The following is a 230055-nucleotide window of genomic DNA, read 5'->3' as shown; positions in this document are numbered from 1 at the left end:
CCACGCGTTGGCCGGATTAGTTAAAGAAGAAACAGTATTTTGGGAGGTGCAGGAAGGACTTTGGAAAGATGTCGGAACTCCAGACGATGTTATAACCGCCAATAAAATATTCCTTGATAAATTACCTAATAAACAATTTGGGCAAGTGTCCGATAAATCAGATAATATACCGGGGTGCCAGATTGGTAAAGGTACTTCGATCGCTGATACCGCTACTATCGAGGGTCCAGTACTGATTGGAGAAAATTCATCGATTAAAGGGGATGCAAAAATTGGGCCATTTACTAGTATCGGGAATAACTGCACTATACATGACGCCCAAATTGAATCGAGCGTAATTATGAACAACGTAACTATTGAATCGAATTCGATATTAGAAAATAGTATATTGGCGGATGGGGTTAAGATATGTAATTACGAATCGGGATCTCCCAATAGATTCCTTCTTGGCGAAGATTCAGTAATCGACCACCGTACTCCACAGTAAATAATATCTAACAGTCTAAAAAGATATAATTATTATATTATGAATAAATCTGAATATTTCGCCAAACCAAGTGTAGGTATAATTATACTCAATTGGAACGACTACGATGATACTTCAAGCTGCTTGGAGTCGGTTCAGAAAACCAATTATCCAAATTTTACGGTATATGTTGTGGATAATGGCTCTACCGATGACTCGCTCTCTAGGCTTAAGAATGAATTTGGATGGTGCAAATTTATAGAAAACGAAACAAACCTTGGTTTTGCTGGTGGATGTAACTCCGGTATAACTGCTGCTCTATCCGATAATTGTCAATATGTACTTTTGCTAAATAATGACACAATTGTCGATGAGGACTTTTTACAGCCACTCGTTAAATCAGCTGTATCGAGGGAGAGGGTTGCGGCTGTTAGCGGTATAATATACCACCCCGGAAAATCAGATGTCTGGTTCGCTGGAGGAGAATTATACCCTAGCCTGGCAAAAGTAAATCGTATTACTAAGATCCAAAGTGATTCAGAATACTCAACAGGCTGGATAATTTCTGCACTAATGTTAATAGATTCAGAATTTATTTCTGAATATGGATTATTAAATGACGATTATTTCTTTGGATCAGAGGACCAAGAGTTAGCGCATTATGCTAATGAGAATAATTGGAGTCTAATAGTCAATCCGAATTCAGAGATTGTTCATAAAACTCACTCCACATCTGGGGACTTAAATGGATTCCAATTTTACCACAACACATATAATACCATTTATTTTGGCAACAACCACCTAGTGGGCTTAGATAGGTTTATATTTTATATATATTTTATTTCTCATAGGTTCTTATTTTTAATGTACTCGGTTAGTATCTGGCGATGGGATTTAATAAGAGCGATGTTTCGTGCGCTAATGGATTACTATACAGGTACGCAACGATCTGCGACAGAGCTTCTTTAGGTGTGAGTGCTGAATAGTATTCATAAAATGTATACATTGTTGTAACTCTCATAATGAGATTTTCCACGTCGACAGCGAGACGCTCAAACTTTGACCGAATAGTTTTTATCTATCTGTGCTTCACCGGCAGAATGAATGAATGATGAGCATGAAGATCTTGGTGTCGGAATTGTCACATCACCTACTACCTATGATGCTCAATTAGAACCCATCAAAAGGTTCATTCATATCCTTCAACCTATCTCTAACCCACTAGTTTTGTTTGGTGGTGGATATACAGATGAATCCGTCTCATCAAAGATTTCAAAATTTGAACAGACTGGCTCATATATCTCTGGCGTTGGCATTATTGACAATATATATTTACAGCTATTTGCTTGCATTAAGATATTTTTACACAGGAAAGAAATAAATGTCATATATTTTCAAAAAGGGGCAATGTCTTACTTTATTCCGGTCGTCATGTGTAGGCTTTTGCCACTAAAAACGAGTGTTATCAAAGTGGGGGCATTCTCAAATGAACGTCCAGGGGCCAAATACCTGAGCAACTTTGTCTACTATTTAGAATACTTAGCTTTTAGATTCTCTGATCACGCAATAGTATTTTCGGATTCTGAGAGACGAACAGTACCTAACAATAATACATATGTCGCATTCTCTAATTATCGTGATTTTGACCAATTCGACATCCACAACGGTATTGAGGACCGTCAAGTGGATATTGGATTTGTGGGTGGATTCACGAAGGTAAAGAGTGTAGTTGAATTTTCAATAGCTGCTAAAGAGCTAGCAAAAACTAACCCAAATATCCGAATTAAAATGGTAGGAAATGGCCCACTATACAATGAAGTATGTAAAATAGTAGGGGACATTCCTCAAATCGAGTTGACTGGTTGGATAAACCATAATGATATATCAGATGTGTTTAATGATGTGAAGTTTATATTTATGCCTTCACATGCAGAGGGGTTACCGACTACAGCCATTGAAGCTATGGGCTGTGGAGCAATCGTCGTTGGAACGAATGTTGGTAGTTTAAGCGACTTACTGGATGATGGTATTATTGGATTTGAATTACCCGATAATCAACCCAATTCGATCTATAACACCTACAATAGAGTCTCCACGCACGAAGGATTACAATCAATAGTCCAGAACCAAAGGGAACTCGTTACACGTCGTTACACTTTGGAAGAGGCCCGAGCGGAATTTAAGAAATTATCTTACAAATTAGCTCAAGCCGATTCCCATTAATTCCGCAAGTAAATAACCTGCTTGTTACTGCCAGTGGAGGTGAGAAGCAGTTAGAGTCTGTAGAGGACCGTGGTGGTTCCGGTGGGGACGACGGGGATGCCGAATATAAAGACGAGGACGACCTCAGGCCACATCTCGCCCTAGAGATTGTAGTGAAGTGTCACTACATAACTGTTGACAGCGGTGACGAACAGACTGAAAATTAGTTGTCGTCGAGTAGCGGGAGCACGTTTCTGCCTGCGAAGTGTGTCACCCTGATTCAATTCGAATGGTTATCCTTGCCGAATACAACACCGTTAATTAGTAGCGTGGGTTGATTGTTCTCTGTGGATTCCCGGGTTCGTACCTTATCTCGGTTCAGAAGGGCTGTCGTAATAATTCCATATATTATTTTATCTGTGGCTGTCCTGGTTCTCCAGTTTCAGCAAATTGCAGATGGTCCATGGGTTAATATCTACTCCCATTATGCGATATTCTGGACGCTGGTTGTTGCTGCCATCTTGGCTTTTATTATTGCCATCTGGGCAGGAGTTGCTTCTTGGGCAACGACCTGTCTCTTCGCACTCCTTGCGGCCTTTACAATTATCCTCCCATCGACCCAATGGGGTGTCCCATACGGCTACCATGATCCTTGGAATCATCTTTGGTATCTCCGAACTCAGCGGCTTGATCCAAGCCACAACCCATATCCACTATTCCACACGCTAATTCTCACCATCTCCGAACTCACCGGACTAAGCAAGTATCACGTTCTTTCTGCTATTCCCTTTGTCTCAGTCTCGGTGAGTCTCCCTTTAATGGTGATTGTGTCTAAGTGCTTGCCCGCTCCACGCAGAGCTCGCTATAGCATCGTGATTATTGCTGTTCCTGCTCTTTTGATGAACATTGCTCCACGGCCATTTTCATTCGGGTGGCCCCTTATTCTCGTGTTTTGGTGGTTCGGTGTCAAAATCCGATTTCAACGTTCACACTGGAGCAGCAGATTTGGATTCATCTTACTTTTGCTATTCATTGGGATAATGATGCATCATTTGCTAGCAGCGCTGTTCGGAATTACTCTACTGGCAATGTTTTGGGTAGTCAATCAGGGTGCGTACTATACACGACTCGGCGAGTGGGCGGACTTTCGGTTGGGCTGGATACCCATTGGAATAATTTTGTCGACTGGCTCAATCTTTTTAATATATCTGTTTTCCATAACTGGAAATGGTATTACAATCCTCACCAGCACGTTAGCATCGATATTGAGCGACGGTAGTTCCAGTCAGGGTGTGAGTCCGTCATCCGTTCGAACGAAGCAAACGATACTGCCGCTGATAGTCCAGGCTCTGTCAGAGGTACTCCGCCGGACAAGCTACCTACTCATGCTCAGTGCTACGGTCGGTTTGGGAGTGGTGGCGCAACTTCGAAACCGCCGCCTCGGAACACCACTAATCGCCTCCGGTTTAATGACTGGAATTATCTCCATGCTATTTGTGTTAGTTGATCTCGTACTTCAGTCAGGTGGTCTGAATACCAGAAGGGTGGTCGTTATCCTTCCGTTGATTCTCATCCCTTCAGTAATCAACGCCCTCAGGCCCCTCGATCAACCAGACTCCCGATACCGGGTAGCAATGGCGATATTGCTGGTTATAGGTCTCGTCCTGCCGGGTGTGTTAATAGCGTATCCATCCCCACTCCAGGGTTCCATCGCCTCCAGCACCACCGGAGAGCAAGTAGACGGCTACCAGTGGCTTCATCAGCACCGGTCAGCGGAACAACGAGTAACAGGTACCTCAACGACGTTTTGGTTGGCACGAGGGTTGTTTGGCTACCGAACCGATAGGGAATGGGCCGGAGATAGCCCATATACTGGCCAAATTGCTTGGCGATTGCGCGAGGAATCCTACTCATGGCAAGTAGATAATCGACCTCCTAACACAATATACGTAATCGATGATCTCGAAATTAAGCGATCACAGTTTCAGAAGGCCCCCAGTAAAGCGTCGTCAAACCGCCAGCAACTCAATGATTTTCGCCAAAGTTCATCGCAAATATATCAAAATGGAGACATTAGCTTCTGGATCCGCTATCCTGCTACTGTCTCAAAAATTCGATAGCCGATTATTGGAGCGACGCCAATAGTCTAAATCACGGTGGTCTCGATCTCTGTTTAGCATATATCATCGTCCCTTGAACATTGATATCGCATGCTCGTAAAAGCTATAAATAATGTTCATCTCTGTGGCATCATAGTAATCCCTAGTCCACAATAATAAGATATTAATTAGAATGCATATGGTCCCTAATATAATTAAATTGGTGATTGAAAAGTTCAAATATTGTTTACTGGCCCAAATTATTCCTCCAAGAGGTAGGATATGTAAAGGAGTGTACTTTAATTGAACATGGAATGGATGAATCTGGTACATATAATATCCCTCAATCACTGAAATAGTATTGATAAAGGCCATTGAGGCGGTAGTCGCAAAGGCAGCGCCAATAGCTCCAAATTTTGGTATTAAAAGAAGATTGAGTACTAGATTTACTGCTAGACCGATTACAGAGTTCATCGAAGTAAGAACATTGTGTTGCATCGCGAGGAGAATATCTCCATTCCGTCCGAAAATTATGTTAATAAAATACCCAATCGCAAGTATTTGCAAAGCCATTGCAGCGGTTGTATAATCTTGACCATACAATGACCCAATAACTGCATCTGGCACCAAAACAAGTATTAAGATAACTGGAAGTGAGAAATATAATATATTTTTAGTCGCTAACTGGTAGATATATTTCAGTTCATCAATCTGTTCTTTGTCAGCCATTTTGCTTATAACTGGCATAAAAAGAAAGCCAACTGAATTCATCAATAACATAGCAAGCCCGGAGAGAACGAACGCCGCATTATATATTCCAACTTCTGCTGTCGACGTAAAATAACCTAACAGAAGATTATCAACCGTACTCATAAGTGTCGTAGATAATCCTAATACCACCAATGGGAACGAAAATCGATATAGGTCCGTCCGCAACTCGGGAAGTGTCCATGACTTTACTGTACTAGAAAGAAGGATTACCCCTAGCACAGCGGCAAGGACGAATGGAAGAACATACGCGGCCGAGTACCAAACTGCACCAACAGCAAATAGGGAGATAGTAAGGACAAATATTAATCGGCTTACTGGGATTAGAAGATTCATTGTATATACTTTCCATCTTGGTTGAGAGAATCCTCTGGTACTTCCCACAAACACTTTGAAAAGACCAAAGAATGGTAGCACAAGGAGGAAAGGAGCAATTTCTTCAAAGCGAAGCGAAAGCCCGGCCCATTCGATAAAGGACGGACCGACAACATACCCCAGTCCCACAAGAACGAGAGATGTGCTGAGTACGTAGAGTAAGGAAGAAAAGAGAAGATTAGTTTGTCCAGTTTCATCTTCGCTCGGCAAAAGCCTGGCAACGCCTGTATCCATTCCTGAGATACTAATGATTCCCAGGATTGTGAGGACAGAGAATCCAAGCCAAACCACTCCATATGTTTTAACACTGCTGAAGCGTGCAATGGCGATCTCGCTAATGAATTTAAGCGCCATCCCGGCAATCTGTCCTAAGATGATAGTAATACCTCCAATCGATATCTCTTTGAGTGCCGAAGTGATATCATGAGATTCGCCAGACGACATAATAGTTATATTTCTATCGTTGAATTATGGAGGAGGGAGAAATGCTTGTCGGAACGTCCTGCTACTACGAATGAATATATTTTGCCATTCCACATTTTCGACTGCGGCTGGGGTAAAAATTAAAATGACACTTCTTAGGACGGAATTTAATACAAGAAGAAGGACATATTCATAGTACTGAATGGATATGTGTATATGGTGGCCCAATATTAATTATAAATAAGGGCACCCATTGAATAATACCGCGATTAAATAATGATTGCCAGAATCAATTTATATTTCAATTACTTATGCTCTGAAAGTTATTGAATGTATCCCAGATCCCTCAACCTCTCTCGGGTGTCGCCTTCTGTACCTTTAGACACATACTCCGGAATAATTGGATCACGCATGGCGGGTTCGTCGGAATTTGAGAGGGACAGGGTTCTGCCATCAATATCTTTAGGAATTTCACAACCAAAAAAGTCCAAAATGGTGGGAAATATATCCGTTATTGAAATTGAGCCTGAGAGTGATTCCTTCCTCACGTCTGGACCAGAAGCCAAGAATAATCCTCGGAGGTCATTTTCTGCCTTCCAATGTGATGTACTTGAGAACACTTGATTATTTCCCACCGCACCGCTGGTGTGAAGGCCCTCACCTTGCTCAAATATGATATCGGGTGCAGCGTCTAAGTATGGACCCTCATACACCTCCTCTTTTCGGCATACTACATTAGCTACTGGTTTCCCATTAGTATCCCGTGACAGTGAACTGAGTTTAGTAATTATTTCGTCTCGGTAGGATTCATCTAGGACGTAGACGAGACCTTGTCCACTCGCGATAGCTTTCGATTTATCCCAATTTATTTTATTTATTTTTTTCTTTCTTTTAATGCCTTCATCATCTTGTGGTATCACCGAACGAAATGGTTCTTTGATAACAGATGGGATATACTGATGCATTCCAAGCTTCTGTAATGTTGAAACAATTCGTTGCTGATTCACTCCGACACGATGCAGTAGATTATCTACAGAATCATCTGTAATCAGATATCCTTGGTTTTCGAGCCAAGTATTGATGTGGAAAACCGTGTCAATTTTGTTGCATCCATGATCGGACATCAATATCAAATTTGTGTCTGGAAAAGATTCTCTAAGAGTTCCAATATGATTGTCAACCACCTCCCATGCATCTTTTACTGGTTCCCCACGCCAGAAGTAGTGTTGAAGATTATTGATATAGAATACTGTGCAATGAGCCATCTCAACGGGTCGTTTTTTCAAAATATCCTCAAAACGAGATAATCTACCATCAATTAGATTTACAATTGAACTCGCAGATTGGTAGTCTTCACAGGAAGTAAGACTCCGCTCGGGGTGTAACCTGTAACCCGATCTATCCAACTCTGCGTTTAATGCTTTTGGAAGAGCATACTCTGTATCGGAGCTTCCTGGACCACCTGCTATCATAAATCCATCAACATCAAACGGTGGGTAAGTCATGGGAAGGTTCATTATACCCGTTGAGATTCCCTCATCGTTCAGGTAGTCCCAGAAGTCACTGCTTTTAAATGATTTTGAGTCAGGAATTGATACGCTCCTCTCTTCCTTATTAATCATTTCCCACCAGTAAACACCTAATTTTCCTGGATTTTTCCCGGTAGAATAACTCCGCCAATTCGGACATGTTACAGGTGGCATGCAACTAATTGAATCCGTGGAAACTCCATTCTCGCGGAGGGCAGCAATATTGGGCAAATATCCCTGTTCAATCCACGGATCGATTAAATCCCAATTAGCCCCATCAAGTCCAAGAACAATCAGCTCTGGCATCTTTGTAAGGTGAATGTTTTCGTTGCTTATAAACTCCCCTGAATCGTTTAGAGCATTCTATACGAATTGGTTAGGTAAATTTATTGCGAATACCAGTGATAAACTATTAATATATATTATCATTCATTTGTTCAGTGAGTTGCGACATAGTCATTGATTTAATTAGGCCTTCTTTTTGCAATTCCGATATGCGGCTGATTAACCAATCAAATTGTTCGATAGCATTATCATTACCGATGAAATTATGTGGATGGGCCCATACATGAAATACCTCGTTGTTCGAGATCGCGCGTTTTATCCCGGACTCAAACCACCGTCGCTTAATCTGAGGTAACTTTTGCTGTAGTCGATGAATTGGATTATAGAAAAAATACGTACTAACAGGATGTCTCCACACCCCATTCGACTCACGGGTCGGAACTGCCGTTTTAGGCCCGCCTATACCGGTATAAAATTTCGCCACCCTACTTATAGCCGGCGTCTTGCTTGGAGCTCTGTAACTACTATATCCCGTATCGGCGAGTAGGGATACGGGGACGTCACCATGCCGTGGCGAAATGAACGTCCGCATTTCTCCATCTTGGGCAAGTTTCTGGCATTGTTCAAGTTCGCAAGTCAATACTTCGTCGTCCACCCTCGTAGTAACATGGGAAAAGGTATGCGAACCAATTTCTTGGTTTGATTTACATGACCTAAGTCGATTAATCAAGTCCGAAGCGTACCAGAGGGGGTCCTCTCGGACGTTCGTACAGGGGTCGCTATTGTACCAATCTTTTCTCGGGACCAAAAGGTTTGAATGAGGGTAATCTCCGTTTTGCCTACACTCTTCTAATAGTAAGTGTCCGACCGTCCCCCATGTACTTGAAACGTCATTTCGTTCAAGAATATCTACAATCTCACCGATGTATGACCGTGAATCGAAGGCATGGAAACGGGCTGGCAAAGAATCTAAGTCATGGAATCCCCATGCGAGCTCAAAGTCCCAAGAAAAGACAAAAACGCCAGTTTCAAGCTTTCTATCACTCATGTTTTGGATATATTGAATAATCCAGCATGAAATATACTGGTGAATAAGTGATTTAAATCTGTGGGTCTCTCACGATCTGGATACATTTGGTGGATTGAACTACCGCTTTCCCGTTGCTTGCTAGTCTTTCCGCTCAGTATCCATCTTTTGGAATGGCTTGTATTCCTAGTAGTTTTCTTTAGACTCACGTTCCGCAGATAGAAATTAATCATTTTACCGCTGAGCATACGAAAGCGCTCCGAATATGTACCATCCCGGCCGACATTTAATCGAGATATGCATTCCTATAAATTGTTATCTAAACTCAAACTGGGCATTAGGACAATTATCAACGGTATGCGAAAATACCGATCACAGCCACGCTGACAACTTCCTATGAATGTTGCAATTCATAGATATCCGAGATTACTAAGCCGATCCTCCAGCTGTTCATTTGTGGAATCCGTGAGTGATGCACATTCAGGTTGAATAGACTTGACCCACTTATCAAGCATCTCCTCAAGCTCGGTGGATTTTAACGGAGAGGTCTCAATAATATTCTTACTTTCATGAGGATTTTCTGAGAGGTCATATAGTGCTTGGTAGCCGTCAGTCCCCCTTACGAGCTTATATTCGTCGTCGTATACCGCCCGTAATTGACGGTCATACTGAGAAACATCGAAATCTCCGTTCTCGGATTTCTCTCTAAGTCGTGATATCGGAGGCATCGGATTTAGATATTCGGAGACGATTGTTCGCTCTGTAAGACTCTCATAGTGGAGAGGTGTACCCTTTTGCTGCGCTTGGAAAGAATCGTCATTAATTCCATAGTCAGATAATATCTCCACAAGAGTCGCCGGCACGTCTAGCGACGATACACGACTCTCAATAATATCTCCCCCATCGAAGACGCCTGGATAGTGGATAATCAACGGGATATGTGTAAGCGTCTCGTGAATACTATAATGATGAGCCATGAGTCCATGGTCTCCGATATTCTCTCCGTGATCTCCTAGCACGATGATGATTGTGTTGTCCCGTTGTCCTGTTTGATCCAGATAGTCGAGAATTCGGCAAATTTGGCGGTCTACGTGGAAAATCTCCGCATCATATAGCCGTTCAAGAAAATCGAAGTCCGACTGTTCCATCTCGACGTTCCGAATGTTATATGCCGTCGCATCTTGGTTCAATAATTCTAGCCTGTTTTCAGTCACGTGGTCTGGAATGAACTTCCGTCGGCAGTCCTCGGGCGGCTCAAACGGAAGGTGTGGTTCTAAAAAGTTGATGAACATGAAGTATGGATTAGATTGCCCGATAACTTCATGCGCTTTATTGACTGCCTTCCGAGCTCCATCGTCGTCGCGATCTACGAACTGTCGGTAGGCTGCAGTCATTCCGTTACGAGCTATCTCAAGGGGAGACTGCGACGAAAGGATTGAGGAGACACGTTCGGGAAGAGAATTTCCAGAGTCCGTTACTTTCATGACAAATTCTCTGTATGATTCTGTAGAAAATGGGCCGAATAGATGGTGGAAATGATCGAACCCGTCAATAATTCCAAATTGTGACGAGAACCAAGGATTAGCCGACATCCCAATTGTGTTATATCCATGAGCACTGAGCATAGATGCGAGTGTTGTCAGTGAGCTCGGGAGCTGGCTCTCGAGAGAGTTTGTCTGATGAACTGTAGGTGGAACGCCTGTAAACAAGCTAGCATGGCTCGGGAGAGTCCAAGGGGAGATAGATGTCGCCCGCGAGAATTTTACTCCTCTAGATGCGAGAGCGTCAAGGGTTGGAGTTGTCTCCCGTTCATTACCGTAACAGGAGAAGTTTCTAGCCCGTGCAGTGTCAAGCACAAGCATGACTATATTAGGTGGAGAACACCCATTTTCACCTTCGAACCCCATTGGGACTGAATATCGGAACTGGCACTATGTACCTTTTGGATGCAATTGGAGGTCCATATCACAACATTTAATTTACCCCATTTGACAATACAAATACAATGGGACTTGGGGCAATTGAGAATGTAGTGTTGTTTGTAGGGGATGCCGTCCGCTTCGACAAATCTGTCAATCAACTTTCGAAGCTTGGCCCAACATGTCGAACAATTTCAGCTTCACTACATACCCCGGCTTCGTTTGGGAGTCTTCTTACTGGTCTGAACGTACCCGCTCACGGGATTACTGGATTCCAGAATGTTCTACCAAAGGAAATACCTTCTTTGCTTGAACTCAATGGTATAAACACTGCATTTTCCGATAAGACCGGCACGATGCATGAGGATATGCATCGCATCTTCCGTACCGATGCTCGCGCCTCGCTTGATGAAATTCAATCGCCGTTCATTTGGATCGCAAGGGACCCGGGGGGACACGCACCGTACGATGGCTATGACGGGGAGACATACGACCAAATGGATGAGAATGCTTCTGAATACTTTAGCAGGGTTGCTGGAGATATAGAACTGATAGAAAGGGACTACCAACGTGGGGTAAGGGATTCTGTTTCCCGGTTTAAGCAATGTGTTGAAACTATTCGAAAACGGGGGTTAGCAGATGAGACCTTGCTCATTTACACTAGTGACCATGGGGAACTCCTTGGGGAATACGGACTTCTCGGGCACAATCACGTCGCCTGTCCCGAACTGGTATATGTACCGACAACTTTTGTCCATCCGAAACTCGAACCAGGCCAAGTGAACCAATTATTCCGGAATATCGATATTGTTCCAACTGTCCTTGATTTGATTGAACGCAAATCGGAACTACCGCTTGATGGTGTCTCGTATTTTGAGGAGGGGAGTAGAATAGGTTACAACCATTTTGAAATGACGTTTTATAATAATGGACTTTTGAGTGATTTCTCCAACAAAGTTCGTAGCTGTTGGGATGAGGGGGGAGGACACGTTTTTGTCGAAAGCGGACACCGTGATTCTATAGCAATATACCTTGGATTACTTGCAAATGGACACAAGGGTAAACATATTCTTAAGACAAAAAATATTTTATCATCAGGGCGGAAGTTTCTCCCAGGGTATGAAGTATATGGTTCACCCAATATTAGTAAACATATGGCAAAATCGTATATCGAGGATACTGTAGACCGGACTATTAATCCTACAGTGTCCAACCTTAACGAAGATACCCAGGACCGTCTAGAGGATCTGGGCTACCTTTGATTGGCACGTACGGTATCTTGGATGATATTGAATAGAAGGCATGAGGCGGATTAACAATGGAAAACGAAGCTAGATTAAATAATCAGGATATCTCAATACTGAACGTAATAATCGGGACACCAGAGTCACGAATGGGAGCGGTAAGAGCTGGCTTACTTTTCGGAGAACATCTATCCGATATTCTCGCCGTTGATTCCGTCAAGATGAGCGGAAAATACGACGAACAAACTCTTCGTGAACTCAGTATCGATTCCCCTATCTACAAGATTCCTTCAAAAACCATGCTTCGGGACTTGTTTAAGTACATTATTGGTTCGGAACATAACTATTCAAATGCGTTGATTTGGACTAAGCTCGATCCTCCGAAACCACTGGAATCGTACGATTTCGTCCACATCCACAATGCAATACCGCTCGCTGGAATGGTGAGTGTCGCCTTGTCTTGCCGGGCCGCAGGTGTCCCATATTGCGTGACGATGCACGGGATCAGTAAAATCCCAGAACTACCTGAGAGTATGGGCATGTCTCGTCCCGTCAAATTGGCTTTTCAGTTCGGCTTTCTTCGGCCTTACTGGTGGGTGCTTAAAAATGCGACCCACCTTTTTGCCCTCTCCGAGGGCGACGTTAAAACGGTACGGCAGCGGTTTCCAAACCAATCTATAAGTATTCTGCCAAATGGGGTCGAACCAAATCCTCCTCAGCCTGACGCGCCAATAATCGTCGCCGATGAGTTCGGTATCAAGTCTTCAACCCCCATCTTGCTGTTTGTCGGAAAGCTCATACCTAGTAAGGGTATTGACGATCTCCTAGCGGCTTTCGAACGGCTTAACGAAGATACACGCCTATTGATAGTTGGCCCGACTGAGAATCAAAGTTACGTCGATCGGATCAAAAGGATGCCCCATGCCGACTATCTCGGATACGTCGACCAGCCGCTTCTCGATACCCTCTATCAGCGAGCGGACCTGTTCGTTTTCCCAACTCGCTCCGATGTGTTCCCCTTAGTGACGCTGGAGGCAATGGCCGCACAAACCCCTGTCGTAACCACCGAAGTCGGAGGGCTCCCCGAGCAGATTACAGACAAAACAGGTATACTGGTCCCACCAGAGTCCCCCACAAAACTCACTGCTGCCCTCGAGGAACTACTAGCGGACGAAAAACTGAGAAGCGAAATGGGAACGAACGCAATTGCCCGGGTCCGTGAACAGTTTTCATGGAGAAGCGTCGTTGAACGAGCAGCAACCGAATACAAGCGGATGTATTCCGACTGTGACAATTCACCCGAAATCACATCGACACGAGGTAAATAATTCCCAACCGATGACACAGAACATCCTCTTAGTCACAATCGATTCTCTTCGTACGGACCACCTCTCCCTCTTCGGGCATAGTACAGCCCAAGACGGGACCCTAACACAATTGGGAGAGGCTAACATATCTTTAGAACACGCTTACGCGACTGGACCAGGCACAACCCCGTCCTTCCCTGCACTTCTGACTGGCACCCTCCCACTATCATACGGGGGGATAGGACCCCTATCCGATGAGCGACCTCGAGTTAGCGAATCCCTCCACGAGGCAGGGTTGAAGACAGGAGGCTTTCAGTGCAATCCATTCCTCTCCACTCATTTCAACTATGATCGCGGCTTCGATCGATTTGAGGACTACCAGAACCCCCTGATGGGAATAGCTACCAAGGTATTCCCTCGTGGGATAGAGATTAACAATCCAAAACTGAGCCGAGTAGATAATATCTTCCATATCACGGACGCAATTAAAAAATCGTATCAGCTAGTCATGGGTAAACCGCGACCCTATGTGAGTGCCGAGGTAATCACCGATGATACACTGGAGTGGCTTGATGAAACTAATGACCCCTTCTTTTGCTGGACGCATTATATGGATGTCCACCATCCGTGCTTTCCACCGAAACCGTATCGACAACAATACGGCGTTGACCACGTCACTCAATCAGAAGTCTCGACGCTGTATGCCAGAATGCTAGACGACTCTGAGACACTCTCAGAAGATGTGCTTACGGATCTGAGACTGCTCTACGACGCGGCTATCGACTACGTAGATGACCAGATCGGACGGATTATCAGACATCTGAAATTGTCTGGACGATTCGAGGACACCCTCGTAATCGTGACGTCCGATCACGGGGAGCTCTTCGGTGAACACGACCAGTTCGGGAAGCCAGAACGGATGTACGACGAACTCCTCCACGTCCCAGTTATCGTAGCAAACGGTCCCAACTGGGTAGAGGACGCGATCGGCGAACTCGTAAGCTTGCTTGATATACCTCCACTAATTCATGAAGTCCTCGAAATTGACGTGCCTGATGTCTACGAAGGACAGTGTCCAGCTATTTCCAAGCCTCGAGACTACATACTTGCAGAGCATGAAGTTCATGGGGACGTGATTGTTGGTGCTCGCTCTGAAGACTGGCTCTACGAAGCCGACGAAATACGGGACGAGCACCGACTGTTTGACCTTCGGAATGATGGATTTCAGCAGGTTTCAATATCAGAGCATCCCGACGTACCTGTCCGGACCGTCGTGGCCGACCGTCTCCAGAGTTTAGATATTGACACTCGGCGGTTAGAAGATGAAGTCGAAGGCGATGTGCAATCACGGCTTGAAGACCTCGGCTATTTGTAGTGATTCCACCATTTCATTGTTTAAAAAGAAAAAACTATTGTAACTCGACTTCACGCCTACTAGCAGATGCCCATCGAATGGAGTAATTCATCGGTTCTCGTAACGGGGGGTGCAGGGTTCATTGGTTCTTTCCTCACGGAGGAACTAGTCAAACGCGGCGCTGACGTTCGAGTTGCTGATAATCTAACTCGGGGGGACTCTGGCAAAATCGACCATCTCGAAGACAAGATCGAGTTCATCCCTGCGGACCTCACTACCCACAGAGGATGCATTGAATCTACAGAGGACATCGACTACGTGTTCCACCTCGCTGCCAGTGTTGGGGGCATCCACTATATCCAGCGTGAGAACGTTGGTGGGCTCACGCCGAGCGTGCTGATGAACCAGAACATGCTCGAAGCAGCTCGAATCAACGATGTCGATCGGTTTCTGTTCGCGTCCAGTGCCTGTATCTACCGACAGGAACATGACGATCTCAACCTCTTCAGCGAAGATCAAGCTATTCCAGCAAACCCGCATAGCACGTATGGGTGGGCGAAAGTCCTCGGTGAGGTCGCCTGTGAAGCCTACCAGCAGGACACCGACCTGAAGACCAGCAGCGTGCGTATCTTCAACGCCTTCGGCCCGCGTGAGAGTCTTGACCCCGAAAGCAGCCACGTCATCCCATCGCTGTGCCGAAAGGCAATCGAAGAACCCGATGGCGGATCCATCGAACTGTTCGGCGACGGCACACAGGAACGGGGCTTCATCTACGTCACCGACCTCGTCGAGGGAATGATACAGACCATTGAGAAGAAGACTGACGGCGAACCGATTAACCTCGGCAACTCGAAGGAGGTCGTTTCGATGAACGAGCTCGCGGAGAAAATCATTGCCATCAGCGGCAAGGACCTCTCTATTGAACATGACCTCACGAAGCCTACTGGCACCGACAAGTACGCGTGCGACATGACAAAGATGAAAAAAGAACTCGACTGGGAACCGCAGACGCCATTTGACGAAAGCCTCCGAAATGTCTACGAATGGGCTGAAGCTGAGCTGAATGGGAACAAACAAGTCGCCGCACCGGATGGAGGCGAATAATGGGGACTTGGACCAACGAGCACGTTCTCGTCACAGGTGGCGCATCGTTCATCGGGTCGCATCTCGTCGAAGACCTTGTCGCTGAGGGAGCTGACGTCCGTGTCGCGGACGACTTCTCGAGCGGTGAGATGGTGAACCTCGAAGCTGTCGAGGGCGACATCGAAATCGTCGACGGGAACCTGAAACACTATGAGTTCGCCGACGCGGCAACTGAGGGCATCGACACCGTGTTCCACCTCGCTGCCGACCACGGGGGCCGTGGTTACATCTCGAACTACCCCGCGAACTGCGCCACGAACATGGCGCTGGACAATATCGTCTACGAGACAGCTGCCAAGAACGGTGTCGACCGCATCTGTTTCGCCTCAAGCGCCTGCACGTACCCGACAGACATCCAGCAGGAACGCAACCGCCTCTCGGAGGACATGGTGAGCTTCGAGGAGCGTGGGGGTGCCTACGCGGACGAAGTGTACGGCTGGGCGAAGCTCATGGGCGAACGGTCCCTCCAAGCGTATCACGAACAGTACGATATCGACGCCAGCATGGTCCGAATCTTCACAGCTTATGGGCCTCGTGAAAACGAGACGCACGCCATCGTCGCGCTGATGGCCAAGGCGTACGCCGAACAGGACCCGTACCAAATCTGGGGGGACGGGGAGCAGACGCGGAACTTCACGTACGTGAAAGACATCACCCGTGCTCTCCGCCTTGCCGCCGAGAATATCACGGACGCGACGCCGGTCAACGCCGGCATCCGCGACTACATCACGATCAACGAGGTTGCCGAGGCTATCTTCGACCGACTCGACTGGGAACCGGACGAGATTAATCACATGACGGATAAACCGGTCGGCGTTCGTCATCGTGCAGCGGACACGACCCGTGCCGAGGAACTCCTCGGCTGGGAGCCCGAGTACACGCTTCAGGACGGCATCGATAAGACCCTCGACTGGTACGTCAACGAGCGGGACAAAGAGTACGTGCAGGAGAACCTCGAGACACTCCTCCACGAGCGGTAATCGGCTTCCGTCGAGCTTTCACGATGACCGAGTCAGACAGCGAGTACGTTCTGGTCACGGAGTATTTCCACCCGGATACGGCCTCAACCGGGCAGTTAATGACTGATCTTGCAGTGGGCCTCCAGGAGCGGGGCCTCGATATGGCCGTCTACACGGGGCAGCCGAATTATCACAGCGGGGACAACGAAAAGCAGCCGGTTCGATCCACCCACGAAGGGGTCGATGTCCGGCGTATCCGAGCACCGCAAGTTCGACAGTCTTCGTTCCTGCGCCGGGGTTTCAACTGGGTCATCTTCACTATCTGGATGTTTTTGCGACTGTTGATTTCGCGCCCCGACCGCGAGCGCGAAGTGATCTTCGTGTCCAACCCTCCGTTCCTGCCGGTCGCGATGTGGCTGGTCTGTAAACTCCGGGGCTGGGAGTACACCTACATCGTCTACGATCTGTATCCGGATTTTACGATCGAAACCGGGTACTTCGAAGCAGGTGGGCTCGTCGATCGAATCTGGGGTAAATTGAACGAAAACGTATTTGGCGATGCAAAACACGTCGTCGCACTCGGCCCGGTGATGCGTGACCGAATCACGTCGAATGCCGGGCCTGACTTCGACCCAGACAAAATCGCTATTATCCACAACTGGGAAGACGAGGAATTCATTGTTCCGCGAGCCAAGGCGGATAACTGGTTCGCGGAAGAACATGGGATCGAGGACACGTTCACGCTGCTTTATTCGGGGAATATCGGCGAAAACCACGACCTCGAAACCGTTGTTGAGGCGGCTGCCCAACTCGACGACGAGGATGATGTGACGATCCTCATTATCGGTGAGGGTGACAAGAAGGAGGCGATCATCGAACTGGCAGAGGACTACGACCTTCGTGGCTCGCACATCAAATTCCTCCCGTATCAACCGCTCGATGACCTCCCGTATTCGCTCACAGCCGGCGATGTATCGATTGTCACGGTGCAAGAGGGGATGGAAGGCATCTGTGTCTCGAGCAAACTCTACACCGCGATGGCCGCAGGCATGCCGATCCTCGTAATCGCGCAACCAGATGATGATGAGACTCAAATCGTTGAGGCGTTCGACGCGGGTATTAATGCGCCGCAAGGGGATGCTAACTCCGTCGTCGATGCCATCCGAACCTGGACAAATAACCCAGATTTCGTCGCAGAACAAGGAGCGAACGCCCGGCAAGCGTTCGAAGCCAGGTTTACGAAGGACGAATCGATCGATCGGTATTACGACCTTCTCGCGGACGACCGATCGGTTAATCCGGATCCGGTTTCGCAGGACTCAGCCACCCGCTCGACGGCCGCTCGAAACACATCCTGATAGCCTGGCTCAATCCGCTCGTTACTGTCCGCAAGGAGTCCGTCAACCTCCCAGAACTCCGCCGCCGCAGCATCCGATCCAGCAACGGGAGTCCCGGTCGTTGCAGTGCGAGGGATGACGAAGACGATTACAAGCACGGACCGGCCGTCTGGATGTTCGACAAGGACCGTGTCGTGCAGGGTGAGTTCTTCGGCGCTTGCCTTGACGCTCGTCTCCTCGGCCAATTCTCGAACGGCACCGTATGCGGGTGGTTCATCGACTTCGAGATATCCCGCTGGTAAACTCCACGCACCGACGGCAGGTGGAGCTGTTCGCTTTATCAGCAGCAATTGCTCACCGTCAACGACGCATACGCCAGCACAGGGCTTAGGATTGCGATAGTGAATGCGATTACAGGCGGAGCAGTATCGTCTGGCTCGGCCTTCTTGATGAACGGTCGTTAGTTTGCCCCCACAGCCACTACAGTACATATCCTCCATAATCGCTAGTGAGGAGTAACAGCTACCGCGTGTTTGCAGTCGTGCCGAATTAGCTCGATCTGGCCATAATCGGTAAGTTCAGTGTACCCACAACTACCGAATCCGAGAGGACAAATTACCAACACCGAACGATCGGAGTACCACAGTCAGCACAGATGATTGCACAGGTACCCTTGTACATATCTTGCTCGAAGGTTGGACACTCACACCATGTACACATGTCCTGACTGAGTGCGTTCTCAAGCCGATCGATTTGCTCGCTTGCCGAGACTTGCTGTGCCATACCTACCCCCAGAAGAGATTCAATGTCAATCTACCGGAACAAGCGGACCTTGTCGGTTCCTTCACCACGAACCGGAACCGTCCTCTTCACGGTATCTGAAATCCTGAAACGGTGGTGGAAGGTAGTTCTTCGTTCTGTCTAGACGCCCGTTCTTCTCAATCAAAGCTCCTCGTGGGGTACTGACCACCCACCGCAGTCGAGAGCGTATAGAAGGCTCAAAAACACCTACAAAACAACTGCCCAGAGAAACGCGCCGCCAGCGGCTCAGTTGCCTCACTTTTCCCCGTTTTCGGAAGCGCTAGGGACCTGGACGCGTTCACGGCTCTCGACCAGGAATTCGACGCGATGGCCAAACCCGTCGTAATCAACGGCCGCCGAATCATCGACACTCGAGAGGACATCACCTACGAAGGACTGACCTGATAGGCGGGCGATTCTACACCGAATTTTATCCGCACAACTGATATGGAAAACAACCAACCTCTCCTGTATATGGGCCACGATTCTAGCGACCCATCAAGCAAGACGCACTCGGACACACGGTTCGGTCACCCAACGGACGCCTCGGACGACCCACTCACACTCACCCCCACAGCCCTGCGCGACGGCACCTACATCAAAGGCACCGTCCGCAAGCGACAGACGGCCCTCTGTGTGAACCTCATGGCCCAGTAGGCTCGCGTCCGGTACGGGTTCTGCTACGTCCACCCCAGACGCCTTCACGACGCTCGCCGTGCTGTTCGCGCTCCCTGATGACTCCCTCCGCGACGTGGTGTGAATCAGCCCTACTACAAATAAGAACATATCTGTAGCCAATAGATATAAATCAATACAGTATATTGTGAAATTTGTTGGCCAGTCGTCGATAGCGTTCGCTGGCCTCCGCCGTTGCCCGTCCATCACACATGGAACGCACCCGTGATGCCGGACTCCGCCGGTACGCTCGTATCGCGTCCCCAACCACGCTCTCGCACGCCCTCACCCACGCTGGCGCGACCGCGCTGTTCGTCACACTGCTCGCGAGCGCCCCCGCTGCCGCACAATCAACGGCCCAGAGCTTCTGCAACACGCAGATGGCCCAGACCATCCGGAACATGTTCACGGTCATCCAGCTGGGTGGGCCGCTGCTGGGCGGCGTGCTCGCGCTCGGGTCGGTTGTCGCGATTCCGTTCGTCCCGGGGAGCGACCAGAAACTGCGACTGAAACGCGTCCGGAATCAGGCGCTCATCTGGGGTGTCCTGGTCGCCCCCCTTGGCACGGCGATCATCACGTTCCTGCTGAACAACGTGGTCGCCGGAGGCACGAGTTGCGGGTTCTGACCGCCCTCGCCATCACCCTGCTCGTGACGACTCTCCCACTTGCGCCGGTCGCGACCGAAGCCGCGGCGACGCATGCCAGTGCCAGTTCCAGCCCCGTCGACCCCACGGTGCCGCCGAACAGCACCGACCACGGCGTGAACGCACCCGTGTTCCCGACGCTGTGGTCACGAGATGCCGACAACGCCACCCGGACGCCGAACGCGAGCGCCCGCCAGCAACTCGCCGCGAGTACGGACGTCCCGTTCGACCGCCCCCCGGAAGCCGTCAGACACTGGAACGATGGCGACCACGACGAGTTCCCCACGACGAACGAGTCGGTGTCCATCGCCCCACGGGACGCCGACCTGGAGAACGGGACCGTCATCGCGGACGCGTACGTCGAGCTGTTCGCGGTCACGCCGTCGACGCGCGCCCGTATTTCGCCCGATACCCAGCCACACTACATCGCGCCGAACGGCACCGTCCGCGGGGCCGTCGACTACCGCATCGACGCGCGCTCGTTCGCGAACGCGACGGTTACATGGAATGGCGAGATCGAGGAAGTGCGGCTGCTCGTCGACGGCGAGGTCCTCGCCCGCACGAACGGCTCGCACACGCCCACACTCGAGTACGATGACCTGCCTGTGGAGGCCGGCAGCCACCGACTCACCGTCGAAGCGGTCATCACCGCGACCCCAACGGTGGAGGCCGGCGACTGCGAGACCAACGAAACTTGCCCACCCGACGTGGGGCCGGACGTCTCGGCCGACCGCGTCGTCGTCCGCGATTCCACCAACGTCACGGAGTACGATCTCGGCGTCTCGGGGTTCCGCACCCGGTATCCGAACGGCGACACCGGACTCGTCCTCTACAAGAGCAAACCGTGGCTCGGCTACCGCTTCCCCGGTGGCGACGTGCGGGGCGTCTGGCGCTTCTACACGGCTCGCGATCCCGGGTGGGACCGGCTCGTCTACCGGACGGACGACGGCACACACACCCGCGTCTCACCGACCGTCCCGCTCCGGGTGTACGCGTACCCCTTCGAGCCGACGGCGACGCCCAGCCCGCGGGGCACCGTCACCATCATCGAGACGTTCGGGTCGCGCACCGAGCCGCCCACGCTCCCCCAGTCGGTCCGCCTCGACGTGCTCACGGAGCCGTACACGAAGAGCTACGGGCTGGCCATCCGCGTCGACGCAGCGGCGAGCGACACGCCAATCACCGCGGACGGAGTTCGCGCCCTCGGACTGGTGCGCGGGGTTTCGACCACGCCTACGAGAACGGCCGTCTACGAGCAGACACTCCACCGCGCGAACTTGACGCTCACCGTCCGGAACCGGTCGAACGACACGGTGACCATCCGCGCCCGGCTCAGCTCGCGAGCGACGGGTGACCCCATAGCGACGGCGAGTCGGCGTGGCTACCTCGTCGTTGCCGGCGAGCGTGCGAACACGACCGCTAACGGGACGGCCACGGTGACAGTCCCGCGGCAGGGCGGCACGCTGGCCGCTCGGTACGAGCCGGCGCGATGGTGGCGGGAGGATGTCGGCTACACGAGCGCGTCGGATGCCGTCTACGTCGGGGGGACGGTCATCCAGTTCCTCGCGGTGCTGTATCGCTTCGCGGTGCCAGTGTCGCTGTTCCTCGGCGCCGTGTTCATCATCGACCGCTTCACTGGGTGGGGGGTGTGGCCACCCTGGCGACGCCTCTGAACATGCAACGCAACGATTCATCCACGACCGACGGTATCGCTCACACGCCCTCGCGACGGGCGGTGCTTTCACTCGGCGCTGCTGGCGTCGGGTCGGCGCTGGCCGGCTGTTCCGCGATTACGGGCGGGTCGCCCTCGAGTCCGAATCAGTCGAAGGATAGTGTGTTCACAGGGCACTCGTTCGAGGGGAAGGAGTTGGTAGTCGAGTTGCGGGACGGCCACGACGTAGAACGGCTGAACCTAATCGGTCCAGAAGGCCGTGAATATGCCAGTGCCTCAGTCTCAACCGGGGCCACCCAGGCAAGCCTGCAAGTGCTCGAAATTACTCCACGGGACTCATTCCACTATCCGATAGGCAAATCCCGGGTTGTCGCAGTTACGAGCGAAGGTTCGGAGGACCTCCAAATCGAACTCAGACCAAATATTGAGATTACTGGGGTTTCTCAATATTCCGGGAAGGAGCCCCGTGACTTCGGGAATGTGAACGTGTCAATCGAAAACCGAGGGACGGCACCAACGTGGATTTACGATATTTTCTACACCGGAATCCCATATTCAGAGGCACGAAAGGAAGGAGACGGTAGAGGTTCACCGGCATTGTACCTCAAAGAGCCAGAAAAACCCGAACAAGCGATCATACCCCCGGAGACAGAGCGTGAGTTCGTTGACAGCCATCCCCCATACCTCTTCGAGGAGGAATCAGATTGCAATGGAAATCAATTGAAATCGACGGTCCATCTCAAGCTAGGGTATCAAAAAACCCACTCTGAGGAAATTGAGGCGAAATTCTCAGGACAGCCAGTCCAGGCCGAGGGAGTGAGCTTTGACCCAATCTACGCCTGCAAAGAGGGGAGTATCAGACTCATTTCTCGGGAAGAAGATAATGAATAGGCGAAGACTTAGGGCTGTGATCGCCGGTGGGGCGCTGGTTATTATCGCAACGAAACCAGTGCTTGCACAGGGTAGCTCAGGTGGTGCAGGTGCCCTAGGTGACGTGATAGTCAATTCGATTAAGGAGTTTCTTCGAATTTTCTTCGGGCCAATCGAGAAGTTGATACAGAACCAAGGCGGTGCCCTGGTGGCCACGATAACGGATACACCTCACCCCAATTCAGTCTTCAGCAAACCCACGAACGGCGCGTGGCCACGTCTCTACGAGTACTACTGGAACGCTATCGTCCCGCTCTCCTTCAGCCTCTATGGCCTGGCCCTCGGACTCGTCATCCTCCTCGAGTCCACGAGCCACCTGTTCAGCAGCTACCACCAGGCGAAACTCAAACGCCGGGCGTTCACGGGCCTCCTCGGGCTTCTCTCGTGGTGGTGGATCGCCGCGTTCTCGCTGCGGTTCATGAACGCACTTACGGGCATCCTCGTGCCCTCGCTGTCGACCATCACGCTGTTCGAGACCGCCTCGTTCTCGGGGATGGCCGTCCTCGGGCTCGCCCTCTCTCTTACCGTCGACCTCGCGCTCTTCATCCTGCTGGCCGTCATCTATCTCGCCCGCCAGCTCATCCTCTATCTGTTCGTCCTGCTGATGCCCGTGCTCATCGTCATGTGGGTGCCGGGCGTCGGCCCGTTCGCGTTCGTCTCCCGGTTCGTGAAGAAGATCGCGGGCTTCTACACGCCGTTCCTGTTCATGACCGTCCCCGTGGCCATCCTGTTCCGGCTGGGCGAAATCCTCGGCCATAGTTTCGGCACGTCGATGGGCGGCATCGGCGCGTGGCTCACCGCGATCATCATCCCGTTTCTCGCGGTGCTCGCGCCGATCGTCCTCATCTGGCAGGCGGGCGGCATCTTCTTCCTCGGCGACCGGATGGCCCGCCGCGTCAACGTCCAGCGGGCTCAGGGCCGCATCGCGAACGCCCGCGCCCGGTCGCGAGAGGCGGCCCGCGGCGGCCGCAACTTCGTCCGCGGCGCCCAGGGAAAGCCAGCCATCCGCAACGACGGCCAGGCAGTCCCCGACTCCGGGAACTCGCGGGCCCACGCCGCGGGCAGCCGCCTCGACTCGCTCCGCACGGACGGCGGCGAGCCCGCCCAAAGCGACCACCCGCCCAGCAACTCACCGACTGACCCATCGAACACGACCGACCGGACCCGCTCGTTCGACAACCTCCGTGACCCCTAACACCTGCAACTGATGACCGACGACGCTCCCACCGACGTGACGAAGCGCGTGCCGAAATCGCTCGACACCGACACGGCCCTGGTCGGCCGCTACTCGCTGACCGACCTCGTCGTCGCCGTCGCACCGGGCGCGGCCGTCATCCTCCTCACCCGGACGCTGCTCCCGCCCATCCGGGTTCTGGACACCAGCCTGGAGGCGCTGACGCTGCCACTCGCCGTGATCGCCATCGCGGCCGGCGCGCTGTTCGTCGCCGTGACGCCCCGCTACGTGGACAGCCTGACGTGGCTCACGGCGCTCGGCTCCTACCTCCAGTCGGCGCCCGACGTGGGCCACGACGACGCGGCCGCCCACACCCGCCTGGAGCGCGTCCACCCGGACCATGACGCCATCGAGCGGACGGACGGCGCGCTCGTGGGCGCCATCCGCGTCGAGCCCGCGTCGATGGCGCTCGCCACCGACGAGGAGTGGACGCGGACGACACAGGCGTTCACGGACGTGCTGAACACGACCGTCGAGTTCCCCATCCAGCTGTACGCGACGACCCGCTCGTTCCCGGTCGACGAGTACCTCGCCACCTACGAGGACCGCCTCGACGACCCGGACGTGCAGGACAACCCGACGCTCGAGCGACTCATCGAATCGTACACGGACTGGTATCGCCGCGACCTCGCCACCCGGGAGACGACGATCCGCGACCACTACGTCATCGTTCCCGTCCGGCCCACGTCCGTGCGCCACACCGACCACGGCGTGACGGCACAACTCGTCGACGTGCCCGTACTCGGCGCGTTCGTCGACGCGTTCACCGCCTCCCGCGCCGCCGAGGAGCGGGCCGCGATGGCCGAGGCGCTCGACGAGCGGTGTCGCGGCCTCGAACGCGCCATCCGCGAGATCGACGGCTGTACCGCCCGCCGCGTGTCCGCAGCCGATCTCACGGACCTGCTGGCCGACTACTGGACGACCGCGGACACGGACGCCCGCGACACCGCAACCGCACTCCGGACGACGCCGCTCGTCGGTGGGGGTGACTGATGCTCCGGGAGTATCTGCCGTTCGGCGGGGGCGACGACGACCCCGAGAGCGATGCAAGTGACGAGCCCGCTGGAGACGACGCAGACGCGCCCATCGCGGCCGAGCCACCGGACGACATCGTGGTCGAGCGCATGCCCGCTGGGGCCGAGGACGACACCCTCGATGCGGTGAGCGACATCCACGGCTCGCTCGTCGCGCCCGACCGCCTCACCGAGGAGGCGACCTATGTCCAGCACGGCGACGCCCGCACGCGTACCCACTGGGTCGGCGAGTTCCCGGACATCCCGCGCGACGGGCTGTTCGAGGGGCTGTACGCGGGCGCCGAGGCCAGCCACACGGACATCGCCATCCATCTCGAGCCACGGGACACACAGGGGACGCTGTCGACCCTGGAGAACCGCATCGAGGACCTGCAGGCCGACTACGATTACCTCACCGAGAAGCAGCGGGCGGGCGCCCGTGGCGTGAAGAAGGATCTCGACGACCATCAGGATCTGTACGACGCGCTCCGGAACACGCCCGCGACGGCGTTCGACGTCGCGATGTTCCTGTCGACAACGGCCAGCAACGCCGGCGACCTCGACTCGCGTGCCGAGGCCGCAGCCACGGCCGCCCGGGGGTCACCCTCGAATCTGACGCCGGTCGTCCCCCGCTGGAGTCAACTGGATGCCGCCGTCGCCGCGAGTCCCATGGCGAAGAACACACTCCACGAGTCGCTCGACACGACGACGCCGATGCTGGCGGGTGCCATCGGGTCGATGTTCCCGTTCGTCGCCGGCGCGTTCGCCGAGCCGGGCATCGAGTACGGGTCGTATGCGGTCAACGACAGCCCGCTCATCCTCGACCGCTTCAACCGCGAGACCGGCTATTGTATGCTGACCATCGGGAAGCTGGGCGCCGGCAAGTCGTTCGCGACCCAACTCCAGCTCCTGCGGCGGGCGATGTACGACGCGGACACGACCATCGTCATGCTCGACCCGCTGCAGGAGTTCGCCACCATCGCCGACGCGCTCGATGCCGAGCAGATCACGGTCGGCGGCACGCGCGGGCTCAACCCGCTGGAGATCCGGGCGCCGACGCGGGACGCACTCGACGGTGCCACGGATCTCGACCCGCTCGCGGCCCAGCAGACACAGGCCATGGGCTTTTTTGAGACGTTCTTCACCGACATCGCGAACAGCCCGCTCGGCGACCGGAGTCAGACGCTCCGGCGCGCGCTCCAGGAGGCGTACGACGAGCAGGGCATCACTCGCGATCCGGCGACCCACGACCGCGCGTCGCCGACCATCCGCGACGTGATGCGGCTCCTCGAGGCGATGCTCGACGCGCCCGCGGAGTACGGCTACACGACGGACGGCGAACAGGAGCGCGTCCGCGCGCAGGCCGAGTCGTTGCTGACGGATCTGCGCCCCTCGTTCCGCGAGGACGGCGACCTCGCGAACCTCGCCCGGGAGACGGCGTTCGATATCGAGTCGGACGTCGTGTATCTCGACTTACACCAGCAGGAGGGCGTCCGGGGCGGCACGGAGACGAGCCTGATGATGCAAGTGCTGTTCAACGCGGTGTACGAGCGGGCCAAGCAAATCGATCGAACGGTGTTCGCAATCGACGAGGCCCACTATCTGATGCGCGACAACGCATCGCTCGAGTTCCTCGAAACCGCGGTTCGCCACAGCCGCCACTACGACCTCTCGATCCAGTTCATCACGCAGACGGGCGGCGAGTTCACGCTCACGCCCGAGACGAAGACCATCGCCGACCTCTGTTCGCTGAAGCTCCTCCACCGCGTGGACGAGGAGGCTGACCAGCTCGCCGAGTGGTTCGGCCTCTCCGACCGCGAGGCCAACTGGGTCCGCACCGCAAAGGCTGGCGAGGACGATCAGGGCTACTCCGAGGCGCTGCTCGGCATCGACGAGGAAGGCTGGTTCCCGCTCCGGATCCGCGCGAGTCCGGTCGAACAACAGGTCATCGAGGACGGGGAAGCGGGGGGCGCGGAGGACCAATGACAGTTAAGCAAGCGCAAGCTTCCGCCTTCTGGCGGAGTGAGGATGTCAAACGGGAGCGGTGGAATCCACTGCGTCCGTATACCCGAATATATACTCACTAAACTTAGAGTTCGTGCCAGCGTTCGTACGTATACAATTCGCGCGGACGGTTCCACAAGAGAGCGTCCACGAGACTTACGTATACTGGGTATAAAAACAACTATACCAACAGGGGTAGATAGCGGTAGCACCGAGATGCCCACCAACGAGCTTCCCGACAGTGCGCCGGGAAAATACGTCCCCTATCATCCGAACCCCTACTATTCACCGGAGCCGCTCCCAGTAGAGCCGAAGCTCGAATTCTCCGAACAGACACGTGATCTGGTAGCCGATGCAGCGTATCAAATCGGCCGTGTCGACGGTATCAGCTCGACAGTTGACTTCGCCGCAGTTCTCTACACCTCTCTCATTCGCATTGAGGCCGTCGAGTCAGCACGTATCGAGGGGGCAGACGTCGCGTATCAAGATGTCGAGGCGTACCACACAACGCATCCCTCTGGCGGGGCTGCCACGATCGGGAAAGACCTGAAAGAAGCTCTCAACTACGAGAATGCACTCACATTCGGACTCGAGGAAGTCGAGAGCGGAGCGTCGATAACGCTCTCGCTCATCAAAGAACTCCATTCAATGCTGCTCGAGGATGTCCGGAACGAGGGCGACATCGTCGGGGACTTCCGCGACCATATGGTTCATCTCACGAGCCCACAGCCAGGACAGCGTCCGTTCGTCCCACCGACTCCGGAGGGACTCACTGGGCTCATGCACTCACTTGAGTCATACATTCAAATGGGTGGGCAGTACCATCCGCTCGTCGACGCCGCTATCATCCACTATTTCTTCGAGACAGTGCACCCCTTCTCGGATGGGAACGGCCGACTCGGTCGATTACTCATTATTCTGTATTTGGCGAGCGAAGGGTACCTCGAAAGTCCGTACATCTACCCGAGTGCGTACTTCAATCGTCACAAGGTCGAGTACGTCGAGCGGATGCGGGCGGTGAGTGAGGACGGTGCGTGGGACCAGTGGCTCACGTTCTTCCTCGAAGGGCTCCGAAGTCAAGCGAAGACATCGTACGACCGGACCCATCGTCTCCGTGATCTCCAAGCGCGCTACGAGCAAGAGTATCCTGGCAGCACGAAAACGGACAAGTTCGCACGGCAGCTACTCCAGTATCCATATTTTACTGCGCCAGATCTTGTAGAGTATCTCGATGTCTCACGTCGGACCGCCTACAAGGTCGTCCACGACCTCGAATCGGATGGCCTCATCGAGGAAGTGACCGGTAAAGAACGCGGGAAGGAGTATAAAGCAGTCGAGGTGTTCGATATCCTCGAGTGACCGTTGACGACGCGGTAGTCGGGAGTAGATGTCTGTGCGACTGCTGTCGACCACTCCACTCGCGCCTCGCTCTCGCTGCGCGCGCAGCCACGACCTCGCTCCAGAAGCGATTTCAGCGGACTCCCGTGTCGACGTGTCGTCTGCCCCTTTGCGAGGGAGCCCTACCCCGTTCCTTGCTGTCGCTGCGGTTACGGAGAGTCAAGGAGAAAGCCCCGCCCTTCAGGGCGGGGATGAATCCGACATACCTCTCCACGAACCACGTCCGATGGCTGGCAGGATATTCCACGCTACGTAATCCACACTTCCAAGTAACTATCCTTACACAGGTTACGTATGGCGAAACAGGTCGTCACTCGCACCTACACTGCTTCCATCCGGAACCAGCCACAGGTGTCCGACGACCTCGATTCGCTCGGGTTCGCCGCTTCAAAACTCTGGAACGTCGGACGGTGGGTCTGCGACCGCGTATGGTCTGAGATAGGCCACATCCCCGGTCACAACGAACTCACCACGTACCTCAAGACCCACGAACGCTACGATGACCTGCATTCGCAGTCAAGTCAGCGAGTCCTTCAAGAACTCGCTGAAGCGTTCGCCGGCTGGTACGGCAAACGACACAACGGAGACACACGAGCGAACCCGCCCGGCTACCGCAAACACGGCGACGACCACCCACGAAGCACGGTCACGTTCAAAGCCGCTGGCTTCAAACTCGACACCGAGTACGAGCGAGTCCGACTCAGCAAAGGCTCCAGTCTCAAGGATTACTGGTCGGACTTCACTCTCTGCGAGTATCAGACCCGTCCCGACGTTGACCTCTCCACCGTGGAGAGCGTCCAACAAGTTCGGGCGGTTTGGACGGGTGACGAATGGGAACTTCACTTCGTCTGCAAGGTCGAAGTCGACGTGGCCGAATCACCCGGTGAGAAAACCGTTGGTGTTGATCTCGGTATCAACAACTTCGCCGCGCTCGCCTACGAGGACGGTCACAGCGAACTGTACCCGCTCAACTGCCTGAAGCAGGACGACTACTACTTCAGTAAGCGAATCGCTCGCTGTGATGACTCCGATTCCGAGCTGGCCACGCGTTTGAACCAGAAGAAGTCGGCTCGACGCACCCACTACTTCCACACGCTCTCCAAGCACATCGTTGAGCGATGCGTTGAGGAGGGTGTTGGAACCATCGTGGTGGGCGATCTCTCCGGCATCCGCGAGGATGAGGAGAACGGCGAGTCGAAGAACTGGGGTAAGCACGGCAACCTTGACCTGCACTCGTGGGCGTTCGACCGCTTCACTGACCTGCTCGAATACAAGGCCGAGATGGAAGGCATCACTGTTGAGCAGGTGTCAGAGCGTGATACGTCGACGTCGTGTTCGTGCTGTGGTCGCAAACGAAAAGCGAACCGCGTTGAGCGGGGGTTGTACGTGTGCGATGAGTGTGATACGGTGGCGAACGCGGACGTGAATGGTGCTGAGAACATTCGGCAGAAAGTAGCTCCGAGTTCATCGAGTCTTTCGGTGAATAGGAGTAACGGCTGGTTGGCACAGCCATCGACGTACCTGTTCGATTCAGAGAGCGGATGCTTCGCACCGCGAGAACAGGCCACGTCGTAAACCACAATATCCCAACGGCGGTCAGGAATCCTCGCCCTTCAGGGCGGGGAGGATGTCAAGGCTCGCTCGTACTGTCGTACATCGCCGCGAACTCCTGTTCGCCCCGAATCAACTCGTCAACGCCGTCGGAGAGCGTCACTTCGCCGAACACGGTCGCCCGATAGTACGTGTACAGGCCATCCTGTCCCCGCTCGGTCCGTTGCCGCTTTTCGATAAGCCCGACGTCGACGAGTTTGTTGAGGTGATAATGGAGGGTACTGTCATCGATGTCGAGTGCGGCCTCCAGTTCTGTCGGACTCATCTCGCCGGTGTGGACGAGTCGGTAGAGGACCTCATAGCGCGTGCGGTGGCCGACTGCTGCATGCATCGCGAGATACTCGTCGAGCGTGAGTACGCTGTCCGGTGGAAGCAGGTCTTCCGGGTCTTCTGGAAACCCGTCGACCCCCTGGATGTCGTTCGTCGCCATCGTATCTGGTCGTACGTGGGAGCGACTCTTAGGTTTTCTCAAGCCAAAGATTCCCAAAAACACTACTCTTTAAATATATCCCCGAGCGCCGTCGCGTATGAGCGAGATCACGCGCGACCTGATCGTCGGCCGGTTGGGCGACGTGACGTACGATCGGTTTCTGTTTTACCTGATGGGGCCGTACAAGTCGTTCAATCTCAACTACGTGCTCACCGAGGAGGAGCGACGCGAGATCGCCGTGGCAGACCTTCCGGGACCACTGCGCCGACTCTTCGAGAGCAAGGAGGACATCGATGCGGCACAGGCACTCTTGCGCCGGGTCCAAGGAGCCCTCAGGGTCTCGCCGGGCGTCAACGCGTTTCTGGCACTCGACGTTGATGTGGATACGGCGGATGTCGATGCGGCCACCCAGAGCATCGAGTTCACGAGATGCAGTAACGCCACTGCGTTCGTGCTCCCGTTTCTCGGGCACAACTTCGGCGTCGGTGAGGAGGCGGGAAGCATCCTCGAATCGCTTTCGGAGACGCACGGGAATCGGCTGATCTTCGTCCACGAGGCCAACGTAACCAGTGCGATGATCCGCTCCGCACAGGTACGGTGGGACCTGCGGGTCGATACGTACGAGACGGAAGCGGAACTCGTCGCGAAGTTGCGCCGCTTCGCCGGCGGTATCATGCAGCAGGAGCGCCTCGGAAAACTTAGTCGATTGGAGTGAACCGCCTCGACGCTGTGACCGTTGCTTGACTAATTTCTCCTTGCGAAAACCTCCACCGCGAAGGCCGGCGAGGACGACCAGGGGTACTCCGAGGCACTGCTGGGTATCGATGAGGAAGGCTGGTTCCCGCTCCGGATTCGGGCGAGTCCGGTCGAACAACAGGTTATCAAGGGTGATCAGGACGGTGAATCGGACTGACTGATACGTCTACCCCATGTTGCATTACGTTGTTGCGAAAGCTACATGGATATCGGCGTCTGAATTGTGTCTATGAGTCCAACGCACGGCGACGATGGTGAGTTCGTCGAGGAGACCACCCATAACGACGTTCTTGGCGTCTTCGGCACTGTCGACGGGCCGGTGCTCACATCCGCAGACGTGGCTGACACCCTCGGTTGCTCTCGACAGACCGCCAGACGGAAACTCAACCAACTGCACGAAATGGGACGGTTAGGCAAGCGTGAGACGGCAGGGCGAGTCGTTTACTGGAAACTCGCCGCTGCCGACCCCAATCCGGTGAACCCTAACGACCCGATCTTCACAGATCGGCCCTCCTTCAACTCGGGCGAGAAGAACCTCTCCGGTCGCGTTGACGAGATCCTCTACGGGAAGGAAAACGACGAATGAGCCAGGCGCGACCGCTTTTCATCGATACCAACGCCTTCGTTGCCCTCTACGATGCGGACGACGACCACCATGAAGCCGCGAACGCGGTGATGGACGGTATCGAGAGTGGCGACCTCCCATACGGACACGTGTTCACCAGTCGCTTCGTTCTCTCGGAGACCGCCACCACACTCCGCTACGGAGCCGGGCACCGCGAGGCAGTGCAAGCCCTTACCAACATTCGGGACTCCTCGACAGTCAACGTCCTCGAAGTCCCCGAGCCGCTGTTCGACCGGACCGCCGAACAGTTCGCCACCTACGACGACCAGGATATCTCCTTCATCGACCACATGAACGCCGTCCTCAGTGCCGACCTCGGGATCGACCACATCTTCGCGTTCGAGGACGACTTCGCCACCCTCGGAATGACGCGAGTACCCGTCGACACTGGCGAAGCGCCGTGACTGACGGTGAGGTCTCGCTGTCGCCCGAGACGCGGACCATCGCGAATCTCTGTTCGCTAACGTTGCGCCACCGCGTCGACGAGGCTGCCGACCAGCTCGCCGCGTAGTTCGGTCTCTCGGACCGCGAGGCCAACTGGGTTGCGCTCCGCGCAGGCCGTCGACGAGAACCACGGGTATTCGGAGGCACTGCTCGGAATCGACGAGGAAGGGTGGTTCCCGCTCCGCATCCGCGCGAGTCCGGTCGAACAACGGATCATCGAGGGCGACACAACCGGCGAGCACGAGTGAACAGCCGCGTGACTGCGATCGGACAGCCGCAACACCGTGTCTGCCGCGTGGCGGACGTTCCTCTCGTTGCTCGACTACAAGTGCGAGCGCGAGGGGACGCACTTCGTGGCGGTCAACCCGAAAGCGACGCCCAAAGAGTGGGGGTGGGGGTCCTGCGACGGTTGACGGATAAATCCGGCTATTCTCAGGAATATTCTACTCGAGAACGACTAAGCACGTGGCGAAGCAAGATTCGACCGAGGCAACCCAATGGCCGAAACCGATCGCCATCCGACAGACGATGTTCGTCAGCCGGAGCCGCCGCTTCCCGAGGAAAGCGGGCTGACGCTTGAGGAGTACCTCGCAATGCAACAGGCGATCGGCCACCCGACGCGGTTTCGCATCCTACGGACGCTCGTCGTCAACGACGAACTGAGCGCCGCGAACCTCAAGGCAGCAGTCGACATCGAGCCCCATAATTTCCACTACCACCTCGACGAACTCGTCGACGTTGGACTCGTCGACAAGCGCCAGCGACGGACCGCCGACAGCCAGGGGTTCTACACGTACTACCGGCCGACTGCAATGGGTCGAGGCATCCTCGAGCACGGGGTTGAAGAACTCATGCGCCGGGAACGCGAGTTCAACGACGCCTACTCTTGACATCCTCCCACCCCTGAAGGGGTGGGATTCCTCCGCGTGGGTGAGTCATCCACTGAATCCTCATCGACAACGAGCCGTTCCGGACCGCCACGAACGGTCTTGAAATGTACAACGCCGACGACGTTCGGATCGGAACGGCAGCCAGCTGGTTCCTCGGGGAGCTGAACGCACAGGACGACGGCTGAGTCCGCCGGGACCAACTCCTGTTCCAAGCACTCTGATGTGCAAGTTCTGTGCATCCGGCGAAACGGTTTTCACTCTATGTGCAGAACTCGCACATAGAATGGGCGCACGCGACGATCCGCGACGGGTCCATTTTCAGTCGCCGGAGTATCTCGTCGATCGACTGGACGCGATCGCGGAGGTCTTCGACAAGGACCGGACGGATCTGCTCGTCGAGGCGATTCGCGAGTACATCGAGGATACAGCCGACAGCGAGACGTTTCAGGAGTTGGTCGCGACGAAGTACTACGACGACCAGCTTGAGTTCGAGACGGTCAAGCAGTTGGTTGGCGCCGAAACCGCCCAGCGCCTCCGCCTCCTCAAAGCGGATCTCGAAGACGAGCCACTCGATCTCGTTGCCCCCGACGACATCGACATCTACGACGGCGACGCGACGGCGGTCGAGCCCACAGCCAACGACGAGCGATGAGCGACCGACGACTGCGAACAGTCGTCGCCGACACCAGCGCTCTCGTCAGTCTCGCCGTGCCCCGAGCCGACGCAGGCATCGACACCGACACGCCGGACCCGTTTCAGTATCTCCTGACCTCCTGTGAGGTGTTCGTGCCGCCGGAAGTGGTCACGGAGCTCCGTGACCTCACGCAGTACCAGGACATCCACGCCGCGGCTGCGAACAACGTCCTCGCGGCCCGTGGCCACTACACGGTCGATGACCCCTACGACCGCGACGATACACCTGACTCGCGGCCAACCTTCGGTCTCGATGATGTCGAAACCGACGGGATCATTCTTGCGAACGCACGTGACGTCGACGGCTTGCTCACTGACGAGTTCGGCGGGACGAACTTCCCGCTGATTCACGCCGTGCTGCAGGGCCCACGGATCGTGCCGACGCCACGGCTCATCGTGGAGTACGCCCGGAACAGGTATCTGACCCACGAGGAGGCTCGTACGCTGATCACGACGATCGGTCCGCACCGCAGCTGGGAGAACAGTCCCTACGTTACGCGATTGCTCCAGCGCCTCGACGATTGACATCCACTGGTGTGGTCGTGGCTGCGCGCGCAGTGAGCGGAGCGAACGAGCACGGAGCGGAGGGTGGGGCGGTGGGCGTGGAGCGGCGGCCGCGAAAAATCGAGGCAGGTGGCCGCCTCCGTCGGGAGCGACCACCCCGGCGATCGCAGCATCCGGCTTCAGTTCCTGCCCCGCGGCGTCCTGTAGCCGCTGGCAGTCCGTCGTCGCGTACCTCGAAATCCCTCCGGGCGACCGTTCGATACCGTCTTTGCGACTCCCCGGACGTACTGCGCACTCGGCCACGACAGAAATGGGTGACACTCAGTCCGCGGCCAGTCCTGGCACCTGCTTGTCGCCCAGCTCGTTCCGATACCGCCGCACCGTCGGGATGCTCACATCCGCGAGCGCCGCGAGCTCGGCTTGGGTGAACCGCTGAAGTTCCCCTTCATCTCCTGCCGCGACGAGCAGCGCGCCCGCGGCCACGCCCGCGGGATTCGCCCCGTGCGTCTCAGGGGTCCGCGTACCCGAGAGCACTGCCCGCGCCCGTTGCTCGACCGCCTGCGACAGATCGAGCGCGGAGACGAACTGCGGGAGGAACCGCGCCGGGGGAACCGGTTTCGCCGGCAGTTCTAGCTCGCGATTCACCGCGTCGTAGCTCGCCCGGATGGCCGATCCATCGACCTGCGCGACCGCGACCACGTCCGCGAGCGTCTGTGGCCGGCCGTTACACCGACACGCCGCATACAGACTCGCAGCTGCCATCGCCTCGATCGACCGGCCGCGCAGGAGGTCCCGCTGCTGGGCCGTCGAGAACAGCCGACACGCCTGGTCACGGAGGCTCGTCCCGATACCGAGCGCGCCACACAGCCGCCGAATCTCGGTGAGACCGACCATCTCGTTGCGCTCGCGCTTGCTGCGGCGCTGCGTCCGCCGCTGCTCGCGCCGCAACCGGCCGAGCCGACGCCGCTTCTCCACCGAGAGCGCGTTCCCGTTCGCGTCTTCGCCCCGGCCGATTTCGGTCGACAGGCCGCGGTCGTGGCGTGCGGCCGTCCGCGGTGCGCCCGTCCGGTCGCGGTTCGGGCCGTCTTCGAAGCTCCGCCACTCCGGCCCGAGATCCACCTGGTCGTCGGCAAGGACCAGCCCGCAGTCGTCACACACGGTCTCCGCTCGGTTCATCGTCACCCGACCGCCGCACTCCGGGCAGGTGTTCGCGTCCGTCTGTTCGGTCGATTCGTCGTACCGCCGTTCGTACACGTTCGCTCGTCGCATTCGAGGTCACGAGGCACGCTGTGTAGCGCCCCTCGCCCCTCCCAGGGGCCAACAACCCCCCTTGCGACCGCACGACTCTCGAGATGGTGCACAGCCGACAATCTCACCCTCCCATCGATGGTGTCGCGCGATTCGACGGATACAGCCGAAGCACCGGCCAAACACTCAAGAACGTTCTATACCCACGTTTGACCATGGCAACCATCGAGATTGACGACGACGTCTACGAGGCGTTGCAGGTGCCCGAAGCAGAGCGATCGCAGGCTCTGAAGCGAGAACTGGCAGTCTCTCTGTACGCACGTGGCATCCTCTCGTTCGGCAAGGCCCGCGAGTTAGCCGAGCTGTCCAGGCGAGAGTTCCACGAACTGCTCGGCGAGCGCAAAATCCAACGACACTACACCGAAACCGAACTCACAGAAGATATCGAGTATGCCCGCGACTGATCTGGTCGTTTCGGATACGTCGCCACTCCTGAATCTCGCGCTCATCGATCGGCTAGATCTTCTTCGGTCCCAATTTCAACGGATCTCGGTTCCGACGCAGGTCTGGGAGGAACTTATGGACGGTGAGGCTGGCGTTGAATTGCTCCATGGACTCCGGGACGAAGGATTCCTTTCCCTCGTGGAGGTTGAACGGTCCGATCTGTTCGTGGAAGTCAACCATCGACTGGACGAGGGTGAGACTGCCGCGATTTGTTTTGCGGTAGAACACGACGCGGGTCTCCTTCTGATTGATGAACAGGAGGGCCGACAGGTCGCTCGTCGACACGATCTCAACGTGACCGGGGTTGTCGGTGTTCTACTCCGAGGGGCCATCGAAGGTGGGGTTGAGATAGAAGCGGAACTCGACGCCCTTCGGGAAGCTGGCTTCTGGATTTCTGACGCTCTGTACGAAAAAGCCATCTCTGAAGCCAGCAAGTAGTTCACTGGCCCTTCTTGGACTGTTCTCAAATACGTGGGTTTGATCTCTCCCCCACGCGTCGAGGGATGAGTAGCTACTCGCTACGTATTACTCGTCGAACGTCGCGCGCCCGTCCCGGAAGCACGGCCAGCACGGCACGCCTTCCGGAAGGTTCGTACAGTCGCAGTCCTCGGATGGTTCCGTCACTGACGCCACATCCTCGTCGTCCGGTTCTCGCTCGGCCGCAGGTGGGTCGGCGACCTCGCCGCCGTCGGCTGCCACCTGCATCCGCACCGCGGCCTCACGGACGGCATCGCGGATTGCCACCGCGACGCGGTGCTTGCAGGCTGGCGCGTAGTGCTCCTCCGCGGGACAGGTGCAGTCGACCGGGACGCCCTCCTCGATGGTGATGCGGTACTCGTGTTCCGACGGCTCCTTGTAGGTTAGGTTCCGGACGATCACGTCGCCGGCCTCCAACCGGAACGCGAACTGCTCGGTTTGGGCACGATGCAACGACCGATCCGTCGTCTCCAGACGGTCGAGCGGATGCGCCGAGTTCATATTCGTGCGAGGACGCGAGCGCGCCCTCGCTCCTCACGGGCGCCAGAGCCCGCCCCCGAAGCCCATTCTTACCGTACAATTCATGGTCCATATCGAACTCGGATTAATACCCGTACGCCCACGAGAGGATCTTGGACGCTCCCAGCGGCACCAACTACCGGATCGAGAAGGCCGTTACACGCCGCCCGTAGGGAGACCGAAGCCGTTAGCTCTCAGAGCCACTCCTCGCCGACGTACTCGAGACCGTGTAACTCGGCCTGTGGATACGCAGTCGAGACGGCATGGATCATGTCAGCGACCTGTTCAACAGGGAGTGTGGCATTCCCGATGAACAGAACGGCTCGGTAGTCGTCCTCGGCGACCTCAAGCACGAAGTCGTCGTCGTACGTCACGATCACGCGATCGGTGTCGAGCGAGTACTGCGCAATTGAGCGATCTCCCGTCCCCTTGCCCAGTTCAGGAACGAAATCGACGTGCTCGACATCGTGCCCGTAGTTGTCGAGACGGTGGAGTACCTCGTGTTCGACGTTCTCGTCGAGAACGAGTCGATACGCCATCGATCAGCGGTCGGGAGGGGTCAGCGACGACCGATTCTTGGCGTCGGCGACGGCACGTTCGTGTCGCGTTTCGACACGGCGCATCTCCTCGGGATTGCTGTGGTAGTAGGCAAGCGCCTCGTATACGTCTGCAATATCTAGGTCGTAGCGCTCGGCAACCCGCTCGGGACTGAGTCCCCGCTGCTCAACGCGAGTCTGCACGTCACGAACCGTCACACGACTCCCGTCGATGTGTGGCTCGTTGTGAATCTCCGAGTCATCTGCGGAGATAATTCGATACTGCTGGGTCGCCATTACATAGTGGTAGTTGGGCAGCCGACTTGAAACCATCTCCCGATCGGACGCGCCCGAAACACGGGCTGGTGGCACGAGTGCGTCTGGTTGGACATAAGGGCGGCACTCTCGTCCAATTGGAACGCGAACTGCTCGGTTTGGGCACGATGCAACGACCGGTCCGTCGTCTCCAGACGGTCGAGCGGATGCTCGGAGTTCATTGCAACACGAGGACGCGAACGCGCCCTCGCCCCTCACGGGCGCCAGAGCCCGCCCGCTCCGTCGCTCAGTCCGCTCGGGTGATGCGGACCTCCGCGTGCGGGCACGTCGCCGCTCGCACCGTTGCTGCGAGATACTCCAGGGCGCCGTCGCGATCGAACACGCCGCGGTCGACCATGTCGCCGACGACGCGCTTCGTCCCGGCGAATGCGCCACGCGTGTGGCCGTCGCCGACCGGCTCGCCCTCGTACCAGCGCACCGTCCGCAGCGCGCCGTGCCCGACGCAGGGGCTCGACTCGACGATCTCCGAATCGTACTGCAGGCCGAACCACAGCGTCCGATACGCCGTGACGTCGAACGACCGGTCGACGATGTAGAACGCCTCATGTTGCAGGTAGTCAAGGTGCTCCGCGAGAATCTCCTCGAGCGCTACGTCCATGGCCCGCGGCTCAAGATCGACGTCCGCCGTTCCGCGGCGCCCGTACTCGTCAAGACCCGTCTCGACGTCCTCGCCCTCGATCAGTGCGTCGAACGCCTCGTGAGCGACCTCGGTCGGACACTCGCCGCCGAACGGCGTCGCCTCGGTAATGGTGTGTTTCAGTCTGAGATCGCAGGCGCCCCAGTGCGAGTAATGGAGGTTGTAGTTCTCGTCACGACGCTCGTACGCGATGAGTGCGCGATGGCCCATCTCGAATCAACTCCGAGGGACGCCCACGCGTTCGTGAGCGCCCCTCGCCCCTTCAGGGGCCGAAAACCCGCCCCTCCCACAGATGCAAGTCGGAATGCGTCTGTCCGTTACAGAAAGTCAGGGGCAAAGCCCACGACGTCACTCGTGGGTCGATGACTCCACTGAATGGAACACATGCATCATCGTGGGGTAACTATGTCATAGTCAGCGCTCGCACCTGAACGCAGATCTGTATCGTCTCGTTCTCGCGAGAAGTTCGGCGCGAACGGATCGGCGACCTAGACGATGATATCGCTCGGCGTGAACAACGAGAGGTCGTCTCGTTCGGCAGCAGTACTGCGGAGCCCGTCGGAGAACCCGGAGCGACAGAAACAGCAGTAGTGATACGTCAGCTCTTCACCCCCATCCGGCGACCACTGGACCTCCTGGGCGGTTCGTTCGAGATCGGCGAGATCGCCTTCGGTCATTTGCCGTGTCGTGTATTTGCACTCGCCGGCGACGAGCGTCCCGTCACTCCCGAGGCCGACGACGTCGAGTTCGTGTTCGCGATGCCACCAGTAGCCGATTCCCTGGTACGTCTTCGGGAGTAGCGACGGGAGAGCGTTCTGACAGATGATCTCGAACATCGGCCCCATGTAGTCCGTGAACGTCGGCTCGACGAGTTCCTCGTAGGCCGCGTCACCGAGCTGGACGAGCTTCCCGGTCTGTCCATAGACGTACCGGAACCAGAATCGGAAGAGCGGTTCTTTCAATCGATACCGACTCTTGCGCGTCGCGTTCGGATTCGCCGTGACTGGGATGTCCCGCTCGACGAGCCGTAGCCGACGGAGCTTCGAGAGATACGACCCGAGACTGTTCGAGTCGACGCCGGCGAAGTTGGCGATCTCGCTAGCTTCGCGGTTCCCGGTGGCGATCGCTCGGAGGATCGTGTAGTAGGTCTGTGGCTCACGGATGCCGAACTCAGTCCGTAACAGGAACTCCGGCTCGTTGTGCAGGACGCCATGTTCCGAGAGGATGCGCGCCTGGATGTTGTCCGCGAGCGTCGTGGACGAATCGATCGCACGGAGGTAGTAGGGGGTCCCCCCGAAGACGCCCCACGACTGAATCGTCGTGTCCGGATCGTCCCCGGGATAGAACTGTCTTGCATCGTCGATCGACAGCGGTGGGAGATCGATCGCACCCGTCCGTCGTCCGTACAGCGGGCTGCCGCCACCGAGGACCTTCTCCTCCATGACGCTGATCGACGATCCGACGAGGACGAGCGTCATGTTCGTGTCTTCAAGCTGCGTGTCCCAGACCCGCTGAATCTTCGAGGGCAGTGCCCCGTCGGACTGGACGAGATACGGGAACTCATCGAGGACGACGATCGCATCCTGTCGACCCAGCGCCCGCAAGAGCGCTTCCCAGTCGCGCTGGATGTCTTCAAGGAGAGGGAACGTCTCGCTGGCGGTCGTGACGAAATCGGCGAGCTGTACCTCGGGAGTTTCCTCAGTTGCCTGCCAGTAGACAGCGTCGTCGATGTCGGTCGTCGCCTCACGGACGAGGGCGCTCTTCCCGAGCCGGCGCCGCCCGTAGATGACGAGCAGTTCGGCTTGCTCGCTCTGGAATGCCGTCCGAAGCGTCTCGAGTTCGTCATCTCGGTCGACGAACCGTCGCTGTGTCATACCTTCGCTTCTGGATGTGAGAGGATAGTACTGGCGATTATCTAAATCATGATTTTGTTAATCTCGATTTTGTTACCCGTCCGGCCCGGACTCAACCGGTGACCGATCGCCGCTTTCGCGACATCGTCCACTGCTCGAGTCGGAGAGATTCCATCGGTCGTGGCTGCGCGCGCAGTGACCGGCGGGAACGAGCACGGAGCGGAGGGTGGGGCGGTGGGCGTGGTGGGGAGGCTCGAACCGACTGAGGGGTGGCCCCTCAGTCGTCGACCGGGAGTACCCGTGTGTCGCCGGTGAGCGCGATCGAGGGGCGACCCTGGTACCAGTTCAGCGCCGCCGCCCGGATTCGCACCCGCTCACCCTCGGCGACCGGACGACAGTGCGACCGGTGCCAACTGGTGAACTTCGTCTGGCCGCTCTCGTCGGCGATGAGCCCGACCTGTGCGATCTTGGGGTGACTGCTCGGCCACAGCTCTTCGATGGTGCCGGCGACCGACACCTCCTGGCGCGACACCTCTTCGAGCATCCCGATGGGCACAACCGACCCGGGCCGCGTTCGCTCCGCGTCCATCACCGCCACTGATGCGCTCAGGATACTGCTACCATCTGCGACCCGTTCGGCCAATCGTCTGCTCACAGCCGCCCGGCTACTGGCGTCTCGCACCTCCTGGGCGATGCGCGATGCCTGTTGATTCACTGCCGCTACCTGCTCTTGCTCGAGCTCCCGATGTGGGTCGCCCCGGTCGGGGGCAGCCCACGGATCCACGCTCGCCGCTCGCCGCTGGAAGGTACGGCGGCGCTCGCGGCTGCCCTGGGTAGCTGCCAGTCGCGTCCGCGCCTCCCGGTCCGACGACTCGCGCCGATCGAACCGCCGTCGCGTTCGCGCCTTCTCGGCCTCCCGAGCCCGGAACCGCTCCTCGGCTTCCAGCGTCATCGACGCGGTGTCGACGTCAGGATGGTTCGTATCCACCTTGGCCTGCGTCTCCAGTTGCACCGTCGCCCGGAGCTCCGGGGTCTCGTCGACTGGCTGTTCGTCCGTCGATGCGTCCGAATCCTTTTCCGCGATAGTGTTGTAACTCGACATGGGTTCTACGACCCGGAGGCGCTCACCACAGCGCCCGACGCCCCCTGTCCAAGCAGGGGGTTTTCCGACGTCACGACCGACCAGTCACGACTGTGCGCTCTCGCTCGCGCCTTCGCGAGCGCCCAACGGGCGCGAGCGAGAGCGCGCCCGAGGCGGACGACCATCCAGCACCGCGCGCCGTCCTGCCGAGCGGAGCGAGGCAGGACTCGTCGCACGAGCATCGCGAGTGCGACGGTGAGCCGCCCGGAGCGAGCGACCAGCGGAGAAAGCGTGGGGGGTGAGCAGCCACGCCGCGCAACCCTCCGCGCTTTCCCGCTGGCGTCGAGGGCACATGCACTTTAGCCCGGCAGTCCGCCCGCTACTGCAGGCAGACCGCCCGGAATGGTCGGTCGCGAGCGACGCGGAGGGCGGAACGCGGCGCGCGGGGCGAGCCGGGACGGACACACCAGCCAATCGATGGAGCGCGCTGACGCTACCACAGAACTGGGGCGGGACTGAAAGGGGCCGACCGCTCGACGTGCCCCGCCGACGCAAGCACCGCAGGGACGAGGCGCGCAGCGAGTCGCGGCCGGCGAGCGGTCGGGGGCTTTCGAGGTGACCGCACCTGTCGCTAGAAGCTGTTTGTCCTTCTCGAGGACGTTTGACGAGAACTCCGGGACGTCACTGCGACTACTCGAAACGTATGACGAGTCCAGCACGATCAAGCAGCATATCCGTACTACACTCCATTCCGGTGGCTATCTCTCAGACGGCGGGGCTATTCCTCGAAGTCCTCAGGAAGAGCCGCAGTCACACTATCGACCGGTGTGTAGTAATTCCGCTCCTCGATCCACGTCGTAAGCCACTCATCCGCCGTCTCGACGGTCAGTTCCTCGAGAACAACACCCCGAACGAGCAAGCCGATAGACCCGGTGAGCGCAATGTCGTACTCGGCCGCGAGCGCTCGGGCGGGCCCGTCATCCGTCACGAGTGTCCCATCAGCCGTGTGCGCAGCCACCAGGGCTTCGGCTTCGCCGGGATCGAGACGGGTCTGTACCGTCGGATAGTCCTGCTGGAGCTGCTCCGGTGCGGTCTCTATAATCTCGATCCGTCCCGACTCAATACCATCGAGGGCGTGCTCTAGATACGCGTAGCCGACCTCACGGCCCTGCTCAAGTTCGGTTCGGACCGCGGGAACTGTCTGGAGGGCATCAAGCGTCGTCGTCAGCCAGGAAACGGAGTCAGTGCTCGCGTAGTTGCTGAGCACTGTCGCGTCGAGGACAACAGGCCGCGAGAACGACTCGCTCATTCAAGGTCGAGCGCCACATCGACCTCATCTTTGAGTTCGTCCATGGACTGCGGGCCGAGCTGCAGCTCAACACCGGCTTCCTGGAGGATTTCCTCCATCTCCCACCGAGTCACGCCGGTCCGCTCAGCGGCCTTGCCGAGCGAGATTTCGCCGAGGACGTAGAGCCCGATCGTGGTCGCGAGCTCCTGTTTGTCCTCGACGGCGTTTCGGCGGCGATCAGTAGCCATGGGGTCTACCTGAACGAAGGGGCGGTGGGCTCATTAATGTGTCTCCAAGGGCGATCGGTCGTGAGCGACGCGGCGAGTGGTGCGAGCCGATGAGTATCACACCAGCCAGCCGAGGAACCTACTGCCGGCTGAATACGCCGCCGCTGAGCCGTTCGGCCAGCTGCGATTGACATCCTCCTCCGCCTGAAGACGGAGGAATTCCGAGCGGTGGGAGTTTCAGGTTCGCAACCATGACTCCGCCACTTAACGGGACCCCGTTTAACCCAGCCATCGTGGTCGGGGGCTGACTGGCGGTGCCAACCCGCCGTTACTCCTATCCTCAGCGTCGTTGACTCCCATCTGTTGTTTTTTGCCAGCAGGGAGTCGCTGACGCTTCGACGGACTTGGAGGTATCGTGGGCGTGCTCAACCAACAGGCACGAGACGAACGCTTCTGGCATTCGCGTTCACCGTGTTGGCGTTTCGGATACTGTCTCATTGGGTGGCGGGGAGACCGCCTCCGAAGGTCGTTCGGAATCGCTCCGTTCCGACCAGACCTTACAATCTCTGGCTCTGTTGAAATCCTCAATAGCTGATAGTTTGTTGGAGCCATGCTGAATATAGAGGGTCTATTCAGCAAAGGATGTCGTCCGTCTCACTCGTTCTGTTGTGGAGCGACGTAGGCATACGAATTTATCACTGTGGTCTGGAAGATGTGGGAGTATACTGATTACGGAGTTCAGAAACTAATCCAACAAGCCCTGCGAGTATGAACAGCCCCGCGAGAAGGAACCAGTCACTGTCAAGATACTGAAGGACGCCGATTGCAATGAAACTGCCATACACGAGCGGTTGGTAGAGAGGATGACTTCGAACACCGTACACTGTCGTGGAGAACAACAGTGGAACGACAATTATCCAGAGAACAACCGAATACAGACTTGGTGGCCCCAAATATACGAACTCAACGAAGGTCGCTCCCCCAACAAGCAGTATCATTAACAACAACGCTCTCGGACGGATTCGATCTCGAAGGGAGGGACTGGAGCTCATGAACTGTCTTGTCTCTGTATTGGCATCATACTTCTGCTTATAATTCGATGGCCAGAAGACGGCCTATACCGAACATCAAGACCGGCAGGGTTGAGTGACCGACTTGCGCGCTGTATTCAGCACGCTAAACTTGTCACGCTCTGAGGATTTCAACAGAGCCCAATCTCTTAGTATATGGCACCATTTGAAGCTACGGTTGGAAACGCAGGAATGCCATCGAACGTGATTCGTGTAGGGTATTGTCGGATTCATCCTGCGGCTAACGCCGCAGGTATTCTCCTTGAGTCTCTATAAAGGCGGCTACACAACGCCCAAGAAGAGCAGTACTGAAAGCGCACCCAGCTTTAAAAGCGAGCGACCAGCGGATCGGCATCCACTCCGCGTACACGGAGTGTCCGCTCGCTGGTGTCACGGCGACACCACGGCGGCACCTTGCGGGTCTGTGCGCTATTCGTTGGGGTCCACCGCGTCCCCCTCGATGGGGTACCACCGGTGGTCGTCCCACTGGAACCGCACGGGCCGTGCCGTCGGCCTGACCGCAGTGTTCGTTGCCCGTTCGAGCAGCGTCCGCGACGCGACAAGGTCGGCGTGCCCCTCGAAGCCACACGGGCAGGCCAACATCTCACGATGCCGGCGCGTCTGCTCGCGTTCGCCACACTCCGGACAGGTCTGAGAGGTCCACGCTTCGGAGAGTGAGGCCACCTCGATCCCGTAGTCCTCGCAAACGTTCGCGAACTGATCGAGACACTGCCCCAGCGGTGCGGTGCCGTGGGAAGCCTCGCCGTTTACCGCGAGGAGGAGGTCACGCCGACAAGGAAGAACACTGATACCGCTGGTGATACGCAGCGGTACGGCTGCCGTTGGGGAAGCTAAATCCCTCAAAGATCGGGAGCCGGTCAGGCGCCGACTGGACCGAGGAGAATATTCCAGGGATACGAAGCTTGAACTAACTGGGGTGGCGGAACTAGCGTGGAATGCTCGACTGGTTCGTGACGCGCCTGCTTGCGACCGGAAACGGGTGGCATGACGCGGACACGTTCATCCGCGTCCTGGTGCTGTTCGTCGGCGCAACGCTATTCGGGGACAAACTCGCGAGTGCAGGCTTGAACACGGTGGGCAGCCGTCGGATCCGTCGAACCATCCGCCGAGTTCGCCGCCAGGTCACGACCCGAATGACTCGCCTTCGCCCCGGCTATCAGGTGCGCCGGCGCCTCCCGTTCTCGGTGCTGTCGGCGTATCCGCTTCAGGTGACCGCCGAGTCATGGCGCGATATGACGCGCCTCGCGATCGGGGGCGCGACGCTCATGCTGCTGGATGTGCTGGCCATCTGGGTCGGTATCCCGTGGGCCACACGGCAGGTGGGGCTGCCGATCTGGCTCGGCGTGACGGTGGCAGTGGGGGTATGGGGCCTGAGTAGGCCGGCGACGAGCAGTGGGTCGCTCATGGCCGGTGGCCTGCTTGCAGGCGTCTGGCTTGCAGGGTACCCGCAACTCGCACTCATGGTTCCGCCCGTGGCGATCCTCGGCGGGATGGGCACGCTCTTCATCATGAAGGGAACGGCCGAACTGGTCGAATTCTTGGACCTGAAGACCCAGCGGGTGAACGTGTAACGAATCTCCCGGTGTCGCAACCCACGCAGTGGCCACAAGGCATTAGTTTCACACGTCGTCGGCACGTGATGAATGTCGCGCGACCTCCTCCACGTCGACCTGAGCGACGAGGCGATGGCCCCAGGGACGGTCCCCCGCCAGATCGAACGGCTGCACGGACTGGAGACGACCAGCGACGACCCCGGCTTCCTCGATCGGCTCACCGGCGGGACGAGTGACAAACTCACCTACGAGGTGCTGTTGGTCGCGCCCGGTGGTGGCGACCCAGCGCTCGACTACTATCTCGGCTGTCAGCCCGCCGACGCGCTCGACACGCTCGCGACGGTCTGCAGCCAGCTGTTCCCACACGGCTACGAGTTCTCGACGGTCTCGCTCGATCTCACGGACCGCCTCGACGGCGACCCCAGGGCCGCACGCCAGCTTCACGGCCGCGCCGAGCGCCGCGACGACTGGCAGCTGCAGCTGACGCCGTACGGCGAGTTTCACGACGACGACACTGAGACGTCGGAGCCGCCGCTCGCGAGCGCCGCGGCGACGCTCGCCGACTGCCCGCATCCGGCGGTGTATCAGGCCCTCCTGCGACCGAAGCCCGACTACACGGCCGCGGCCGACATGCGGCGGACGGAACTCAAGAACCGGATGGACACGGCCTGGGAGCAGCTCCTTCAGGTCATCCTCGGCCCGCACGAGGACGATGAGACCCCCGACCGGGCGGACCTCCCCGCGTCGGTCACGTCACGACTCGACGCGCTCGACGAGAAGGACCATCGAAACGCCTTCCAGATCACGGCCCGCGCCGTCGTCTTCGATCAGGACACAGCCACGGCGCCCGCGACCGATGGCGGCCCGGCCACGGACGCGACCAGCGACACCACGGGCGACACGGAGGGCGTGCCGACCGTCACGGACGGGCAGGCCACGGAGGCCACCACAGTCGCCCCGCCAGCGACGACGAGCCCGGAACGCGTCTGCGAGACCCTCGCGAGCGCGTTCAGTCACGTGGGGGGCGGCCATTACACGGTCGACGCGGTCACCGCGGATCCCGACGAGACGTGGCGCGACCTCGTCGACCGCGAGCACGCGTCGATGAACTACATGCGCCCCTACACCCTTTTCCCCGGGACGACCAACCGCTCGCCGGCGATCGTCGCCGATCCGGGCGAGGCGGCGACGTTCTGCGTGTTCGGCGGCGACTCGCTCCCTGACGCGACCCATCAGGCCGTCGCGCCGACGCCCAGCGAGCGGACGGCGCTCCAGCCGCTACCGACCGAGCACCTCAAACCGTACCGGACGGAGGGTCTCACCCTGGGGACGCTCGAGGCGCTCGACGAGCCCCTCGCGCTCCCGCCGGCCCTCCAGCCGCTCCACACCGCCTGGTTCGGGCCCACGGGCAGCGGCAAGTCGACGGCGCTGGCCCGCGCCGCGCTCGATAATGCGGCCGCCACGGACGGCGCCGACGTGTTCGTCCTCCCGAAGGGCGCCGGGATGGCCACCGACTACCTCCGCGCCTACTACGCCCGCTATGGCGATCTCGAGGGCGTCTACTACCTGGATTGTGCACGGACCGTCCCCGCGCTCACGTTCTTCGACATTCGCGCCGACCTGGAGGCGGGCATCCCACGGGATACGGCCATCGGGAGCCGCATCGACCACTACCTCGAACTGCTCGATGGCCTGCTGGACACGGACGACGACGCGAAACGCGCCCGGGACGTCATCGGGTATCTGATCGAGGCGCTGTTCGACCCCGTCCACGGGGCGGACGCGTTCAGCCACCAGGAGTTACACGACGCCGCCAAGCGGATGCGCGACCAGCGGTCGCCGCCGCCGGTCTCGGAGGCCCGAATCGAATCGTTACTCGAGAGCGTCGTCCACGACACCGACGACATGTTCGGGAGCATCATGTCCGGGGTGCTCACCCGCATCGAGAAGGTGCCCCGCGACCGCCGGCTCGCCCGGCTGTTCAATCACGTCACGGAGGCGGCCGCAGACGAAGGCGATGGCGATGCGCCCCAGCCAGAACAGCCAGGCGAGACACGGCTCGATTTCACCGCGTATCTCGACGAGGACGTCACCATCATCCTCGATATGGGTGATCTCGGCGGGGGCGGGCAGCGGGCGCTCACGCTGGCCGTCCTCTCGACGCTGTGGAGCGCGTGCAAGCGCCGAGCGAGCCGACAGGACGACCCGCCGCTCGTCAACTGTTATATCGAGGAGGCGGCGACCGTCGCCGAGACGAACCTGCTGGCCGACCTGCTCTCGCAGGGCCGCGCGTTCGGCCTGGCGATCACGCTGGCCATGCAGTTCCCCGGCCAGCTCAGCCAGAAGTCACGCCGGGCGTACGGCGAGTTGCTGAACGATGTCGGCACCATCATCACGGGTCCCATCGGTCAGGATGACGACCTCGCCGCGCGGCTGGCCACCGACGACATGCCCCAGCCGTCGGTCGGCGCCCGCTTGCGAGGCCTGGACCGCGGCCAGTGGCTCGTCGACGCCGCGGCACCGTTCCGCGCGCCCTCTCCTCGGCCGTTCGAACTGGTCTCCGCCGACCCGCCCGCGGCGCATCCCGCGAGCGACGAGGATCTCACGGAGGCGCTCGAGGTGGCATTCGAGAGCCGCAAGCGCTCCTGCATCGAGCGGACTCGCGAGCGCATGGGGCTGCCGCTCGCGCTGCCGAGCACGACAGCCGAGGGGCAGGCCGCCACGGCGCCCGGTGACGACACAGAGGCCGAGGCGAACGACGAGCGGCGCCCCCGTGTCGACTCCGCGCTTCCGTACACGTCGCGCCTGCCGAGCCAGCTTCGGTACGACGCGGACCGGCATGGGATCGTCTGCACCGAGTGTGAGGCGTGGTACGAGCCCACGGCTGACGGGCTGACGGACGCCGTCGACTGCCATCCCGACGGGGAGGTCGATTCCGATGATATCCCCATCTGTCAGGTGAACCTCCCGCTCGACCGCGAGCAGCGCGCGGCGACCGGCTGGTCGGATGCTCAGCTCATGTTCCTGCGGGCGGTGTATCGGGCGCATCGCCGCCGCTACGACGCGCCCTGTTACGACCTCCTGCACGACAGCATGATTCGGCTCCGCGAGTACATCGACATCGACCCTGCGGCGGTGGACGAGCTGCTCGAGGCCGGACTGCTCCGCCACGACGGCGACTACCCACATCGGCTCTACACGGTCACGCCGGAGGGCCGCGACGTCATCGGCGTCGATCATCGTCGGGGCGTCGCGCACGGCCACGGCAAGGGTGATCTCGGCGAGTCCACCCAGCACGTCATGGGCGTCGAGGTCGGCGAACAGCTGTTCGAGCAGGAGTTCGTCACCGACCCCGACTCGAATGTCGTCGAGGTGCAGGCGTACTACGATCTCGAGTCGGGGAACTCGACCGAACCGGGCTCCGCCGAGCGGCTCGATTTGGCTGGCCTCGATGCCGACGGCGAGATCGTCGTCACGGGTGAGGTCGAGCGCATCAACCACGATGTCGCCGAGGCGGTGCCCGAGGACTTCGACAAGATGGCCAGTTGCGATCCGGAGGAGGCAATCTGGATCGTGTTGAGCCACTCGGCCGGCCGCGAGGTGGTCGAGGCGCTCAACGACCCGCCGGACGGTGAGCCCCGCCTCGACACGTCGTATTCCGAGAGCACGCCGGTCCAGCAGTATCGATTGGATGCGGCTGGCGCGACGGCGGTCTATCCGTTCGACTGGCTCCGTAGCCAGCTCGAGGCCGCTGACCCCGCCTGGTGAGTGCGCTTGCAGTGGTGCCCTAGGTGGGGAGCGTGCAGTTTCGATCGTGGATGAATCCCTGAGGTGAAGCGGCGCTTCCCGGGCACCTCGTGTGCGGCGACTCGGCGTATGTGCGTTCTCTGAGAGGTCGACCGACCCGTGTCGGATCGGGTCGACGACTGGTCGCGGTGGGGTTAGAGGGCGTGGCTAGCTTTCAACCCTGACCCGATATCCGCAAGATAACGTGGTTCAGGGGGCTGTGACCGAATCTAGGACGCACCGGCATGAGGTGGGAGGCCGAGATGTCGTCCCTGTCGAAATCGGGGCGAAGAAGATGGTTCGCGCTGGATGCCAGTGGCTCGAACGATCTGGGGTCCGGAGGCGCCGGGCCGCTGCAATGGCGAATCGCACGACTGCGTCCGGAGTTGAACGCAATTCGGAGGGTACTCGACGGTTGTAATGGTGGGCCGGGATTCCCACGTGCGACGCTGGAATGCCAATGAACTGGCTTGCGACGCCTGGTATCGAGTGTTTCGCTCCCTGAGCCTAGTTCCTCCGCAGCGGAGACTGTACACGTTATCTTGCGGGGGACCGGCTGGGTATGAAGTCACGCTCGAACCCCTTTATCGCCGAATTTGACGTCGCATATCGCCTGTAACTGGGATTGAACATCAGTTCTCGGGCCGTCTCCGATACCGGTACCGGGAACACGGTCCGCGGTCGTCTTGCCACCCGAACACCCCGTTATATCTGTTCTCGTATGTATCTGGTTACCTGGAGAACAGCGATCCGAGCCACCCCGAACCTGACCGATTCTCATCGGCCGTAGCGGAATCCCCATCCGATTCCGCTTTCTCGAGTGCCGCCCGGAGCTTCTGATTCTCGCGCTCCAGCCGCTCCACTTGGGCGCGGAGCTCTTCCACCTGTTCCTGTAGCGCTTCGCGATGCTCGTCCGGCGACGCGGTCCGGGCGGCCGTCTCAGAGGCTGCTGAGTCCGGGACAGACTCCGTCGAGTCATCGGACGCCGGCTGGGTCGGCGCGTCACCGTCGGGCGCGTAGAACTCGTCTGCAGACCGTAGCACCCGCTCGATGGTCTTCTCGCCGTACGTGCTCCCATCCGCGAAATGCTGCTCGTCCCACTTCTCGCGCATCAACCCCGACCGGCGGAACAGCCGGTCGATACGCTCGGCATCACCGCCCGTCCAGAACGACAGGAGTGCGCACAAGGCCATGTCGGCCTCCGAGTGGCTCTCGTAGCCGCTCGTGTCGCCTCGCCACAGGCGGGCGAACTTGTCGCCGTTCGCCGCCGCTTTGGCTCGTTCAACCAGTTCTCCGTCGTCGAGGCGTCCTCCCTCACTCGACGCCGTGCCGTCATCCACGGCGGCTTCCTCAGCGGCGGTTGCCGCTGTCTCCGCTTCCCTGTCGGCCGAGTCCGGTTGCACGTACGTTTCATGGACGGTCGCTAGCGCCTCGGGCCGCGCTTCGACGGTGGTCGGCCTGCCCTCGACGTGGTCGCCGGTGACTGTGAAGAACCGCGCCGTCTCGTAACACTCGACGTCGCCATGCCGGTTCCGTCCCTCTGGCAGTTCGCCTTCAACGAGGACATGTACGCCGGTCCCGGATGGGCTCACCTCCGTGTACGAGTCCAGTTCGTCGACGATCGCCGCCGCCTCGTCAGTCAACGTACCCGTCTCTGGCACGCGACAGTCGTCGAGATCGACGCCCACGAAGGGGTCGGCATCGGTGAACACGAACCCGACGCCCGCGGCAGTCCCATCCGCGACGCGCTCCCGGGCGGTGGCGAAGTCACTCCACGTATCCGCGTCAGTCGCGGAACCGAAGCGTCCGGTTGCTGGATTGATCGGCACCTTGGTCGTCTTTCCGTCGCGGTCCTGCCGCTGCCAGCAGACCCACTGATCGCGGTCGACGAGTGCGTCCGGCACCGCAGCGGCATCGGGGGCGTCAGTCATCGACAGGTGGCACTCTGTGCGGCTCACCATGTGAACGTTGGTCCAGTAGAGCGCGCGTGACCCTGCGCACGACGGCCATCCTCGACCGCCGTATCAACCGACGATCCTCGAAACTACCCCGAATCTCGGCCGCACAGGCGGGGCAGCCGCGGCCTTCAGAGGGCTGGTCGAGCTGGCCGTCAGTCGTCGGCCTGCGCCGACACGTCGACCTCCGGCCCGACAGCGATACCCAGCCCACCGTATCGAGCCCACAGCACCAGCAGACTCGGGAGGACGAACACGGCCACGACGAACGACGTGACCATCGCGAGCACGACCAGCGTCCCGAAGTTCTCGAACTGCGGGTTCGGGTGCAACAGCAACGCGCTAAATGCACCGGCCGACGTCAACGTGCTCCCGAGCAACGCCCCACCGGTGCCGGTGGTCGCCTCGACGAGCGCCTTTTGAACTGACCGGCCGCGCTCGCGCTCCTGGACGAAGCGGTCGCTGACGTGGATGTTGTAGTCGATGCCGATGCCGATGACGAGACTCAACAGCAGCGCCGTCAACAGCGTCAGCGGCACGTCGAACACCCACATCCCGCCGATCACCAGCGCCGACACCAGAACGATCGGCAGCGCGGTCACGGCCCCGAGCGAGGCGCTTCCGGTGAGGAGCCGATACACGCCGACCAGAAGCAGGCTCACCGCCACGAGCGCGATCACCAGCGTCTGCAGGATGCTGTCGGCGGTCCGCGACAGCTGGATCTCCTGGAGCACGCCACTCCCGACGGCCGTCGCCGACACCGCACCGCCATCTCCAGCAGCGGCGATCGCCCGCATGCCCGCGGCGCGATCCGCGATGGTGACGTCCGACTCGACAGGGACGACGACCCGCAGCGAGCGGTACTCGCCGCCCTCGCGGTCGATGACCTGCCCGGCACGCTCCGGCGCGGCCGCGTACACGGCATCGTACACCGCCTCGAGGTTCCGGTCCGGGACGCCGTCGCCATCCGTGTCGGCCGCGGCAACGGTCTCGGCGACCGTTTCGCCCTCCGCGGCGACGGCCGAGATAACAGTCAGCGGCGACCGCACGGCGGCGGCCCCATCACGCTGATACACGACCTTGCTCTCTCCAGTTGCTTGCTGCACGGCCTGCACGCGGTCGAGGGCCGACGGATCGGTCACGTCACCCTCGAGCAGCACGCTCGAGCGCGGCTGCTGGGCCTCGTCGGCGGCCCGGTACTGGTCGTCGACGTAGCTCCGATGCTTCGACGCCTCGGAGACGTCCCAGCCGACCGGGCCCGGAAGGTCCTGCTTCCACTCGGCAACGTCGCCCTGGCCCTGCTGGATCGACTGCCGGTCGAGATCAGTCCAGGCGACGGCACCGGCCGCGCCCACGACGAGCGCGAGGACGATGACGACCGGCGCCGCCCGGCGGGCGAGCGTCGCGCCGCTTTGCAGGACGGGGCGGAGCCGCCCGCGCTTGCCGAGCGGCTGGGTCTGCCGGTCGAGCCCGACGCGTTCGAGCAGGCGGTCGATGGTCACCTTCAGCGCGGGCACGAGCGTCAGCGAGATGACGAACGTCGAGAGGACGCCCAGCGTGATCGCAACGGCCAGCTGCCGGATGACCGTGAGCTGGCTGGTGGCGTTCGCCATGAACCCGAGCATGGCGGTCAGCGTCACCAGCCCGAGCGCGACCGTCACCGACGAGAGCCCGCGGGCCATCGGCTCGCGGACGCCCTCGTCGTCGCCGCGCTGCTCGCGGTAGCGCATGAACACGTGGAGGCCGTAGTCGACGCTCAAGCCGACGATCAGCACCGGGCCGATGATGACCGACACGCCCGCGGGAATCTGCAGCCAGCCGAGGATGCCGAACATCCACACCACCGACAGCACGACGCCCGTGAATCCGACCGCGACGTCGACGAAGTTGCGATACGAGATGGCAAGCACCGCGAGGATGATGGCGAGCGCGGCCGGCACGATGAGCTCCATCGTGTTGCGGAGATACGCCGCCGTCCGGTCGGCGCTGGCGTGCTCGCCGGCGGTGAAGTAATCCAGTTTCTGTCGGTCGCTCGCCGTCTCGTGGAGCGCCGCGGTCGCGGCCGACCGGTCGTCGCTGTCGGCAAGCGGGAACACCATGCGGTGGCTCGCGGCGGTCGCCGTCCCCGGCTCGTAGCTGTCGGGCAGCAGGCGGAGCGCCGGCGAGCCCTCGCGGAGCGTTCCACGGACGAGCCGCTCGATTTCCTCGTCGCTGGCACTCTCGAGCGCGGCGATCTGCTGGTCCAGCGTCGGGTCCCGCTCGTCGGCCGCCCGCGTCGCGACGAGGTTCGCCACGCCGATGACCTCGCGGTCACCGAGCGCCGCCGCGACCGAGGCGTTCTCGCGGACCTGTGTCTGGAACTGCAGCGAGTCGAGCAACGCGGCCTTCGAGAGGGCGTTCCCGTCCTCCGAGCGCACGTAAACGGCCGCCGGTTTCGTCGCCGTCTCGTTGCCGTCGGCGGTGCCGTAGCTCTCCTGGATGTACGTCATCTTCTGGGCGACCTCGGAGTCGTCGGCACTCGGGGGCCCGCTCTGGCCCAACTCAAGATGCATCGTACCCGCGGCGACCCCCGCGGTCACCACCAGCATGAGCAGGACTACGAGCAGGTTGTGCTCGGTGACGGCCCCGAACAGCCGCCGAAGCGCGTCGCTCATCGGTCACCCCTCCGGAACGTGTGTGCGGTCGTCGGTCGATACGTCCAGTCGGTCTGTCGCGTGGGGACCATTTCGACAATTCACCCGTTCGGTGGGTCACCGGAAACGGCCATAAGTATTATCGAATAATTGATATATTACCAGAACCGCTTCAAAAGGAGAATTGAGCCACAGAGTGGGTGCTTGCGTGTCTGTGGGGCAGATATAGGCGTGTCGGGCCATTCGGCACGGATTCGCTCAACGCGTATTTTGAATCGTATCTGATAGATGCTGGTGCGAGTGCCGGGGCGCGGCCTATCGGTTGCCATCCGCACGGGTCGTTGATCGAGACGTGACTACTCCCACGACTGAAGTCGTGGGCTTTCTCCTTGACTTTCTGTCACCTCGTCGAGACAGGGACCCGCGAACCACCGTGCGGCGCGCTCCGGACGGGCAATGGGTCGCCGCCGTCCGTCTCTGGACCATATACAGGTTTATATTAACAGCCTAGAAATATGTTCAGATCGAATGAACGTTCTTCGAGAGGCTGATTCAGACCGGATTCGCGCGAGTGTGAGGGGGCTTTTGCCGGCGATACTCAGCGTCGTGGTCTATCTGGGTGCCCTCCAGGTGGTTGGACAGGTGATCCCCGGCACGAGCGGCGACCTCTCCGGGTTCCAATTCCTGGTTTATGGGTGTCTCATCGGGGGTGTGTATGTGGGTATGATTCTCGTCGGCGTCTACGCCGCGAGAACCCTCGAACGACCCTCCCTCCGCGATTTCGGCCTCGGTATCGACAGCCAGTGGCTTGGCACGTTCGCCGCCGGTGTGGGTATCTCCCTGCTTGGGATTTTGGTATCGTGGTGGTGGGGCGAACTCCGAGGGATTCGTGCTCTCGATCTCGCGGCGGCAGGGGTTCGGTCCCCGGCGGAGCCACTCGTTGTCGCTGCCGTCCTGGCCGTGTTCACCGGGTATTTTCTCCTCGGGAACGTGTACGAGGAGGTCATTTATCGACGGATTCTGATCGACAACTTCGCAGCGGGGCTAGCCGCACGTGGGCTTTCGACGAGGGCTGCTGTCGGCGGTGCGACCATCGGCAGTCTGGTAGTGTTCGGACTGTTGCACGTGGTGTATCGTGGCAGCGTTCTCGTGGCCGTCGACGCCGCACTCACGGGGACGATGTTCGCGTTCGCGTATCTTCTCACCGGTGACCTGGCACTCCCGATCGGGATCCACTTCGGCCGCTTCCCCACCTCCGTTCTGACTGGAGAATCCTTGGGAACTGTCGAAATACTCGCAATCGGCGACGTGACGCGGAACACGCTGGCCGCGAATCTGGAGGTCCGAATCGTCCAGATCGGGATCGTCTGTCTGCTCGCCGCCGCATGGGTGTATCGCGAGCGTGGGTCCATCCGAATTCCGGAGGCAATCTACAGTTGACATCCTCCCGCGCCTGAAGACGCGGGTATCCCCCGTGATATGTATACGCAAGGCGAGTTCCTCGGGGCGTGACCACGAGGCGGTTCACGCCTGATACCGTTGCAATACACCCGAATCAAGCGTCGAGGCCGGTATCCATACGGGTGCTCACTCGACCGGCTGTGGCTCGGGAAACTGATAGCGCCCGTCGAGAATCGGCTCTCGCGGTTGGTAGAGTCGGACCACGTAGTTCCAATCGTCCGGCGTGTAGAGGAAGTTCGGCTGGTCGGGGTCACCACCGAAGTGGATCGTAACACTCCCATCGTCGTTCGGTTCGGCGGTCACGTTGTTGACCGAGTACGCGTCGTACTCGTTCTCCTCGAAGAACAGCTCGCTGTTGTAGACGCTGACCGACCAGAACCCGTCGACAGGGACGTCCTCGACGGTGAGTCGGTGTGGTGTCGTGCCGTCGTTCTGGGCGGGGGTTTTGAAGAAGAATATTGCGTCCGAGGGCTGCGGAACGCCGGTCCACCCCGACGTCGAGAGGAGGAAGAACTTCACGGGGTCGACCTGGTCGACGTAACCATACCCGTCCGAGAAGTCATCCACCGTGGCCACGACCGTGTTGAGCGCGTCGGTGAGTTGGCCGAGTGATTGTCGGTCCCAGTTGGGCACCTCGAACGAGCCAGCCGAGGACTGTTCCACGACGATCTCGTCTTGGAGCTGGCGGACCTGGTTCACGTCGTCCGGGTCGTCCGGGTCGACGAAGATGCGAATCGCGACGCCAGCATATCGAGTCCCCGTCAGGTCTTGTGTAATCGTGTACTCGCCAGGATCGTACACGCACAGTTTCCCGTATTGGTTCTCGTTCTGCACGTTCATCGACAGGTAGCGGTCACCGGCATCCGGGAGCGTGATGGTGACTGGCTCGATCAGATCGAACACTCCAAACGAGTAGAGCGTGTCGCGATTCAACCCGATTGTGAACTGCTCGTCGATGGGGGTGAGAGTCCGAAGATTGTAGAACTGTCCGAACCCGCCGTCGTCGACGGTTGCCTGCCATTTCGCATGGCAGTTGGCACGGGGGTAGTTCTCCCACGTCACCGGGACCGTCTCGTCGCTGTCCGACGTCTGCTGGCCACTCACGCCGGGAGCGTCTTGGCGGGCGTTCGTGCTGCCGGTGTCCATCGTGAGTACGCCGACGAGGCCCGCTCCGCGACGCGCGGTGCGACGAGTCGCCCACAGCGGTTCGGAGGTCGCGTCAGCCGTCGTCTCGGGTGTCTCGTTGCTCATTGCTGGGTCTCCTGTCCCTCGACCGGCTGGGCTTCGGGGAACTGATAGCGCCCGTCGATGAGTGGCTCGCGCGGCTGGTAGAGCCGGACCGTGTAGTTCCACCCCTCCGGCGTGTAGATGAAGTTCGGCTGCTCGGGGTCACCGCCGAAGTGGATCGTGACGCTCCCGTCGTCCGCACGCTCTGCAGTCGCGTTGCTGACTGTGTAGGCGTCGAACTCGTTCTCCTCTAAATAAAAGTCGCTGTTGTAGACGGTGACCGACCAGAACCCGTCGACGGGGACGTCATCGATCGTGAGTATGTGTGGCGTCGTGCCGTCGTTCTGGGCGGGGGTCCGCTGAAGGACTACCGCTTCCGACGGTTCCGGAACGCCGGTCCACCCTGCCGTACTGGTGATGAAGAATTTCACGGGGTCGACCTCGTCGACATAGCCGAACGCGCCCACGTAGTCGTCTACCGTCAATCCGACTGTTACGAGCGCGTCGGTGAGTTGTCTGTATGATCGCTGCTCCCAGTTGGGAACCTCGAACGAGCCGGCCGACGATTGGGTCACCTCGATCTCGTCCTGGAGTTGCCGGGCCTGTTCCAGATCGGCCGGGTCGGTCGGATTGACGAACGTCCGGACCAGGACGCCAGCATACCGAGTGTCTACGAGTTCCCGTGTTATCGTGTACCCGCCGGGGTCGGTGGCGAACGTCTTCACGTACTGGTCCTCGTCTTGAACGTTCATCGACATGTATCGGTCACCGCTGTCCGGGAGCGTGATGGTGACCGGCTCGGTCAACTCGAACACCCCAAACGAGGCGAGCACGTCACGGTTCTCACCGACAGCCTGCTGCTCGTCGATGGGCGTGACATTCCTGCGATGGTAGAACTGCCCGAACCCGCCCAGGTCGACAGCCGACTGGAACGTAACGTGACAGTTGGCGCGCGGGTAATTCTCCCACGTCACCGGGACCGACTCGTCACCGCCCGACGTCTGCTGGTTCGTCCGCTGGGCGTTCGTGCCCGGATAGTTCTGGTGGGCGCTGGCGCTGCCGCCCATCGCGAGTACGCCAGCGAGGCCCACCCCGCGAAGTGCGGTTCGGCGGGTCGCTCGCAGGGGTTCGGCGTCCGAGTCAGCCGTCGTCTCGTGTGTCTCGTTACTCATGATGATTGGCTCTCTTTCGTACTCACTCGATTGGCTGTGCCTCGGGGAACTGATAGCGCCCGTCGAGGACCGATTCGCGTGGCCGATAGAGCCGGACGATGTACTGCCATCCTTCAGGCGTGTAGATGAAGTTCGGCTGCTCGGGGTCACCACCGAAGTGGATCGTGACGCGCCCGTCGTCGTCGCGTTCGGCGGTCACGTTGCTGACCGAGTACGCCTCGTACTCGTTCTCCGTGAGAAGCCAGTCACTGTCGTAGACGGTGACCGACCAGAACCCGTCGACGGGGACCCCATCGGGGTCATCGATGGTGAGCGTGTACGGCGTCTCGCCATCGTTCTGGTCGGGATACCGCATCACGAGTAGCGCCTCCGACGGTTCGGGAATTCCACCCGGGCCGAACGCCACGGAGCCGATGTAGTGTTTGACGGGGTCGACCTCGTCGACGTCGCCGTAGACGCCTGCTAAATCGTCCATCGTTTCCCCGACCGTGGCGAGTGCGTCGCGGAGGGCTTCGAGCGATTCCTGCTCCCAGTTGGGAATCTCGAACGTTCCAGACGATCGTTGACTGGTCGTCGTCGCGTCCTGGAGTCTGTGGACTTCGCTCACGTCGTCCGGATCGCTCCGGTCGATGAACGTGCGCATCAGCGCACTGACGTACCGCGTTCCGACCGCCTCTTGCGTCAACGTGTACTCGCCAGAATCGTAGAGAACTCCCTTCACGTACTGGTCCTGGTTGGTGATAACTATCGACTGGTATCGGCCCTCGGTGTCCGGTTTCGTGATGGTTAGCGGCTCGGTGAGGTCGAATATCCCCCACGAGTACAGCGCGTCAGCGATCGGTGCCTTGGGTTGGGTCTGCTGCTCCTCGATGGGTGGGAAATCGCGGTAGTGCTTGAATGCGCCTAAGCCATCGTTGCCGACGTGTGATTGGAAGTAGGTGTCCGTCTCGGCGCGTACGACGTTCTCCCACGTTACTGGGATTGGCTCGTCGTCTTCTGAGGCCTCGGTCTCAGTTTGGCGAGTGTTCGCCTCCGGGGAGTTCCTGCTGGCAGAGACGTTGCCACCAGCCATCGCGAGTACGCCGGCGAGGCCCGCACCGCGAAGTGCGCTTCGGCGGGTCGCTCGCAGCGGTTCGGAGGTCGATACGGTTGTCGTCTCGGGGTTATCGTTGCTCATGACTGTTGGGGACTGTTGGGGTCTCTTCGTGCGTGAATCTGCTCGTGTGAATCCGCGATACCGTCGGCTGCGGGCACCAGCCCATCCGTCCGATCGACACGACGGTGCACGCGTCACCCCTCCACAGGGGCGAGCTCGGGTGTGTCAGTCGGTCCATGTTGTCGGACCTCGAATAGTGATCTCGTCTCGATGGCGACCAGAATCAGGCTACTGAGACACTTCGTTATGGACCACGGCCGGAGCCATAATCCGGTCTTTCGACGAGACCATAGACACCGACCGGACACGTTGGGCGGGACTCATGGTTCGCCACCCCCCACCACGACAACACGCTCTCCGAACGTTCAGTAGCGTGTTCTTTGTATGAACAATAGCGAGAGGCGTGGGTGCCGTCGAACTGTCGGATGCGTCCGCGAACCAACCAGGTACGCTACTCGCGTGGCAGAGACAAGTTCATCTTACTCTACCGCGACGGCCCGTGCGAAACCTGCACTCTCGATGCAGCACGACCTCTGCGACAGCATCTGTATCTGTGAGTCGCCGACGGTGAACACAGGCCGTCGCATACCCCCACTGGACCGAACGTTGAATATCGTGGTGATCCATCGACAGCTATGGGTGATCCGACGGGGGCGGACGAGGTGTTCCAGCTACTCTCGGACGCGACGCGACTCGACGTGTTGCGGACGGTCGCCGTCGCCCAACACGAGAACAAACGGACGGGGGTCGCACAGCTGTCCTTCTCGGAGATCTACGACCGGGTCGACGTCGACGACACGTCCAAACTGTCGTACCATCTCGGCGAACTCACCGGAACCTTCCTCCGGAAACACGAGCAGGGTTACGCGTTCACCCACGCCGGCGAACAGCTCGTCCGGTTCATCCTCGCCGAGAACTTTCGCCAGCCCGACGACATCGGCCACGTCGAAACCGAGGGCGGCTGTCAGTTCTGTGGCGAGACGACGCTCCGGGCCGTGCTGGAAGACCAGTACTTCCTGATGTACTGTACGAACTGCGAGCGAGGCGCCAACGCCTACCGGGTGCGACCGGCACAGGTGCGGGCCCGCTCCGGCAAGGAACTGATCGAGTCGGTGGCCCGCGAGCAGGCCGGCGACCTGCTCAAAACTCGTCGCGGCGTCTGCCCGGAGTGTGCCGGCCGCATCGAGACGGACGTGTTGGCCGCCGCGGACCTCCCTTTTGCCGACGAGACGCCCGTCTCGTACGTGACGGCCAGCGAGTGTCAGGCGTGTCTGCGGTTCCTGAGCCTCCCGTTACCTATCGCCGCTGCCTATCACCCCGAGGCGGTCTCGTTCCACTGGGAGCACGGGCTCGATATCCTGGATTCCGGCGTCTGGGAGTTCAACCAGTATCTGTATGATGACCGATGGACGTCCGAGCAGGTCGAGGCCGACCCCGAGACGTATCGTGTCGACCTCGAGCGGGAGTCCTCCACCCTCCGGCTGTTCCTCGATGCGGACGCAACCGTCACCCACACCGAGCGCGTGTCCCGCAGAGGCGGGCGTGACGTCTGAATCTGACAGAACTGAATCAAAACTGCGATTCAGCGATTCGGCCCGCATTCACTACGCGTCGACGTGGAAACCGTCGTTCGGGCCGATCATCCCCACGACTCGCTCAAACGTGATTTTGAAACGCGACCGATAATATATCAATCCGTCTATAACTCTTATGGGCGAGGCGTGTGAGACGCCGAATGTGACTACCGATGCCCGTCCCGATGTCCCCAACCGAGTCCATCGCTGACGATTGCCCACTCGACCAGGCCGCTGACGGCCCGCGTCGGCTCACCGAGAGAGCCGGTGCCCACGACCCAGGCGCATCCGGCTCGCTCGGAGGTGACGCTGCGTGATCGAGTTCTCGCCCGGTGCGCTGGAGTGGATCGGTGCCGGCACCGTCGTCACGCTTCTCGGGTGGCTGATCAAGTTCCAGGGCTGGACGTTCCTTGTGGCGGGCTACGATTCGAGCACGGAGATCCCCGAGGACGTGGTTCGCGATATCTCGGGCAGTACCATCCTCCGGGTCGGGATTGCAACGGCAGCCATTGGTCTGATCAGACTCGTCACTGACGTCCCGGTCGGACTGCGGCTCCTGTTCGGTGCCCTCGTCGTCGTGGCCGTCCTGCGGATGATCTATCGCGTCCGTAGCTACGAGTCGGCCGACACGGCGTAGCGGGCTTTCCGTTTCCTCTCAACCAAGTAATTCGTTCATTCGTGAGGGGTCGGAAACCGACATCACCCTCCATCCGTTCGTCTCACTACTCGCGGCGGCGTCAACGGCTTAACAGCGGGCTCTTGCTCAACGAGCCCCAGTACACTAATTACGGTGGTACACAAAGTACACACATGCCCGTAAGCATTGATGAGTTCGAATCCGGCGATCTTCCACAGGGCCCTACAGTCCCTGAACAGGTGGTTACGTATCTGTACACGCACCGCGACCATGCATTCACCCGCTCCGAGATCGCAAGTGCGATCGAAGAGAGCCCGAACACCGTTGGGACCGCACTCTCACGTCTGAAGGCGCGAAATCTGGTTCGGCATCGCGGCGAGTACTGGGCGATCACGTCCAACGAACGTCGGTTAATGAATGCGTATGACCTGCATCTCGCCAGCGCGCGATTGGACGAGAGCGATGGTGGTATCGACACCGAGGAGTGGAACGCCACGGCGCCTGACACCCTCCATCCGAGTGACCAAGATAATCGTGGGGACGAATCCTGAATGCAACCGGAACGTGGCGATGTCGTCCGGAGCTCGGACCCGTTCAAGCTGGGGAGAGACACACAGCGCCCGTGGCTCGTCCTCAACACCGAGGCGCACCCGTTTGGCCGCGAACAGTACATCACCGTTGCCATCTCAACGAAAGAGTACGAGGACTCACTCACGCTACCAGACGCGGTCTGGGAGGTCGGCGGTGTGCCCCGAGACTCGTTCGTCTCACCGTGGGCAGTCCACTCGCCGCGACGCGAGGACTTCGTCGCTTGGCAGGGTCGTGTGACCGACGCCTTCGTCGAACGAGTGGTGGATAAACTGGAAACCTACCTTCGCTGAACCCGCTGCGGCGTCAACGCCTTACGCTGTCTCCCCGCAGAGACACTCGTGCCCCTGTCGAGACCGCCCATTGACATCCTCCTCCGCCTGAAGACGGAGGAATCCCGAGCGGTGGGAGTTTCAGGTTCGCAACCATGACTCCGGCACTTAACGGGAACCCGTTTAACCCAGCCATCGTGGTCGGGGGCTGTCTGGCGGTGCCAAACCGCCGTTACTCCTATCCTCAGCGTCGTTGACTCCCATCTGTTGTTTTTGCCAGCAGGGAGTCGCTGACGCTTCGACGGACTTGGAGGTATCGGGGGCGTGCTCAACCAACAGGCACGAGACGAACGCTTCTAGCATTCGCGTTCACCGTGTTGGCGTTTCGGATACTGTCTCATTGGGTGGCGGGGAGACCGCCTCCGAAGGTCGTTCGGAATCGCTCCGTTCCGACCAGACCTTACATCTCTTAGTATATGGCACCACTTGAAGCTGCGGTTGGACACTCGGGAATGCCATCGAACGTGGTTCGTGTAGGGTATTGTCGGATTCATCCTGCGGCTAAAGCCGCAGGTATTCTCCTTGAGTCTCTATAACGTATGTATGCATCTCGGTGGCGAGCTCGTACATCGCTTCAGCACGCGCTGCTGAAGCGAGCCCATCCTGACCTCAAGCCCGGCTTCGATATCTGTTGGGCGGCGGTCGAACGCGGCTTGCACGTTGTCGATGAGTTGCTCGATTCGCGTACTACTCATCTGCGACGACCTCCTTTCGAAGTGAGTCAAGGTGGCCGCTACCGTACACCGTAATGCCCTCAGCGAAGATGTCGCGGAGTTTTGACCCGGCTCTGCGTGCGCTCTCGGCGGATTCGACATACGGCTCGAACGCGAATCGGTCACCGTCGAAGCGGTCCGATTGGAGATCTGCAACGACATCGGCAATCCGCCGGCGGGCTGTCGTCCGGTCGCCATCGACGACGACGAAACAATCGACGTCGCTCTGGCGGTCAGCCTCGCCCCGAGCAACGCTCCCGAAAATAACGATACCGAGGAGATCGTCGACCCCGTCGGCGTCAGTGAGCGTGGCCTGCACGCGGTCAACGAATGCCTGGATCGGTGCGTGGAACTCCGACTGCGGAATAGCAAGAATCGGATCGTCTTTCTGGAGTCGGTCCGGGTTGATTGCGATGTGGTTTCGTTGTGGCGTCTCTCGAATGTGGATAGCACCGATACTGTCGAGAAGGTCGACAGCCCGCCACACCGTCGAGCGGGAGACACCCGTGGCGTCGACGAGTTCGGGGATCGTGAATCGCCTCGGGGTCAAGCCCCGAGGCTTCCCGTTTCTACGACGCGCTTTGCAGACACGGAATCCGTGTCCGTAGGGAGCGTAGTCTCCACGGGCGTTGATTCGGGCCATCCCAGCCCTAATTCAGAAAAGCCTCTCTGCAACACGTTCAACGAAGCGTTCGCATCACGGTCACACTCAAACCCGCACGCTGGACAAGAGTGTTCACGCACCCAGATAGGCTTCGCCGTCTCCACGCCACACGACGCACACTCCTTGGTCGTTCCTCGGGCTTCGACTTGAACGACGTGCGTGCCGTGCAAGTCGCCCTTGTATTCGAGCAGGGTGATGAACTGTCGCCACGCCGCATCCTGCTTGTTCCGAGCGTTCCCGTCGCCCTGAAGCATACTCTGGACGTTCAGGTCTTCCACGAACACCGCGTCGTACTCGCGGACGAGCCACGTCGTAATCTTGTGCTGGTAGTCCAGCACCTTCCGCTGGATGTGTCGCTTGCCCTTCGATACCTTCCGACGTTGCTTCTCGTAGTTGTTCGACCCGTTCTCCTTTCGAGACAACTTACGCTGTTCGCGTCGAAGACGTTCGTAGTCGTCTTCAAGGTCGAGCCAATCCACGGTCTTGCCGTCGCTGGTGTGGATGTAGTTCAGGATGCCGAGGTCGATCCCAACGCTGTTACTCGCGTCGAGGGAGTCCCCGTCGGGTTTCTCGGGGAGGTCGGCGTCGTCGGTTTCCAACCCGAAAGAGACGAACCATTCACCAGTTGTCTCCTTCTTGATGGTGACTTCTTTGATTTCTGCTTCGTCAGGAATTGGGCGGTGGTAGCGAATTTGTATGTCTCCGACCTTGGAGAGTTCTAACGTTGCGTGTCGGCCACTCGTGTTTTTGAGTTTGAAGCCGGACTGCGAATACGTCATGCTCTGGTACTCGGTCGGAGATTTCCACTTCAACTTCCCAACTTTGTGTCCATTCTGCTTCTTCTCGGAGAGGTTCGAGAGGTTCTGATAGAACCGAGTGACGGTTCGTTGCAGAGCCTTCGAGTTGACTTCGGAGAAGACTGGGTACTTGTCTTTCCAGTCAGGGAGTCGGTAGTGATGTTTGTACGCTGAACCGATGTTCTCGGCGTCAACGTTTTCGTATTCGTATCGAGTGTAGTTGTACGCTTGGCGATGAACGTCGATGTGATGTTCCAGTCGCTCCGCTACTGCTTGTGTCGGGTAAGCGTGGTAGCGGTGACTATAATCCATCGCTGTCTATTGATTAGAAGTGTGTTGACTTAATGGTTTGTTCCAGAGAGTGTCGGATTCAACCCCGAGGTCAAGCCTCGGGGCATTCTCCTTGTACCTCTGTAAACTCCGTGTCGTGGGCGTCGGCGAGTAGTCGGAGGATGTCGTCCGCGGCACCGATACGAAAGACATCGGTATCCGGGTCGGGATATGCATCGATGCAGACAGTTATATCCTGTTTCGCCATTTCAGACACTATCTTATTCTGTGCAACAACATATAAATATGTGGCGGCGTCACGTAGCCGAGCGCTCTGCTTCGCGAATGTCACGGGCAGTACCATCCCTTCGGGTCGGGATTGCAAGGGGGCCATCGGCCTGCTCAGACTCGTCACTGACGTCCCGGTCGGACTGCGGCTGCTGTTCGGTGCCCTCGTCGCCGTGGCCGTCCTGCGGATGATCTATCGGGTCCGCAACTACGAGTCGGCCGACACGGCGTAGCGGTCGGCTCGCCATCCGGCCCGTCCGACGCTGTCGGCGCCGGGTCGCAGTTCGATGCCGCTCAGCGAACCCCACGTTAAACAACGCGCCACGTCTGGTGCGGGGCATGTCCGATGAGCGTGAGACCTGCGAGTACGTGCTCGACCCGGAGAACCCTGACACGTGGGGTGGTGACGCGGCCGACGAGTGCCACGTCGACGAGCGGCGTCTCGACGACGGGGTGTGGGAGTGTCCACATCCCACCGAGGGGGATGCAGACCGGTGTCCGTTCCACCAGCGCGAGACGGCCGACGAGGCGGCACTCGACGCGGCGATGGGTGAGGCCCTGGAGCGGGCCGCCGCGGACGGCGACGGACGGGCGCAGTTCATCGGGGCGACCGTCGGGGCCGTCGACCTCACCGAGCGGGATATCCCGGCCGGTGTCGAGGCGGTCGACTTCACCCATGCGCGGTTTGACGGCGGATGGTCCGCGCGGCAAGCGACGCTGTCCTGTGTGCTCGTGTTCGACGGCGCGACGGTTGACGGACCCGTGGATCTGGCGGGCACGGAGTGTCGGGAGCCGGTCTCTTTCGAGGCGGCCGACATCCGGGGGCCAGTGCGGTGCTTTCGAGCCCAGTTCTGGAATCGCGTCCACTTCGAGTCGGCCCGATTCGGCAGTGAAGCCGAGTTCAACATGGCCGAGTTCGACGATCTCGCGGTGTTCAACGGCGCTCGATTCGAGGGAGAGACGGACGTCACGCAGGCGGCGTTCTCGGACACGGCGAACTTCGAGGCGGCGACGTTCACCGCCGAGGTCGACTTCGGCGGGACGACGTTTGCGGACGTGGCGTTCACGGGAGCGAGTTTCCAGGCGGCGTGTTCCTTCGACGTCTGCCGCGTCGAGGGGGTCATCGCACTCCAGGATGTCACGTTCGCAACCGACGCGGTGTTCACGGGTATCGACGCGGAGCATCTCGTGTTCACCGGCGGCACGTTCGAGGGACGCGCGGATTTCTCACACAGCGATGTGGCGGACGCGACGGTCAAACAGACCTCCATCGGCGAGGCCGACTTCTCGAAAGCGTCGCTGCCCGGGCTCGACTTCGGCGACCTCGACGTCGAGGGGACTGCCGACTTCTCGCGGGCGGAGCTACCGGATGCCACCGTCGCGCGGGTGACGTTCGAGACGCCGCCGGTGTTCGACAGTGCGGATCTCGACGATGCGACGTTCAGCAGAGTCGACCTCAGCGACGGCGACTTCTCGAGTGCGAACCTGAACCGGACGCGGCTGAAGGATATCGACCTCTCGAATGCGACCCTCGAGGGGGCGATTCTGACCAACGCGAACCTGAACGGCGCGGACCTTAGCGGGGCCCACATCTACGGGGTACGACTGGACGGGGCCGTCATGAACGTGGAGACGGTGTTCGACAGCCGCGGTGAGAACCGGTGTGTGTACGACCCGGACTCGGGGTACGAGTGGACGCCGACCGATGACTCGGACCTCGGGCTCGACATCCCCCAGTTCAGACCCGACTCGGGGACAGACGACGGGGACGATAGCGAGGATGTCGACCAGCTCACGAAGGCGATGGGTGCGTACCAGTCCCTCGAGACGCTCTGTAGCGCGAACGCGTTCCCGGACTTGGAAGGCACGTTCTTCGTCCGCCGGCAGGACATGCTCCGTCGCCAGCGCCGCGCGAACGGCGAATGGGGGCAGTGGATTCGAAGCTGGGCGTCGAATCTCGTCGTCCGGTACGGCGAGAGCCCGTGGCGCGTCGTCGGGTCGACGGCGGTCGCTATGCTGGTGTGTGCGCTGTTGTACCCGCTGTTCGGAGTCCGGACCAGCGAGGGCGTCGTCACGTACGCGAACACGCCCAGTCTCCTGGAGGCGTTCGGACAGAGCCTCTACTTCAGCGTCGTCACGTTCACGACGCTCGGCTACGGCGACCTCCAGCCGGTTGGACTGGCGCGGCTGATCGCCGCGACTGAGACGGTCGCCGGCTCCGCGCTGCTCGCGCTGCTCGTGTTCGTGTTCGGCCGCCGCGCAACACGGTGATCTTGATCTCACAGGTCGGCGCCGCCGTCCCGGATGCTCTTATACGCGGAGCAGGCGTAACACCACGGCCTTCAGGCCGTGGATACGCGCCGTCACTTGGGGGAGAATCCACGTTCGACAACTCGCTGAGTTTCAGAATACCGGCGTTTAAGTGACAGGCCATCCTACTAACAGGGAGGAATCGGTCGGAACGGAGCGGATTCCGAACCGTCCTTCGGAGGCGGCCTGTCCGCCCACGTAACGAGGTAGTATCCGAAAGGGCAGTCGGTGAACGCCACATCCTCGAAGGGTGTGCCGACGTGCCGACTGCTCGAAGTGAACCTGAAGATACCCCCGAGTCCGCTGACGCCTGCTGGCGTCCCTGTGGCCAAAACAACACTTGAACGCCGTACACGGTCGAGGATAGGGGTACCGGCGGGTTGGCACCGCCAGCAGTCCACCACACCGACACTGTGGGACTACCCGCGCCCGAAAGGTGTGGTAGTCCGGTGACTGGACTGCGAACCTGACACTCCCACCCCTCGGGAGTCCTCCGCGTTCACGCGGAGGAGGATGTCAACACCGCAGGTGTCGTCCTCCGATACTGTCGGACACGACTGAAAGCATCCCCGTCAGGAGGCTCGAATCGACCGACTGCTTTCGGCGACGGCCGGCGAGAGGAGGACTGAGACGAAGCCACGTGTCCGGTCTCAGTTCGCGTCCTCGACCGTCAGCTCACAGAACCGCCGGAGGAACGTTTTCTGGTCCGTTTGTCCTGCGCGGGCGGCCACGAGCGCCTCCTCGAGCCCCTCGCGGTTCTGGTGACAGCAGGCACTGTCACAGGGCTTACAGAGGAACTCGAACTGCTTGTCGTCGCGGTCCCAGCGGTCGCCGTGCTTGTCGTACTCGCGGGCGTCGGCGCGGTCGACCGTCTCGCCACAGGCGATACAGGTCACCTCACGGCCGGCGTCGCGGCCCCATAGTCGCGTCGAGGACATCGTCAGCGAGCCACCTCCCCCCTTATGGTATCGAGGCTCCCGAGCGTCGCCACAAGGTCCGGAACGTACTCTCCGTCGGCCATCTCGGGGAGCGCCTGCAGGTTCGAGAAGGAGGGTCCGCGGATCTTGAACCGGGCGGGCGTGTCGGTGGCGTCCGCGCGGATGTAGATACCGAGTTCGCCCTTCACGCCCCCGACGGCGCGGTAGCACTCGCCGGTGGGCTTCAGTGGAACGCTCGACTGAACCGTCCGCTCGTCGTCGGGCCACTCTCTCATCAGGTCGACACACCGGTCGACGAGAGCGGCCGACTCCTCGAGTTCGCGTAGCCGCACGAGCACGCGAGCCAGGTTGTCACAGCTGTCCTCGGTGACGACGCCCCACTCGATTCGGTCGTCGTAGCTCGTGGAATGATAGATGGGCTCGTAGCGGTCGCCGTCCTCCCGGGCCGTCACACAGGGACAGTGGTCGATCCCCGCCTCCGAGCGAAGCGTCGAGAGGATGGACTCCCGGTCGGCGTGGCCGACGACGGCGTCGTCGGGGAGGGCGGAGACCGTCTCGGGCACGGGTGGGTCGGCGATCGGGCGGTGATAGTGCTGCATCGTCCACGGTTGTGCCTACCCGCGGGCGGCGCGTAGGCGCTCTGCCTCACCAGTGATGGGATATATACGGACGTTCGGTGAAAACGCCCCGCCGTTCTCGTGGGGATGATTCGTGAGTCTGCGCCGGACCCGGTCGACCAACCCATCCAGCCCGGACACAACAGTCGGGTGTTTCGTTCGTCACCGTGGTGCCCTGCCCGCGGCGGTTCATTCCGGACGCTGCAACGTCATCGAGGCCCGGCTACATGACCGCAAGGGCCGTCGTCAGCGAGACGAACCCCCCGTGGGTCAGTGCCGTCACGACGAGGTTATCAGTTCGGTAGTACACCCACCCGAGGACGACGCCGGCACCGGTCTGGGCGACCAACCAGAGGAGGTCGCCAGGGGCAGTCGCCCAGAGGCTGACGTGACCGAAGCCGAACAGCGTCGCCGCGATCAGGATGGCCGGCCACTCGCCGAACCTGTCACCCAGTGACTGCTGGACGGTACCCCGAAAGATGAGTTCCTCGGCGGGCCCGACGAGCACCAGAAGCGTCAGTAACCGTGACAGCATTACCGGGTCCGCCAAGGATTGGCTCGGCGTCCGCTCGAACCCCAGCACTCCCATCAACAGGACCTGTGCACCCAGGAGCGTCACGATCAGCAGGACAATTCCGAGGGGGAGATAGCCCCACTCCCGGCCGGCCGGGCGGCTGACGCCCAGCCACGCCAGCGGCGACTCGATGCCGAAGTGACGGACGACGGCGGCCGCGACGCCGACGGCGAACAGCGCCCGGAGCAGTTGGTAGGCGACGTCCCGGACGACGGGCTGGTCAGCGAGGACCAGCGGCTCCCGCCCGGGCACACTGCCGAAGACGAACGACCAGCCCGTGAGCCACCCCCACAGTGCGATCGTTATGACGAGCGCCGTCGCGAGGAGGCGTTTCCCGGTCGGCTCCCCACCAGGTAACTGCATACCGGAGTGTTTCGTTTCCATCTCTGGTTGAACGGTCCCACCGATGGATATTAAGCCCGGCTCAGACCCAAATCCCGATTGTAGCTGCATCGAGATCGACGGCGGGTACACAAGCGTTACTGTGCTGCTATAGTAAGTGTCGATATTGATGGGAGCACCCGTCCTCACAGCAGAGTCTGTGGTCGGCGTTCTGCAGTACACCGTACCGGTCGTGGGTATCGAACTGGGTAAGCCGGCGATCACCGGCATCGGAGCGGTGATGATACTGCTGTTGCTCATGGGTTCGGGGTTCTTCTCGTCGTCCGAGATCGCGCTGTTCTCGCTGCCCACCCACCAGATCGATGCGATGGTCGAGCAGGGGAAGCGTGGCGCTCACGCGGTCAAGTCCCTCAAGGAGGACCCCCACCGCCTGCTCGTGACGATCCTCGTGGGGAACAACATGGTCAACATCACGATGTCGTCGATTTCGACGACCATCGTCGGCTTCTACTTCGATCCCGGTGCCGCGGTGCTCGTCTCCTCGTTCGGCATCACGTCGATGGTGCTGCTGTTCGGCGAGAGCGCGCCGAAGTCCTACGCCGTCGAGAACACCGACTCGTGGGCCCGGACCGTCGCGCCCCCGCTGAAGATCGTCGGGAAACTGCTGTGGCCGCTCATCACCCTGTTCTACTATCTGACGGGGCTCGTCAACAGAGTCACCGGCGGTAGCTCGGCCATCGAGTCGTCGTACGTCACCCGCGAGGAGATCCGGAACATCATCAAGACCGGCGAGCGGGAGGGCATCCTCGACGAGGAGGAGCGCCAGATGCTCCAGCGCACCCTGCGGTTCACCGACGCCACCGCCAAGGAGGTGATGACCCCGCGGCTCGACATGGAGGCCGTTCCGACCGACGCGACCGTCCAGGAGGCCATCGAGCAGTGTATCCAGTCGGGGCACGCCCGCCTGCCCGCCTACGAGGGCTCGCTGGACAACGTCGTCGGCGTGTTCGACATCCGCGAACTGGAGGACGCGGACGCCGATGCGTTCGCCGATCTCGAGGTGGCCGACGTGGTCAACCAGACGCTACACGTCCCCGAGTCGAAGAACGTCGACGACCTCCTCTCGGAGATGCGCGAGAACCGCCTGCATATGGTCATCGTCATCGACGAGTTCGGCGCGACGGAGGGGCTGATCACGATGGAGGACATGACCGAGGAGATCGTCGGCGAGATACTGGTCGGCGACGAGGACCCGCCGGTCGAGGTCATCGACGACGACACCGTCCGGGTGGACGGTGCGGTCAACATCGAGCAGGTGAACGAGGCGCTCGACATCGTCCTGCCGGAGGGCGAGGAGTTCGAAACGATTTCGGGGTTCATCTTCAACCGCGCCGGCCGGCTGGTCGAGGAGGGTGAGGAGTTCACCTACGAGAACGTGACGTTACGGGCCGAACAGGTGGAGAACACCCGCATCCAGAAGGTCCGGGTGAGCGTGAACCGGCCCTCGTCCGAGTTCGGCGACGGCGAGTTGCCGGCCGACGAGCGCGACGCCGAGTGAACGGGTGGCTCGGCGACCGCGACTGTCTGCGGCGCCGTGCCCCCTCGTTCGCCCGACTGGAGTCGCAGGCCGCCACGTCGGCAGTGCGGTGTGCAAACCATTAGGGGCGCGGTCGCCGTAGCCCGCCGATACCGACAGATGTACGAGAGCATTCTTCTCCCGTACGACGGCAACGAGGGTGCATCCGAGGTACTGCACCACGCCAGCGAGATCGCCCACTGGGCCGACGCGAGCATCCAGTTGCTGAACGTCGCCGACACGTCGCGCGACAGCGTCACCGTCGTCGAGGGGCACACCGTCGACGCGCTCGTCGAGGAGGGGAAGGATGTCCTCGAGGAGGCCGCAAAGACCCTGGAGACGCTCGGAGTGCCGTACTCAACCGACGTCGTCCAGGGCAATCCGGCGCCGACGATCGTCGACTACGCCGAGCGGTACGACCAGGACCTGATCGTGATGCCGACACACGGCCGCGAGGGAGTCTCCCGCTACTTCGTCGGGAGCGTCGCCGAGAAGGTGGTCCGGCTCTCGTCTGTGCCTGTACTCTCAGTCCGCATGCAACCCGACGAGACGCTCGCGTTCCCCTACGAGAACGTCCTCGTTCCGACCGACGGGAGTCCCGCCGCCGAACACGCCGCCGACCATCTCGTCCAGTTTGCGGCCGCGCTCGACGCGACCGTCCACGTCCTGTCGGTCGTGGACGACACGACGCTCGGGCCGGATGTCCGGTCGACGGTCTCGGGCAAGGAGAACGAATCCGCCGCGAACGATGCGGTCGAGACGGTCGTCTCGATGGCTCAGGACCAGGGCCTCGAGGATATCGCCCGGCACGTCGTCCACGGCCGGCCCGCCGACGTGATCCTCGACAGCATCGACTCGCACGACATCCACGTGGTCGGGATGGGAACGACGGGCCGGCGCGGCACGGACCGCATTCTGCTCGGTAGCGTCGCCGAGACGACCGTGCGGTCGGCCCCAGTTCCCGTCATGACGCTCGCAAACCCGGAGTGACGACGGCGATGCACGGTCGTTTGCGAACACACAGGGTGTGACTGTGGTCGGCTCGGTCGGTGTTCTGCTGGCCGCGATTGATGCCGGGAAGATCGAAGAGGATACCGCCGACGAGTGGCTGTCGTGGTGGATCGACGATATCGGGTACGACGTCCCGTATCGAACGATCTCGGAGTATCGCTGACACACCGTCGACCACAACGTCGAAGTTCCGTCGCCCGATAGCCTCGACCACGATGCCCTCCCTGCTCGAACGTCTGCTCGGCGACGATACGCCCGACGAACAGGTCGACCTCGAATCCCGACAGAGCGACGCGGACGAGGCGCTCCGTGATGCCGTGGACCGGGGCGGCTACGACGTCGAGGACTGTGGCGTCACCGGCGTCGCGGTCGTCAACGAGGGGCCCGACGGTGAGCCGGTCGTCGTCCCCATCGCCCGCTTCTCGCTCGGCGAGGACGTCGAGAATCCGGATCTGGATCTCGTCTGGAAGCTCGTCGGCGAGGCGGCCGGGGCCCTCCAGGCGCCGTTCGACGACGTGTTCGTCCGCCATTTCGACGTCCAGTTTACGTTCGACGGCGACGAACTGTTCGAGGCCCAGGAATGTCGCCGGGTCGCACTCACGGACAATCTCGTCGACCGGTACGCGACCGACGCCGGCTTCGACGTCGCCGCGCTTCGCGACGCGGTCGAGGCGGCCGACGACATCGACGACGAGATCGCGCCGGTCGCGTGGGGCGAGTGCAAGGACTACAGTCGGACCGACGACGCGGCGATCGTCGTCGCCGGCACGGCGGCCGCGGCGGGCGCCAGCGCGAGTGCCGCGAGCTGTGCGGGCGCCGGTGCCGCGGCCGGCGCAGGCGGCGGCGCCTGCTGAGACCTTCTCTTTTCGTGGAACGGTTTCGGGTCGCTATCAGCCACCGGCTCTCCGATTGAGGCATCCGTGTGGCGTTCCCGTATGGTGTACCCACATACTGTTGACTTCTACTACCAGTGTGTCGGGGGCGCACGTCGTCGACTCGTCTACTGTTCTGTAGTCGCTGGACCGTCTTAGATAACGCACCGGTCGGAATCTGAGGTACTCATCATTTTCGAGCTGAATAGATAATCGTGGGAGGCACTTTTGACATCAAGTCAGGAACGAAGCTCCCGAACTCCGATTCGTACGCTTCTGGGTCTTCGTATCCTAGCTCTCGAATTGTTTCAAGCAAGAATCCAGCATCGGTCAGCTGCCGTACCGTCTCGCTGACCCGACGCCGATGGACGACCATCTCGGCATCGAGAGATTCGCTGTACTCCCTACGTGGCGAATCATCGAAGTAGCTCGTCTCGAAGTCGTGTGTCTCCGGGGATACAATCTTGTAGTAGAGATGGCCGACGCTGAACACGAGTTTGCCACCGTCGCATAAGATGCGGTACGCTTCCTCGAAGCAGGCCTGTAAGTCATCTACCCACTGGAACGCGAATGCCGAAAACGCAAGCTCGTAAGTGGCGTCAGAAATCATCGACATATCCGTCACGCTACCTTCGATGAACTCGATTTCCTGCCCGTGATCAGTCGCGAGAGTTCGAGCGTATGCGTTCAAATTCGAGCCGATCCGTTTCGAACGAGCGCGGAAACATACGATGACCACCTGCCCGAGACGTGAATCGGCTACTGGCTCACTATTCGGGTGGATATATAAAGCCGAGACGCTGTTGAAACTCTCTGAAGTCGATACAAATTGCGTGCTGATTATAGAGGCTGAGTTCAGCACGAGTCCGTAGTGTGCTATGCATTCAGATTCGGTCTCATTTCCCGGGCGTATCGGTCATGCGTTCCGTGGCCTGGCTATGTGCGAGGGGCCTCGTCCAGGTCGGAAGAATACCGCTTCGATTGCCGCGAAATATTTATACAATCGTATAGAGTACGTGGAGGTATGAGCAGCGATCGACAGTCTGTTCCGGTCTCGCTCCCGCCGGAGCTCGTTGACCGTCTCGACAGGCTCGTCGAGGACGGCGTCTTCGGGTCGCGGTCGGAGGCGCTCCGATACGGTGCTCGGCTCGTCGTTCGCGAAGAGCATCTGGAACGCCTCCACGAACAGGCGGACAGCGAAGCGCGGAACGATGTCGAAGAGCGACTGGACCGAAAACGTGTATCTTGACCTCGACGTCCTCCTCGCGGAGCTGAAAGCCGATGACTGGCTCGCGAGTGACGTCGATATCGATTCTATCGAGGAGCCGAAGACGTCGGTCGCGACGGGCATCGAACTCCAGTACGTGATGGAAGACGAGTGGAATCGCGGCAGCGTCGTCCGAGCACACCAGGAGATCGCTAGTCAAAATATCGAGCTGGTGCCGTTGACCAGTGACGCACTGGACGCCGCTGCGGAGCTCCGATCACAGTATGACGCCCTGAACGTATTCGATGGGGTGCATCTTGGCAGCGCGGCTGTCCTCGACGAGCCGATTGTCTCAACGGACACCCTGTTTCCCGAGATTCCCGAAATCGAGCATATCGATCCCCGCGACCTCGACTAGGTCAAGCCGGGGCGTGCAAAATAGAACCTCTGTATCGAACGCCCCGGTAGCTGGGATATCATCCACGGACCGACGAGCCCTATCCGTCGGGAGCCGTCGGCAACATCGGGTAGCTACGGTGTGGGGTTCGCGGGGTACGGTTGGACGTCGATGTCGTTGGGTCCGGCAACGACGACGCGGTCATTCTCATACGAGAAGGTGACGGTTGGATGCGGCCCGGCACCATCGTCGGAATCAGTCCGGTACAACGCCTCCAGCGCGTCAGGGTCGATTTCGTCATACAGCGGCGTGGTCAGGTCCGTCCGATCCACCCCCCGATGAGATGCAATCGCCTCGACAACTGCATCAGCAATCCTGTTCATATATTCAGTCACCACCCTCAACTCTGCCACCTGTCTGAAAAACTATTCGCCTGCCGGCACACTCTTCCCCGAAACTATGGAGCAACCGTTCGTAACAAAATTGCTTGCCGATGCGAATATCTCCACAGGGAAACAATATAATAAATGTAAAATCTCCCCGCAATACAACTACATTTTCAAATTCTGAATAATCTATAGCCGATTTATTATGTGGTCTATCTTTCTGCGAGGAGAGAATCCCGCCCTTTAGGGCGTTAACGAGACGCTTCGCGTCTCGTTCGCACACCAGAACGCAAAGCGTTCTGGGGACGGGAGTGAATCCGACAACTCTCACACAGACCACCGTCGATGGCAAGGCCGGATATTCACCGCCAGTCCATACCATTAAGTCGGCTTGTATACATAGGCTATGTATGGCGATTCAGGTCACTCGGACCTATGTTGCATCCATTCGGAACCAGCAACAGGTCAAGAGTGATCTGGACTCGCTCGGGTTCGCCGCCTCGAAGCTCTGGAACATCGCACGCTGGACGTGCGACCGTATCTGGAGTGAAACAGGGACAATCCCCGAGGATGGCCCGCTCAAGGCATACCTGAAGAACCACGAACGCTACGCCGACCTCAATTCTCAGTCGAGTCAGCGAGTCATCGAAGAACTCGCTGAAGCGTTCCGTGGTTGGTACGCCAAGCGCCGAAACGGGGACGACCGCGCAAACCCACCGACGTACCGCAAACACAACGGCGACCACCCACGCTCTACGGTCACGTTCAAAGAAGACGGCTTCAAACACGATGCCCACAACAACCGGATTCGCCTCTCCAAAGGTCGAAACCTGAAAGAACACTGGTCGGACTTCATCCTCTGCGAAATCGAGACTCGACCAGATGTTGTTGTAGAGAACGTTCGCCAAGTGCGAGCCGTCTGGAACGGCGACGAATGGGAACTCCACATCGTGTGCAAACACGAAATGGAGGCCGATTCTCCCGGCGACGAAACCGCTGGCATCGATCTCGGTATCAAGAACGTTGCCGCCGTCTCGTACTCCACGGGCGACCACGAGTTGTATCCGGGGAACGCCCTCAAGACCGACGAACGCTACTTCGCCAAGGAGATAGCGAAGTGCAACTCCTCTCGGTCGAACAAGGCACTCCGACTCCGACGGACTCGTTCCAAGCGCCGGTCGCACTACATGCACGCCGTCACCAGACACATTGTCGAAGAGTGTGTCGAACGAGGTGTCGGGACGATTGCTGTCGGCAACCTCGAAGGCATCCGTGAAGACGACGTAACAGGCGAGGCTCGGAACTGGGGCGACCGTGGCAACGAAGGCTTGCACGGGTGGGCGTTCGACCGCTTCACGAATCTGCTCACGTACAAGGCGAAAGCCGAAGGCATCGCCGTCGTTGTGGTGAGTGAGCGCGACACCTCGAAGACGTGTTCGTGCTGTGGACAGAAACGAGATGCCAATCGTGTAGAGCGTGGCTTGTACGTCTGTCGTGGGTGTAACGCCGTGATGAACGCTGACTCGAATGGTGCAGAGAACATTCGTTGTCGGTTAGACCAGTCAGAAAAGGTAACTCCGAGTCTTCGGTCTTCCGAGGATAGGAGTAGCGGGCGTGTGGCACGTCCTGTAGTCAACCTGTTCCGTCGTGGAGAACACGACCCCAGTAGTGGACAGGGGACGTTCGCTGAACAAGCGAGCATCTGCAAACCATAAATATCCCAACACGGAACGGGAAGCCCCGCCGTTCACGGCGGGGAGGATGTCACATGGCTCGTGGTTAGCGGAGTCGTACGACGTGCGCGTGGCTCATGATTGCGATACGGCATTCAGAGAGTTAGATGCCACCGTGGATGCCGCCGTCCCTGACCGACAGCTCCCGGACGGAACGGGCAACGATATCGTGGCTGGTATTCGAGAGCGAGATCTCGACTGCGGGATAGCATTCGTAACGGCAGCACCTCCCGAACAGGGAGTTTCCAAACTGGAGTTCGACGAGTATCTCCGCAAGCCTGTCAGGCGGGACGAACTGCGCGACACGGTTGACCGATTAGTCCGCATGAATGAGTATGGCCACATCCTCCGAGAGTTCTTCGCCGTCACCGGAAAGAAGTCGCTGCTCGAAGCTCACCACCCTCGAAGTGAACTGGAGCAGCAAGACGAGTACCAGCAGCTTGTGGCCCGAGAGGCTGAACTTGAAGATGATCTCGCGGAAATCGCGGCACGGTTCACGCCGGACCAACTCACCGCAATCTGTTCACAGGTTGCCGAGGAGACGTACGAGTCGTAGCTATTCGCGTAGGTTCAGTTTTCGGCACATTTCCCAGGCATATCATGCAGTTTCAGATTACATCAACCGCCACCCTGTTCTGAGCGCTATGGGTGGCCCAACGTGTTGCCCACCGTCAGAACAAGCGAACTCAGTGAGTCACCCCTAGTATTATGCACGTAGCACGTTGTCAGTAATCCGTAAAGTAGAACCCCCTGTACCGGCCCGTTGGTCCGAGAGGTCGAGAGAGGTTGAACCCCCATGGAATTCTCAATCGACCTGCTCCTATTCACCATCGGTCCGCTTGTCGTGATGACGGCCGCCTTCGCCTATACAGTTCATGGGGCCTACCATCTCTCCGATTACCGACCATTACTGTTGGTTGCGTTGCTTGGGTTGATGATGCTACACCAGGTAACCGAGCTGGCCGAATTCTCTACCTTGGGGTTCCTTGAGTTCCGGTCACGACCGGCTGAGGCCTTCGAATCTGGGGCAAACGTATTGGCGGGCGTGGCATCCTATGCCGTTGTCCAGCACCTCGGGGACCTCCGAGCTACGAAGACCGAACTCGATGCGACCAACACTGCCCTCCGAGAGCGGTCCACGATGGTGAATGTCCTCCATCGAATCCTGAGACACAACGTTCGGAACGACGTGAACATCATTGGCGGCCATGCAGAGAACGCCGCAGCGCGAGTCGACGACGAGGTGGCAATAGAAGAACTCGAGATAATCGAACGGCGGGCGTGGGGGCTCGCGACGATTTCTGACCGGACACAGCGAATCAAGCATCTTCTCTCCGAGGAGCACAATGAGACGAAGACATTCCGATTCCCCGAGGCGTTACAGGAGCCGATCGAGACCGTCTTGACCGACGCCCAATCGGCCACGATAACACTCAAAAGACTGGAATGTCCCGGCATTACCGCGAGGGCGGCGAGCACTTTTCCCTCCGCTGTCGCTGATGTCCTCGCGCAGATCATCACGCACAACGACGGAAGCGTGGCTATCGAGGTGAGGGTCTCTAGCGAACCCAGCCGGACCGACGATGGAAGGTCGATCAGGATAGACATCAATGACGATGGGGACGGGCTTCCGGACCTCGACATCCAGACAATTGAGATAGGTGATGAGACCCCCCTCATGCACGCAGAGGGTCTGGCCCTCTGGTGTCTGTTGTGGACTGTCAAGCGAACTGAGGGGACCATCAATTTGGGCTCGGGGGAGAGCACGCTCGAGATTTTTCTCCCTCGAGCGTCGAACGGTGCCGTTGGCTGACGAAGTCTGCTCGCCTACCAGGCAGCTTTGAGACATTGCAGGCACTAATTGCAGTTGTGATGGCCTCTACCCGAGGTTTCTGGCGTCGCGTAGAACACACCCGGTCACTAGATTTCAAAGTCGCCTACGCGATCGGATTGGGGACGATGATTGCGGCCGGCATCTTCTCGCTGTCCGGGGTCGCGGTCGCCCGAATCGGGAGTAGTGCGGTCATCGCCTTCGTCATCGTCGCCATCGTCGCCGGCATCACAGCTGCCTCTTACCAACCCGTTCCGTAGTGGGATTCAGTACGGAGTACAATGACACGAGCTGACAACTTGAGGCGGGCCGCTGGCAGCTACCGCGTCGCCCGGCGGCCGAACACGAACACGAGCAACGCGAGCAGTGCCGACCCCGCGACCGTCTCGAACGTGGCGATGGCCCGGGCGACGCCGACCGGCTGGACGTCGCCGTAGCCGAGCGTCGTGAACGTGACGATACTGAAATAGAGGCTCTCGACGAGCACCTGCAGGGGCTGTTGAACACTCCCGTACGTCACGACCCCGCCGTCGGTTCGAAGCCCGTAAAGGGGATACAGCAGCGCACACGCGAGGATGACGGCTGTCGTCGACCCGGCGACGCGCCAGGGGCTCTCGCCGTAGCGGACGACGAGATTCGAGGCGACGCTACGGACCCACTGGCCCCACTCGCCCGCCTGGCGGCGATGCCGGCGGAGCATGTCCTGCCGGCGGACGAAGAACGTGCCCTCCGCGTCGGGGCGGGCGTTCTCGCTGCAGAGCTTTTCGAGCGTCTGGTAGGCACCCATCGCCTTCGTGAGCTGGTCGACCTTCGCGTCCGTCTCGGGAGCGTACTCGTACGTCGAGGTCGGGTCGTAGACGCATTTCTGCTCGCCGGCGGCGTCGAACACCGTCTCGGAGTTGACCCCCGCGTCGCCCACCCGGGCACCGTAGACGTGGGCGCCGCTCAGATCCGTGCCGAACAGGTCGGCGTTCGACAGTTTCGCACGCTCGAGGTCCGCATCCGCCAGCACAGCGCGTTCGAGGTTCGCGTCCTCGAGATGTGCCTCGCGGAACTTGGCGCCCGTGGCGTCGGCCTCGACGAACGTCGCAGACCGAAGCGTCGCCCCCTCGAACTCGCCGCCGGAGAGGTCGGCTCGGTCGAACCCCGCGTGCTTGCAGTCCGCACCCGAAAACCGGATGGCGCCGTCGAACTCGGCTTCCAGGAAGTCGGCACCGCGGTCGAAGACCGCCTCGGAGAACTCCGCGGCCGCCGAGAACGTCGCGTTCGTGAACGAGGTCTCGCCCCGGAACCGTGCCGCCGTGAACACCGCGTCCTCGTGGAACCCGCTCCCTGCGAACGAGCAGTCGTCGGCGAACTCGGTCTCTCGGAACACGCTCCGGCCCCCGAACGTGAACTGGGCGAACGTGACGGGCGCCTCGAACACCGCCTCGCTGAAGGTGGTTTCCCCGTCGAACCCACCGATGGAGAACTCGACGACGTCGTGGAACGTCGCGTCCGTGAACGCCCCCATCCCCTCGAACCGCGTCCGTCGGAACTCCACCTCGCCGCCGAACTCGGTGCCGCGGAACTCCACGGTGTTCGCGAATCGGGTGCCGACGACCCCGAGGTCACCCTCGAAGGTGGCCGACGAAAACGTCGTCGAGGTCTGGAACTCGGCGGCCTCCACGGTCGTCGTCCCCGTGAACCGGACGGAGTCGAACATGCAACTGCTCTCGAACACGGTACTCCGAAATTCGCAGTCGCCGCCGAACCGCGTGTCGGAACTCCTGACTACCCCCTGGAACAGGCCGCGCTCGAAGGAGACGTCGCCCTCGAACGTCGCGGATTGGATTTTGGTCTTCCCCTTGCAGGTCACGTCGCGGAAGGACACGTCACTGCCGAACGTCGCCCCCGAGAGGTAGAGCTTGAAGCGGATGGTGGCCTCCGAAAAATCGGCAGTGTCCTCGAACCGCGCTTTCGAGAGGTGTAGCTTCCGGCGAACGGTCGCCTCCGAGAAGTCGACACTGCCCTCGAACGTCACTTTCTGGAGGAACAGCGTCTGGCGGACGCTGACCGCCGAGAAGTCGGCCCTGTCCCCGAACCGCGCGTTCGAGAACCAGACCCGGTCGTCGAACGTCGCCCCCTCGAGTGTCACCTGGCGCCGGAACGAGGCATTCACGAACGACGCTTTCTCCCGGCAGGTCGCCCCCGAGAAGTCGACGGGGCCCTCGAAGGTCACATCGGTGAACTTGAACGGTTCCTCGAACTCCGCATCCGAGAACTGACACCGGCCCGTGACCCTGGCGCCGGTGAAATCGAGTGCCGCGTCCAGCGAGACGCCGTCGCAGTCGATGGGGCCGTCGATGGTCGCATACGAGAGGGCGATTGCCACCTCCTCGCCCGCGAACATGGGGAACTCCTCCCGGAGCGCGAAGCGCCCGAACCGGGCACCGAGAAACTGGAGCCGGTCGGTCTCGCGGTCGCCATCGGCCACGGCCGCGACCGTCTCGTGGAACCGGTCGAGGACGGCCGCCTCGTCTTTCTCCGAGAGCGGGAGATGGAACGGACACTGCTGTTCGCCGGGCTCGGCATCGTGCGGGCAGTGCCAGACGCCCTCGTCGTTCAACAGCGCGTCGTCCACGGCGGCCGTCTCCGTGTCCTCACCGTCCCACGTTTCCGGCGCCGACGGGTCGAAGACGAACGTACAGGTCCCACCAGTGCCTTCCATACGGACAGCAACCCGAACCCGAGGCTTCAAGATGGTGATACAGGAGGCCGACGCGGCTCCCGCGGCACCGGTGTCAACGTAGCGAGTATTTTTTGCGGGTAGCCGTCCCGGACCCGCTCGTATGCTCCCCGCACGCAGTCGCCTAAACGCAACGGTCGCTCCGCTGTCGGGACTCGGCGCCCGCTGGGCGCTGGCGTCGCTGGCGCCGCTCGGCGTGACGCTCGTGGTCATCACGGCCATCTTCACGGCCACTGCCGGCGCCGACCCCGGGCTCCCGCCCGGGTTCCCCACGCTGGTGTACGGTGTTGCGAACGTCGTCGTGCTCCTGGGCGTGTATCGACGCCTCGACCCGGACGTGTGGGACGCCATCGCGCTCGCGCGGCCCCCGTCGCGGCGCGAACTCGGGGCGGGGCTCGCGGCCACGACAGTCGGCGTCGCCGTCGGCTGGCCGGCCACGACGCTGGTCGCCGAGGCCATCGGCGTCGCCCGCTACAGCGTGCCGTCGCTGTCCGGCGTCGGCGGGCTCGCGTCGCTGTTCGTCGGGGCGGTCGTCGTCGCGCCCATCGCCGAGGAAATTCTGTTTCGGGGGCTGCTGTTCGGCCTCCTGCTCGACCGCGGCTACGGCCCGCTCGTCGCCGGCACCGGGTCGCTCGTCGTGTTTGCGGCCATTCACGTGTTCACCGCCGGCGTCGGGAGCGTCGTCAACGCGCTCCTGCTCGGGGCGTTGCTGACGTGGCTCCGGCTCCAGTTCGACAACCTCGTCGGTGCGTGGCTCATGCACATGCTCAACAACTTACTGGAGTTCCTCATCGCGGCCTCGCTGCTGCCGTCGCTGTACGCGCTGTGAACTCTGACGGACGCCACCTCACGAGGACAGCCGACGAGCGGCATCGCTTAAGCTAAAGGGTACGAGAGCGTTCGGAGGCGGGCACCCACGTACAAACGTAAAGTGGCTATGTCGCGGAGGGTCAGTATGGCCGACGAGGAGATCGACGACGTGGACAGAGCGATCCTGTACGCGCTCCAGGAGGACGCCCGGAACATGTCGTCGGGCGACATCGCGGAGCGAACCGGGACCTCGGACAGCACCGTCCGCAAACGCATCCAGCGGCTGGAGTCCGACGGCATCATCAAAGGGTACAGCGCGAGCGTCGACTACCAGAAGTCGGGGTATCCGCTCCGGATGTTGCTGTACTGCACCGCCTCGATACCCGAACGCGGCGAGCTCATCCCCGAGATCATGGAGATCGACGGCGTCGTCTCGGTTCAGGAGCTGGTCACCGGCGAACAGAACCTGCTCGTCACCGCCGTCGGCGAGTCGGACAGCGACATCACGCCCGTCGCCCAGGCACTCCTCGATATGGGGCTTACCGTCGCCGACGAGGTTCTCGTCCGGAGCCACGAGACGACGCCGTTCGGCAGATTCGACAAAGACGACCGCTCGGCCGACGACGGTTGACGACGACCGCAGTGGCGGACGACCGCTACAAAACGACGCGTTTGACGTCTAGGGCGGTCGCCCGGCGGACGACAGTCTCGACCGGGTCACAGGACCCGGCTAGATTGTCGGAGTCGCCGTCGAGGACGACCAGCGCCGCCTCCCGGCCGACGTCGATGACACCACGGTCGAGCCCGGCGATTTCGGCACCCGCAACGGTCGCCATCCGCAACACCTCCCGGGCGGTCACGTCGAACCGCTTTGCCGTGTACGCCATCTCGCGGAACATCGACGGCCCGTTCAACATTACGTTGTCCGTCCCGAGCGCGACCGTCGTGTGGTCGAGGAGCTCACGTATCGGTGGCCGACCCACCTCGAGAACGGTGTTGGCACGCGGACAGACGGCGATGGGTACCGACTGGGCCGCGACGCGGTCGAGATGCTCCTGTTCGGCATGCACCATGTGGACGAGCAGGTCCGGCTCCAGATCGAGCGCGGGATGGATGTCGGTCGCGTCCGGTTCGCCCGCGTGGATGGCGAACGGCACCCCGCGCTCCTCGCAGGCGGCCCGCTCCTCGCCGAACTCGTCGTCGTTCGCGCCCGAGGCGCCGTAGCCGTCGGCGACGTCGAGGACCGACGGGTCGTCGCTCCCGAAGATGAACGCCTCGATATCGAGCGGCGCCGCCGCCTCACGAAGCGTTCGTGCTCCCTCCGTGCCGAACTCCCGGAAGTCCAGTGACGCGCTCGTCCCGGTTCGTTGCATGTAGCGGAGCGTGCGCCGCATCGCCGACACGAGCTCCGAGCGGTCGGCGGCCGCCAGTCGGCGGTGTTTCAGGCTGTCCGGCGGTACCACCGCCTCCTCGAGTGACAGGCCGACCGCCGCCTCCTTCGCGACGGAGTCGCCGAGATGCGTGTGTGCGTTGACGAACGCGGGCAGGATGATGTCGGTCGACGCCGTCTCCGTCTCCTCGATGGCCGCGATTCGTCCGTCCTCGACGACGACGCGCCCGTGAACCGGCTCGAACGACTGGCCGACGAGGACGGTCCCTGCGTGTTCCTCCATGCCGGTACCGCGTCACAGGGAACGAAATGGTTTTCCGAAGCGGAATATCGAACGTTCCGGTAGAATTATTTCACATCGCTACTCGCACTGTCCCAGAAGCGCTGGTTGACACCGCCGGACGCGGACGGGGACGCCGGTCGTCTCGGACGGCTCTCCACGTGCGTCCCTCGGTGTATCCCTCACCCCGACCGGGCGCCCCCGTTCTCGCGCCTCTCGAAAACTATAATGTTCTTCCACTCGGTTTTTACGAACGTATTGTGAAGATAGATAGATTTAATAGTCAAACTGTTCTCAGCAGGTGGTGAAGACGACCGGAGTTGGTCATCCGGGCTCGACCGGGACCACGACAGGTCGCACACCGATTGAACGATGTCGGGACGCATCTCTACGACGACGATCGGACCGCTCCCGGACACGACGGACGACGCCCCGTTCGTGCCCGTCGCACTCACCTGGCTGGTGTGGTCGCTGTTCGCCGCGAGCGTCGCGGCGCTCGCGGCCCGACTCCGGTTCGGTGGCGCGTGGGAGCTTCCCGGCGTGGTCGCCATCGACGGGCTGACCGTCCTGATGTGGGTCGTCGTCACCTTCTTCAGCGGCATCGTCCACAGCTACTCGCGGCGCTACATGGCCGGCAGTCGGCGTCAGACGACGTTCTTCGCCGGCGTGTTCGGGTTCACGCTGGTCGTGATCGCGCTCGTCGCCGCCGACCACGTCGCCCTGTTCGGGGTCCTGTGGCTGGCGATGGGGTTGCTGATGGCGAAACTCATCGGCGTGTTCGACGGCTGGTCGCAGGCGCAGGCGGCCGCGTCCATCGCCCGCAGGTACTTCCTCGCCAGTAGCGGGCTTCTCGGGGTCGCGCTTCTCACGCTGTGGTGGGCGACCGGCGCGACGACGGTGTCCGGCATCGCGGCCGCGAGCGAGACGCTCGCCGGTCCCGTCTGGCTCGTCGCCGCCGGCGCACTCGTGTTCGCGGCGATGATTCAGTCCGCACTCGTTCCGTTCCACGGCTGGCTTCTCTCCTCGATGACCGCGCCGACGCCGGCCTCCGCGCTGATGCACGCCGGGTTCGTCAACGCGGGCGGCATCCTGCTTGCCCGGTTCGCCCCGGTCGTCACCGTCGACGTCACGCTCATGCTCGCGGTCGTGGTCATCGGCGCGGCCAGCGCACTGCTCGGAAAGCTGCTCAAATCCGTCCAGGTCGACACGAAGACGCGGCTGGCCTGCTCGACGACCGGGCAGATGGGGTTCATGATCATGCAGGCCGGCCTCGGCTTCTTCGGGGCCGCTATCACCCATCTCATCCTCCACGGGTTCTACAAGGCGTATCTGTTCCTCGCGTCGGGCACCGAAATCGAACAGACGGTGCCGGGCAACGGCGGCCACGCGACCGGTGGCACGGGGGTCGTCGGCCTCGTCGTCACCGTGCTCGCCGCACTCGCCGCGGGGGGGCTGTTCGCTCTGCTCACCGGCAAGGGGACGAGCCTGGACAGCGGGCTCCTGTTGACCGGGCTCGTCGTCCTGACGACGCTGCATGCGACCCGGAGCGTCCTCCGGAGTAGCGACCTCCCGGTTGCGTACCGGTATGTGGCCATCCCGCTGGTGTTCCTGCCCGCGGTCACCGTCTACGCGCTCGTGTACAACGCCATCACGGCACTCATGGCCGGTCTCCCCTCGGTGACGGTGCCGACGGAACTGACGCTACTCCACGGCGTCGTCGCCGCGGGGTTCCTCGCGGCGTACGTCGCCATCGAGACCGGCATCTATCGCCGTAGCGACCGCCTCTACGTGGCGCTACTCAACGCGACGCAGGCGCCCTCCAGCACCCTGTTGACGTCCACGGAGGAGTACAATGAGTACTGACAACGACATCCACGAGATGATAGAGCAGACAGCCGACGAGGTCGGTCCGGTGTGGCCGCTCCATTCGTTCGTGACGGCCAACCCGCTCGCCGGATTCGAGGACCGCCCCTTCCACGAGGCAGTCGCGGCCGGCGAGCGACTGTTCGGGGGCGACGGCTATCCGAGCGCCGACGCGTTTCGCCGCGCGTGGGAGCGCGGGGCGATAGAGCCCGGCGTCCTCGAGTCCCGACTCGCCGACCACGGCTACGCTCCGGTCCCGGAGACCCACCTCGACAGCATGGCCGCGTCCGACGGCGACGACCCGGCGGCCTCCGATGCCGAGCGGACGGCGACCGACCGGGTCGACGACCTGATGACGAAGTGGCTCGCGGCGTTTCTCGACCAGGGGAAGGCTCACTGGCCGATGCCGAACCGCGAGCAGGGGTTCTACGTCGCCGTGCGGACGACGGCCCGTCACGACGGCGACATCCCCGACAGCGGGCGGCTGGCCGACCTGCCGTCCGACCCCGCCGCGGCCATCGAGAACCTGCTCGCCGACCACCCCGAGTCGGAGTGGCCGGCCGTCTTCGAGCACCACCTGGCCGCGCTCCCCGGCTGGACCGGGCTCGTCAAACAGCGGGTCGCCGACGACGGCGACTGGCAGTCCGCCTACCCCATCACGCTCACCGGCTACGTGGCGGTCCGGCTCGCCATCACCGACCTGGTTGGCGCGCCGATGCACCCCGAGGAGGCCGCGACGACGGCCGCTCCGACAGCCGGCGACGAGACGGCCACCGACGACGCGGTGCCGCTCGAGGAGGTGTGGCTCTCGGCGTGGGAGGCCTCCTATCGCGAGGAACTGGTCGACGCCGTGACCGACGCGAGCGAGGCGACCGTCGCGGCAACCGACGGCGGACGCCCGGACGCCCAGTTCGTGTTCTGTATCGACACGCGCTCGGAGGTCATCCGTCGGCATATCGAGTCGACCGGCGACTACGAGACCCACGGCTACGCCGGCTTCTTCGGCATCCCGATGCGCTACGACGACTACGACTCCGAGGTGGCCGTCGACGCCTGCCCGCCCATCCTCGATGCCCAACATTACATCGCCGACCGCCAAGCGGCGGGCGACACCGACGTGCGGGCCACTCACGACCGCTGGAGAAACGTCGCCGACACCGCGACGAACATCGTGGACGCGCTCAAGACCAACGCCGCGACCGCGTTCAGCTTCGTCGAGACGGCCGGAAGTGGGTACGGAGCGGCGCTTGCCGCCCGGACGCTTCTGCCGGCCCGCGTCTACGACCTGCTCGACACCGCGGACGAGCGCGTGCCCGACGACCACGAGTTCTGCGAGCCGTCGGTCGACCACGCGGCGGATGCGGCCACCGACCTCCCCGCGGGGCTCACCCTCGATGAGAAGGTCGAGTACGCCGCGACTGCCTTCGAGTTGATGGGCTGGGAGCAGTTCGCCCGCGTCGTCGTGTTCGCCGGCCACGCCAGCGAGACGACGAACAACCCGTTCGATTCGAGCCTGGACTGCGGGGCCTGTGCCGGCAACCCGGGCGGGCCGAGCGCTCGCGTCCTCGCGACCATCTGCAACGAGGAGGCCGTCAAGGCCGAACTCCGCGACCGCGGGTTCGACGTCCCCGACGACACCCTGTTCGTCGCCGGCGAGCACAACACGACGACCGACGAGGTGGAACTGTTCGCCGACGACGTGCCCGAGAGCCACGCCGACGACGTCGCACAGCTTCGCGCGGACCTGGAGACCGCTCGGTCCGGGGCGGCCGCGGAACGCGCCGCCGAGATGGGCGCCGAGGCGGGTGGCGCCCGCGAAACCGAGCGCCGGGCGGCCGACTGGGCGGAGACTCGGCCGGAGTGGGGGCTGGCCGGCAACGCCGGGTTCGTCATCGGCCCGCGGGCGCTCACCGAGGGGTTCGACCTCGACGGCCGTGCGTTCCTCCACTCGTACGACTGGTCGACGGACCCCGACGGCGACGCGCTCGAAGCGATATTCGCGGGGCCGCTGGTCGTCACCCAGTGGATCAACACCCAGTACTACTTCGCGACGGTCGACACCGCGGTCTACGGGAGCGGGTCGAAGGTGACCCACAACCCCGTCGGCAACGTCGGCGTCTACCAGGGCAACGGCGGCGACCTGATGACGGGGCTCCCGCTCCAGTCGCTCAAGGCCGCCGACGACGAGCCGTACCACCAGCCACTCCGTCTCTCGGCGGTCGTCCACGCGCCCGTCGAGCGCGTCACCGGCATCCTCGCCGACCACGAGAAGATGACCGAACTCCTGGACAACGGCTGGCTCTCCTTGACCGTCGTCGACCCGACCCAACAGCACCGTGCGTTCCACTACGAGGAGGGCCTCGAGTGGACGCCCGCGTCGTCGGGGGGCGATGCACGCCCGCAGGCGCCGAACACGCCCACGGTCGCCGACGACTGACCGCCCCGCCCTGGCAGGTACCGCGGCCGTTTGGACGCCCCGTGCTCGCCGACAGTCCCTCCCGCAGAGCATACTTGTGTGGAGCTCACAGCCCGAGCGCGTCGTATCGGACGTGACGATGGAACCGCCCGGCGGCGTTCTCAGTTTCGGAAAACGGCAGTTCAATTAAAGTGACCCGGGCGTATGATGTAGGCCAACGATGACCGACGGGACGACCACCGGCAAGCCGTTGCGACGTGTCGCGGTGGAGCGTCCGCCGTCGTTCGGCGACTACCTCCAGCGGTTGCGGACCGCCGGCTCGGCACTGCTCGTGACCGGCCGGACCGACGAGTGGGTACAGCGACACGCCTCGCGGAAACTGCTGGGCCATCCGCATCCCGGCGAGGACGCCGAGCCGCGATACCGGCTCGCGGTCGCAGTCGATGGGACGACCGCCGCCGACGAGTTCCTCCCCACCGGCTCGGAGATGTCGTCGCCGGCGCCACGGACGATTCACGGCGCCGTCGCGTCTACACGCGGCGCGACGACGGAGGCCGCCGGCACCGTTGGGCGCCCCGGCGGTACGCCGGCCTCGGCCACGCTGGCGGACGACGTCGTCGCGGCGATAGACGAGTTCGCGGCCGGAGGGGAGCTGGCGCCCGGACAGCTCCGTGTCGGCACCACGTCGCTGTTGCCGATTCTCGAACGGGAGGGGGTGGATGCCGCCACCGAGTTCTGTCAGCAGGTCGGCGACGCCGTCCGACGCCACGATGGAACCGCGCATTTCCACTGTCCGCTCCCGGACGGCGACCGGCAGGTCGGCCTGCTCAACGAGGTGGTGAACGCCCGCGTCGAACTGCGACAGCGGAACGGCGACCCGGTGCAGTGTCGGTGGCACACGCCGTACCCGGGCCTGACGGCCGACACGGGCTGGATGGATTTCGGGTGACCTCGGATGACGCACAGAAACGCCTTCACACCGCAGTTCGAAGCTCTCTCCCATCAGGCGGGGGTTCGGGTCACAGACCCCGTCGAGGACGTCCAGTTCTCGCTGTACACCGAGGGCCACGTGCCGCTGACGCGGGCCTCGAACGACGCGGTCCCCTGGTGTTTCCCGGTCGATACGACGGTCACCATCCCGTCGACGGCGGTGTCGCTCCCGCTCCGTGTCACGGTCAACGTCCGCAAGCCGGACGCGACGCTCGTCGAGTCGGTCGCCTCGAAACAGCCGGCGTCGGTCGACGACCGCGCGTTCCACGTCGTCGAACTCGCGAGCACGCCGATAAAGCTGTATCTGGCCGCCGACAGCCGCGTGCTCGTGCTCCCCGAGGAGGGGTCGACGGAGATCGTGTTCCCCGACGCCGACGAACTGTACGTCGGTGCCCGCACCCGCCACGAACAGCCGGCCCGAACCCTCACGACGACGACCGACCCCTCCGACCTGATGACGGCGGTCTCGGAGTTCGGCGCCGCCCTGAAGACGCTCTCCTGTGAGCGGTCCTGGCCCACGCTCCGGGGCCACCCACCCTTACTCGAGTTCGGCGACGAACTCGACCTCCCCGGCGGGAGCCGCTCGCCACGGACGGGCGTGACCCTCGAAGTGCCGCCGTCGGTCGAGGCCATCTTCCCGGTCGCGCCGCTGGCGTACTATCTGGGGGCCGACGTCCGCCCGGGAGACGAGCCGATGCTCACCACCGAGTCGGGACTGGCGTTCGACCTGACCCGCGAGGGCTCCCTGGAGGCGACGGTCGCCGAACTGCTCCAGCACGTGTTCACGCTCGACTGTCTCACCCGGACGGACGGCTACTACCCGGTCGACCTCCGGGAACGTGCCCGCGCCGAACGCTCACCCGACATCGACCTCGCGTTCTCCGAGCTGTACGGGCGACCGCTCGCCGAGCAACTCGAGGCGTATCTCTCCGTCCCGTTTGCGGCGGTCGAGCCGCTCCGCCCCGAGTGGCGACTGACGGCCGACGTTGTGCCCGACGCGGACCACGCGACGGTGCTTCCGTATCTGGCGAACGAACTCGCGGTCGTGCGGCCGGCTGACCTCCAGGACGCGGCGACGGCTACCGGGACCGACCGGGAGCCCGGCTCCGCGATGACGCCCGACGAACACGTCGACGAGTTCTGCCGCAACGCGCCGGCGGGCTCGCCCGCCACGGACGGCGGCGGGTTCACACGCGGGCCGTTCGACAGCACGGACACCTCCACCCAGCAGGCGGAGACGGCGTTCGGGGCGACGCCGGCCTCGACGCCACAGGTGAGCCGGGACGACGTGTTCTACATCGACGAGGCGTCGACGGCCACGCAGACGTACGTCGGTGACGGGTTCCCGCTGGGCGCCAACAAGTCGTCGGCGGTCTCGTACAGACGACAGCTCGAACTGCGGAGCGACGCGCCGAACCACATCAGCGTGACCGTCGTCTGTAACGACGGCGAGATGCTCGATGAGGCGGCCGTCGCCGAGCAGTACGGCATGCGTGACCTCTTCGAGTTCGACGTGACCATCCGGCAGGACCTCTCGCGTGCGGAGCTCCGGGCGGTGCTGGGCTCCGAGACGGACTTCCTCCACTACATCGGCCACGTCACCGCCGACGGCCTGCAGTGCTCCGACGGGTTCCTCGACGCCGCCGCGGTGTCGGACGTAAACGTCACGGCCTTTTTCCTGAACGGCTGTCGGTCGTTCAGACAGGGGAAGCGACTCGTCGACAGCGGAGCCGTGGCCGGCATCGTAACCCTCGAAGACGTCCACAACTCGCTGGCGACCGAAATCGGCCACCACGTCTCGCGGCTGTTGAACGCCGGCTGGCCGCTCGACGGCGCCATCAAACTCGTCCAGGAGGACGCGCTCGTGGGCCGGCATTACGTCGTCGTCGGCGACGGCTCCGCGGAGATCGTGAAGGCGGAAGGTGGCGCCCCCTCGTGGCTCGTGGTCGACCCGCTCGACGACGGCGAGTTCGAGGTGGCGCTCTACAAGTACCCGACGAGCCAGTTCAACCTCGGGACCATCCACTCGCCGCATCTCGACGGCTCGGATTCCCAGTATCTCGCCTCGGGGCTCATCGAGACGTTCCGGCTGGACGCGAGCGAACTCGCGGAGTTCTTCGCGCTCGGCCCGATTCCGGTCCAGCAGGCATCGACCCGGGACGGGACAACGATATCGCTCCAGTGGAGCGACGACATCGCTATCGAGGAGTTGCGGCCCCAGTAGAATGGAGTCGGTCGCGTTACGGGCCGGCGATGTCGGAGCCGTGTCCGGCAACCGCACTGCCGGCGTGGCTCAACAGGAGCATGATAGTGAACAGGACGCCGGTCATCTTCGGGTTCTCAGCGAGATACGCCGCGAGCGTGTTGTCGTCGGACATCACATCATCCCGATGCGAGGGGTGGGAAATGAATTGGGTGGACCGTTTAATTCTGTTAATCGATCCATTAAATCGAACGACGACGAGCGGTTGGAGGAGTCGGCGGCGAAACCGTGCCCCGAGGGGGAACCGCTATCCGGTCGGTGTTCCGCCCGGTAGCATGCGCCGCCTCGCCATCGAACGGCAAGAACGGGACGTACGGCGGGACGGCGGACTGTTTCTGGTCGGTCTCGGGGCCCTGCTCGCCGTCGAACTCGTGGTCCCGTCGACGCCGCTCGGGACCGGCGCGGTTCACGGCTTTCTCCGCGGGTGTTCGCTCGGGCTGACGCTCTCGGGCGTGTTCCGGGCGACTGACGAACAGGCGGCCGTGTCGACGCTCGCGCTCGGCATCGGCTTCGCGGTGGGGGCCGTCGTCGAACTTCTCTAATTCGTCGGTCGAACCCGGAACCGCCGGCGCCAGGATGGACCGCGGGTCGGCCCACGGCGACGACCGGGCGCGGCCGCTCAGCTATCCCCGTCCGCGTCGAGGTACTCGATGTCGATGGGGTCCTCGATGTCGCCCATCACCGATTCGAGCAGGTCCGTGACGGTCACCATGCCGACGACGGCGCCGTCCTCGATGACGAGCGCGAGTTCCTGGTTCTCCGTCTGGAACTGGTCGACCGCGTCGCTGACGTCGACATCCGGCGAGAGCGTCATCGGCGGTGCCGCCAGTTCGGCGAAGTCGAGTTCGCCGCTTGCAAGCTCCTCGCGGTGTCTTGCCATGATGGGGAAGTAGACGATACCCTCGAAGTCGGTCAGCTCCTCGCCGACTAGCGGGTATCGGGTGTGGGGGCTCTCCTCCATCCGCCGCAGGTTCTCCTCGGACGACACCGCCGTCGACAGCGCGACGATCTCGTCGTCGGGGACCATCACCTCCCGCACCGGCTGTTCCCCGATGTCGAGCGCGTTCAGCACCTCGTCGCGGCGCTCCTCCGAGAGGTCCCCCTCGTCGAGCACCGACCCGAGCCGGTTCCGGAGCTCCGCCCGCGACTCGATGACGTCCTCCTCGGTTTCGAGCCACGCGCCCGTCATCTCGATGCCGAACAGTTTGAGCGTCCACTTGGCGACGCTGTCCCCGAGCTTGATAAGCGGGGTGATGGCGTAGTGGAACCAGTACAGCGGCGTCGCCCCGTAGCGACACACCATTCGCGATCGCTCGACGCCGAGATACGTCGGCGTCTGCTCGCCGTGGGTCAGGTGGACGAGGTTGATGAGCAGGAACGCGATGAGCGCCCCGGCGCCGATGCCCGCGAGCCGCGAGCCGGCGAACAGCGGCTCGAAGATGGCCGCCAGCGCCGGCTCCGCGACGATACCGACCGCGATGCTGGAGGCGGTGATGCCGACCTGACAGGTCGTGAGATACAGCTCCAGATTCTGGGTCATCCCCCAGGCGCGCTCGAGCGCGGGGTGTCCGTCGACGATGAACTCCTCTCTGGAGAACTGCCGGGCCCGCGTCAACGCGAACTCGATGGCGACGAAGAAGCCGTTGGTCAGGATGAGAAGCACCCCGGCGATGAGGCGGCCCCAGAGCTCGATTGCGTTCATCGGTCCAAACCTCGACAGTCGACCGATAAAGTGGTACTGGCTTTCAGACCCCTCGCGGCGACGCGAAGGTCGGTGGCTACCGCCTCCGACGACTCGAGCACCTCCCGAGCCGTTCGGTCAGTCCGACTCCGTCTCGGGGTCGAGAAACCCCTGATACGGGCAGACGTACTCGTCCCGGATGATCTGTTCGTCGACGATTTCGAGCCCCAGTTCGTCGAGTTCGCTCGCGATCCGATTCAGGTCGTCGTGTGACTCCCCGACGGCGTTCACGTAGACGTTGCGCTGACCGGTCATTATCTCGCGAACGGCCGTGACGCCGTGTATCTCGCGGGCGCTGTTCGCGAGGCTGTCACGCTCGGTGACCGACGCGGTACAGATGATCTTCGTGTACAGCGGGTAGCCGGCCAGGTCGTAATCGATGTCGATGTGGTACCCCCTGATGATACCGCTGTCTTCGAGTTTGTTGATCCGCGTGCGCACGGTGCTCGATGACAGTCCCAGCTCCTCCGCGATGTCGTTCGAGGAGGTCCCGCGAGCGTCCTGCTGGAGGTAGTAGAGGATGGATTTGTCGACCGAATCGAGTTCGCCGTCCTTCATTCCTCTCGGCGTTCACCCGCCCGAGTATTAGTGTTCTCGCTCGATACGCCCGAAACGCCCGACAGGAGCCGGGGACGACGCGAGCCAACTCAATCACTTCGACAGATAAGATAAATACACCGTCCTATTTTGACGAACCGTCATCAAAACCGGCTAATTTATACTGTTCTGTCTCCAACCTGATGTACGCTCACCACAGGAGGAGACCAACGCCATGTACTCACCGACTGACGGACTCACTGGACCGATTCGTGGACGAATTACGGGCGCACACGCGCCAAGTAGCGAAGCGGACGCCGAGTACCTCGTCCTCGGCGGCGGGCATCTCGGAGCGGCGATCGCCGGTCTGCTCCACGCGGACGGGCGCTCGGTCCGTCTCGTCGACGAAACGCACGACTCGACAGACGTACCCGGGGTCCAGGGGCGACCTGACGACCCGAGCGTGCTCGACCGGGTCGGGGTCTCGGACACGTCGCGGGTCGTGGTTGCGACCCCGCGGGACAGCCGGAACCTCCTCATCGCACAACTCGTGAAGACGCGTTTCGGTGTCCTGGAGACGTTCGTCGTCGTCAACGCTCCCGAGCGACGCGCTGTCGTCGCCGAGGCCGGCCACCGGCCGGTCTGCGTGACGCGGGCGCTCTCGGAGACGGTCGTCGGCCAGTTGGCCTCCACGACTACGGACGGGGACTCCATCGCATGAAGGAACTCGAACGCGACCTCGGGCTCCCGTCGGTCCTGGCTATAAGCATCGGGGCGATGATCGGGAGCGGCATCTTCATCCTGCCCGCACTCGCGCTGGAGATAGCCGGCCCGGCGGTGATACTCGCGTACGCGCTCGCCGGGCTTCTGGTCGTGCCGGCCGCCCTCTCGAAATCCGAGATGGCGACGGCGATGCCGGAGGCCGGCGGCACCTACATCTACATCGAGCGGGGTATGGGCCCACTGCTCGGGACGATCGCCGGCGTCGGCACGTGGTTCTCGCTGTCGTTCAAGGGAGCGCTCGCGCTCGTCGGCGGCGTCCCGTATCTGCTCCTGTTGTTCGACCTGCCGCTGAAGCCGGTCGCGCTAGGGCTGGCGACGGTCCTGATACTCGTGAACCTGGTCGGCGCCAAGCAGACCGGCCGCCTCCAACTCGCCATCGTCGTCGTCATGCTGGCGGCGCTCGGCTGGTTCGCCGCGGGGAGCGCCCCCGCGGTCCAGTCGGCCAACTACGTTGGCTTCTTCGACTCGGGCGTCGCTGGGCTCCTGGCGGCCACGGGGCTCGTCTTCGTCTCCTACGCGGGCGTCACCAAGGTCGCGAGCGTCGCCGAGGAGGTGGAGAACCCCGGCCGGAACATCCCGCTGGGCATCCTCGGGTCGCTGGCGTTCACGACGCTGTTGTACGTGGGTATCGTCGCGGTCATCGTCGGGACGACGGCCCCCGGGACGGTCGCCGGGTCGCTGACGCCCGTCGCCGTGGTCGCGGAACTGACGCTCGGGGAGGCCGGCGTCGTCGCCGTCATCCTCGCGGCCATCCTCGCGCTGGTCTCGACGGCCAACGCCGGCATCCTCTCGTCGTCGCGCTACCCGTTCGCGATGAGCCGCGACCGGCTCGTCCCCCCCTCGCTGTCGACGGTCAGCGAGCGGTTCGGGACGCCCGCCGCCTCGATAACGCTCACGGGCGCCGTACTGCTGGTGCTCATCGCGTTCGTACCGATCCTCGAGATAGCGAAGCTCGCCAGCGCCTTCCAGATCATGGTGTTCGGGCTGATCAACGTGGCCGTCGTCGCCTTCCGGATGGGAAGCACCGAGTACGACCCCGAGTTCACCTCCCCGCTGTATCCGTGGATGCAGGTGTTCGGCCTCGTCACGGGCGCCGTTCTCCTCACACAGATGGGAACCGTCGCCCTCCTCGGCGCCGGCCTCATCACGATTGCGAGCGTCGCCTGGTATCTCCTGTACGTTCGGACCCGTGTCGACCGCGAGGGGGCCGCCACGGACGTGATTCGCCGGCAGGTCGGCAGGGATGCGCTCACCGAGGCCGAGTCGACACTCGGGGAGGACACACACGAGGTGCTGGTCGCGCTCACCAAGCGCGTCGACGAGCCCCGCGAGCGGTCGCTCGTGGCTCTCGCGGCCGACATCGTCCGTCCGGACGACGGGCGTGTGGTCGCGGTCAGATTCGACGAGATTCCGGACCAGGCTCCACTCACGGACGACGTGGCGGTCCAGTCGGCGTCGGACGTCTCGTTCGAACGGCGGATAGAGGCGCTCTCGGCGGAGCTGGGCGTCGACATCGAGGCCGACGAAGTCGTCAGCCACGACACGAAACACGCGGTCGTGAACGTCGCCCGGCGGCGTGGCGTGGACGCTATCGTCGCGGAACACGAACCGCTCCGGCTCCGGTCCCGGCTCGTCGGCGACCCGATAGACTGGGTCGTCCGACACGCGCCGTGTGACGTCCTGCTGGTCGACAATCTCGGCTACGAGAATCCGGAACACGTCGTGCTCTCCGGCTACAATCGGCCGTACCCGCCGCTGGCGGTGAAGTTCGCGGGCGCCGTCGCGGCGGCCAACGGCGGACGCGTCTCCCTCTGGTATCCGCCCGACAGGGAACTCACCGACAGACACCGCCGTGCGATTGACGACTACCGGTCGGCGCTGTCGGAACTGCTCACGGTCCCGGTCCACACCGAGGCCATCCGCACCGACGGTGGCCGACCGGCCCGGCCGGACCTGCTGATTCGCTCGGGCGCCGGTGCCGGCTTGCGGGACGTGCTGTTCGGCGACCGGCCGGCAGTTCCGACCCCGGGGTGCACGACGGTCACCGTCTACCGGCACGACTCCCGTCAGCCGAGTCTCCGCCACCGGCTCCTCGAACGGCTAACGTTCTGACCACACCAGCGGCCGTCGGCGCCGGCCGGGGCCGGCGCCTCGTTTTCGGGGGTCCAACCGGCGACGACGCCGCAGGGCGGACGGTAGCCGTCACGGGCCCGCACGTTTGAGGCCCAGTTTAATCGGCAATTAACTGTAAGGAGTCGGTGAGTAGGCGTCGCCTGGGGCCGTGGAATGCCGTGTCACACGTTCCGTGGCTCCCCCCTTTCACAGATGATGCTCGTGACCGACAGCGACTTGGTATGACCGACGCGACCCCCTCATGTGGATACTGTCCGCACTGTGGTGCGACGATTCCGACCGGCTTTCTCCTGATTACCTACGACGCCGCCGGGGAGCGGTCGGCCTTCGCCGAATGCCCGGACTGTGAGTCGGTGGTGACTCCTGCCGACGGCGCGTGACCGTCGGAGGAGGCTGTGCCCGGTTCTCGGCTCCCGTGATAAGCGCCGACGGTGGTCAGTAGCCCCAGCCGATGAACTGCGGTACTGCCCGCCCGATGTCTACCGGAAGATTACAGCGAAACTCGATCCGATTTCGGAGTAGTAGTCGGCTGATTTACGGCTTCCGGGGTGGCGAACGGTACCGATTTCGCACGTGGGCCGCCTACCGGTCGGGTGCCTCCCACGCGGAATCGCCCTCGCCGCCGCCGGATTTGAACACGCCTCGAACGACCGCCACGGTGTCGTCCGGCGTCTCCACGTCCACGTCGACGACGCCGACGCTCGACCCGTTGCGCGAGACCGTCGCCGTCGCCCGCATGTCGTCGGTCGCGGGCGCGAGATAGTCGATGCGGAGGTCGATGGTCGGCGTCGTCGCGAAGTCGTTGGCCGCGGAGACGGCCCAGTAGCCGACCGAGTCGGCGAGCGAGGCCACGGCGCCGCCGTGGGCGATGTTCGTCGACGGCGACGCGGATATCGCCTCCGTGAGCGGTAACCGGCCCGTCGCGTACCCGGGTTCGACCTCGGTTATCTCGATGCCGATGGTGTCGTAGTACGGCGGTAACGGGAACTCGTCGGGGTCGACGTCCATACCCCCATCCCGTCGTCAGCGTAGAAATAGCCTCGGGCAAAGGAGAGTCCGTCGCGGCCGCGTCGGTGCTCAGCCGGCCGTGCCCCGCGTGGAGACGTTCACCCACAGATGCACTTCGCGGTAGGCGTTGTCGACGGTCGGGTTCGCCGCGGGGTCGCCCTTGTACAGGAAGTAGGTCAACCGGAGGTCGTCGCCGGTCAGGGTCGGCGCGACCGTGTGGTTCAACTGCCAGGTCTCGTTGTGCGCCAGCGTCGTCTCGAAGGTGCGCAATCGCTCTTCCTGTAGCACCCGCGACTCGTTGTTCTCGAAGGTGACGTTCTGTATCGCGACCACCACCGAGTAGTCGACCGTCCGGTGTTCGTTGTTGCCGACGCCGACGTACAGCGACTGCGGCTCTCCCGCAGTGAAGTTCTGCGGGTAGTCGTCGGCCACGAGGTCGCCGTCGTCACTCTCGGTCAGCAGATACAGTTCGGTGAACTGCTCGCCCTGCTTGGGCACTGCGACGGCGTAGCCGACGCTGCTCACGGCAAGCAGGATGCTCACGACGAGCAGGACGTTCAACGCGCCGTCGATGCGCGTCTCCGGGTCGAACAGTTCCTCGCGGCCAGCGGCGAGCCACTCGCGGTACGGAACGTGGAACTGCTCGTCGGCCGGCAGTTCGTTGCGTCGGTGGACGCCCACGCCGGCCGCCAGCAGGGTGAACCCGCTCACCGACACCATGATGGGCACCAGCCGAATCCCCCACGGCGTGAAGTTCAACACCAGGCCGATGAGCGGCACGATGGCGATGGAGGTACCGAACGAGAGCGCGACCCGCTCGATGCCGTCGATACCGCCGTCGTCGAGGGTCTCGACGGGCTCGTCGTCCGGGCCGGACGCGTCGCCGACCGGCCCGGCTCCCGCTTCTGGAAACAGCGCGGCGATGAAGGCGTAGCCGGGGACGAACAGCACGAACGGGAGCCCGACGACGACCCGTAGCGGCGTCTCGCTGACGACGGGAAGGAACACGGCTCCGAGCGTCACGAGCACGAGCGCGATGACGGCGGCCAGGTCCGCGGGCACCGAACGGAGCCAGCCGGGCAACAGCAATCGCCATCGTGCGGACATACTACGGGCAAACAGTCACGGCACCAAAAGCGGGTCGGTCGCTACAGTATCTCGTCGGCCCTCTCGACGGCCGTCTCCGCGTCGCTCTCCGAGACGTCTCGCGGGTCGAACGCCGCCCGCTCGTAGAGCCCGGTCAGCGTCTCCAGCGCCTCGCTACGGTCGATGCCCGCCTCGAGACAGGCCCGGTAGAACTCCCAGTGGGTCGCGTCGGAGGTGGCGATGCCGTCCGCCTGCAGACGGCTCCGGGCGGCGGCGTAAGCGCGCTCGACCGCGGCGTTCGTGTTCTCCCCGAGGGCACCTCGGGCCGCCGCCAGCGGCGTCGTCGCCCCCTCCGGCTCATCGGACTCCGGTTCGGCCGGGCGGCCGGGGGTCGGTGCCGTACCTGTGGACATGTCCGACGACTCTGCCAGCGCCCGGCCGATAGCCAGCCCGGCCAGCACACAGCCGACGAGAAGGCCACCAGCGAGCAGGGCGTTGGACGCCAGCCAGTCACGGAGGTCGCTGACGATGCCGTCACCGCCGCCGGCGTCGCCGTCCCTACCTTGTCCGCCGTCGGACGGTGGTACGGCCACCAGCGTGCTCGCGTTCGACGCGCGGAGGTTCGTCGCCGGCTCGTCGTACGCGACTGTCACCTCGTACTGGGTCCCTGGGTCGGCAGGAATCGTTGCGCTGTACCGCCCGTCGTCGTTCGTTCGGGTTACGGTCACCGTGCTCCCGTTCCGGCGAACCTCGATGGGTTGGCTCACGACTGCCTCGCCGTCCCCTGTCCGGAGTCGGCCGCTGACCGTGATGCCGCCGTCCGACGCCGATGTCGAGAGCGTCAGATTCGTCGGCGAGGAGCGGACGCGGAGGGTGCGCCCGCGGTCGTCCGCGGCCACGGACCGCTTCTCGAACGGCAGACGCACGCGGAGCGTCCGATTGCCGGCCCGGACTGGCGCGGGTAACTCCCCCGTCAGCGTGTAACTGCCGTTTTCGGTCGTCCGTCCGGTTGCGAGACGCGTTCCGCCGACCGTCACCACGACGGGAACCGACGGCACCGGGCGGTTGCCGGCCGCCACGCGCCCCGTGACACGGACCGCGTCACCGAACGCCGCCTCCGCGGTCGCGTCCTCGATGGTCACCGTCGAGTCGACCTGCGTGACGAGCAGGTCGGCCGTCGCGTTCGCCCCTAGATACACCGAGGTTCCGTTCGGTCGGTAGCTGACGGTCACCGACTGCGCGCCGAGGCGAGCGAGCACGGGACGGAACGCCAACTCGAAGCGGCCGTCGGGGTCGGTTCGGGTCACGTACCGCCGCTCCGGGTCGGCGACGACGATTCGCGCACCGGCGATAGCCGAGCCGTTGGCGGTCGTCAGTCGACCGGCCAGCGACACCGGATTCAGGAACGATGCACTCTGGGCCTGGGCGGTGAGCGTCAGGTTCGCCGGCTGGAACTCGGCGGCACGGATTTCGGCTTGCTGCTGTTCGATGTCTGTGGATACCTCCGCGATGGCCCGAGAAGCGTCCGTCAGGTTCCGTCCAGTCTGATTACCGATTCGTTCGTAAGACGACTGCAACTGAGTCGCCGACGCCGTCACGTTCTGTGACTGTTGTTCCAGGTCGCGTGCGAGCCGGCGGGCCCGCTGCTCGTTGCCGTTCCGCTTCGCCTCCTGGTACTCCTGGCGCGTCTCGTTGTATTCGCGGACGCTCTCTATCAGGTCTTCCTGTTGATCGCGTGCGGTATTGAGCGTCTCCGAGGCGTCATCCTCGTCGGTCTCGCCGGCCACGTCGACGTACTTCCCGTACTGATCCTGGTACTCCTCCCCGACCAACTCGTCGGCGCGTTCGTACTGTCCCTGGCTCAACTGCAACGAACTTCCCGCCAGCCGGTCGGCCATCCGCGAAGCGAGCGCCCGCTGGATGCCACCGAGGTCGCCGTTTTGGTTCGTCGCGTCCGGGTCGACGTGTGGCGTTCGCGTCTCGTTGCCGGTCGGTGTCTCCTCCTGGGCCGCGACGGCGACGACGCCGGGGGCGGCCACGCTGGCCACAACGAACACCGCGACCCACACACCGACCGTCCGACTCACGCTCGAACAGGACGCGTCCGGCTATTTAGAGGTGTTCCCTCCGCCCCGTCACGAGCCAGCCCGAACAGTAGCTTGAACTACCGTCGCTTCCCAGCACTCCCCATGCGTGGCACGCGGCGGTTCTGGGCGAGCGTGGCGCTCGGCGTCGTCCTCGCAGTCCTGGCCGTGCTCGTCGACTCGCCCGTGCCGCTCGTCGGAGCCGCCCTCGTCGCCGCCTGGCTGGTCGCCCGACAGTACCAGTTCTCCCGTGCGGTCGGTACGATCCGCGACGACCTGTCCGTCGACGTGACGGTGACGCCCCGGTCCGTCACCACCGGCCAGCCCGCGACGGTCACGCTCGCTGCGAGCCTGCCGGACGCACCGCCGCTGCCGGTAGCGGTGTCGGTGACGCCGCCGGTGGCCACCACCGGCTCCGACGTCGACGAGCGGACCGTCGCGCTGTCGCCCGACGCACGCGACGCGACGACGACGTTCACGATCCGCGTCCCGACCGCGGGCGCCCACTCGTTCGAGCGCCCGACCGTCGAGGTCGGTGACGGGGCCGGCCTGTTCACCGAGACCGTCCCGGTCGGCGAGCGGGAGACGCTGACCGTCGAGCCGCCCGCTCCCCGTGATGTCCACATCGGACAGGGCGGCGAGGAAGTGGCGGCCGCCTACGGACGCCACGACGCCAACCGACTCGGCTCGGGGCTTGACCCCGCTGAGCTCCAGAAGTACGTTCCCGGCGACGAGACCAGCGACATCGACTGGAAGGCGACCGCACGGTTCAACGAACTGTACGTTCGCAAGTTCGAGTCCGAGACCGACCGCGAGACGGCACTCGTCGTCGACCACCGTGCGGCACTCGGGACGGGACGGGCCGGCGAGACACAACTCGACTACCTCCGCGAGGCGGCGCTCACGTTCCTCGCGAGTGCCCGGAAACTCCAGGACCCGATCGGGCTCTACACGGTCGGCGACGCGGGGCTCACGAACGCGTGGGACCCCGAGGCCGGCACCGGCCAGTTCCAGCGACTCCGCCGGACGATACAGGAACTGGAACCGACTTCGGAGACGGAGTCGGGCAAGCCCCTCGCTGGCTCTCCGGGCGGCAGGACCCCCGGTGAAGCCCGGACGGCGGCCGCGGCGCTGGCGGACGACGACTCGGCGTTCGCAACCCGGCTCCGCCCGTACTACGAGCGTCCAGAACCGTACGTGGAACGCATCTCGTCGACGCCGCTGTTCGGCACCGTCCGCTCGCGGGTCGACCGCCTGCGGGGGAGCGTCTGGACGGTCATCCTCACCGACGACCGCCACCGTGCGGAACTCCGCGAGACCGTGAAACTCGCCCGGCGTGGCGACGACCACGTCCTCGTGTTCCTCGCACCCCGTATGCTGTTCGAGACGGACGCCATGGTGGATATCGACGACGCGTACGACCGCTACGTTGACTTCGAGGAGTTCCGTCGCGACCTCGCCCGCCTCGACCGCGTGGAGGCGTTCGAGGTCGCACCCGGCGACCGGCTGGGTGCGATGCTGTCGGCCCGGCAAGCACAACGCAACCGGGCGCGGCGCTGAGAGCCGTCGGATGCCAGTAACTTCTTCCGTGCATCAGTCCACGACACCGTATGGACCAGCACAGCACGGCCGACCGACCGGGCGCCGACGACGGCGCGGGCGGTCGCGGGGCACGTCCACAGCTCCCGTCCGTTCACGCATGAGTGGCTCACAGACGACTGGTGAGGCGGGGAAGACGGACGGCGGGTGGCCGTCGATTCCGGTGCTACTCGTGGTGCTCGGCCAGTTGCCGCTGCTGCTGTTCGTTTCGGGCGACGTGCGCATCGGCGTCCCCGTCTCCCCTGAGTTGCTGACCCTGCTCGTCGGGGAGGGGGTCCTCTGGCTCGTGCTCGCGGGTACTGTGCTCGCGCAGCGGCCGAGAGGCCGGGGGGTGGCTGCATTCGCCGTCGCGACGATTTGCTTCGGCGGCCTTCTCACAATCGGGATGGAGGCGACCGACCGATTATGGGCGCTCGCGGTGACGCTTCTCGTCGTGGCGGCCGTCGTCGCCTACCTGCTCCACCGCGTCGAACTGCTCCGTCTCGGTCTCGCCGGAGGTGACGCGGAGCCGTGAGCCGGACGCCGGAGGCGGCCACCAACGGAAGCGAAGACGCCGATGCCGATGCCGACGCCGACGCGGAGGGGGAGCGCGCCGACCGCGAGGACCTCCTCGCCCGGCTTGACCTCCTGCAGGAGGAGAACCGACGACTTCGCCGTGATTACGCCCGGGCCCGGCGCTCCAGCTACCGGCGGACCGCGCTGGCACTCGGCGCTATCGGAGTGGCCGCCGCCGGTGCGGGCGTCGCGTTCCCGGGGAGTCGGCAGGTCCTGCTCGCGCTCGGTGCCGTCGGTCTGTTCGGTGCGGTGTTGACGTACTATCTGACGCCCGAGCAGTTCGTCAGTGCGGCGGTCGGCGAACGCGTCTACCGCGCCCTGGCGACCAACGAGGCCGACATCGTCGCGGACCTCGGGCTCTCACACGAGCGGGTGTACGTACCCACCGGGGGCGTCGAGAGCGACGCCAGCGCCGACGCACGGCTGTTCGTGCCACAACACGAGTCGTACACCGTCCCGGACGCGACTGCTCTCGAGGAGCCGTTCGTGGTGACCGAGGACGGCCGGACGCAGGGCGTCTCGCTGCAGCCGACCGGCGACCCCCTGTTCTCGGAACTCGAACGGGCACTCGCGGGGCCGCTGGCGGACGAACCGGGGCCGCTGGCACAGCAGCTCGCTGACGGCGTCGTCGAACAGTTCGAACTCGCGTCGGCGCTGGACGTCGACCGCGAGGACGACCGCATCTCCGTGGGAGTCACGGATAGCCTGTACGGCTCCGTCGAGCGGTTCGACCATCCGGTCGTCTCGGTGTTCGCGGTCGGCCTCGCCCGCGGGCTCGACCAGCCCGTCGCCGCGGAGACCAGCGTCGGCGACGACCGCTTCGAGTACGTCATCACGCTTCGACTCCCGGACGACGACGGAGCCTGACGCGACTCGGATCCGTGAACTGAGGCCGGTAGCGCCCGTGACGACCCTACTCCTGCTCGGCGTCCGAGGTCTCCGTCGCGCCGCCGTCGCCGACGACGTGCTCCCCGCTCGGCTCGCCGTCGGCCCCCGGCGTGACCTCCGTGCTTCCGGGCGGTGAGACCGACCCAAGCACGCTGTCGACCACGTCGGTCGAACTCACGTCGCTCAGTTCCGCGTCCGTGTTCAGTACGAGCCTGTGGCGAAGCACCCACGGTGCGAGCCGCTTCACGTCGTCGGGGATCACGTACTCGCGGCCGTGGATGGCCGCCCGGGCCTTGCCGGCGTTCAGAAACGCCAGCGAGGCCCGCGGGGACGCGCCGTGTTCGACCTCCGGGCTCTCTCGCGTCGCCGTCACCAGATCGAGCGCGTACTGCTTGACCGAGTCGTCGACGTACACCTCCGAGACGGTCTCGCGGGCCGCCTGCAACTCCTCGAGCCCCACGACCTGTTCGACCGAACTCGCGTCCAGGCCGGGGTCGTCGTCGAACCGGTCGAGCAGCTGTGTCTCCATCTCCCGGTCCGGCAGGTCGACGGTGAGCTTGAGCTGGAAGCGGTCGCGCTGTGCTTCGGGCAACGCGAAGGTCCCCTCCATCTCGATGGGGTTCTGCGTGGCGATGACCATGAACGGGTCCGGCAAGGGAAGCGTGTCGCCCTCGATGGTGACCGTGCCCTCCTCCATCGCCTCCAGCAGCGCCGACTGCGTCTTCGGCGTCGCGCGGTTGATCTCGTCGGCGACGATGATGTTCTCGAAGATCGGTCCCTTCTGGAGTTCGAACTGCCCGGTGCCCTCGCGGTAGATGTGAGTACCCGTGACGTCGGCCGGCAGCAGGTCCGGCGTCATCTGGATGCGACTGAATCCGAGCCCGCTCGCCCGGGCAAACAGGTTGGCGATGGTCGTCTTCGCGACCCCCGGTACGCCTTCGAGGAGGACGTGCCCCTCGGTCAGCAGAGCGACCGTCAGACTCTCGACGATCTCCTCGTTCCCGATGAGAACCCGCCCGAGTTCGTCCTGTATCGCGTCGTAGAGCTCGGCGACATCACTCATCACTTCCACGTCTGAGGCTCCAAACTTAAAATCACGTTTGTACTCGAGTGGACAGAGGGGCGGGCCCCGACGTCTCGACCACCAAAATATTCATGCTGATTTGGACCAACGGCTGATGCGGTGCCACAGATGGCTCGAAACGATTCACCGGGGGGGACCCATCGCAGCCGGGATGGGAACGGATCGGGTCGGTCGAGATTCCATCGGCCGCCTGGGGGGAGGTCGTGTCTAATGACGACCTAGAGGACCCGTATTGCCCGAACTGTGACGAGGCGACGGAGGTGAAGGAGACGGTGCCCTGGCAGGCGGACCTCTGCAAGTACTGCGGCGGCAAGGTCGTCGATTCTCCCGAGTAGGTCACTCCTCGCGTCGTCTGACCGACTCGACCACGCGCTCGAGACGCTCCTCCTCCCAGTGGGGGTACTGCCGTTTTAGATACGCCGTCAGGTCGTCGGTCGTGGCCTGGACACCGTCGCCGGGCCGGTCGCGTCGGAGCCGCTTCGCGAGCCCGCCGATCAACCCGCCGCTCCAGGCGAGGACGGCTGCGACGCCGCCGAGCCCCAGCGCTACCTGAAGCAACGCCTGCTCGCGGATCACGAGTAGCGCGAGGGCGAGCGGTGGAACGCCGGCGGTGTGTGAGTAGTCGAGAAGCACGCGGTCCCCGCGTTCGAACAGGTTCCGCGTGAACTGCTGGTTGCCCGACCGCTCCAGCATGGCGTTGATGAACAGGCTCGGGTCCGAGACGGTCACGACCCGTCCCTCGCCGACCGACTCCACGGCGGCGACGGGCCGGCTCTCGAGCGACTCGGTCTCGTCGATGGCGTCGTTGTCGTTCGCGTCCAGATACGCGTATTCGGAGGTTCGCACCAGCACCGTCGCGTTGCTCGCGTTGAGGACGGTACCGTGGTTGAGCGTCAACCGGTCGACGCCCTCGGTCAGCGGATGCTCGGAGACGTTCCGCGCAACGGGCAGTTCCGGCGACCGGTAGTTGTACCGCTCGTCGCGGACCGACCGGCCGTCGACGCGGGCCCGTGCACCCACGGCGTCGAGCAACCGATTGCCGCCGTCGCCGTAATCCTCCGCGACGACGAGCGTGCCACCGTCCCGGACGAACCGGCGGATTCGAGCCGTCTCCGCGGGCGTGTACGGCCGGTCGGGCGAGAGCACGAGCGCGACCGTCTCGTCGGGTTCCGACTCGGTGTAGGCCGTCGTGTTCCGGACGATGTCGGCGTCGCTTCCGACCGCCGTGGCCTGCGCTTCGAGTTCGGAGGCGCCGTTCCACTCGGCGTTGTACGCGCCGAACGACGCCGACGACGTGCTCGCGGCGACGACGACGGCGAGGCCGATAGCGAGACACAGCGCCACCAGCAGGACCGTCGGGTACGAGAGGTCGAACGGCGTCCAGTCCGGACCGTCGCCGCCCACTCAGAACACCCCCGGCGGGAGGATGGCGAGGATGCGCCGGATCACGATGTAGCCGAACACGAGCAGTCCGAGTCCGATGAGCCATTTCAGCCGCGAACGCCACCGTGGCGTCACGTTGAACGGCGCGGTCAACTCGACGACGACGAGGAAGCCGATGAGCGAGACGACGAAGACGAGTTCGTAGGAGAGCGACCCCAGCAACGACAGCGCAAGGACCGTCCCGAGCATCCACGCCACGTTCGCTCGGATGAACCGCTGGCGTCGCCGGGTGGCCATAGCGAACGCTTGCGGGGCCGACGGTTATAATCTGGTGACTCACCGGCGGGTCGAACCGATGGCGGCGTCCCCCGAACCACAAGGGTCTAACCGCTCGTCACGTTCCCTGCTAGTGATGTGGCCCTGGGCTCACGCCGCGCTCGGTTACCTCTGCTACACGCTGTACCTCCGGGGTCGTGGCCGCGGCCAGCCGTCGGGGTGGCCGGTGGTCGCACTCGGCGTTGGGACCCAACTCCCCGACCTCGTCGACAAGCCGCTCGCGTGGTATCTCCACGTCCTGCCGTACGGCCGGACGCTCGCCCACTCGCTTCTCGTCGCCGCCCCTCTGGTCGCGCTCGTCTGGTGGCTGGCGGCCCGCCGGAACCAACGCGCGACGGGCACCGCGTTCGCCGTCGGCTACCTCGCGCATCTGCTCGGGGACGCGCTGTACGGGCTGGTGACGTTCCAGTGGGCCGACCTCGGCTTCCTGCTGTGGCCGCTCGTCGACCCACCGGAGAGCGAAGTCGAGGGCGTGATTGCACATCTCAGCGACATCCTTGAGTCGCCGTTCGTCCTGTTCGGGTTCGCGCTTACGGCCGCGATGCTTCTGCTGTGGAACCACCACGGCCGACCGGGGCTCGCGGAACTGGGAACCGCGGTTCGGCGGCGGGTCGTGCCGAGCGGATGACCGACCTGGTCGCCCCGCGGCCGAACCGACCGGCTGGCCGTCGCCGAGCGTCGTGACGGTACCGAAGGCGAGACACTCGCCCAGCAGTTGCCCAGGACTCACCGGAGACTGGCGCCGCCTCGTGTCAACACGTTTCCGACTCGCCGGGCGGCACCACGAGATACGTTTCCGTCGTCCCGCCCGTGCTGTAGACGAGGTTGCCGCGCTCGTGCCAGCGGTCGAACCGGTCTGGGGGAAGCCGTAACGGGGGCGTCGGGTAGAAATGCGCGCCCTCGACGGTCCACGACCGCTGTGCGAGCGTCAAGCAGTCCGGCGGGTCGCCGCCGGCCAGCCACGCACGGGTCGGGCCGACAGCCCCGGAAACGTTTCCGCCGTAGTAGAGCGGGCCGACACGCGAGAGCCGGTGGTCCGACGCGTAGCCCCCGCTGGAGGCGGCGACGGAGACGGCGTCGAACTCCGAGGCGTGGACCGTCCGCGGTGCGGTCGCGGTGTCGATGTGGACGAACGCGAACGGCGCGGACAGCAGGGTGGCGACGACCAGCACGGCGACGAGCGTGCGACCGGCGACCGGGCGGTCGGCCGCGATGGCGACGGCGACGACGGCCGCGAGTACGAACGTGGCGACGTGGGCGTGGACCTGCACGCGCATCGCCGTCCCGAAGAACTCGGGCGTCAGCGACGTGGCGAGCGTGAACCAGACCAGCGCGACGGGGGCCAGCAACAGCGCGACGGTGGCAGGTGCGTCGCCACCGAGCCGTCGGACCGACGGGAGCCCCCACGCGAACAGCGCAACGGGGACGACGTACAGCAGTGCGAGGCCGAGTATCAGCGGCGGCGTCTCGATGGTGCCCGGGAACACCGGCGCGACGAGGTTCGCGCCCGCGGCGAGGAACCAGATGCCGACGCCGACGCCGAGCGTCGTCCGAACCGCCCGGTCGGTCGTCGTGTACAGCCAGACGGTCCCAACCGCGAGCACCACCAGCCACGCGAAAAACGCGCCCAGGTGGTCACCCAACAGCCCCGAGTACGTCAACTCGAGACCGACCCGCTCGGCGGCGGTGTAGTAGCCGAAGAAGTAGCTCCAGAATCCGGCGACGGCCACGGTGGGGGCCAGAACCTCGCGGCGCGATTCAGCCTGGGCAAGGTGGACGACGACGACCGCCGTCAGGGTGAACGCGGCCACCAGCGAACTCATGTTGTGGAGCGGTGGGTACACAAGCGCCAGCAGGCCGAACAGCCCTGCCCATGCTCGCCGGTTCGAGGCAAGCGCCCGATGGGCCGCGAGCGCGAACAGTGGCAACAGCAGGAGCGCGAGCGCCTCCTCGTCGGGGACGCCCGTGCGCCGCAGGTACATCCCGCTGACTGCGAGGCCGAGTCCCGCGAGAACGCTCGCGTGGAAAGTTCGCCGCGCCGGCCAGTCGGCGGCTCGCCCGACCCCACGGACGAGGACGAGGCCCCCCAGCACCGACGCGCCGCCGATGCAGGCGACGAGCGGCTGAGCGAGATACAGCGGCCTGACGCCGGTCACGTCGGCCGCCGCCCCGAGCAGTAGCGTCCACACGAGTTCGTCCGACTGGACGGCAGACGCCAGCAAGGAGCCATCCAGCCCGGCCGCGAGCCGCGCGTACCGGAACCCGTCGAGCGTCGCCGGAAGCGGGCTCCAGTAGAGGAACGCCGCGCGGGCGGCGAGGCCGACGCTCACCGCCGCGACCACCAGCAACGGCCAGCGCCGCCGGCTCACCGGCCGTCACCTCCGTCGAGGAGGGCCGCCGGCGACTGGGCGAGCAGTCCGGCGGCCGCCACACCCGCGCCGACGCCGACCACGAACAGACTCCCCCCGGCGACGGCCGCGAGCACGGCGACGGAGGGCGTCGTCGGGATGGCGACGCCGTAGATGGTGAGCAGGCCGACGGCGTCGAATGCCTGCAGGGCAAGCAGGCTCGCGGCGACCGCGGCGAGGACGGCACCGACGCCGAGTCGGAGGGCGTCGCCGAGTACGAGCCGTGCGATGGTCGCCCGGGTCTGTCCGACCGCACGCAGGACGCCGACCGTCCGTCGGGTGCCGTGGACCGCGCCCGCGAAGGTCGCGGCCGCGCCGCCGACGGTCATGCCCGCGCCGAGAAGCACCAGCGCGGCGACCGCGAGTTCGAGGTTGCCGAGCGCGACCTGCACGGCCTGCCCGATGCCGGTCGACCCCGACCGCCCGCTGGTCGCGAGCGCCGCGACGACCCGCTCGTCGCCGGTCACGCGATACGTCGCCGCTGTCCGGGTCGTCCCGTTCGCCCGCAGGGCGACCTCGTAGCGCCCGGGCGGCCGCCGGGCGAGTTCACGGTCGACCGTCCGGCTCCCGCCGGGTGCGACGGTGACCGTCCGCTCGCTGGCGCCGGTCGGCCCGACGAGCGCCACCGACCGCGTGAGCGGAACCGCCCACGGGTTCCCGACGGTCGCCGTGGCCGTCGGTTCGACGAGTTGGCTCGGACTGCTCGGCGCCACCCGGAGCGTCACGGTCAGCCGCCGCGTCGCCTCCGGTGTCACCATCACCGCCGTCGTGGCGCTGTAGTTCCCCCGCGTCGCCGTGAGGCGGCGCTCGCCCGATTCGTTCAACGAGACGCGGACGGTGCCGTCCTCGCCGGTCGTCCCCGACCAGTTGCCGGCGGTGACGGTCGCACCGGCGACCGGGCGTCCGCGTGCATCGAGCAGGCGGACGAGCGGCGCGCTCCTGGGTGGGGCTCGTTCCGGTACGCTGTCGAACCGGACGGCGTCGGGCGCGAGCACCGTCACGTTCGTCCGCACATCGTCGGCCACGACCGGCCGTGTCCCCCGCCGCTCGGCGAGGAACTCGACGGTTGTCGTGCGCTGGCCGCTCGCGGGCACCCGGACCTCGACGGTGCGGCGCGTGCCGCCGAACCGAACCTCGCGGCTGACCGTTCGGTCCGCGAGTCCGTCGTTGCGGACGGTGACGGTCGCGGTGAACGACTCCCCGGCCGCGACCGTTGACGGTGCCGACAGGTCCGTGACGCTCGCGGTCCCCGCGGTCTCGGGGATGTCCGGCAGTCGCTCGGCGCGGATGAAGTTGACCTGCCCGTCACCGACTCGGGTGAGGTGACGCGCGGTGGCGAGGCTGACGACGAGTTGGTCGTCGTCCGGGCCGGGCGCGGTGAACGTTCCGACGACGGTCACCCGCGTCACGGCCGGCCGGAGGCTCCCGCCGAGCACGACGCGGTCGCCGACGCCGACGCCGAGCGTGTCCGCGAGGTCCGCGCCGATGACGGCCTCGTCGGGCGACGCCGGAGGCTCGCCGGCCACGAGGCTGGCGTCCGTGACCGAACTGAACGCCGAGTAGTTCGCGCCGCGTGCCGGGAACGGCTGGCCGTCGCTGACGAGAAACAGCAGTATCTCGGGGCTAGCGGCGATGCCACGGTCGCGCAACGGCTCGGCATAGGCGGCGGGCACGTCGCTCGCTATCGGGTGGGTGCTGTCCGGTTCGGTGATGGTCGCCCCCGAGCCGGCCGCGAGCGGCCCGGCGACGCCGGCGAGTCCGGCGACTACCAGCAGGAACGTCACGAACGCCGCCAGCGTCGCGGCCGTCGGCACGACCGTCCGCATCGAGAGGAGCCGGGGGCCGAGCCCGTCGAACGCGAACCGCGCAGTTGCGTCCTCGATGTTCCCCGGCGGTTTCGACAGCTCCGGCTGGACGGCGGCCAGCGTGGCCAGCGCCCCGATAGCCACCACGCCGCCGTAGGTCGGTAGCAGGAAGCGGACGGCCTCGGCGGTCACGCGCGTCGACAGCGAGGTGGGCAAACCGACGGCGACGGCGACGTTCACCGCGAGGTTCGTCGTGATGACGCCGACCGCGTAGCCGAGCGCGACGCCGACGCCGAGCAACAGCAGTCCCCGCTCGAGAAACAGCCGGCGCACGTCCCAGCGGGTCGCGCCCGTCGCCCGGAGCACGAACAGGTCGCGGAGGCGGTCGCGGACGGTCATCCGTGTGACGCTGTAGACGGTGACGCCGACGAGCGTCGCCCCGACGCCGGCCGCGACGGAGAGCGTGGCGAGGGCACTGCGCGTCCCCGCGATGAAGAAGGCGAGCACGCCCCGCATTGGTGCGCCCCGGGCCGGCACCCCGTCGGCGGGCGTGACGACGAGCGCCCGCTCGCCGCCGAGTCGGTCGACGGTGGCGGGGGCGGCGACGTACCAGTCGGCCGGGAACGGGCCGCCGCTTCGGGGCGCGACCCGTAGCCTCGCCTGCCCGCCGTCGCCACGCAAGGTCACGTTCCGGGCGGCGTCGAGGCGGCCGAGCGTCGGCGTGTCGGCGCCGCGAAGTGACACGCCGCCCACGGTCGACCCCTCGGGCACGCCGGCGACGGTCGCGGTGCCGTTCGGCATCTCGACGGTGGCAAGCGGGACGACGACCGCGTCGGGGCCGGCGGCCTGCTCGGCCGCCTGAACCGACGCGTGGGAGGTGACGGTCGCGTTCGTCCCGTAGTCGGCGGCGATTGCGGTCGTCGAGGAGCCGACCGCGAGCACCACCAGCGTCGCGCCCGTGAGGAAGGCGACGGCGACGGCGACGACGACGACGGCCAGCCGGTCGCGGCGCGACCAGCGCCCGACCAGCGCCCGCCGATAGCTCATCGCGTGACCTCGGCGGGGGCGGCGGCTGGCATGCTGACTGTCAGTACCAAGCGTCAAGTAGCGAATAAAGCCTTCGTCGCTCGGTTCTCCGGTCGCGGGCTCTCGGCCACCTCGACCGGATGCTGTTTTGTACCTCCAGTCGCAGAGTCGAGTCATGCCTGCCGGCTGGATTCCCGAGGAGGACTGGGAGACGGTCGTCGCCACCGTCCCAATCGTCTCCGTCGACCTGCTGGTCCGCCACGACGGCGGACTCGTCTTCGGCAAGCGCCGGAACGACCCGGTGAAAGGCTGGTGGTTCCTGCCGGGCGGGCGCGTCCACAAAGGCGAGACGCGTACGGAGGCCGTTCATCGCATCGCCGCGGACGAACTCGGTATCGAGGTCGACATCGTCGAGTCGCTGGGCGCGTTCGAACATTTCTACGAGACGGCCGCCGTCGAAGGGGTCGACGACAAACATTATCTGGCGAACGGCTACGTGGTCGACCTCCGGGACGGGGCACTCAGGACCGAAGACCAGCACGACGCACTCCGGGTGTTCGAGTCGCCACCCGACCCGCTCCACGACCACATCCGCGACTACCTTCGTGTGGCCGACTCACTTCCGGAGTGGCCCTGACCCCTCGACGGACGTACCGCGCTGGTCGATGGGCCCGTCCACTATCACGGAGCCAGGGGCTACGTGCCGGGCGCTGATACCTCCCTGTCGAGATTGGGTCGAATCGCGTCGGTCGCGACTCCCGTGGGGTCACACGCGCTCTTTGAGTTCGATGCGGTAGCCGAACGGGTCCTCGACGTACACCGACCCGGCTTCGCCGGTCGCGCCCAGCGGGCTGTCGAGTTCGGTGTCGATGGCGATGTCGGCCTCATCGAGTCGGCGTTTGATGCTCTCGACGTCCTCCTCGACGACGACACAGACGTGGTCGAAGTTCGTCGCCTCCGGCGCGTCGAACGACTCGGTCGGCCACAGATGGATGACGCCCGTCGCGGAGAGCCGCACGTCGAAGAAGGGTTTCTCGCCGGCCTCGTAGCGGGCGTCCTCGATGCCGAAGCCGAGCCCCTCACCGTAGAACTGCCGGGCGGGCTCGCGGCCGTCGGCCGGAATCCGAAGGTTCGCGTGGTCGATGTGGCGTCCGTTCACGGTCGAGATTCGGCGGTGGGCCGCAAAAACGTTCAGTCAGGCCTCGACCGGGGCACCTCGACACGGCGCTCAGTCGGTAGCCGTCCGCGAAAATCCGAGCCCACGAAAACGCTTATTGGGGCCGGAAATATCAACTCCATGTACCGAAGTATGGTACGGTGGGGCAATCGGGGTAGCACTCCGGCGTGGGGACGCACAGAAGCCGAGCGACCAGCCATCGCCACGGAGGCGCGGCACGACGCTCGGGAGAGAGATACGGACGCGACCGATAACAAGGGAGGGTTGGCCGGATGCTGTTCCTCCTGAAGATAGTCATCAAACTCATCCGGCTGTTCGTCCGGGCTATCACGTTCCCGTTCCGACTCGTCATCCGCCTCGCTCGCGGCGACGACGGGTCGAGCGAGGAGTACGACGTCGGGGAGTACGACGTTGACCTCGACTCCGATTCGGACGACTCGACGGTCGACTCGGGCGTCGGCGAGTCAGCCGACTCCGGCGGCGTCACCGTCGGCGCGTCGAGCGTCGAGGGGGCACGGAAACACCTCCGCCGGTACGAGTACGGGCTGTACGCCATCGGCACGCTGATGACGGTCGGCGGGCTGTTCCTGCTCGGCGAGTTGATGTCGCTCGGGTCGAGTTGGCTCATGTCGACGGTAGTGCCGGCCGGTATGGTCGGCATCCTCATCATGGCGGTCTGGGCGTTCGGGGCGGGGCTCGCCGTCCGACGCGGGTCGACCGTCGGCTACTACGTCGGCATGCTGTATCTCGTGTTCGTCGGCCTCGCGCTGTTCCTGATGATTCCGTTCGCCGTCATCGTCGGCTACTTCGGGTACAGCGGGAAGCCGGTGCTGGGCGAAGACGTCTCCGGGCGGTTCGACACCGACGACACCGCCCCGGAGAGCACGGACGAGCCAGCGGCCGGTCCCACTGCGGATGCGGCCGCAATATCGGACGCCGAGCCGGGAACCGTCTCCTCGGCCAGCTCCGAGACCGCGTCGGACAGCGGCCCGGCGGCCGGCCCCTCGCCGACGGCCGACGCCGCGACGCCCGGCTCTGGCCCACCGGAGCCGCCGACCAGCGACTCCAGCGGGCCACCGTCCGGTGGGGCCGCCGCGACGGCCGGCGACACCGACCCGGTCGACGCGCCCGATGGCGCCGACGCGGAGCCGGCGGATGCGTCCGACCCGACCGCCGACGACGCGGAGGCAACGCCGGACGAGACGCCCGACGAATCGGGTCCCGACGAGCGCGCGCTGACCGAGTACGACGAGCGGTTGACCGCCGGAGACGCGACCGAGCGCCGTGCGGCCTGTGAGGACCTGGCGACGGCTGTCGACGCAGGCGAGGTGCCGGTCGACCCGGCCGTCGAGCGGCTCGTCGAGCGGCTCGAAACGGACGACGATAGCGCGGTGCGCCAGGCGGCCTGTGAGGCGCTGGGGGTGGCCGGCACGGCCGACGCCGAGCAGGCGCTCGAAGCCCACAGGCTCGACCCGGACACGGCCACGAGCAAAGCCGCCTCCCGGGCGCTCCGTAACACGCCGAGTTGATGCACGCGATTCGACGAATGACCATGTACACACGATTCACGATAGACGCGCAGTCGAACAGCACCGTTCCGGCCGGGGGACAGCGATGAGAGTCACCGACGCCATCTACGAGGCCGACGACCCGGTCTCGGAGACGGAGGCGCGGTCGCTCGCGGTCAACGACGCCATCGGCGACCGCATCGAACAGCATCTCGACGACCAGCAACGCTATCTCAGATACAGCCTCGCGGCCGGAGGGGTCGGCGTGCTCGCGGGCATCGTCCTGCTTGCCGCGACGACGGCTACGCTCCCGGGCGTCGGCCTCCTTCTGGTCGGCGCGGCGGTCGGCGGCGGCGGTGCCTACTACGCCCGTTCGCGAGACCCGGACGTGAGCGTCGAGGGCATCGAGAAGGGGTACTGGACGGGCCATCTGGTCGAGAACGACGGCCGCGTCGTCGTCTACGACGCCGTGGACTCCTACGAGGAGACGGAGTTCGACCTCGAACTGCTCCGCGACCGCGAGGAGATATCCGCGGCCCACGAACGACTGTCGGACATCAACGAGTTCCCGGTCGTGATGCCCGGCTCCGAAGGGGTCGAAAGCCGCGTCACCTCGACGCTCGAGTCGGTCAAGGCCGAGGTCGAGTCCGCCGAACACCGAACCGTCACGGCGCCGGTCGTCCGCGGCGGGTCGTCGGCCGCCACCGGTCTGTCGACGCTCGCGTCGCGGGCCGACGCCGACCCCGTCGACGTGGACACGACCGTCCCGTTCGACGCGGCCGCCGACGACGTGGCGGAGCTGACGGAACTGGAGTCGCTGGCCGCAAACGACGAGGGCGAGGCCGAACTCGAGGCGCTCAGCGAGACGAGCCGGGCGCTCGTCTCCGACCTCTCTGGGCTTCAGGAGACGGCGGTCGACCTCCTGAACGACCACATCCAGACCGCCGCGGACGCGTTCGGGATGGTCAGCTACCATTTCTACTGTCCGGACTGTCTGACCGACGACATCGAGTCCCGGCTCGAACTGGCCGACTCCGCGGACGGGCGCTGGTACTGTGACACCTGCCGGTCGCATTACGACCCCGAGGACACGGTGCCGCGCCACCGCATCAAAGACGACATCGTCAACCCCGTCTGGGACCAGCTCTGGCGCGAGAAGGACGACCAGCGGCGGCGCATCTACGAGGACATCGAGGACCAGAAGGCCGACCTCCGTGAACGCGAGTTCGAACAGCAACGCGAGGAAATCCGCTCGGCGAGCGACCGCATCCAGGACCTCCGGTCGCGCATCCGCGACCTGAAGACGGAGGCGAAAGCCGCCAAGGGCACCGTCGACGAGATCGGCGACCTGATGGTCAAGTACGACCGTCTGAACGAACAGCGCAAGGAGGAGTTCAGAGCCGACGTCGAGGAGAGCTTCGCCGAAATCGACGAGAAGACCGACCGCGTGCTCGAGGAGACGCGCAACGAGGAGCAGGAGCGCATCGAGGCCGCCGAGCAGGAAGCGGCCGACCGCGCGGAGACCATCCGCGAGGAGGAGCGGAAACGCCAGCAGGCCATGTTCCTCGCCGAACAGCGACTCGAGAACCAGCGGAAAGCGGCGGAGCTCCAGCAGAAGAAGGAGTTCCACAAGGAGGACGTCCTGCTCGAGACGCGGGGCGAACTCAGCTTCTCGGACACCATCAACAACGCCCACTACTGGAAGGCACAGAACCTCGGTACCTCCACGAAGGGGGGTGGTGACTGATGCCCAGCGAGGACCTTCACCCGCTGTTGAAGAGCCTGAACCAGTCGGTCGCCAAACTCCGCGAGGATGTCCAGAAAGTCGCCGGCGAGGTGACGAAGGTCCACACCGCCATCCAGGAGGGCGTCGAATCCATCCGCGATGCCATCCACGAGAACATCCAGGCGCAGGCGGAACTGAAACTGATGGAGCACGTGATGGACGTGCGCTCGGTCGAACCGCAGATAGAAGCCGAGTACGACCAGATTCAGACCGAAAAGGAGGAACTCGACGCCCGTCTCGACTCCATCGCCGACCGCTACGCCCGGAAACACGAGGAACTCGACCAGAAGGCCGCCGACCGCGTCCGTGACCTGGGCTCCCACATCTTCGAGATAGAGGAGTCCGAGTTCGAGACCGGCATCGAGGAGCCGTTCGCGACGCAGGTGACGACCGCCTGGCGGACGTTCCAGGCGCACAACGACGAGGTGCAGACCGAGCGGACCGAGCGGGTGCGTGCGACCGCCGGCGAGACGGTCCAGACTGTCCACGACTTCGTCGACCGGCAGTCGGAACTCGTCTCCGAGATAGACGCTCACCGACTCGATTCGCTCGATACCGGCGGTGCCGACCGACTGCAGGTCCCCTACTACGTCGTCGAGTACACCGTCGACGGCGTCACCGAACGCGAGGTGGTCTCCCCGTCGACCGTCTCGACCAGCGGCGACGACGAGTGGTCGGAGGCGCAACTCGATTCGCTCGCCGGCATGGACTCGTTGCTGGCGGGCGTCGACGGCGTCTCCAGCGGGTCGACCGAGCGTCTCGACCGCGACACCGTCACCGAGACGCTCGAGGAGTACGGCTCCGGTCCGCTTGCGGGTGACTCCTACGGCGAGGCCGTCGAGAAGACGCTCCCCGAGGACGTGCCAGTCGAGACGGCCGACGAGCGCGGGGGTGGTCGCTGATGGCCGACATCGAGGACACCCGCGCCGTCGTCGACGCCGACGAGACGTTCGACGGCGCCATCATGCCGTCCGAACAGGCCGAACTCGGCCGGCCGGTCCGCGTCCGCGAGCGGGCCACCGTCCGCGGAAGCGTCTACGGGCAGTCCGTCGAGGCCGACCCCGACGCCCACATCGAGGCGTCGGTGATGGCGAGCGACAGCGTCGAGTTGACCGGAAGCCGCGTTGCCGCGGAGGTGGGCTGTCCCGGCCGCGTCGTCGCGGAGGGTGCCCACATCGGCGGTACCGTCACCGGCAAGCGGGTCCGACTCGTCGACTGTATCGTCCGCGGCAACGTCGTCGGCGCGGAGGTCATCCTCGAGAACTGCGTCGTGCTCGGCATCGTGACGGCCGACCGGTCGCTCACCGTCGAGGATTCGCTGTGTTACACCGTCCGCTCGCAGGGCGACACCAGTTTCGACGGCGCGACGCTCGTGCTCCCGCAGGCCATCGTCAACGGGTCGCCGACGTTCCACTCGCCGGTGTCGGTCGCGGGACTTGGCGAACTCGACGTGCCGACCGACGACGGCCTCCCGCAGATGGACGAGGACGACCTCTACGAGCGCAACGAGACGACGTATCTGACGCTGGCACCGCGCATCCTCGACCTCGAGCAGGTGACCGACCGACTCGAGGCACTCGAATCCGCCGTCATGGACGCCGTCGACGACACGAGCGGCGAGTCCGACCCCGAGGCGGCCGCCGGCGCCGTCCTCGACTCGCTGGAGGTCGAGGGCGCACGACCCGACGTGCTCGCCGACTGACTGGCCCTCACCGACCGGTCCTCGCTCCTCGCTACCGTCGTGGAATCCCGCGCGAGTTCCACGGTGACAACGTCGGTCGCGACCGCAAGACGCCCCGGCCGCCGACCGACTTACGGCGACCGGAGGTGGTCCAGCGGCGACAGGGTCGCCACCTGCCGCCCGGCGACGGTCGACCCGATAACACCCATCAGCGTCGCCAGCGTGACGCCCGACGCGTACACCCACCACGGCGTCTTCACGAGGTTCGGGAACCCCGAGAGGTCCGCGAGCACGCGGTTGAGGGCGTCGACGGCCGGCACGGTGACGGCGGCGCCGGCGACTCCGCCCAGCAGGCCGACGAGCAGTCCCTGCGCGAGCACGACGACGACCAGCGAGCGCGTGGAGACGCCGGTGGCGTTCAGCGCCGCGAGCTGGTCGCGCTGGACCCGGACGAGCGTCGCCAGCACGTTCACCACGAGCACCATCCCGGAGACGACCGCCAGCACGACGAGTGCGACGACGCCGACGACGACGGCGGCCTGCCCGCCGACGATTTGACGCACCTGTTCGTCGTTGCCCCGGACCGTCAACTCGGGGTTCGACCGTTCGATGTCGCGTTCGACGGCGTCGGCGTTCGCGCCCGGGTCCAGCGAGACGCCGATGAGTGCGGCCCGGTCGGTCCCGGTCGTTCCGGTCACCGCCTGCAGTTCGCTCAACGGGACGGCGACGGCGTTCGACCCGAGGAACGTCGAGAACCGCGCGGTGACCGCGACGACGCGGAACGGGTTCTCGCGGGCCGACGCCAGCGTCCCGCCGACGTAGAGCGTGTCGTTGACGCCGACGCCGTACCGCTCGGCCAGCTCCGGCGAGACGATGACCTCGCGGCTCCGTGGCCCCTCGTAGGTGCCGTTCGCGTAGTGGCTGTCGTTCAGCGTGAGTCCGTCGCCGTCCCCGACGTCGGGGTCCTGTTCGCCGACGGCCCCCACGCCGACGACGCTGTCGAACTCGGATCTGTTGGGGCTGACGTAGACGGTCATGAACGCGATGGGCTGGGCGGCCGCGACCCGCGGGTCCGACTCGATGTCGGCGGCGACTCCGTGGGCGTTCTGGATGGGGTTCTCGACGCCGCCGACGCCGCCGGCCTGGATACCGAGGCCACCCCCGGTCACCCAGAGGTCGCGGTTGATCCACGAGATGGCCTCGCCGCCGGTCGTGAACAGTCCGAAGCCGAGTCCGACCAGGAGCGTGACCAAAAGGACCGCCAGCGCGACGCCCACGACGGCAAGCGCGCCGCGACGCCGGTGGTAGCGCAACTGATTGCCCGCGAGACCGACGAGTGCTCGGAGCCGCCTCACGGCACCACCTCGTCGTCGTCGAACCGGCTCACGACCAGCAGATACGGCGTCGTCACGAGGCCGATGAGAAGCGCCGCTGTCAGCCCCAGCGCCGCCAGCGCCGGATGGAGCACGGCGATGGCGACGCCGCCGCTGACCCAGCGTGCGGCGACGTTGACGAGGCCGGCGCCGGCGAGCCACAGCAGGAGACCGCCGACGCCCCCGAGCAGACAGACCGCGAGCGTGCGGACCGCGACCAGTGCCAGCCGGCTCCGGCGGGAGACGCCGACGGCCCGCATCACGAGCCGGTCGCTCCGCTCGGCCGCGAGTTCGAACCCCATCGTCGTGGCGATGAACAGGATGCCGACGACGACGGCGACGACGAACGCACCGACGCCGACCGCCAGCGTCAACTGCGAATCGAGCGCCTGCTCGCGGAGCAGTTCGGAGCGAGTCTCCACGTCCGCGCTCGGGTACACCCGCTGGAGCCGTTCCTCGAGGCCGTCGCCGGAGCCGCTCACGAGGATGCGGTTCGCCACGTCGGAGTCCGCGCCTCCGGTGATGGCTTGGAGTTCCCGCAGGTGGACGACGGCGACGGGCAACTGCCCGAGTCCCGGCTCCGACGGCGCGACCACGTCGACGACGCCGAACGTCCGGTTGGCGTCGCTGGCCCCGTTCACGAGACTGAAGCTATCGCCCGTCGTGTAGCCGAGTTCCTCCGCGGCCGCCGTCGAAATCACCGCCTCGCCCGTGCGGTTTCCATCGTCGTACATCGGGTCGCCGGACCGTAGCCCGTCCGTCGACAGCCCCGCGACACGGGTGCCGTCGCCGGGAACGACGCCGACGACGAGCATGTAGTTCCGCTCGCCAGCGATGTCCACCTTGCCGATAGAGACGAGCACGGGCGTCGCCCACCGAACGCCGTCGAGCGCCTCGATGCGCTGTGTCGCCGGGTGGACGCCGCCGAGCTGTTGTCCCTCGACGCCGGCGACGACGCTCCCGGCGTCGCCGCTGGGGGTGATGAGGTAGTCGGTCGACCCGCCGGCGGCGACGCCCCCCGTAGCGAGGCCGATGCCGATGCTCGTGACGGTCAACATCAACCCGACCGCGAGCGCGACGCCGACGACGCTCAGGGTGGACTGGCCGCCCGTCCGGAGTTTGGTCAGCGTCGTGCGGACGCCGAGCCCGGCGATGGCCCGCCAGCGGGCGAGCCTACCCATCCGACACCACGCGGCCGTCGCGCAGTTCGACGACGCGGTCGGTGGCGCCGATGGCCTGCTCGTCGTGCGAGGCCACGACGACGGCCCGGTCGGTCGCCACGTCGTCGAGCAACTCCAGAACCACCTCGCCCGCATCGGTGTCGAGTTCGCCCGTCGGCTCGTCGGCCACGAGCAGGTCGGGGTCGGTGACGAGCGCACGAGCGACGGCGACGCGCTGTTGTTCGCCCCCCGAGAGTTCGCCGGGGCGGTGGTCGAGTCGGTCGTCCAGGCCGACTTGCTCGAGCAACTCGGCGGCGCGGTCGCGGCGCGTTCGCTTGCCGACGCCCTGTTCGACCAGCGGGAGCGCGACGTTGGCCCGCGCCGACAGCGTCGGCAGGAGATGGAACCGCTGGAACACGACGCCGACGTGGTCGAGCCGTAGACTCGTCCGCTGACGGTCGGACAGCGACGCGGCGTCCGTCCCGAGCAGTTCGACGGTGCCGTCGGTCGGCGTATCGAGCGTCGCCAGCAGATGCAACAGCGTCGACTTCCCGCTACCGCTCGGGCCCGAGAGACCCAGGAACTCCCCGGGGGCGGCGTGCATCGACACGCCATCGAGCGCCGTGACGGGCGCCCGCTCGCCCCCCCGCGAGAACAGTCCCCCGTCGCTCCCGCCGTACCGGCGGGTCACGTCGACGGCACGGACGACCGCGTCGGTGGATTCCGGGACGGTGGCCATGGGTCAGGGTCAGTTACGAGACGGCAACGGGAGGCGGGTACAGAAAGGTGTCGCTCCGGCTACTCCTCGGTGGGGCCGAACTCCTCGAACTCCTCGTCGTAGTAGAGGTAGGCGGCCACCGCGGTGCCGACCAGCAGCAGGACGGCGAAGATGGCGAAGATGGTGACCAGCCCCAGACCGCCGTCCTCGTCGGGCGTGTCCGTCGGCGAGTCGGTCGGCGACAGCGTCGGCGTCGGCGTCGGACTCGGCGGCGTCTCCGCGGCCTCGACCGTCAGCGTCCCGGCCGTGACGCCGCCGACGCTGATGTCGTAGGTGCCGGCCTCCTCGAACGTCCGGCTGAACGTCACCTGCTCGCTGGCACCGCCCGCGACGGTGACCGACTGGGTGTCGACGACGCTCCCGTCGACCATGAGTTCGACGTCGCGCGTCGCTTCCGTTCCACCGGTGTTCTCGACGGTGGCGGTCACGTCGACCGACTCGCCGGCCGTGATGCTGTCGGTGCCGAGTGCGGCGTCGGTCACCGTGAGGTTACCCTCCTGGGCTCCGAACGCGAACACCGAGAGGCCGGGCGAGTCCGACTGATAGGTGACCGCGTTCACGTTGGGCGCGACGCCCGTGCGAGTCGTCGGCAGGACGGTCCACTCACCGGCGAACCGGTACATCGCGACCTCCGCCGGTGCGATGCGGTTGTCCTCCAGCGCGTCGCTCTCGACGCGGAACCGGAAGCTGACGTTCCGCACGTTCTCGTTGTCGATGGTGTGGTTGATCGACACGTAGCCGACCGGCCGTGCACCGCCGACCGACGGAGCGCCCTCGAGCGGGTCCAGACCGCGCTCGATGTGGAGCCGGTAACTGCCCGACTTCGCGGGCACCATCCGGATCTGGGTCAGCGCGAACGGGAGCGTCGTGTTCGGCAGGGTCGTGCCGATATTGAGCGTGCGGCCCGCCGCCACCTCGTCGATGATGACCGTCGTGTTCGTCCCGTTGTGGATGACCGTCACCGGCGAGGGGGCCGGCTGAGCGCCGGGACCGCCGCCGCCGGGAGCACCGCCACCACCGGGAACACCACCGGGGTCGCTCGGGCCGCCGGGGTCACCGGGGTCGCCGGGGTCGCCGGGGTCGCCGGGGTCGGTCGGCGCCGCGGGCTGGGGCACGACCGTCACGAGCCCAGCGTCGGTGCTGCGCCGCTGGGGTTTGTCGGACGCGACCGCGACGTGGACGAAGCGGTACGGGAGCGTCTCGCCGTCCGAGAGGTTGACGCCCTCGGCCAACTCCAGCATCACCGTCTCGGTGGGGTTGCCACGGTCGACGGTGACGTTCGTGCTGTTGACGTCGCTGAACGTGCCACCGGTCTCGAAGCCGGTGACGGTGCCGTCGTCGGTGATGTTCGCCTCGAGGAAGAACGCCTCGCCGTCGGACGTGCCGTTGACGCTCACCAGCACGCCGGTGTCGGTCCGGGTGGCGTTCGTCTTGTCGATGACGATCGTCTGGTCGATGAACGCCTGCCGGTCGTACGCCACCACAAGGTGGCTCACGGTGTTCGCTTGCAGGTTCGACTCCGCCGTCACCGAGACGTTCGCACCGGCGTACACCTCAGAGGTGTTGGCCGTCGCCGTCGAACTGGTCGTCTGGACGGCGATGCCCTCCACCCCGATTATCGTCGAGGACTCGTTCAGTGCGTTGAACGCCAGCCCGCCGTCCGCGGTCTTGCGGAAGCCGTCACCGACGTTCGGCGTGCTCAGCAGGGCGATGTAGTCGCCTGCCTGGCTCGGCGTGAAGCTCGTCTGGAGCTCGCCGTTGCCATCGAGCTGGGTGTCGCGTATCTCCACCAGCTCGGCCGCGTCGCTCGTGCCGGTGATGTTGCCGGTCCGGTTGTCGATGCTGTAGTTGAACAGCTCCGTGACGTTCGACTGGTTCGACTCCGCACGCAGGATTATCAGGTGTGCGTCGTCGTTCGAGTACCGGAGCGTGTCGGCCCCAGTCACCTTCTCGAAGTCGAGCCCGATGGACTCCTGCTGGGTGTACACCGAGAAGTTCTCCCGGTTGATCGCCACGTCCCCGCTGGACGTGCTGATGAAGATGCTCGGAGCGCGAACCGACGTGTCGGCGTCACTCCGGGCCGTCCGGAGCGGCAGGACCGACCGCTCCCAGACCGTCAGTCCGACGAAGTCGCTCAGCGGTCCCTCGATAGTCTGGCCCGCGAAGCTCACGTTGAACGTCCGGTCGGGAACCGGGTCGATCAGCTGGGGTCCGGACTTCGTCTTCCCGCCGATAGAGGGCGCGAAGCGGACGTTCGAGACGCCGGCGGTCGACCCCTCCGAGACCGTGTCGCCGTCGCCGTTCGCCGGGACGCCCCACTTCGGATCGACGACCGGGGATGTGCCGGCCGAGGCGGCCGTGCTCGGGCCAGAAGAGTCGCCCCAGTAGCTGAACCGTGCGTCGACGAGCGTGTCAGCGCCCTCGTTGACGACGCCGTCGCCGTTGTCCGAGATGAGCGACCGGTGGATGCGCACCGTCTCGTTGGGCGTCGACGCCGACACCCGGAGCCCGGCGCCGTCGTTGTTCGACAGCAGGGTGCGCCGGAACTGGATGCCGGCCGCCGTGACGCTCGACCCGAGGTCGACGCCGATGCCGTCGTTCGTGCTGTTCTCTATCAGCATCGTGGTGCCGGTCACCCGGCCGAGTTGGGCCGAGTCACTCGCCTCTATGGCGAGCCCCTCGCCGTTGCCGCCCAGCAGAGTGCGGTTGAGCCGCACCCGACCGACCGAACTTGTGCCGGCCGCACCGAGCGTGATGCCGGTCGCGTCGGAGTCGTTCACCCCGACGGTGTTGAACGTGACGTCGCCGAGTGTGGCGTCAGCGCCGCTCGTCACGCCGCTGTTGACGACGATGCCGCGGTCGGAGTTGCCGTTGCCGAGCACCTGCGTGACGTTCAGCGGCCCGAGTGTCGCGCTGTCCTTGACGGCGACCTGGACTCCCACCGCGTTCGAGCCGACCGGGACGCGGTACAGCGTCACGTTGTCCATCGTCGACCCTCCGGTCGCGTTGACCGTCAGGCCGGTGCCGGCCGTCTCGTTGAACCCGCTCTCGATGAACGTCGCCTGCGACACGGTGGCCTGTCCGGCCGACCGGAGCGTGAAGCCGGTGTCGGAGTCTGCGACGAGCACGCGCTTCACGTCGAGGTCGGTGAGCGAGGCGCCGCCAGCGATTTCGATGTTCGCGGCCTCGCTGTTGTTCGAGAGGTCGTTCGTATCGAACGTCACCTCGGAGACGGTCGCGTCGCCGGCCGCGTCGATGTCGACGCCCGTGGCCGTGGTGTCGTTGAACCCGTTCGCGTCGAACGTGAGGTTCGTCAGCGACGCCGTCGACCCCTGTTCGGCCCCGACGTCGACGTCGATACCGGTGCCGGAGCCCGCCGCGAGCACGGTCGTCAGGTAGACGTCGGTCAGCGAGGCACCGTCCGTGACCGAGATCTGCCCGCCGACCGCGTTGTCAGCAAGCGAATTCGTGTCGAGCCGCAGGTCCTCGACTGTCGCGTCCTCGCTGGCGACGACGCCTAGGCCGGTGCCGGCCGTCTCGTTGAACCCGTTCGTGTCGAACGTGACGTTCGTCACGGTCGACGAGTTCGCCGCCCGGACCAGCAGGCCGTCTCCGGAGTCGGCGGTCAGCGCCAGGGTCACGTAGAGGTCCGTCAGCGACGCGCCGTCGGTGACGTTGATCTCGCCCGCGCGAGCGTTGCCGCTGAGTTCGTTCGTGTCGAACGCGAGGTCGTCGACGGTGGCGTCGCCGGCGGCGTCGACATCGACGCCCGTGCCGGCGGTGTCGTTGAACCCGTTCGTGTCGAACGTCGCGTTCGTCAGCGACGCCGTCGACTGGAGGCCGTCACCGACCTGCAACTCGACGCCGGCCCCGGACTGGGCCGCAAGCGCCTCCGTCACGTAGAGGTCCGTCAGCGACGCGCCGTCCGTCGCGGCCAGCCGCAGGCCGAGACTGTTGCTCTTCAGCGAGTTCGTCGCCAGCCGCACGTCCGTCATCGTCGAGTCGTTCGTCGCGAGGACGGCCAGCCCCGTGCCGGCCGTCTCGTTGAACCCGTTCGTGTCGAACGTGACGTTCGTCGCGGACGACGAGTCGGCCGTCCGCAGCACGAGGCCGTCGTCGGAGTCGGCGGTCAGCGACCGGGTGACGTAGAGGTCCGTCACCGCGGCGCCGTCCGTCACGTCGATGCGACCCGCCCGGGCGTTGCCCGAGAGGTCGGTGGTGTCGAACTCGAGGTCCGTCACCTCCGTCCTACCAACCACGTCGACGTCCACGCCAGCGGTCGTCGTCTCGTTGAACGCGTTCGAGTCGAACGTTGCGTTCGTCAGTTTGGCCGTCGACTGCGTGCCGTCACCGACGCGCAGGTCGAGGGCGGTGTCGGTGCCCTCCGCGAGGACGGTCGTCGTGTAGACGTCTTCGAGGGTTGCGCTCCCGAGCACCGAGAGGTCGACCCCGACCGTGTTGTTGGTCGCATTCGCCGTGTCGATGCGGAGGCCCGTCAGCGTCGACTGGTTCGCAACTAACACGGCGGCGCCGGTCGTGCCGGTGTTGTTGAAGCCGTTCTCGACGAGGTCGACATCGCTGACCGTCGTGGAGTCGAGCGCCTGCAACGTGAACCCGTCCGACGCGCCTTCGAGGAGTGTCCGCTGGACGCGGAGCCCGTCGAGTTTCGCGCTGTCGGTGACATCCACCGCGAGCGGCTCCTGACTGTTCGTCAGGTCGATAGTGTCGAACCCGACGTCCGTCGCGTTCGCTTCGTCGACGACGTCGACGTCGATGCCGGACGTCGTCGTCTCGTTGAACGCGCTGTCGGAGAAGGTGGCGTTCACCAGTTTGGCGGACGCCGTGTTCGAGTCACCGACCGCGAGTTCGAGCCCGCGGTCCGTCCCGGTCGCCAGCACGCTGGACGCCGAGACGTCCCGGACGGTCGCGCCGTCGGCGACGGTCAGCCCGACGCCGACCGCGTTGTCGGAGACGTTCGCCGTGTCGAGCCGGAGCCCGTCGACCGTCGTCGAGTTCGCCGCCAGCACGTCGACGCCGGTCGCGCCCGTGTTGTTGAAGCCGTTCTCGACGAGGTCGACGTCGCTCACCGTCGTCGAGTCGAGTGCGCGCAGGCGGAATCCCTGTGAGGACTCCGCGAGGAGCGTCCGGTTGACCTCGAGCCCGTCGAGTTTCGCGCTGTCGGTGACGTCGACCGTCAGCGGCGCGGGACTGTTCGTCAGATCGACCGTGTCGAACCCGACGTCGGTCGCGTTCGCACTCTCGGCGACGTCGAGGTCGATGCCGGACGTCGTCGTCTCGTTGAACGCGCTGTCCGTGAACGTCGCGTTCACGAGCTTCGCCGTCGAACCGGCGTTCGGGCCGACTGTGAGGTCGAGTGCCGTCGCCGCGTCCGTCGCGAGCACGCTCGTCGCGTACACGTCACGCAGGGTCGCGCTGTCACGCGAGAGGAACCGGAGCCCGTCGGTGTTATCGGTCACGTTCAGCGTGTCCAGCCGCACGTCGTCGACCGTCGACTGGTTGGCCGCGACGACCGTCACGCCGGCCGCGCCCGTGCTGTTGAACCCGCTCTCGACGAGTGCGACGTCGCTCACCGTCGTCGAGTCGACCGCCCGGAGGACGATACCCTGCGAGGAGCCCTCGGTCAGCGTCTGGTTGAGTTCGAACCCGTCGAGCTTCGCGTCACTCGATATGTCGACGTCGACCGGAACCGGGTTGTTCCGGAGATCGACCGTCCGGAACGCGAGCCCGGTGGTGTTCGTCGAGCCGACGCCCGTCAGGTCGACGCCGGCGGTCGACGTCTCGTTGAACGCGCTGTCTGTGAACGTCGCGTTCACCAGCTTCGCCTGCGACGTTCCGGCGTTCCCGACCGTGAGGTTGACCGCCTTGTCGACGCCCGTCGCGAGAACGCCCGTCGCGTACACGTCGGAGATCCGTGCCGAATCGAGCGTGACGAACCGGACCCCGTCGGTGTTGTTCGTCACGTTCAGCGTGTCGAGTTCGACGCCCTCGACCGAGGCGTCGTCCGTCGCCCGGAGGTGGACGCCGGCAGTACCCGTCCGATTGAGGCCGCTCTCGACCAGTTCGATGTCCGAGGCCGACGACGAGCCGGTCACGTCGATGGTCAGGCCGGTGTCGGACTCCTCGAGCAGCGTCTGTGCGAGCCGGAAGCCGTCGAGCGTCGACCCCCCGCTGACGGTGACAGGCACCGACTCGGCGTTGTTCCGGAGGTCGACCGTCTCGACGGCCACGTCCGTCGCGTTCGCGCCGCCGACGACGTCGACGTCGACGCCGGTCGTCGTCTCGTTGAACGCGCTGTCGGAGAAGGTGGCGTTCACCAGCTTCGCCGACGAGGAGCTCGACGCGCCGACGGTGAGGTTGAGCGCCCGGTCGACGCCCGTCGCGTTCACACTCGTGACGTCGACGTTCTTCACGACCCCGCTACCGGTCGACGCGAACCGCATCCCGTCGGCGTTGTTGCTCACGTCGACTCCGTCGGCGTGGAACCCACTGATGGAGGAGTCACCCGTCGCAAGAACAGTCAGCCCGACGGCGCCGGTCTCGTTGAGGCCGCTTGTCGCAACGTCAACATCCGAAATCTGGCCCGAGCCGGCCGACCGGATGCTCAATCCGGCCGAGGAGCCACCGATGAGCGTTTCCCGAAGAGTCAGCCCATCCAGGCTGGCATCCCCGTCAACGCGGACGGTCATCGGTATGGGGTTATTCTGCAGCGTGACCGTCTCGAACTCGAGATCAGTCACCTCGCCGCCGTTGGTCGATTCCACGTCGACACCTTGCTGGGTCGTCTCGTTGAACAGCGCGTCGGTGAACGTCGTGTTCGTGAGGCTGGCCGTGGCGGAGCTGCTCCCGACGTCGACGTCGAGACCGGTCGCCGAGCCGACGGCCGTCACCTCTGCCATCTCGACGTTCTGGAGCGTGCCGCCCTGTCTGATGTCGATGGCGGTGCCGACGGTGTTGTTCTCGAGGCTGACCGTGTTCACGTAGAGATTGCTGACCGTCGAACTCCCGTCGGCCGCGACCGTGAGGCCGGTGCCGTCGGTCTCGTTGAACCCGCTCTCCTCGAGGTCGACGTCCGAGACGGAGCCGCCGTTGGCCGCCTCGAGCACGAACCCGTTCGAGGAGTTCCCGAGCACGGCCTGCGTGACGACCAGCCCCGAGAGGCTCCCGCCGCCGCCGGCGACGTTGACCCTCGCCGGCGCAGTGGTGTTCCGGAGGTCGACCGTCTCGAACGCGACGTCCGACGCGGAGGCGTCACCGCTGACGTTGAACACGACCCCGCTGTCGGTCTCGTTGAGCAGGCTCTCGTGGAGCGTGACGTTCGACAGCGACGCCGTCGACCCGCTCGACGGGCCGACGCTGACGTTGAGTCCTTTCGTGCTGCCGACCATCGTCGACTGCGTCACGTTGACGTCCGAGAGGCTCCCCTGTCCTTCGAGGAGCACCTGCACGCCGTCATCGTTGTTCTCGAAGTCGACGGTGTCGGCACGGAGCCCTCTCACGGTCCCATCGTCCACGGAGTGGACCTTCAGACCGGTCGCCGAGGCGTTGAGCGCGGACTCGGTGACGTCGACGTTCGATATCTCGCTGGTGCCGGCCGCCCGCAGGATGGTCGCAACGCCGGACTGCTGTTCGAGGGTGGCGTCCGAGATCGCCACGTCGTCGATGGACGAGCCGTCGTAACTTCGCACCACGATACCGTCGTTCGACGACGCGACCGAACTCGAAGCGACGTCGATACCGGAGATGGTGCTCGGCCCGTTCGACTCGACGAGCATGGCGCGGTTCGCCGCGTTGTCGAGCGAGACGGTGTCGAGCGCGACGTCGGAGACCGATGCCCCACCGTCGGTCGTGATGGCGAGCCCCGTCCCCGTCTTGTTGAGTGCGGTGTCGTTGATGTCGATGCCCGACACCGAACTCGAGCCGCTGGCGTTGAGTTCGATGCCCATCACGGCCGCGTCCTCGAACGTCGCGTTGCTGATCTCGATGTCGGACACTTGGGCCCCGTTGACGGTCGTTATGTCCAGCCCGCGGTCGGTGTTCGAGACGTTGTTGTCGCCTATCAGATCGAGATTAGACAGCGACGCGCCGCCGCCTGCGAACACTGCCACGCCGGTCCCGGAGCGGTTCAGCGCGTTCTCCTCGACCGTCACGTCGCTCAGCGACGCCCCCGACCCCTGGGATTCCCCGACGACGAGCGAGAGGCTCGCCCCCGTGACGTCCCTGAAGTCGTTCCGCTCGACGTTGACGTCGGTCGCGGACGCGCCGACGTCGACGGTGACGTTCAGCCCGTCGTCGACGTTCGCCGCGTCCGTCCCGATCGCGGTGACGTTCGTCAGCGACGACTGCCCGGAGAGTCGCACCGCGACGGCGTCACCCCCGACCGGCGAATCGATGGTGTTTGTGACGAACCCGATGTCGGTGAACGAGCCGGTGTTGGTCCCCACCGCCTGAATGCCACTCTCCCCGACGTCGGAGATGTCGTTGTTCTTGACCAGGATGTTCTCCTGTGGCCCGTTGTCACTGTAGAACGCGACCCCAGCCCCGTCGAGACTCCGGAAGGTGTTGTCCTGAACGGTGACGTTGTTCAGCGAGTCCTCGGTGACGACGACCCCGTGGCCGTCGGTCTGCGCCTGCCCCCGGTAGTTCTCGATGACGAACCCCTGGATGGCTATCCGCTGAAGGTTCGACGAGGCGTTGTTGACGGTGAACGCTGACCCGATTCGGTCCCCACCATTGAGCGTGATCGTGACGCCGCTGTCCGCCAGGATAGTCACCGACTTGTTGACCACGACGGTCTCGTTGTACTCGGTGCTCCCGCTGGCTTTCTGCGTCACCAGGACGGTGTCGCCGGGGTCAGCGTGGTTGACGCCCTCTTGTATCGTTGTATAGGGGCTTCCCCCCCCCACCGTTACTGTCGTGTCGGGGTTGTGTCCAGCGCTCCCGACCCCCACCAGTGTCGCCCCGCCCAGTACGGCTAGGCAGAGCATAACCGACAGGAGACGAACCTGCAGACGGTTCTCAGTCATTTATAGTTGCTTACATTCTCGCCTCCGACAAATAGTCTTGGGTGGGTGTAGGATACACCTAGCTCTCAGTACGATTCAAATACTGGTATCTCCGGTAGTGACCTCATCATGACTATCCGAGGTAACGTGTCGTTAGACCTATGGGGTGTCGCCCGCGCCCTATCCCCATGCGTGTTCGAACGGTTCTGGTCCTCGCTTTCGTCGGGGTACTTCTGGTTCCCGCCGGGGCGTCCGGCTTCGCGGCCGACGCACAGTTCAGCATCGAGATAACAGACGACATCGATACGCCGTCTCGGAATGTCGACATCGAGGGGGAGACGTTCACCGTCTCCTCCGTCGCCCAGCGGTCGCCCGGCGAGGAGCTCGCGGTGCCGGTCGACGCGCCCGACTCCTCGATACAGTACGAGGTGTATCTCTACAACGAGGATTTCGAGATCGTCGACACGAAGGCGATGCAGGGTGACGGCACCGCCCGGTTCCAGACCGGCTCGTACGCCGCCGGGAGCTATCTCGCGGCCGTCTACTACGACGGCGACGTCGACGCGCTCCACCCGGTCGTCATCGCCGGCTACACCACGAGTCTCAGCATCGACTCGTCGGTCGAAAGCGGGGAGTCGACGACCGCGACCGTCGAAGTCCAGGCCGGAAGCGAGTCGCTCCCCCCACACCGCGTGCAGGTGGTCATCGGGAGCGACTCGAAATCCATCCGCACCGACGCGACCAAGCAGTCCACCGGTACGTACACCGCGACCGTCGATGTCGACCTCTCGCCGGGGTCCTACTTCGCGTACGGGGTCGTCCGGGGGAGTAGCGAGACCGAGAACGGACGCGACGTAGTTCTCTCGGTCAGCCCCGGACAGGACCTCACGGTGACGGAAGCGTCGACCTCCACGCCGACCGAATCTCCCTCCGACGGCGGTGGAACGGGCGGTGGCGGCACCGGCGGCGATGGCCCCGCCGGCGGCACCGGTGGTGGCGGCACCGATGGCGGCACGGCGAACGCCACGGCGACGCCCACCGTGACAGCCACGCCGAACGCGACCGTCTCGCCGACGGCGTCACCGACGGTCTCGCCGACGGCCTCCCCGACCGTCTCGGCCACGCCGACCGCGACGCCCACGGCGTCGCCCTCACCGACTGACGACGGCGTCGTCACGCCGTCCTCGCCGACCGCGACGCCGTCGAGCACGCCGACGCCGACCGGTCAGCCCGGGTTCGGGCTGGTGGCCGCGCTCGTGGCGATTCTCGCGCTCGCCGCGGTTGCACACCGCAGATAGCGTTCGGAAAAACGTATACGGCCCCGTCGACTCCTTCCGCGCATGGTCGAGAACGTGCTGTGGCCCGCGCAGTTCGACGCGGAGCTGACGCGCTCGGAGGGGCGTCGCGTCCCCAAAGAGCTCGCGGTGCCGTCGCCGACGGTCGACGAGATAGCGAAGGCCGTCCAGCAGGTCGGGTACGACGCGGTCATCGAGCGGGACAAGCAGTACCCCCGTGAGTGGGAGGCACGGGGACGCGTCCTCGTACAGAACGCCGACGACGCCGGCAAGTCGGACATGATCGGTGCCGTCGCCGCCTACCTGAACGCCCTCCGGGAGTAGCGGACCCGGAACGATTAATCCACGTGGGGTGCAACCGCTTCGGCGATGGTCTCCTCGCTCCACGTCGGCGTCCGCCTCCTCCACGTCACCGCCGTCGCGCTGTTGACCGGCGGGGCCGCCCTCCTGTGGCTGGCCGCGTCCCGCACCGTCGCCGCCGACGAGTCGTCGTTCGTCGTCTCGCTCGCGGTTGGCTACGAGTGGCTGTTCTGGGCCGGCGCCGGCGCGCTCGTCGCCACCGGCGTCGGCAACCTCGGGGCGCTGGCGCCTGCCGTCCCGCCGCTCGACACGCGGTGGGGGCTCGTTCTCGCCGTGAAACTGCTGGCAGTCCTCGGGTTCCTGCTCGGGTCGGCCGTTCGGACCGCGACCGTCGACCGTCTCGCCAGCGCCCGCCCACCCGCGGCGGTCACCCGCGTCCTCTCGCGTGCGTACGCGACGACCACGCTGGCGCTCGTCGGCCTGCTGGCGCTCGCGGAGGTGCTCGCGCATGGGTGACCTCCAGCGGTGGGCGTTCGCCGCGTTCCACACCGCCCTGCTCGTCGCCGTCGGCGTGTGGGTCGCCCACCTGACCGCCGGCCTGGGGGACCCGCTGGCGGGCCTGAACACCCTCCTCGGGTTGGCGCTGTACGCCGTGCTGTGGGCCGTTCTGTATCTGGCAACGGGCCGCGCGTTCGCCGCCGCGCCACCGGGTGACAGCGGCCTCCGTGCGCTGCTCGTCGCTGGGGCGGGCTACGGCGCGGCCACCGGCGTCGCCCTCCTGGCGGGGCTGGTCGTCGTCGGGGCAGTCGTCGCCGTCGTCACGCTCGGCGGGTCGCTGACGATACTGCTCGTCGGCCTGTTCGGCACCGTCGTGGGAGCCGTCGTCGGCGCGGTGCTCGGCGTCGTCTTCGCCCTTCTCGACGCCGCGCTCGTCCGCCTCGGTGCGCGGGTCGTTCCGTCGGGCGCGTGACGCCGGCGTCCGGAAAGCGATTTACCCGTCCGGGTACGACGACGAGGTATGACCGACAGGGGTGGCGCGCGGTGAAACGCGTCGGCGACGTCGTCAGCACCGCCCAGGGGTTGCTCGTCGCTCGCTGTCCGGCCGACGAGCATCCCGACATCGGTGCCCCCGTCATCGACGAGAACCTCGACAGCGTGGGGCGAGTCGTCGACGTGTTCGGGCCGGTCGAGCGCCCGTACGTCGCGGTCACGCCCGCGAGCGGCGTCGTTCCGGACGCGATGCTCGGGCAGAAACTGTACGCGCGGTGACGGTCGACTCCACTTCGGGGTCTCCCCTCGGCGTGCGGTTCTGTGGCAAGACCTAACACAGGCTACCGCCAACGTCGGAGACGTATGCCTGATCCAGTCATCGCGGCCGTCGGCGCATCTCCTATCGGTCGCACGGACCTCCCGGGCCGTGACCTGTTCTCGGTCGCCCTCGGGGAAGCGTTCGACGGCCTCCCGGACCCGGCCGACATCGTCGAGGCGGTGTACGTCGGCAACCAGTCGGAGAGCTACGAGCACCAGATAATGCACGGCACGCTGCTGGCCGAGTGGGCCGGTCTCCGGCACGTGCCGGCCGAGCGCGTGGAGGGCTGTGCGGCCGCGGGCGCGCTCGCACTCAGGCACGCGGTCAAGGACGTACGCAACGGCGAGCACGACGCGGTGCTGGCCTGTGGCGTCGAAAAGATGACGGCGGGCGGCACCGGTGGCGCGACGGACGCGCTGTCGGCGGCGTTCGACCGCGCCATCGAACAGCGGTCCGGCGTCACTGCGCCGAGCCAGTACGCCCTGCTCGCACAGCGGTACCTCCACGAGGCCGACGCGACGGAGCGCGACCTCGCGGAGATCGCCGTCAAGAACCACGACAACGCGACCCGCAACCCCCGCGCGCAGTTCCCGAAGGCGGTCGACGTCGAGACGGTGCTGGAGTCGGACCCGGTGGCGCCGCCGCTGAAACTGTTCGACTGCGCCCCGGTCGGCGACGGCGCCGCGGCGGTGCTGGTGACGACGCCCGAACTGGCCGGCGAGTTCGACCGGCCGACCGTGACGGTCGCGGGCACCGGGGCCTCGGCCAACAACATCGCCGTCGCGGAGCGGAACATGACGGAAATCGCGGGCGCGGAGGTGGCCGCCGAGACGGCCTACGAGGAGGCGGGCGTCGACGCGGCCGCGGTCGATGTCGCGGAGGTACACGACGCGTTCACCGTCTGCGAGGCACTCCTCTCGGAAGCGGTCGGGTTCGCACCGGAAGGCACGGGCTATCAGAGCTACCTGCCGCCCGAGGAGCGGGCCGACGGCTGGACCGACGTCGAACTCAGCACCAGCGGCGGTCTGAAGGCGCGCGGCCACCCCATCGGCGCGACCGGTCTCCTGCAGGCCATCGAGGCCTACGAACAGCTCACCGGAGCCGCCGGGGACCGGGCAGTCGAGGGGGCAGACACCGCGTTCCTGTTGAACGAGGGTGGCGTCGCCGACGCCGTCACCGTCGCGCACGTCCTGACGACGGAGGTGAGCCCATGAGCCCCGACCGCGACCTCTCGGCCGACAGCCCGCTCACGCTCCCGGGGTTCTTCGATGCGCTCGCGCAGGGCGACCTGCTCGGCGGCGTCTGTGACGACTGCGGGCAGGTGCTGTTGCCGCCGCGGCCGGCCTGCTACGCCTGCGGGAGCCGCGACGTCGACGTCGAACAACAGTCCACCGAGGGCCGGGTCTACACCTACACCGAGGTCAACACCGCCCCACCGGCGTTCGCTGACGACGCGCCCTACACCATCGCCGTCGTCGAACTCGCGTCGGGTGGGCGACTGCTCGGGCGGCTCGACGCCGACTACGCGGACGTCGCCATCGGCGACCCTGTCGAACTTCGGGTTCGCGAACCGACCGAAGCGGAGCGGGCGGTGGCGCTGGAGTACGAAGCGGACTGGCCCGTCCACGAGTTCGTGCCGCGCTGACGCCGCTCAGACTCGCGGTTTCGGGCGCAGTTCCGCGGGGTCGCGGGCCGCCAGCCACTCGCAGAGCTGACACAGTTGGTCGACGGCGGCCTCGAACAGGCGCTCGCCCGCTTCCGGGGAGGCGTCGGTCTGGTCGCCGAACACGCCGTTCTCGCTGTTCTCGCGGGCGTCGTAGAAAGTACGGGCACCGTTGACCCGAAGCGTGGTGTCCGACTCGATGTCGACACAGCCGCCGTCGCGGGCGTCGGTCAGCCGGTCGTCGTGGACGAGGTCGGTCAGATGCATGAGCATCGCCGTCTCCTTGGGGCCGCCGTGGGGGCCGGGCTGGTCGAACAACTCCTCGACGAGGTCCGGGATGGACTCGTCCCACATCCACTCGATGGCGTAGCAGGTCTCCTCGGCGTGGAGCTGTCGGCCGACCTCCCGCAGATGTTCGACGTTGCCGCCGTGGGCGTTGACGTAGACGACGCGGTCGATGCCGTGGTACGTGAGGTTCCGCGTCAGGTCCGCGACGTACTCGCGGAAGGCGTCGGGGCTCACCCACATCGTCCCCGGAAACTGGCGGTGGTGCGGTGAGACGCCGACGTTCACCGTGGGCGTACACAGATAGCCGGTCCGCGCGGCGGCCTCGCGGGCCAGCGACTCCGCGATGACGTGGTCGGTCGACTCCGGCAAGTGTGGGCCGTGCTGTTCGGTCGACCCGAGCGGGACGAGCGCCAGCGACTCCGACTCGAAGTACGACCGGAGGTCCGGCCACGCTTCGTCTGCGAGGTACATGTGACCCGCGATGGGCCCGCGGACCAAAACCGTGTGCCCAGCGGCGAACGCCGGTTCCGGCGACTCCGGGGTCGGCCGCGCTACTCGTCCGGTTCGGCCGGTGGCTCCCGCTGGACGACGAGCACCGGCCCGAGGAACCGGTCGGCGACCTGATCGGCGGGCATCCCGAACACGAAGGTCGCCAGCGACGGGTCGGTCTCGCCCATGACGACCGCGTCGAACTCGCCGGCGGCGTCGACGATGGCGTCGAGCGGCTTGCCCGCCCGCTCGACGCGCGTCTCGATCTGCGACGCGTCGAGACCCGACTCCACCAGCCGCTCGGTCAGCCCCAGGAGGATCGTCTCGACGTCCTCGTCGGTCGCCTCGCGCCCGGCCACGTGGTACAGCGTCACCCTCGCGTCCGTCCCGTCGAACACGCCGGCGACGAGGCGGGCGAGCCGGTCGATGCCCACCGTCCCGCGGACGGCCACCAGCACGTCCTCGACCGGCCCCGTCGCGTTCGGCACGATGACCGCCTCGCAGTCGTGCTCGAGTATCGTGCGGTTGATGGTTTTCTGCCCGTCGTGGGTGAACACCAGGCGCCGCTCGACGGTCGCGCCGACCTCCTCGAACATCGCTTCGAACTCGTCGAGCCTGGCCGTGGCCCGCTCCTCGAACTGCAGTCGGGCCTGCCCCGGCGCCGTCTGCTCCGGGATGACGTGGTAGCCGAGCAGGGTGACGTGGGCGTTCGCCAGCAGTTCGGGGACGCCCTCGGGGATGGACTCGCCCTCCAGCACGCGAACCGGGACGAGAACCGACGGTCGGTCGGTCATGGTCAGATATCACCCCGGAGCGACACGTCGGCGGCGTAGTACCGGTACCAGAGGTACGAGGCGCCCATCACTAGAACGCCGATACCGATGGAGGCAGGCTGCATGAACGCGATCAGGCCGAAACTGGCCAGCGCCCCGACGCCGGGCAACACCGGGTAGCCCGGCACCCGATAGCTGGGTGCGTACCAGTCCGGGTCGCGCCGTCGCAGGACGAGCAACGCGACGCACATCAGCCCGTACATGACGAGATGGAGGAAGGAGGCCACCTCCGCGAGCAGTTCGACCTGCCCGGTCGCCACGAGCGCGAGTATCGGTCCGCCGGCCGCGAGCAACGCCACGTGGGGGGTGCCGAACCGGAGGTTGACCTCGCTGGCCTTCCGGGGCAACAGGGCGTCACGGCTCAGCGCGTACACCGCTCGCGAGGCGCTGAGTATCGAGGCGTTCGCGCTCGAGAACGTCGCCAACAGCCCCGCGCCCAGTATCGCGACCGCGCCGGGCAGGCCGAGGAACTCGCGGGCCACCTCGACCATCGCCGTCTCGCCGAACTGGCCCAGCCGGTCCGCGCCGAAGGCGCTCGTCGCGACGAAGATGGTCACGACGTAGAAGGCGGTGACGACGAGCACCGACCCGACCATCGCGCGCGGCAGGTTCCGGCCGGGCTGTTTTATCTCGCCCGCGACGGTCGCCACCTGCGCGAACCCCAGATACGACGTGAACACCAGCGCCGCCGTCGTCAGTACGGGGAAGTACCCCCTGGAGAAGAACCGCTCGGGCACGGTGCCGCGGCCGAACACCCCCACGGCATCGAGGACGCCGTAGGAGAGAAAGCCCGTGAGAACGAGCAACAGCACGCCAACGACGACGTTCTGGAGCGTGGCCGTGTTCTCGGTGCCGCCGATGCTCAACGCGGTCAGCGCCACGCCGAACACCAGGCCCACGACCGTGACGGGACTGAACGGGAGCGGGACTCCGAGTTCCGCGACGACGGCGCTGGCGTAGTGGCCCAGCCCCACGAGGTAGAACGCCGACGCGAACATCAGGCCCAGCCACAGGCCGAGCCCCACGATGGCGCCGTAGGCCGTCCCCATCCCGCGGGAGATGAAGTAGTAGCCGCCGCCGCTGCGGGGCATCGCCGTGGCGAGCTCCGAGGTCGGCAGCGCGACCAGCAGCGCGACGACCCCGCCGATGGCGAACGAGGCGGTCGCGGCGAGCCCGGCGTTGTCCGCCGCCAGCCCCGGGAACACGAAGATGCCCGCGCCGATCATCGTCCCGATGCCGATAGCCAGCCCGCCGACCAGTCCGATGGTCCGCTCGAGTTCGATGTCGTCGTCGTGGACCGTGGTCTCCTCGGTGACGGCGTCCGGCTCCGGGGCCGGCGTCTCCCCGGCGACGTTTTGCCCTTGCCGTTCTAGGTCGGCTACCTGGTCGGCCATATCTCTCGGTTGTCTCAACTATCGGATAAATCCCCCGCCGAGCCGGAGTGTTAGCGCCCCCGGTCGAGCTACGTCCGCCCCGACGCCCATCGAGCGTCGAGGGCGAAGCGGTAGGCACACTCCCGTGGCGACTGTGAGTGCGGCCACGCTGTCGTGGGCGTCTCACTCCGCGGCGGTCCGTCGCGTGACCGCGAGTTCCCCGGACAGCTCCTGAGCGGACGCCGGCGCAATAGTGATGCCTTCGGCGTCGAACCGGCGTTTCACCTCCCGTCGGAAGTCCGACTGGATGGTGAGAACGTCGTTTCGCGCGGGGTCGGACACCCAGAACTCCGCCTGGACGGTGATCGCGTTCGCACCGAGTTCGACGATGCGGGCGTTCGGCGCCGGGTCCGCGAGCGCCCCCTCCAGGTTCGCGGCCACCTGCTGGAGTTCCATCAGCGCCCGCTCGGTGTCTTCGTCGTAGGCGACGAGCGCCTGCTCGGTGACGCGGAACCGGTCGCGGCCGAACGGTCGCCTGAGCGCGTTGCCGGTCAGTTCGGTGTTCGGGACGGTTATGGTCTCGTTGTCGGGCGTGCTGATGCGCGTGACCCGGAAATCGACGGCCTCGACGGTGCCTTCGCCGCCGGGCCAGGCGATCCAGTCGCCGACGTTGAAGTCCGGGTCCGCGACGAGGAACACGCCGCTGATGAACGAGCCGAACACTTCCTGGCCGGCGACGCCCGCGGCGAAGGTGATGGCCGCGATGATGATGGCCGACCGCGTGAGCACGCCGCCGTACCCGGCCCCGATGACCCCGGAGACGATGGCGAACACGACGAGCAGGGCCTTCAGATACGTCTCCGTCGCCGTCAGGATGGTGGGGTTGTTGCGGTTGCGCGCCCGGACGACACGGAGCGCGACTGGGACGACGAGCAGATAGCCGACGACGTAGACGACGGCCGCACCGACGAGGAACCCGAGCAGTTCCGACAGCAGTTGACTGTACGCCGACAGCGCGTCCGGGAGCCAGCCGGGGGGCGTAATCTGGCCGGGCATGCGGAGTCGTGCGACGCCGCGGCGTAAAAACCCCTGTCGGCGCTCAGACCCCGAACAGCACGGCGATACCGACCGGCACGACGACGGCAAGCAGGAGTTGGAGCGGCGCACCCACCCGCAGGTAGTCGGTGAACCGGTAGCCGCCGGGGCCGTACACCATCAGGTTCGTCTGGTAGCCGATGGGTGTGAGGAACGCGCCGCTGGCGGCGAACGTCACCGCCAGCAGGAGCGCGAACCCGTCGACGCCGACCCGGGCGGCGGTGTCGATGGCGATGGGGGCAAGCAGGACGACGCTGGCGACCGGCGTGATGACGCTCGCGGCGACGGCGGTGGCGAGATAGACGAGCGCGAGTGCCGCAACCGGCGGGAGCCCCGCGGCGGCGTCCCCGACGACGCTCGCTATCAGCGCGGAGCCGCCGGTCGCCTGCATCGCCACGCCCAGCGGGAGCAGGCCCGCAAGCAGGAACACGACGTTCCACGAGACGGCGTCGTACGCCTCGTTCGCGGACAGACAGTCGGTGGCGACCATCAGGACGACGCCTCCCAGCGCCGCGATGACGACCGGGAGCCAGCCCAGCGCCGCGACCACGAGCACGCCCCCGAGGATACCCAGCGCCAGCGGCGCCTTCTCGGAGAGAGGTGGCGGCCCGTCATCTCTGACCGGCGCTTGCAGGACGTCCGTGACGAGCAACTCCCCCTCGTCGGCGAAGTACTCGGCGTTGCGGGGCGTCGTCTGCAACAGGAGGGTGTCGCCGGATGCCAGCGTGAGGCTATCGAGTCCTCGGGTGATGGCCTTCCCCTCGCGGCGCACCGCCAGCACCGTCGTGTCGAACACGTTCTGGAGGCGAAGCGAGCCGAGCTTTCGGTCGACCCAGTCTGACTCCGGCGGGACGACGGCGGTCAGCAACTCGCCCGCGCGGTCGAGGTCGAGCGCCGTCACTTCCTCGCGTGGGAGCTGTCGGAGGTCGTACGCCTCAGCCAGCCGGTTGATGTCCTGGAGCGTCGACCGAACTACGAGCGTGTCCCCGGGGACGAGCATCTGGTCGCTCGTCGCCGCCAGCGCCGTCCCCTCGTCGGGGTTGGTGACGTGGATGAGATGGACGTCGAACGCCTCCGCGGCGCGGAACGCGGCGACGGCGTCGTCGGCGGGGAGCCCGACCAGCGGCGACCCATCGCGCACACGAAGGCGCCGAAGGTGGTCTCCGAGGTCGAAATCCGCCGGGTCGGCCCGCGGGATGACCCGGGCCGGCGTGAGTCGTCGACCGACCGTCAGCAGGTATGCCGTCCCGACGACGAGCACGACGACGCCCAACGGCGTCAACTCGAACATCCCGATGGGGCCACGGCCCGGCAACCCGCGGGCGAAGTCGGAGGCCAGCAGGTTCGTCGCCGTCCCGACGAGCGTGAGCGTCCCGCCAAGCATCGCGGCGTACGAAAGCGGGAGGAGTAGCTTCGACGGGGAGACGCCGGCGTCGTCGGCGAGTTCGCGTATCATCGGGATGAACACCGCGACGACGGGCGTGTTGTTGATGAACCCTGCCGTGACACCGGTCGTCCCGACGGTCGCACCGAGCAGGCGCCGCTCGTTCCCCCCGGTCACAGCCGCGAGGTACGTACCCAGTCGCTCGACGACGCCCGTCTTGCGGACGCCCTCGGAGAGCGCGTACATGGCGAGGATAGTGACCACGGCGGGGGACGCGAACCCCGCCAGAGCCGCCTCCAGCGGCACGCCCGTGTACGGCTGGAGGACGACGAGTGCCACGAGCACGCCGATGGCCGTCATGTCGGGTGCGAGTCGCTCGGTGACGAACAGCGTCAGCGCCAGCAGGATGAGCCCGAACACGACGACTGCGCCTGCCGTGACTGGCGGCATATCCGGGAATCGACCCCGGATAGCAAAAATCAGTGGGCCGGACGCGTCAGGGCGCCCCCGCGACGACGACCCGCAGCGGGGCGTCGCCGCGGTTGAACACCTGGCGTGTCGTGTGAGGGTCGACGCGGACCGCCTCGCCGTTGCCGAGCGTGACCGTCTCGTCGCCCACCTCGACGGTCAGTTCGCCCGCTACGACGAGGTACACCTCCTCGTGGTCGGTACCGTCGTGGTCGTGGCGTTTCCCCTTCCCGCCCGGTTCGAGTTCCAGAAGCGTCACGCCCACGTGTTCGCAGTCGAGTGCGTCCCGCAGGAACCACATCCCGCCCCACTCGTCGGGGACGACCGAGTCCACGTCCGCTGTGCCTGCCGTGTCGTATCCCATGGCACCGTCTCGGCGCGCGTGGGCAAAAACGCTCGGCTCACGGGTGAACCACGGGACTACGCGGCCGGAACGGTCACCGGTCGTCCAGCAGGTCCGCGCCGACGAACTCGAACCGTGCGCCCTCGTCGCTGTCGGCGACCCGGACGTCCCAGCCGTGGGCCTCGGCGATGCGCTGGACGATGGTGAGGCCGAACCCGGTGCCGCCGTCGGTCGTGTAGCTCGGTTCGAACAGGGTCCCGGGGTCGTCGACCGGGATGCCCGACCCGTCGTCGGCGACGTAGAAGCCGTCCGCGTCGGCGAGCGGGCCGGCTTCGACGCGCAGGTCCGATGCGGTCCCACCGTCGGGTGGGGCGTGCTCGGCGCAGTTGCGGAGCAGGTTCTCCAGCAACTGCGTCAGCCGGTCCGGGTCGGCCCGGAACTCGACGTCGGTCACCGACATGTCCCCGAGTTCCGGCGCCGCCGTCGTCTCCGCACGGTCGACCATCGCGGCCAGCGACACCGGTTGCACCTCCTCGTCGTCGAGAACGCGCCCCTCGCGAGCCAGCGCCAGCACGTCGTCGATGAGCCGCTCCATCTCCGCAAGCGCGTTCCTGACCGGCGCGACACGCTCGTCGCCCACCTCCTCCGCGAGGATGTCGAGGTGGCCCCCGGCGACGTTCAGCGGCCCGCGGAGGTCGTGGGAGACGACGGTGCCGAACTCGTCGAGCCGCTGTTTCTGCTCGCGGAGCTCCTGCTCCCGCTGTTTCGCCTCGGAGATGTCGCGCACGACACAGACGAGCCCACCGTCCGGGATGGTGGTCAGCGACACCGCCTGCGGGAACGTGGTGCCGTCCTTCCGGAGCCCGGTCGCCTCGCCGCGCCAGGCGCCGGTCGCCGCCAGTTGCGGAATCACCTCCGTCTCGAACCGCGCCCGTTCGTCCGCCCCGTAGCACATCCGCCAGGTGTCGCCGAGGAACTCGTCCGGTGAGTCGTAGCCGTACACCTCGGCGTGGGCGTCGTTGACGAACACGTACTCCTCGTCCTCGTCGAGGATGGACATGCCGTCGATAGAGGCGGACAGCGCCGCGGCCCGGCGTTCAGTCTCTCGTTCCTGTTTCTGCCGGTCGGTGATGTCGCGGGCGATGCCGACGCGACCGATGAACTGGCCGTCGTCGTCCGTGAGTTCGCTCGCCTGTATCTCGTGGGGGATGGTCCCGCCGTCGGCAGTCAGTATCTGCGCCTCGAACACGGCCTCACCGTCGCGCCGGGTCTCCGCGATGGCGTCCTGGAGCGTCGCCCTCTCGCCGTCCGCGACGAACTCCTCGGCGGGCTTCGACGCCAACTGGTCGCGGTCGTACCCGAGCTCTTCCTCGACCCGACGGTTCCAGAGGCGGAGATGGTTCTTCTCGTCGTACACGTACACGAGGTCGCGGCTGGCGTCGACGACCCGCTCCAACAGCGGCGCGGGGTCGCGGCCGTTGAACCCGGGGCCGTTCATGTGGCGGTCACCTCTCGGGATACGTCGACACCGACTACCGGCCCCGCTACCCCCGCCGGACGACGGTTCGGCGGCGACGCTCCCGACATCTCGGGCCCCGTTGCGCCGGGCGTCTCGATGGACCGACCGCGTCGATGGCTCTCGCCGTGGTCGTGCATCTGGTTATCGGACGGACCGCGGTGAGCAACTTAACTTGACAGCACGGTACTGCCGGCTCGTTATGGAGTCTCGGCTCACGTCAGCGCCTCGCGGGCCGCCCGGAGGCGCTCGTCGAACTCCTCGCGCACGTCGGCGGCGAGGTCGTCGGCCGGCGCCTCCGCCTCGGTCGACCAGTCGTCGAACGCCTGCGGGACGAGCAGATACGCGACCGCGCGATACAGCGGCCGCCATCGGTCGAGCCCCGGCGGCAGGGCGCCCGCCCGCTCGCGGTAGCCCTCGTGGAGCGCCTCGCGGAGCGCGGGCCGCTCGTCGTCAGTCACGTCGGGTTGTCCCGTCAGGTGGAACGTCGCGTCCGCGAGGTCGAACGCGGGGTCGCCGACGAGCGCCCGCTCCCAGTCGAGTAGGCCGCCGGGGTCGACGTGGACGTTCAGGCGACTGGCGTCGCCGTGGACAAGCGCAGGCCGCCCCTCGACGGTCGGGTCGACCTCGCGAATCAGGTCTGCGAGGCGGGGTGGCAGGCCACTGAACCGGTCGGCGAACCAGTCGTCGCCGCGCCACTCGACGGTCGCCGCGAGCGTCTCGGTCCACGTCTCGTCCGTCAGTTCGAGGCCGTCTGTGTCGCCTCCGACGACGCGTCCCGCCCGGTCGAATCGCGCCTCGTGGACGCCGGCGAGACTCTGGCCCGCTCGCCGGAGCAGTCGCTCGCGGTCCGCGCCGTCGGTCCACGGCTCGTTCAGCGCCGTCCCCGGGAGCGGTGCAGTGGCGAGATACGGCGGGTCGCCGGCGGGGTCGGCGGCCACGACGCTCGGAACACCGACCGGGCAGTTCTCGGCGGCGTACCGGGTCGCCGCCGTCTCGCGTTCGAGCCGCGTCGTCGTGTCGGTCGCCGTCTTCAGATACAGGGGGTCGGCGTCGGCGAACCGCACGCGGCCCGTCTCGTTGCCCGGGCGAGCGTTCCGTGACTCGATGGTCTCGACGCTCCGGTCGGGAAACGCCCGCGCTGTGGCCGCATGGAGGGGGTCGCTCATCGTCGTGCCCCGGTGGACGGAGAGGGGATTCATAGATGCTCGCTAAACGAGGGTTTAGCCGGCGGCGGGTGGCCCGTTCGCGGAACCTCTAAGGCCCCTCGCCCACCCTCTCGGAACGACCGATGCAGCAGTATCTCGACCTCGTCGCGGACGTACTCGAATCCGGGACGTACAAGCCGAACCGGACGGGCGTCGACACCGTGGCGGGGTTCTCGCACCACTACACGGTCGACCTCCAGCGTGGCTTCCCACTTCTCACCACGAAGACGCTCTCGGGCTACCGGTGGAACTCGCTCATCCACGAACTGCTCTGGTATCTCTCCGGCGAGGAGCACGTCAGGAATCTCCGCGAGGAGACGAAGATATGGGACGCGTGGGCCGACGAGAACGGACATCTCGACACCGCCTACGGCCGGTTCTGGCGGCGCTACCCCGTGCCCGACGACGAGGAACGGCTCCCGGGTGAGTCGTGGCCCGACGACGCCCACCGGTGGCTGAACGACGACGGCACGTTCGACCAACTGGCGTACGCCGTCGACCAGTTGCGCGAGAACCCCCGGTCGCGGCGCATCGTCGTGAACGCGTGGCATCCCGCCAACGCCGCCGTCTCGACGCTCCCGCCCTGCCACTACACGTTCGTGTTCAACGTACAGGGCGACCGGCTGAACACGCATCTCACCCAGCGGTCGGGCGACATCGCGCTCGGCGTCCCGTTCAACATCGCGGCGTACTCGCTTCTGACCCACGCCGTCGCCCAGCAGGTCGACCTTGAGGTGGGAGAGTTCGGCCACACGGTCGTCGACGCGCACGTCTACTGCGGCGAGGGAGAGCGCGGCGCGTGGTACGCGGACAACCTACCGGCTCTGCAGGAACGAATGAGTGCCGTCGAGGACCGCCGCGAGTACCGCGAGGTGCGCGAGTGGCTGGAGCGGGAGGCCCCCGAGGAACAGCGGGACGACTACGACCACGTCCCCGGCCTGTTGACGCAACTGTCGCGGGAGCCACGCGAACGGCCGACCGTCGAGGTGGCCGACAAGCCGCTGGACGACCTCGCCTACGAGGATTTCGAACTGTCGGGGTACGACCCCGCACCGGGCATCGAGTTCGCCGTCGCGGAATGACCCGGGTCACGCTCGTCGCCGCCGTCGCCGAGAACGGCGTTATCGGCGCCGACGGCGGGATGCCGTGGCACTACCCCGCGGACCTGAAACATTTCAAGGAGACGACGACCGGCCACGCGGTCGTGATGGGCCGCACGACGTACGAGTCCATCGTCGAGCGCCTCGGGGAACCGCTTCCCGACCGGCTGAACGTCGTGCTCTCCTCCAGGGACCTCGACCTTCCGGAGGGCGCGGTCCACGCGGGAAGCGTCGAGGAGGCGCTTGCGCTCGCGGCCGACTACGACGAGGAGGTGTTCGTCGTCGGTGGCGCGACAGTGTACGAGCAACTGCTCGACCGCGCCGACCGGCTCGTCCTCACCGAAATCCACGAGTCGCACGACGGCGACACCTACTTCCCCGACTGGGACCGCGACGCCTGGCGCGAACTGGAACGCGAGGACCGCGACGAGCTGTCGTTCGTCACCTACGAGCGGCGCTGACGCGAGCCGCCGGAGCGAAAGCCATTTCATCCGGTGGAGACACGCTGGGACGATGCCCTCCAGGCGCACGGTCCTTGGGAGCGGTGCGGCCGCCGCGACCGCGGCACTCGCCGGCTGTTCGGCGCTCGGTAGCGATGCGACCCGGCAGGTGTCGGCCGACTGGTCGCCCGCCGAGGGGACGTGGCCGCTCCCTCGGTTCGACCGGAGCGCGACCGCCCACGGAACCGCAAGCCCACCTGCGAACGACCCCGTCGAGCGCTGGCGAGTCGACGTCGAGGGGAGCGTCGAGTCGGTCGTCGCGGCCGCCGACCGCGTGTTCGTGCTGACGCTCGGTGACGACTCGAGGAGCCGCCTCTACTGTCTCGGGACGGACGGCACGCGCCGCTGGAGCGAGCGGTTCGGCGACCGTCGAATCCAGCATCTCGCGGCCGTCGACGGACGGCTGTACGCCTACGGGGATGCGGTCGTCGCGCTCTCCCCGTCGGGCGACCGCGAGTGGGTGAGCCAGTTCGACGACGGCGTCTGGCTCTCGACGCTGGTCGAACTCGACGGCGTCGTCTACGTCGCCTCGGCGTTCAACCGCGGCGTCCTCGCGGGCCTCCACGCCGACTCGGGCGACGTGCTGTGGCGGACCGACCCCGAGGAGCCGTCGGTGTCGCTGGCCGACGACCGCCTCTGTGGCACCCACGAGTTCGACGGCGTCACCCTCCGTGAGACCGACCGGGGGCTCGTGACGCGACTCGGCGGCGGCGCACCGCCGGTCGCACGGCGCCACCCGGTCGACCGCCGGCTGGTCGGCCCGCCCGCGGTCGCCGACGGCGTCGCCTACCTCGGCGGCATCTCGACGACGGTGGACGACGGCCCACCGACGGCGAGCGCGCTCGCGCTCGAGTCCGGCGAGACGCTGTGGACCGCCGAGGGCGCCGACGCCGAGACGGAACTGTTCGCGCCGACCGTCCTCGATGGTCGCGTCGCGTTCGAGGCGTTCGACGGCGACCCGCCGTTCGCCGGCCGCCTCGTCGCCGTCGACCGCACCACCGGCTCGGTCGACTGGGCGTGGAACCCGGACGGGCTCCCGGTGGAACCGGTCGCGGCCGACGGGCGCGTCTACGCCGTCGCGTCCGGGACGCTCGTCGGAATCGCGGCCGACGGCACGCGGCTGTTCGAGCGGACGGCGCGGGACGCCTTCTCGACCGACGTGGGCGACGGCGCGGTCGTGCCCGTCGGATCGGCGCTGGTCGTCGCCGGCGGTGGCGCGGTCAGGTCGTTCGTTGAGCGGGCGTAGCTACGGGTACAGGTACGCCGGCTCCGCGCTCCCCTCGACGGCGGTCCGGTGGTGCCACGCGAGGTAGTGGCGGACCGCCGGGTGAGCGGGCACGTCGAACACCAACTGGAGGCGCACGGCCTCGCCGGGGGCGAGCCCCTCGTACCACCGGAGCGGCCGGATCGTCGGCTCGTCGGCCGGTTGGTCGGCCCGCCGGAACGCCACCTCGCCGCGGAGCGCGTGGACGTGGTCGTGCGTCTCTCCGGCGACGCGGAGCCGGAACACCGAGTCGGGGAGCGCCTGCCGTCGCTCGTCGCCCCGGTTCGCCAGTCGGAACTCGTAGCCGACGAACCGGTCGCCGAACGGCTCGACCGTCGCGTGGCCGTCGTCCGTCTCGTAGCGGACGGCGTCGAGCGCGAACCACCGCTCGGCGGTGAGCGCGTGGCCGTCAGCGGCGACGGCGGTCGGCGAGAACGTCCGCGAGGGCGGGACGACGCCGGGGCTCGGGGTCGGCGTCCCCGTGTCGGTCGGTGAGGGCGTCCCCGTGTCGGTGGGTGTCGTCGAGTCGGTCGAACAGCCGGCGAGACAGGCGCCGGCCAGCACAGCGAGCACGCGGCGGCGAGCGTGCCCGGGTGGCATCTCAGAGTTCCTCTTTCAGGTACGCGCCGAGCGCACCGCCGAGCGCGCCCGCGCCGACGAAGTAGATGGCGGAGCCCACGACCACTACGAGGCCGAACACCAGCCCAAGCGCGCCGATTTCGGCCGGGACGAACGGGATGAACGCGGCGAACAGGAACAGCAACAGCAGCACCGGGACGAGCGCGATGAGCCCGGAGATGGCGCCGACGCGGGCGCCCTCTCCGAGGTCGGCCTCGTGGACCTGGAGATAGCCCGCGACCGCGCCACCGAGGACGGCGGCGGCGGGGAGCCACGACAGCAGTATCGAGACGGCGGCACCGATGGCGGCGTTCAGGAGGGTATCGTCTTCTGCCATGCCCCGGCGTGCGTCCCGCGGGCCTTTCGTTTTTTGGGGTCGCCGTGGCGTGCGTTTTTGGTGCGGGGCGCCGAACCCGCGGGCATGGCAACCGACGAGTCGGACCCGGCCGGCGACCCCCGGGCCGACTACGACTACACCGGCGAGTCGGTCGCACGGCCCGCTGTCGTCGCGGACCTCGACCCTCGCATCGACGGCGACGTGCGGTTCGACGAGTTCACCCGACAGCAGTACGCCACCGACGCTTCCGCCTACGAGGTGACGCCCGTCGGCGTCGTCTTTCCCCGGAACCGGGGCGACGTGGAGACGGCCGTCGCCTACTGTGCGGCCCGCGAACTCCCGGTGTTGCCCCGCGGCGGCGGCACCTCGCTTGCGGGACAGGCGGTCAACGAAGCGGTCGTCCTCGACTTCTCGCGGCACATGGACGGACTGGTGTCGGTCGACCCCGAGGCCGGCGAGGCGGTCGCCCAGCCCGGCGTCCGCCTCGGCGACCTGAACGCGGCGCTTGCCGACCACGGCCTGAAGTTCGCGCCCGACCCGGCGTGGGGCGACAAGTCGGTGCTCGGCGGCGCCATCGGCAACAACTCTACCGGGTCGCACTCGCTCGTGTACGGCAAGACCGACGCCTACATCGAGGAACTTGAGTGCGTGCTCGCGGACGGCTCCGTCGCGCGGTTCGGCGAGGTGACGGTCGACCAGCTCCGCGAGCGGGGCGACCGCGACGGACTGGAGGGGGACATCTACGCGTTCCTCGCCCGCGTCGTCGACGAGGAGACGGATACCATCCGGGACGCGTACCCCCACCTGAAGCGGAACGTCTCGGGCTACAACCTCGACCGGTTCGTCGAGGAGGCCCGCGAGGCACTCGGCGACTCGGAGCCGGCGAGCGATGGAATCGGGAGCGACCCGGGCACCGTGAACGTCGCCCGCCTGCTCGCCGGCTCGGAGGGAACGCTCGCCGTCGTCACCGAGGCCCGGGTGTCGCTGGAGCCGGTGCCAGAGACGAAGAGCGTCGCCCTGCTGGGCTATTCGGACCTCGTGACCGCGATGCGTGACGTCGAACCTATCCTCGACCACGACCCCTGTGCGGTGGAGGTGATGGACGAGGTGCTTCTGGACCTCGCGGCCGACACCCAGGAGTTCGGCCCCCTGGTGGAGTCGATGGTGCCGGACGGCGCGTCAGCGATGCTGCTCGTCGAGTTCTACGCCGAGGACGACGCGGACGGCCGCCGGCAGGTCGCGGCGATGCTCGCCGACCGCTACCCCGACGCCGACACCGCGGCCGACGCGGGCGCGGACGCGGTGACGACCGGAGCCCCCGTCCACGCCCTCTCCGCGGACGAGGCCCACGACGACGCCGAGCGCGAGCGGTTCTGGAAACTCCGGAAGGCCGGGCTTCCCATCCTCCTGTCGCGCACCTCCGACGCGAAGCACATCTCGTTCATCGAGGACACCGCGGTCCCGCCCGAGAACCTCCCCGAGTACGTCGCCGACTTCCAGGACGTCCTCGAAGCGAACGACACGTTCGCGTCGTTCTACGCCCACGCGGGGCCGGGCTGTCTCCACATCCGGCCGCTCGTCGACACCAAGACAGCCGACGGCGTCGAGCAGATGGAGGCCATAGCCGAAGCCGCGACGGACCTCGTCGTCGAGTACGGCGGCTCGGTGTCGGGCGAACACGGCGACGGCCGCGCCCGCACCCAGTGGAACCGGAAACTGTACGGTGACGAAGTGTTCGAGTTGTTCCGCGAGTTGAAGACGGCGTTCGACCCCGACTGGATACTCAACCCCGGGCAGGTGTGTGGCGACGTCGACATGACCGAGAACCTGCGGTTCGACCCCGACTACGAGTTCGACCTCGGACTCGACCCGGAACTGGAGTGGGACAACGAGAACGGCATGCAGGGGATGGTGGAACTCTGTCACGGCTGTGGCGGCTGTCGCGGACCTCAGGAGACGACCGGCGGCGTGATGTGTCCGACCTACCGCGCCGCCGAGGAGGAGTCGCTGTCCACCCGCGGCCGGGCGAACATGCTCCGGCAGGCGATGAGCGGCGACCTCGGCGCCGAGGTGACCGACGAGGAGTTCCGCCACGAGGTGATGGACCTCTGTATCGGCTGTAAGGGCTGTGCGAACGACTGCCCGAGCGAGGTGGACATGGCGAAACTGAAAGCCGAGGTGGAGCACGCACACATCCGGGAACACGGCGCGTCGGCCCGCGACCACCTGTTCGGCAACATCGATGCGGTCTCCCGGCTCGGGAGCCGACTCGCCCCGGTCTCGAACTGGCTCGCTCGACTCCCGGGTGCCGACTGGCTGGCCGAGCGCACCCTCGGCATCGCCCGCGAGGCGGAGCTACCGACGTTCGCGGGCAAGCCGTTCGCGGCGTGGTACGACGAGCGCGGCCCGGCCGTCGACCACGACGAGGCCGAGCGGACCGTGTTGTTGTTCCCCGACACCTACTCGAACTACGTCGACCCCTCGGTCGCGAAAGCCGCGGTCAGGGTGCTCGAAGCCGCGGACGTGCGCGTCGAGGTGCCAGCCGCCGGCCCCTCGGGGCGAGCGGCCCACTCGAAGGGCTTTCTCGGCGCGGCCCGCGAGCGCGCCCGGGAGAACGTCGAGGCGCTCGGCCCCCGCATCGAAGAGGGGTGGGACCTCGTGACGGTCGAGCCGTCCGACGCCGTGATGTTCCAGCGGGACTACCGCGACCTGCTGGGCGGGGAGGCGGAGCCGCTGGCGAGCAACGCCTACGGGCTCTGTGAGTATCTCGACCGATTCCGCCTCGACGACCGAATCGAGTGGGCCGCGCCGCCCACGTCGCTCACCTACCACGGCCACTGCCACCAGAAGGCGACGAAGAAGGACCACCACGCGGTCGGCGTCCTCCGGCGGGCGGGCTACGGCGTCGACCCGCTCGACTCCAGTTGCTGTGGGATGGCCGGCTCCTTCGGCTACGAGGCGGAACACCGCTCGATGAGCGCCGCCATCGCCGGGCGATTGCTCGACCAGATACGCGGGAGCGACGGCGAGCAGGTGGTCGCGCCCGGCGCGTCCTGCCGGACGCAGATTGCCGACCACGGCGACGCCGACGGCGTCCCTCATCCGGTGGAGGCGCTGGCCGCCGCCCTCGCGTAACGACGGTCGGCTGTCACGCGACGGGCGCGTTCAGGTGTTTTTTTATACGCTCCCGGTGGTGCTTCGCCCACATGGACCGGCTGGCGTCCGCCGCCCTCGTCATCGCTCTCCTCGTCGTCAGCGTCACGTCCGCGGCCGCTCCGGCGGCCGGTGACGACCCGCGCGCCTCGCTGACGACCCAGGGGGAGTTCGACGAGGTGGAGTTCCACATCACAGTCTACGAGAACGCATCCGCACGGTGGACGTTCCAGTACCGGCGCACGCTCGCCAACGAGTCCGAGCGCCAGCAGTTCGAGGCGTTCGCCGACCGCTTCAACGGCAACGAGACGGAACTCTACCGGGACTTCGTCAGCCGTGCCGAGCAGTTGACGGCCAGGGGCACGAACGTCACCGGCCGCGAGATGGAGGCGCGCGGCTTCTCGAAGCGGGCGTACACGACCGGCACCGGCGTCGAGGACAACCTCGGGGTCGTCCGGATGTCGTTCCGCTGGACGGCGTTCGCCGCCAGCGACGGCGACAGCCTGGTCGTCGGCGACGTGTTCCAGGACGGCCTCTACATCGGCCCCGACCAGAAGTTCGTCGTCGAGGAGGGACCGAACCTGAGGATAACGAGCGCCCAGCCGGACCCCTCCTCGACGTCCTCGGACGCGGTGACGTGGGAGGGGGAACGCTCGTTCAACGACGAACGGCCGCGGGTGACGTTCGGGCCGGCCGACGCCACCACCGGCACCACGGCCGACAGCCCGTCGGTCACCGACTCGTCGACGCCGGGCGCCGGCAACGGTCCCGACGGACTGCTCCCGGTGTTCGCGCTCCTGGCGCTGGTCGCGCTGGGCGGTGGCGCCGCGTACGCGTACCGGTCGGGGGCCCTCGGCGGGGGCACGGCCACGACCGACACCGGCGACGACGGGGGCGGCGGTGCCGCGGCGTCGAACCCCGAACCCGCCATCAGCGACGAGGAACTGCTCTCCGACGAGGACCGCGTGATGCGGATGCTCGAGGAGCGTGGCGGCCGCATGAAACAGGTCAACATCGTCGAGGAGACCGGCTGGTCGAAATCGAAGGTGTCGATGCTTCTGTCGGACATGGAAGACGAGGGGGAGATATCGAAGCTCCGGGTCGGCCGCGAGAACATCGTCTCCATCGCCGGCCAGGAGCCCGACGCCGCCGGCTCCCCGTTCGAGGACGACGAGTGACGCCACTCAAGCCTGTCTTTTAGCTACCCGCGGACCTAACTGGCGGCCGGAAGAACGGCAGGTATGTTCAGGCGGACGAGTCGGAGGTGTGACGCGTGACCGGCGGGGCGCGCCTGCTCGTCGCGTGGCTCCTAGTGGCGTCGGTCGCAACGATGGCCGTCGCTCCTGCCGCCGGCACCGACGCCCCGAGTGCCGACGGGAACGCGACGCTCGTGGTCGAGGGCGACCGGCTGACCCTCGCGAACGCGACCGGGCAGGCCCTCTACGGGCGGACGGACCTGCCGCCGGGGGAGACACTGACGGTGATGCTCCGCGCGTCGGGGACCCGTCCGTTTCTGAAGTCGACCGAGACCACGGTCGATGCGGCGGGTCGCTTCCGTGCCACCTTCGACTTCTCGCTCGTCCAGCCGTCCACGACGTTCGACGTCCGCGTGATGCACAACGGCACGGAACTCACGCGCGGCCGGGGCGAGACAGTCGCCTGCGACGGCGACTGTCGTACGCCGCCGAGCCGACCGACGGCGACGCTGTTCCCGTACGCGCCGAACGCGACGCTGTCTGCCGGCCCCGGCCAGGCCATCCACGGGCGGACGAACCTGTCGGCCGGCACCGAAGTGACGGTCAGGCTCGCGGCCGAGACCGGTCGCGTGCCCCCGCTCGTCACGACCGCGGTCGTCGACCAGCGGGGGCGGTTCCGCGCCGTCGCCGACCTCCAGGGCGTCTCCCCCGGCACCCGACTCGACGTGACGGTCCACCTCCGGAGCGTCCGGCTCGACGCCGAGCGCGTGCGAGTCGGGCCCTGCGAGCGGAACTGCGCGCCACCGCCCGGCGCCCGCGACGACCTGGCCTCGCCGTTCGTCGACCGGAACGGGAGCGTCGTCGACACCGTCCGCGGCGGGACGGTCGGACTCCCGATTCTGGTCGGCGACAGGGGCCGGGCGACGCTGTCGGTCGGCGGGCCGAACGGGAGCTACCGGTTCGACGCGGTGCTGGTCGACCGCGACGGCGACGGCGAGGTCACGGTGCTTTTCGACACCGGCGCGGCGGGCAACCTCTCTCGGGCGCTCGGGGCGGCCGGCCCTTCCGACGAGGTGCGCATCAGCGGCACGCCCTCCCTCCCGCCGAACGGTAGCCTGCTCGATGCCGGCGAGTACCCGCTGACCGTGTTCCAGGGTGCAAACGCCGGCGGGACGCCAGCCCTGCTGGTTGTCTACCCACAGTCGAGCGACAGCGATGCGGTGACCGAGTTCGGCTTCGGCCGCACCCCGCTGACCGTCGAGCGTGGTCGGACGGCGACCCTGCCGCTCCGTCTCGACGAGTCCCGGACTGCGACCGTTGTCGTCGACGGCGAGGCGTACTCGCTCCGGGCCGTGGTCCGGGACGGCTCCGGTGACGAGCGCGTGCGTCTCGACTACGAGACGACCGGGGACGGCCGTGTGTCGCTCTCGGCGGTCGCCCCAGCCGACGAGGTCCGGGTGCTCGAGCGTGCGGGCGCGCTGGCGGCCGGCGAGTACGACCTCTCGCTGTACCGGGGGACAGTGCCCACCGGAGAGGAGCCGCCTCCGGACCTGTGGGCCGCCCGCGGCACGCTCATCGTCGCGGAGTCGCCCGGCACGCCCACGGGTGGCGACACGCCGGTCGACCGTCTCTCGCTACCGGCGCTCGGGGCGCTCGGCCTCGGTGGCCTGCTCGCGGTCGTCGGGCTCTCGCTGTTGACCGGCGTCGTCGAGCGGTAGCGTCTCTCACTCGTCTGAAACGGCCGCTAGCGACCACGAAACCACTCAATTCTGGATTTAAGCTTACGTCGGGGTTACTTGTGTGCCACCGCTACGAACGGATGCAGTGAGAGTCAGACGCCCACCCCGTACTGCCGCGGGGCACGGTCCCCGTACAGCAAGCCAACCACTCCCCTCCCTGCGGACGGAGGTGATGCGGTGAACCGTCGCCTGCTCCCGGTCGTCGCGCTAGCGGCGGTCGTCGGCCTCGGCGCCGTGGTCGGCGTGTACGGCCTGATTCCCTCACAGGCCGGCGCCGACGGCGGCCCCGCCAGCCCCACCGCGACCCCGGTCCCGGGGTCGGACGCGCCCGTCCAGTTCGCCGCGGGACCGAACGAGCAGTCGACGCTCGAAACCGCCCCCGGTCAGACAATCGGCGGCGAGACGGCGCTCGACCCCGGAACGAACCTCACCGTCCGTCTGAAGAACTCGGGCGCCAGCCCGTTCCTGTTCACCGCGGAGACGACCGTCTCCGAGGACGGCACCTGGTCGGTGGCGTTCGACCTCTCGTCGATCGAGGGCGACGGTGACATGCAGGTCGCCGTCTACCGCGGCGACGAACTGCTGGCCAACACCACGGCCGGCTACGAGTCGACCGGGCCGGCGCCCGACGACTCGACTGACGACTCCGCCGACGCTGGTGAGGACACCGACGGCGGTGAGTCCGACGACACCGACGACGGCCCGTACGGTCGGTTCGTCACCGTCGACGGCGAGGAGATACAGGTGCGCGCGGCATCCGAGCAGGTCGTCCGCGGCGAGACGTCGCTAGAGCCCGGAACGACGGTGACGGTCCGCCTGCGCAGTGCCGGCTCCGACCACCCGTTCCTGCTCTCCGAGGACGCCACCGTCGCCGAGGACGGCACCTTCCGCGCGACGTTCAACCTCTCGGAGACGGACGCGGGCCAGACGTTCGACGCGGCCGCCATCCACGACGGCGAGACGCTCGCGCGGTCGAACGGCACCATCACCGAGGCGCCGTCGGAGACGGCCAGCCTCGAGTACGAGGGTGACGCCGTCACGCTCCGGAGTGCGACCGGTCAGACGGTCTCCGGCACCACGAGCCTCGACGCGGGTCAGCACGTCGCGGTCCGAATGCACGGCTCCGGCGAGTCGCCGTTCCTCAAATCGCAGTCCGCGACCGTCACGGACGACGGCACGTTCTCGGTGGCGTACAACATGTCCGGCGTCGACGAGGGCTCGCAGTTCCGCGTCGTCGTCGTCCACGACGGCGAGCGACTGACGTACGCGCCCGGCGAGGTGGCCGCCGCGTAAGGTCGCGGCCAATCGCCCCGTCTCACCCCCTTTTTCCCCGCTTCGACAGACGACCACGCGAACTCCTCCCCGACAGATGTTCACACAGACACGTCACCGACAGTCGAATCGTACCGAACGACCGCCGACCAGCTCGCGGAGGGACGGCCCGTGAGAGCCACGGCCCGCGCCGTCGGACTGCTGGTGGCCGCGCTCGTCTGCTGTGGCCTGGTCGCCGCACCGGCGGCCGCGAGCGGCGACGTGCTTGTCGTCGACGACGACGGAGACGCCGACTACGCGACCATCGCGGCCGCAGTCGGAAACGCGAGCGACGGCGACACCGTCCGCGTCCGGCCGGGCACCTACGACGGCGGCGTTCGCCTCGACGACAACGTCACCGTCGTCGCCCCGGACGGCGCGACGGTCACCGGTCCCGGTCCCGGGGCCGGCGAGTCGGCCAGCGACGTCGCGTTCCGGGTCGAAAGCGGCAGTCACGCGGCGCCGGTCGTCTCGGGATTCACCGTCTCCGGGTTCTTCTACGGCGTCGTCGGCTGGAACACGACCGGCGACTGGGTCGTCCGGAACACCACGTTCGAAGGGCCGCTCAGCGGCGGCGTCATGGCGATGTCGTCGCGGGGCGACTGGCGCGTGGAGAACGTCACGGTCCGGAACGCCTCGAGCGCCGTCACCGCCATCAACGCGGACGGCGACTGGGTCGTCGAGGACAGCGTCGCCCGCGACGTGGAGACGGCGTTCGAACTCGAGTCGACGACCGGCGCGTGGACGCTCCGGAACGTCACCGTCGCCGGAGCGGCGGGCGTCGAACGCGACGACGCGTTGCTGGTCGCCGTCACGGTCCAGAACGCCAGCGGCGACTGGACCATCGTCGACTCGACGGTTCGCAACGGCGTCACCGGCGTGAGCGCCTACGAGACCAGCGGCAACTGGAGCGTCGTCGACACCCGGTTCCACAACCTCAGCGAGTCCGAGCGGTACGACTTTCTGATGCCGCCACGGCCCGAGGGAACCGCCGTGTTCGCCGGCGAATCGACCGGCGCGTGGAGCGTCAGGGGGTCGACGTTCGTTCAGGTGACCAACGCGGCCATCGACGCCAGCGGTGCGGCGTCCGGTGGAGCGGCGACCGGCAACGCGTTCGAGTCAGTGGGCGCACACTGCGTGGGTGCAGTCGACTGTGGCGACGGCCACGGCTCACCGACGCCTCCCTCGCCCACGGCGACGGTGACGCCGGAGCGGCCGTCGACGCCGACGCCACACACCGACCCGGGCACCGGGACGGAGCCTAGCCCGTCGCCGTCGCCCCCGTCTCCATCGACCACGGGAGCGTCGACTCCCACTGACGGCGACGGCTCGCTCGCCGCGTGGCTCGCGCTCGCGGCACTGGTCGTCGGGAGCCTCGCCCGCGTTCGCACCGGCGGCGGCGACTGACGCCGGCCGCCATCGGTATCGCCGGAGCTCTCGAACGACGGCCGACGCGACGGCCCGTAGAGACGCGTCGCCGACGTGCGTCAGTCGGAAAGCGTCAGTGCGACGACTGCCGCGATGCACAGACAGCCGGCGAAGAAGACGACGCCGGGTTCCAGCACCTCGAACACGAGCCAGGCCGGCGTCCCCGTCGTCGAGGGGTCGAGCGGCCCGTAGCTCGACGGGCCCGCACTCCCTCCGGCGATGGCCGGTCGGAGCAGTCGCTCGGCGCCCCACTGGACCAGGAGGCTCGCGCCGGCCAGCAACGCCAGCCCGCCGACGACGTTGCCCAGCGACCGCTCGACGAGCGGGAACCGGTCGTCGTCGCCGACAAACACGAGCGGGTCGCTCGCCGGGCCGTAGACGGTCATCTCGTTGCCCTTCTCGGAGTAGGCGGTGTCGATGGGCTCGACCAGCCCGACCTCCTCCAGTTCGGTGAGGTGGTAGTGGAGGTTCTGGACGGAGGTGTCGAGACTGTCAGCCAGTTCTGAGGCGGTCGCCGGCTCCTCGAACAGCGCGCGGACGACGTGCCGGCGCGTGTCCGACGAGAGAGCATCGAGCACCTCGTCGGTGTCGTCGTCGGCCATCTCGAGCACCCGGGCACGCTCGTCGGGCGTCGCGGTCCGGTTCTGGAGACGCTCTATCGGGCTCGCCATCCTGTTACTCACCGGTTGGACCACCGCGTAGTAAGCCCTGTCCGTAGCTCAAATCTCGGCTTGAGTGGTCGGTGCTGGCGTTTCCGGCGGCGTCGACCGCCCGCTGTGGGGCGACGAGGCCGTGCCCGGCGACGGGGTCGGGCCCCTCAGGGCCGGCGTCGCGAGCCGTCCGCTGGAGCGTCGCCGCAAGCGCCTCCGGCGACTGCTCCGGATTCGCCTCCAGCGCGAGCGCGGCCACACCGGCGGCGTAGGGGGCCGCCGCCGAGGAGCCGACGAGCCCGCCGGGCTCGCCGGCCGCACGCAGTCGGTCCGGGGCGACGACGTCGACGCCGCGCCGGCCGTCGGTCGTCGGGCCGGCGGAGCTGAACGGTTCGACTCGGTCGTCGGTCGGGTCGTAGGCGCCGACCGCCAGCGCCGCGTCCGCCGTCGCGGGTGCGACGATACTGCCCGCACGCTCGCGGAACTGGAAGCGGTGGGTCGGCGAGGACACCGCGATGCGGGTGCCCGCCCGCTCGGTCGGCCCGCGGACGACGACGTAGTACGTCCCCGCGGGGTCGACCCGGGCGACGATGCGCTCGTTCGGCAGGTCGTCGCCACTGTACGGCTTCGAGCGTGCGACCAGCCGGGTCGTGGTCCCCTCGACGCGGTGGAGTTCGAGCGTGATGTTCCCCGGCGCCGGTCGCTCCGGGGCCGACAGCCACAGTTCCAGCCGCCGACTCTCGCCGTCGAGCAGGTAGTTGCGGGGGCCGTCGGGGAACTGGTGGCGGCCGTCCGTTCCCGGGCTGAACGTCCCGCTCCAGTGGCTTCGCCCGAGGTTGCCCGCGGAGGCGACGAACAGCGCGCCGTTGTCCGCCGCGAGCGCGGCCGCCGCCGAGACCGCCGAGGAGCCGTCGCCGGGCGCCCCGTAGAACGCGACCGGAGCGACCACGACGTCGACGTCCTGCCCGAGCGCCCACGCGACCGCTTGCTGGAACTCCGGCGCGGTGTCGAACGTGGCGAGATACAGGTCAGCGTCGGGGGCCGTGCGGGCGACCAGCGACGCCGCGGCCGTCCCGTGGTCGTTCCGGCCGCCGTTGGCCGGCGTCTCGCGGTCGGCGAACGCCCGTGCGGTCGCGACCCGCCCGGCCAGCGCCGGATGGTCGGTGTCGAACCCCGTCACGCCGACGACGGCCACGTCCACGCCCTCGCCGGTGAGGCCCGACGCGTGGAGGGGAGCGAGGTCCGTCGTCGCGTTCGCGGCACTGGCGGGGTCTGCAGGGCTGTCCGCCGACGGCCCGGCGACCGAGATGGCGGCGACGCCGATGCCGGCCACGAGTAGCGCGACCAGCACCGCCATCGCCACGAGTCGGCTGTCGAGAGCGATGCGGGGGGACATGAGGGACGGTGGCTCCCGGGGGCTTGCCCGAGGCCTCTCAGGAAGCGACAGCGCACCACGGGGCATAAGTTTCCGGTTCGGGAACAGGTCCCCGCCGAGACCGTGCGGAATCACCCCACAGCGATGCCGAAGCGCAACCGTTATACACCAACCTCCGCAACGATAGGATGCGCTCCGTTGGTGTAGTCCGGCCAATCATCTTGCCCTCTCACGGCAAGGACCAGGGTTCAAATCCCTGACGGAGCACTTCTTCGCGTCGTCACGGCGTACCCGTCCAGCGACCGATTTGCGTCGGGGCCGTTCCCCTCTGCCGACGATGCCCGGCCGCCCTATCCTTCGTCTATCATCGGGAGGCTCCGCGTGAACCGCCGGACGAGGGTGCCGTCCTCCGCGAGCAGGTCAACGCGGAACCGTTTGGTCCCGGTCACCGCCTGCATGTCGTCGGCGAGGACAGTGAACTCGTAGGGGGGTTCCTCGTCGACGGTGAGCCGCCGGTCGCCGCTCTCGACGACCACCCGGTCGACGCCGGCCGACTCCGTGAGGTGGCAGTGGACCGTCGTCGTCCCGTTGCCGGCGGTGCCCTTCACGCAGGTGAGGTCCGGCGTGATGTCGGGGCCGCCGTCCCCGAGCGACGACCGGAAGTCGATGGTCATCGGGGCGATGGGGAACGTGCCCAGCAGGACGACGAGCGCGAGGAACACCGCGAGACTGGCGTTCGGCAGGTGGAGGTGGCTCCCCAGCGAGAGATGTCGTCCCTGCCTGCGGAGTCGCTGGTAGACGGGGATGACGACGAGGTGGTGGAACGGGCCGTAGACGACGAGGACGAAGCCGTAACTCGCCGTGAATCTGAGGAACCACAGGTCCGGGAAGTACGACCGGACGACGTTCGACCCGGCCCAGAGGAAGAACCCGAAGAACAGCAGGGCCCCGCTCTTGAGCGCACGCCACGAGAGGCTGTTCGCGTAGTACACCGTCAGCAGGGTGTTCCAGAGGCTCCTGACGCTTCGGGCGGCCAGTTCGACCGGCGACGCGGTCCCGCCTTCGGTCGCCGTCATCGTGTCTCACCGCGGATGCGCTCCCTGACGCGGGCGGCGCCGCCCGACACCCTGCCGACGGTGCCGGCGTGGGCCGCCCGGCCGGCGCTCACGACGCCGTCGACCAGCGACGACGGCGCGGCACGCACGCCGCGCAGACTCGGCCGTCGTGCCCAGAGCCACGCGAACGCCGCGAACGCGAGGACGGCGGTGACGGCGAGCGTCCCCCGCGCGGGTGCCGCGAGGAGGCCGTCGACGGCCCACGCGGGGAACAGCACAGCGAGATAGCAGTTCGACGTGAAGAACGCCCGCACCGCCGTCGCCTCGGTCGCCTGCCGGCGGTACTGCCAGTACGCCAGCAGGAACAGCGGCGACCCCACGGCGGCACCGACGGCGTACACCGACCCGGTGACGGGGACGAGAGCCGCCGCGCTGGCGACGGTCGCGACGGCGGCGTACCAGACGACGCGGGCCGTCCGGTCGGGTGGGGTGACGGCGGGGAGCGTCGGGACGCCCACGGCCCGGAAGTCGTCGCGGTAGACGACGGCGAGCGCCCAGGCGTGAGCCGGCGTCCAGACGAACACCAGCGCGGCCGCCGCCAGCGCGACCGGGTCCAGCGGCCGGACGGCGACCCACCCCGCGAGGACGGGGAACGACCCCGCGGAGCCACCGAGGACGACGCCCAGGCGGGTGCGGCGCTTGAGAAGCACCGTGTAGAGACCGACGTACGCCGCGACCCCGGCCCACATGTAGCCGACCGATGCGAGCGGGAGCGTGACGACGCCGACGGCCGTGCCGGCGGCCAGCAGTCCGACGGCGAACAGCAGTGCCGCGCGCGACGAGAGGTCGCCGCTCGGGAGCGGCCGGTCGGCGGTCCGCTCCATATGTCGGTCGATGTCCCGGTCGTACCAGCAGTTGAGCGCCGCCGCGCCGCCAGCGACCAGCGCCCCCGCCGCGAGGAAGCCGGCGACCTGCAGGGGCCGGCCCCCACCGGCCGCGAACAGGCCACACAGCCCGGTCACCGACAGCAGTGCGACGATGCGTGGCTTCACCAGCGAGAGCAACTGTCCGAACATGGTCAGGGGCCGACCTGCCACACCTGTGACAGCAGGAGCCAGTTCAGCGCCCACAGGACGACGAACGTGGCGAGGAACACGAGCGTGAACACGAACGTGCCGCGCATGCTCTGGTGGTGGGGGGTGTCGGCCTGCTCACCGCCGTCGGAGCGAGGCTCCGACGAGGTTCGCGCTCCGCGCTCACCGCCGTCGGCGGCGGCCCGGAGCGCGGCGATGCGGGCGTCGCCCGTGAACTCACCGCCCACGAGCAGCGACCCGACGGCGATGGCGACGAACAGCGCGCCCCCGAGGATGGCGAGGACGGCGGTGACGCCGAACACCGCGAAGAACGGCGCCGCGGGTTCGAACGAGAACTCCGTGCCCGGGATGTTCATCACCGTGGGGTGGCGACGCGGCACGCCGAACAGCACGCCGAGGTACATCATCATCAGCGCGACGATGCCCATCGCGCCGCCGTAGATGTACGGCTGGACCGTCGCCAGCACGCCGCCGACCCACTCGCGGCCGAACACGAGCCGAATCACGTAGTAGCCGAGCCCCATGAACGCCAGCGTCGTGCCCGTCGCGACGGTCGCGTGGAAGTGGCCCGGCACCGCGAGCGTGTTGTGCCACGTCATGTTGAGCTGCATCTGCCCCATCATCACGCCCGTGATGCCGCCGAGGAAGCCGAACAGGATGATGGAGAGAATCGTCGCGGAGAATCCGGGGTCCTTCCACGGCGCCGACCAGAGCCACCCGAACAGCCCGCCGCCCTTCCCCTTCCGACGGCGACCCGCTTCGAGCCCCGCGGGGATGGCGAACGCGTGAATCATCGACGCGACGACCGCGCCGTACGCCGCGTAGGAGGTGTTCCAGAGCCGCCAGCCCAGTCCGACCGCCGGGTCGGACATCAGGTGGTGGGCCGCGCCCATGTTGATGAAGAACAGGTAGAGGACGAACGCGAACCGCGACACCTTCTCGGAGGCGACCTCCGCGCCGCCGACGACGTGGGTCATGAAGTACCAGACCGTAATCATCGCGAGAAGGTTGATCTGCTGGCTCCCGTGGCCGATTATCCAGTACATCTGCCGGTACCACGCGGCGTCGATGTGCGCTATCCAGCCGATTCGCCAGAACAGCGTCGGCACGTAGGTGATGAGCCCGCCGACGATGGCCTCCGCGGCGACGATGGAGGTGACGAACGCCCCGAACGTGACGAGCGGGAGCGTCTTCGACGGGTGTTCGCGCTTCTCCCGCCAGACCGTGGCGAGGAACGGGACCGCCGCCACGAGCGCGCCGAGGAGGAACAGGTCGACGCCGAGGTAGAACGACGCGGGCGACGGGAGCGGCGCGTACGACGTCAGAAGCGGCGCCTGGTTCGGCACCTCCTGGGTCCACGTACCGTAGGTGATGACGAGAGCACCGACGACCATCACGGCGTACGCGACTTTCGACAGCCACTGGAGCGCGAGACGCCGCCCGAGCACGAACGAGCCGCCGACGTAGAGGATGGCTATCTCCATGAACACCATCCAGAAGATGAGCAGGTACCACGCGTGGACCGACAGGTAGCGGTAGAAGTCGCTCGGCGAGAGCAATCCGACCAGTTCCCAGCGGGTCAGCGCGACGAATATCGCGAATATTCCCCCGACCAGCAGGGCCACGATGGCGGTCAGCCCGTACAGTTTCACCATGTCCTCCGCGCTCTCGTGGATGCGGAGGCTGGTGACGCCACACGTCCGGAAACCGTCGTCGTCGTACTCGTAGGTGCTAAATCCGAACATATCATCTCACCTCCACGACGCCCTTCATCCCGACCGAGAGATGGGGCTGGCAGTAGTACGTGTAGACCCCCTCGGTTTCGAAGGTGTGTTCGAAACTGAACCCGCTGTTCTCTATCGGCTCGTGGCCCTGCCAGCCGGCGCCGTCAGGCTGGCTCTCCACGACGACGTTGTGGCTGTCGGAGGCCCACTCGAAGGTGACCGTCGTCCCCGGCGACACGGCGACTGCCGGCTGGTCGAACGCGAAGGTGCCGCCGTTGCCCTCCGCGCCGACGGTGACTGTGACGGACGACTCGCCGGTGTGGTCGGCCGTCGAGCCGTCGAAGTTGGCCGTCTCTCCGCCGGTCTCGCCGCCGAACCAGCCGCCGTACGGTGCGTCCTCGTCGCCGCCGGCGTCGGCCGCCTGCACCTCGCCGTCGTCGTAGTCGCGCACGAGGAACCGGCCGTGCATCGACCGGTGGCCTGTGCCACAGAACTCGTTGCAGACGACGTGGTACGTCCCGGGGTCGTCGAATGACATCTCGACGACCCACTCGTAGCCCGGCAACACCTGCAAGGAGAGTTGCTGGCTGAGGTTGTTCTCCTGCCGGACGGAGAAGCCGTGCTGGACGTCGTACGCCCCGAGATGGAACTTGTACGTCTCTCCCGGCCGCAGTACGACGGGCAGGCCGTCCCACGCCCACTGGAGGGCGCCGACGTACACGTCCTCGCCGGACGGGACGAGCAGTTCCTCACCGCCGACGGTGAGCCGACCCGCCTCCTGCTTGTACGACTGGACCTTCTGCCGGTAGCGGTCGGGCGATATCTCGTAGGTGGGGCCGATCTGGTTCTGCTCGCCAGCCTGCGTCCAGCCGAGCATCCACCCGAACAGCGTCATCGCCCACGCCCCGCTGATGCCGAGCCAGAGCGTCTCCCGCCGGTTCACCTCGCGGTTCCACCAGTTGCCGGTCGGGGCGTCCAGCGGCGAGTCCTCGTCCATCGTCGCTCACCCCCCGGCTACCGCCAACAGGTCGATGAGCCCCAACACGATGTACGACAGCGTGAAAAAGAGGATGGCTGCCAGCGCGAGCAACCACTCGCTGTCGAGCAACTGCTGGGGCCACGGTGCGTCGGCGTCGGACTCGCCTGTCGTTTCGCCCCTCATGGGCGGAACTCGTTCGGGACGGCGGTTCACCCTGGTCCCGAACGTGTTCGTGTGGGCCGCTACTGCTCGATACCCGGCGAGTCGCGCGGCGTCGCTCTGTCGACGAGCGCATCCACCTGCTCCATCGTCTCCTCGAGGCTCCCCGAGTTGTCGACGACGGCGTGCTCCCGACGCAGGGGTTCGAACTCCTCGCGGATGATGCGGTGGACCTCGAAGTCGGCGTCGCTCTCGTCGCCCTCGCGGGCGGCGATGCGCTCCCGGACCGTCGTCTCGTCGCAGTCGACACGCACGAGTTGGAACGGGACGCCGGTGTCGTCCGCGGCGGTCCGTGCTCCCTTGCGTTGCCAGCCACGTTTGAACGTCCCGTCGAGCACGACCCGTTCCCCATCGTCGAGTCGTTCGCGGCCGCGGTCGAGCAGTTCCGCGTACACGCGGCGCGTCTCCTCCGGCGTGTAGTCCGGGTCAGCGAGGACGTCCTTCCGGACCACGTCGGTCCGGAGCCGGACGGCGTCGAGTCGGTCCGCGATGGCCTCCGAGACGGTCGTCTTGCCCGCCCCCGGAAGTCCACAGACGACGATTAGCATCGGTTCGAGTCCTCCGGGGTCGGTCGCGCGCCGGAACGCGCTCGGTTCGGCATTTCGTCTCGACTCTGCCCCGGGTCCGACTTGAATCCATCCACTCGTCGCCCGACAGGTTCAATCCCCTCGCCCGACTCCCTCCGACGATGTATCTCTCACCGGCGGTGCGGACCATGCGCGAGGACCCGACGCCCGGGGTGGAGACGAGCCTGCTGGTGCGTCTCGACGACGGCGCCGACCCGGGGCCGGTCGTCGACGCCGTTCGGTCACGGGGCGGCACCGTCGATTCGGAGACGCGGTTCGGCAACCTCCACGTCGCCGTCACCGAACCGGAGGTGGCCGACCTGCTGGCGGCGCTCCCCGGGGGAGTTGCGGCGGTCGAGACGGTCACCTCGGAGCTGTCGGGCGACGCCGGCGAGGACGTCGACCCCGACGCCTGACCGGGGCGCTTTTCCCCGCGCCGCGGCCACGGGGCGTATGGAGTTCGCCCCCGGGACCTGGCGACTCGCCGCGCCGCTGTTCGTCGCCGCGGTGCCCGCAACCCTGCTGTTCGCGCCGCTCGGCCTCCTGCTGTTCGCGCTCGGCGTCGCCACCGTCCTGTTCCACCGCGACCCCGACCGACCGACCGCCGAGGGCGTCGTCTCGCCGGCCGACGGCACCGTCTCGGTCGTCCGCGAGGAGGACGGCCGCCTGCGTGTCGGCGTGTTCATGAGCCCGCTGTCGGTCCACGTCAACCGCGCGCCGCGTGCCGGGCGCGTCGAGTCGGTCGAGCACGTCCCGGGGGCGTACAAGCCGGCGTTCTCGAAGGACTCGGACCGCAACGAGCGCGTCCGCGTCGAGGGCGACGACTGGACGCTCGTGCTCATCGCCGGCTGGTTCGCCCGGCGCATCCACCCGTACGTCGACGTCGACGACGCGGTCGAGAAAGGCGAGCGCGTCGGCCACATCAGCTACGGCTCGCGGGCGGACGTGGTGTTTCCCCCCGAGTTCGATCGCGCGGACCTCGTCGTCGCGGAAGGTGACGGCGTGCGGGCGGGCGAGACGCTGGCCCGGCGGTGACGGGCGCTCATTCCGGGTCGTACGGGTTCGTCGCCGTGTCCAGGCGGTACACCTCGTCGACGGCATCGAAGTCGTCGTCGAACGCGTAGAGGTAGCCCAGCCCCTCAGTGTGCATGTACGCGACGAGACACGCGTCGACGAACGACAGCGGCCGGTGCTGTCTAAACAGCGCCTTCCCGGTCGCCAGCGCGTCGGCGGTGAGCGACTCGACGTGGAACCGGGCGTTCTCCTCGACCCGGTCGAGGAGGTCGACGGCCGCCTCGTGTCCAGCGTGCGTGGCGATCCCGTTCAGGGTCTCCGCGAGCACGTAGTCGAGGACGACTGCCTCCGGTAACGAGCCGTCGTCCACACCCCGCAGAATCGGAAGTGCGTCGTCGTGGGCGCTGTCCCGCCGGTACGCCGCGGCGAAGAGGACGGAGGTGTCGAGCAGTGCGCGGGGCATTCACTCGCCATCGACGCCCCAGGCGTCGTGGTCGGCGGTCGCGTCGGTCGCCGCCTCGCCGTCGTAGCCGTCGAATCCCGCGAACGTTCCGGTCTGCTGTCGGACGATGTGGACGCGAACGCTCCCGTCGTCCTCGACGTGCCACCGGAGATGGTCGCCGTCGTCGATGTCGAGTTCGCGGCGGATGCGGGCGGGGATGTTGGCCTGGTTGCCCGACACCTTGCTCTCGGCGTCGATGCGGTCGCTGCTCATGGTCGCACCGTGGCTCTCCGTCCTGAAAAGCGTAGTGTGTCGACACACTAGCTACTCGACGCAACACGACGCTGGCCCGGCGGTAGCTATTTGCGCCGCCCGTCGTACTCCCGGTCATGAGCGACAGCGAGACGCGCGGCCGCCAGCGCATCACCGAGATATACGTCAACGGGATGGCGGGTATCGACCCGGACATCCCGACCGACTTCGAGGAACTCGAATCGGAGGCGTTCGAGGCGATGAGCGAAGAGGCGTGGGGGTACGTGAAGGGCTCGGCCTCCTCGGAGGGGACCGCGGCGAGCAACACCGAGGCGTTCGACCGCTGGCGCATCCTCCCGAAGATGCTCCGGGGCGTCGACGAACGGGACCTCTCGGTCGAACTGTTCGACACCGAGTACGACGTGCCCGCCTTGCTGGCGCCCATCGGCGTCCAGTCCATCTACGACGACGACGGCGAACTCGCGGTCGCGGAGGGCGCGGCCGCACAGAACGTCCCGATGTGCGTCTCCACCGTCTCCTCGTACACGATGGAAGAGATAGCCGAGGAACTGGGGGACACGCCCCGGTGGTTCCAGCTCTACTGGTCGCCGAACCGCGACCTGGCGAAGTCGTTCCTCGACCGCGCCGAAGAGGCGGGCTACGAGGCCATCGTCGTCACCGTCGACACGCCGCTGGTCGGCTGGCGGCCCCGCGACCTGCAGAACGGCTACCTCCCGTTCCTGGAGGGCGAGGGACTCGCCAACTACTTCTCGGACCCCGTGTTCCGTGAGTTGCTGGACGTCGACCCCGAGGAGAACACCCTGCAGGCGGCCCAGACGTTCCTCGACGTGTTCGGCGACGCCGGCCTGACGTGGGACGACCTCGACTGGCTCCGCGAGCAGACGGACCTCCCGATCATCGTCAAGGGCATCCTCGACCCGGCGGACGCCGAGCGGGCAATCGTCCACGGCGCGGACGGCATCGTCGTCTCGAACCACGGCGGCCGGCAGGTCGACGGCTCAGTCGCCGCGGTCGAGATGCTCCCCAGCGTCGTTGAGGCGGTGGGCGACGAGACGACCGTCCTGTTCGATTCGGGCATCCGCACGGGGAGCCACGCCATCAAGGCGCTCGCGCTCGGGGCCGACGCCGTCCTGCTGGGTCGCCCCTACATCTACGGGCTGGCACTCGACGGCGCGAACGGTGTCGAGACGGTGTTGAAGAACTTCCTCGCGGAGTTCGACCTCACGATGGGGCTGGCCGGCCACGACACCGCCGCCGACCTCGACGAGGAGGCGCTCGTCCACGAGGACGAGTTGCCCTGACGGCCAGGGAGTCAGCGGCCCGGGCGGTCGGCGGCACGCGGACTCGGCTGACGGTATCCACCGACTACCCGTAGTTTGACGGAGGATAACTTTCGCCGGGGGCTGGTAATCCGTGTCTGATGGAGCCGCGACACGTCCGGGTCACGTTCGGAGCGGTCGTCGTCCTGCTCGCTCTCTCGTTGGTCGGCAGTTACGCCACGTCCGCGAGCGGCATCACCGACCGGTACGAGGAGGGAGCGACGGTCGAACCGGCGCCGAACACCACCGTCGTCACCACCTCGCCGCGGCAGTCGACCGACGCCTCCATCGTCGCGTTCGCGCCGGACGGAAGCGTCCGCTACTACAACGAGACGTACGACTACTACTTCGACGTCGACCCCGTCGAGGGCGAGTCGGGCACCGTCGAGTACGTCGCCGTCGAGTGGTTCACGGACGAATGTGCCGCCGAGAGCGCGCTCGGACGCGGCGACCCCTGCTCGCGGAGCGTGGTCGAGCGGCTCGACCTCGATACCGGCGAGACGACGCGGCTCTACTCGTACGCCTCCCGGCCGGTCGACATCGGCGGCTGGCACGACGTCGACCGCATCAACGCGACCCACCTGCTCGTCGCCGGTAGCGTCGAGGACCGCGTGTTCATCGTCGACACGACCACCGACACCATCGAGTGGCAGTGGCAGGTCCAGAACCGGTTCCCGCTGGCGTCGGGCGGCCGGTTCCCCACCGACTGGGCCCACGTCAACGACGTGGAGTATCTCGACGACGGCCGGGTCCTCCTCAGCGCACGCAATCAGGACACCGTCCTGTTCATCGACCCCGGCGAGGGCGTCCAGCCGTCGTGGTCGCTCGGGGGCGACGGCCGGTACGGCGTCCTCTACGAACAGCACAACCCCGACTACATCCCCCGCGAGCGTGGCGGCCCCGCCCTGCTGGTGGCCGACTCCGAGAACAACCGCATCGTCGAGTACCAGCGGACCGACGGCGGCGCGTGGACCCGCACGTGGACGTGGCAGGACTCTACCCTCCAGTGGGGCCGGGACGCCGACCGCCTCCCGAACGGTCACACCCTGATAACGGACTCGAACGGCAACCGGGTCATCGAGGTGAATGAACAGGGGGAGGTCGTCTGGAGCGTCCCCGTCGATACACCCTACGAGGCCGAACGCATCGGGACGGGCGACGAGAGCGCGGGCGGTCACAGCGCACGCTCGCTCGGCCTCGAGTCCCGGACCGTCACCGGCAAGGGCTCCGCCGACGCCGACACGGCGTCACCCCTGATGCAGGCGGTGGTGTTCGTCCGCGAACTGCTCCCGCCCATCGTCGCCAACGGCTTGCTGTTCGTCCTCCCGCCGTGGGTCGACCTCCTCGACGTGTTGCTGGGCGCCGCCCTCGGCGGCACGCTCCTGGCGTGGGGGGTCGCCGAATTCCGGTGGTCGGCGTACCGGCTCCGGTCTCCCCTCGAGCGGCCGTAGCGTCGCCGGACGACGCGGGGCCGCACTGTTATCTCGTCGCCGCGCCTATCGGTCGCATGCAGACCCCGACCAGCGCCGGAGACGACGTTCCCGAGACACCGGCCTCAGCAGTCGAGTCGGGATGCGTTCACACGAACGGCGTCGAAACGTACTACGAGCGGCGTGGCGAGGGCCCGGTCGTCGTGTTCGTCCACGGCGCCATCATGGACACCCGGATGTGGGCGCCACAGGTAGCGGAACTGGCCGACGCCTACACGGTCGTCACGTACGACGTTCGCGGTCACGGCCGCACCGGTGGCTCCGCGGCGGCGACGTACTCGGCGGGTCTGTACGCCGCCGACCTCGATGCACTGCTCGACGAACTGGACGTCGACCGGGCCGTGCTCTGTGGCCTGTCGATGGGCGGGATGATAGCGCAGATGTACGCCGCCCGCCATCCCGAACGGGTGGCGGGTCTCGTGCTGGCCGACACGTTCACGCCCGCGCCGCTCGGGTGGGCCGGTCGCTTCCTGTTTCTGAACGACCGACTGGTCGCCCTCGTGAGCCCGTACATCAGCTACAAGCGGCTGAACTACCTGAAACTCCGCGTCGGCAACCTGCTCGCCCCCGGGGTGGCGGGCGACGTCGAGACGGTCCAGCGGCTCGTCGAGGAGGGGCCGACGATGGCGCCGGCGGAACTCCGGAAGGTGGTCGACTCGCTGGCGGCGTTCGCCCGCGGCGAGTTCGACCCGGCGGCGATACGCGCACCGATGCTCGTGCTGTACGGCGAGCACGAACCGGCGCTTCTGGCCGACATGGCAGACTACCTGTGTGCGGCCATCCCAGACGCCGAGATGCTCGTCGTCCCCGGAGCCGGCCACGCGTCGAACCTCGACAACCCGGGGTTCTTCACCGATGCCGTCCGCGAGTTCCTCGCAGAGGTGGACGAGCGCGAGCGGACGGACGCCGTCGACTGACCTGCCGTCGACCGACGGCGCGACGGCCCCCGCTTACCCCGGCGCGCGGAACGCCTTGAGGCGGAAGTGGAGGACGACCCGGTCCACGACGTCCGGCCGTCCGGTCCACGTTATCTCGATTTCGGTCAGCCGGTACGAGGGGCCGACCGGCACCGTCCGGGTAGTGAACGCGGCGCGCCAGTCCTCACCCACGACCTCAGCCGGGCCGCGCTGGACGCCGCCGAGATGTTCGAGATAGCGGACGGCCTGGGCCGGGGTGAGCCCGCGGAACCGCCGCGTCACGCGCAGGACGCCGTTCTCCAGCCGTCGCTCGACGGGCGGGATGGCGTCGAGCGACGCACGCCGCCGCTCCAGCCACGCCGAGTCGCCGTGTGCGTTCATGCCCGAGATACGTCGCCTTCGAGCATAGCTGTTGTCGGCCGGTGGGCCTGCCGGATGCGCGAGACGTCGGTCAGTCCGACCGGCGCATCAGCCGCAGACCGCCCACGTCGTCGGTGAACGCCCACTGTTCGTAGAACTCGACCATCTCCTTCTGACAGTAGAGGTCGACCGCCTCGGCGTCCCGCACCGCGGGATGGGCGAGCAGTTCCTCGACGACGCGAGCGCCCAGCCCCCGGTCCCGGTAGTCGGGCGCGACCACCACGTCGTACACGAACGCGCGGTAGGTGCCGTCCGTCAGCGCGCGGGCGAACGCGACCAGCCGGCCGTCGGCGTCGCGGTCGACGAGGCCGACGACGGCGTCGGTGCGCGCGACCATCCGCTCGACGCCCTGGCGCGCGCGGTCGGCGGCCCATCGCGTCGTCTCCAGCAGTCCGACCAAATCACGCATCTGTTCGTCGGTGAACGTTTCCACGCACTCGGTGTCCATAGCTGTGCCACGAACGGCCGCGTCAAGCCCGTTACGGCCCTTCGGTAACGAGTATCATACCTGCCAAAAACTTAATACATATCGGGTTGCAGAGCAGGGTGAACACGGAACGGAGGTTCCACGATGAAGACTACGACCTACATTCCGGCGCTCGCCGCTGCGGAAAGCGGTAGCGCTGGCCTCGGCGTGGGTCGTGGAACGTGGAACGTCCGTACCGCGTCCCCGACCTCCGCCACGTAGGCGGGTCACGTGACCCGCCGCCACCGAGGCGACGGGTCGGAGGACGCCACGTTTCTCCCACCTCTCGTCTCGGACAGCCACGGTAGGGTTCGGTGTGACCGCCGTGTGACGCCCCGGGTCGGTCGCTGGTCCGACCCCGGGCGGTACGCCCTCCGACCAGCCGCAGCACTCCCGTCAGCCACAGGTGTCCCGTTCGGGTCGCGCGTTCGAATCGCGCCGGGAGCGTCCATGTCAGTGCACATGGCAGAAGTCGAGGCCGCCGCCGACCTCGAACTCCGGGTCCCCCGGGGTGAGGCCGGCGCCCTCGACGACGGTGCTCGCCAGGTGTTAGCCAAGATCGACTGCGTCCGCGAGGTCGAGGTCGAGCGCATCGACGGGATGCGCCCCGACGCCTTCGACCTCTACGTGGACGTTGCCGCCCGGCTCGCGCTCGATGCCGAGCCGGAGGCCGACCGCGACGAACTCCGCGCGCGACTGCGCGACGGGTTCGGCGTCACCGAGGTCGAGCGCCTCGACGTCCGATGACGGTACCGCACACGACCATGCCAACCACACCATACACACGATGCAACGAAACGACGCACGCACCCGACGCACCGACTACGAACAGTCTCGACCCGCCCCCAGCGCGGCCGCCTCGCTGACGCTCGCGGTCGCCCTCCCGGTCGCCGTACTGGCCGTGACCGCCGCGCCGCCCGCGACGGCGTTGCTGGCGGTCCTGCCGCTCGTCGCGGCCCGCTACCGGCGGTAACGGTAGGCAGGTCGACATTTCCGTTTTGTAACCCGACATCGCGCCCGCTTCGATAGCCGAGCGTCCCGACACCGTTAAGCGGATTGCTACCACAGTCCGGCCCGAATGTCTGTTCTCGGTCGGTCACGGTCCGAGTCGAGTCGCCGCGTTCGGGGTGGGGGGTGGTTGCCGTGAGCAGTCGTACGCTCGCCGTCGGACTCCTCGTCGTGACGCTATGTCTGCCCGCCGTCGCCGCCGGCACCGCACCCACGTCGACGGTGAGCGTGGACGCACCCGCGACTGCCGCACCCGGCGAGACGGTGACTGCGACCATCCGCATCGACGCCGAGTCGTCCGTGTACGCCGCGGAGTTCGAGCTGTCGTACCCGTCGGCCGGCGCCGCGACCCAGGCGACGCCCGGTGGGTTCCTCTCGGCGAACGCCAGCACGTTCGTCGTTGCTAACCGGGTCAACGAGAGCGCCGGCCGCGTGTCGTTCGGTGAGAGTCGCCGAGACACGCAGACTGGCGTCACCGGCGAGGGCGTGCTCGCGGAAGTGGACGTGACGGTTCCGACCGACGCGTCCGGGACGGTAGCGCTGTCGCTCCCGTCGGTGAAGCTCGCGGCGCCCAACGGCTCGGCCGTTCCCGTCGCCGTCGAGAACGCCACCGTCGACGTGGAGACGGACGGAGCCCCGACGGCAACGGCGACTGGCCCGTCGGACGCGCCGGCGGGTACACCGGCGACCGTCACACCCACCCCGTCCGACGGCGTGATTCGAGCGACTGCGACCCGGTCGGCCCCGGGGACCGTGTCCGTCTCGGCGACCGGCGGCGGGACGGTCGTCGCGTCGCTTCCGGAGACGGAGGTCGGAGACCGTACCGGCGTCAGGCTGACCGACCTCACCGTCCGGTCAGTCAGCGCCGACCGGTTCGACGCGACCGTGCGCGCGGTGTCACCCGACGCGGCCGGCTTCGAGGGGCCCGAGCCGCCGGTGCTGGCGGCCTACAACATCTCCCACTCCGTCTCCGGCGGCGAGTACGGCCCCGTCCGCTTCCGGTTCACAGTCTCCGACGAGCGACTCCTGGAGGTCGGTGCCGGGCCGGAGGGCACCGGGCTCTACCGGCTCACCGGCGACGGGTGGACCCGGCTACCCACGACCACCGTGGAGTCGACCGACGCGGGTTACGTGTTCGCCGCCCGGTCGCCTGGGCTGTCGACGTTCGCCGTCGCCGCCGAACCGGGCGCGAAGACGACTGCCGTGGCGTCGCTGACTCCGTCGCCGTCCCCGAGCGCGACGCCGACGGCGGTGCCGCCCGGCACGACGGCCGAGTCGCCGAGCGACGCCATCGGCCCCGGCCTCGGTGCCGTCGCGGCGCTCGTTGCCCTCGCCGTCGTGGCCCTCGGCGCTGGCCGTCGCTGACGTAGCCACTCCTCGACCTAGTCACGAAAGAAGGGACGGCGTCGCCGTGCTCAGTCTCGGCGGAGCGCCAGGAGCGCACCGGCGAGCACTGCGACCAGCGCGAGGACGGCCGTGAAGCCGGGACCGCCGTCGGCGGTCGGCGTGCCGCTCCGGGTTGGAGTAGCGGACCGCGTCGCCGATGGCGTCGCCGTCTCGTCGCCGCCCGTGTCGGCGGGGGTCGCCGTCGGCGTCGGCGTGTCGGCCGGCGTCTCGGGCGTCGCCGCCTCGTTGACGGTGACGGTGCCGGCCGTCTGGTTGCCCACCGCGAGCGTGTAGGTGCCGGGTTCGTCGAACGAGTAGCCGAACACGGCCGTCGCGGTGCCGTTGGCCGGGACGCGGACCGTCCGGCTCTCGCCGACGGAGTCGCCGTCGACCGAGAGGCTCACGGTCGCGTCGCCGGGCGCGTCCCCGTCGTTCTCGAGGGTCGCGCTCACGGTCACCGTCTCGCCGACGGCCAGCGACGTGGTGCTCACGTCGGCGCTCGTCTGCGAGATGTCGGGTGAGCCGGCGGTGCCGGCCGCGCCGCCGGCGGTGCCGCCGTCGTCGCTCGGACTGGTCGGGCCGGAACTCGACGGTGGCCCACTCGGGCTCCCGCCGTCACCGGTCGAGACGGTGAACGAGGCCGTCTCCGTCGTCGACTGACCGACCGTGTCGGCGACGGTCACGCTGAACGTGTGCGAGCCGTCCGAGAGCCCGCTGGCGTCGTACGTCACCTCGCTCGCTGTGACCGTCGCGCCGGACGTGACCGTCTGGCCGTCGAGCGTCACCTCGACCGAACTCGTGTCGATACTGCTGGCGGCGTCCGAGTAGGTGGCCGACAGCGTCGGGCTCGACGTCGAGAGGCTGGCCCCGTCGCTCGGGTCCAGCGTCACCGTCGGCGGCGAGTTGTCGTTCGTCACGGTGAACGACAGGTCGAACGTCTCGCTGTTGCCGGCGTTGTCGACGACCGTCACCGACACCGTGTGGCTGGTGCCGGGCGAGAGACCCGTCGCGGTGAACGTCGCGTAGTCGCTGGTCACCTGCGTGTCGGCGTCGTCGGTCACGTCGGTGCCGTCGAACGACACGCTCACGGCGCTCGCGTCGACGCCGGTGAGATTGTCCTCGTACTCGAACCGCGCGGTCACCTCGTCGGTCGCCGCCGCGTACTCGGTGCCGTCGGCCGGCGACGAGGCGGTCAGCGTCGGTGCCGTCTCGTCGCGGACGGTCGCGCCGTACGTCGAGAAGTGGTCGACCGTCGTCAGGTAGTACTCGTCGGTGACGCCGTTGGCGAGCGTCACCTCAGCGATGCGGGTGTCCTCCAGCTCCCAGCTGTCCGTGCTCGGGTTGTAGTACCGGATGGAGACGGCACTCGGCGTCACGCCCGACGGGAGCGCGGACTCGTTGACCGGGAGGCCGATGGTCGCGTTCGAGAGGTTCTGCGAGAGCGCGGTACCGAGCTGGCCGTCGATGAATCGGGCGCCACGCAGGTCGGCGGCCAGCGGCTGGAGCGGGGTCGCGCTGTCGGTGATGGTGACGAACGTGTTGTTCACCTCGGCGGTCGTGTTGAACCGGACGAACGAGCCGGACCGCTCCACGAAGACGGTCACGGTCTTGTTCTCGGTCGACACCGTCTCGAGGACGGAGCCGAACGAGTCGGTGCCGCGGTTGCCGGCCTCGTCGGTGGCGGTCGCCAGTCCGCTGTAGAGCCCGCTCTGATTCACCTCGAAGGTGCCCGTGTAGCGGGTCGGGCTCGCCTGCGACACCGCGAGGCTACTCGTGGAGCCGTTCGGCGTCCGCAACTGGACGGCGATGGAGTCGCCGTCGAGCGTGTCGCCGTTGGTCACCGAGAGGTTGACCCGCGCGGTCGTGTCGTCGACGCGGGTGACCGTCACGCCGAGCGCGGGCGCCACGCGGTCGAGTTTGACCGGGGTGCCGGCGCTCGCGGTGTCGGTGTTCCGGGCGGGGTCGGTCGCCACGGCCCGCACGTCGAACGTCCCGTCGTCCGGGAGCGAGGTGAGGTCGGCCGTCGCGGTCCAGGTGCCGTTGTCGAGCGTCGCCGGCACCGGCACCTCGAAGTTCTGCGACTGCGCCGAGAGGACGAACGTGACGTTCGCCGCCTCGCCGGGCGTCCCGTCGGCCGTCGCGGCGAACGACGCGGTGCCGTTCGTCACGACCGTCCCGCCGACGGTGTTCGGGCCGGAGACGTCCGTCACCGTCACCGTCGGCGGCGTGTTGTCGACGGAGACGTTGAGCGTCTCGGTCGCGGCGTTGCCGACCGAGTCGGTGCTCTCGACGACCACCTCGTAGGAGCCGCTCGGGACGGCGTCGCCGGTGTCGTCGGTCGCGTTCCACGTCAGCAGTGCGCTCCCGTCGGCCGGAGCGTCCGACAGCGTCGCCACGGTCGCCCCTGTCGAGGCGTTCCGGACGAGCGCGGTCGAGGCGTTCGGGTGCGTCTCGGTCACGTCGACCGACAGCGCCACCGGGTAGTTCGTACTCACGCGGTCGGTGTGGTCGCCGGCCAGTTCGATGCGGGGCGCGCGGTTGTCGACGGTGAACGTCCACGACGCCTCCGTCGCGTGGGAGGCGTTGTCCGCGACCCCGACCACGAGCGTCTGCTCGTTGGTGTCCGAGACGGCCAGTTCGGGGAGCGTTACCTCTAGCGCGGTCGGCGTCACCGACGCGTTCTCAAGCGACACCGGCTGGCCGTTCGCCGCCAGCGACACGGACGCGGGGTCGACGCCGCTGTCGCCCGCCACGTCGTCGTCGCTGTAGGTGACCCGCACTGTCGGCGTCGAGTCGCCGAGCAACGTGCCGTTGGTCGGCTCGACCGAGTCAACGTCGGGCGGCGAGACGAAGTCGAACGCGAACGTCCGGTTCGCCTGGTTGCCCGCCGCGTCCGTGGCCGTCACCGTCACGCTGGTCGGCCCCTCAGGCCAGCCGTCGGTGGCGACGACCGTGTCCTCGGCGCCGGCGGTCGCGTCGCCCGAAGTGTTGCGCGCGAACGTCGCGGTCACGTCGCTGGCGTCCTCGTACGCGAACGTCAGGTTCGTACCGTACATTACGCGGCCCTGCTCGGGCCCGACCAGTTCGACGGTCGGGGCGACGGTGTCGACGATGAACGTGCGGTTGGTCGTCGCCGACGCGAACGGTAGCGTCCCACCGTCGCCGTCGACGAGTCGGAACTCGACGGTGTGGCTCCCGTCAGCGAGCCCCTCCAGCGTGACGGTACCGCTGTCCTCGGTGTCGCTTCCGGCCGCGACCTGCCAGGCGCCGTCGTCGACGCGGTACTCCGCGTGGTCGACGTCGCCGGCGTTCCGGTTAGCTATCTCGTAGGTGACGAGCGGGCTGTCCGTGCTCCGGTAGGCGCCCTCGACGGGTTCGAGGACCGAGACGCCGGGCGCACGCGTCGTGTTCACCGTCAGCGTCTCCGTCGCGGTGTTGCCCGCCGCGTCGACCGCGGTGACGGACACGGTCAGCGTCCGACCGGGCACCGTGTAGACGGTGTCGGCCGTCGGCGTCGACGTGGTCGCGTTCGTCGTCCCGTCGCCGTCGAAGTCCCATTGGTACTCGACGACATCGCCGTTGTCCGTCGTGCCGGAGGCGTCGAACGTCGAGGTGACGTTCACCACCGCGGGCGTCGGCCCGGTCAGCGCCGGGTCGGGCGCGATGGTGTCAGCGACCGTCACGTTGGCCGTCGTCGCGGTGTCGGCGTTGCCGCTGGCGTCGACCACCGTCACCGCCGGCGTGAACGTCCCCATCGAGGGGTAGACGTACGCCGTCGTCCCGTCGGTCGTCGTCCGCTCGACGGTGCCGTCGCCGTCGAAGTCCCAGCGGTACTCCGCGACGGCGTCGTTGTCGGTCGACTGCCGGGCGTCGAACCCGACCACCGAGACGTTCAGTTCGGCGCTCGTGCGGTTGGCGCTGGCCGACGCCGAGGGCGGCACTTCGTCGACGACGGAGACGGTCGCCGTCGCCGTGTCGGTGTTGCCGTCGACGTCGGTGACCGTCAGCGCGACCTCGTACTCGCCGCGCGCATCGTACGTGTGGTCGACCGTGGCGCCGGTCGCGTTCGCCCCGTCGCCGAACGTCCACGCGTAGGATGCGATTTCGGTGTTGTCCGAGGAGGCGGAGCCGTTGAACGTCCCCGCCTCGGAGACGTTGAGCGCGTCCGGTGCGGCGACATCGGCCACCGGCGCGGTGCCGTCGACGATGCTCACGGTCGCGGCCGTCGCGGAGCCGCTGTTGCCCGCACGGTCGGTGGCCGTCACCGTCACGTTGTACGTGCCACGCGCGCCGAAGGTGTGCATCACCGTCGCCGAGGTGGTGTTAGCGTCGACCTGTCCGTCCTCGTCGAAGTCCCACTCGTAGTAGGCGACCGCACCGTTGTCGGTCGTCCCCGAGGCGTTGAACGCCACGGGCGCGTCGAGCGTCTGCTCGGTCGTGTTCGCCTGGACGGCGACGCTCGGCGGCGTCGTGTCCGAGACGGTGACCTCGGCGTACGCGGTGTCGGCGTTGCCGCTGGCGTCGACGACCGTGAGGCTCGCGTTGTAGCTACCTGTCTCGCCGTACGTGTGCTCGACGGACGGCGACTGTGTCGTCGTGTCGACTTGGCCGTCGCCGTCGAAGTCCCACTCGTAGGAAGCGATACCGGCGTTGTCGGTGGACGCCGACCCGTCGAGCGTCACCGCGTCCCCGAGTTCGACCGACGACGAGGACGGCGAGACCGCCGCGGACGGTGGCTGACCATCGATGATTTCGACGGTCGCCGTGTCCGTTGCGCTGTTGCCGTCGGCGTCGGTCACCCGGAGCGTCACCGTCCGTGTGCCCGTCGAGTCGTAAGCGGTCGCGGCGGTGGGGTCGTTGCCCGAGACCTCGTACTGGCCGTCGTCGTCGAGGTCCCACTCGTAGCTGTCGATGCGGTGGTTGTCGGTCGAGTCGCTCGCGTCGAAGCCGACGACCTCAGAGACGTTCGCTGTCGACAGGTTCGCCGTCGCCACCGCTGTCGGCGGCGTCGGGTCGACCGTGTCGATGGTGGCGTTGACCGCCCGCGTCGGGACCGAGTTCTGGTTCGGGTCGCTGATCTTCACCGTCTCGAAGGTCACCGACGTGAGCGCCCCGAGCGGCTTGCTCGTGTCCTCCGTGGCGATGAACTCCACGTACGCCACGTCGCCGGCGCCGGTGACGCCGGTCTGCTCCTGTCTGGCCTCACCGTAATCGACCACGCCGGTCGAGTTGTCGGTGCTCGCGCTCGCGATGAACGCCGCGCCCCCGTCCTTCGTCAGGTACGTCCCCTGTTGTGGGTTCGTGGCGTTCAGCACCGACTCGTTGAACCCGAGTTCGAACTGGATGCCCGATATCTCGGGCCCCTGTGTTCCCGGTGCGGTGTCGTATCTGACCGCGAGCACGACCGACTCGCCCTCGCTCAGTGTTACCTCGGTGTCGTTGAGCGATATCTCTCCCTCGTGGCTCGACGCCGCGACGCCCCCGACGAAGGGGACGACGGCGGCGAGCACGACCAGCGCCGTGAGTGTTAGTGCGCGTGTTCTCATCGTTAGCTACTGCTGCTGTTGGTTGTCGCCTGGTCGTTCCAGTTCGTCCCGAGGATGGTCGCGTCGAAGATGTCGACCACCCCGTCGTTGTTCTGGTCGGCCGCGTCCGAGTAGCCGGGGTCGCCGCGCTGGGTGTTCCACGAGGTCCCCACCTCCGTGGCGTCGAAGATGTCGACCACCCCGTCGCCGTTGGCGTCACCGGCGGTGTACACCGGGAACTCCAGCGTGACGCTGGCTTCCGCGCCACGGTCGTCCGTGGCGACGGCCACCACCGTCGCATTGACGTAGGCACTGCCGTTCCACGTCGAGAATCTCGGCGTCGCCCGGAGCGTCGGTTCACAGGAGGCCGAGCCACAGGTGGCGTTGGTGATGACGGAGCCATCGGCCGACTCCAGGGTCACGTTGCTGACCACGCCGTCGGAGTCGTTCGCTACGGTGTCGACGACGACCGGCTGGCCCTCGTTGGGCACCGTCGAGACGAGCGTGGCCGCCAACTCCGGCGGCAGGCTCTCGGGCACCAACACGGACGCGTCGTACGCCGTCGTATCCAGTTCGTTGGCCTCCTCGTCGGACACCTTGACAGTGGTGAGCGCCAGCGGCGAGGTGACGCCGCGGGTCGCGTTCGCGTCGACGCGGAACGTGACCGTTGCGACGACGCCAGTCCCGGAGATGGGTTCCTGGGTGTTCTGCCGAGAGACGCCGAAGTTCAGCGTCCCGTTGCGGTTGTCGATACCGGTGCCGTACGCCGTGGTCGTCGCGCCGTCGCTCCCGAGGAACGGCCCCTTGCTCACGTCGGTGGCGTTCAACAGCGACTCGTTGAACGCGAGGGTGAACTCCTCGCCGTACACCCCCAGCGAGTTCGTGTTCGTGGCGATGTCGACGGTGAACGTCTCGCCCGGCTGGGCGCTCGTGCCCTCGGGGAGGACGCCCACCTCGACGGCCGGCGAGGGAACCACGACCGGCGCGCTCGGCGCGTTCGTCACCGCGTACGCGAGACCGTCCTCGCGTGTGACGCTCGTAGCTTCGGCGGTCAGCGACGTGCTCCCTGGCTCCGCGCCTTCGAGGGTCACGCCCGCGATGCCGAACGTCCCGTTGTCGGGCGTACTCATCCCGTCGGCGCGGATGGTGAACGTCTCGACGCCGTTGGCCGTCCCGTTCGTCCGCGTCAGGTTGTCGGGCGAGCCCGTGACGTTGCCGCCGATGACGTCCGCGACGGTGGCGTTCTCGACCGTGAACGTCACGTTCACCGCACCGACGCCGCCGGTGACGTTCTCCGCGACGAGGAGATAGGAGTTCTCCCCGCCCAGCGGCGTCTCCTCCTTCTCGACGGTCAACGACAGCGAGAGGCTCGGCCGCGTCACGTCGAACTCGCCGCCGGACACCTCGTTGACGCCGTACTCGAGCCCGCGCTCGTCGGCGACTGTCTCGACCGTCGGCTCGAACGTGCCGGTGCCGGTGTCGTTACCCCGCACCACGATGGTGGCGACCGTCGAGCGGTCGAACGCCTCCACCGGCCGGTCGAGCCCCGCGGCCCTGAGCTGGAGCCCGTTGGGGGTCAGCTCTGCCGACGTGTGGTCGGCGTCGGGGAACCGCACGTCGACCAGTTCGACCGGCGGGCCGTTCGTCGGCGCCACCGTGATGTTGTACGCACCCACGCCGGCGCTGGCGTTCAGCACCTCGACGCGGTAGGCGACGGTGTCGCCGACCTCGAACTGCTGGGCGGCCGGCGTCAGTTGGACCGAGACGGCGCCCGGTTCGTTCGAGAGGTCGACCGTGGCCGACGCGGAGTCGACCACGACGTTCCCCGCACTGTCGGTGTACGGGCCGTCATCGGCGCCGTCGGTCCTGACGAAGTCGTACCGTTGGTCGTCGTCGGTGTCGCGGTGCGGCATGGCCAGCACCGTCTGGTTCGCCGACATCGGGTCGTCCAGTCGCACCGTCACGTTCGTGTGACTCCCCGCCGTCAGGTAGTCGGACGCGCCCCGGACGGAATCGAACGTCTCACCCTGCAGTAGGGAGGTGTCGTGAATCACGACGAACCCGCCCGCGGGCACGGTCGTCGATTCGACGACCAGCGAGGTGCCGTCGGTCGTCTGGTTGCGGATGGACACCGTCGCGTTGTCGGTCGGGCTCGGGGAGCTGGTGCCGTTGACCTCGAGCGGACGGGTCGACCCGAAGTAGAACCCGTCTTCGGGGTGGGTGAAGAACGCCCCGGCCTCGTAGGTGTCGTTGGCCAGCGACGACACGTCGAGCGTCCCCCGGAACGCGTCGACCGTCGCGTTGTACGACAGTTCGGCGCTGACGTTGTGGGTGAACACCGAGTACTGGACCATCGACTGCTTCGGGAGGCCGTCGCGGCCGACCGACACGAGGACGGTCCCCTCGGTCGAGTTCTGCTGGAAAGCCCCCCGGTAGTCGACCGGGTGGATCGCCGCGTTCCCGGTGGACGCGACGGGCGTTCCGTTCTTGACGAACGTCACCGTCAGATTCGAATACGGCTCGGCAAACGTCGCGAAACTCCCGTTTATCGCCGCCGGGATGTCGGTGCTCGTGCCGTTCTCCTCGCGCTCGATACTGGGCGCGGTGTCGGCGGTGCCGTTGCCCGTCACGACCTCCAGTTCGAGCGCCGTCGTCGCGGAGACGTTGATGCGCTGTTCCGGAATTACCTGAACTACCGACCCGGTGTCGGCGTTCTCGATGACGAACCCGTCGTCGCCCGTCCCCTCGATGACGACGGACCGGTTGAACGTGACCCGCGGTTCGCGGGTCGAACCCCGGTTCTCGAAGCCGCCGGTCGTGGAGACGGTGTCGTCGTGAGCGAGGCCGAGCGGTCCGGCGCTACCACCCCCACCACCGCCAGACGTAGGGGTCGGTGTCGCATCCGGCGTCGGTGTCGGCGTTGCCGTCTCGTTCGGTATCGGCGTCGAATCCGGCGTCGGCGTCTGGTCTGGTGTCGATGTTGGTGTGTCGGTGGGCGTTGGCGTACCCGTTGGTGTGTCGGTGGGCGTTGGCGTACCCGTTGGTGTCTGGTCTGCCGTCGGAGTCGGTGTGCCCGTCGGCGTCGTCGTCGTGTTCACGGCCGCGTTGGTCGTCGTCGCCGCGCCGAACCCCACGCCGGCGAACGCCGCACTCACCACGAGTGCGGCCGCAACCACCACTACCGTCAGTACCTCGGTCGAATCTGTGGCTGTGTTTCGCATTCGAAATCCCCCTATTTGTTCTCCGTTTCGTGTTTCAGCGCCTGCACGTCGGCGACGTTCACCTCGCCGTTCCCGTTGAAATCGTACTTCGACGGGTCGTCGAACTGGTCGGTCTCGTGGAACAGGACCTCGGCGTCGTCCTCGTCGATGCGGCCGTCACCGTCGATGTCCTCGAACTTCCCGTCGCCGTCGGGGTCGGTGGGCGAGCCGTCCGGCCCCCTGTCCGTGTTCAGCGTGACCGAGTTGTACTTCTGGCCGGCCGGTCCGAGGGCTCCGAACAGCGGGATGTCCACCCCGTCGTAGTAGAACCGCTCGTTGACCCCGTGGAACATCGGCAGGACGATCATGTCGGCCCAGTTGGCTTCCTCCATCGTCACCGCCGCGCTGGCGCGGCTGTCTGCCGCGCCGCTCGTCGGCTCCGTGTTCGACTGTATCGTCTCGAACGCCGTCGTGGCGTCCTGTTTCGCCTGGGTGCTCAGGTCGTCCCAGTTGGTGTAGGTGAGCGCCCCGTCGCCGTCGTCGGTGTCGGTCCGCGGCGGATAGACGAGTTGAACTACGTTCTGTGGGGCGGGATAGTCGGTGATCCACCCGAGCGTGTACACCTCCAGGTTCCCGTTGCGTCCCCGTTCGAGCAGGTCGCCGAACGATAACTCCTCGATGGAGACGTCGATGTACGCGTCCGCGGCGACCGTCTGGAGGTTGCTCGCGAACTGGCTCCACCGCTGGCTGTTGTAGTGTGAGAACGTCAGGCTGAACTGGTTGCCCGACCCGTAGCCGGCGTTCTCCATCACCTGCTGTGCGGAGGTGATGTCGCTCGTCCCGTAGCCGTACGGGTAGTCGTTCGACGCGTGGCTCTCGTACTGCGAGGGGCCGCCCGGGTAGATGGCCGGTGGCGTCAGATGGTACGCCGGGTCGGCGCGGCCGTTGAACTCGGTTGCGGCCACGGCGTCCTGGTTGACCAGATACGCGAGCGCTTTCCTGACCGGTGCGGGGACGCTCTGGGTGTTCATCCCGAGATAGAACACCGACAGCGCGGTCACGCGCTGGTAGTTGACGGTGTCGCCGTTCTCCAGGGGGCCGTACGACCCCGTCTTGCGTCCCTTCGAGTCGGTGTTAGTCACCGACACATTCGTCGGGTCGTAGTACGCGTTCGGGACGTCGAACACCTCCACGTCCCGGTCGTTGATGACCGTCCAGCGGTCCTCCTGTTCGGGTTCCTCGCTCCAGTAGAGGGTGTCGACCGACGGGACGGTCCCGTGGTAGTTCGAGTACGCGTTGGCGACTACCTCCGCGCTTTCGTACCGGTGGTCGAGTTCGAACGGGCCGGCACCGACCACGCTCTCGGTTGCGAACTCCTCGTAGCTCATCCGCCCCTGGTAGCCGTCGATGTCGCCCACGATGCCTTCGGGAACGACGCTCAGGAACGGGTGTGCGAGAATCTCCTCGACCGCGTAGAACGGCTGTTCGAGGTCGAACTCGACCGTGTACGTGCCCGACGCGCGAACGGCGAGCGACCCGGGTTCGTAGTTCCCGTTGCTGTCCGTCGAGTGCTGGACTCCAAGCAGGTCCAGCAGGAACCACGCACCGTCCGAGTTGGACGACTGCACGGCTCGCTCCCACGAGTAGACCACGTCCGAGGCCGTCACCTCCGTCCCGTCGTGGAACGAGACGCCCTGTTTCAGGCCCACCGTGTACGTCAGGTAGTCGTTACTGACGGTGATGGTGTCGGCCAACAGGTTGGTCACGTTCGCCGGCTCCCCGTTCTCGTAGTTGGTCAGCCCGTCGTGTAACTGCTGGTGGACCTCTATCGTGCTGTCCGCGTCAGCCTGCACAGGGTCGAGAAGTGGAACCTCCCGGACGAACAGGTTCAACGTCCCCCCGCTCGTCTGTGTGGTGCCCGTCGCCCCCGCCCCGTCGTCGGGTCCCGTTTTCGTTTGCCGCCCCAAACACCCCGCGACACTCGCCGCCGCTGCGCCCGTCGCCGTGAGGAATCCACGGCGGCACAGCGGCTGTCTGCCGCCTGTCATACGTCAACATGAACGACAGTACAGCCCGTCAAGTAATTTGGGATTGTATCAGGTAGGAAGATATTACTCAAGAAGAACGTGTATTTTTAGATACGACAATATCGTGAGTAATAATACATTACCGACGACTACGTTTCCGAATCGGTCGGAAACTGCACTCACTTGTCGGATTTCGTACCAGAATTCCGGGTGAGCTACTCGCTCCACCGCGCGTCGGCCAGCGTCCGCTGGACCATCTCCTGTCCGACCGCGCCCGCGAGATGTTCGTAGCCGGCTCGCTCACTCTTGTCCGAGGCCTCCGCGACCAGTCGCGAGACGATGAACTCCGGCGTCGACTTTCCGAGTTGGCCGAACCGTGGCTGGTAGTCGACCTCCAGTTCCAGTTCCGGCGTCAGTCCCTCGGCGAAGATGCCGTCGACCCGCGCGGCGTCCGGCAACGGTTCGAGGTCCTCCGCGAGATGAGTGACGAACGCCCCGAGCGCCTCGCGTTCGACGGTGAGCGTGACGAGTCCGTGGAGGAGGTCCGCCGCACGCCCGGGTTCGGTGATTGCCTCGAACTCGTCGACGAGCATCAGCGTCCGCCCCTCGCGGGTGACCGGGGGGACGACCGACTGCAACGTCGACTCCAGCACGCCGGCGTTGAACGAGGCGTGTCGACGGTGGAACACGACCGAGTCCACGAGCCCCACGTCCGCCTCCTCGGCCGGGACTGGTAGCCCCATCAGCACGAGCAGTTGCACCTGACACAGCGTCTCCAGGAGCGTGGTCTTCCCGCCGGAGTTCGCGCCAGTGAGCACCGCGACCCGGTCGTCGTCTGGCACTTCCTCGAGCGAGTGGTCGCCGACGGCGTAGTCGATGGGCTGGACCGACTCGCCGGTCTCCAGCAAGTCGAGGTTGCGAGCCCCGCGGACCGCCAGGGCGTCGCCGTCGGTCAGGGTGGGCCGCACCAGGTCGTAGGCGTCGGTGAACCGCGCGAGCGACACACGGACGGCGAGTTCCTCGACGACCTCGACGCTCCGGTCGACGGACTCGCGTTCGGCGTCCACCGTCTTCCGGAGCCGTTCGGCGACGGCACGTTCCCGCTCGTCGACGCGCCCCCGAAGGTCGGTCGCCAGCGCCCGCAACGACTCGGTGACGAACGCCTCCGCGTCGACGGCGTCGGCGGCGACGCTCTCCCGGAGTTCGCTCTCCGGCAGGCCGGTCTCCCCGCTGACGTGCCGCAGGAACGTATCGCGGAACTCCGAGGCGTCACGCGCGTCGCTCTTGACGGTCTCCAGCACGTCTCCCGGGTCAGCGGCCATATCCTCGATGGCGCCGAGCGCCCCGCGCAGTCGGTCGAGCGAGTCGTCCGCGCCTTCGCCGAGACGGTCGCCCCGGAGCGCGCGGAGGGCGACCGCGGCGTCGGCCAGCGCGTCGGCATCGAGTTCCGCGACCGGCCGGAACGCGCCCGAGTCGACGCCCGTCTCCGCGAGCGCGATGGCCGTCTCGACCGCGCCGAGTTCGCCGCTTTCGCCCTCCTCGAACGCGTCGAGCACCGCCCCGCGGGTCGTGTCGTCGAGCGCGCGCCAGGACTCGGTGGCCTCCTGTACGTCGTCGAGGCGACGCTGGATAGCTTCACGTGAGGTAAGCGGCGTCAGCACGCGAATGCGGTCGGCCGCGCGCTCGGTGACGGCGTACCCTTCGGCCAGCGTCAGCAGGTCGCGGTACACCTCGCGTGCGTCGCCGGTCGCCAGCACGTCGAGGCCTGCGCCGCCGTTCGCGCGCCGGAGGATGCGCGTCGCCCGTCCCGGCGCCAGTCCCGCGTCGACCAAGGCCCGGGAATCCGCCGACTCGATGGCCTCGACGGCCGTTTCGACCCCGAGTTCTTCCTCCAACAGGGCGGCCGTCTTCGGGCCGACACCCCAGTACTCCTGCAGTCGCATACCGGTACTGCCGCGGGCCGCTCCTTAGGCGTTTCTCGCCGCGTTCGGCGGCCGTCGCGGGGATTCCGCGTCGGGACGCAAGCCGCGAAAGCCTCCGTGAGCAAAGGATTTATATCTCGCGTGACTCCAGTATAAAAGCGTAATGCCAGGGCCCACACGTCAGCGAGAGCGCGCTGCCGAATCCGAGAAAGAGGAGGAACAGGCCGGCTGTCCCGAGTGCGAGTCCGATTCACTCGTGAAGACGGGCGACGGAGAGCTGATGTGTGACGACTGCGGTCTCATACTCGAGGAGGAAAACATCGACCGCGGGCCGGAGTGGCGCGCGTTCAACCACTCCGAACGTCAGTCCAAGTCGCGGGTCGGCGCGCCGACGACCCAGACGATGCACGACAAGGGGCTGACGACCCAAATAGACTGGAAGGACAAGGACGCCTACGGGCGCTCGATTTCCTCGGAGAAACGGAGCCAGATGCACCGCCTGCGCAAGTGGCAGGAGCGCATCCGCACGAAGGACGCCGGCGAGCGCAACCTCCAGTTCGCGCTCTCGGAAATCGACCGCATGTCCTCCGCGCTGGGCGTGCCGCGCTCGGTACGCGAGGTGGCGTCGGTCATCTATCGCCGGGCACTCAAGGAGGACCTGATTCGCGGCCGTTCCATCGAGGGCGTCGCCACCTCCGCGCTGTACGCGGCGTGTCGCCAGGAGGGTATCCCCCGCTCGCTCGACGAGGTCGCCGAAGTCGCCCGCGTCGAACAGAAGGAAATCGGCCGCACCTACCGCTACATCGCACAGGAACTGTCGCTCGGTCTCGAACCGGTCGACCCCGTCCAGTACGTCCCCCGCTTCTGCTCGGAACTCGGCCTCTCGGAGGAGGTCGAACAGAAGACCCGCGAGATAATCGAAGTCACCGCCGAGAAGGGGATGCTGTCGGGCAAGTCGCCGACCGGCTACGCCGCCGCGGCCATCTACGCCGCCTCCCTGCTGTGTAACGAGAAGAAGACCCAGCGCGAGGTCGCCGACGTCGCGCAGGTCACCGAGGTCACCATCCGCAACCGCTACCAGGAGCAGATCGAAGCGCTCGACATCCACTGACGCCGCCGCTCCCCTTTTAACGACCCCGCAAACACGCCCGTAGCGTTTTACCCGTCGGAGTGCTGTCTCCGGGCATGACAGTATCAGAGAGCGGCACGTCCGCGCTGGACGTCGACACCGACGACGAGCGGGTCGCGGGGCTCGTCGACCTCGTGACCGTCGCTGACGGGACGACCGACACCATCCCCGTCGAGGCGCCGTTCGACGGCGAGCAGGTCGGCGCGATTCCCGCGTGCGGCGAGGCCGACGTCGACGTGGCCGTCGAACGCGCCCGCGAGGCACAGCAGTCGTGGGCCGACCGCTCCATCGCGGAGCGCGAGGAGGTGTTGAGCCGGTTTCAGGACCTCGTGCTCGACCGGCAGAGCGAACTGCTCGACGTCGTCCAGTTGGAAACGGGGAAGGCGCGCCGCACCGCCTTCGAGGAGGTGCAGTCGTGTGCGCTGACGGCCGGCTACTACTCGCATCGCGGCGAGCGGTTCCTCGGCCGCGAGAAGCGAAAGGGCGTCGTCCCCGGCATGACGCAGGTGGAGGTGAACCACACGCCGGTCGGCGTCGCCGGTCTCATCTCGCCGTGGAACTACCCGTTCGAACTCGCGCTGTCGGACGCGCTCCCCGCCCTGCTTGCAGGTAACGCGGTCGTCCTCAAGCCGGCCGAACAGACCTCCTTCACCGCGCTGAAGGGGAAGCAACTGCTGGAGGAGGCGGGCCTCCCGGCCGACCTGTTCCAGGTCGTGACGGGCCGTGGGCCGGACGTCGGCCCCGCGATGACCGACCGCGTCGACTACGTCGGCTTCACCGGGTCGACCGAGACCGGCCGCATCGTCGGCGAGCAGGCCGGCCGCAACCTCCTGAAGTACTCGCTGGAACTCGGGGGGAAGAACCCCGCGCTTGTGTTCCCGGATGCCGACCTCGACCGCGCGGTCGAGGGGCTGGTCCACGGCTCGTTCTCGAACGCCGGCCAACTGTGCATCTCCATCGAGCGGTGTTACGTCCACGAGGACGTCTACGACGAGTTCCTCGAGCGGTTCGTCGCCGCCACCGAGAACGTGGAACTCGGAACGGGCTACGACTTCGAGGCGGAAGTCGGCTCGCTCGTCTCCGAGGAACAACTGGAGAAGGTGACCGAGCACGTCGAGGACGCGAAGGCCCGCGGCGCGACGGTCCACACCGGCGGCGAGCCGCGCCCGGACGTCGGCCCGTACTTCTTCGAGCCGACGATACTCACGGACGTGGAGATGGACATGGACCTCTGCTGTGAGGAGACGTTCGGCCCCGTCGTCTCCGTCTACCCCTTCTCCGACACCGACGAGGCCATCGCGGAGGCCAACGACACCGACTACGGGCTCAACGCCTCCGTCTGGACCGGCGACACCGAGTTCGGCCGCGAGGTCGCCCGACAGATACGCGCCGGGACCGTCAACGTCAACGAGGCGTACGCGGCGGCCTACTCCAGCATCGACGCACCGATGGGCGGGATGAAGGACTCCGGGGTCGGCCGTCGACACGGCCCCGAGGGGGTCAAGAAGTACACCGAACCCCAGACGGTCGCCGTCCAGAAGGGCCAGGGGATGGCCCCGCCCGACGGCGTCCCCTACTGGCTGTACGCGAAAGTGACGACCGGCGCGCTCAAACTGTTCGACAAGGTGCCCGGCCTGCGGTGAGGCGACGGGGAGTCGGGAGCGCCGGACCCGTTCTCCCGGCGGCCACCAGCCTGCCGGTGTCGTGGTTCGGCCCTCGATGCTGGCCGGCCGACAGTCTCGATTTCGGTGTCCGCGGGCTACGGCTCCGGTGACTCCACCGGTTGGTCCGTCGCCGTCCCGGTTCCACTGTCCGTCCCGGTGGACGTCTCCTCCGCGGGAGTTCCGTCCGCCGAGTCGTCGACCGCCTGTAACTGCCCGCGGACCTCGCCAGCCGGGTTCGCCACGGTGTGGACGTTCACGTAGAGGTCGCCGGGCGTGTCGAACACGGTAGGGTCGATGTCATCGATGGTCCCCTCGATGGTGAGGACCTCGTCGCCGGTCGCGGACCGTGGCTCCCCGCTACCGGATCCGTCCACATTTTCCGTGTATTCGACGAGGGTGTAGAGGATGGGGCCGTTCTCCCCGGCCCGCCCGTCGTGAATGTGCGCCTGTGTCACGTCCTGGATGCTGCTGATGCGCAATGCGTAGTCGAGAGCGCCCGCCGAGGTAACCGTGAACGTGCCGTTCCCCGACGCGTCCGTCTCGACTGGGGGAACCACGTTCCCGCCCGAGAGCGCCGTCAAAATCTGTCTCTGTGTCGGCTCCTCTCCGGGCGTCTCTTCGTCCTGAATTCCCCGCGTCTCCGACGAGAGTTCGTTCCAGGCGACGCTACCTGCAGTCACGATGCGCTGCACGTCCAGCGCGGGGTCGTCGAACACGCGCTGTGCGGCCTCGGTCGGCGGGAATTCGGGGAGTTCGAAGCCGTTCCCGTCGGCGGGCGTTCCCGTCGCGGTCCCATCCTGGGCCGGCGTCGGCGACGTCCCCGCGTCCGTGGTTCTCCCGGTCCCGGGGGTCCCCGTGGCTGTTCCGTTCGGTGACTCGACCTGCTGATTGATAGTCGCGCCGCTCTCGCCGTCTGTCGTGGCTCGCGACGTGCCAGTCCCCTCGCCGGCCGCCGTCCCCGTGCCGACGGTGGCCGGGCTGGGAGATGCCTCCGCCTCTCCCACCACCAGCCGCATAACCATCCCGAACACTTCGTGCGGGAGACAGTAGGCGTCGTACACGCCCGGTTCGTCGAACCGATACAGCCAGTACGCCCCGTCTGTCGCCAGTAGCGGCGAGGAGAACGGCGGGACGTTCTCCGGAACGCGGCGCTCCCGCTCGAGCGCCGGGTGGTACGCCGTCACCGAGTGAGCCCCCAAGGCGCTGTCGAACCGGACCACGTCGCCCGGTTCGATTGCGAGGCCGACCGGGTCGAACACGAACTCGGGTTCCTCGCGCCCCTCGACCGGGCGTATCTCCAGCGCCACCTGGTGGTCGGGCTCGACGGGCGGTTCGGTCTCCGGCGACAGCGCCGCGAACCCGTAGGTGTCGTCGAGTTCGTCCGGCGGCTCCTGTTGCTGTCGGGCGCTGACGCCGAACGCGCCGATGCTCGCTACCGTACCGGTCAGCGCGGCCGCGCCGAGAACCGTCCGGCGCGTAGTTCCGGTGCCGTCGCCGTCGTTCGCCTCTCCGCGTGTGTCGTTCGCCATCTGTAACACCCCTCGACGGGTCCACGTCTCGGAGGATAAACCGCCGAGACCTTCCAGAAACGTATAGGAACGCTATCCCCCGTCCCTCCCCTTTCCGGCCGTGGGCTCCCCACCAGTGACGGGCTTACCGGCGCGACCTGCCCGGCCGCCGCCGGGCTTACTGTCCGGTGGGGCGGGCCTATCTCGGAGTTTTCGGGGCTTACTTCGGTGTCCAGCAGACCGCGAGCATGTGCGCGGAGTGGTCGACGACGTGTCGGTCCTCGCGGACCTGCGCGAGCGCCTCGCGGATGGCCTCGCGGTCCGCCGCCGACAGCGCGTCCAGGTCCTCGCGGCGCTGGGAGAACGGCCCTTCGAGTGCCGCGAGCGTCGCCACGTCGAGACCCGCGTCGGCCAGCAGACGCTCGAACTCGTCGGCGCGGAACAGATGCATCTGCTGGACGGTTGGCTCGCGGTCGTGTCGCTCCAGCAGATCGGCGTCGTAGTCGCCCGAGCGGACGAGGTCGGGGAGCAGTTCCGTCTCGTCGTGTTCCGGTGGGAGCGTGCCGGCGTGGCGCATCATCCGCGTGACACTGGCCATCAGCCCCATCACCGAGACGAATACGGGGCCGCCGGGTCGCGTGACCCGGCGGAGTTCCGCGACGCTCGCCCGCCGTTCGTCGGCGTCGAGGACGTGCGAGAGCGCGCCGCCGAGACACAGCGCCGCGTCGACCGCGTCGTCGTCGGCCGCGAGGTCGCGGACGTCGCCCACCTCGGCGGTCACCCGGTCGTCGACACCGTGGTCGGCGGCCTTCTCGCGGGCGAGTTCCACCTGTCGCTGGCTCACGTCGACCAGTCGGACGTCGTGGCCGCGCTCGGCCAGCCAGACGGCGTATCGGCCCGCGCCGCCGCCCACGTCGAGAACCCGCCCTTCGTCGGGCAGATGTCGGTCGAGATACTCGACGGTGGCCTCCCACTCCAGCCGGTGGTGGAAGTCGCGGTCCAGCCGCTCCCACTCGCGTTCGCCGTACTCGTCGTAGAACGCCGCCACGTCGAGCGGCGGCGTCTCGGTCCCGGAGGGCTCGTCGGTCATATCGGTGGGTGTCGTCGGGTCACCCTCAAGATTCCGGAGCGGCAGGCTGGCCTGTCCGACATCACTTTGCTCGGTGGCCCGAACGGACGGGCGTGAACGGCGGCATCTACACGTTGCTCGTCGAACTCGACCGTCCCGTCACGCTGGAGGTGGGCGCGCTCGGACGCCACGCGTTGCCCGCGGGCTGGTACGCCTACACCGGGAGCGCGCTCGGGTCGGGCGGCTTCTCGCGGGTCGAGCGTCACCGCGATCTCGCGGCCGGCGACGGCGACACGCGCCACTGGCACGTCGACTACCTGCTTTGCCACGGCGCGATGCGACTCGCCGACGACGTACGGACGCCCGTCGACGCCGAGTGTGAGGTCGCCCGGGCACTTCCAGAGGGTCCCGTCGAGGGGTTCGGCGCTTCAGACTGCGACTGCCGGAGCCACCTCGCGTACGCCCCCGACCGCGCGGCGCTTGAGGCGGCCGTGACCGACGCTCACCGCCGTGCGGAGGAGGTGACGTAGATGCCCGACAGCACGACCGCACCGCCGAGTATCGTGATGGCGGCGGGCACCTCCCCCAGTATCACCAGCGCGAGCAGGGTACTGCCGACGGGTTCGCCCACGAGCGAGACGCTGACGACGGCGCTCTCGACGTGTTCGAGCGCCCAGTTGATGACCGTGTGGCCCATCACGCCCGGGCCGAGCGCCATCCCGAGGAACAGCAACCACTCGTGGGGCGGGTAGTGGACCACCGGGTCGCCGAGCGCCAGCACGTACGCCAGGAGTGCGGCCGCACACACCGAGTAGACGACGGTGACGTACGGGAGGAGCGCGACCCGCTGGCGGACCGACCGCCCGGCGAGCACGTACGCACCCGCCAACACCGCGCCCGCCAGCGCGAGCAAGTTGCCGACCAGCGGCGCGGGGGCGGCGCCCTGCTCGGCGCCGACGGACATCAGCGCCGCGCCGCCGAGCGCGACGCCGATGCCGGCCATCGTCCGCCGGTTCAGCGGTTCGTCGAGCAACAGCGCCGCGCCGACGGCGACGAACGCCGGCTGAGTGGTGACGAGCGTCACGCTCGCGGCCACCGTCGTCCGGTCGACCGACTCGAACCACGTCACGAAGTGCGCGGCGAGCGCGACGCCGGCAAGCACCGCCGACAGCGCGTCACGACGGCCCAGCCGCGCGAGCGACGTGCGCCGTCGGACAGCCAGCGGCGACAACAGCAGGATGGTGAACGTCACCCGCCAGAACGCCATCGGCCCCTTCGGCGCGTCCGAGAGGCGGATGAGGATGGCGCTCGTCGAGACGGCCGCGACGGCGACCGCCAGGGCGGCCATCGGGGGCGTCCGGTCGGCGAGGCGGTCCAACAGCGACACATCCGAGGCTCTCGCCGGGGCGAGAAACCGCTGTCGGTCCCGGCCGCGGTCCCCGCTTACTCGGCGTCGGCGGGCGTGTCGAAATCGTGGAAATGTTCGCCCTTCTCCTTCGTAAGGACGTTCAACGCCGCGGCGGCGCCGTCACCCGCCGAGATGACGGCCTGCCACTCCTCCTCGCGGACCATCGCGCCCGTCGCGTACGCGTCGGCGACCGAGGTCTCCATGGTCACGTCCACGTCGACGACGTCGCCGTCGAACGCGCAGTCGAGCCCCTCCGCGAGGCTCCGGTCGGTCCCCGTGGCGAGCACGACGTAGGTCGCCTCGTACTGGTCGTCCTCGGTGGTGACGTGGAACCCGTCGTCGGTCGCCGCCACGTCGGTCACCTCCTCGCCCTGGTGGCGGTCGGCACCGAACCCGTCGACCTGTCCGCGGCCGGTCTCGAGGAACTCGTCGCCGTCCATCGACTCGATGCCGAGGTAGTTGAACAGGTGTGCCTTGTGGAGCCACGTGTCGTCGGTGTCGAACACCGCCGTGTCGAGGCCGTTCTTCGCGGTGAAAAGCGCCGCGCTCAGTCCGGCGGCGCCACCGCCGACGACGATTACGTCGTACATGGGGTCGGTCGTTCGGGCGGCGCGGAGTTAACTGTGCGGCCCGCTCCCGGAGCGAGTGGACGCGCGACTACTCCTCGGTCTCGTCGCCGTGGACCCAGGCGGGTATCTGCTCGCGCTCCAGCAGTTGCTTGGTGCGACGGTGCCGGGAGCGGAACATCGGTTCGAACCCGAGGTCGGCGAACTGCGCGGCCTGCTCGCCCAGCGCGCCGAACGGGAGTTCGAACTCCACGCGGTCCGACACCAGAGTCTCGCCCGTGTCCGCGTCGTCACCCGAGTAGAACCGATGAGTGTGCTCCCAGTGGGGGAACGGGCCATCCTCCATCACGTCGACGAAGTGGGCCTTCTCGTCGCTCTCCTCGCGCTCGGTGATGACGGAGGTCCACGTCTGTCGCGGCCCCACGTCGAACGGTCGCATGCTCATCTCGATGCGGGTTCCCGCCGCCAGAATCCCGGGGTCCTCCTCGCCGTCGGGGCCGACGACGCGCTCGACCCGGAGGTTCATGAACTCGGGCGTCACCGATGTCAGCCCCTCGATGCGGGAGTGGAACGCCCAGACGTCTTCGAGCGGCGCGTCCACCCACGTCTCGCGGTGGTAGGTCGGCATGTCAGTGGATAGGGGCGTGGGTGGGAAAACGCTCGCGGTTGCGGCCGTCGCCCACACGCGCCAAAGCAACCGCGAGCGACGAGCGAGGTGTAAAACGGGGTTATTTCAGCCGCTCCTGCAGGAACGACGGATGCGCCTCCTCGACGCCGTCGACGGCGAGGATGTCCTCGGCGATGATCCGACCCACGGCGTCGCCGTCCGCGGCCCGTACCTCCGCCATCAGGGTGTGGTCGCCGGAGGAGGCGTACAGCGACTCGACGAACTCGAGCTGTTTCAGCTCGCGTGTGGCTTCGACGTACCGCTCGCTGGCAACTTCGAGTCCGACGAGCGCGATGGACCGCGACGCGAGCTTCTTCGGGTCGATGTCGGCGGAGTAGCCGACGATGACCCCCTCCGACTCCAGTTTGTCGATGTACTTGCGGACCGTCGGCTTCGAAACCCCCGCCCTGTCGGCAATCTCCGCGTAGGAGGCTTGTGCGTCCTCCTCCAGCACATCGAGGATGCGCTGTTCCGTCGAGTCGACGCTCATGCATCGGGATTTGGCGTCATAGAAAAAATACCTTCCGAATCGATAAACAGGGTTCGACAGTTCACGCGAGTAGTGGACGACGCCAGTTTCGGGGGGACCACTCTTGGCCCGGGGGAGTCTCGAGGGGGACATGCAACCGCACGACGGGGACGGACGGGCGGAGCGGGCGCGCAGTCGTCGCCGCTGGAACTTCTGGAGCAGTCGGTGGGGGCTGGTGGAACGCGACTCCGCCGGCATCCGACGGGAGACGGTCGAGGCGGCGGCCATCGAGCGCGGCGATGTAGTCCTCGACATCGGCTGTGGCCCGGGCGTGAACTTCGAGATGCTCCGCGAGTCGGTCGGTCCCGACGGCCACGTCGTCGGCCTCGATTTGAGCGACGGGATGGTCGAGCGGGCCCGCGAGCGGGTCCGGGAGCGGGGCTGGACGAACGTCGAGGTGGTGCAGGCCGACGCCACGCACCCGCCGCTCCGGACCGAGCGGTTCGACGCGGCCGTGGCGACGACGGCGCTCGTGGCGATGCCCGACATCGCGGCGGCCGTCCGCGGCGTCCACGACGCGCTCCGGCCGGGCGCCAGGTTCGCCGTCTACGAACTCCGGCCCGTACCTCGGGGCCCGGCGCGCGTGCTGAACCCCCTGGTCCGCCGGTTCTTCCGGCTGTTCGGCAACTGGAACGAGGAGGAACGGGCGCTGGACGTGCTGGCAGAGGTGTTCGGCGCCGTCGAACTGCTCGACGAGTACGCGCTCGGGACGAACGTCGTCGCCGTCACGGGGAAAGCGACGGAGTAGGCTACTTGTGGGCGTCGAGCAGTTCGTACGAGCGGCGGGGTTCGCGCTCCTTGTCGAAGTACTGCTCGGCGATGGGCTGGTCCGGCGCGGCGCCGGTGGCCTTCTTCTCCTCGTGGTACGAGCGGCGCTCGTCGTCGCGGTAGTAGCGACCCGTCAGCACCTTCCCCTCGTACAGCGCCGACTCGGTCTCGTACATCGCCTCGTGGGCCTCGCGTCGGTCCGTCACGTCGAACTCGTACTCGTCGTTCTGCTGGATGTCGATGTAGGGGACGTACTGCTTGGCGTCCTTGTTCCAGGTCGGACACTGGGTGAGGAAGTCGACGTGCGAGAACCCGTCGTGCTGGATAGCCTCGACGAGAATCTCCTTGGCCTGGTTCGGGTTGACCGCCGCGGTGCGGGCGATGTACGAGGCGCCCGCGGAGTGGGCCATCGACATCGGGCGGATGGGGTCCTTCGCGGAGCCCTCCGGCTGGGTCTTCGACTTGTGGCCCTTCGGGCTCGTCGGGGAGGTCTGGCCTTTCGTCAGCCCGAATATCTCGTTGTTGAACACGATGTAGGTCATGTCGTGGTTCTCCCGGGCCGTGTGCATGAAGTGGTTGCCGCCGATGCCGTAGCCGTCGCCGTCGCCGCCCGCCGCGATGACCGTCAGTTCGGGGTTGGCGAGTTTGGCGGCCCGGGCGACCGGGAGCGACCGGCCGTGGATGGAGTGGAAGCCGTACGACTCGAAGTACGACGACAGCTTCCCTGAACAGCCGATGCCCGTCACCAGCAGTATCTCCTCGGGGTTCAAGCCGAGTTCGGCGGCGGCGCCCTTCAGCGCCTTCAGCACGCCGAAGTCGCCACAGCCCGGACACCACGTCGCCTGCGGTTCGATTTCGGGGGTGAACTCGTTCTGGTCTATCTCGCGGTCCTCACCGATGGCTGAGAATGCACTCATGGTCAATCACCTGCCGCCTTCTGGAGCGTGGCGGTCGTGTGTTCGAACTCCTGGCCGTCGATAGCCGACTCGAAGCCGTCGACGATTTCGGCGGGTTCGAACGGGTTGCCGTTGTACTTCAGCAGACTCGCCAGCTTCGGGCCGTACTGCCCGAGTTCGCGCTGGACGAGTCCGCGGAACTGTGCGGTCGCGTTCATCTCGACGACGAGACACTCGTCGACCGACTCGAGGAACGCCGTCACCTCCGCCTCCGGGAACGGCATCAACTGCGAGACGCCGAGCGCCTTCACGCTGTGACCGTCCGCGACGAGTCGGTCGACGGCCTCCTCGACGGTGCCCTGCTGGCTCCCGTACGTGAGGATGCCGTAGGTGGCGTCCTCCTCGCCGGGGTCGTACAGCGTCTGGTGGGTCTGCTCGCGGTCGTTCAGTTTCTCCTGGATGTCGTCGAGTTTCCGGAGTCGACGGTTCATCTGGGCGACCCGGTTGTCGGGGTCCTCGGAGATGTGGCCCTCCGGCGTGTGTTCGTTGCCCGACGCGAGGAACCGGCCGCCCTTCTGGCCGGGGAGCGAGCGGGGCGACACGCCGTTCTCGGCGTCGTGCTGGAACCGCTGGAACTTGCCGGAGGCGTGGTGGGCCGCCTCCGTCAGCTCCTCTTCCGTCAGCGTCGACCCGAGCCCGGCCGTCGGTTCGCGGTCGAAGAAGTCGGCGTCGACGTTGCGGAGTTCGCCCGACAGCTTCTGGTCGTACATCACGATGGCCGGGAGCTGGTAGTCGTACGCGAGTTCGAACGCCGTCCGGGTCTGCTCGTACGCCTCTGTCACCGTGGCGGGCGCGAATACGACGCGGCAGGAGTCGCCCTGACTCGTGTAGAGGACGTGCTCGAGGTCACCCTGCTCCGGCTTCGTCGGCATCCCCGTCGAGGGGCCCGCCCGGGTCGCCTCCACGAGGACGATGGGCGTTTCCGTAATCTCCGCGAGGCCGAGCGGTTCGCTCATCAGCGCGAAGCCGCCGCCCGAGGAGCCGGACATCGCCTTCGCGCCGGCGTGTGAGGCGCCGAGCGCGAGCGAGGCGGCGGCGATTTCGTCCTCCACCTGTTCGGCGACGCCGCCGAACTCGGGGAGATACTGGGTCATCAGCGTGAACACCTCCGTCCACGGAGTCATCGGGTAGCCCGCGATGAACCGACAGCCCTCGTCGAGCGCGCCGAACGCGATGGCGTTCGACCCCGAGAGAAGCGCCTGCTCGGTGTCGTGGTCGCCCTCCGGAACGGTGATATCGTGGTCGGTGCTCTGTCCCTCGACTTGCTCGTAGGCGTCCTCCAGCACCGCGAGGTTCGCCTCGAACACGTCCTCGGGCATCCGCTCTTCCATCAACTCCTCGAAGTACGAGAGGTCCATGTCGAGCAGGGCGGCGCTCGCCCCGACACCCGCGGTGTTGCGCATCACCTCGCGGCCGTGCTCCTTGGCGATGCTCCGCAGGTCGATGGGGTAGACGTGCCAGTCGTTGGCCTCGGCGCGCTCATCGAAGTCCTCGGGGAGGTCCTCCTCCTCCAGGAGGCCGGTGTCGTAGACGATGATGCCGCCCTCGCGGAGGTCGTCGAGGTTCTCCGTGAGCGGTTTCACCTCCTCGTTGCCGTAGTAGGCTTCCTCCTGGGGGTTCCGGGCGAACGAGTCGCCCAGCGCGAGCAGGAAATTGTAGCCGTCGCCCCGCGACTTGACCGGTTCGTCGCGGGCCCGGACCTCGACGTAGGTGTGGCCACCGCGGATGCGAGACGGGTAGTGGCGGTGGGTGAACACGTGCAACCCGGACCGCATGAGCGCCTTCGTGAAGTTCTGGCTCGTCGAGTCGATTCCGTCACCGGAACCGCCGGCGACGCGCCAGATGAGTTCGTCCTGTGTCATGGTAGCACCGGCGTCGGACGACGCCATTACCGGACGGTCGGTTCCGGCGGGCAAAAGGGTTTGTGAGTCAATAGCATAGAATAATCATGATGAAGGAGTATTAATCCATACAAATACTCGTCCCGAGTCCCTCCGGAGACGCCGGGTTTCACCCGGTCGTGACCTCCACGCGAGAACATCCCAGCCGCTGGATACGTCGCCGTGGGTTATATACGTGAGAATGTCGTTCCGCTACCTGACACCCGAATGTCGCTGACCGAACTGATCGAGGGGGTCGAGTCCCACGAGAAGACCCTCCAAGTGTTCAACGCGGACCCCGACACGGTGGACACGTTGCGCGCGCAGTTCGGGGACCGCAACCTCACCGTCCGGGGCGAGGAGACGCCGTCCGGTGAGCCGAGCGCGTTCGTCGTCCTCTCGAAGGACGGCGAGTTCGTCACCGGTGTCAGCGTTGGGGAGGTGCTTCCCGAGGACCGGGAGGCCGACCCCGGGTTCGAGGCCGACTCCTACCGACCCATCCTCGATCACCTCGACGAGACGCTGTTCACCTCCTACGACACCGAGCAGATGATTTCGGCGTCACGGGAGATAGAGGACCGCGCGTGGCGGCTCGGCAAGGGTGAACTCCACGCCGGGTTCCAGAAGCTCTCCATCCTCGAACCCCAGATGGACGTCTACCAGCGGCTCGCGGAGAAGGACGGTCTCGACGTCCACGCGTACGCCGCCCCCGACCAGGATGTCCCCACACACGATACGGACATGACTATCCACGTCGAGCGCGCCGACGAGATTCGCGACTCGTGGTTCGTCGTCTACGACGGGGCCGGCGTCGACGTCAACAAATGCGCCCTGCTGGCCGAGGAGCGGGAACCGCGTGCATTCTACGGTTTCTGGACGTACGACCCGGACACCGTCGACTGGCTCGTCGACTACCTCCAGACCTCCTACGGACTCGTCGAGCAGTAACGCCACCCATCCAGTTTCGACGACTCGGGAGCGTCGGTGAATAAACGCTGATAAACTCGTCAGTAATTTACAGGGGCTTATCAATCGGGCACCCATCAGGTCGCCCATGGATACCCGACGGAGCCTCCACATCCTGCGCCGTGTGGGGGTCATCGCACTCGTTCTCGCACTGGTCGTTCCGAGCGCATCTCTCGGTGCCGTCTCCGGCTCACCCGACCTCTCGGTGTACGCGACCGACAACCGCGTGTCGCCGGGCGAGTCGACGAGCCTCCAAATCTCCGTCGTCAACGCCGGTGATATCGAGTTCGGGTCGCTTCAGAACCCGACGCTGAACCAGGAAGTGACGACGGCCCGTGACACCGCCGTCACGGTACGGAGCGGTGATGCGCCGGTCGAGGTCCAGAGCGGGACGGCCGCGCTCGGCTCCGTTCCCCGTGGCGCGGCGTCCACCCAAATCGAGTTGTCCGTGGACGAGGGGGCGGACCCGGGGACGTACCGACTGCCGGTCAGGATTAGATACACGTACACCAGTTCGATTAGCGACAGCGGCTACCACTTCGAGGACAGAGGGGGGATCAACACCTACCTGAAGATAAAAGTCGTCGAAGACGCCCAGTTCGAGGTCGTCTCCGTCGACACCGACGCCGCGGTCGGGGGTAACGGTCAGGTTGCCGTGACGTTGCGCAACGACGGTGCCGCGGCCGCCGAGGACACCACCGTCTCGCTCGCGTCGACGAGTGCCGACCTCTCGTTCGGCCCCACCGGCACCGCGGAGACGTTCGTCGGCGACTGGGAGACGGGCGAGACGCGGATGGTCACTGTCGGCGCCAGCGTCGCGGGCGACGCCACGGTGCGGCGACTCCCGCTGTCCGCGACGGTGTCGTGGACCGACAGCGACGGCGACCAGGCCACCGAGACGCAACGAACCGGCGTCGTTCCCGAAGCCGAAAGCCGTCTCGTCGAGGGGAACGTCTCGACGACGGCCGCCCCGGGGGACAGCGGCGAGGTGACGGTCCAACTCACGAACGGCGGTTCCAGAACGCTCCACGACGCGACGGTGTCGCTGTCCTCGTCGAACGGCGCGCTCACGTTCGGAGGCGCGCCCAGCGCCTCGACGTTCGTGGGTGACTGGGCTCCGGGCGAGAGCCGGTCGGTCTCCGTGGAGGCGGCGTTCGCGGCCGGCGTCGAGCGGCGGGCGTATCCGGTCGACGTCTCGGCGTCGTTCACCAGCGCGGACGGTCGACAGGGCCGGACCAGCCCGGTGACGCTCGGCGTCGAACCTGCCGCCGAGCAGTCGTTCGACGTGGCCGGTCCCGAGGCGACCCTCCGCGTCGGCGCCGAGGGCACCCTCTCGGGGTCGCTCGTCAATCAGGGCCCCGACACCGTCGAGAACGCGGTGCTGGTGCTCCGGGAGACGGGGAACAACGTCGACGCCGTCGAGACGGAGTACGCGCTGGGCGACCTGGCGGCCGGGGACCAGGCACAGTTCAGTTTCGACATGGATGTGTCGTCGTCGGCCCGCGACGGCCCCCGGCAGTTCAGCTACGAGGTCGAGTACGAGGGCGACGACGGCTCGACGCTCACGAGCGACCCGCTGTTCGTCCGCGGCGTCGTCGCGCCGGCCCGTGACACGTTCGACGTCGACGTCCAGCAGTCGACGTTCTCCGCCGGGTCGAGCGGCCGGTTCACCATGGAGGTGACCAACGCCGGCAACGAGACGGTGTCGGACGTCTCCGCGAAGTTGTTTGCCGACTCGCCCGTCTCGGCGAACGACGACGAGGCGTTCGTCGACGAACTCGGCCCCGGCGAATCGGCGACCGTCTCGTTCGGCGTCTCCATCGCGGGCTCGGCCACGCCGAAGACGTACCCGGTGTCGCTCGACTTCCAGTACACCGAACCCGACGGCGACACGAAGCTGTCGGACACCTACCGGCTCCCGGTGACCGTCGAGGAGAGCGGTGGCGGCGGCCTGCTGTTCCTCGGCGGTGGGACGGCGGCGGGCGTCGGCGTTGCGGCGCTCGCGCTGGTAGCCATCGGCGGCGTGCTCAGGGTCCGGTAGATGGATTACCAGCGGCTCATCGACCGCGCTGACCACTACATCGTCGAGCGGTCCCGGCTGGTCATCCTCGCGTTCCTGCTGGTGACTCTCGTGTTCGCCGTCGGCCTCGGCGCGGTGTCGACGGACGCCGGCACGTCGGCGTTCTCCCAGGACATCCCCGCGGAGAAGGCGTTCCAGCAGGTCAACCAGAAGTTCTCGCCGTCCTTCTCGGACGACTCGGGGACGACACAGCTGATACAGTCGGGCAACAACGTGCTCGGGAAGCCGGCGCTGTTGCGGATGCTCGAGGTACAGGAGCGAGCGGCCGGTCACGACTCGCTTCGGGTCACGTCCACGTCGAGCGCCGCGACTATCGTGGCGACGACGCTCGACCCCTCCGCGCGGTCGCCGGGGGCACAGATACGCGCCGTCGAATCCGCGACTGACGGCGAGATAGACGCCGCGGTTCGAACCGCCGCCGAGCGCAACCCGCAGTTCTCGGGGCTGGTTTCGAGGGACTTCAACCGGGAGTGTGCCTGCGCCTCGGCGACCATCGGGGTCGTCACCCACGAAGTTCCGGCGGGCATCTCGGGCGGTTCGGGACAGGGCGGCGCCTCGCCGCTGACGCCGATACAGCAACGGATGCAACTCGTCGTCGACAGCGTCCAGGGCGCCGGCGACATCCGCGTGTTCGGCTCCGGAATCATCGCCCAGGAGTTCTCCAGCGTCATCGTCGACTCGCTGATCATCGTCGTCCCCGCGGCGGTGGTGTTCATCCTGCTGTTCCTCGTCATCTCCTACCGTGACCTCGCGGACCTGTTGCTCGGCGTGCTCGCGCTGGCGATGACCATCGTCTGGACGTTCGGGTTCATGGGGCTGGCCGGCATCCCCTTCAACCAGATACTCATCGCTGTGCCGCCGCTGTTGCTGGCGGTGGGCATCGACTTCGGCATCCACACGGTGAACCGCTATCGCGAGGAACGCGAGCGGGGCGTCGACCTCGCGCCCGCGATGCGGACGACCACCGACCAACTGCTCGTCGCGTTCGGCATCGTCACCGGGACGACCGTCATCGGGTTCGGGGCGAACCTCCTGTCGGACCTGCCGCCGATTCAGGACTTCGGCATCGTCGCGGCGGTCGGCATCACGTTCACGTCGCTGGTGTTCGGCGTGTTCCTCCCCGCGGCGAAGGTTGAACTCGACCGGCTCAGACAGGAGTACCCCATCCCGACGTTCTCGACGACGCCGCTCGGCAACGAGGGGTCGACGCTGGGGCGTCTGCTCTCCGGCGGCGTCCCCCTCGCCCGGCGGTTCGCGGTGCCGTTCCTCCTGCTCACGCTCGTCGCGTCCGGGGGGATGGCGTTCTACGCGACGGGGGTCGACACCTCCTTCTCGAACGACGACTTCCTCCCGCCCGAGGAGAACCCCGACTACCTGACGTCGCTCCCCGAGCCGTTCGCACCGTCGGAGTACTCGGTGACCGCGGTGACGAACTTCCTCGAGGAGGAGTTCGAGTCCGGGCAGAGCGACTCCGTCACGGTGTACGTGGAGGGGCCGCTGTCACGGGACCCGGCGCTGGAGTCCATCTACAGGGCCGGCGACGACCCACCTAGCTCGTTCGTCACGGACGGGGGCCACGCGCAGTCGACGAGCATCGTCACGGTCATCCGCGACTACCAGCGGCAGGACCCCGAGTTCCGCGAACTGGTCGCGCGAAACGACATCGACGACGACGGCATCCCGGACGACAACCTCGATACGGTGTACGACTACCTGCTCGACTCGCCGGCACGCGACCGCGCGCTCAACTACATGACCGCCGACCGGCGGAGCGCACAGGTCGTCTACACCGTCGAGTCCAGCGCCAGCCAGGCGGAGATAACGGCCGACGCACGGACGGTGGCCGACCGCTACCGGTTCGAGGCGACCGCCACGGGCTCCGTGGTCGTGTTCGAGTCCATCTCGGACCTCATCCTCCGGTCGGCGATTCAGTCGCTCGTCGCCGCGCTCGTGGGGACGGCGCTGTTCCTCGTCGCCATCTACTGGGTCATCGAGGGGGAGCCGACGCTGGGGCTGGCGAACCTGTTCCCCATCGTCGTCACCGTCGCGTTCATCGCGGGGTCGATGCGGCTGTTCGGCATCTCGTTTAACGCGTTCACCGCGACCATCCTCGCCATCACCATCGGTCTCGGCATCGACTACTCGGTCCACATCACCCACCGCTTCGTCGACGAGTACCACGAGCGCCCGCTGTACGAGGCGCTCGACCGGACTGTCCGTGGTACGGGCGGCGCGCTCGCCGGCTCGATGCTCACCACCGTGTTCGGCATCGGGACGCTCGTGCTGTCGGTGTTCCCGGCAATCGGCCAGTTCGGCACGCTCACCGGCCTGTCGGTTGTCTACTCGTTCATCGCGTCGCTGTTCGTCCTGCCGGCGGCGCTGGCAGTCTGGGCACGCTTCACCGACGGCACCGGCGGGACGCCGTCCCCGGACACCGACTCTGCGGCCGAGTCGCCGGCCGCCGAACGCTCGCCGTCCGACTGACCGTCGCCGGGCCGGTCACCACGTCTCCCCGAACCGGTCGAGCATCGCCGTGTCGTGGCCCAACAGCACGTCAGCGTCGTGTTCGAGTTCGAGTTCGTGGAGCCGGTCGAGGCTCTCGCGCCACGCTCGGTTGTCCCACAGCAACGAGGCGGCCATCGACTGGCCGTCGTAGTTCTCCTGCCAGTACGCCTCGTCGCCCGCCACGAGGAGCGTCTCGTCGCCGCGGTCGATTCTCGCGCCGAGCAGGCCGGGCGTGTGACCCGGCAGATGCAACAGCCGGAAATCCTCGTACAACAGGTGGTCGCCGCGCACGACCGACCAGTTCAACTCGCGGTCGAAATCCGGCGGGAAGTAGGCGACGCTCCCGGTGTCGGTGTTGCCGGAGCGGTACGCGTACTCCAGTTCGCGGGCGTGGACGTACACCGGCGTGTCGGTCCCCTCGAAGTGGTACAGTCCCCCGGCGTGGTCGAGATGCAGATGGCTCATCACCACGGCGTCGATGTCGTCGAGGGCGTAGCCCGCGGCCGCGAGGTCGTCCTCCAGGTCGTGTTCGCCGGCGTCGACGTGGGCGAACGCCTCGTACAGCGGCGCGGGCCAGTAGTCGTCGCCCGCCTCGGGATGCGAGCCGGTGTCCCACAGCACCGTCCCCTTCGGGTGGTCTATCACGAGGTTCCACACCAGGAACTCCTCGTAGCGGAGGTCCGGGTTCGGGTTCGAGGCGGTGGCGACCGTCGACCCGTCGAGGACGAAGTTGGCGTCGGCTTCGATGCGGCCGCGGTCGAGCAGGTGGACGTCCACGTCTGCCATACCGGCCGTAGAGGCGCCCCGGGCTTAACTGTCCGCCGGCGTCACCGTCACGGTGGTCGTCGGCTGGTCGACGAACGTGGGGTCCTCGTCGGCCGACCGCGTCGCGTTCAGCGCCTCTGTCAGCCACGCCGGCCGCCCGACGCTGACGTTTCCGACGTCCGTGACGACGAACGCGGTCCGGAGGCGGACCGGGGCGCCCCGATAGCGCCCCTCGGCCGTGACGCGCATCGACCGGACGAGTCCCTCGCGGGTGACGACGGCGACGAGCCGGTAGTCCCCCGTCACGGTGACGTTCACCTGCTTGCGAACGTCCTCGATGTCGCGGGCGACGAGGACGTACTCCGTGGTGCCGTTGGCCTGCCGCTTTCCCGCGACCCGCGGGTCCTGGTCCGCGAGGAAGCGTGCGACGCTCCCGCCGCGGCCCCGGTTCGGATACTCGCGCGCCTCGTCGCGACGGTAGTGAACCGCGTCGTCGTTCACGAGGCGAACTAGCTTCAGCGTCTCGTTCATCCACTCGGTATGAGAGGTGAAATGCGGGCTGTCCGGGGGGAGACGGTGACCCGACACATCGTAGACGAACAGCCGCCGGTCCGCGGTCGGGGACTCGCGGTGCGTGAACGTCCGGGCGTACAGGACGGTGCCGTTCGAGAACCGGTAGACGGTACGTATCGTCCGCCGATGCGAGCGGTTCCGCAGATAGGCGTCGTGGGCCCCGGACAGTCGCTCGGCGTCGACGACGCCGCCCCTCGTCAGGCCGGGCGCGAGGGCTTCGGGCGTCGACGTTCCGTTCGGGACGGGCGCAGGGCTCGTGACTGGTTCGGGCGACGGACTGTCGGACGAGACGGGCGTGCCGCTACACCCCGCGACGAGCAGACAGCCCACGAGGAGAGCGACGTAGAGCGGGCGAGGACTGACCACGACGGGAGCAATCGGCGCCCGATGATGAACGTTCCGGGCGCTACCCCAGCGAGATATCGAGATACAGCATCACGATGACGCCCGCGAGCGTGCCGAGCGTGGCGACCCGCTCGTAGCCGCGAGTGTGGGTCTCGGGGACGATTTCGTCGCTGATGACGAACAGCATCGCGCCCGCGGCAAACCCCATCGCGTACGGGAGCAGGGCAGACACCGTGGCGACGGCGTACGCGCCGAGCACCGCCAGCGGTATCTCGACGATGCCCGACCGGATGCCCGCGACGGCGGCGTAGAACCGGCGGTCGAGGCCGGCGTTGATGGCCGCGACCGACACCGCCAGCCCCTCGGGGATGTTCTGGATGCCGATGGCGAGCATCAGCGGAATCGCGGTGGCGGGGTCGCCGCTCCCGAAGCCGACGCCAACGGCGAGTCCTTCGGGCATGTTGTGGAGCGTAATGGCGAGGATGAACAGCACGACGCCCGACAGGCGGTCGTCGTCGATGGGGAGGTCGTCGCTCGGATTCGCGGCGTCGGTGCGCCGTCGGCCCGAAAGCAGGTAGTGGGCGTGCGGGACGAGCACGTCCGAGCGGTCCAGGAACAGCGCACCCAGTGCGACGCCGACCAGCACCGGGAGCGGGTCGCCGTTCGAGTACGTCTCGATGCCGGGGATGATGAGGCTCGTGAACGCCGCCGCGAGCATCACGCCCGCGGCGAAGCCGAGCGCCGCGTCGAGCGCGCGCTCGGAGGGGTCCCGCCAGACGAACACGAGCGACGCCCCGAGCAGGTTGAGTCCGGCGATGACGACGCCGCCGATGAACCCGTTCACGACGACGTTCGAGCCGAACAGCCCGGTCAGTTGGTCGACGACGAGCGGGACCCCGTGCATCCTGCGACGGGATACTTCCCGCCCTCCCTTTAGCTATCCGGTGGCACTCGTCGCCCGCCACGCCTCGGCGAGACGGGCGAACACGTCGGCACAGTCGTCACGGGTCGCGCTCCCGGCCGGCACCAGCGGCGGCAGGAGTCGAGCGGTGGCGTCCGCCGCCGCGTCGTCCGCGTTCACGACTGCCTCCCTGATGCGGCCGGGCGACATGGCGAGATTGACGTCCGACCCGGGGAGGCTCTTGGACATCTTCGGCGCGCCGTCGCGGCCGGGGACGAGGCGGGTGTAGAGCCCGACGATTTCCCCCGCGACGTCGGCGCGGGCCCGCACCGCGTCGAGTTCGCGGGCCAGCCCGACGTTGTCCGCGCCGCCGACGAGCAGGACCCGCTCGTAGTCGTCGTCCATCAGCGGGCGGACGGTGTCCGCGACCAGAAGCAGGCCAGCGAGTTCCCCGGAGAGGTCGCTCACGTCGTCGCCGGGGTCGACGTCGTCGTACGCCGCGTCGAGCCGTTTCTCGAACGCCGTCGGGTCGTACTCCGGTTCCGCCCGCTCGCCCGTGTAGTCCGGGGCCAGCAGAAACGCCGTGCGAGCGAGGTCGGGGTCCTCGCTCTGCACGACGAGGCGACCCTCGGCAGGGTCGAAGCCGCACTCGCGGGCGAGCGTGCGGTAGCGGGCGGCCCGGGTCTGCACCGTCTGGAGGTCGACCCCGCGGCTGTTGTAGACGACCAGGTCCGCGAGAACGAGTTGGACGTCGAACCCCGCCCGCTGGAGCGTGACCGCGGTGGCCAGTTGGCCGACGGTGCCGACGTGGGGCGTCCCCGTCAGCGAAACGCCGACGGAGACGAGCGTCTCGGCGGGCGTCGCGGCCGCCAGCGCGTCCGCGTCCTCGACGAACGCGAACCGCCGGTGTGCGGCCTCGACAGAGAGGCCGCCGACCGCCACCTCGACCGGGTCGTAGCCACGGGTCCGCCGCACCTGCTCGTAGTGCGCATCGAGCATCGGCGGCGGTTGGAGCGCCGGACTGAAACGTTAATCTGTGGAACGGTACCGCATGACATGATAGGTGTCCGGCAGTTGCTCGGCGGACGAAAAACGGGGAGAAACGGCGTCAGTCGTCGGACTCGGGGGCGGCGTCCTCGGGGACGTTACCCTCGACGAGCGACTGGTCGGCGTACTCCTCGCGGAGGTCCTTCTTCGAGAACTTGCCCGTGGCGGTCTTGGGCACCTCCTCGATGAACTCGATGTCGTCCGGGAGCCACCACTTGGGGTAGTCCTCGCGGAGCATGTCGTACACCTCGTCGACCAGGGTGTCGCGGTCGGCGTCCTCGCCGGGCACGACGAACGCGACCGGCCGCTCCTGCCACTTCTCGTGGGGGACGCCGATGACGGTCGCCTCCGCCACGTCGTCGTGGGCCATGATGGCGTTCTCCAGTTCCACCGACGAAATCCACTCGCCGCCGGACTTGATGACGTCCTTCGCGCGGTCGACTATCTTCAGATAGCCGTCGGGGTCGACCGTGACCACGTCGCCGGTCTTGAGCCAGCCGTCCTCGAAGTCCTCCTCGTTGGCCTCGGGCCGCTGGAAGTACTCCTTGGTGACCCAGGGGCCGCGGACGTACAGTTCGCCGAACTCCTCGCCGTCCCACTCGATGCGCTCGCCGTCCTCGTCGATGACCTTGAACTCGAGGCCGGGCACCATGATTCCCTGCTTGGCCCGCTTCTCGACCTGGGTGTCGTACGCCTCGTCCTCGAGGTTGCCCTTGAGATGAGAGACGCTCCCGATGGGCGACATCTCGGTCATGCCCCACGCGTGGAGCAGTTCGACGCCGCGGTCGTCGAACCAGCGAATCATCGACTCGGGGGCCGCGGAGCCGCCGACGATGACCGTATCGAGCGTCGAGAGGTCGACGTCGTTCTCCTTGCAGTAGTCCATCAGGCCGAGCCACACCGTCGGGACGCCCGCGGTGACGGTGACGCCCTCCTCCTCGATGAGCGAGGCGATGTCCTCCGGTTCGGGCGAGGGGCCGGGGTAGACGTGTTTCGACCCGCCCGCCGTCGCCGTGAACGGCATCCCCCAGGCGTTGACGTGGAACATCGGGACGACCGGCATCACGACGTCGTCGTCGGCCATCGGGATGCCCTGCGGCGTGAGCGTCGCCATCGTGTGGCTCCAGAGCATCTGGTGGGTGTACTCGACGCCCTTCGGCCGCCCGGTGGTGCCGGAGGTGTAACACATCCCCGCCGGCTGGTCCTCGTCGATGTCGGGCCAGTCGTAGTCGGTCGGCTGGTCCGCGATGAACTCCTCGTAGGCGACGGCGTCGATGCCCTCGGGCACCTCCTCGCCCATCAGCACGAAGTCGACGCCCTCGAACTCCTCGCTGTCGGCGGCCGCGCCCGCCAGTTTCTCGGCCAGCGATGGGTCGACGAACACGAGTTCGTCGTCGGCGTTGTCGACGATGAACCGGATGTGGTCGTCCGGGAGGAGCGGGTTGATGGTGTGAAGCTGTGCGCCGATAGTGGGTACGGCGAAGTACGTCTCGAAGTGGCGGCTGGTGTTCCAGCAGAACGTCGCTACCCGGTCGCCCTGCTCGATTCCGTGCTCGTCGAGCGCGTTGGCGAGTTTGGCCGCTCGGTCGGCGTACTCGCCGTACGTGTACCGCTGCATCCCGTCGTGGTTGCGGGAGACGATTTCGGTGTCGGCATAGAGGTTCTCCGCGCGCCACAGGAACGGTCGCAGTGTCTGGTCGTGTCCGCCTGGCATAGCGTGAGGGAGTCGGGTCGCGCGTGCCTTCATTCTTGCCACCCGCATGAACGGCCTACCGTCGTATGCCGGCGGGTATTTGCCAGTAATCTGCCACGAGTGGGCGACGCCGCAGTACGGCGTCAGTCCACGCGGTAGCCGACGGCGACCCCCTCGCCAAGCGGCAGGAGGACCGTCTCGAAGGCGGGGTCGTCACGCATCGCCACCAGCAGGTCCGCGACCCCCTGCGTTGCGTCGTCGGCGTCGTACTCCCGGCCCTCCAGGCCCGCGAGGATGCCGTCGACGTCCAGCGGCCCCGCGGTGATGGCGTTGTCGACGAGCACGACGCCGCCGGGGGCGACCTTCCCGCGGACGGCCTCGAACGCGTCCGGATAGCGTTCCTTGTCGTGGTCGATGAGCACCGCGTCGAACGGCCCGTCGTACCGCTCGACAACGTCGAGCGCGTCGCCGTGCTCGAACCGACAGCGGTCGGCGTAGCCACCCCGCTCCAGATACTCGCGGGCGTCCTCGAGTTCGCTCTCGTCCACCTCGGTCAAGACGAGTTCGCCGTCGGCGGGCAGGGCATCGGCGAACCAGTAGGCCGAGTAGCCGAACCCCGACCCGAACTCGAACACGCGCTCGGCGTCGACCATCCGCGCGAGCAGGCGGAGCCACGCGCCCACCTCCGGGCCGACGGTCGGGAACCCCGCCTGGTCGGCGCGGGCGTCCATCTCGTCGATGACCGCGTCCGTCTCGGTGAGCCCGCGGGCGAGGCGAGCGACTGTCTCGTGGGGGACGTCGTGCATACCCCGTCCGTCGACCGCGAGGGAGAAAAGTCCTCCAGGCTCAGACGACGCCCAACTCGCGGAAGAACCGCACCTGGCGGTACATCCGACAGCCGACACAGAGGTCGAGCGCGGCGGCGACGGCCGCGAGTGTGCCCACCATCGCGGCGACGAGGAGCGCCGCGAGCGCGAGGTCAGCGAGCCACAGCGCGCTCGCCGCGACGGTGAACGTCGCACCCATCAGTTTGGCGAAGCGGTGTGGCGAGGCGGCTTCACGCTCGTCGGGTGCCCCCACGAACGGCACCATCACGCGTTTCCAGAAGAACCCGTAGAGGTCGAGCCGCCAGCCCGACAGGAGGCTCACGGCGAGGACGGCCGCGACGGCGAACAGCGGCGCGGGGTTCCGCGTCGCCAGAAACGCCGCCATTCCCGCCGCCGTAACCGTCTGCCCGAACCGGGGGGCCCGTGGGTCGACCATCGCCACCTGCGTGGCCTCCGTGCCCGAGGCCGACCCTGCAGTCTCCGTTGCCATGGACGACCGCACGGGCGTCGACGGGATTCGCCTGCGCCTTTCGGCAGATGTCACGGCCACCTGTGACGGCTCGACCGGGATGGCGGCAACACGGGCCGGAACTCGCGGGCACTTGCCGCGGCCGCCGGAAAGGGAGGCGTGAGACGGGCGCTTCTCGTCGTCGCGGCGCTTCTGCTCGCGGGGTGTGGTGGGGTCACCGGCCCGGACGCCGTCTCGTCGCCCCGCCCGTCGGTGACGCCCGCGCCGGTGCCGACAGAGGACCCGACCCAGTACCCGCCGGGGCTCCGCGAACGGTCCGTGAACGCGACGGCACTGTCGGCCGCCCACGAGCGCGCACTACGAGGGTCGAGCTACCGGTACCAGTTCGACCGCCGCATCGGCCGGCCGGAGCCGGGTCTCGGCGCGGTGTACGTCGGGCCTCGGGTCACCGTCGAGGCGACCGGTCCCCGCCGGTACAGCGTGGTCAGACAGCGGCTCACCGAACGGGGCGGCGGTCTCTCGGTCACGACGTTCCAGCGTGCCCGCTACGCCGACTCCGACCGGGTCCTGTTCAGGACGGGGAACGGCACGAGCCGCCGGCCGTTCCGCCCCAACGACACCGCGTACGGGGCGCGGCTCGCGGGCGACGTGGTGGGCCAGTATCTCGCGGTGGGGACGGCGAGCGTCCGGGCGTTCGACAACGGGAGCGCGCTGGTTCGGGGCAACGGGAGCCGCGCCGTCGAGGGTGTCGACTACCGGGTGACGGCGATGGTCTCGTCGACGGGCGTCGTCCGCCGGTTCGACGCGCTGTACGTGCGCAACGGTCGGGTCAACTTCGCCACGTACCGGCTCGGTTCGCCGCCGGCCAGCGTGACGCCGCCTCCGTGGGCGAACGGCTCGACGGAGACGGCGACGGCCGCGACCTCGCCGACCACCGCGGTGAACGCGACTGCGACCGACCTCAGTCGTCCCCGAGGATGACCCGGTGGGTCATCTTCTCGGGGTCGAGCACCTCCTCGGCCTCCTCCTCGGAGAGGTAGCCCTCCTCGACGACGACCTGTTTGACGGTCTTCCCCTCGTCGAGCGCCTTCTTCGCGACCTTCGAGGCCTTGTCGTAGCCGATGGTCGGGTTGAGCGCCGTCGCCAGCGCCATCGACTGCTCGACCTGCGCCTCGCAGGTCTCCTCGTCGGCCTCCAGTTTGGCGACGAACCGCTCGGCGAACGTCTCGCTGGCGTTCGTCAGCAGGTGGGCCGATTCGAGGTAGTTGTGCGCCAGCACTGGCTTGTAGAGGTTGAGGTCTATCTGCCCCTCGGCGGCGCCCGCGTTGACGGCGGCGTCGTTGCCGACGACCTGCTTGTGGACCTGGTTGACGGCCTCCGCGACGACCGGGTTGATTTTCCCTGGCATGATGGAGGAACCGGGCTGGTTCTCCGGCTGGTCGATTTCGCCGAGGCCGTTGCGCGGGCCGGACGCCAGCAGACGGAGGTCGTTGGCTATCTTGTTGAGACTGCCCGCGACCGTCCGCAGTGCGCCGTGGGCCTCGTTCATCGCGTCGTGAGCCGCCTGCGCCTCGAAGTGGTCGTCGGCCTCGCGGAACGCGATGCCGGTCTCCTCGGCGATGTAGTCGGCGGCCCTCTCGGGGAACTCGGGATGGGTGTTCAGCCCCGTGCCGACGGCCGTCCCGCCGAGCGCGAGTTCCGCGAGGCGGTCGCGGCTGTCCTCGACCCGCGCGATGCCCTTCTCGACCTGGGTGCGGTAGCCGCCGAACTCCTGGCCGAGACGGACGGGGGTGGCGTCCTGGAGGTGCGTGCGGCCCGTCTTGACCACGTCGTCGAACTCCTCTTCCTTCTCGCCGAGCGCGTCCGCGAGCGTCTCCAGCGCGGGTAGGAGGTCCTTCTCGGCGGCCTCCAGCGAGGCGACGTGCATCGCCGTCGGAATGACGTCGTTCGACGACTGGCCGTAGTTGACGTGGTCGTTCGGGTGGACGACCCGGTCGCCGATCTCCTTGCCGAGTATCTCCGCCGCACGGTTGGCGATGACCTCGTTGGCGTTCATGTTCGAGGAGGTGCCGGAGCCGGTCTGGAACACGTCGACCGGGAACTGGTCGTCGTGGTCGCCGGCGATGACCTCGTCGGCCGCCGCGACGATGGCGTCGGCCTGCTCGTCGTCCAGTAAGCCGAGGTCGTTGTTCGCCTGCGCGGCGGCCTTCTTCACGATGCCGAGCGCGCGGACGAACCGCCGCGAGAAGGTGATACCCGAGATGGGGAAGTTCTCGACGGCGCGCTGGGTCTGTGCCCCCCAGTAGGCGTCCGCGGGCACCTGCATCTCCCCGAGGCTGTCCTGTTCGACGCGGTAGTCTTCGTCGTCGCTCATGGTCGAGCGGTCGCGGGGTCCGAGGTAAAAGCCACCGAAACGGGCGGACGTGGCCGCCGTCACGACTGGCGGTCGGACGCGCCGGTCAGGCGTGTCGGTCCGTCAACCCGTCGAGGTCGAACCGGTCGAGCGCCGCATCGAGCCGTGCGGGGTCGTCGTGGCCCGGAAGCGGCCGCTCCGTGGTCACCGAGTCGGCGTCGACGCCCAACCGGTCCGCGACGAGGTCCGCCGTCGCCTCGGCCATCGCCCGGTACGTCGTCAGTTTCCCGCCGACGACGCTGACCAGCCCCGGCCGGCCGTCGCGGTCGGCGTGGTCGAGGAGACTGAACCCCCGCGAGAGCGCCGTCGGCCCGTCCGCGTCGGCGTTCGGTTCGTACAGCGGCCGGACGCCCCAGTAGGCGCCGTCGAGGTCCGCCTCGGCCAGCGCGGGCACCACCGGCGACAGTTCCTCGAACAGGAGGTCGAGTTCCCACTCCTCGGTCGGGTAGTCGTCGGGGTCGTCGACGGCCACGTCGGTCGTCCCGAGGATGGCCGCCGAGCCGCTGGGCACCACGATGTCGCCGGACGTCTTCGGCCGACAGCGGTTCACGACGGCGTCGACACACCGGTCGACGACGGCCATCGCGCCCCGTGAGGGCGCCATCGACACATCGACGTCCGCGAGCGCGGCCACCTGCCCGGCCCACGCGCCGCCGGCGTTGACGATACAGTCGGCCCGGAGCCGTTCGTCGGCGTCGAGTTCGACGCCGACGGCGCGGTCCCCCTCGACGAGCACGTCGGTCACGGCCGTCCGGTCGCGGATGTCCGCGCCCGCATCTTCAGCCGCGAGTGCGGTCGCCGCGACCAGCCGAACCGGGTCGACGGCGGCGTCGGGCACCGCGAGCGCGGCCTCGACGTCGGGCGCGAGCGCCGGTTCCCGCTCGCGGGCGGCCGCCCCGTCGAGCCGTTCGACCGGGATGTCACAGTCGCGGCAGGCTGTTTCGAGGTCGCCGAGGTAGCCGTCGGGGTCCGACGGGAGCGAGACGAACAGCCCGCCCGTGTCCTCCAGACAGTGTGGCGCTATCTCCCGGAGGACGCGGTTCTCCGCGATGCAGGCACGGGCCGATTCGGGGTCGGAGACGGCGTAGCGGGCCCCCGAGTGACAGAGCCCGTGCATCGCACCGCTGGCCCCGTCCGCGAGGCGGCCACGTTCGACGAGCGTCACGTCCACCCCTCGCGTCGCCAACTCGCGGGCGATGCCGGTCCCCGTCGCGCCGCCGCCGACTACGACCGCCGATGTGGATGTCATTCGGTCGCCCGAGGGTGGGCCGGCGACCCACTTGGGCCTGTCGTCGCGGCCCCGCGGAAGCTTTAATCCGCTGTTCGGGGACGTTCCGGCAGGACCGCCGAGTGCGGTCGGGACGCCATGACCGAGGACAGCTACGTCGGCGCGATAGACCAGGGGACGACAGGCACGCGGTTCGTGGTGTTCGACCACGCGGGGCAGGTGGTTGCGGACGCCTACGAGCGACACGAACAGCACTACCCCGAGCCGGGATGGGTCGAACACGACCCGACCGAGTTGTGGGCGAACACGAAAGCGACCGTACAGGCGGCGCTGTCGGAGGCGGGCATCGACGCCGACCAGCTCGCGGCAGTGGGCATCACGAACCAGCGGGAGACGACCGTCCTGTGGGACGCCGACACCGGCGAGCCGGTCCACGACGCCATCGTCTGGCAGGACCGGCGGACGACCGACCGAATCGAACGGCTCGAGGCCAGCGGCGACGCCGAGTGGATACGCAAGCGCACGGGGCTCGAACCGGACGCGTACTTCTCCGCGACGAAACTAGAGTGGCTCCTCGACCACGCGGACCCGATAGAGCCGGACCGCCCCGGCGTGGGGAGCGTCCGCGACCGGGCCGAGGCGGGCGAACTACTGTTCGGCACGGTCGACGCGTGGCTGACGTACAAGCTGACCGGCGAGCACGTCACCGACGTCACGAACGCCTCGCGGACGATGCTGTTCGACATCCACGACCTCGCGTGGGACCCGGAGTTGCTAGCGGAGTTCCGCGTTCCCGAGGCGGTGTTGCCCGAAGTGCGGCCGTCCAGTCCCGTGGAGCCGTACGGCCACACCGACGCCGACGGGTTCCTCGGTGCCGCGGTGCCGGTGGCCGCCGCACTCGGCGACCAACAGGCCGCGCTGTTCGGGCAGACCTGCTTCGACGCCGGCGACGCGAAGAACACCTACGGCACGGGGTCGTTTCTCCTGATGAACACCGGCGAGCGGGCCGTCGAAAGCGACCACGGCCTGCTCACGACTGTCGCGTTCCAGCGCGCGGGCGAACCGCCACGGTACGCGCTCGAAGGCTCCATCTTCGTCACCGGCGCGGCCATCGAGTGGCTGGAGGACGTGTCCCTCGTCGACGACCCCGCGGAGACGGCGGCGCTGGCCCGGTCGGTCGACTCGACGGACGGCGTCTACGTCGTTCCCGCGTTCACGGGACTGGGTGCGCCCCACTGGGATGGCCGCGCCCGCGGCACCGTCGTCGGCATTACTCGGGGGACCCGCCGCGAACATCTCGTCCGCGCGACGCTGGAGGCCATCGCGTTCCAGACGCGGGACGTGACCGAGGCGATGGAGGCCGACGCCGGCATCGAGACCCGGTCGCTCCGCGTCGACGGCGGTGCCGTGCGCAACGACTTCCTCTGTGGGTTGCAGGCGGACGTGCTCGGCACCGACATCGTCCGCCCGGTGGTCGACGAGACGACGGCGCTCGGCGCGGCGTACGCCGCGGGGCTGGCCGTCGGCTACTGGGACTCGCTTGACGCACTCCGGGAGAACTGGGCCGTGGACCGGACGTTCACGCCCGAGATGGACCCCGCGGAGGCCGACCGCCGGTACGAGCGGTGGGGCGAGGCCGTCGAGCGGTCGCTCGACTGGGCCCGCGACGACGAGCCCTGACCTACTCGGGCAACGCGAGCGCGAGTGCCCCCCGGACGACCACCTCGTCGCCCAGCGGCGTCACCCGGACCTCCGGCACACTCGTGACGACGTGGTCGGGGAGGCGTTCGCGCACGGGGTCGACGACCGCCGCCGGGTTGTTGCACGCGACGGCACCGCCGACGGAGACGAGGTCCGGGGCGTACGCGTGGACGAGCGCCGCCGCGCCGAGCGTGTTCCAGCGGGCGAGTCGGTCGAGCACCTCGGCCGCTAGCGGGTCGTCGGGAGCCGCGAACAGGTCGGGCGCCGTCACCTCCCCGAGGTCGAGGTCCGTCTCGACGCCCTCGCCGTGGACGTGCCGAGCGTACGCCGGGAGGTTGGTCCCCGCGGCGTACGCCTCCCAGTGGCCGCGGCCCCCACAGCCACAGGCCACCGCGCCGGTCGAGTCGACCGTGATGTGGCCCACTTCGGCGGCGTTACCTCCGCTCCCGGTGAGGACGTGGCCGTCGACGACGACGCCGGCGCCGACGCCCGACGACAGTGTCAGGTAGACGGCGTTGTCGGGCGCGTCGGCGAACCGCCGTTCCGCGATGACGCCCGCGACGGCGTCGTTGCGGAGCCGAACCGACGCACCAGTAGCCGCCTCGACGGCCGCGACGAGCGGGATTCTGTCGGCCGGATGGTTCGGCGGGTCGACCACCCCGCCCCTGTCGTCCTGCGGGCCGATTGCGCCGATACCGACCGCCTTCAGGTCATCCGGTCCGACGCCGGCCCCCCCACAGGCCTCCCGGAGGACTCCGACGACCTCCTCGGCCACCCTGTCCCCGTCGCTCACCCGGGTCGTCCGGTCGCGGGCGCGGCCCCGGACCTCGCCGGTCGCGTTCGCGACGACGGCGCGGGTGTTCGTCGCCCCCACGTCGATGCCGGCGTACCGTGGCTCCCCGCTCACGGCTCCGTCACCTCGCCGGCGTACACGACGCCCCGCTCGCCGTCGACGGTCACGGTGTCGCCGTCCTCGACGTCGGCGGGGAGCGGGGCGTCCGAGACCATCGGCACGCCGAGTTCGCGGGCCACCTGCGCGGCGTAGCCGGTCAGCCCCGAGCGGGCCGACACGAACGCCGCCACCGCGTCTAGCGGCCCCTCGAAGGCGGCGTCGAACGTCTCGTCGACGACGACCACCGCGTCCTCGGGCGCGTCGGTCAGGTCGCCGTCAGTGGTCCTGAACACGGAGCCGACGGCGCGACCGGTCGTCACGCTCCGGCCCGAGGCGACCGTCGCGGCGGCGACGTGGACCTTGAGCGTGTTGGCGGTGTCGGCCTCGAACTCGGTGAGCATCCCCGCGAGGCCGACGACGGTGTCGCCGCTGGCGACGATGCCCGAGTCGAGCGCCTCGTCGACCGTGTGGCGGATGACCGCGTCCGCGCCGTCGGCCGGCAGGTCGGCGTACCGTGGCGAGACGCCCCACGACAGCGTCAGCCGTCGACGGACCTCGTCTCGGGGAGTCACCGCGACCACCGGCACGGCGGGCCGGTACTTGGCGACCTTCCGTGCGGTGTAGCCGGATTCGCTGGCGACGACGACGCCCGTCGCGCCCACGTCGCGGGCGAGATAGCGGGCCGACCGCGCCAGCGCGTCCGTCGTCGAGGCGCCGGCCGCCGGCACCCGCTGTTCGCGCGTCTCCGCGAACTCGTCGCTCGCCTCCACGTCGCGGACGATGCGGTCCATCGTCTCGACGACACGGACGGGGTGGTCGCCCACTGCCGTCTCACCCGACAGCATCACCGCGTCGGTGCCGTCGAGCACCGCGTTCGCCACGTCGGTCGCCTCCGCGCGGGTGGGCCGCCGCTCGTGGACCATCGAGTCGAGCATCTCCGTCGCGGTGATGACCGGGACGCCCGCCGCCAGACTCCGGCGGACGATGCGCTTCTGGATGAGCGGCACCTCCTCCAGCGGACACTCGACGCCCAGGTCGCCGCGGGCGACCATCACGCCGTACGCCGCCTCGAGTATCTCCTCGAGATTCTCGACGGCGTCGGCCCGCTCTATCTTCGCTATCACGGGCACGTCCGCACCGCGTTCCTCCAGCGCCTCGCTCACGCGGTAGACGTCATCGGCGTCGCGGACGAAACTCGCGGCGACGAAGTCGACGCCCGTCTCCGCGGCGAGGGCGAGTTCCGGCTCGTCGCGCTCGGTGACCACGTCCAGCCCGAGGTCGACGCCCGGGACGTTGACGCCCTTGCGCCCGCCGAGCTGTCCCCCGTCGAGCACCTCCGCGACGACGCCGTCGTCGTCGACCCGCCGGACGACCGTCTCGATGCGCCCGTCGTCGAGAAGCACCGTGTCGCCCGCCGTCACGCCCTCCAGCGCCGTCGAGAGTCCGACCACCTCGGGGGTGGCCGTCTCCCCGGCGACGAACCGGACCTCGGTGCCCGTCTCGACCTGTATGGGGGCGTCGAGCGGTGCGGTGCGTATCTCCGGGCCGGGGAGGTCGAGCATCACCGACACCGTCGCCTCGCTGTCGGCGTCGACGGAACGGACGCGCTCGACGACGTGTCTGCGCTGGTCGGTGTCGCCGTGGCTGGCGTTGAGCCGCGCGACGGCCATGCCGGCGTCGACCAGTTCACGAATCGTCGCCTCGTCGTCCGACGCCGGCCCCAGCGTGCAGACGATGGTCGCGTTGCGCATGCCTGCTACGGCGTCTCCGTCCGCAGTTCCAGCGCGTGGATGTCCGTCGTCATGTGCCCATCGAGCGCGTCGTACACCATCTCGTGTTGCTGGACGAGCGGGACGCCCTCGAACGCGGGGGAGACGACCTCTGCCCGGAGGTGGTCGTCGTCGTGTTCACCACGCGCCCGGGTGACCGTCGCCTCGCTGTCCTCGATACCCTCCTCGATGAGTCGCTCGACTGCCTCGGGGTCCATACCTCCGAGTGGCGCCCGACCGCGAAAAACGCCACGACACAAGACGTTTGTTCCACGCCGACACAGCCGGCAACATGGTCCGTTCCGCCCTCCGTTCGTTGGTTCGACCGACTGCCGCACACGATGACCCACCCTCGATGGGTGTCGCGGCAGGCATCGTCGTCGTGGTGGCGATAGCGGCGTTCGCCGGCGCGCACCTCGCCGGTGGGCAACTCGCCCCCCACGTCTCCGGTACCGACACCATCGACAACCCGAACTACCCGGGCGACGGCCTCTGTGAGAACTACGAGCCGCCCAGCGAGGAGTTCGGCACGCCCGACGGCTGTGGTAACCCCGAGCGCGTCCAGCGGTCGCTGTCGGCCGTCGCCGTCGGCGCCGTCCGGGGCAACGGCGGCGCCGCACTGCTCGCCACGCTGTTGTTGTGGCCGCTGGTGACCGGCGTGGTCCACGGCATCACCGAGGGGTACGGCGGCTCGGTCGGCGAGACGGCCCGGGCAGTCGCGCCCGCGTTCCTGCCGGCGCTCGGCCGCCACGCCGCCCGCCCCGTCGCGGTAGCGCTGGCCGCGCCCGACTGGAACTACCCCGTGGCGGTCGCGCCACTCCGGACCGCGGCCGCCGAGTTCGCCGGGGGCGGCGGCGTGACGCTGTTGACCGTGGTCGTCGCCCTGACGGTCGCCTGGCAGGGGTACGTCCTCGCGGGCGTCGCCACGGGCCGGGCGGGCGACCGGGGCATCGGAACGTTCGTCGGTCTGGTCGCCGCCGCCGTCGTCGCGGGATGCGCGGCCGTCACCCCCGCATCCGGGGGTGCCACCGGCTGGGGGTTCCTCATCGGCCTCATGGGGCTCGTGTTCATCGGCATCCCCGAACTGCTCCTCAGACACGACGCGAAGTGGGACCTGTTCGGCTACCGGACCGACGGCACGCCAGAGCCGAAACCGTGGCTCGTCGCCAGCCGGCGCCTGCTTGGCGTCTTGCTACTGGTCGTCGGGATGTGGGGAGCCGGTGGCCTGGGCTACGTGTAGCGGTCAGGTCCAGCGGTCGAGCCCGGTCTGGACGAGCGATTCCTCGATGCGCTCGAAGCCGCGTGCGACTTCGTCGCCGGCCACCTCCCACTCCTCGGTGACGTAGGCGCGGGCGGCTTCGATGTCGGGGTCGATGTCGGGGTCGAACGCGTAGTCGTCGGTCACGTCCGGGTCGAGGAACAGCCCCCGGATGACGTCGGCGTTGTCGACGTACTCGTCGCGCGCGTCGAGGACGGCCCAGAGGTCGCCGTGCTCGCGGACGAGCTTCACGGCGGTCTTGGGACCGATGCCCGAGATGCCCTCGTTGAAGTCGGTGCCCATCAGGATGGCGGCGTCGACCAACTGCTCCCAGGTCAACTCGTGTTTCTCGAGCGTCGCCTCGAAATCCATCAGCTCCGGGTCGCCCTTCGAGGTGAGTTGCCGGAGCGTGTACGGCGCGCCCAGAAGGAGCGCGTCGTAGTCCTCGGTGCCGACGTAGTCGGCGTCGCCGTTCCGGGCCATGTGGGCCGCCTGTGCCTCGCCCTCGGCGGGCGCTTCGACGACGGGCACGTCGAGCCGCTCGAGCAACCCGCGGGTCGTCCGCTGGATGGTGTCGGTGAGCCGCTGGGTCCGCGACTCCAGGGCCGCGATGCGGGCGGCGTCCTCGCCCTCCTCGCGTGCCTCCGCCAGTTGCTCCTCGTAACGCTCGCGCTGTTCGCGCCGCTGTTCGACCTCGTCGTCCTTCAGGTCGGTGACGCCGCCGTCGAACACGAACACCGGCGTGAGGTCGTGCTCGAAGAACTTGGGGAGCCCCTGGACGACGCCGATGAGGTTGGCCACCTCCGCGCCGCTCGCGGTCGTGTACGCCTCGTCGCGGGTGAACTTGACCGTCGTCGTCAGATACCGGTAGAGCCAGTTGTGCGCGTCGACGGCGACGACGCCACCGCCGAGTTCGTCGAACGACACCGTCTCGAGGACGGCGAGCTGTCGTAGGTCCGCATTTCCCATCGCACGGTGGTAGGGGGGGCGGGCGCTTGAAACCTCGCCGTCCGGTTCAGACGACGCGCGTCAGCATATCCGTCGTCCGGTCGCGTTCCACCCGCACCTCCCCGAGCAGGTCAGCCGCGGCCGCGACCACCGGATACGGGGGGCCGACCGACTCGTAGAGATACCGCGAGAGGTCGAACGCGTCGCGGTCCGAAAGCGAGGCGCGTCGGTCGTCGACCACCGCAACGCAGGCGGCCTCGAGGCGGTCGAGCCGTTGCCAGCGGTCGGCCAGCGACTCGAAGTCGTCGATGTCCGGGGCGGCGCGGGCCTCGTCGAGCGCCGCCTCGATGGACTGGAGCCGCTCGGCCGACTCCGCCAGCGCGTCGGCCTCCGTGCCGAGTTCCGTCAGGAACGCCTCGCGCTCCGTGCGGGCCTGCTCGCCCGCGGCGACGACCGCCTGCTGGAGGTCAGGCGTGAGTGGCCCACCGGACGCCAGCGCGTTCGCCACGTCCGGGCCAAGTTCGGCACGGAGATTCGCCCCCAGCGGCTCCCCGTAGTCTTCCTCGTAGTGGTCCACCGACAGCATCGTCTCCCGGTAGGCCTCGCCGACGGCCGCGGCGTCGGGCCCGGACTGGCTCGTCAGCACCGCGGGGGTGTACCCCGCTCCGTGGTCGGCCGACGGCGTGGTGGGCGAGAGCGCACGGACCCGGTCGATGAACGACTCGAGGGCGTCGCGCTCGGCGCGGACCCGGCGGCGCTCCTCCCGCGTGGTCTGCGAGGCGTCAGCGAGATACGAGAGCGCACCGAGGACTCCCAACAGCCCGGAGAGGCCGATGACGACCGCACGCAGGAGGACGACCACCTGGAAACAGCCCGCCGGCGTGCAGGCGACGCCGAGCCCAGTCGGGTCTCCGACCGAGACGACGGTCATGGTCGTGATATGCATGGTACGTGGTCGCACGACAGCCAGGGATAAATAGACACGGTCCGGTTCGACAGCCCGACCGCGTCGGTCGGCGCCCGCGCGTCAGCGGTCGTCCGTGTTCCGGCGGTCGTCGCGCGTATCGCGGCGGGCGGCGCGTTCGGCTTCCTCGCGGTCCATCTCGCGCCGCTGGTCGTGTTCCGACCGCACCGCGAGATACAGCAACACGGGGAACGCGAGCGCGAGCAGGGCAAACAGGACGAACACCGCCGCGGCCATCACCCGAGGAACACGTCGACGATGTCGCTCGTGCCGGAGGTGGTGTCGCGGTACAGCTCCGAGTAGCCGCAGTTCGTACACGAGACGACCTGAAACGAGTTCGTCTGGATGTCGAACATCTTCGAGAGGCCGCCACCGGTCGTGGATATCTGGCCGACGTCGGTGCCGGTGTTGCCGCATTTCGGACAGCCGCGCTCGGAGTCGGTATCGGGGACCATGTCCGGGAGTGGCGTGCGCTAGATTATCAGTTTTCTGTCGGCGTGGCAACCGTCCCCGGCACCTCGTCGCGCGCGTCGAGGAAGGCACGCTCGCTCGCCGAGAGGTCGCGCTCGCGGAACCGGGCGAGCCCCCCACGGTACCGGTCGGTCGAGCGGTCGCCCGGCCGTTCGAGCACGAGTTCGGCCAGTCCCGTCTCGCGGCCGGTGAACCCGAAGCCGGCCTTGTACAGCGCCTCGTACGCGAAGGGGTTGTTGACCGCGATGCGGACGCGCTCGTAGCCGCGCGCCTCGGCGCGGGCCGCCGTGAACGCGCAGAGCCGCGCGCCGAGCCCCTCGCCGCGGCGGTCCTCGCGGACCGTGACGTACCGGAGCCACAGCGCCCCGGCGTCGGTGCGGTCCTCGTTGAACGCGACGGCCCCGAGCACGTGGTCGTCGAACTCGCCGTCGGTCGGCTCGCCCTCGCGGACGACTGCTTTGCCGGTCGCGGACATCACGAACTTGCCGGCGTAGCTGAACCGCTCCCAGTCGAGCCGGAGCGTCGGACCGTCCGGAGGCCACCCGAGGAGCGCGAACTCCATGACTCGCCGAACGCGCCCGCGAGGGAAACGCGTTACTCCCGGCGGCCCCATACTCGGGTATGCGCCACACGGCCACGCGCGACGTGTCGCTGTTCGACCGGTTCGCCCGGCTCTACGAGCTAGGGATGCCGGCGGCCGACGCCGACCGCCTCGAGGCAGGCCTCGCGTTCGGCACCGGCCCCTTCGAACGCGTTCTCGACGTGGGCGGCGGGACCGGTCGGGCCGCCCGCGCGCTGGGTGACGCCACCGTTATCGACGCCGCCCAGGGGATGCTCACCGAAGCACGCGCGTCGGGACTCGACGCCGTACAGGGCGACGCCGGTCGCCTTCCCGTCCGGACGGGGAGCGTCGACGCCGTCATTATCGTCGACGCGTTGCATCACTTCCCCGACGCGGCGGCCGCCATCGAGGACGCCGCGCGCGTGCTCCGGGCGGGCGGGGTGCTCGTCGTCCGGGAGTTCGACCCCGGGACCTGGCGCGGGCGCGGCCTCGTCAGGATGGAGCATCTGGTCGGGTTCGACTCGACGTTCTACACGGCCGACGACCTCGCGGGGCTGATGGCGGACGCGGGGCTGGTGACGTTCCACCCCGAACGCGGGTTCGCCTACACGGTGGCGGGCGTGAAACGGGGCGACTAAGCGGGCGGCGCCGGATGGGGGTGTATGGATCTGTCGCCACGCGTCTCCGTCTCGCGGACGATGGCGCTCGCCGCGGTGGGGGACCTCGTGTGTATCGGACTGTTCAGCGTCCTGGGCGTGTTACAACACGAGTCCGGGGCGGTGCTCGTGCGCGCGCCGGAGGTTGCGGCGCCGTTCGTCGTCGGCTGGGTGGTCGTGGGCCTGGTCGTCGGCGTTTTCAACGAGCGGGCGCTGGCGACCCCCCGGGAGGCCGCCGCTCGCGCGGGGGTCGCGTGGCTCGGCGCGGACATCGTGGGCCAGGCCATCCGCGCGACAAGCCTCGTCCGCGGGGGGTTCGACCCCGCCTTCTTCCTCGTGTCGCTGTTCGTCACCGGCGCACTGCTCGTCGGTTGGCGCGCCACGGTCGCCCGACTGACGGGCTAGCGTCGGACGAGCACGAGACCCAGCGCCGCCGCCACGAGACCGAACCCCGCGAGCACGGCGAACAGCGCGCCCGGCCCGGCAACGGTCAACAGTCCGCCCGCGACGGCGCCGCCGAGCGCGCCGACGCCGAACACGCCGAGGTAGGTGAACCCGTACGAGAGCCCCCGCGTGCCGGCCGGGGTGTATTCGGCGACAGTCGCCTGGTAGAACGGCTGGACGACGAACAGCGCGACGCCCATCACCGCACAGACGGCCAGAAGCGGCAGGAGCCCGGCCGTCGCAATCGGGAGGAACACGACCGCCAGCACGCCGAGACTGCCGTAGCCGACGACGAGCCCCCACTCGACGGGGACCCGGTCGGTGAGTTTGCCGCCTGCGTACTGGCCGAAGACGCCCGCCATCAACAGGCCGACGTACACGTACCGGCTGGGCGCGAGGTCGCGGCCCGCGAACTGCACCGGCTCGAGCGCGCCGAACCCGTCGAGGAGCTGTGGCAGAAAGGTGAGGAAGCCGCGGTAGTAGAGCCCCGACAGCATCACCGCGAGGAACACGACGGCGAACAGCCCCGAGAACAGCGCCCGCGAATCCGCAAGCAGGGCAGAGAGCGACGTGACCGACCCGGAGGCCCGGGCGTCGGCCTCGCCGCCGTCACCGACCGCGGCCGTCTCGTCGACGTCCAGGCGCGCGGCCGCGAGCGCGCCGACGAGCGCCGGTACACCGAGGAGGGCGACGACGGGACGCCAGTCCCCGAGCACGAACAGCAACAGCGCCGTCGACAGTGGCCCGAGCGCGATGCCGAGGTTACCCGCGATGCCGTGGTAGGCGAACGCCGACCCGCGCTCGCGGACGCCCTTCGAGATGAGCGCCAATCCCGCGGGGTGGTACACCGAGGCGGCGACGCCCCACGCGAACAGACAGAGCGCGACCGTAGCCAGGGATGGAGCGACCGCGAGCACGAGGAACGAGCCGCCCATCCCGACGAGCGACGCGAGGATGAGCGGGCGCGAGCCGTACGCGTCGGCCAGCACACCCCCAGGGAGCGCGCCGATTCCGAACGGTGCGTAGCCGGCCGTGAGAACGACGCCGAGGACGAAGCTCGTGACGGCGACGCTACCCACCAGCGGCACCGACAGCTGGGTGAACTCCACCGCCCAGACGGTCAGCAGAATCGGGAGCGACAGCTCGTAGGTGTGGACCATCGCGTGTGCCAGCATCACGAGCCCCGTTATCCGCCGGTCGTTCCCGTTCACATCGGGAGTGGCGAACCGACCCGCTTGTAGGCGTCGGTTCAGCGTCCGGGTAGTGCGGGGGCTCGCGGCTCCGTCGCGTGATAACGCCTGTCAGAACGAAATCGGACAGGTTACTGGGCGTGCGGGTGATACGTACTCCGATAAATCGGGGTGTAGCGGGCCTCCTCGTGCGTTTTCGGGGTTTATAGGTGTCGCATAAGTTATGGAGATACAATCTATGGCCAACCAGATGCTAACCAGTATTTACCTCCGATAGTATCAGCCGCATATGAAAAACACTTATAGGGATTTCTCTCATAGGTCATAGTAGATATGGCAGGTTACTACGACTTCGTTCTCGGCCTCATTCCGCTCGCGCTCGGCGGTGGCTCCGCCGCGCTGACCGTCGCGGGCGTCTCGCTCACGACCGCAATCATCGCCGCCTCGCTGATTGCTGTCGCGCTCATCGGACACGGGATGTTCGTCCGTACTCCCGGCGAGGCACCGGCCGCGCCCGCGGCGCCCGCGGCGGACGGTCCCGAACTCGGCGCGAACTGACGGCTCTCCTCTACCTTCCGGCTCCCGCTCGACCGACAGCCACTACGCTGATTACCCGTCGCCCGGAACTGCTTGTATGACCGAGGTGCTGTTCCTGACGAGCGAGGAGATGCGCGGCCTTGCGACCCCCGGCGAGTACGTCGAGGCGGTGCGTGACGGCTATCGCCAGCGCGGCCACGGAGCGGCCGCCGAACCCCGGACGAAACTGGTCAACCAGGACCCGGCGGGGATGCTCACCGGCTACATGGCCGTCCTGCCGGAGTCGGGCGTGATGGGCGGCTACCAGTACGCCGCCGGCTTCGGCGACGGCGACGCCCACTTCTTCCTGCCGCTGTTCGACGTGGACAGCGGCGCGCCGCTGGCCCTGCTCGACGGCGCATCGCTGAACCCGTTCAAGACGGGCGCGGCGGGCGCCGTCGGCGCGGACGAACTCGCGCGGCCCGACGCCGAGGTGGTCGCGGTGTTCGGCTCCGGACCACAGGCGAAGGGGCAGTTGCGGGCGCTGGACGCCGTCCGCGGCCTCGCCACGGTCAACGTCTACTCGCCGACCAAGGAGCACCGCGAGTCGTTCGCGGCCTCGATGAACGACGAACTCGACGCCGCCGTTGCGGCGGTCAACTCCTCGGACGCGGCCATCGAGGGCGCCGACATCGTGGTCACGGCGACGGACGCGACCGAACCGGTGTTCGACGGCGAACTGCTGGAGGCGGGTACCCACGTCACCGCGATGGGCCAGTACGATGCGGACGCGCGCGAACTCGACACCAGGACCGTCGAACGGGCGAAGTACGTGCCGGACCTCCGGGACCGGGCGTTTTCCGACGCGGGAGCGTTCCTCCAGGCCCGCGAGGAGGGCGTCGTCGACGACGACCACGTCCACGCGGAACTGGGCGAGGTGGTCGCGGGCACCGAACCCGGGCGCGAGAGCCGCGAGGAGATAACCGTGTTCGACTCCGGCGGGACGGGCATCGAGACGGTCGCGGCCGCCGGGATGCTGTACGAGCGCGCGGCAGAGCAGGGGCTCGGCGAGACCATCGAGTTCGCGCCCGCGAGCGACGCGCTCCGGTGACCGGCGTCGCTCGCGAGAGCCGAGAGCGACGTCGGCCCGTCACCAGCCGTCCGGGAGTGTGACGGGCGCGCGCTCGGCGACCGTCGCCAACAGCGCGATGCCAGCCGCGAGGCAGACGACGCCCACGAGCAGAAACCACGGCCAGCAGAACGGGGCGGTCGCACAGACGACACCGAGCGCCGACGGCGGGAGCAGGTGCGCGAGGAACCCGGCGAGGTAGACGGAGGCGGCCACGAGCGCGACGACGTACCCGACCGTCCCGAGCGCCACCAGCAGGACGATGACCACGTCACGGAGGGGACGGCGGGGCATCGCCACGAGTTCTCCACGCCGCTGAAAGTGCTTTGTGGGTGCCGGGACCGGTCGCTCGTCGTCAATTCAGCATACGCTCGCATGCAGGGGTACGGGGGCGTATCGTGTCAGAGGGTTGCGGCCACGGGACGGGACGGTGGTGCCGCCCCGCGGTGTCCACGGCGGGGACCCCGTGGCCGCGGTGGGACCGAATCCAGTTGCGGTGGTGGAATGACAGACAGCTGATTCGGGCCTCACGTGGGGCGGGGACCCCACAGCCGGGGTGATGGCCCGCGGGTACTAAAGCATATGCTGAAAGACATTTTTGTCCTATCGGCAACCGAAACGCGGTTCTGTCCGACAGGCAACACTACGCGAGACCGACGGCCTGTGCGAGCGGGATGCCGGATGCGAGCGCGCCGACGAGGTAGCCGCCGATGGCACCGCCGTTCAGCAACGGCAGGCCGGCGTGGGCCCGTCCCGCCATCACCATCCGCATCAACACGAGCAGGCCCAGGAGCGTGCCGACCATCGCCGTCGCGGCGGGCAGGGTCACCGCGAGGCCGGGGACGCCGAGGTCCGGTACCGAGGCGGGACTGAAGAACGCCGCGCTGGCGACCAGCACCGTCGGCATCACCGCGTCGCCGAGGCCGATGAAGAACGCGTCCCGCTCCATCGGCCCCTCCCCGTTCTCCTCCTCGGGCGACGCGTCGTCGTCCGCGGCGTCGCCGTCGCGCTCAGTCGCCTCCGGCCCGTCGTCGTCGAGGAACGAGTACGACGCCGACAGGGGGACGACCAGAATGACGGGCACCTTCAGGTCCATGACGCCCGACGCGAGGTCGAGCATGTGTTCGGTGCCGTACACCGAGATGGCGTCGTACACCGCCAGTCCCGCGAGCAGGACGATGGCCGGCAGGAGGCCGAAGGAGATGCCGAACAGGCCGGCCGCGCCCGCCCCCATCACGATGCCAGCGGCGTCGATGACGTACCACTCCGGATAGACCAGCAGGGCGGCCGCGAGCGCGAGCGCCGCCCCCACCGCGACGGCGTTGACGCCGAACGCGACCACCGGCGGGAGAAGCACCGCGAACACGTAGTAGCTGATGAACGTCGCCGAGAGGACGACGAGCAGACGCACGAGCACGTCTGCGTCGTACTTGAACGCCGCGAGCATGACGGCCGTGGCGACGAGGATAGCGAGGATGTAGATGACCGAGTTGGTCGGGTCCGTCGGGTCCTCGACGGTCTGATAGCCGGCGGATTTGAACGGCTCGACCAGCGCCAGCGCCCCCACCTGGATGCAGACGAAGATGCCGACGACGGCGGCGACGGCGACGTACGCCCGTCTCATGTCACGGTCGACTCCCGCGTGGGGTAAGGGCGTTGCGTTCCACCGCAAGCGACACCGGAAAGTACCGGCGGTGGTAACCGGCGAGCATGATTCACAACCTCGCGCAGGGCGTCCGCGCGTTCACGAGCAACGTCTTCCACGTGCCCGGTGACCGGTCGGTGCTGGTCGACCCCGGTAGCGAATTCGACGTGGTCTCCCAACTCGAAGAGCAGGGCGGCGGCCTCGATGCGGTAGTGCTCACTCACACCCACCCGGACCACGTCGGCAACACCGACGCCGTCGTGGAGGCGTTCGACGTGGACGTGTGGGGGTTCGACCCCGACCACGCGCTGGTCGACCACGCCATCGCCGACGGCGACGCCGTCGCGCTGGGCGACCACGAGTACCGCGCGCTCCACACGCCCGGTCACAAGAACGACCACCTCTGCTTCTACTCGTCGGCGGCGTCGGTGCTGTTCGCGGGCGACCTCGTGTTCACGAACGGCGGATTCGGCCGCACCGACCTCGAAGAGGGCGACCGCGCGACGCTGGTCGACAGCATCGACTACGTGCTCGAGACGGTCGACGAGAGCCTCGAACAGTTGCACACGGGCCACGGGCCGAGCGCGACCACCGACGCCTACCGACACGTCGAACTCGCCGCGCGGTCGGCGCGGATGTCAGCGTAGCGCGCTCGCGAGAAGCGCGTCGTAGGCGGGTCCGTAGGCGTCCGCGACTGCCTCGGGGTCGGCGCGGGTCTCCCCATCGAGCGCCGGTAGTTCGACCGTCGCCGCCGGCTCCAGCAACTCCAGGACGTTCTCGACGCGCTCCTCCAGTCGCCCCTCGTGTGCGCTACCGGACGCGACGTCGCAGGCCTTCGTGTATCGCGGCCCGTCGTACACCCGACAGCGTCGGGGCTCGACGACCGCGACCGCGTCCGGTTCGAACCCCCGAAGCGGGAGCGCGATGTCGGCGTAGGATTCGACGACCGCTCGGTCCTCGCTCTCGATGTCGTTGCCGAGGGCGGCCATCGCCGGCCGGTGAAGCGACGCCATCAGGTCGTTGAACGCCGGCAGGGCCTCGACCGTCGCCGCGTCGTCGAGCGGCAACGACTCGGCGGCCGAATCGGGCACCTCGCGGGTGCCGTTGACGACGTAGGCGTCGCCCGCGTCGGTGGTCGGCAGGTCGGCGTCGCCGGCCACGCGCACCCGGTCGACGAGGAACGACCGGTCGTCCTGTCCGAGCAGGCCCCCTCCGCCGCCCGGCGCCGGCGTCCAGAGCCGGTGGACCGGGTTCAACTCTTCTGGCGCGGGGTCGCCCGGCGAGGCCGCCGCCAGCCGCTTCGCGTCCTTGCCGAACAGGCGGCCCCGCTCGACGGCGTGGCGGTAGTCGTCCGTGTCGAACCAGTAATCGTTGCCCGCCCGTGGTTTGTAGCCCGGCGCGGCCGTCTCGACGCACAGCCCCGTCGAGAAGGTGGTCTTGCCGGCATCCACCCGGGCCCCGCCCGCGACCAGCAGTTTCATTCCGTGGCGTCCGGGCTCAGCCCGTAGAAGCCGGGGGCGTCCTCGTCTTCCGGTTCGGCGAACACGAACGCCGACTCGTGGTCGAGCATCCAGGGGATGGCCCAGTCGAGCAGGATGTCCTCCGTCGCGGCGTCCAGTTCGCGGTCGGCGTCGAGCCCCTGCAGGAGGCGGGCGATCTCGTAAACCGTGTACATAGTGTCCGGGTCGAGCACTTCCTCGGGGTCGCGGAACTCGAACGTCCGGAGGTCGTCGAACGTCTCCTTGGGTCGCGGCATGACCGGGCGTACGGGGGAGGGGCCGGTAAACGCTACGTGTTCCCCCGGCTCACGACTCGATACGGGGCGAGCCTCTT

Annotated in this window: 204 protein-coding genes, 1 tRNA gene and 6 pseudogenes (1 of these 211 running past the window's edge); 107 read left to right on the top strand and 104 right to left on the bottom strand. The window is 65.9% G+C overall.

The window, feature by feature from the left end:
• From NL112_RS17510 to NL112_RS17500, 3 genes are all read left to right on the top strand, one after another.
• Window positions 1–487 carry the 3' end of a glucose-1-phosphate thymidylyltransferase gene (locus NL112_RS17510; protein WP_255150140.1) on the top strand. The gene continues 590 nt to the left of window position 1, outside the view, so only the last 487 of its 1077 coding nucleotides appear in the window; its start codon lies beyond the left edge, outside the window; it ends in the stop codon at window positions 485–487.
• Between the two features lie 39 nt (window positions 488–526).
• Window positions 527–1435, top strand: a complete 909-nt coding sequence (locus NL112_RS17505) for a glycosyltransferase family 2 protein (RefSeq protein ID WP_255150139.1) — start codon at window positions 527–529, stop codon at window positions 1433–1435.
• A gap of 135 nt (window positions 1436–1570) precedes the next feature.
• Window positions 1571–2689, top strand: coding sequence for a glycosyltransferase family 4 protein (locus NL112_RS17500; protein ID WP_255150138.1), 1119 nt, complete (start codon window positions 1571–1573; stop codon window positions 2687–2689).
• A gap of 2162 nt (window positions 2690–4851) precedes the next feature.
• On the opposite strand, the gene NL112_RS17495 is transcribed toward NL112_RS17500, so the two are convergent.
• The 3 genes from NL112_RS17495 to NL112_RS17485 form a co-directional block, all read right to left on the bottom strand.
• Window positions 4852–6354, bottom strand: coding sequence for a flippase (locus NL112_RS17495; protein WP_255150137.1), 1503 nt, complete (start codon window positions 6352–6354; stop codon window positions 4852–4854).
• Between the two features lie 302 nt (window positions 6355–6656).
• Entirely contained in the window at window positions 6657–8168 is a 1512-nt protein-coding gene (locus tag NL112_RS17490) for an alkaline phosphatase family protein (protein ID WP_255150136.1), read from the bottom strand.
• Window positions 8169–9584: 1416 nt separating this feature from the next.
• Window positions 9585–11081 (bottom strand): sulfatase, encoded by a 1497-nt coding sequence (locus tag NL112_RS17485; RefSeq protein WP_255150135.1) that lies wholly within the window; start codon window positions 11079–11081, stop codon window positions 9585–9587.
• A gap of 98 nt (window positions 11082–11179) precedes the next feature.
• Here NL112_RS17485 and NL112_RS17480 point away from each other — a divergent pair, with 98 nt between their 5' ends.
• The 6 genes from NL112_RS17480 to NL112_RS17455 all read left to right on the top strand — a co-directional run bounded on the left by NL112_RS17480 (window position 11180) and on the right by NL112_RS17455 (window position 18458).
• Complete coding sequence (locus NL112_RS17480; protein WP_255150134.1) at window positions 11180–12355, top strand: sulfatase-like hydrolase/transferase; 1176 nt, start codon at window positions 11180–11182, stop codon at window positions 12353–12355.
• 56 nt (window positions 12356–12411) lie between these two features.
• Entirely contained in the window at window positions 12412–13665 is a 1254-nt protein-coding gene (locus NL112_RS17475) for a glycosyltransferase family 4 protein (RefSeq protein ID WP_255150133.1), read from the top strand.
• Between the two features lie 10 nt (window positions 13666–13675).
• A complete protein-coding gene (locus NL112_RS17470) occupies window positions 13676–15019 on the top strand; it encodes a sulfatase family protein (RefSeq protein ID WP_255150132.1) in 1344 nt (447 codons plus the stop codon).
• 66 nt (window positions 15020–15085) lie between these two features.
• Window positions 15086–16102, top strand: coding sequence for an NAD-dependent epimerase/dehydratase family protein (locus NL112_RS17465; protein ID WP_255150131.1), 1017 nt, complete (start codon window positions 15086–15088; stop codon window positions 16100–16102).
• Window positions 16102–17121, top strand: a complete 1020-nt coding sequence (locus tag NL112_RS17460) for an NAD-dependent epimerase/dehydratase family protein (protein ID WP_255150130.1) — start codon at window positions 16102–16104, stop codon at window positions 17119–17121. Before NL112_RS17465 ends, NL112_RS17460 begins: the two co-directional genes overlap by 1 nt.
• A gap of 23 nt (window positions 17122–17144) precedes the next feature.
• A complete protein-coding gene (locus NL112_RS17455) occupies window positions 17145–18458 on the top strand; it encodes a glycosyltransferase family 4 protein (RefSeq protein ID WP_255150129.1) in 1314 nt (437 codons plus the stop codon).
• On the opposite strand, the gene NL112_RS22930 is transcribed toward NL112_RS17455, so the two are convergent.
• Both NL112_RS22930 and NL112_RS23040 read right to left on the bottom strand, forming a co-directional pair.
• The gene (locus NL112_RS22930) at window positions 18365–18928 is read right to left on the bottom strand and encodes an NUDIX domain-containing protein (protein ID WP_350356136.1); all 564 of its coding nucleotides are present in this window, start codon (window positions 18926–18928) and stop codon (window positions 18365–18367) included. The two genes, NL112_RS17455 and NL112_RS22930, sit on opposite strands and share 94 nt — an antisense overlap.
• Window positions 18929–19052: 124 nt before the next feature.
• On the bottom strand, window positions 19053–19220 hold the full coding sequence (locus NL112_RS23040) for an HVO_A0556 family zinc finger protein (protein WP_491543645.1): 168 nt from the start codon (window positions 19218–19220) through the stop codon (window positions 19053–19055).
• A 492-nt stretch (window positions 19221–19712) separates the two neighbouring features.
• On the opposite strand from NL112_RS23040, the gene NL112_RS17450 reads away from it, so the two are divergent.
• The 9 genes from NL112_RS17450 to NL112_RS17410 all read left to right on the top strand — a co-directional run bounded on the left by NL112_RS17450 (window position 19713) and on the right by NL112_RS17410 (window position 30383).
• On the top strand, window positions 19713–19895 hold the full coding sequence (locus tag NL112_RS17450) for a hypothetical protein (RefSeq protein ID WP_255150128.1): 183 nt from the start codon (window positions 19713–19715) through the stop codon (window positions 19893–19895).
• A 230-nt stretch (window positions 19896–20125) separates the two neighbouring features.
• Window positions 20126–20539, top strand: coding sequence for a hypothetical protein (locus NL112_RS17445; RefSeq protein WP_255150127.1), 414 nt, complete (start codon window positions 20126–20128; stop codon window positions 20537–20539).
• Entirely contained in the window at window positions 20527–22230 is a 1704-nt protein-coding gene (locus tag NL112_RS17440; protein ID WP_255150126.1) for a DUF8186 domain-containing protein, read from the top strand. The genes NL112_RS17445 and NL112_RS17440 overlap by 13 nt, the downstream gene beginning before the upstream one ends.
• A gap of 2 nt (window positions 22231–22232) precedes the next feature.
• Window positions 22233–23120: a hypothetical protein gene (locus NL112_RS17435; RefSeq protein WP_255150125.1), complete on the top strand. Its 888-nt coding sequence runs from the start codon at window positions 22233–22235 to the stop codon at window positions 23118–23120.
• A gap of 16 nt (window positions 23121–23136) precedes the next feature.
• Window positions 23137–24354: a TrbL/VirB6 family protein gene (locus NL112_RS17430; RefSeq protein WP_491543644.1), complete on the top strand. Its 1218-nt coding sequence runs from the start codon at window positions 23137–23139 to the stop codon at window positions 24352–24354.
• Between the two features lie 12 nt (window positions 24355–24366).
• On the top strand, window positions 24367–25386 hold the full coding sequence (locus NL112_RS17425) for a TraC-like domain-containing protein (protein WP_255150123.1): 1020 nt from the start codon (window positions 24367–24369) through the stop codon (window positions 25384–25386).
• On the top strand, window positions 25386–27392 hold the full coding sequence (locus NL112_RS17420) for a VirB4 family type IV secretion system protein (RefSeq protein ID WP_255150122.1): 2007 nt from the start codon (window positions 25386–25388) through the stop codon (window positions 27390–27392). Before NL112_RS17425 ends, NL112_RS17420 begins: the two co-directional genes overlap by 1 nt.
• A gap of 234 nt (window positions 27393–27626) precedes the next feature.
• A complete protein-coding gene (locus NL112_RS17415; protein WP_255150121.1) occupies window positions 27627–28769 on the top strand; it encodes a Fic family protein in 1143 nt (380 codons plus the stop codon).
• Between the two features lie 333 nt (window positions 28770–29102).
• A complete protein-coding gene (locus NL112_RS17410) occupies window positions 29103–30383 on the top strand; it encodes an RNA-guided endonuclease InsQ/TnpB family protein (RefSeq protein WP_255150120.1) in 1281 nt (426 codons plus the stop codon).
• Between the two features lie 55 nt (window positions 30384–30438).
• On the opposite strand, the gene NL112_RS17405 is transcribed toward NL112_RS17410, so the two are convergent.
• Entirely contained in the window at window positions 30439–30849 is a 411-nt protein-coding gene (locus tag NL112_RS17405; protein ID WP_255150119.1) for an ArsR/SmtB family transcription factor, read from the bottom strand.
• Window positions 30850–30946: 97 nt separating this feature from the next.
• On the opposite strand from NL112_RS17405, the gene NL112_RS17400 reads away from it, so the two are divergent.
• The 9 genes and pseudogenes from NL112_RS17400 (at window position 30947) to NL112_RS17365 (ending at window position 34782) form a co-directional block, all read left to right on the top strand.
• Window positions 30947–31564 carry a DUF7509 family protein gene (locus NL112_RS17400; protein ID WP_255150118.1) on the top strand — a complete coding sequence of 206 codons (618 nt, stop codon included), beginning with the start codon at window positions 30947–30949 and terminating at the stop codon, window positions 31562–31564.
• Window positions 31565–31834: 270 nt separating this feature from the next.
• Window positions 31835–32191 (top strand): SgrR family transcriptional regulator, encoded by a 357-nt coding sequence (locus tag NL112_RS17395; RefSeq protein WP_255150117.1) that lies wholly within the window; start codon window positions 31835–31837, stop codon window positions 32189–32191.
• Window positions 32188–32634 carry a type II toxin-antitoxin system VapC family toxin gene (locus NL112_RS17390; RefSeq protein WP_255150116.1) on the top strand — a complete coding sequence of 149 codons (447 nt, stop codon included), beginning with the start codon at window positions 32188–32190 and terminating at the stop codon, window positions 32632–32634. Before NL112_RS17395 ends, NL112_RS17390 begins: the two co-directional genes overlap by 4 nt.
• Before the next feature lie 138 nt (window positions 32635–32772).
• Window positions 32773–32922, top strand: coding sequence for a hypothetical protein (locus NL112_RS22920; protein WP_350356135.1), 150 nt, complete (start codon window positions 32773–32775; stop codon window positions 32920–32922).
• A 36-nt stretch (window positions 32923–32958) separates the two neighbouring features.
• On the top strand, window positions 32959–33087 hold the full coding sequence (locus tag NL112_RS17380) for a zinc ribbon domain-containing protein (protein WP_350356134.1): 129 nt from the start codon (window positions 32959–32961) through the stop codon (window positions 33085–33087).
• Window positions 33088–33171: 84 nt separating this feature from the next.
• On the top strand, window positions 33172–33564 hold the full coding sequence (locus NL112_RS17375; RefSeq protein ID WP_255150115.1) for a winged helix-turn-helix domain-containing protein: 393 nt from the start codon (window positions 33172–33174) through the stop codon (window positions 33562–33564).
• A gap of 56 nt (window positions 33565–33620) precedes the next feature.
• Window positions 33621–33749, top strand: a pseudogene (locus NL112_RS23035) (DUF8158 family protein); the annotation flags it as partial.
• A 98-nt stretch (window positions 33750–33847) separates the two neighbouring features.
• Window positions 33848–34216, top strand: a complete 369-nt coding sequence (locus NL112_RS17370; RefSeq protein ID WP_255150114.1) for a ribbon-helix-helix domain-containing protein — start codon at window positions 33848–33850, stop codon at window positions 34214–34216.
• Window positions 34213–34782: a hypothetical protein gene (locus NL112_RS17365; protein ID WP_255150113.1), complete on the top strand. Its 570-nt coding sequence runs from the start codon at window positions 34213–34215 to the stop codon at window positions 34780–34782. Before NL112_RS17370 ends, NL112_RS17365 begins: the two co-directional genes overlap by 4 nt.
• 300 nt (window positions 34783–35082) lie before the next feature.
• Here the strand turns inward: NL112_RS17365 and NL112_RS17360 are convergent, their stop codons facing one another.
• Window positions 35083–36030, bottom strand: a complete 948-nt coding sequence (locus NL112_RS17360) for a transcription initiation factor IIB (protein WP_255150112.1) — start codon at window positions 36028–36030, stop codon at window positions 35083–35085.
• Between the two features lie 194 nt (window positions 36031–36224).
• On the opposite strand from NL112_RS17360, the gene NL112_RS17355 reads away from it, so the two are divergent.
• Window positions 36225–36473, top strand: a complete 249-nt coding sequence (locus NL112_RS17355) for a UPF0175 family protein (protein ID WP_255150111.1) — start codon at window positions 36225–36227, stop codon at window positions 36471–36473.
• Window positions 36460–36951: a PIN domain-containing protein gene (locus NL112_RS17350; RefSeq protein ID WP_491543643.1), complete on the top strand. Its 492-nt coding sequence runs from the start codon at window positions 36460–36462 to the stop codon at window positions 36949–36951. The genes NL112_RS17355 and NL112_RS17350 overlap by 14 nt, the downstream gene beginning before the upstream one ends.
• Before the next feature lie 87 nt (window positions 36952–37038).
• On the opposite strand, the gene NL112_RS17345 is transcribed toward NL112_RS17350, so the two are convergent.
• From NL112_RS17345 to NL112_RS17300, 10 genes and pseudogenes are all read right to left on the bottom strand, one after another.
• Window positions 37039–37491, bottom strand: coding sequence for an SWIM zinc finger family protein (locus NL112_RS17345; RefSeq protein ID WP_255150109.1), 453 nt, complete (start codon window positions 37489–37491; stop codon window positions 37039–37041).
• A 212-nt stretch (window positions 37492–37703) separates the two neighbouring features.
• Window positions 37704–38048, bottom strand: a complete 345-nt coding sequence (locus NL112_RS17340) for a DUF5615 family PIN-like protein (RefSeq protein ID WP_255150108.1) — start codon at window positions 38046–38048, stop codon at window positions 37704–37706.
• Window positions 38049–38051: 3 nt separating this feature from the next.
• Entirely contained in the window at window positions 38052–38342 is a 291-nt protein-coding gene (locus NL112_RS17335; protein WP_255150107.1) for a DUF433 domain-containing protein, read from the bottom strand.
• Between the two features lie 265 nt (window positions 38343–38607).
• Window positions 38608–39228 carry a DUF6735 family protein gene (locus tag NL112_RS17330; protein ID WP_255150106.1) on the bottom strand — a complete coding sequence of 207 codons (621 nt, stop codon included), beginning with the start codon at window positions 39226–39228 and terminating at the stop codon, window positions 38608–38610.
• Window positions 39229–39506: 278 nt separating this feature from the next.
• Entirely contained in the window at window positions 39507–40892 is a 1386-nt protein-coding gene (locus NL112_RS17325) for an ATP-binding protein (protein WP_255150105.1), read from the bottom strand.
• A 256-nt stretch (window positions 40893–41148) separates the two neighbouring features.
• Window positions 41149–41973: a DNA-binding protein gene (locus NL112_RS17320; RefSeq protein ID WP_255150104.1), complete on the bottom strand. Its 825-nt coding sequence runs from the start codon at window positions 41971–41973 to the stop codon at window positions 41149–41151.
• Between the two features lie 757 nt (window positions 41974–42730).
• Window positions 42731–43261 (bottom strand): PIN domain-containing protein, encoded by a 531-nt coding sequence (locus NL112_RS17315; RefSeq protein WP_255150103.1) that lies wholly within the window; start codon window positions 43259–43261, stop codon window positions 42731–42733.
• The gene (locus NL112_RS17310; RefSeq protein WP_255150102.1) at window positions 43258–43488 is read right to left on the bottom strand and encodes a UPF0175 family protein; all 231 of its coding nucleotides are present in this window, start codon (window positions 43486–43488) and stop codon (window positions 43258–43260) included. Before NL112_RS17310 ends, NL112_RS17315 begins: the two co-directional genes overlap by 4 nt.
• A gap of 674 nt (window positions 43489–44162) precedes the next feature.
• A complete protein-coding gene (locus NL112_RS17305) occupies window positions 44163–44519 on the bottom strand; it encodes a hypothetical protein (RefSeq protein WP_255150101.1) in 357 nt (118 codons plus the stop codon).
• Between the two features lie 447 nt (window positions 44520–44966).
• Window positions 44967–45269, bottom strand: a pseudogene (locus NL112_RS17300) (zinc ribbon domain-containing protein); the annotation flags it as partial.
• A gap of 224 nt (window positions 45270–45493) precedes the next feature.
• Here NL112_RS17300 and NL112_RS17295 point away from each other — a divergent pair.
• Together NL112_RS17295 and NL112_RS17290 are read left to right on the top strand one after the other, a co-directional pair.
• On the top strand, window positions 45494–46129 hold the full coding sequence (locus tag NL112_RS17295) for a hypothetical protein (protein WP_255150100.1): 636 nt from the start codon (window positions 45494–45496) through the stop codon (window positions 46127–46129).
• Window positions 46130–46201: 72 nt separating this feature from the next.
• The gene (locus NL112_RS17290) at window positions 46202–49879 is read left to right on the top strand and encodes a type IV secretory system conjugative DNA transfer family protein (protein ID WP_255150099.1); all 3678 of its coding nucleotides are present in this window, start codon (window positions 46202–46204) and stop codon (window positions 49877–49879) included.
• A 749-nt stretch (window positions 49880–50628) separates the two neighbouring features.
• Here NL112_RS17290 and NL112_RS17285 read toward each other — a convergent pair.
• Window positions 50629–51828, bottom strand: a complete 1200-nt coding sequence (locus tag NL112_RS17285; protein ID WP_255150098.1) for a phage NrS-1 polymerase family protein — start codon at window positions 51826–51828, stop codon at window positions 50629–50631.
• Between the two features lie 179 nt (window positions 51829–52007).
• Window positions 52008–54506 carry an efflux RND transporter permease subunit gene (locus tag NL112_RS17280; RefSeq protein WP_255150097.1) on the bottom strand — a complete coding sequence of 833 codons (2499 nt, stop codon included), beginning with the start codon at window positions 54504–54506 and terminating at the stop codon, window positions 52008–52010.
• 507 nt (window positions 54507–55013) lie between these two features.
• Between NL112_RS17280 and NL112_RS17275 the strand changes: the two genes are divergently transcribed.
• Window positions 55014–55925, top strand: coding sequence for a CPBP family intramembrane glutamic endopeptidase (locus NL112_RS17275; RefSeq protein WP_255150096.1), 912 nt, complete (start codon window positions 55014–55016; stop codon window positions 55923–55925).
• Window positions 55926–56072: 147 nt separating this feature from the next.
• Here the strand turns inward: NL112_RS17275 and NL112_RS17270 are convergent, their stop codons facing one another.
• The 3 genes from NL112_RS17270 to NL112_RS17260 are packed head-to-tail and all read right to left on the bottom strand — an operon-like array spanning window position 56073 to window position 59522.
• Window positions 56073–57197: a DUF1214 domain-containing protein gene (locus tag NL112_RS17270; RefSeq protein ID WP_255150095.1), complete on the bottom strand. Its 1125-nt coding sequence runs from the start codon at window positions 57195–57197 to the stop codon at window positions 56073–56075.
• Window positions 57194–58345 (bottom strand): DUF1214 domain-containing protein, encoded by a 1152-nt coding sequence (locus NL112_RS17265; RefSeq protein ID WP_255150094.1) that lies wholly within the window; start codon window positions 58343–58345, stop codon window positions 57194–57196. The genes NL112_RS17270 and NL112_RS17265 overlap by 4 nt, the downstream gene beginning before the upstream one ends.
• Window positions 58346–58367: 22 nt before the next feature.
• Window positions 58368–59522, bottom strand: coding sequence for a DUF1214 domain-containing protein (locus tag NL112_RS17260; RefSeq protein WP_255150093.1), 1155 nt, complete (start codon window positions 59520–59522; stop codon window positions 58368–58370).
• Window positions 59523–60136: 614 nt separating this feature from the next.
• On the opposite strand from NL112_RS17260, the gene NL112_RS17255 reads away from it, so the two are divergent.
• The 4 genes from NL112_RS17255 to NL112_RS17240 all read left to right on the top strand — a co-directional run bounded on the left by NL112_RS17255 (window position 60137) and on the right by NL112_RS17240 (window position 62593).
• Window positions 60137–61054 carry a winged helix-turn-helix domain-containing protein gene (locus tag NL112_RS17255; RefSeq protein WP_255150092.1) on the top strand — a complete coding sequence of 306 codons (918 nt, stop codon included), beginning with the start codon at window positions 60137–60139 and terminating at the stop codon, window positions 61052–61054.
• A gap of 334 nt (window positions 61055–61388) precedes the next feature.
• The gene (locus tag NL112_RS17250) at window positions 61389–61712 is read left to right on the top strand and encodes a DUF3784 domain-containing protein (RefSeq protein WP_255150091.1); all 324 of its coding nucleotides are present in this window, start codon (window positions 61389–61391) and stop codon (window positions 61710–61712) included.
• A 173-nt stretch (window positions 61713–61885) separates the two neighbouring features.
• Complete coding sequence (locus NL112_RS17245) at window positions 61886–62263, top strand: hypothetical protein (protein WP_255150090.1); 378 nt, start codon at window positions 61886–61888, stop codon at window positions 62261–62263.
• The gene (locus NL112_RS17240) at window positions 62264–62593 is read left to right on the top strand and encodes a type II toxin-antitoxin system PemK/MazF family toxin (RefSeq protein ID WP_255150089.1); all 330 of its coding nucleotides are present in this window, start codon (window positions 62264–62266) and stop codon (window positions 62591–62593) included.
• Between the two features lie 726 nt (window positions 62594–63319).
• On the opposite strand, the gene NL112_RS17235 is transcribed toward NL112_RS17240, so the two are convergent.
• The 3 genes and pseudogenes from NL112_RS17235 to NL112_RS17225 all read right to left on the bottom strand — a co-directional run.
• A complete protein-coding gene (locus NL112_RS17235) occupies window positions 63320–63895 on the bottom strand; it encodes a nucleotidyltransferase domain-containing protein (RefSeq protein ID WP_255150088.1) in 576 nt (191 codons plus the stop codon).
• Window positions 63892–65118: an RNA-guided endonuclease InsQ/TnpB family protein gene (locus tag NL112_RS17230; protein WP_255150087.1), complete on the bottom strand. Its 1227-nt coding sequence runs from the start codon at window positions 65116–65118 to the stop codon at window positions 63892–63894. The genes NL112_RS17235 and NL112_RS17230 overlap by 4 nt, the downstream gene beginning before the upstream one ends.
• Window positions 65119–65218: 100 nt before the next feature.
• Window positions 65219–65344: pseudogene (locus tag NL112_RS17225) on the bottom strand (DNA polymerase subunit beta); the annotation flags it as partial.
• A 40-nt stretch (window positions 65345–65384) separates the two neighbouring features.
• Between NL112_RS17225 and NL112_RS17220 the strand changes: the two are divergent.
• Window positions 65385–65597, top strand: coding sequence for a hypothetical protein (locus NL112_RS17220; RefSeq protein ID WP_255150085.1), 213 nt, complete (start codon window positions 65385–65387; stop codon window positions 65595–65597).
• Between the two features lie 106 nt (window positions 65598–65703).
• Window positions 65704–67635 (top strand): pentapeptide repeat-containing protein, encoded by a 1932-nt coding sequence (locus NL112_RS17215; RefSeq protein WP_255150084.1) that lies wholly within the window; start codon window positions 65704–65706, stop codon window positions 67633–67635.
• A 689-nt stretch (window positions 67636–68324) separates the two neighbouring features.
• Here the strand turns inward: NL112_RS17215 and NL112_RS17210 are convergent.
• From NL112_RS17210 to NL112_RS17200, 3 genes and pseudogenes are all read right to left on the bottom strand, one after another.
• The gene (locus NL112_RS17210) at window positions 68325–68612 is read right to left on the bottom strand and encodes a DUF7562 family protein (protein ID WP_255150083.1); all 288 of its coding nucleotides are present in this window, start codon (window positions 68610–68612) and stop codon (window positions 68325–68327) included.
• A gap of 2 nt (window positions 68613–68614) precedes the next feature.
• A pseudogene (locus tag NL112_RS17205) lies at window positions 68615–69010 on the bottom strand (NADH-quinone oxidoreductase subunit D-related protein); the annotation flags it as partial.
• A gap of 442 nt (window positions 69011–69452) precedes the next feature.
• Complete coding sequence (locus NL112_RS17200) at window positions 69453–70166, bottom strand: CPBP family intramembrane glutamic endopeptidase (protein ID WP_255150082.1); 714 nt, start codon at window positions 70164–70166, stop codon at window positions 69453–69455.
• 148 nt (window positions 70167–70314) lie between these two features.
• Here NL112_RS17200 and NL112_RS17195 point away from each other — a divergent pair, with 148 nt between their 5' ends.
• The 4 genes and pseudogenes from NL112_RS17195 to NL112_RS17180 all read left to right on the top strand — a co-directional run bounded on the left by NL112_RS17195 (window position 70315) and on the right by NL112_RS17180 (window position 73586).
• On the top strand, window positions 70315–71703 hold the full coding sequence (locus NL112_RS17195) for a hemolysin family protein (RefSeq protein ID WP_255150081.1): 1389 nt from the start codon (window positions 70315–70317) through the stop codon (window positions 71701–71703).
• Between the two features lie 138 nt (window positions 71704–71841).
• On the top strand, window positions 71842–72711 hold the full coding sequence (locus NL112_RS17190; RefSeq protein WP_255150080.1) for a universal stress protein: 870 nt from the start codon (window positions 71842–71844) through the stop codon (window positions 72709–72711).
• Window positions 72707–72895 (top strand): annotated as a pseudogene (locus tag NL112_RS17185) (twitching motility protein PilT); the annotation flags it as partial. The gene NL112_RS17190 and the pseudogene NL112_RS17185, both read left to right, overlap by 5 nt.
• Before the next feature lie 52 nt (window positions 72896–72947).
• Entirely contained in the window at window positions 72948–73586 is a 639-nt protein-coding gene (locus NL112_RS17180) for a hypothetical protein (protein ID WP_255150078.1), read from the top strand.
• Between the two features lie 208 nt (window positions 73587–73794).
• Here the strand turns inward: NL112_RS17180 and NL112_RS17175 are convergent, their stop codons facing one another.
• Complete coding sequence (locus NL112_RS17175) at window positions 73795–74343, bottom strand: class I SAM-dependent methyltransferase (protein ID WP_255152617.1); 549 nt, start codon at window positions 74341–74343, stop codon at window positions 73795–73797.
• A 285-nt stretch (window positions 74344–74628) separates the two neighbouring features.
• On the opposite strand from NL112_RS17175, the gene NL112_RS17170 reads away from it, so the two are divergent.
• On the top strand, window positions 74629–74853 hold the full coding sequence (locus NL112_RS17170) for a ribbon-helix-helix domain-containing protein (protein WP_255150077.1): 225 nt from the start codon (window positions 74629–74631) through the stop codon (window positions 74851–74853).
• Entirely contained in the window at window positions 74816–75229 is a 414-nt protein-coding gene (locus NL112_RS17165; protein WP_255150076.1) for a type II toxin-antitoxin system VapC family toxin, read from the top strand. Before NL112_RS17170 ends, NL112_RS17165 begins: the two co-directional genes overlap by 38 nt.
• A 113-nt stretch (window positions 75230–75342) precedes the next feature.
• On the opposite strand, the gene NL112_RS17160 is transcribed toward NL112_RS17165, so the two are convergent.
• On the bottom strand, window positions 75343–75603 hold the full coding sequence (locus NL112_RS17160) for a HalOD1 output domain-containing protein (protein ID WP_255150075.1): 261 nt from the start codon (window positions 75601–75603) through the stop codon (window positions 75343–75345).
• Between the two features lie 401 nt (window positions 75604–76004).
• On the opposite strand from NL112_RS17160, the gene NL112_RS17155 reads away from it, so the two are divergent.
• The 4 genes and pseudogenes from NL112_RS17155 to NL112_RS22970 all read left to right on the top strand — a co-directional run.
• Window positions 76005–77309, top strand: a complete 1305-nt coding sequence (locus NL112_RS17155) for an RNA-guided endonuclease InsQ/TnpB family protein (protein ID WP_255150074.1) — start codon at window positions 76005–76007, stop codon at window positions 77307–77309.
• A gap of 46 nt (window positions 77310–77355) precedes the next feature.
• On the top strand, window positions 77356–77883 hold the full coding sequence (locus NL112_RS17150) for a HalX domain-containing protein (protein WP_350356133.1): 528 nt from the start codon (window positions 77356–77358) through the stop codon (window positions 77881–77883).
• 240 nt (window positions 77884–78123) lie between these two features.
• Window positions 78124–79140, top strand: coding sequence for a hypothetical protein (locus NL112_RS17145; RefSeq protein WP_255150072.1), 1017 nt, complete (start codon window positions 78124–78126; stop codon window positions 79138–79140).
• A gap of 59 nt (window positions 79141–79199) precedes the next feature.
• Window positions 79200–79403 (top strand): annotated as a pseudogene (locus NL112_RS22970) (hypothetical protein); the annotation flags it as partial.
• A 74-nt stretch (window positions 79404–79477) separates the two neighbouring features.
• On the opposite strand, the gene NL112_RS17135 reads toward NL112_RS22970, so the two are convergent.
• Window positions 79478–81868: a pentapeptide repeat-containing protein gene (locus tag NL112_RS17135; protein WP_255150070.1), complete on the bottom strand. Its 2391-nt coding sequence runs from the start codon at window positions 81866–81868 to the stop codon at window positions 79478–79480.
• A 121-nt stretch (window positions 81869–81989) separates the two neighbouring features.
• Between NL112_RS17135 and NL112_RS17130 the strand changes: the two genes are divergently transcribed.
• Window positions 81990–82715, top strand: a complete 726-nt coding sequence (locus NL112_RS17130; protein WP_255150069.1) for a CPBP family glutamic-type intramembrane protease — start codon at window positions 81990–81992, stop codon at window positions 82713–82715.
• A 126-nt stretch (window positions 82716–82841) separates the two neighbouring features.
• Entirely contained in the window at window positions 82842–83327 is a 486-nt protein-coding gene (locus tag NL112_RS17125) for an Lrp/AsnC family transcriptional regulator (protein WP_255150068.1), read from the top strand.
• Between the two features lie 25 nt (window positions 83328–83352).
• On the opposite strand, the gene NL112_RS17120 is transcribed toward NL112_RS17125, so the two are convergent.
• A complete protein-coding gene (locus NL112_RS17120) occupies window positions 83353–84369 on the bottom strand; it encodes an amidohydrolase family protein (protein WP_255150067.1) in 1017 nt (338 codons plus the stop codon).
• A 369-nt stretch (window positions 84370–84738) separates the two neighbouring features.
• Between NL112_RS17120 and NL112_RS17115 the strand changes: the two genes are divergently transcribed.
• From NL112_RS17115 to NL112_RS17100, 4 genes are all read left to right on the top strand, one after another.
• A complete protein-coding gene (locus tag NL112_RS17115) occupies window positions 84739–86229 on the top strand; it encodes a proton-conducting transporter transmembrane domain-containing protein (protein ID WP_255150066.1) in 1491 nt (496 codons plus the stop codon).
• On the top strand, window positions 86219–88666 hold the full coding sequence (locus NL112_RS17110) for a DUF2309 domain-containing protein (protein WP_255150065.1): 2448 nt from the start codon (window positions 86219–86221) through the stop codon (window positions 88664–88666). Before NL112_RS17115 ends, NL112_RS17110 begins: the two co-directional genes overlap by 11 nt.
• Window positions 88667–88865: 199 nt before the next feature.
• Window positions 88866–89594, top strand: a complete 729-nt coding sequence (locus NL112_RS17105; RefSeq protein WP_255150064.1) for a DUF7504 family protein — start codon at window positions 88866–88868, stop codon at window positions 89592–89594.
• Window positions 89595–89600: 6 nt separating this feature from the next.
• A complete protein-coding gene (locus tag NL112_RS17100) occupies window positions 89601–91859 on the top strand; it encodes a hypothetical protein (RefSeq protein ID WP_255150063.1) in 2259 nt (752 codons plus the stop codon).
• 16 nt (window positions 91860–91875) lie between these two features.
• Here the strand turns inward: NL112_RS17100 and NL112_RS17095 are convergent, their stop codons facing one another.
• A complete protein-coding gene (locus NL112_RS17095) occupies window positions 91876–92013 on the bottom strand; it encodes a DUF7503 family protein (protein WP_255150062.1) in 138 nt (45 codons plus the stop codon).
• 160 nt (window positions 92014–92173) lie between these two features.
• Between NL112_RS17095 and NL112_RS17090 the strand changes: the two genes are divergently transcribed.
• A complete protein-coding gene (locus NL112_RS17090; protein ID WP_255150061.1) occupies window positions 92174–92440 on the top strand; it encodes a hypothetical protein in 267 nt (88 codons plus the stop codon).
• 77 nt (window positions 92441–92517) lie between these two features.
• Here NL112_RS17090 and NL112_RS17085 read toward each other — a convergent pair whose 3' ends face one another.
• Window positions 92518–93600, bottom strand: coding sequence for a hemolysin family protein (locus tag NL112_RS17085; RefSeq protein WP_255150060.1), 1083 nt, complete (start codon window positions 93598–93600; stop codon window positions 92518–92520).
• Between the two features lie 117 nt (window positions 93601–93717).
• Entirely contained in the window at window positions 93718–94197 is a 480-nt protein-coding gene (locus NL112_RS17080; RefSeq protein ID WP_255150059.1) for an Lrp/AsnC family transcriptional regulator, read from the bottom strand.
• A 214-nt stretch (window positions 94198–94411) separates the two neighbouring features.
• Here NL112_RS17080 and NL112_RS17075 point away from each other — a divergent pair, with 214 nt between their 5' ends.
• The 3 genes from NL112_RS17075 (at window position 94412) to NL112_RS17065 (ending at window position 97472) form a co-directional block, all read left to right on the top strand.
• On the top strand, window positions 94412–94897 hold the full coding sequence (locus tag NL112_RS17075; RefSeq protein WP_255150058.1) for an NAD-binding protein: 486 nt from the start codon (window positions 94412–94414) through the stop codon (window positions 94895–94897).
• Complete coding sequence (locus NL112_RS17070) at window positions 94894–97071, top strand: amino acid permease (RefSeq protein ID WP_255150057.1); 2178 nt, start codon at window positions 94894–94896, stop codon at window positions 97069–97071. The genes NL112_RS17075 and NL112_RS17070 overlap by 4 nt, the downstream gene beginning before the upstream one ends.
• Window positions 97072–97313: 242 nt before the next feature.
• Entirely contained in the window at window positions 97314–97472 is a 159-nt protein-coding gene (locus tag NL112_RS17065; protein WP_255150056.1) for a phage terminase large subunit family protein, read from the top strand.
• 202 nt (window positions 97473–97674) lie between these two features.
• On the opposite strand, the gene NL112_RS17060 is transcribed toward NL112_RS17065, so the two are convergent.
• The 3 genes from NL112_RS17060 to NL112_RS17050 form a co-directional block, all read right to left on the bottom strand.
• Window positions 97675–98100: a PaaI family thioesterase gene (locus NL112_RS17060; RefSeq protein WP_255150055.1), complete on the bottom strand. Its 426-nt coding sequence runs from the start codon at window positions 98098–98100 to the stop codon at window positions 97675–97677.
• A 69-nt stretch (window positions 98101–98169) separates the two neighbouring features.
• A complete protein-coding gene (locus NL112_RS17055) occupies window positions 98170–99207 on the bottom strand; it encodes a DUF1616 domain-containing protein (protein ID WP_255150054.1) in 1038 nt (345 codons plus the stop codon).
• A 41-nt stretch (window positions 99208–99248) separates the two neighbouring features.
• The gene (locus tag NL112_RS17050) at window positions 99249–101273 is read right to left on the bottom strand and encodes a hypothetical protein (RefSeq protein WP_255150053.1); all 2025 of its coding nucleotides are present in this window, start codon (window positions 101271–101273) and stop codon (window positions 99249–99251) included.
• Window positions 101274–101375: 102 nt separating this feature from the next.
• Between NL112_RS17050 and NL112_RS17045 the strand changes: the two genes are divergently transcribed.
• From NL112_RS17045 to NL112_RS17035, 3 genes are all read left to right on the top strand, one after another.
• Entirely contained in the window at window positions 101376–102830 is a 1455-nt protein-coding gene (locus NL112_RS17045) for a DUF58 domain-containing protein (RefSeq protein WP_255150052.1), read from the top strand.
• Window positions 102831–102969: 139 nt separating this feature from the next.
• Window positions 102970–103383, top strand: a complete 414-nt coding sequence (locus NL112_RS17040) for a DUF8163 family membrane protein (protein ID WP_255150051.1) — start codon at window positions 102970–102972, stop codon at window positions 103381–103383.
• Entirely contained in the window at window positions 103380–104291 is a 912-nt protein-coding gene (locus tag NL112_RS17035; protein ID WP_255150050.1) for a DUF7982 domain-containing protein, read from the top strand. Before NL112_RS17040 ends, NL112_RS17035 begins: the two co-directional genes overlap by 4 nt.
• Before the next feature lie 46 nt (window positions 104292–104337).
• Here NL112_RS17035 and NL112_RS17030 read toward each other — a convergent pair whose 3' ends face one another.
• Entirely contained in the window at window positions 104338–105375 is a 1038-nt protein-coding gene (locus NL112_RS17030; protein ID WP_255150049.1) for an AAA family ATPase, read from the bottom strand.
• A 224-nt stretch (window positions 105376–105599) separates the two neighbouring features.
• On the opposite strand from NL112_RS17030, the gene NL112_RS17025 reads away from it, so the two are divergent.
• The gene (locus NL112_RS17025; RefSeq protein ID WP_255150048.1) at window positions 105600–105731 is read left to right on the top strand and encodes a hypothetical protein; all 132 of its coding nucleotides are present in this window, start codon (window positions 105600–105602) and stop codon (window positions 105729–105731) included.
• Window position 105732: 1 nt separating this feature from the next.
• Here the strand turns inward: NL112_RS17025 and NL112_RS17020 are convergent, their stop codons facing one another.
• On the bottom strand, window positions 105733–106800 hold the full coding sequence (locus NL112_RS17020) for a DUF4350 domain-containing protein (RefSeq protein WP_255150047.1): 1068 nt from the start codon (window positions 106798–106800) through the stop codon (window positions 105733–105735).
• Window positions 106801–107076: a DUF8044 family membrane protein gene (locus tag NL112_RS17015; protein ID WP_255150046.1), complete on the bottom strand. Its 276-nt coding sequence runs from the start codon at window positions 107074–107076 to the stop codon at window positions 106801–106803.
• Window positions 107077–107191: 115 nt separating this feature from the next.
• Between NL112_RS17015 and NL112_RS17010 the strand changes: the two genes are divergently transcribed.
• Window positions 107192–107743, top strand: coding sequence for a metal-dependent hydrolase (locus NL112_RS17010; RefSeq protein WP_255150045.1), 552 nt, complete (start codon window positions 107192–107194; stop codon window positions 107741–107743).
• Window positions 107744–107867: 124 nt separating this feature from the next.
• Here NL112_RS17010 and NL112_RS17005 read toward each other — a convergent pair whose 3' ends face one another.
• Both NL112_RS17005 and NL112_RS17000 read right to left on the bottom strand, forming a co-directional pair.
• Window positions 107868–109484, bottom strand: a complete 1617-nt coding sequence (locus NL112_RS17005; protein WP_255150044.1) for a sodium:phosphate symporter — start codon at window positions 109482–109484, stop codon at window positions 107868–107870.
• Window positions 109481–112375, bottom strand: coding sequence for an FtsX-like permease family protein (locus tag NL112_RS17000; RefSeq protein WP_255150043.1), 2895 nt, complete (start codon window positions 112373–112375; stop codon window positions 109481–109483). The genes NL112_RS17005 and NL112_RS17000 overlap by 4 nt, the downstream gene beginning before the upstream one ends.
• A gap of 154 nt (window positions 112376–112529) precedes the next feature.
• Between NL112_RS17000 and NL112_RS16995 the strand changes: the two genes are divergently transcribed.
• Window positions 112530–112991: an NUDIX domain-containing protein gene (locus tag NL112_RS16995; protein ID WP_255150042.1), complete on the top strand. Its 462-nt coding sequence runs from the start codon at window positions 112530–112532 to the stop codon at window positions 112989–112991.
• Between the two features lie 129 nt (window positions 112992–113120).
• Here NL112_RS16995 and NL112_RS16990 read toward each other — a convergent pair whose 3' ends face one another.
• The gene (locus NL112_RS16990; RefSeq protein WP_255150041.1) at window positions 113121–113513 is read right to left on the bottom strand and encodes a VOC family protein; all 393 of its coding nucleotides are present in this window, start codon (window positions 113511–113513) and stop codon (window positions 113121–113123) included.
• Between the two features lie 290 nt (window positions 113514–113803).
• On the opposite strand from NL112_RS16990, the gene NL112_RS16985 reads away from it, so the two are divergent.
• The 4 genes from NL112_RS16985 (at window position 113804) to NL112_RS16970 (ending at window position 118527) form a co-directional block, all read left to right on the top strand.
• A complete protein-coding gene (locus NL112_RS16985; protein ID WP_255150040.1) occupies window positions 113804–115060 on the top strand; it encodes a HEAT repeat domain-containing protein in 1257 nt (418 codons plus the stop codon).
• 85 nt (window positions 115061–115145) lie between these two features.
• Window positions 115146–116786, top strand: coding sequence for a hypothetical protein (locus NL112_RS16980; RefSeq protein ID WP_255150039.1), 1641 nt, complete (start codon window positions 115146–115148; stop codon window positions 116784–116786).
• Complete coding sequence (locus NL112_RS16975; RefSeq protein ID WP_255150038.1) at window positions 116786–117727, top strand: hypothetical protein; 942 nt, start codon at window positions 116786–116788, stop codon at window positions 117725–117727. The genes NL112_RS16980 and NL112_RS16975 overlap by 1 nt, the downstream gene beginning before the upstream one ends.
• Window positions 117727–118527: a hypothetical protein gene (locus tag NL112_RS16970; protein ID WP_255150037.1), complete on the top strand. Its 801-nt coding sequence runs from the start codon at window positions 117727–117729 to the stop codon at window positions 118525–118527. Before NL112_RS16975 ends, NL112_RS16970 begins: the two co-directional genes overlap by 1 nt.
• A gap of 110 nt (window positions 118528–118637) precedes the next feature.
• On the opposite strand, the gene NL112_RS16965 is transcribed toward NL112_RS16970, so the two are convergent.
• Genes NL112_RS16965 through NL112_RS16950 form a run of 4 tightly spaced genes read right to left on the bottom strand, consistent with a single transcriptional unit; the run spans window position 118638 to window position 130669 of the window.
• On the bottom strand, window positions 118638–119861 hold the full coding sequence (locus tag NL112_RS16965; RefSeq protein ID WP_255150036.1) for an ABC transporter permease: 1224 nt from the start codon (window positions 119859–119861) through the stop codon (window positions 118638–118640).
• The gene (locus tag NL112_RS16960; protein ID WP_255150035.1) at window positions 119858–121060 is read right to left on the bottom strand and encodes an FtsX-like permease family protein; all 1203 of its coding nucleotides are present in this window, start codon (window positions 121058–121060) and stop codon (window positions 119858–119860) included. Before NL112_RS16960 ends, NL112_RS16965 begins: the two co-directional genes overlap by 4 nt.
• Window positions 121053–121778 (bottom strand): ABC transporter ATP-binding protein, encoded by a 726-nt coding sequence (locus NL112_RS16955; RefSeq protein ID WP_255150034.1) that lies wholly within the window; start codon window positions 121776–121778, stop codon window positions 121053–121055. The genes NL112_RS16960 and NL112_RS16955 overlap by 8 nt, the downstream gene beginning before the upstream one ends.
• A 59-nt stretch (window positions 121779–121837) precedes the next feature.
• Complete coding sequence (locus tag NL112_RS16950; protein ID WP_255150033.1) at window positions 121838–130669, bottom strand: PGF-pre-PGF domain-containing protein; 8832 nt, start codon at window positions 130667–130669, stop codon at window positions 121838–121840.
• A gap of 359 nt (window positions 130670–131028) precedes the next feature.
• Between NL112_RS16950 and NL112_RS22850 the strand changes: the two genes are divergently transcribed.
• From NL112_RS22850 to NL112_RS16910, 7 genes are all read left to right on the top strand, one after another.
• Complete coding sequence (locus NL112_RS22850) at window positions 131029–132138, top strand: PGF-CTERM sorting domain-containing protein (RefSeq protein WP_286672166.1); 1110 nt, start codon at window positions 131029–131031, stop codon at window positions 132136–132138.
• A gap of 42 nt (window positions 132139–132180) precedes the next feature.
• The gene (gene srp19 / locus NL112_RS16935) at window positions 132181–132459 is read left to right on the top strand and encodes a signal recognition particle subunit SRP19 (RefSeq protein ID WP_255150032.1); all 279 of its coding nucleotides are present in this window, start codon (window positions 132181–132183) and stop codon (window positions 132457–132459) included.
• A 45-nt stretch (window positions 132460–132504) separates the two neighbouring features.
• Window positions 132505–132951 carry a CopD family protein gene (locus tag NL112_RS16930; RefSeq protein ID WP_255150031.1) on the top strand — a complete coding sequence of 149 codons (447 nt, stop codon included), beginning with the start codon at window positions 132505–132507 and terminating at the stop codon, window positions 132949–132951.
• Window positions 132944–133405: a DUF7965 family protein gene (locus NL112_RS16925; RefSeq protein ID WP_255150030.1), complete on the top strand. Its 462-nt coding sequence runs from the start codon at window positions 132944–132946 to the stop codon at window positions 133403–133405. The genes NL112_RS16930 and NL112_RS16925 overlap by 8 nt, the downstream gene beginning before the upstream one ends.
• Window positions 133406–133476: 71 nt before the next feature.
• On the top strand, window positions 133477–133704 hold the full coding sequence (locus tag NL112_RS16920) for an H/ACA ribonucleoprotein complex subunit GAR1 (protein WP_255150029.1): 228 nt from the start codon (window positions 133477–133479) through the stop codon (window positions 133702–133704).
• 84 nt (window positions 133705–133788) lie between these two features.
• Entirely contained in the window at window positions 133789–134958 is a 1170-nt protein-coding gene (locus NL112_RS16915) for a thiolase C-terminal domain-containing protein (protein WP_255150028.1), read from the top strand.
• On the top strand, window positions 134955–135389 hold the full coding sequence (locus NL112_RS16910; RefSeq protein ID WP_255150027.1) for a Zn-ribbon domain-containing OB-fold protein: 435 nt from the start codon (window positions 134955–134957) through the stop codon (window positions 135387–135389). Before NL112_RS16915 ends, NL112_RS16910 begins: the two co-directional genes overlap by 4 nt.
• 6 nt (window positions 135390–135395) lie before the next feature.
• On the opposite strand, the gene NL112_RS16905 is transcribed toward NL112_RS16910, so the two are convergent.
• From NL112_RS16905 to NL112_RS16870, 8 genes are all read right to left on the bottom strand, one after another.
• Window positions 135396–136166, bottom strand: a complete 771-nt coding sequence (locus tag NL112_RS16905) for a creatininase family protein (RefSeq protein ID WP_255150026.1) — start codon at window positions 136164–136166, stop codon at window positions 135396–135398.
• Between the two features lie 80 nt (window positions 136167–136246).
• Window positions 136247–136978, bottom strand: a complete 732-nt coding sequence (locus tag NL112_RS16900) for a universal stress protein (RefSeq protein WP_255150025.1) — start codon at window positions 136976–136978, stop codon at window positions 136247–136249.
• A gap of 2 nt (window positions 136979–136980) precedes the next feature.
• The gene (locus NL112_RS16895) at window positions 136981–138411 is read right to left on the bottom strand and encodes an APC family permease (RefSeq protein WP_255150024.1); all 1431 of its coding nucleotides are present in this window, start codon (window positions 138409–138411) and stop codon (window positions 136981–136983) included.
• A gap of 162 nt (window positions 138412–138573) precedes the next feature.
• Window positions 138574–139446 carry a mechanosensitive ion channel family protein gene (locus NL112_RS16890; protein ID WP_255150023.1) on the bottom strand — a complete coding sequence of 291 codons (873 nt, stop codon included), beginning with the start codon at window positions 139444–139446 and terminating at the stop codon, window positions 138574–138576.
• 43 nt (window positions 139447–139489) lie between these two features.
• Window positions 139490–141319: an SLC13 family permease gene (locus tag NL112_RS16885; RefSeq protein WP_255150022.1), complete on the bottom strand. Its 1830-nt coding sequence runs from the start codon at window positions 141317–141319 to the stop codon at window positions 139490–139492.
• Window positions 141320–141365: 46 nt separating this feature from the next.
• A complete protein-coding gene (locus NL112_RS16880; RefSeq protein WP_255150021.1) occupies window positions 141366–141701 on the bottom strand; it encodes a cupin domain-containing protein in 336 nt (111 codons plus the stop codon).
• A gap of 73 nt (window positions 141702–141774) precedes the next feature.
• Window positions 141775–143178: a PAS domain S-box protein gene (locus tag NL112_RS16875; RefSeq protein WP_255150020.1), complete on the bottom strand. Its 1404-nt coding sequence runs from the start codon at window positions 143176–143178 to the stop codon at window positions 141775–141777.
• A 233-nt stretch (window positions 143179–143411) separates the two neighbouring features.
• Complete coding sequence (locus NL112_RS16870; RefSeq protein WP_255150019.1) at window positions 143412–144365, bottom strand: phosphotransferase family protein; 954 nt, start codon at window positions 144363–144365, stop codon at window positions 143412–143414.
• 122 nt (window positions 144366–144487) lie between these two features.
• Between NL112_RS16870 and thyA the strand changes: the two genes are divergently transcribed.
• From thyA to NL112_RS16855, 3 genes are read left to right on the top strand one after another with little or no spacing between them, the layout of a single operon-like run.
• The gene (gene thyA, locus NL112_RS16865; RefSeq protein ID WP_255150018.1) at window positions 144488–145486 is read left to right on the top strand and encodes a thymidylate synthase; all 999 of its coding nucleotides are present in this window, start codon (window positions 144488–144490) and stop codon (window positions 145484–145486) included.
• Window positions 145483–145965, top strand: a complete 483-nt coding sequence (locus NL112_RS16860; RefSeq protein ID WP_255150017.1) for a dihydrofolate reductase — start codon at window positions 145483–145485, stop codon at window positions 145963–145965. Before thyA ends, NL112_RS16860 begins: the two co-directional genes overlap by 4 nt.
• A gap of 52 nt (window positions 145966–146017) precedes the next feature.
• Complete coding sequence (locus NL112_RS16855; RefSeq protein ID WP_255150016.1) at window positions 146018–147250, top strand: outer membrane protein assembly factor BamB family protein; 1233 nt, start codon at window positions 146018–146020, stop codon at window positions 147248–147250.
• Here the strand turns inward: NL112_RS16855 and NL112_RS16850 are convergent, their stop codons facing one another.
• The gene (locus tag NL112_RS16850; RefSeq protein WP_255150015.1) at window positions 147251–147868 is read right to left on the bottom strand and encodes a hypothetical protein; all 618 of its coding nucleotides are present in this window, start codon (window positions 147866–147868) and stop codon (window positions 147251–147253) included.
• A gap of 1 nt (window position 147869) precedes the next feature.
• Window positions 147870–148223, bottom strand: coding sequence for a DUF5518 domain-containing protein (locus NL112_RS16845; RefSeq protein ID WP_255150014.1), 354 nt, complete (start codon window positions 148221–148223; stop codon window positions 147870–147872).
• An 84-nt stretch (window positions 148224–148307) separates the two neighbouring features.
• On the opposite strand from NL112_RS16845, the gene NL112_RS16840 reads away from it, so the two are divergent.
• The 5 genes from NL112_RS16840 (at window position 148308) to NL112_RS16820 (ending at window position 157029) form a co-directional block, all read left to right on the top strand.
• Window positions 148308–151358, top strand: coding sequence for an FAD-binding and (Fe-S)-binding domain-containing protein (locus NL112_RS16840; RefSeq protein ID WP_255150013.1), 3051 nt, complete (start codon window positions 148308–148310; stop codon window positions 151356–151358).
• A gap of 71 nt (window positions 151359–151429) precedes the next feature.
• A complete protein-coding gene (locus NL112_RS16835; protein ID WP_255150012.1) occupies window positions 151430–152554 on the top strand; it encodes a helix-turn-helix transcriptional regulator in 1125 nt (374 codons plus the stop codon).
• Window positions 152555–152649: 95 nt separating this feature from the next.
• A complete protein-coding gene (locus tag NL112_RS16830) occupies window positions 152650–154290 on the top strand; it encodes a BGTF surface domain-containing protein (RefSeq protein ID WP_255150011.1) in 1641 nt (546 codons plus the stop codon).
• Window positions 154291–154488: 198 nt separating this feature from the next.
• Window positions 154489–155604 carry a BGTF surface domain-containing protein gene (locus tag NL112_RS16825; RefSeq protein ID WP_255150010.1) on the top strand — a complete coding sequence of 372 codons (1116 nt, stop codon included), beginning with the start codon at window positions 154489–154491 and terminating at the stop codon, window positions 155602–155604.
• Between the two features lie 150 nt (window positions 155605–155754).
• Window positions 155755–157029: a right-handed parallel beta-helix repeat-containing protein gene (locus NL112_RS16820; protein WP_255150009.1), complete on the top strand. Its 1275-nt coding sequence runs from the start codon at window positions 155755–155757 to the stop codon at window positions 157027–157029.
• A gap of 80 nt (window positions 157030–157109) precedes the next feature.
• On the opposite strand, the gene NL112_RS16815 is transcribed toward NL112_RS16820, so the two are convergent.
• Together NL112_RS16815 and NL112_RS16810 are read right to left on the bottom strand one after the other, a co-directional pair.
• The gene (locus tag NL112_RS16815; protein ID WP_255150008.1) at window positions 157110–157721 is read right to left on the bottom strand and encodes an ArsR/SmtB family transcription factor; all 612 of its coding nucleotides are present in this window, start codon (window positions 157719–157721) and stop codon (window positions 157110–157112) included.
• Between the two features lie 4 nt (window positions 157722–157725).
• Complete coding sequence (locus NL112_RS16810) at window positions 157726–159096, bottom strand: S8 family serine peptidase (protein ID WP_255150007.1); 1371 nt, start codon at window positions 159094–159096, stop codon at window positions 157726–157728.
• Between the two features lie 171 nt (window positions 159097–159267).
• Between NL112_RS16810 and NL112_RS16805 the strand changes: the two genes are divergently transcribed.
• Window positions 159268–159342, top strand: a tRNA-Glu gene (locus tag NL112_RS16805).
• An 83-nt stretch (window positions 159343–159425) separates the two neighbouring features.
• On the opposite strand, the gene NL112_RS16800 is transcribed toward NL112_RS16805, so the two are convergent.
• From NL112_RS16800 to NL112_RS16775, 6 genes are read right to left on the bottom strand one after another with little or no spacing between them, the layout of a single operon-like run.
• Complete coding sequence (locus NL112_RS16800) at window positions 159426–160151, bottom strand: hypothetical protein (protein ID WP_255150006.1); 726 nt, start codon at window positions 160149–160151, stop codon at window positions 159426–159428.
• On the bottom strand, window positions 160148–161206 hold the full coding sequence (gene cyoE, locus NL112_RS16795) for a heme o synthase (protein WP_255150005.1): 1059 nt from the start codon (window positions 161204–161206) through the stop codon (window positions 160148–160150). Before cyoE ends, NL112_RS16800 begins: the two co-directional genes overlap by 4 nt.
• Before the next feature lie 2 nt (window positions 161207–161208).
• Window positions 161209–162969, bottom strand: coding sequence for a cytochrome c oxidase subunit I (locus NL112_RS16790; protein WP_255150004.1), 1761 nt, complete (start codon window positions 162967–162969; stop codon window positions 161209–161211).
• A gap of 1 nt (window position 162970) precedes the next feature.
• A complete protein-coding gene (locus NL112_RS16785; protein WP_255150003.1) occupies window positions 162971–163945 on the bottom strand; it encodes a halocyanin domain-containing protein in 975 nt (324 codons plus the stop codon).
• Window positions 163946–163951: 6 nt separating this feature from the next.
• On the bottom strand, window positions 163952–164110 hold the full coding sequence (locus NL112_RS16780; RefSeq protein ID WP_255150002.1) for a hypothetical protein: 159 nt from the start codon (window positions 164108–164110) through the stop codon (window positions 163952–163954).
• A 59-nt stretch (window positions 164111–164169) separates the two neighbouring features.
• Window positions 164170–164694: a P-loop nucleotide/nucleoside kinase family protein gene (locus tag NL112_RS16775; protein ID WP_255150001.1), complete on the bottom strand. Its 525-nt coding sequence runs from the start codon at window positions 164692–164694 to the stop codon at window positions 164170–164172.
• Between the two features lie 140 nt (window positions 164695–164834).
• On the opposite strand from NL112_RS16775, the gene NL112_RS16770 reads away from it, so the two are divergent.
• Window positions 164835–165128 carry a hypothetical protein gene (locus NL112_RS16770; RefSeq protein ID WP_255150000.1) on the top strand — a complete coding sequence of 98 codons (294 nt, stop codon included), beginning with the start codon at window positions 164835–164837 and terminating at the stop codon, window positions 165126–165128.
• A 37-nt stretch (window positions 165129–165165) separates the two neighbouring features.
• Window positions 165166–165747, top strand: a complete 582-nt coding sequence (locus tag NL112_RS16765) for a protein sorting system archaetidylserine decarboxylase (RefSeq protein WP_255149999.1) — start codon at window positions 165166–165168, stop codon at window positions 165745–165747.
• Window positions 165748–165754: 7 nt separating this feature from the next.
• On the opposite strand, the gene NL112_RS16760 is transcribed toward NL112_RS16765, so the two are convergent.
• A complete protein-coding gene (locus NL112_RS16760; RefSeq protein ID WP_255149998.1) occupies window positions 165755–166189 on the bottom strand; it encodes a PIN domain-containing protein in 435 nt (144 codons plus the stop codon).
• A complete protein-coding gene (locus tag NL112_RS16755) occupies window positions 166190–166441 on the bottom strand; it encodes an AbrB/MazE/SpoVT family DNA-binding domain-containing protein (RefSeq protein ID WP_255149997.1) in 252 nt (83 codons plus the stop codon).
• A 116-nt stretch (window positions 166442–166557) separates the two neighbouring features.
• Here NL112_RS16755 and NL112_RS16750 point away from each other — a divergent pair, with 116 nt between their 5' ends.
• From NL112_RS16750 to NL112_RS16740, 3 genes are all read left to right on the top strand, one after another.
• Window positions 166558–167742 carry a lactate 2-monooxygenase gene (locus NL112_RS16750; protein WP_255149996.1) on the top strand — a complete coding sequence of 395 codons (1185 nt, stop codon included), beginning with the start codon at window positions 166558–166560 and terminating at the stop codon, window positions 167740–167742.
• 119 nt (window positions 167743–167861) lie between these two features.
• Window positions 167862–169211, top strand: a complete 1350-nt coding sequence (locus NL112_RS16745) for an arylsulfotransferase family protein (RefSeq protein ID WP_255149995.1) — start codon at window positions 167862–167864, stop codon at window positions 169209–169211.
• 56 nt (window positions 169212–169267) lie between these two features.
• Window positions 169268–170167, top strand: coding sequence for an alpha/beta fold hydrolase (locus NL112_RS16740; RefSeq protein WP_255149994.1), 900 nt, complete (start codon window positions 169268–169270; stop codon window positions 170165–170167).
• A 33-nt stretch (window positions 170168–170200) separates the two neighbouring features.
• Here the strand turns inward: NL112_RS16740 and NL112_RS16735 are convergent, their stop codons facing one another.
• Entirely contained in the window at window positions 170201–170548 is a 348-nt protein-coding gene (locus NL112_RS16735) for a MoaD-like domain-containing protein (RefSeq protein ID WP_255149993.1), read from the bottom strand.
• A 70-nt stretch (window positions 170549–170618) separates the two neighbouring features.
• A complete protein-coding gene (locus NL112_RS16730; RefSeq protein WP_255149992.1) occupies window positions 170619–171035 on the bottom strand; it encodes a GNAT family N-acetyltransferase in 417 nt (138 codons plus the stop codon).
• Window positions 171036–171503: 468 nt separating this feature from the next.
• Between NL112_RS16730 and NL112_RS16725 the strand changes: the two genes are divergently transcribed.
• The 3 genes from NL112_RS16725 to NL112_RS16715 all read left to right on the top strand — a co-directional run bounded on the left by NL112_RS16725 (window position 171504) and on the right by NL112_RS16715 (window position 173426).
• The gene (locus NL112_RS16725) at window positions 171504–171800 is read left to right on the top strand and encodes a hypothetical protein (RefSeq protein WP_255149991.1); all 297 of its coding nucleotides are present in this window, start codon (window positions 171504–171506) and stop codon (window positions 171798–171800) included.
• Between the two features lie 40 nt (window positions 171801–171840).
• Window positions 171841–172026, top strand: coding sequence for a hypothetical protein (locus NL112_RS16720; protein ID WP_255149990.1), 186 nt, complete (start codon window positions 171841–171843; stop codon window positions 172024–172026).
• A 170-nt stretch (window positions 172027–172196) separates the two neighbouring features.
• Window positions 172197–173426: a cohesin domain-containing protein gene (locus NL112_RS16715; protein ID WP_255149989.1), complete on the top strand. Its 1230-nt coding sequence runs from the start codon at window positions 172197–172199 to the stop codon at window positions 173424–173426.
• Between the two features lie 50 nt (window positions 173427–173476).
• Here NL112_RS16715 and NL112_RS16710 read toward each other — a convergent pair whose 3' ends face one another.
• The 4 genes from NL112_RS16710 to NL112_RS16695 all read right to left on the bottom strand — a co-directional run bounded on the left by NL112_RS16710 (window position 173477) and on the right by NL112_RS16695 (window position 186142).
• Entirely contained in the window at window positions 173477–178993 is a 5517-nt protein-coding gene (locus NL112_RS16710) for a PKD domain-containing protein (RefSeq protein ID WP_255149988.1), read from the bottom strand.
• Between the two features lie 2 nt (window positions 178994–178995).
• Window positions 178996–182193, bottom strand: a complete 3198-nt coding sequence (locus tag NL112_RS16705) for a DUF7282 domain-containing protein (protein WP_255149987.1) — start codon at window positions 182191–182193, stop codon at window positions 178996–178998.
• 11 nt (window positions 182194–182204) lie between these two features.
• On the bottom strand, window positions 182205–184025 hold the full coding sequence (locus tag NL112_RS16700; RefSeq protein WP_255149986.1) for an ABC transporter substrate-binding protein: 1821 nt from the start codon (window positions 184023–184025) through the stop codon (window positions 182205–182207).
• Between the two features lie 389 nt (window positions 184026–184414).
• Window positions 184415–186142, bottom strand: coding sequence for a P-loop NTPase family protein (locus NL112_RS16695; protein ID WP_255149985.1), 1728 nt, complete (start codon window positions 186140–186142; stop codon window positions 184415–184417).
• Window positions 186143–186284: 142 nt separating this feature from the next.
• Between NL112_RS16695 and NL112_RS16690 the strand changes: the two genes are divergently transcribed.
• On the top strand, window positions 186285–187232 hold the full coding sequence (locus tag NL112_RS16690; RefSeq protein WP_255149984.1) for a transcription initiation factor IIB: 948 nt from the start codon (window positions 186285–186287) through the stop codon (window positions 187230–187232).
• 74 nt (window positions 187233–187306) lie between these two features.
• Window positions 187307–188893, top strand: a complete 1587-nt coding sequence (locus tag NL112_RS16685; RefSeq protein WP_255149983.1) for a succinic semialdehyde dehydrogenase — start codon at window positions 187307–187309, stop codon at window positions 188891–188893.
• A 116-nt stretch (window positions 188894–189009) separates the two neighbouring features.
• Here NL112_RS16685 and NL112_RS16680 read toward each other — a convergent pair whose 3' ends face one another.
• Window positions 189010–190443 carry a CHRD domain-containing protein gene (locus NL112_RS16680; RefSeq protein ID WP_255149982.1) on the bottom strand — a complete coding sequence of 478 codons (1434 nt, stop codon included), beginning with the start codon at window positions 190441–190443 and terminating at the stop codon, window positions 189010–189012.
• A 199-nt stretch (window positions 190444–190642) separates the two neighbouring features.
• The gene (locus NL112_RS16675; RefSeq protein ID WP_255149981.1) at window positions 190643–191512 is read right to left on the bottom strand and encodes a class I SAM-dependent methyltransferase; all 870 of its coding nucleotides are present in this window, start codon (window positions 191510–191512) and stop codon (window positions 190643–190645) included.
• 92 nt (window positions 191513–191604) lie between these two features.
• On the opposite strand from NL112_RS16675, the gene NL112_RS16670 reads away from it, so the two are divergent.
• Window positions 191605–192021, top strand: a complete 417-nt coding sequence (locus tag NL112_RS16670; protein ID WP_255149980.1) for a GIY-YIG nuclease family protein — start codon at window positions 191605–191607, stop codon at window positions 192019–192021.
• Here NL112_RS16670 and NL112_RS16665 read toward each other — a convergent pair.
• The 4 genes from NL112_RS16665 to lrpA1 all read right to left on the bottom strand — a co-directional run bounded on the left by NL112_RS16665 (window position 191994) and on the right by lrpA1 (window position 194622).
• The gene (locus tag NL112_RS16665; RefSeq protein ID WP_255152616.1) at window positions 191994–192839 is read right to left on the bottom strand and encodes a DMT family transporter; all 846 of its coding nucleotides are present in this window, start codon (window positions 192837–192839) and stop codon (window positions 191994–191996) included. The genes NL112_RS16670 and NL112_RS16665 overlap by 28 nt on opposite strands.
• Before the next feature lie 95 nt (window positions 192840–192934).
• Window positions 192935–193489, bottom strand: a complete 555-nt coding sequence (locus NL112_RS16660) for an FAD-dependent oxidoreductase (RefSeq protein ID WP_255149979.1) — start codon at window positions 193487–193489, stop codon at window positions 192935–192937.
• A 67-nt stretch (window positions 193490–193556) separates the two neighbouring features.
• A complete protein-coding gene (locus NL112_RS16655; protein ID WP_255149978.1) occupies window positions 193557–194093 on the bottom strand; it encodes an SRPBCC family protein in 537 nt (178 codons plus the stop codon).
• 100 nt (window positions 194094–194193) lie between these two features.
• A complete protein-coding gene (gene lrpA1, locus NL112_RS16650; protein WP_255149977.1) occupies window positions 194194–194622 on the bottom strand; it encodes an HTH-type transcriptional regulator LrpA1 in 429 nt (142 codons plus the stop codon).
• Window positions 194623–194752: 130 nt separating this feature from the next.
• Here lrpA1 and NL112_RS16645 point away from each other — a divergent pair, with 130 nt between their 5' ends.
• Complete coding sequence (locus NL112_RS16645; protein ID WP_255149976.1) at window positions 194753–195409, top strand: class I SAM-dependent methyltransferase; 657 nt, start codon at window positions 194753–194755, stop codon at window positions 195407–195409.
• Between the two features lies 1 nt (window position 195410).
• On the opposite strand, the gene NL112_RS16640 is transcribed toward NL112_RS16645, so the two are convergent.
• Complete coding sequence (locus NL112_RS16640) at window positions 195411–196346, bottom strand: thiamine pyrophosphate-dependent enzyme (RefSeq protein ID WP_255149975.1); 936 nt, start codon at window positions 196344–196346, stop codon at window positions 195411–195413.
• Between the two features lie 2 nt (window positions 196347–196348).
• Entirely contained in the window at window positions 196349–198247 is a 1899-nt protein-coding gene (locus NL112_RS16635; protein WP_255152614.1) for a 2-oxoacid:acceptor oxidoreductase subunit alpha, read from the bottom strand.
• Window positions 198248–198493: 246 nt separating this feature from the next.
• On the opposite strand from NL112_RS16635, the gene NL112_RS16630 reads away from it, so the two are divergent.
• The 3 genes from NL112_RS16630 (at window position 198494) to NL112_RS16620 (ending at window position 203795) form a co-directional block, all read left to right on the top strand.
• Window positions 198494–199213, top strand: coding sequence for a DICT sensory domain-containing protein (locus tag NL112_RS16630; RefSeq protein WP_255149974.1), 720 nt, complete (start codon window positions 198494–198496; stop codon window positions 199211–199213).
• A gap of 106 nt (window positions 199214–199319) precedes the next feature.
• Window positions 199320–201272: a COG1361 S-layer family protein gene (locus NL112_RS16625; protein WP_255149973.1), complete on the top strand. Its 1953-nt coding sequence runs from the start codon at window positions 199320–199322 to the stop codon at window positions 201270–201272.
• Window positions 201273–203795, top strand: coding sequence for an efflux RND transporter permease subunit (locus tag NL112_RS16620; RefSeq protein WP_255149972.1), 2523 nt, complete (start codon window positions 201273–201275; stop codon window positions 203793–203795).
• 15 nt (window positions 203796–203810) lie between these two features.
• Here the strand turns inward: NL112_RS16620 and NL112_RS16615 are convergent, their stop codons facing one another.
• The 7 genes from NL112_RS16615 to NL112_RS16585 all read right to left on the bottom strand — a co-directional run bounded on the left by NL112_RS16615 (window position 203811) and on the right by NL112_RS16585 (window position 210457).
• Window positions 203811–204602: an N-acyl homoserine lactonase family protein gene (locus NL112_RS16615; protein WP_255149971.1), complete on the bottom strand. Its 792-nt coding sequence runs from the start codon at window positions 204600–204602 to the stop codon at window positions 203811–203813.
• A gap of 24 nt (window positions 204603–204626) precedes the next feature.
• Window positions 204627–205520: a hypothetical protein gene (locus NL112_RS16610; RefSeq protein ID WP_255149970.1), complete on the bottom strand. Its 894-nt coding sequence runs from the start codon at window positions 205518–205520 to the stop codon at window positions 204627–204629.
• A 40-nt stretch (window positions 205521–205560) separates the two neighbouring features.
• A complete protein-coding gene (locus tag NL112_RS16605) occupies window positions 205561–206403 on the bottom strand; it encodes a ZIP family metal transporter (RefSeq protein WP_255149969.1) in 843 nt (280 codons plus the stop codon).
• A 33-nt stretch (window positions 206404–206436) separates the two neighbouring features.
• On the bottom strand, window positions 206437–207399 hold the full coding sequence (locus tag NL112_RS16600; RefSeq protein ID WP_255149968.1) for a nucleotidyl transferase family protein: 963 nt from the start codon (window positions 207397–207399) through the stop codon (window positions 206437–206439).
• A gap of 109 nt (window positions 207400–207508) precedes the next feature.
• Window positions 207509–209161 carry a long-chain fatty acid--CoA ligase gene (locus NL112_RS16595; RefSeq protein ID WP_255149967.1) on the bottom strand — a complete coding sequence of 551 codons (1653 nt, stop codon included), beginning with the start codon at window positions 209159–209161 and terminating at the stop codon, window positions 207509–207511.
• Between the two features lie 122 nt (window positions 209162–209283).
• Entirely contained in the window at window positions 209284–209946 is a 663-nt protein-coding gene (locus tag NL112_RS16590) for an O-methyltransferase (RefSeq protein ID WP_255149966.1), read from the bottom strand.
• A gap of 40 nt (window positions 209947–209986) precedes the next feature.
• Window positions 209987–210457: a DUF4395 domain-containing protein gene (locus tag NL112_RS16585; protein WP_255149965.1), complete on the bottom strand. Its 471-nt coding sequence runs from the start codon at window positions 210455–210457 to the stop codon at window positions 209987–209989.
• Between the two features lie 138 nt (window positions 210458–210595).
• Between NL112_RS16585 and NL112_RS16580 the strand changes: the two genes are divergently transcribed.
• Window positions 210596–211417 carry a hypothetical protein gene (locus tag NL112_RS16580; protein ID WP_255149964.1) on the top strand — a complete coding sequence of 274 codons (822 nt, stop codon included), beginning with the start codon at window positions 210596–210598 and terminating at the stop codon, window positions 211415–211417.
• Here NL112_RS16580 and NL112_RS16575 read toward each other — a convergent pair.
• The gene (locus NL112_RS16575; protein ID WP_255149963.1) at window positions 211398–212810 is read right to left on the bottom strand and encodes a class II fumarate hydratase; all 1413 of its coding nucleotides are present in this window, start codon (window positions 212808–212810) and stop codon (window positions 211398–211400) included. The two genes, NL112_RS16580 and NL112_RS16575, sit on opposite strands and share 20 nt — an antisense overlap.
• An 85-nt stretch (window positions 212811–212895) precedes the next feature.
• Window positions 212896–214098, bottom strand: coding sequence for an FAD-dependent oxidoreductase (locus NL112_RS16570; protein ID WP_255149962.1), 1203 nt, complete (start codon window positions 214096–214098; stop codon window positions 212896–212898).
• Between the two features lie 117 nt (window positions 214099–214215).
• Between NL112_RS16570 and glpK the strand changes: the two genes are divergently transcribed.
• Window positions 214216–215757: a glycerol kinase GlpK gene (gene glpK / locus NL112_RS16565; protein WP_255149961.1), complete on the top strand. Its 1542-nt coding sequence runs from the start codon at window positions 214216–214218 to the stop codon at window positions 215755–215757.
• 1 nt (window position 215758) lies between these two features.
• On the opposite strand, the gene NL112_RS16560 is transcribed toward glpK, so the two are convergent.
• Genes NL112_RS16560 through NL112_RS16550 form a run of 3 tightly spaced genes read right to left on the bottom strand, consistent with a single transcriptional unit; the run spans window position 215759 to window position 218657 of the window.
• The gene (locus NL112_RS16560) at window positions 215759–216685 is read right to left on the bottom strand and encodes an ROK family protein (protein WP_255149960.1); all 927 of its coding nucleotides are present in this window, start codon (window positions 216683–216685) and stop codon (window positions 215759–215761) included.
• Window positions 216682–218421 (bottom strand): pyruvate kinase, encoded by a 1740-nt coding sequence (gene pyk / locus NL112_RS16555; protein ID WP_255149959.1) that lies wholly within the window; start codon window positions 218419–218421, stop codon window positions 216682–216684. The genes NL112_RS16560 and pyk overlap by 4 nt, the downstream gene beginning before the upstream one ends.
• Window positions 218422–218426: 5 nt before the next feature.
• Window positions 218427–218657 (bottom strand): BolA/IbaG family iron-sulfur metabolism protein, encoded by a 231-nt coding sequence (locus NL112_RS16550; protein WP_255149958.1) that lies wholly within the window; start codon window positions 218655–218657, stop codon window positions 218427–218429.
• A gap of 74 nt (window positions 218658–218731) precedes the next feature.
• On the opposite strand from NL112_RS16550, the gene NL112_RS16545 reads away from it, so the two are divergent.
• Window positions 218732–219679, top strand: coding sequence for a DUF6199 family natural product biosynthesis protein (locus tag NL112_RS16545; RefSeq protein ID WP_255149957.1), 948 nt, complete (start codon window positions 218732–218734; stop codon window positions 219677–219679).
• A gap of 3 nt (window positions 219680–219682) precedes the next feature.
• Here the strand turns inward: NL112_RS16545 and fen are convergent, their stop codons facing one another.
• The 5 genes from fen to NL112_RS16520 all read right to left on the bottom strand — a co-directional run bounded on the left by fen (window position 219683) and on the right by NL112_RS16520 (window position 222642).
• Window positions 219683–220666, bottom strand: a complete 984-nt coding sequence (fen, locus tag NL112_RS16540; RefSeq protein WP_255149956.1) for a flap endonuclease-1 — start codon at window positions 220664–220666, stop codon at window positions 219683–219685.
• Between the two features lie 46 nt (window positions 220667–220712).
• Window positions 220713–221591, bottom strand: coding sequence for a DUF7260 family protein (locus NL112_RS16535; RefSeq protein ID WP_255149955.1), 879 nt, complete (start codon window positions 221589–221591; stop codon window positions 220713–220715).
• A gap of 81 nt (window positions 221592–221672) precedes the next feature.
• Window positions 221673–221846: a DUF8143 family protein gene (locus NL112_RS16530; RefSeq protein ID WP_255149954.1), complete on the bottom strand. Its 174-nt coding sequence runs from the start codon at window positions 221844–221846 to the stop codon at window positions 221673–221675.
• Complete coding sequence (locus NL112_RS16525) at window positions 221846–222064, bottom strand: zinc ribbon domain-containing protein (protein WP_255149953.1); 219 nt, start codon at window positions 222062–222064, stop codon at window positions 221846–221848. The genes NL112_RS16530 and NL112_RS16525 overlap by 1 nt, the downstream gene beginning before the upstream one ends.
• Before the next feature lie 26 nt (window positions 222065–222090).
• On the bottom strand, window positions 222091–222642 hold the full coding sequence (locus tag NL112_RS16520) for a GNAT family N-acetyltransferase (RefSeq protein ID WP_255149952.1): 552 nt from the start codon (window positions 222640–222642) through the stop codon (window positions 222091–222093).
• Window positions 222643–222701: 59 nt separating this feature from the next.
• Here NL112_RS16520 and NL112_RS16515 point away from each other — a divergent pair, with 59 nt between their 5' ends.
• Together NL112_RS16515 and NL112_RS16510 are read left to right on the top strand one after the other, a co-directional pair.
• The gene (locus NL112_RS16515) at window positions 222702–223280 is read left to right on the top strand and encodes a class I SAM-dependent methyltransferase (RefSeq protein ID WP_255149951.1); all 579 of its coding nucleotides are present in this window, start codon (window positions 222702–222704) and stop codon (window positions 223278–223280) included.
• A gap of 24 nt (window positions 223281–223304) precedes the next feature.
• Window positions 223305–223703 (top strand): DUF3054 domain-containing protein, encoded by a 399-nt coding sequence (locus NL112_RS16510; protein WP_255149950.1) that lies wholly within the window; start codon window positions 223305–223307, stop codon window positions 223701–223703.
• Here the strand turns inward: NL112_RS16510 and NL112_RS16505 are convergent.
• Entirely contained in the window at window positions 223700–224953 is a 1254-nt protein-coding gene (locus NL112_RS16505; protein ID WP_255149949.1) for an MFS transporter, read from the bottom strand. The two genes, NL112_RS16510 and NL112_RS16505, sit on opposite strands and share 4 nt — an antisense overlap.
• Before the next feature lie 312 nt (window positions 224954–225265).
• Between NL112_RS16505 and NL112_RS16500 the strand changes: the two genes are divergently transcribed.
• Window positions 225266–225490: a DUF8015 family protein gene (locus tag NL112_RS16500; RefSeq protein WP_255149948.1), complete on the top strand. Its 225-nt coding sequence runs from the start codon at window positions 225266–225268 to the stop codon at window positions 225488–225490.
• 76 nt (window positions 225491–225566) lie between these two features.
• A complete protein-coding gene (locus NL112_RS16495; protein WP_255149947.1) occupies window positions 225567–226559 on the top strand; it encodes an ornithine cyclodeaminase family protein in 993 nt (330 codons plus the stop codon).
• Window positions 226560–226598: 39 nt separating this feature from the next.
• Here NL112_RS16495 and NL112_RS16490 read toward each other — a convergent pair whose 3' ends face one another.
• The gene (locus tag NL112_RS16490) at window positions 226599–226871 is read right to left on the bottom strand and encodes a hypothetical protein (RefSeq protein ID WP_255149946.1); all 273 of its coding nucleotides are present in this window, start codon (window positions 226869–226871) and stop codon (window positions 226599–226601) included.
• A 349-nt stretch (window positions 226872–227220) separates the two neighbouring features.
• Window positions 227221–228201, bottom strand: coding sequence for a presenilin family intramembrane aspartyl protease PSH (locus NL112_RS16485; protein ID WP_255149945.1), 981 nt, complete (start codon window positions 228199–228201; stop codon window positions 227221–227223).
• 86 nt (window positions 228202–228287) lie between these two features.
• On the opposite strand from NL112_RS16485, the gene NL112_RS16480 reads away from it, so the two are divergent.
• Complete coding sequence (locus tag NL112_RS16480) at window positions 228288–228869, top strand: MBL fold metallo-hydrolase (RefSeq protein ID WP_255149944.1); 582 nt, start codon at window positions 228288–228290, stop codon at window positions 228867–228869.
• Here the strand turns inward: NL112_RS16480 and NL112_RS16475 are convergent.
• Together NL112_RS16475 and NL112_RS16470 are read right to left on the bottom strand one after the other, a co-directional pair.
• Window positions 228861–229703, bottom strand: a complete 843-nt coding sequence (locus tag NL112_RS16475) for an ATPase (protein WP_255149943.1) — start codon at window positions 229701–229703, stop codon at window positions 228861–228863. The genes NL112_RS16480 and NL112_RS16475 overlap by 9 nt on opposite strands.
• Complete coding sequence (locus NL112_RS16470; RefSeq protein ID WP_255149942.1) at window positions 229700–229978, bottom strand: DUF5827 family protein; 279 nt, start codon at window positions 229976–229978, stop codon at window positions 229700–229702. The genes NL112_RS16475 and NL112_RS16470 overlap by 4 nt, the downstream gene beginning before the upstream one ends.
• Window positions 229979–230055 lie beyond the last annotated feature (77 nt).

This window comes from Halorarius halobius (assembly GCF_024298865.1).
Classification (GTDB): domain Archaea; phylum Halobacteriota; class Halobacteria; order Halobacteriales; family Haloarculaceae; genus Halorarius; species Halorarius halobius.
The sequence above is the reverse complement of the archived record's forward strand: the minus strand, read 5'-3'. Positions and strand labels throughout refer to the sequence as shown.

Bases quoted from the DNA above. Each gene is read 5' to 3' on its own strand.
- NL112_RS17125 (WP_255150068.1), top strand. From the start codon at position 82,842: ATGGCCGACGAGGAGATCGACGACGTGGACAGAGCGATCCTGTACGCG.
- NL112_RS17085 (WP_255150060.1), bottom strand. From the start codon at position 93,600: ATGAACGCAATCGAGCTCTGGGGCCGCCTCATCGCCGGGGTGCTTCTC.
- NL112_RS16585 (WP_255149965.1), bottom strand. From the start codon at position 210,457: ATGGCAACGGAGACTGCAGGGTCGGCCTCGGGCACGGAGGCCACGCAG.
- NL112_RS17130 (WP_255150069.1), top strand. From the start codon at position 81,990: ATGCTCCCCGCACGCAGTCGCCTAAACGCAACGGTCGCTCCGCTGTCG.
- NL112_RS16885 (WP_255150022.1), bottom strand. From the start codon at position 141,319: ATGCCGCCAGTCACGGCAGGCGCAGTCGTCGTGTTCGGGCTCATCCTG.
- NL112_RS17240 (WP_255150089.1), top strand. From the start codon at position 62,264: ATGCAACCGGAACGTGGCGATGTCGTCCGGAGCTCGGACCCGTTCAAG.
- NL112_RS17365 (WP_255150113.1), top strand. From the start codon at position 34,213: ATGAGCGACCGACGACTGCGAACAGTCGTCGCCGACACCAGCGCTCTC.
- NL112_RS16575 (WP_255149963.1), bottom strand. From the start codon at position 212,810: ATGAGCGACGACGAAGACTACCGCGTCGAACAGGACAGCCTCGGGGAG.
- NL112_RS17415 (WP_255150121.1), top strand. From the start codon at position 27,627: ATGCCCACCAACGAGCTTCCCGACAGTGCGCCGGGAAAATACGTCCCC.
- NL112_RS17460 (WP_255150130.1), top strand. From the start codon at position 16,102: ATGGGGACTTGGACCAACGAGCACGTTCTCGTCACAGGTGGCGCATCG.
- NL112_RS16595 (WP_255149967.1), bottom strand. From the start codon at position 209,161: ATGCCAGGCGGACACGACCAGACACTGCGACCGTTCCTGTGGCGCGCG.
- NL112_RS16730 (WP_255149992.1), bottom strand. From the start codon at position 171,035: ATGGACACCGAGTGCGTGGAAACGTTCACCGACGAACAGATGCGTGAT.
- NL112_RS16690 (WP_255149984.1), top strand. From the start codon at position 186,285: ATGCCAGGGCCCACACGTCAGCGAGAGCGCGCTGCCGAATCCGAGAAA.
- NL112_RS16570 (WP_255149962.1), bottom strand. From the start codon at position 214,098: ATGACATCCACATCGGCGGTCGTAGTCGGCGGCGGCGCGACGGGGACC.
- NL112_RS16620 (WP_255149972.1), top strand. From the start codon at position 201,273: ATGGATTACCAGCGGCTCATCGACCGCGCTGACCACTACATCGTCGAG.
- NL112_RS16530 (WP_255149954.1), bottom strand. From the start codon at position 221,846: ATGGCCGCGGCGGTGTTCGTCCTGTTTGCCCTGCTCGCGCTCGCGTTC.
- NL112_RS17375 (WP_255150115.1), top strand. From the start codon at position 33,172: ATGGCCGAAACCGATCGCCATCCGACAGACGATGTTCGTCAGCCGGAG.
- NL112_RS17275 (WP_255150096.1), top strand. From the start codon at position 55,014: ATGAACGTTCTTCGAGAGGCTGATTCAGACCGGATTCGCGCGAGTGTG.
- NL112_RS17390 (WP_255150116.1), top strand. From the start codon at position 32,188: ATGAGCCAGGCGCGACCGCTTTTCATCGATACCAACGCCTTCGTTGCC.
- NL112_RS17310 (WP_255150102.1), bottom strand. From the start codon at position 43,488: ATGGCTACTGATCGCCGCCGAAACGCCGTCGAGGACAAACAGGAGCTC.
- NL112_RS16615 (WP_255149971.1), bottom strand. From the start codon at position 204,602: ATGGCAGACGTGGACGTCCACCTGCTCGACCGCGGCCGCATCGAAGCC.
- NL112_RS16925 (WP_255150030.1), top strand. From the start codon at position 132,944: ATGGGTGACCTCCAGCGGTGGGCGTTCGCCGCGTTCCACACCGCCCTG.
- NL112_RS16800 (WP_255150006.1), bottom strand. From the start codon at position 160,151: ATGACGGCGACCGAAGGCGGGACCGCGTCGCCGGTCGAACTGGCCGCC.
- NL112_RS16655 (WP_255149978.1), bottom strand. From the start codon at position 194,093: ATGCCGACCTACCACCGCGAGACGTGGGTGGACGCGCCGCTCGAAGAC.
- NL112_RS17030 (WP_255150049.1), bottom strand. From the start codon at position 105,375: ATGAGTGATGTCGCCGAGCTCTACGACGCGATACAGGACGAACTCGGG.
- NL112_RS17170 (WP_255150077.1), top strand. From the start codon at position 74,629: ATGAGCAGCGATCGACAGTCTGTTCCGGTCTCGCTCCCGCCGGAGCTC.
- NL112_RS16635 (WP_255152614.1), bottom strand. From the start codon at position 198,247: ATGACACAGGACGAACTCATCTGGCGCGTCGCCGGCGGTTCCGGTGAC.
- NL112_RS17330 (WP_255150106.1), bottom strand. From the start codon at position 39,228: ATGGGCCATCGCGCACTCATCGCGTACGAGCGTCGTGACGAGAACTAC.
- NL112_RS16970 (WP_255150037.1), top strand. From the start codon at position 117,727: ATGGCCGACATCGAGGACACCCGCGCCGTCGTCGACGCCGACGAGACG.
- NL112_RS17245 (WP_255150090.1), top strand. From the start codon at position 61,886: ATGCCCGTAAGCATTGATGAGTTCGAATCCGGCGATCTTCCACAGGGC.
- NL112_RS17340 (WP_255150108.1), bottom strand. From the start codon at position 38,048: ATGGCGTATCGACTCGTTCTCGACGAGAACGTCGAACACGAGGTACTC.
- NL112_RS16510 (WP_255149950.1), top strand. From the start codon at position 223,305: ATGGATCTGTCGCCACGCGTCTCCGTCTCGCGGACGATGGCGCTCGCC.
- NL112_RS16895 (WP_255150024.1), bottom strand. From the start codon at position 138,411: ATGGCCGACCAGGTAGCCGACCTAGAACGGCAAGGGCAAAACGTCGCC.
- NL112_RS16480 (WP_255149944.1), top strand. From the start codon at position 228,288: ATGATTCACAACCTCGCGCAGGGCGTCCGCGCGTTCACGAGCAACGTC.
- NL112_RS17290 (WP_255150099.1), top strand. From the start codon at position 46,202: ATGTCGCGCGACCTCCTCCACGTCGACCTGAGCGACGAGGCGATGGCC.
- NL112_RS16645 (WP_255149976.1), top strand. From the start codon at position 194,753: ATGCAACCGCACGACGGGGACGGACGGGCGGAGCGGGCGCGCAGTCGT.
- NL112_RS22850 (WP_286672166.1), top strand. From the start codon at position 131,029: ATGCGTGTTCGAACGGTTCTGGTCCTCGCTTTCGTCGGGGTACTTCTG.
- NL112_RS16745 (WP_255149995.1), top strand. From the start codon at position 167,862: ATGGAGCCGCGACACGTCCGGGTCACGTTCGGAGCGGTCGTCGTCCTG.
- NL112_RS16875 (WP_255150020.1), bottom strand. From the start codon at position 143,178: ATGAACGGCCCCGGGTTCAACGGCCGCGACCCCGCGCCGCTGTTGGAG.
- NL112_RS17325 (WP_255150105.1), bottom strand. From the start codon at position 40,892: ATGACACAGCGACGGTTCGTCGACCGAGATGACGAACTCGAGACGCTT.
- NL112_RS16790 (WP_255150004.1), bottom strand. From the start codon at position 162,969: ATGTTCGGATTTAGCACCTACGAGTACGACGACGACGGTTTCCGGACG.
- NL112_RS17505 (WP_255150139.1), top strand. From the start codon at position 527: ATGAATAAATCTGAATATTTCGCCAAACCAAGTGTAGGTATAATTATA.
- NL112_RS16640 (WP_255149975.1), bottom strand. From the start codon at position 196,346: ATGAGTGCATTCTCAGCCATCGGTGAGGACCGCGAGATAGACCAGAAC.
- NL112_RS16905 (WP_255150026.1), bottom strand. From the start codon at position 136,166: ATGTACCTCGCAGACGAAGCGTGGCCGGACCTCCGGTCGTACTTCGAG.
- NL112_RS16890 (WP_255150023.1), bottom strand. From the start codon at position 139,446: ATGCCCGGCCAGATTACGCCCCCCGGCTGGCTCCCGGACGCGCTGTCG.
- glpK (WP_255149961.1), top strand. From the start codon at position 214,216: ATGACCGAGGACAGCTACGTCGGCGCGATAGACCAGGGGACGACAGGC.
- NL112_RS17230 (WP_255150087.1), bottom strand. From the start codon at position 65,118: ATGGATTATAGTCACCGCTACCACGCTTACCCGACACAAGCAGTAGCG.
- NL112_RS17405 (WP_255150119.1), bottom strand. From the start codon at position 30,849: ATGGCGACGAACGACATCCAGGGGGTCGACGGGTTTCCAGAAGACCCG.
- NL112_RS16900 (WP_255150025.1), bottom strand. From the start codon at position 136,978: ATGACCGACCGACCGTCGGTTCTCGTCCCGGTTCGCGTGCTGGAGGGC.
- thyA (WP_255150018.1), top strand. From the start codon at position 144,488: ATGCAGCAGTATCTCGACCTCGTCGCGGACGTACTCGAATCCGGGACG.
- NL112_RS16910 (WP_255150027.1), top strand. From the start codon at position 134,955: ATGAGCCCCGACCGCGACCTCTCGGCCGACAGCCCGCTCACGCTCCCG.
- NL112_RS17320 (WP_255150104.1), bottom strand. From the start codon at position 41,973: ATGTCGAGTTACAACACTATCGCGGAAAAGGATTCGGACGCATCGACG.
- NL112_RS16515 (WP_255149951.1), top strand. From the start codon at position 222,702: ATGCGCCACACGGCCACGCGCGACGTGTCGCTGTTCGACCGGTTCGCC.
- NL112_RS17360 (WP_255150112.1), bottom strand. From the start codon at position 36,030: ATGCGACGAGCGAACGTGTACGAACGGCGGTACGACGAATCGACCGAA.
- NL112_RS16750 (WP_255149996.1), top strand. From the start codon at position 166,558: ATGAGCGACAGCGAGACGCGCGGCCGCCAGCGCATCACCGAGATATAC.
- NL112_RS17265 (WP_255150094.1), bottom strand. From the start codon at position 58,345: ATGAGTAACGAGACACACGAGACGACGGCTGACTCGGACGCCGAACCC.
- NL112_RS16535 (WP_255149955.1), bottom strand. From the start codon at position 221,591: ATGCATATCACGACCATGACCGTCGTCTCGGTCGGAGACCCGACTGGG.
- NL112_RS17495 (WP_255150137.1), bottom strand. From the start codon at position 6,354: ATGTCGTCTGGCGAATCTCATGATATCACTTCGGCACTCAAAGAGATA.
- NL112_RS17090 (WP_255150061.1), top strand. From the start codon at position 92,174: ATGCGCCGCCTCGCCATCGAACGGCAAGAACGGGACGTACGGCGGGAC.
- NL112_RS17315 (WP_255150103.1), bottom strand. From the start codon at position 43,261: ATGAGCGAGTCGTTCTCGCGGCCTGTTGTCCTCGACGCGACAGTGCTC.
- NL112_RS17135 (WP_255150070.1), bottom strand. From the start codon at position 81,868: ATGGAAGGCACTGGTGGGACCTGTACGTTCGTCTTCGACCCGTCGGCG.
- NL112_RS16845 (WP_255150014.1), bottom strand. From the start codon at position 148,223: ATGGCAGAAGACGATACCCTCCTGAACGCCGCCATCGGTGCCGCCGTC.
- NL112_RS17465 (WP_255150131.1), top strand. From the start codon at position 15,086: ATGCCCATCGAATGGAGTAATTCATCGGTTCTCGTAACGGGGGGTGCA.
- NL112_RS16930 (WP_255150031.1), top strand. From the start codon at position 132,505: ATGGTCTCCTCGCTCCACGTCGGCGTCCGCCTCCTCCACGTCACCGCC.
- NL112_RS17065 (WP_255150056.1), top strand. From the start codon at position 97,314: ATGACCGACGCGACCCCCTCATGTGGATACTGTCCGCACTGTGGTGCG.
- NL112_RS17040 (WP_255150051.1), top strand. From the start codon at position 102,970: ATGAGTGGCTCACAGACGACTGGTGAGGCGGGGAAGACGGACGGCGGG.
- NL112_RS16740 (WP_255149994.1), top strand. From the start codon at position 169,268: ATGCAGACCCCGACCAGCGCCGGAGACGACGTTCCCGAGACACCGGCC.
- NL112_RS17200 (WP_255150082.1), bottom strand. From the start codon at position 70,166: ATGCAGTTACCTGGTGGGGAGCCGACCGGGAAACGCCTCCTCGCGACG.
- NL112_RS16755 (WP_255149997.1), bottom strand. From the start codon at position 166,441: ATGAGCAGCGACCGCATCGACGCCGAGAGCAAGGTGTCGGGCAACCAG.
- NL112_RS17350 (WP_491543643.1), top strand. From the start codon at position 36,460: ATGCCCGCGACTGATCTGGTCGTTTCGGATACGTCGCCACTCCTGAAT.
- NL112_RS16665 (WP_255152616.1), bottom strand. From the start codon at position 192,839: ATGGCCGCCCTGGCGGTCGCCGTCGCGGCCGTCTCGACGAGCGCCATC.
- NL112_RS16675 (WP_255149981.1), bottom strand. From the start codon at position 191,512: ATGACCGACGAGCCCTCCGGGACCGAGACGCCGCCGCTCGACGTGGCG.
- NL112_RS17060 (WP_255150055.1), bottom strand. From the start codon at position 98,100: ATGGACGTCGACCCCGACGAGTTCCCGTTACCGCCGTACTACGACACC.
- NL112_RS17195 (WP_255150081.1), top strand. From the start codon at position 70,315: ATGGGAGCACCCGTCCTCACAGCAGAGTCTGTGGTCGGCGTTCTGCAG.
- NL112_RS17420 (WP_255150122.1), top strand. From the start codon at position 25,386: ATGCTCCGGGAGTATCTGCCGTTCGGCGGGGGCGACGACGACCCCGAG.
- NL112_RS22930 (WP_350356136.1), bottom strand. From the start codon at position 18,928: ATGTACTGTAGTGGCTGTGGGGGCAAACTAACGACCGTTCATCAAGAA.
- NL112_RS17015 (WP_255150046.1), bottom strand. From the start codon at position 107,076: ATGGCCACCCGGCGACGCCAGCGGTTCATCCGAGCGAACGTGGCGTGG.
- NL112_RS17095 (WP_255150062.1), bottom strand. From the start codon at position 92,013: ATGTCCGACGACAACACGCTCGCGGCGTATCTCGCTGAGAACCCGAAG.
- NL112_RS16840 (WP_255150013.1), top strand. From the start codon at position 148,308: ATGGCAACCGACGAGTCGGACCCGGCCGGCGACCCCCGGGCCGACTAC.
- NL112_RS16545 (WP_255149957.1), top strand. From the start codon at position 218,732: ATGGTCCGTTCCGCCCTCCGTTCGTTGGTTCGACCGACTGCCGCACAC.
- NL112_RS16880 (WP_255150021.1), bottom strand. From the start codon at position 141,701: ATGGGATACGACACGGCAGGCACAGCGGACGTGGACTCGGTCGTCCCC.
- NL112_RS17345 (WP_255150109.1), bottom strand. From the start codon at position 37,491: ATGAACTCGGCGCATCCGCTCGACCGTCTGGAGACGACGGATCGGTCG.
- NL112_RS17100 (WP_255150063.1), top strand. From the start codon at position 89,601: ATGACGCACAGAAACGCCTTCACACCGCAGTTCGAAGCTCTCTCCCAT.
- NL112_RS16625 (WP_255149973.1), top strand. From the start codon at position 199,320: ATGGATACCCGACGGAGCCTCCACATCCTGCGCCGTGTGGGGGTCATC.
- fen (WP_255149956.1), bottom strand. From the start codon at position 220,666: ATGGGAAATGCGGACCTACGACAGCTCGCCGTCCTCGAGACGGTGTCG.
- NL112_RS16770 (WP_255150000.1), top strand. From the start codon at position 164,835: ATGTATCTCTCACCGGCGGTGCGGACCATGCGCGAGGACCCGACGCCC.
- NL112_RS16705 (WP_255149987.1), bottom strand. From the start codon at position 182,193: ATGCGAAACACAGCCACAGATTCGACCGAGGTACTGACGGTAGTGGTG.
- NL112_RS16870 (WP_255150019.1), bottom strand. From the start codon at position 144,365: ATGAGCGACCCCCTCCATGCGGCCACAGCGCGGGCGTTTCCCGACCGG.
- NL112_RS16760 (WP_255149998.1), bottom strand. From the start codon at position 166,189: ATGCCCCGCGCACTGCTCGACACCTCCGTCCTCTTCGCCGCGGCGTAC.
- NL112_RS17080 (WP_255150059.1), bottom strand. From the start codon at position 94,197: ATGAAGGACGGCGAACTCGATTCGGTCGACAAATCCATCCTCTACTAC.
- NL112_RS16775 (WP_255150001.1), bottom strand. From the start codon at position 164,694: ATGCTAATCGTCGTCTGTGGACTTCCGGGGGCGGGCAAGACGACCGTC.
- NL112_RS17425 (WP_255150123.1), top strand. From the start codon at position 24,367: ATGACCGACGACGCTCCCACCGACGTGACGAAGCGCGTGCCGAAATCG.
- NL112_RS16785 (WP_255150003.1), bottom strand. From the start codon at position 163,945: ATGGACGAGGACTCGCCGCTGGACGCCCCGACCGGCAACTGGTGGAAC.
- NL112_RS16975 (WP_255150038.1), top strand. From the start codon at position 116,786: ATGCCCAGCGAGGACCTTCACCCGCTGTTGAAGAGCCTGAACCAGTCG.
- NL112_RS17270 (WP_255150095.1), bottom strand. From the start codon at position 57,197: ATGAGCAACGAGACACCCGAGACGACGGCTGACGCGACCTCCGAACCG.
- NL112_RS23040 (WP_491543645.1), bottom strand. From the start codon at position 19,220: ATGGCACAGCAAGTCTCGGCAAGCGAGCAAATCGATCGGCTTGAGAAC.
- NL112_RS17055 (WP_255150054.1), bottom strand. From the start codon at position 99,207: ATGTCCGCACGATGGCGATTGCTGTTGCCCGGCTGGCTCCGTTCGGTG.
- NL112_RS17075 (WP_255150058.1), top strand. From the start codon at position 94,412: ATGTACTCACCGACTGACGGACTCACTGGACCGATTCGTGGACGAATT.
- NL112_RS16490 (WP_255149946.1), bottom strand. From the start codon at position 226,871: ATGCCCCGCCGTCCCCTCCGTGACGTGGTCATCGTCCTGCTGGTGGCG.
- NL112_RS16525 (WP_255149953.1), bottom strand. From the start codon at position 222,064: ATGGTCCCCGATACCGACTCCGAGCGCGGCTGTCCGAAATGCGGCAAC.
- NL112_RS16810 (WP_255150007.1), bottom strand. From the start codon at position 159,096: ATGTCCCCCCGCATCGCTCTCGACAGCCGACTCGTGGCGATGGCGGTG.
- NL112_RS17410 (WP_255150120.1), top strand. From the start codon at position 29,103: ATGGCGAAACAGGTCGTCACTCGCACCTACACTGCTTCCATCCGGAAC.
- NL112_RS17145 (WP_255150072.1), top strand. From the start codon at position 78,124: ATGGAATTCTCAATCGACCTGCTCCTATTCACCATCGGTCCGCTTGTC.
- NL112_RS16980 (WP_255150039.1), top strand. From the start codon at position 115,146: ATGAGAGTCACCGACGCCATCTACGAGGCCGACGACCCGGTCTCGGAG.
- NL112_RS17045 (WP_255150052.1), top strand. From the start codon at position 101,376: ATGCGTGGCACGCGGCGGTTCTGGGCGAGCGTGGCGCTCGGCGTCGTC.
- NL112_RS16720 (WP_255149990.1), top strand. From the start codon at position 171,841: ATGCAACGAAACGACGCACGCACCCGACGCACCGACTACGAACAGTCT.
- NL112_RS17180 (WP_255150078.1), top strand. From the start codon at position 72,948: ATGCCCTCCCTGCTCGAACGTCTGCTCGGCGACGATACGCCCGACGAA.
- NL112_RS16765 (WP_255149999.1), top strand. From the start codon at position 165,166: ATGGAGTTCGCCCCCGGGACCTGGCGACTCGCCGCGCCGCTGTTCGTC.
- NL112_RS16780 (WP_255150002.1), bottom strand. From the start codon at position 164,110: ATGAGGGGCGAAACGACAGGCGAGTCCGACGCCGACGCACCGTGGCCC.
- NL112_RS17280 (WP_255150097.1), bottom strand. From the start codon at position 54,506: ATGAGCGACGCGCTTCGGCGGCTGTTCGGGGCCGTCACCGAGCACAAC.
- NL112_RS17475 (WP_255150133.1), top strand. From the start codon at position 12,412: ATGGAAAACGAAGCTAGATTAAATAATCAGGATATCTCAATACTGAAC.
- NL112_RS17455 (WP_255150129.1), top strand. From the start codon at position 17,145: ATGACCGAGTCAGACAGCGAGTACGTTCTGGTCACGGAGTATTTCCAC.
- NL112_RS16960 (WP_255150035.1), bottom strand. From the start codon at position 121,060: ATGGGTAGGCTCGCCCGCTGGCGGGCCATCGCCGGGCTCGGCGTCCGC.
- NL112_RS16860 (WP_255150017.1), top strand. From the start codon at position 145,483: ATGACCCGGGTCACGCTCGTCGCCGCCGTCGCCGAGAACGGCGTTATC.
- NL112_RS16735 (WP_255149993.1), bottom strand. From the start codon at position 170,548: ATGAACGCACACGGCGACTCGGCGTGGCTGGAGCGGCGGCGTGCGTCG.
- NL112_RS16680 (WP_255149982.1), bottom strand. From the start codon at position 190,443: ATGGCGAACGACACACGCGGAGAGGCGAACGACGGCGACGGCACCGGA.
- NL112_RS16985 (WP_255150040.1), top strand. From the start codon at position 113,804: ATGCTGTTCCTCCTGAAGATAGTCATCAAACTCATCCGGCTGTTCGTC.
- NL112_RS17435 (WP_255150125.1), top strand. From the start codon at position 22,233: ATGCAACGCAACGATTCATCCACGACCGACGGTATCGCTCACACGCCC.
- NL112_RS16495 (WP_255149947.1), top strand. From the start codon at position 225,567: ATGACCGAGGTGCTGTTCCTGACGAGCGAGGAGATGCGCGGCCTTGCG.
- NL112_RS16835 (WP_255150012.1), top strand. From the start codon at position 151,430: ATGGACCGGCTGGCGTCCGCCGCCCTCGTCATCGCTCTCCTCGTCGTC.
- NL112_RS16485 (WP_255149945.1), bottom strand. From the start codon at position 228,201: ATGAGACGGGCGTACGTCGCCGTCGCCGCCGTCGTCGGCATCTTCGTC.
- NL112_RS17400 (WP_255150118.1), top strand. From the start codon at position 30,947: ATGAGCGAGATCACGCGCGACCTGATCGTCGGCCGGTTGGGCGACGTG.
- NL112_RS16710 (WP_255149988.1), bottom strand. From the start codon at position 178,993: ATGAGAACACGCGCACTAACACTCACGGCGCTGGTCGTGCTCGCCGCC.
- NL112_RS17165 (WP_255150076.1), top strand. From the start codon at position 74,816: ATGTCGAAGAGCGACTGGACCGAAAACGTGTATCTTGACCTCGACGTC.
- NL112_RS16590 (WP_255149966.1), bottom strand. From the start codon at position 209,946: ATGCACGACGTCCCCCACGAGACAGTCGCTCGCCTCGCCCGCGGGCTC.
- NL112_RS16660 (WP_255149979.1), bottom strand. From the start codon at position 193,489: ATGTACGACGTAATCGTCGTCGGCGGTGGCGCCGCCGGACTGAGCGCG.
- NL112_RS17500 (WP_255150138.1), top strand. From the start codon at position 1,571: ATGAATGATGAGCATGAAGATCTTGGTGTCGGAATTGTCACATCACCT.
- NL112_RS17155 (WP_255150074.1), top strand. From the start codon at position 76,005: ATGGCGATTCAGGTCACTCGGACCTATGTTGCATCCATTCGGAACCAG.
- NL112_RS17115 (WP_255150066.1), top strand. From the start codon at position 84,739: ATGTCGGGACGCATCTCTACGACGACGATCGGACCGCTCCCGGACACG.
- NL112_RS17470 (WP_255150132.1), top strand. From the start codon at position 13,676: ATGACACAGAACATCCTCTTAGTCACAATCGATTCTCTTCGTACGGAC.
- NL112_RS17120 (WP_255150067.1), bottom strand. From the start codon at position 84,369: ATGGAGGAACACGCAGGGACCGTCCTCGTCGGCCAGTCGTTCGAGCCG.
- NL112_RS17480 (WP_255150134.1), top strand. From the start codon at position 11,180: ATGGGACTTGGGGCAATTGAGAATGTAGTGTTGTTTGTAGGGGATGCC.
- NL112_RS17295 (WP_255150100.1), top strand. From the start codon at position 45,494: ATGCTCGACTGGTTCGTGACGCGCCTGCTTGCGACCGGAAACGGGTGG.
- NL112_RS17445 (WP_255150127.1), top strand. From the start codon at position 20,126: ATGGAACGCACCCGTGATGCCGGACTCCGCCGGTACGCTCGTATCGCG.
- NL112_RS17010 (WP_255150045.1), top strand. From the start codon at position 107,192: ATGTGGCCCTGGGCTCACGCCGCGCTCGGTTACCTCTGCTACACGCTG.
- NL112_RS17070 (WP_255150057.1), top strand. From the start codon at position 94,894: ATGAAGGAACTCGAACGCGACCTCGGGCTCCCGTCGGTCCTGGCTATA.
- NL112_RS16995 (WP_255150042.1), top strand. From the start codon at position 112,530: ATGCCTGCCGGCTGGATTCCCGAGGAGGACTGGGAGACGGTCGTCGCC.
- cyoE (WP_255150005.1), bottom strand. From the start codon at position 161,206: ATGTTCGGACAGTTGCTCTCGCTGGTGAAGCCACGCATCGTCGCACTG.
- NL112_RS17485 (WP_255150135.1), bottom strand. From the start codon at position 11,081: ATGGGGTTCGAAGGTGAAAATGGGTGTTCTCCACCTAATATAGTCATG.
- NL112_RS17355 (WP_255150111.1), top strand. From the start codon at position 36,225: ATGGCAACCATCGAGATTGACGACGACGTCTACGAGGCGTTGCAGGTG.
- NL112_RS16600 (WP_255149968.1), bottom strand. From the start codon at position 207,399: ATGCTCGATGCGCACTACGAGCAGGTGCGGCGGACCCGTGGCTACGAC.
- NL112_RS16915 (WP_255150028.1), top strand. From the start codon at position 133,789: ATGCCTGATCCAGTCATCGCGGCCGTCGGCGCATCTCCTATCGGTCGC.
- NL112_RS17215 (WP_255150084.1), top strand. From the start codon at position 65,704: ATGTCCGATGAGCGTGAGACCTGCGAGTACGTGCTCGACCCGGAGAAC.
- NL112_RS17150 (WP_350356133.1), top strand. From the start codon at position 77,356: ATGTCACATGGCTCGTGGTTAGCGGAGTCGTACGACGTGCGCGTGGCT.
- NL112_RS16850 (WP_255150015.1), bottom strand. From the start codon at position 147,868: ATGCCACCCGGGCACGCTCGCCGCCGCGTGCTCGCTGTGCTGGCCGGC.
- NL112_RS16955 (WP_255150034.1), bottom strand. From the start codon at position 121,778: ATGGCCACCGTCCCGGAATCCACCGACGCGGTCGTCCGTGCCGTCGAC.
- NL112_RS16685 (WP_255149983.1), top strand. From the start codon at position 187,307: ATGACAGTATCAGAGAGCGGCACGTCCGCGCTGGACGTCGACACCGAC.
- NL112_RS17260 (WP_255150093.1), bottom strand. From the start codon at position 59,522: ATGAGCAACGATAACCCCGAGACGACAACCGTATCGACCTCCGAACCG.
- NL112_RS17210 (WP_255150083.1), bottom strand. From the start codon at position 68,612: ATGTCCTCGACGCGACTATGGGGCCGCGACGCCGGCCGTGAGGTGACC.
- NL112_RS16605 (WP_255149969.1), bottom strand. From the start codon at position 206,403: ATGCACGGGGTCCCGCTCGTCGTCGACCAACTGACCGGGCTGTTCGGC.
- NL112_RS16815 (WP_255150008.1), bottom strand. From the start codon at position 157,721: ATGGCGAGCCCGATAGAGCGTCTCCAGAACCGGACCGCGACGCCCGAC.
- NL112_RS16630 (WP_255149974.1), top strand. From the start codon at position 198,494: ATGTCGCTGACCGAACTGATCGAGGGGGTCGAGTCCCACGAGAAGACC.
- NL112_RS17395 (WP_255150117.1), top strand. From the start codon at position 31,835: ATGAGTCCAACGCACGGCGACGATGGTGAGTTCGTCGAGGAGACCACC.
- NL112_RS17490 (WP_255150136.1), bottom strand. From the start codon at position 8,168: ATGCCAGAGCTGATTGTTCTTGGACTTGATGGGGCTAATTGGGATTTA.
- NL112_RS17370 (WP_255150114.1), top strand. From the start codon at position 33,848: ATGGGCGCACGCGACGATCCGCGACGGGTCCATTTTCAGTCGCCGGAG.
- NL112_RS16470 (WP_255149942.1), bottom strand. From the start codon at position 229,978: ATGCCGCGACCCAAGGAGACGTTCGACGACCTCCGGACGTTCGAGTTC.
- NL112_RS17305 (WP_255150101.1), bottom strand. From the start codon at position 44,519: ATGAGCTCCAGTCCCTCCCTTCGAGATCGAATCCGTCCGAGAGCGTTG.
- NL112_RS16695 (WP_255149985.1), bottom strand. From the start codon at position 186,142: ATGCGACTGCAGGAGTACTGGGGTGTCGGCCCGAAGACGGCCGCCCTG.
- pyk (WP_255149959.1), bottom strand. From the start codon at position 218,421: ATGCGCAACGCGACCATCGTCTGCACGCTGGGGCCGGCGTCGGACGAC.
- NL112_RS16725 (WP_255149991.1), top strand. From the start codon at position 171,504: ATGTCAGTGCACATGGCAGAAGTCGAGGCCGCCGCCGACCTCGAACTC.
- NL112_RS16550 (WP_255149958.1), bottom strand. From the start codon at position 218,657: ATGGACCCCGAGGCAGTCGAGCGACTCATCGAGGAGGGTATCGAGGAC.
- NL112_RS16855 (WP_255150016.1), top strand. From the start codon at position 146,018: ATGCCCTCCAGGCGCACGGTCCTTGGGAGCGGTGCGGCCGCCGCGACC.
- NL112_RS17105 (WP_255150064.1), top strand. From the start codon at position 88,866: ATGACCGACGGGACGACCACCGGCAAGCCGTTGCGACGTGTCGCGGTG.
- lrpA1 (WP_255149977.1), bottom strand. From the start codon at position 194,622: ATGAGCGTCGACTCGACGGAACAGCGCATCCTCGATGTGCTGGAGGAG.
- NL112_RS17450 (WP_255150128.1), top strand. From the start codon at position 19,713: ATGGGCCACGATTCTAGCGACCCATCAAGCAAGACGCACTCGGACACA.
- NL112_RS16520 (WP_255149952.1), bottom strand. From the start codon at position 222,642: ATGGAGTTCGCGCTCCTCGGGTGGCCTCCGGACGGTCCGACGCTCCGG.
- NL112_RS16475 (WP_255149943.1), bottom strand. From the start codon at position 229,703: ATGAAACTGCTGGTCGCGGGCGGGGCCCGGGTGGATGCCGGCAAGACC.
- NL112_RS17000 (WP_255150043.1), bottom strand. From the start codon at position 112,375: ATGAGCTATCGGCGGGCGCTGGTCGGGCGCTGGTCGCGCCGCGACCGG.
- NL112_RS16500 (WP_255149948.1), top strand. From the start codon at position 225,266: ATGGCAGGTTACTACGACTTCGTTCTCGGCCTCATTCCGCTCGCGCTC.
- NL112_RS17190 (WP_255150080.1), top strand. From the start codon at position 71,842: ATGTACGAGAGCATTCTTCTCCCGTACGACGGCAACGAGGGTGCATCC.
- srp19 (WP_255150032.1), top strand. From the start codon at position 132,181: ATGGTCGAGAACGTGCTGTGGCCCGCGCAGTTCGACGCGGAGCTGACG.
- NL112_RS17255 (WP_255150092.1), top strand. From the start codon at position 60,137: ATGGGTGATCCGACGGGGGCGGACGAGGTGTTCCAGCTACTCTCGGAC.
- NL112_RS17285 (WP_255150098.1), bottom strand. From the start codon at position 51,828: ATGACTGACGCCCCCGATGCCGCTGCGGTGCCGGACGCACTCGTCGAC.
- NL112_RS17110 (WP_255150065.1), top strand. From the start codon at position 86,219: ATGAGTACTGACAACGACATCCACGAGATGATAGAGCAGACAGCCGAC.
- NL112_RS17335 (WP_255150107.1), bottom strand. From the start codon at position 38,342: ATGGCGACCCAGCAGTATCGAATTATCTCCGCAGATGACTCGGAGATT.